At 40.3% G+C, this 170,482-nt stretch carries 179 protein-coding genes, 13 tRNA genes, 1 rRNA gene, 2 pseudogenes and 1 riboswitch (1 of these 196 cut by a window edge); of the genes and pseudogenes, 163 read left to right on the top strand and 32 right to left on the bottom strand.

Translation table 11 applies throughout. The features are described 5' to 3' along the window. Window positions 1-10 precede the first annotated feature (10 nt). The 30 genes from rrf (at window position 11) to rpmH (ending at window position 17,422) form a co-directional block, all read left to right on the top strand. A 5S ribosomal RNA gene (gene rrf, locus ACXYSN_RS05455) occupies window positions 11-126 on the top strand. 4 nt (window positions 127-130) lie between these two features. After that, window positions 131-203: transfer RNA gene (locus tag ACXYSN_RS05450), tRNA-Val, on the top strand. A 5-nt stretch (window positions 204-208) separates the two neighbouring features. Further along, window positions 209-279: transfer RNA gene (locus ACXYSN_RS05445), tRNA-Gly, on the top strand. Window positions 280-312: 33 nt separating this feature from the next. Then, window positions 313-386: transfer RNA gene (locus ACXYSN_RS05440), tRNA-Ile, on the top strand. A gap of 14 nt (window positions 387-400) precedes the next feature. Further along, window positions 401-472, top strand: a tRNA-Glu gene (locus ACXYSN_RS05435). 7 nt (window positions 473-479) lie between these two features. Beyond that, a tRNA-Ser gene (locus ACXYSN_RS05430) sits at window positions 480-569 on the top strand. Between the two features lie 10 nt (window positions 570-579). After that, window positions 580-653 (top strand) — tRNA-Met (locus ACXYSN_RS05425). Between the two features lie 4 nt (window positions 654-657). Then, window positions 658-730 (top strand) — tRNA-Phe (locus ACXYSN_RS05420). A 16-nt stretch (window positions 731-746) separates the two neighbouring features. Next, a tRNA-Tyr gene (locus tag ACXYSN_RS05415) sits at window positions 747-827 on the top strand. 6 nt (window positions 828-833) lie between these two features. Continuing rightward, window positions 834-904 (top strand) — tRNA-Trp (locus tag ACXYSN_RS05410). 12 nt (window positions 905-916) lie between these two features. After that, window positions 917-989: transfer RNA gene (locus ACXYSN_RS05405), tRNA-His, on the top strand. Window positions 990-1,002: 13 nt separating this feature from the next. After that, window positions 1,003-1,074, top strand: a tRNA-Gln gene (locus ACXYSN_RS05400). A 9-nt stretch (window positions 1,075-1,083) separates the two neighbouring features. Further along, window positions 1,084-1,167 (top strand) — tRNA-Leu (locus ACXYSN_RS05395). A gap of 254 nt (window positions 1,168-1,421) precedes the next feature. Then, on the top strand, window positions 1,422-2,573 hold the full coding sequence (gene nagA / locus ACXYSN_RS05390) for an N-acetylglucosamine-6-phosphate deacetylase (protein WP_458636400.1): 1,152 nt from the start codon (window positions 1,422-1,424) through the stop codon (window positions 2,571-2,573). 166 nt (window positions 2,574-2,739) lie between these two features. Beyond that, window positions 2,740-3,117: a DUF1033 family protein gene (locus ACXYSN_RS05385; protein WP_006150119.1), complete on the top strand. Its 378-nt coding sequence runs from the start codon at window positions 2,740-2,742 to the stop codon at window positions 3,115-3,117. A 51-nt stretch (window positions 3,118-3,168) separates the two neighbouring features. After that, complete coding sequence (gene comGA, locus ACXYSN_RS05380) at window positions 3,169-4,107, top strand: competence type IV pilus ATPase ComGA (protein WP_458636399.1); 939 nt, start codon at window positions 3,169-3,171, stop codon at window positions 4,105-4,107. Next, entirely contained in the window at window positions 4,031-5,074 is a 1,044-nt protein-coding gene (gene comGB / locus ACXYSN_RS05375) for a competence type IV pilus assembly protein ComGB (protein ID WP_441348612.1), read from the top strand. Before comGA ends, comGB begins: the two co-directional genes overlap by 77 nt. Further along, complete coding sequence (gene comGC, locus ACXYSN_RS05370; RefSeq protein ID WP_441348611.1) at window positions 5,075-5,398, top strand: competence type IV pilus major pilin ComGC; 324 nt, start codon at window positions 5,075-5,077, stop codon at window positions 5,396-5,398. Further along, window positions 5,361-5,795, top strand: a complete 435-nt coding sequence (gene comGD, locus ACXYSN_RS05365) for a competence type IV pilus minor pilin ComGD (protein ID WP_441348610.1) — start codon at window positions 5,361-5,363, stop codon at window positions 5,793-5,795. The genes comGC and comGD overlap by 38 nt, the downstream gene beginning before the upstream one ends. Further along, complete coding sequence (gene comGE / locus ACXYSN_RS05360; protein ID WP_178895505.1) at window positions 5,758-6,060, top strand: competence type IV pilus minor pilin ComGE; 303 nt, start codon at window positions 5,758-5,760, stop codon at window positions 6,058-6,060. Before comGD ends, comGE begins: the two co-directional genes overlap by 38 nt. Beyond that, on the top strand, window positions 6,023-6,484 hold the full coding sequence (gene comGF / locus ACXYSN_RS05355) for a competence type IV pilus minor pilin ComGF (protein ID WP_441348609.1): 462 nt from the start codon (window positions 6,023-6,025) through the stop codon (window positions 6,482-6,484). The genes comGE and comGF overlap by 38 nt, the downstream gene beginning before the upstream one ends. Then, window positions 6,462-6,899, top strand: a complete 438-nt coding sequence (gene comGG / locus ACXYSN_RS05350; RefSeq protein WP_441348608.1) for a competence type IV pilus minor pilin ComGG — start codon at window positions 6,462-6,464, stop codon at window positions 6,897-6,899. Before comGF ends, comGG begins: the two co-directional genes overlap by 23 nt. Before the next feature lie 99 nt (window positions 6,900-6,998). After that, complete coding sequence (locus tag ACXYSN_RS05345; RefSeq protein WP_441348607.1) at window positions 6,999-7,700, top strand: histidine phosphatase family protein; 702 nt, start codon at window positions 6,999-7,001, stop codon at window positions 7,698-7,700. A gap of 191 nt (window positions 7,701-7,891) precedes the next feature. Next, window positions 7,892-9,598 carry an ABC transporter ATP-binding protein gene (locus tag ACXYSN_RS05340; RefSeq protein ID WP_458636398.1) on the top strand — a complete coding sequence of 569 codons (1,707 nt, stop codon included), beginning with the start codon at window positions 7,892-7,894 and terminating at the stop codon, window positions 9,596-9,598. 1 nt (window position 9,599) lies between these two features. Beyond that, window positions 9,600-11,366, top strand: coding sequence for an ABC transporter ATP-binding protein (locus ACXYSN_RS05335; protein WP_458636397.1), 1,767 nt, complete (start codon window positions 9,600-9,602; stop codon window positions 11,364-11,366). 288 nt (window positions 11,367-11,654) lie between these two features. After that, the gene (locus ACXYSN_RS05330; RefSeq protein WP_049528328.1) at window positions 11,655-12,344 is read left to right on the top strand and encodes a gamma-glutamyl-gamma-aminobutyrate hydrolase family protein; all 690 of its coding nucleotides are present in this window, start codon (window positions 11,655-11,657) and stop codon (window positions 12,342-12,344) included. 170 nt (window positions 12,345-12,514) lie between these two features. Beyond that, window positions 12,515-13,864 carry a glucose-6-phosphate isomerase gene (locus ACXYSN_RS05325; protein WP_061564458.1) on the top strand — a complete coding sequence of 450 codons (1,350 nt, stop codon included), beginning with the start codon at window positions 12,515-12,517 and terminating at the stop codon, window positions 13,862-13,864. 131 nt (window positions 13,865-13,995) lie between these two features. Further along, the gene (gene gltX / locus ACXYSN_RS05320; RefSeq protein ID WP_458636396.1) at window positions 13,996-15,456 is read left to right on the top strand and encodes a glutamate--tRNA ligase; all 1,461 of its coding nucleotides are present in this window, start codon (window positions 13,996-13,998) and stop codon (window positions 15,454-15,456) included. Window positions 15,457-15,928: 472 nt separating this feature from the next. Further along, window positions 15,929-17,143: a pyridoxal phosphate-dependent aminotransferase gene (locus ACXYSN_RS05315; RefSeq protein ID WP_458636395.1), complete on the top strand. Its 1,215-nt coding sequence runs from the start codon at window positions 15,929-15,931 to the stop codon at window positions 17,141-17,143. A 144-nt stretch (window positions 17,144-17,287) separates the two neighbouring features. Continuing rightward, window positions 17,288-17,422 (top strand): 50S ribosomal protein L34, encoded by a 135-nt coding sequence (gene rpmH, locus ACXYSN_RS05310; protein ID WP_000831905.1) that lies wholly within the window; start codon window positions 17,288-17,290, stop codon window positions 17,420-17,422. 182 nt (window positions 17,423-17,604) lie between these two features. On the opposite strand, the gene ACXYSN_RS05305 is transcribed toward rpmH, so the two are convergent. Next, complete coding sequence (locus ACXYSN_RS05305) at window positions 17,605-19,449, bottom strand: APC family permease (RefSeq protein ID WP_458636394.1); 1,845 nt, start codon at window positions 19,447-19,449, stop codon at window positions 17,605-17,607. Between the two features lie 156 nt (window positions 19,450-19,605). On the opposite strand from ACXYSN_RS05305, the gene ACXYSN_RS05300 reads away from it, so the two are divergent. The 13 genes from ACXYSN_RS05300 (at window position 19,606) to pflA (ending at window position 31,725) form a co-directional block, all read left to right on the top strand. Beyond that, entirely contained in the window at window positions 19,606-20,382 is a 777-nt protein-coding gene (locus ACXYSN_RS05300) for a TatD family hydrolase (protein WP_458636393.1), read from the top strand. Continuing rightward, window positions 20,379-20,942 carry a ribonuclease M5 gene (gene rnmV, locus ACXYSN_RS05295; protein WP_458625385.1) on the top strand — a complete coding sequence of 188 codons (564 nt, stop codon included), beginning with the start codon at window positions 20,379-20,381 and terminating at the stop codon, window positions 20,940-20,942. Before ACXYSN_RS05300 ends, rnmV begins: the two co-directional genes overlap by 4 nt. Window positions 20,943-21,075: 133 nt before the next feature. Then, window positions 21,076-22,494: an SseB family protein gene (locus ACXYSN_RS05290; protein WP_458636392.1), complete on the top strand. Its 1,419-nt coding sequence runs from the start codon at window positions 21,076-21,078 to the stop codon at window positions 22,492-22,494. 89 nt (window positions 22,495-22,583) lie between these two features. Further along, complete coding sequence (locus ACXYSN_RS05285; protein ID WP_458636391.1) at window positions 22,584-23,300, top strand: dimethyladenosine transferase; 717 nt, start codon at window positions 22,584-22,586, stop codon at window positions 23,298-23,300. 12 nt (window positions 23,301-23,312) lie between these two features. Next, window positions 23,313-24,185 (top strand): 16S rRNA (adenine(1518)-N(6)/adenine(1519)-N(6))-dimethyltransferase RsmA, encoded by an 873-nt coding sequence (gene rsmA / locus ACXYSN_RS05280; protein WP_235083725.1) that lies wholly within the window; start codon window positions 23,313-23,315, stop codon window positions 24,183-24,185. Between the two features lies 1 nt (window position 24,186). Then, window positions 24,187-25,065 (top strand): ribosome small subunit-dependent GTPase A, encoded by an 879-nt coding sequence (rsgA, locus tag ACXYSN_RS05275; RefSeq protein WP_178895663.1) that lies wholly within the window; start codon window positions 24,187-24,189, stop codon window positions 25,063-25,065. 10 nt (window positions 25,066-25,075) lie between these two features. Then, entirely contained in the window at window positions 25,076-25,732 is a 657-nt protein-coding gene (rpe, locus tag ACXYSN_RS05270) for a ribulose-phosphate 3-epimerase (RefSeq protein WP_458636390.1), read from the top strand. Next, window positions 25,695-26,357, top strand: a complete 663-nt coding sequence (locus ACXYSN_RS05265) for a thiamine diphosphokinase (RefSeq protein WP_458636389.1) — start codon at window positions 25,695-25,697, stop codon at window positions 26,355-26,357. Before rpe ends, ACXYSN_RS05265 begins: the two co-directional genes overlap by 38 nt. 1 nt (window position 26,358) lies before the next feature. Next, window positions 26,359-27,615 carry a DNA recombination protein RmuC gene (locus ACXYSN_RS05260; protein WP_458636388.1) on the top strand — a complete coding sequence of 419 codons (1,257 nt, stop codon included), beginning with the start codon at window positions 26,359-26,361 and terminating at the stop codon, window positions 27,613-27,615. Continuing rightward, window positions 27,605-28,546: a 3'-5' exoribonuclease YhaM family protein gene (locus ACXYSN_RS05255; protein ID WP_045614706.1), complete on the top strand. Its 942-nt coding sequence runs from the start codon at window positions 27,605-27,607 to the stop codon at window positions 28,544-28,546. The genes ACXYSN_RS05260 and ACXYSN_RS05255 overlap by 11 nt, the downstream gene beginning before the upstream one ends. A gap of 101 nt (window positions 28,547-28,647) precedes the next feature. Beyond that, window positions 28,648-29,472: a pur operon repressor gene (purR, locus tag ACXYSN_RS05250; protein ID WP_006152187.1), complete on the top strand. Its 825-nt coding sequence runs from the start codon at window positions 28,648-28,650 to the stop codon at window positions 29,470-29,472. Window positions 29,473-29,544: 72 nt separating this feature from the next. Next, window positions 29,545-30,798, top strand: coding sequence for a diaminopimelate decarboxylase (locus ACXYSN_RS05245; RefSeq protein WP_458636387.1), 1,254 nt, complete (start codon window positions 29,545-29,547; stop codon window positions 30,796-30,798). Between the two features lie 132 nt (window positions 30,799-30,930). Next, a complete protein-coding gene (gene pflA, locus ACXYSN_RS05240; protein WP_006150223.1) occupies window positions 30,931-31,725 on the top strand; it encodes a pyruvate formate-lyase-activating protein in 795 nt (264 codons plus the stop codon). Between the two features lie 73 nt (window positions 31,726-31,798). Here the strand turns inward: pflA and yidC are convergent, their stop codons facing one another. Both yidC and ACXYSN_RS05230 read right to left on the bottom strand, forming a co-directional pair. Further along, window positions 31,799-32,725, bottom strand: coding sequence for a membrane protein insertase YidC (yidC, locus tag ACXYSN_RS05235; protein ID WP_458636386.1), 927 nt, complete (start codon window positions 32,723-32,725; stop codon window positions 31,799-31,801). 77 nt (window positions 32,726-32,802) lie between these two features. Continuing rightward, a complete protein-coding gene (locus ACXYSN_RS05230) occupies window positions 32,803-33,081 on the bottom strand; it encodes an acylphosphatase (protein WP_001174501.1) in 279 nt (92 codons plus the stop codon). Between the two features lie 33 nt (window positions 33,082-33,114). Between ACXYSN_RS05230 and ACXYSN_RS05225 the strand changes: the two genes are divergently transcribed. The 11 genes from ACXYSN_RS05225 to ACXYSN_RS05175 all read left to right on the top strand — a co-directional run bounded on the left by ACXYSN_RS05225 (window position 33,115) and on the right by ACXYSN_RS05175 (window position 41,884). Then, on the top strand, window positions 33,115-33,855 hold the full coding sequence (locus ACXYSN_RS05225) for a TrmH family RNA methyltransferase (RefSeq protein ID WP_458636385.1): 741 nt from the start codon (window positions 33,115-33,117) through the stop codon (window positions 33,853-33,855). Between the two features lie 53 nt (window positions 33,856-33,908). Then, window positions 33,909-34,592, top strand: coding sequence for a Bax inhibitor-1/YccA family protein (locus tag ACXYSN_RS05220; protein ID WP_458636384.1), 684 nt, complete (start codon window positions 33,909-33,911; stop codon window positions 34,590-34,592). A gap of 97 nt (window positions 34,593-34,689) precedes the next feature. Further along, window positions 34,690-35,682: an aspartate--ammonia ligase gene (gene asnA / locus ACXYSN_RS05215; RefSeq protein WP_458636383.1), complete on the top strand. Its 993-nt coding sequence runs from the start codon at window positions 34,690-34,692 to the stop codon at window positions 35,680-35,682. Between the two features lie 60 nt (window positions 35,683-35,742). Continuing rightward, window positions 35,743-36,282 (top strand): 16S rRNA (guanine(966)-N(2))-methyltransferase RsmD, encoded by a 540-nt coding sequence (rsmD, locus tag ACXYSN_RS05210; protein ID WP_458636382.1) that lies wholly within the window; start codon window positions 35,743-35,745, stop codon window positions 36,280-36,282. Then, window positions 36,272-36,760: a pantetheine-phosphate adenylyltransferase gene (coaD, locus tag ACXYSN_RS05205; protein ID WP_458636381.1), complete on the top strand. Its 489-nt coding sequence runs from the start codon at window positions 36,272-36,274 to the stop codon at window positions 36,758-36,760. The genes rsmD and coaD overlap by 11 nt, the downstream gene beginning before the upstream one ends. Beyond that, on the top strand, window positions 36,744-37,781 hold the full coding sequence (locus ACXYSN_RS05200; RefSeq protein WP_458636380.1) for a SepM family pheromone-processing serine protease: 1,038 nt from the start codon (window positions 36,744-36,746) through the stop codon (window positions 37,779-37,781). The genes coaD and ACXYSN_RS05200 overlap by 17 nt, the downstream gene beginning before the upstream one ends. A 57-nt stretch (window positions 37,782-37,838) precedes the next feature. Further along, window positions 37,839-38,069: a DUF1146 family protein gene (locus ACXYSN_RS05195; RefSeq protein WP_033587493.1), complete on the top strand. Its 231-nt coding sequence runs from the start codon at window positions 37,839-37,841 to the stop codon at window positions 38,067-38,069. A 24-nt stretch (window positions 38,070-38,093) separates the two neighbouring features. Continuing rightward, window positions 38,094-39,380 carry a UDP-N-acetylglucosamine 1-carboxyvinyltransferase gene (murA, locus tag ACXYSN_RS05190; RefSeq protein ID WP_458636379.1) on the top strand — a complete coding sequence of 429 codons (1,287 nt, stop codon included), beginning with the start codon at window positions 38,094-38,096 and terminating at the stop codon, window positions 39,378-39,380. Further along, entirely contained in the window at window positions 39,373-39,561 is a 189-nt protein-coding gene (locus tag ACXYSN_RS05185; RefSeq protein ID WP_006150292.1) for a DNA-directed RNA polymerase subunit beta, read from the top strand. Before murA ends, ACXYSN_RS05185 begins: the two co-directional genes overlap by 8 nt. Before the next feature lie 45 nt (window positions 39,562-39,606). Beyond that, on the top strand, window positions 39,607-40,434 hold the full coding sequence (locus ACXYSN_RS05180; protein WP_006150172.1) for a DNA/RNA non-specific endonuclease: 828 nt from the start codon (window positions 39,607-39,609) through the stop codon (window positions 40,432-40,434). 118 nt (window positions 40,435-40,552) lie between these two features. Beyond that, window positions 40,553-41,884 (top strand): hemolysin family protein, encoded by a 1,332-nt coding sequence (locus ACXYSN_RS05175; protein ID WP_414259601.1) that lies wholly within the window; start codon window positions 40,553-40,555, stop codon window positions 41,882-41,884. Window positions 41,885-41,970: 86 nt separating this feature from the next. Here ACXYSN_RS05175 and ACXYSN_RS05170 read toward each other — a convergent pair. After that, window positions 41,971-42,041, bottom strand: a tRNA-Cys gene (locus tag ACXYSN_RS05170). A 179-nt stretch (window positions 42,042-42,220) separates the two neighbouring features. Here ACXYSN_RS05170 and ACXYSN_RS05165 point away from each other — a divergent pair. From ACXYSN_RS05165 to ACXYSN_RS05140, 6 genes are all read left to right on the top strand, one after another. Continuing rightward, a complete protein-coding gene (locus ACXYSN_RS05165; RefSeq protein WP_458636378.1) occupies window positions 42,221-44,200 on the top strand; it encodes a peptide ABC transporter substrate-binding protein in 1,980 nt (659 codons plus the stop codon). Between the two features lie 65 nt (window positions 44,201-44,265). Continuing rightward, window positions 44,266-45,762, top strand: a complete 1,497-nt coding sequence (locus ACXYSN_RS05160) for an ABC transporter permease (protein ID WP_458636377.1) — start codon at window positions 44,266-44,268, stop codon at window positions 45,760-45,762. Beyond that, window positions 45,762-46,688, top strand: coding sequence for an oligopeptide ABC transporter permease OppC (gene oppC / locus ACXYSN_RS05155; protein WP_458636376.1), 927 nt, complete (start codon window positions 45,762-45,764; stop codon window positions 46,686-46,688). The genes ACXYSN_RS05160 and oppC overlap by 1 nt, the downstream gene beginning before the upstream one ends. Before the next feature lie 8 nt (window positions 46,689-46,696). Beyond that, window positions 46,697-47,764: an ABC transporter ATP-binding protein gene (locus ACXYSN_RS05150; protein ID WP_458636375.1), complete on the top strand. Its 1,068-nt coding sequence runs from the start codon at window positions 46,697-46,699 to the stop codon at window positions 47,762-47,764. A gap of 10 nt (window positions 47,765-47,774) precedes the next feature. Continuing rightward, entirely contained in the window at window positions 47,775-48,701 is a 927-nt protein-coding gene (locus tag ACXYSN_RS05145) for an ATP-binding cassette domain-containing protein (protein WP_458636374.1), read from the top strand. Between the two features lie 154 nt (window positions 48,702-48,855). Beyond that, entirely contained in the window at window positions 48,856-49,056 is a 201-nt protein-coding gene (locus tag ACXYSN_RS05140) for a mechanosensitive ion channel protein MscL (protein ID WP_458636373.1), read from the top strand. Between the two features lie 347 nt (window positions 49,057-49,403). Here ACXYSN_RS05140 and ACXYSN_RS05135 read toward each other — a convergent pair. After that, window positions 49,404-51,803: pseudogene (locus ACXYSN_RS05135) on the bottom strand (glycoside hydrolase family 95 protein); the annotation flags it as partial. A 283-nt stretch (window positions 51,804-52,086) separates the two neighbouring features. Here ACXYSN_RS05135 and ACXYSN_RS05130 point away from each other — a divergent pair. From ACXYSN_RS05130 to ACXYSN_RS05075, 12 genes are all read left to right on the top strand, one after another. After that, window positions 52,087-52,332: a YneF family protein gene (locus ACXYSN_RS05130; protein ID WP_458636372.1), complete on the top strand. Its 246-nt coding sequence runs from the start codon at window positions 52,087-52,089 to the stop codon at window positions 52,330-52,332. Window positions 52,333-52,539: 207 nt separating this feature from the next. Beyond that, complete coding sequence (gene racE / locus ACXYSN_RS05125; RefSeq protein ID WP_250306748.1) at window positions 52,540-53,334, top strand: glutamate racemase; 795 nt, start codon at window positions 52,540-52,542, stop codon at window positions 53,332-53,334. Continuing rightward, entirely contained in the window at window positions 53,292-54,302 is a 1,011-nt protein-coding gene (locus tag ACXYSN_RS05120; RefSeq protein ID WP_458636371.1) for a nucleoside-triphosphate diphosphatase, read from the top strand. Before racE ends, ACXYSN_RS05120 begins: the two co-directional genes overlap by 43 nt. Further along, window positions 54,278-54,799, top strand: a complete 522-nt coding sequence (locus ACXYSN_RS05115) for a metallophosphoesterase (protein ID WP_006150069.1) — start codon at window positions 54,278-54,280, stop codon at window positions 54,797-54,799. The genes ACXYSN_RS05120 and ACXYSN_RS05115 overlap by 25 nt, the downstream gene beginning before the upstream one ends. Further along, window positions 54,796-55,257: a cyclic-di-AMP-binding protein CbpB gene (cbpB, locus tag ACXYSN_RS05110; RefSeq protein ID WP_049530037.1), complete on the top strand. Its 462-nt coding sequence runs from the start codon at window positions 54,796-54,798 to the stop codon at window positions 55,255-55,257. Before ACXYSN_RS05115 ends, cbpB begins: the two co-directional genes overlap by 4 nt. Next, window positions 55,254-55,988, top strand: a complete 735-nt coding sequence (xerD, locus tag ACXYSN_RS05105) for a site-specific tyrosine recombinase XerD (RefSeq protein ID WP_458636370.1) — start codon at window positions 55,254-55,256, stop codon at window positions 55,986-55,988. The genes cbpB and xerD overlap by 4 nt, the downstream gene beginning before the upstream one ends. After that, a complete protein-coding gene (locus ACXYSN_RS05100) occupies window positions 55,988-56,722 on the top strand; it encodes a segregation/condensation protein A (protein WP_458636369.1) in 735 nt (244 codons plus the stop codon). Before xerD ends, ACXYSN_RS05100 begins: the two co-directional genes overlap by 1 nt. A gap of 12 nt (window positions 56,723-56,734) precedes the next feature. Further along, a complete protein-coding gene (gene scpB / locus ACXYSN_RS05095; protein WP_006150184.1) occupies window positions 56,735-57,304 on the top strand; it encodes an SMC-Scp complex subunit ScpB in 570 nt (189 codons plus the stop codon). Continuing rightward, complete coding sequence (locus tag ACXYSN_RS05090; protein WP_235083741.1) at window positions 57,291-58,016, top strand: pseudouridine synthase; 726 nt, start codon at window positions 57,291-57,293, stop codon at window positions 58,014-58,016. The genes scpB and ACXYSN_RS05090 overlap by 14 nt, the downstream gene beginning before the upstream one ends. Then, entirely contained in the window at window positions 58,016-58,252 is a 237-nt protein-coding gene (yidD, locus tag ACXYSN_RS05085) for a membrane protein insertion efficiency factor YidD (protein WP_016466835.1), read from the top strand. Before ACXYSN_RS05090 ends, yidD begins: the two co-directional genes overlap by 1 nt. Window positions 58,253-58,372: 120 nt before the next feature. Then, complete coding sequence (pepA, locus tag ACXYSN_RS05080) at window positions 58,373-59,437, top strand: glutamyl aminopeptidase (RefSeq protein ID WP_458636368.1); 1,065 nt, start codon at window positions 58,373-58,375, stop codon at window positions 59,435-59,437. 24 nt (window positions 59,438-59,461) lie between these two features. Beyond that, window positions 59,462-59,758, top strand: coding sequence for a bacteriocin immunity protein (locus tag ACXYSN_RS05075; protein WP_458636410.1), 297 nt, complete (start codon window positions 59,462-59,464; stop codon window positions 59,756-59,758). Window positions 59,759-59,787: 29 nt separating this feature from the next. Here ACXYSN_RS05075 and ACXYSN_RS05070 read toward each other — a convergent pair whose 3' ends face one another. Continuing rightward, window positions 59,788-61,419: a Na/Pi cotransporter family protein gene (locus tag ACXYSN_RS05070; RefSeq protein WP_458636367.1), complete on the bottom strand. Its 1,632-nt coding sequence runs from the start codon at window positions 61,417-61,419 to the stop codon at window positions 59,788-59,790. Window positions 61,420-61,769: 350 nt separating this feature from the next. On the opposite strand from ACXYSN_RS05070, the gene ACXYSN_RS05065 reads away from it, so the two are divergent. The 6 genes from ACXYSN_RS05065 to ACXYSN_RS05040 all read left to right on the top strand — a co-directional run bounded on the left by ACXYSN_RS05065 (window position 61,770) and on the right by ACXYSN_RS05040 (window position 68,049). Further along, a complete protein-coding gene (locus ACXYSN_RS05065; protein WP_045614609.1) occupies window positions 61,770-62,969 on the top strand; it encodes a phosphoglycerate kinase in 1,200 nt (399 codons plus the stop codon). Window positions 62,970-63,110: 141 nt separating this feature from the next. Further along, window positions 63,111-64,055: a dihydropteroate synthase gene (gene folP, locus ACXYSN_RS05060; protein ID WP_458636366.1), complete on the top strand. Its 945-nt coding sequence runs from the start codon at window positions 63,111-63,113 to the stop codon at window positions 64,053-64,055. 1 nt (window position 64,056) lies between these two features. Continuing rightward, entirely contained in the window at window positions 64,057-65,355 is a 1,299-nt protein-coding gene (locus ACXYSN_RS05055; RefSeq protein ID WP_458636365.1) for a bifunctional folylpolyglutamate synthase/dihydrofolate synthase, read from the top strand. Window positions 65,356-65,358: 3 nt separating this feature from the next. Next, window positions 65,359-65,913, top strand: a complete 555-nt coding sequence (gene folE, locus ACXYSN_RS05050) for a GTP cyclohydrolase I FolE (RefSeq protein WP_441348573.1) — start codon at window positions 65,359-65,361, stop codon at window positions 65,911-65,913. A gap of 38 nt (window positions 65,914-65,951) precedes the next feature. After that, window positions 65,952-66,773 carry a 2-amino-4-hydroxy-6-hydroxymethyldihydropteridine diphosphokinase gene (gene folK / locus ACXYSN_RS05045; RefSeq protein WP_458636364.1) on the top strand — a complete coding sequence of 274 codons (822 nt, stop codon included), beginning with the start codon at window positions 65,952-65,954 and terminating at the stop codon, window positions 66,771-66,773. Continuing rightward, window positions 66,766-68,049 carry a DUF308 domain-containing protein gene (locus ACXYSN_RS05040; RefSeq protein WP_458636363.1) on the top strand — a complete coding sequence of 428 codons (1,284 nt, stop codon included), beginning with the start codon at window positions 66,766-66,768 and terminating at the stop codon, window positions 68,047-68,049. Before folK ends, ACXYSN_RS05040 begins: the two co-directional genes overlap by 8 nt. 34 nt (window positions 68,050-68,083) lie before the next feature. Here ACXYSN_RS05040 and ACXYSN_RS05035 read toward each other — a convergent pair whose 3' ends face one another. Further along, window positions 68,084-68,401: a DUF960 domain-containing protein gene (locus tag ACXYSN_RS05035; protein ID WP_458636362.1), complete on the bottom strand. Its 318-nt coding sequence runs from the start codon at window positions 68,399-68,401 to the stop codon at window positions 68,084-68,086. 205 nt (window positions 68,402-68,606) lie between these two features. Between ACXYSN_RS05035 and ccpA the strand changes: the two genes are divergently transcribed. Beyond that, a complete protein-coding gene (gene ccpA, locus ACXYSN_RS05030; RefSeq protein ID WP_006150324.1) occupies window positions 68,607-69,614 on the top strand; it encodes a catabolite control protein A in 1,008 nt (335 codons plus the stop codon). A gap of 40 nt (window positions 69,615-69,654) precedes the next feature. Here the strand turns inward: ccpA and ACXYSN_RS05025 are convergent, their stop codons facing one another. After that, window positions 69,655-70,617: an asparaginase gene (locus ACXYSN_RS05025; protein WP_235083749.1), complete on the bottom strand. Its 963-nt coding sequence runs from the start codon at window positions 70,615-70,617 to the stop codon at window positions 69,655-69,657. A gap of 65 nt (window positions 70,618-70,682) precedes the next feature. Between ACXYSN_RS05025 and ACXYSN_RS05020 the strand changes: the two genes are divergently transcribed. Then, on the top strand, window positions 70,683-72,077 hold the full coding sequence (locus ACXYSN_RS05020) for a Cof-type HAD-IIB family hydrolase (protein ID WP_458636361.1): 1,395 nt from the start codon (window positions 70,683-70,685) through the stop codon (window positions 72,075-72,077). 75 nt (window positions 72,078-72,152) lie between these two features. On the opposite strand, the gene ACXYSN_RS05015 is transcribed toward ACXYSN_RS05020, so the two are convergent. The 4 genes from ACXYSN_RS05015 to ACXYSN_RS05000 form a co-directional block, all read right to left on the bottom strand. Beyond that, on the bottom strand, window positions 72,153-72,746 hold the full coding sequence (locus ACXYSN_RS05015) for an Asp23/Gls24 family envelope stress response protein (RefSeq protein WP_006150062.1): 594 nt from the start codon (window positions 72,744-72,746) through the stop codon (window positions 72,153-72,155). Window positions 72,747-72,759: 13 nt separating this feature from the next. Continuing rightward, entirely contained in the window at window positions 72,760-72,930 is a 171-nt protein-coding gene (locus ACXYSN_RS05010; protein ID WP_006144923.1) for a DUF2273 domain-containing protein, read from the bottom strand. Between the two features lie 12 nt (window positions 72,931-72,942). Continuing rightward, window positions 72,943-73,506: an alkaline shock response membrane anchor protein AmaP gene (gene amaP / locus ACXYSN_RS05005; protein WP_458636360.1), complete on the bottom strand. Its 564-nt coding sequence runs from the start codon at window positions 73,504-73,506 to the stop codon at window positions 72,943-72,945. A gap of 476 nt (window positions 73,507-73,982) precedes the next feature. Further along, on the bottom strand, window positions 73,983-74,435 hold the full coding sequence (locus ACXYSN_RS05000; protein WP_016466819.1) for a universal stress protein: 453 nt from the start codon (window positions 74,433-74,435) through the stop codon (window positions 73,983-73,985). A 144-nt stretch (window positions 74,436-74,579) separates the two neighbouring features. Between ACXYSN_RS05000 and ACXYSN_RS04995 the strand changes: the two genes are divergently transcribed. The 22 genes from ACXYSN_RS04995 to dnaJ all read left to right on the top strand — a co-directional run bounded on the left by ACXYSN_RS04995 (window position 74,580) and on the right by dnaJ (window position 98,787). Beyond that, window positions 74,580-75,419 (top strand): metallophosphoesterase family protein, encoded by an 840-nt coding sequence (locus ACXYSN_RS04995; protein WP_458636359.1) that lies wholly within the window; start codon window positions 74,580-74,582, stop codon window positions 75,417-75,419. 69 nt (window positions 75,420-75,488) lie between these two features. Continuing rightward, window positions 75,489-75,926 carry an Rrf2 family transcriptional regulator gene (locus tag ACXYSN_RS04990; protein WP_458636358.1) on the top strand — a complete coding sequence of 146 codons (438 nt, stop codon included), beginning with the start codon at window positions 75,489-75,491 and terminating at the stop codon, window positions 75,924-75,926. Window positions 75,927-76,122: 196 nt separating this feature from the next. Next, complete coding sequence (recJ, locus tag ACXYSN_RS04985; protein WP_458636357.1) at window positions 76,123-78,342, top strand: single-stranded-DNA-specific exonuclease RecJ; 2,220 nt, start codon at window positions 76,123-76,125, stop codon at window positions 78,340-78,342. Between the two features lie 212 nt (window positions 78,343-78,554). Further along, on the top strand, window positions 78,555-79,184 hold the full coding sequence (locus ACXYSN_RS04980) for a COG3942 and LysM peptidoglycan-binding domain-containing protein (protein WP_458636356.1): 630 nt from the start codon (window positions 78,555-78,557) through the stop codon (window positions 79,182-79,184). 323 nt (window positions 79,185-79,507) lie between these two features. Then, on the top strand, window positions 79,508-81,169 hold the full coding sequence (locus ACXYSN_RS04975; RefSeq protein WP_458636355.1) for a ribonuclease J: 1,662 nt from the start codon (window positions 79,508-79,510) through the stop codon (window positions 81,167-81,169). A gap of 68 nt (window positions 81,170-81,237) precedes the next feature. Continuing rightward, a complete protein-coding gene (locus ACXYSN_RS04970) occupies window positions 81,238-82,017 on the top strand; it encodes an alpha/beta hydrolase (RefSeq protein WP_458636354.1) in 780 nt (259 codons plus the stop codon). A gap of 106 nt (window positions 82,018-82,123) precedes the next feature. Continuing rightward, a complete protein-coding gene (locus tag ACXYSN_RS04965) occupies window positions 82,124-82,825 on the top strand; it encodes a matrixin family metalloprotease (RefSeq protein WP_458636353.1) in 702 nt (233 codons plus the stop codon). 68 nt (window positions 82,826-82,893) lie between these two features. After that, a complete protein-coding gene (gene uvrC / locus ACXYSN_RS04960; RefSeq protein ID WP_458636352.1) occupies window positions 82,894-84,720 on the top strand; it encodes an excinuclease ABC subunit UvrC in 1,827 nt (608 codons plus the stop codon). A 68-nt stretch (window positions 84,721-84,788) separates the two neighbouring features. Further along, window positions 84,789-85,739, top strand: a complete 951-nt coding sequence (rsmH, locus tag ACXYSN_RS04955; protein WP_458636351.1) for a 16S rRNA (cytosine(1402)-N(4))-methyltransferase RsmH — start codon at window positions 84,789-84,791, stop codon at window positions 85,737-85,739. A gap of 9 nt (window positions 85,740-85,748) precedes the next feature. After that, complete coding sequence (gene ftsL, locus ACXYSN_RS04950) at window positions 85,749-86,066, top strand: cell division protein FtsL (RefSeq protein ID WP_458636350.1); 318 nt, start codon at window positions 85,749-85,751, stop codon at window positions 86,064-86,066. A gap of 3 nt (window positions 86,067-86,069) precedes the next feature. Beyond that, on the top strand, window positions 86,070-88,325 hold the full coding sequence (pbp2x, locus tag ACXYSN_RS04945; RefSeq protein WP_458636349.1) for a penicillin-binding protein PBP2X: 2,256 nt from the start codon (window positions 86,070-86,072) through the stop codon (window positions 88,323-88,325). A 1-nt stretch (window position 88,326) separates the two neighbouring features. After that, a complete protein-coding gene (gene mraY, locus ACXYSN_RS04940; protein ID WP_458636348.1) occupies window positions 88,327-89,307 on the top strand; it encodes a phospho-N-acetylmuramoyl-pentapeptide-transferase in 981 nt (326 codons plus the stop codon). Between the two features lie 110 nt (window positions 89,308-89,417). Next, window positions 89,418-89,939, top strand: a complete 522-nt coding sequence (locus tag ACXYSN_RS04935; protein WP_458636347.1) for an FUSC family protein — start codon at window positions 89,418-89,420, stop codon at window positions 89,937-89,939. Between the two features lie 82 nt (window positions 89,940-90,021). Continuing rightward, window positions 90,022-90,378, top strand: a complete 357-nt coding sequence (gene glnR, locus ACXYSN_RS04930) for a transcriptional repressor GlnR (protein WP_414354229.1) — start codon at window positions 90,022-90,024, stop codon at window positions 90,376-90,378. Between the two features lie 35 nt (window positions 90,379-90,413). After that, on the top strand, window positions 90,414-91,760 hold the full coding sequence (gene glnA / locus ACXYSN_RS04925) for a type I glutamate--ammonia ligase (protein ID WP_254726567.1): 1,347 nt from the start codon (window positions 90,414-90,416) through the stop codon (window positions 91,758-91,760). Window positions 91,761-91,878: 118 nt separating this feature from the next. Continuing rightward, window positions 91,879-92,199, top strand: coding sequence for a PadR family transcriptional regulator (locus ACXYSN_RS04920; protein ID WP_049508281.1), 321 nt, complete (start codon window positions 91,879-91,881; stop codon window positions 92,197-92,199). Continuing rightward, window positions 92,199-92,771, top strand: a complete 573-nt coding sequence (locus ACXYSN_RS04915) for a DUF2812 domain-containing protein (protein WP_458636346.1) — start codon at window positions 92,199-92,201, stop codon at window positions 92,769-92,771. The genes ACXYSN_RS04920 and ACXYSN_RS04915 overlap by 1 nt, the downstream gene beginning before the upstream one ends. Window positions 92,772-92,792: 21 nt before the next feature. Further along, window positions 92,793-93,299 carry a DUF2812 domain-containing protein gene (locus ACXYSN_RS04910; protein WP_458636345.1) on the top strand — a complete coding sequence of 169 codons (507 nt, stop codon included), beginning with the start codon at window positions 92,793-92,795 and terminating at the stop codon, window positions 93,297-93,299. Between the two features lie 166 nt (window positions 93,300-93,465). Continuing rightward, the gene (gene hrcA / locus ACXYSN_RS04905) at window positions 93,466-94,500 is read left to right on the top strand and encodes a heat-inducible transcriptional repressor HrcA (RefSeq protein ID WP_458636344.1); all 1,035 of its coding nucleotides are present in this window, start codon (window positions 93,466-93,468) and stop codon (window positions 94,498-94,500) included. Between the two features lie 26 nt (window positions 94,501-94,526). After that, a complete protein-coding gene (grpE, locus tag ACXYSN_RS04900) occupies window positions 94,527-95,042 on the top strand; it encodes a nucleotide exchange factor GrpE (protein ID WP_016466798.1) in 516 nt (171 codons plus the stop codon). A 363-nt stretch (window positions 95,043-95,405) separates the two neighbouring features. Then, a complete protein-coding gene (dnaK, locus tag ACXYSN_RS04895; protein ID WP_414292876.1) occupies window positions 95,406-97,229 on the top strand; it encodes a molecular chaperone DnaK in 1,824 nt (607 codons plus the stop codon). A gap of 421 nt (window positions 97,230-97,650) precedes the next feature. Continuing rightward, complete coding sequence (gene dnaJ / locus ACXYSN_RS04890) at window positions 97,651-98,787, top strand: molecular chaperone DnaJ (RefSeq protein WP_458636343.1); 1,137 nt, start codon at window positions 97,651-97,653, stop codon at window positions 98,785-98,787. Window positions 98,788-98,856: 69 nt separating this feature from the next. Here the strand turns inward: dnaJ and ACXYSN_RS04885 are convergent, their stop codons facing one another. The 3 genes from ACXYSN_RS04885 to ACXYSN_RS04875 form a co-directional block, all read right to left on the bottom strand. Then, window positions 98,857-99,498, bottom strand: coding sequence for a hypothetical protein (locus ACXYSN_RS04885; RefSeq protein ID WP_441348554.1), 642 nt, complete (start codon window positions 99,496-99,498; stop codon window positions 98,857-98,859). A gap of 85 nt (window positions 99,499-99,583) precedes the next feature. After that, window positions 99,584-99,871 (bottom strand): hypothetical protein, encoded by a 288-nt coding sequence (locus ACXYSN_RS04880; RefSeq protein ID WP_254726550.1) that lies wholly within the window; start codon window positions 99,869-99,871, stop codon window positions 99,584-99,586. A 9-nt stretch (window positions 99,872-99,880) separates the two neighbouring features. Continuing rightward, entirely contained in the window at window positions 99,881-100,291 is a 411-nt protein-coding gene (locus ACXYSN_RS04875; protein WP_254726549.1) for an HIT family protein, read from the bottom strand. Window positions 100,292-100,358: 67 nt separating this feature from the next. On the opposite strand from ACXYSN_RS04875, the gene ACXYSN_RS04870 reads away from it, so the two are divergent. The 30 genes from ACXYSN_RS04870 to groL all read left to right on the top strand — a co-directional run bounded on the left by ACXYSN_RS04870 (window position 100,359) and on the right by groL (window position 124,477). Next, entirely contained in the window at window positions 100,359-101,090 is a 732-nt protein-coding gene (locus ACXYSN_RS04870) for an ABC transporter ATP-binding protein (protein ID WP_458636342.1), read from the top strand. Continuing rightward, the gene (locus ACXYSN_RS04865; RefSeq protein WP_458636341.1) at window positions 101,087-102,136 is read left to right on the top strand and encodes an ABC transporter permease; all 1,050 of its coding nucleotides are present in this window, start codon (window positions 101,087-101,089) and stop codon (window positions 102,134-102,136) included. The genes ACXYSN_RS04870 and ACXYSN_RS04865 overlap by 4 nt, the downstream gene beginning before the upstream one ends. A 47-nt stretch (window positions 102,137-102,183) precedes the next feature. Beyond that, window positions 102,184-102,978 (top strand): cell cycle regulator CcrZ, encoded by a 795-nt coding sequence (gene ccrZ / locus ACXYSN_RS04860; RefSeq protein WP_303943521.1) that lies wholly within the window; start codon window positions 102,184-102,186, stop codon window positions 102,976-102,978. Further along, window positions 102,975-103,610: a tRNA (guanosine(46)-N7)-methyltransferase TrmB gene (gene trmB, locus ACXYSN_RS04855; RefSeq protein ID WP_458636340.1), complete on the top strand. Its 636-nt coding sequence runs from the start codon at window positions 102,975-102,977 to the stop codon at window positions 103,608-103,610. The genes ccrZ and trmB overlap by 4 nt, the downstream gene beginning before the upstream one ends. 126 nt (window positions 103,611-103,736) lie before the next feature. Then, window positions 103,737-104,216 (top strand): ribosome maturation factor RimP, encoded by a 480-nt coding sequence (gene rimP / locus ACXYSN_RS04850; RefSeq protein WP_458636339.1) that lies wholly within the window; start codon window positions 103,737-103,739, stop codon window positions 104,214-104,216. Between the two features lie 42 nt (window positions 104,217-104,258). Next, complete coding sequence (gene nusA, locus ACXYSN_RS04845; protein ID WP_441348549.1) at window positions 104,259-105,395, top strand: transcription termination factor NusA; 1,137 nt, start codon at window positions 104,259-104,261, stop codon at window positions 105,393-105,395. 20 nt (window positions 105,396-105,415) lie between these two features. Continuing rightward, complete coding sequence (gene rnpM, locus ACXYSN_RS04840) at window positions 105,416-105,709, top strand: RNase P modulator RnpM (RefSeq protein ID WP_006144965.1); 294 nt, start codon at window positions 105,416-105,418, stop codon at window positions 105,707-105,709. Further along, complete coding sequence (locus tag ACXYSN_RS04835) at window positions 105,702-106,001, top strand: YlxQ-related RNA-binding protein (RefSeq protein WP_303943518.1); 300 nt, start codon at window positions 105,702-105,704, stop codon at window positions 105,999-106,001. The genes rnpM and ACXYSN_RS04835 overlap by 8 nt, the downstream gene beginning before the upstream one ends. 16 nt (window positions 106,002-106,017) lie before the next feature. Beyond that, on the top strand, window positions 106,018-108,759 hold the full coding sequence (gene infB, locus ACXYSN_RS04830) for a translation initiation factor IF-2 (RefSeq protein ID WP_458636338.1): 2,742 nt from the start codon (window positions 106,018-106,020) through the stop codon (window positions 108,757-108,759). A gap of 166 nt (window positions 108,760-108,925) precedes the next feature. Beyond that, window positions 108,926-109,276, top strand: coding sequence for a 30S ribosome-binding factor RbfA (gene rbfA / locus ACXYSN_RS04825; RefSeq protein ID WP_006150303.1), 351 nt, complete (start codon window positions 108,926-108,928; stop codon window positions 109,274-109,276). Window positions 109,277-109,427: 151 nt separating this feature from the next. Then, complete coding sequence (locus tag ACXYSN_RS04820; RefSeq protein ID WP_458625328.1) at window positions 109,428-110,207, top strand: hypothetical protein; 780 nt, start codon at window positions 109,428-109,430, stop codon at window positions 110,205-110,207. 101 nt (window positions 110,208-110,308) lie between these two features. Then, the gene (locus ACXYSN_RS04815) at window positions 110,309-110,542 is read left to right on the top strand and encodes a DUF1858 domain-containing protein (protein WP_000368732.1); all 234 of its coding nucleotides are present in this window, start codon (window positions 110,309-110,311) and stop codon (window positions 110,540-110,542) included. Further along, entirely contained in the window at window positions 110,542-111,876 is a 1,335-nt protein-coding gene (locus tag ACXYSN_RS04810; protein WP_458636337.1) for a DUF438 domain-containing protein, read from the top strand. Before ACXYSN_RS04815 ends, ACXYSN_RS04810 begins: the two co-directional genes overlap by 1 nt. A gap of 9 nt (window positions 111,877-111,885) precedes the next feature. Continuing rightward, window positions 111,886-112,140, top strand: coding sequence for a DUF1912 family protein (locus tag ACXYSN_RS04805; protein WP_458636336.1), 255 nt, complete (start codon window positions 111,886-111,888; stop codon window positions 112,138-112,140). A gap of 75 nt (window positions 112,141-112,215) precedes the next feature. Continuing rightward, window positions 112,216-112,506, top strand: coding sequence for a DUF4651 domain-containing protein (locus ACXYSN_RS04800; RefSeq protein ID WP_458636335.1), 291 nt, complete (start codon window positions 112,216-112,218; stop codon window positions 112,504-112,506). Continuing rightward, the gene (locus ACXYSN_RS04795) at window positions 112,503-112,820 is read left to right on the top strand and encodes a thioredoxin family protein (protein WP_458636334.1); all 318 of its coding nucleotides are present in this window, start codon (window positions 112,503-112,505) and stop codon (window positions 112,818-112,820) included. Before ACXYSN_RS04800 ends, ACXYSN_RS04795 begins: the two co-directional genes overlap by 4 nt. Window positions 112,821-112,829: 9 nt before the next feature. Beyond that, on the top strand, window positions 112,830-113,456 hold the full coding sequence (gene ytpR / locus ACXYSN_RS04790) for a YtpR family tRNA-binding protein (RefSeq protein ID WP_458636333.1): 627 nt from the start codon (window positions 112,830-112,832) through the stop codon (window positions 113,454-113,456). Between the two features lie 41 nt (window positions 113,457-113,497). Then, window positions 113,498-114,259: an SDR family NAD(P)-dependent oxidoreductase gene (locus tag ACXYSN_RS04785; protein WP_458636332.1), complete on the top strand. Its 762-nt coding sequence runs from the start codon at window positions 113,498-113,500 to the stop codon at window positions 114,257-114,259. Window positions 114,260-114,333: 74 nt separating this feature from the next. Next, window positions 114,334-114,729, top strand: a complete 396-nt coding sequence (locus ACXYSN_RS04780) for a single-stranded DNA-binding protein (protein WP_006151850.1) — start codon at window positions 114,334-114,336, stop codon at window positions 114,727-114,729. A 188-nt stretch (window positions 114,730-114,917) separates the two neighbouring features. After that, a complete protein-coding gene (locus ACXYSN_RS04775; RefSeq protein WP_458636331.1) occupies window positions 114,918-115,901 on the top strand; it encodes a substrate-binding domain-containing protein in 984 nt (327 codons plus the stop codon). Further along, window positions 115,901-117,202 carry a sensor histidine kinase gene (locus tag ACXYSN_RS04770; RefSeq protein ID WP_458636330.1) on the top strand — a complete coding sequence of 434 codons (1,302 nt, stop codon included), beginning with the start codon at window positions 115,901-115,903 and terminating at the stop codon, window positions 117,200-117,202. Before ACXYSN_RS04775 ends, ACXYSN_RS04770 begins: the two co-directional genes overlap by 1 nt. A gap of 21 nt (window positions 117,203-117,223) precedes the next feature. Then, entirely contained in the window at window positions 117,224-117,907 is a 684-nt protein-coding gene (locus tag ACXYSN_RS04765; protein ID WP_025173290.1) for a response regulator transcription factor, read from the top strand. Further along, window positions 117,904-119,202, top strand: coding sequence for an ABC transporter substrate-binding protein (locus ACXYSN_RS04760; RefSeq protein WP_458636329.1), 1,299 nt, complete (start codon window positions 117,904-117,906; stop codon window positions 119,200-119,202). Before ACXYSN_RS04765 ends, ACXYSN_RS04760 begins: the two co-directional genes overlap by 4 nt. A gap of 139 nt (window positions 119,203-119,341) precedes the next feature. Further along, entirely contained in the window at window positions 119,342-119,779 is a 438-nt protein-coding gene (locus ACXYSN_RS04755; RefSeq protein ID WP_458636328.1) for a PTS sugar transporter subunit IIA, read from the top strand. 14 nt (window positions 119,780-119,793) lie between these two features. Further along, window positions 119,794-120,288, top strand: coding sequence for a PTS system mannose/fructose/N-acetylgalactosamine-transporter subunit IIB (locus tag ACXYSN_RS04750; protein ID WP_000261775.1), 495 nt, complete (start codon window positions 119,794-119,796; stop codon window positions 120,286-120,288). Window positions 120,289-120,345: 57 nt separating this feature from the next. Further along, window positions 120,346-121,188 carry a PTS mannose/fructose/sorbose/N-acetylgalactosamine transporter subunit IIC gene (locus ACXYSN_RS04745; protein WP_000156207.1) on the top strand — a complete coding sequence of 281 codons (843 nt, stop codon included), beginning with the start codon at window positions 120,346-120,348 and terminating at the stop codon, window positions 121,186-121,188. Next, complete coding sequence (locus ACXYSN_RS04740; protein ID WP_029689583.1) at window positions 121,172-122,026, top strand: PTS system mannose/fructose/sorbose family transporter subunit IID; 855 nt, start codon at window positions 121,172-121,174, stop codon at window positions 122,024-122,026. The genes ACXYSN_RS04745 and ACXYSN_RS04740 overlap by 17 nt, the downstream gene beginning before the upstream one ends. A 101-nt stretch (window positions 122,027-122,127) precedes the next feature. Then, window positions 122,128-122,421 carry a hypothetical protein gene (locus ACXYSN_RS04735; protein WP_000256768.1) on the top strand — a complete coding sequence of 98 codons (294 nt, stop codon included), beginning with the start codon at window positions 122,128-122,130 and terminating at the stop codon, window positions 122,419-122,421. A gap of 136 nt (window positions 122,422-122,557) precedes the next feature. Further along, a complete protein-coding gene (gene groES / locus ACXYSN_RS04730; protein ID WP_000917314.1) occupies window positions 122,558-122,842 on the top strand; it encodes a co-chaperone GroES in 285 nt (94 codons plus the stop codon). Between the two features lie 15 nt (window positions 122,843-122,857). Further along, the gene (gene groL / locus ACXYSN_RS04725) at window positions 122,858-124,477 is read left to right on the top strand and encodes a chaperonin GroEL (RefSeq protein WP_373113726.1); all 1,620 of its coding nucleotides are present in this window, start codon (window positions 122,858-122,860) and stop codon (window positions 124,475-124,477) included. A gap of 99 nt (window positions 124,478-124,576) precedes the next feature. Here the strand turns inward: groL and serS are convergent, their stop codons facing one another. From serS to ACXYSN_RS04710, 3 genes are all read right to left on the bottom strand, one after another. Then, the gene (gene serS / locus ACXYSN_RS04720; protein ID WP_458636327.1) at window positions 124,577-125,851 is read right to left on the bottom strand and encodes a serine--tRNA ligase; all 1,275 of its coding nucleotides are present in this window, start codon (window positions 125,849-125,851) and stop codon (window positions 124,577-124,579) included. A gap of 213 nt (window positions 125,852-126,064) precedes the next feature. After that, window positions 126,065-126,436: a DUF956 family protein gene (locus ACXYSN_RS04715; RefSeq protein ID WP_458636326.1), complete on the bottom strand. Its 372-nt coding sequence runs from the start codon at window positions 126,434-126,436 to the stop codon at window positions 126,065-126,067. A 2-nt stretch (window positions 126,437-126,438) separates the two neighbouring features. Continuing rightward, window positions 126,439-127,803, bottom strand: a complete 1,365-nt coding sequence (locus tag ACXYSN_RS04710; RefSeq protein WP_458636325.1) for an aspartate kinase — start codon at window positions 127,801-127,803, stop codon at window positions 126,439-126,441. 253 nt (window positions 127,804-128,056) lie between these two features. Here ACXYSN_RS04710 and ACXYSN_RS04705 point away from each other — a divergent pair, with 253 nt between their 5' ends. The 14 genes and pseudogenes from ACXYSN_RS04705 (at window position 128,057) to ACXYSN_RS04640 (ending at window position 139,485) form a co-directional block, all read left to right on the top strand. After that, the gene (locus ACXYSN_RS04705; protein WP_458636324.1) at window positions 128,057-128,842 is read left to right on the top strand and encodes an enoyl-CoA hydratase; all 786 of its coding nucleotides are present in this window, start codon (window positions 128,057-128,059) and stop codon (window positions 128,840-128,842) included. Window positions 128,843-128,933: 91 nt separating this feature from the next. After that, a complete protein-coding gene (fabT, locus tag ACXYSN_RS04700) occupies window positions 128,934-129,368 on the top strand; it encodes a fatty acid biosynthesis transcriptional regulator FabT (protein WP_006150311.1) in 435 nt (144 codons plus the stop codon). Beyond that, entirely contained in the window at window positions 129,368-130,342 is a 975-nt protein-coding gene (locus tag ACXYSN_RS04695) for a beta-ketoacyl-ACP synthase III (RefSeq protein WP_458636323.1), read from the top strand. Before fabT ends, ACXYSN_RS04695 begins: the two co-directional genes overlap by 1 nt. A 58-nt stretch (window positions 130,343-130,400) precedes the next feature. Beyond that, the gene (locus ACXYSN_RS04690) at window positions 130,401-130,625 is read left to right on the top strand and encodes an acyl carrier protein (RefSeq protein ID WP_000257840.1); all 225 of its coding nucleotides are present in this window, start codon (window positions 130,401-130,403) and stop codon (window positions 130,623-130,625) included. 116 nt (window positions 130,626-130,741) lie between these two features. Next, complete coding sequence (fabK, locus tag ACXYSN_RS04685) at window positions 130,742-131,716, top strand: enoyl-[acyl-carrier-protein] reductase FabK (RefSeq protein ID WP_006150194.1); 975 nt, start codon at window positions 130,742-130,744, stop codon at window positions 131,714-131,716. Further along, complete coding sequence (gene fabD, locus ACXYSN_RS04680) at window positions 131,709-132,629, top strand: ACP S-malonyltransferase (RefSeq protein ID WP_458636322.1); 921 nt, start codon at window positions 131,709-131,711, stop codon at window positions 132,627-132,629. Before fabK ends, fabD begins: the two co-directional genes overlap by 8 nt. Window positions 132,630-132,661: 32 nt before the next feature. Further along, window positions 132,662-133,396 (top strand): 3-oxoacyl-[acyl-carrier-protein] reductase, encoded by a 735-nt coding sequence (gene fabG / locus ACXYSN_RS04675; protein WP_458636321.1) that lies wholly within the window; start codon window positions 132,662-132,664, stop codon window positions 133,394-133,396. Window positions 133,397-133,418: 22 nt separating this feature from the next. Continuing rightward, window positions 133,419-134,654, top strand: a complete 1,236-nt coding sequence (fabF, locus tag ACXYSN_RS04670) for a beta-ketoacyl-ACP synthase II (RefSeq protein WP_458636409.1) — start codon at window positions 133,419-133,421, stop codon at window positions 134,652-134,654. A 2-nt stretch (window positions 134,655-134,656) separates the two neighbouring features. Further along, complete coding sequence (gene accB, locus ACXYSN_RS04665; protein ID WP_458636320.1) at window positions 134,657-135,139, top strand: acetyl-CoA carboxylase biotin carboxyl carrier protein; 483 nt, start codon at window positions 134,657-134,659, stop codon at window positions 135,137-135,139. Next, entirely contained in the window at window positions 135,136-135,558 is a 423-nt protein-coding gene (gene fabZ / locus ACXYSN_RS04660) for a 3-hydroxyacyl-ACP dehydratase FabZ (protein ID WP_006145014.1), read from the top strand. The genes accB and fabZ overlap by 4 nt, the downstream gene beginning before the upstream one ends. Before the next feature lie 11 nt (window positions 135,559-135,569). Continuing rightward, the gene (accC, locus tag ACXYSN_RS04655) at window positions 135,570-136,937 is read left to right on the top strand and encodes an acetyl-CoA carboxylase biotin carboxylase subunit (protein WP_458636319.1); all 1,368 of its coding nucleotides are present in this window, start codon (window positions 135,570-135,572) and stop codon (window positions 136,935-136,937) included. 34 nt (window positions 136,938-136,971) lie between these two features. Continuing rightward, window positions 136,972-137,835 (top strand): acetyl-CoA carboxylase, carboxyltransferase subunit beta, encoded by an 864-nt coding sequence (accD, locus tag ACXYSN_RS04650; protein WP_458636318.1) that lies wholly within the window; start codon window positions 136,972-136,974, stop codon window positions 137,833-137,835. After that, complete coding sequence (locus ACXYSN_RS04645; protein WP_458636317.1) at window positions 137,835-138,602, top strand: acetyl-CoA carboxylase carboxyl transferase subunit alpha; 768 nt, start codon at window positions 137,835-137,837, stop codon at window positions 138,600-138,602. The genes accD and ACXYSN_RS04645 overlap by 1 nt, the downstream gene beginning before the upstream one ends. Window positions 138,603-138,760: 158 nt before the next feature. Beyond that, a pseudogene (locus ACXYSN_RS04640) lies at window positions 138,761-139,485 on the top strand (lysostaphin resistance A-like protein). A gap of 53 nt (window positions 139,486-139,538) precedes the next feature. Here the strand turns inward: ACXYSN_RS04640 and nusB are convergent. The 8 genes from nusB to gatC form a co-directional block, all read right to left on the bottom strand. Continuing rightward, window positions 139,539-139,961, bottom strand: a complete 423-nt coding sequence (gene nusB, locus ACXYSN_RS04635; protein ID WP_004251901.1) for a transcription antitermination factor NusB — start codon at window positions 139,959-139,961, stop codon at window positions 139,539-139,541. Next, the gene (locus tag ACXYSN_RS04630) at window positions 139,954-140,343 is read right to left on the bottom strand and encodes an Asp23/Gls24 family envelope stress response protein (RefSeq protein ID WP_036756919.1); all 390 of its coding nucleotides are present in this window, start codon (window positions 140,341-140,343) and stop codon (window positions 139,954-139,956) included. Before ACXYSN_RS04630 ends, nusB begins: the two co-directional genes overlap by 8 nt. Before the next feature lie 21 nt (window positions 140,344-140,364). After that, window positions 140,365-140,925, bottom strand: a complete 561-nt coding sequence (efp, locus tag ACXYSN_RS04625) for an elongation factor P (protein WP_004251910.1) — start codon at window positions 140,923-140,925, stop codon at window positions 140,365-140,367. 79 nt (window positions 140,926-141,004) lie between these two features. Then, window positions 141,005-142,333, bottom strand: a complete 1,329-nt coding sequence (locus ACXYSN_RS04620; protein ID WP_458636316.1) for an SPFH domain-containing protein — start codon at window positions 142,331-142,333, stop codon at window positions 141,005-141,007. A gap of 9 nt (window positions 142,334-142,342) precedes the next feature. Then, window positions 142,343-143,338: a zinc-ribbon domain-containing transport protein gene (locus tag ACXYSN_RS04615; protein WP_006150150.1), complete on the bottom strand. Its 996-nt coding sequence runs from the start codon at window positions 143,336-143,338 to the stop codon at window positions 142,343-142,345. Window positions 143,339-143,425: 87 nt separating this feature from the next. Next, complete coding sequence (gene gatB, locus ACXYSN_RS04610) at window positions 143,426-144,868, bottom strand: Asp-tRNA(Asn)/Glu-tRNA(Gln) amidotransferase subunit GatB (RefSeq protein ID WP_458636315.1); 1,443 nt, start codon at window positions 144,866-144,868, stop codon at window positions 143,426-143,428. After that, window positions 144,868-146,334 (bottom strand): Asp-tRNA(Asn)/Glu-tRNA(Gln) amidotransferase subunit GatA, encoded by a 1,467-nt coding sequence (gene gatA / locus ACXYSN_RS04605; RefSeq protein WP_458636314.1) that lies wholly within the window; start codon window positions 146,332-146,334, stop codon window positions 144,868-144,870. The genes gatB and gatA overlap by 1 nt, the downstream gene beginning before the upstream one ends. Beyond that, window positions 146,334-146,636: an Asp-tRNA(Asn)/Glu-tRNA(Gln) amidotransferase subunit GatC gene (gene gatC / locus ACXYSN_RS04600; RefSeq protein WP_458636313.1), complete on the bottom strand. Its 303-nt coding sequence runs from the start codon at window positions 146,634-146,636 to the stop codon at window positions 146,334-146,336. The genes gatA and gatC overlap by 1 nt, the downstream gene beginning before the upstream one ends. Window positions 146,637-146,839: 203 nt before the next feature. Between gatC and ACXYSN_RS04595 the strand changes: the two genes are divergently transcribed. The 3 genes from ACXYSN_RS04595 to ACXYSN_RS04585 all read left to right on the top strand — a co-directional run bounded on the left by ACXYSN_RS04595 (window position 146,840) and on the right by ACXYSN_RS04585 (window position 150,015). Next, window positions 146,840-147,514, top strand: a complete 675-nt coding sequence (locus ACXYSN_RS04595) for a YwaF family protein (RefSeq protein WP_458636312.1) — start codon at window positions 146,840-146,842, stop codon at window positions 147,512-147,514. Window positions 147,515-147,548: 34 nt separating this feature from the next. Beyond that, entirely contained in the window at window positions 147,549-148,241 is a 693-nt protein-coding gene (locus ACXYSN_RS04590; protein ID WP_458636311.1) for a YwaF family protein, read from the top strand. Between the two features lie 229 nt (window positions 148,242-148,470). Continuing rightward, on the top strand, window positions 148,471-150,015 hold the full coding sequence (locus tag ACXYSN_RS04585; RefSeq protein WP_458636310.1) for a peptide chain release factor 3: 1,545 nt from the start codon (window positions 148,471-148,473) through the stop codon (window positions 150,013-150,015). Window positions 150,016-150,283: 268 nt separating this feature from the next. On the opposite strand, the gene ACXYSN_RS04580 is transcribed toward ACXYSN_RS04585, so the two are convergent. The 4 genes from ACXYSN_RS04580 to trkA all read right to left on the bottom strand — a co-directional run bounded on the left by ACXYSN_RS04580 (window position 150,284) and on the right by trkA (window position 154,631). Then, window positions 150,284-150,988, bottom strand: a complete 705-nt coding sequence (locus ACXYSN_RS04580; protein WP_458636309.1) for a lysostaphin resistance A-like protein — start codon at window positions 150,986-150,988, stop codon at window positions 150,284-150,286. Window positions 150,989-151,048: 60 nt separating this feature from the next. Beyond that, a complete protein-coding gene (locus ACXYSN_RS04575; protein ID WP_458636308.1) occupies window positions 151,049-151,675 on the bottom strand; it encodes a hypothetical protein in 627 nt (208 codons plus the stop codon). Between the two features lie 163 nt (window positions 151,676-151,838). Further along, the gene (locus ACXYSN_RS04570; protein ID WP_458636307.1) at window positions 151,839-153,278 is read right to left on the bottom strand and encodes a TrkH family potassium uptake protein; all 1,440 of its coding nucleotides are present in this window, start codon (window positions 153,276-153,278) and stop codon (window positions 151,839-151,841) included. A 3-nt stretch (window positions 153,279-153,281) separates the two neighbouring features. Further along, window positions 153,282-154,631 carry a Trk system potassium transporter TrkA gene (gene trkA / locus ACXYSN_RS04565; RefSeq protein WP_458636306.1) on the bottom strand — a complete coding sequence of 450 codons (1,350 nt, stop codon included), beginning with the start codon at window positions 154,629-154,631 and terminating at the stop codon, window positions 153,282-153,284. A gap of 413 nt (window positions 154,632-155,044) precedes the next feature. Between trkA and ACXYSN_RS04560 the strand changes: the two genes are divergently transcribed. From ACXYSN_RS04560 to ACXYSN_RS04505, 12 genes are all read left to right on the top strand, one after another. Next, window positions 155,045-155,548 carry a tRNA (cytidine(34)-2'-O)-methyltransferase gene (locus ACXYSN_RS04560; protein WP_006150349.1) on the top strand — a complete coding sequence of 168 codons (504 nt, stop codon included), beginning with the start codon at window positions 155,045-155,047 and terminating at the stop codon, window positions 155,546-155,548. A gap of 54 nt (window positions 155,549-155,602) precedes the next feature. After that, a riboswitch (FMN riboswitch) is annotated at window positions 155,603-155,837 on the top strand. A gap of 145 nt (window positions 155,838-155,982) precedes the next feature. Next, window positions 155,983-156,546: an ECF transporter S component gene (locus ACXYSN_RS04555; RefSeq protein ID WP_006150358.1), complete on the top strand. Its 564-nt coding sequence runs from the start codon at window positions 155,983-155,985 to the stop codon at window positions 156,544-156,546. Then, on the top strand, window positions 156,536-157,186 hold the full coding sequence (locus ACXYSN_RS04550; RefSeq protein WP_006150305.1) for a phosphatase PAP2 family protein: 651 nt from the start codon (window positions 156,536-156,538) through the stop codon (window positions 157,184-157,186). Before ACXYSN_RS04555 ends, ACXYSN_RS04550 begins: the two co-directional genes overlap by 11 nt. A 27-nt stretch (window positions 157,187-157,213) precedes the next feature. After that, window positions 157,214-157,633, top strand: a complete 420-nt coding sequence (locus tag ACXYSN_RS04545) for a ParB N-terminal domain-containing protein (RefSeq protein ID WP_235083826.1) — start codon at window positions 157,214-157,216, stop codon at window positions 157,631-157,633. Between the two features lie 340 nt (window positions 157,634-157,973). Beyond that, the gene (rplK, locus tag ACXYSN_RS04540) at window positions 157,974-158,399 is read left to right on the top strand and encodes a 50S ribosomal protein L11 (RefSeq protein WP_001085806.1); all 426 of its coding nucleotides are present in this window, start codon (window positions 157,974-157,976) and stop codon (window positions 158,397-158,399) included. 97 nt (window positions 158,400-158,496) lie between these two features. Then, window positions 158,497-159,186, top strand: coding sequence for a 50S ribosomal protein L1 (gene rplA / locus ACXYSN_RS04535; protein ID WP_001085675.1), 690 nt, complete (start codon window positions 158,497-158,499; stop codon window positions 159,184-159,186). A 206-nt stretch (window positions 159,187-159,392) separates the two neighbouring features. After that, the gene (locus ACXYSN_RS04530; protein WP_458636305.1) at window positions 159,393-161,093 is read left to right on the top strand and encodes an acetolactate synthase large subunit; all 1,701 of its coding nucleotides are present in this window, start codon (window positions 159,393-159,395) and stop codon (window positions 161,091-161,093) included. Beyond that, the gene (ilvN, locus tag ACXYSN_RS04525; protein ID WP_006150351.1) at window positions 161,086-161,562 is read left to right on the top strand and encodes an acetolactate synthase small subunit; all 477 of its coding nucleotides are present in this window, start codon (window positions 161,086-161,088) and stop codon (window positions 161,560-161,562) included. Before ACXYSN_RS04530 ends, ilvN begins: the two co-directional genes overlap by 8 nt. A gap of 65 nt (window positions 161,563-161,627) precedes the next feature. Continuing rightward, window positions 161,628-162,650, top strand: a complete 1,023-nt coding sequence (ilvC, locus tag ACXYSN_RS04520; RefSeq protein WP_458636304.1) for a ketol-acid reductoisomerase — start codon at window positions 161,628-161,630, stop codon at window positions 162,648-162,650. Between the two features lie 79 nt (window positions 162,651-162,729). Next, window positions 162,730-163,980, top strand: a complete 1,251-nt coding sequence (gene ilvA, locus ACXYSN_RS04515) for a threonine ammonia-lyase IlvA (protein ID WP_441348522.1) — start codon at window positions 162,730-162,732, stop codon at window positions 163,978-163,980. 82 nt (window positions 163,981-164,062) lie between these two features. Beyond that, window positions 164,063-164,968, top strand: coding sequence for an SPFH domain-containing protein (locus ACXYSN_RS04510; protein WP_006150392.1), 906 nt, complete (start codon window positions 164,063-164,065; stop codon window positions 164,966-164,968). Between the two features lie 105 nt (window positions 164,969-165,073). After that, entirely contained in the window at window positions 165,074-165,289 is a 216-nt protein-coding gene (locus ACXYSN_RS04505; RefSeq protein WP_002893653.1) for a capsule biosynthesis transcriptional regulator, read from the top strand. 84 nt (window positions 165,290-165,373) lie between these two features. On the opposite strand, the gene ACXYSN_RS04500 is transcribed toward ACXYSN_RS04505, so the two are convergent. Together ACXYSN_RS04500 and ACXYSN_RS04495 are read right to left on the bottom strand one after the other, a co-directional pair. Continuing rightward, entirely contained in the window at window positions 165,374-166,114 is a 741-nt protein-coding gene (locus ACXYSN_RS04500) for an amino acid ABC transporter ATP-binding protein (RefSeq protein WP_235083828.1), read from the bottom strand. Beyond that, on the bottom strand, window positions 166,114-167,679 hold the full coding sequence (locus tag ACXYSN_RS04495; protein ID WP_458636303.1) for an ABC transporter substrate-binding protein/permease: 1,566 nt from the start codon (window positions 167,677-167,679) through the stop codon (window positions 166,114-166,116). The genes ACXYSN_RS04500 and ACXYSN_RS04495 overlap by 1 nt, the downstream gene beginning before the upstream one ends. A 130-nt stretch (window positions 167,680-167,809) precedes the next feature. Between ACXYSN_RS04495 and ACXYSN_RS04490 the strand changes: the two genes are divergently transcribed. After that, complete coding sequence (locus ACXYSN_RS04490; RefSeq protein WP_441348520.1) at window positions 167,810-169,705, top strand: DUF2207 family protein; 1,896 nt, start codon at window positions 167,810-167,812, stop codon at window positions 169,703-169,705. 62 nt (window positions 169,706-169,767) lie between these two features. Further along, a protein-coding gene (locus ACXYSN_RS04485; protein WP_441348519.1) for an undecaprenyl-diphosphate phosphatase crosses the window boundary here: on the top strand, window positions 169,768-170,482 show its 5' portion. It continues 131 nt past the right edge of the window; 715 of the gene's 846 nt are visible here — the first part of the coding sequence; the start codon lies at window positions 169,768-169,770; its stop codon lies beyond the right edge, outside the window.

Genomic DNA, 170,482 nt, shown 5'->3' with positions numbered 1-170,482 from the left:
TTACTCAGAGTTAAGTGACGATAGCCTAGGAGATACACCTGTACCCATGCCGAACACAGAAGTTAAGCCCTAGAACGCCGGAAGTAGTTGGGGGTTGCCCCCTGTGAGATATGGAAGTCGCTTAGCTCTAGGGAGTTTAGCTCAGCTGGGAGAGCATCTGCCTTACAAGCAGAGGGTCAGCGGTTCGATCCCGTTAACTCCCATTTAAGCGGGTGTAGTTTAGTGGTAAAACTACAGCCTTCCAAGCTGTTGTCGCGAGTTCGATTCTCGTCACCCGCTTTGAACTTTGTTCAAGTACCAAGTTTTTGACTTGGGCGCGTAGCTCAGGTGGTTAGAGCGCACGCCTGATAAGCGTGAGGTCGGTGGTTCGAGTCCACTCGTGCCCATTTTTTATAACTATGGTCCGTTGGTCAAGGGGTTAAGACACCGCCTTTTCACGGCGGTAACACGGGTTCGAATCCCGTACGGACTATTTTGTTGGAGGATTACCCAAGTCCGGCTGAAGGGAACGGTCTTGAAAACCGTCAGGCGTGTAAAAGCGTGCGTGGGTTCGAATCCCACATCCTCCTTTATTATTAACGCGGGATGGAGCAGCTCGGTAGCTCGTCGGGCTCATAACCCGAAGGTCGTAGGTTCAAATCCTGCTCCCGCAATATTGGCTCGGTAGCTCAGTTGGTAGAGCAATGGATTGAAGCTCCATGTGTCGGCGGTTCGATTCCGTCTCGCGCCATATTTTTATAACATACGGAAGGGTAGCGAAGAGGCTAAACGCGGCGGACTGTAAATCCGCTCCTTCGGGTTCGGGGGTTCGAATCCCTCCCCTTCCATCCTCTACGGGCATAGTTTAAAGGTAGAACTAAGGTCTCCAAAACCTTCAGTGTGGGTTCAATTCCTACTGCCCGTGTTTAATAATATGGCGGGTGTGGTGAAGTGGTTAACACACCAGATTGTGGCTCTGGCATGCGTGGGTTCGATCCCCATCACTCGCCTATTTTATATTATTGGGGTATAGCCAAGCGGTAAGGCAAGGGACTTTGACTCCCTCATGCGTTGGTTCGAATCCAGCTACCCCAGTTACTATTTGCCGGCGTGGCGGAATTGGCAGACGCGCTGGACTCAAAATCCAGTGTCCGCAAGGACGTGCCGGTTCGACCCCGGCCGCCGGTATAGTAATACAGACAAGGTTTTCGGACTTTGTCTTTTTTATTTTTTCTTCCAATTTTTTTCTCATAGTTACTTAAAATTACTTTTCATAAATTTCACCTTTATTGATATTTTTTACTTTATTTTTACTAAATCTTCAATTATTTCACATTATTTTTAACTAAGATAGGTCTATACCATTTACAAATTAATTATAAAGGTTTATAATGTAATTGACATAATAAATATCAGAAAATTGTTTTATGGAGGTAAAGATTATGCCTAAATATATTAAAGCTGATCAATTTTTCTATCCGCATGGGGTTCGTCGTGGCGGTTTCTTAGAACTTGTTGAAGGAAAATTTGGTAAACATGTAGATCAAGTGCCAGAAGGTTCTGAAATTATTGATTATAGTGGTTATAGTATTGCACCAGGTCTTGTGGATACTCACATTCATGGTTTTGGTGGGGTTGATGTTATGGATAATAACATTGAAGGTACGCTTCATACAATGAGTGAGGGTCTACTTAGTACGGGTGTAACCAGCTTTTTGCCAACAACTTTAACTTCATCATACGAACAATTACTTGCTGTTACTGAAAATATTGGTGCCCGCTACAAAGAAGCAACTGGGGCTAAGATTCGTGGTATTTATTTTGAAGGACCTTACTTTACTGAAAAATATAAGGGAGCTCAAAACCCTGCTTATATGAAAGATCCTAGAATGGATGAATTTCGTGCTTGGCAGAAGGCTGCTAATGGTCTTCTTAATAAGATTGCTCTTGCTCCAGAACGTGAAGGTGTAGAAGACTTTGTTCGTGCTATTACTGGAGAAGGTGTAACGGTTGCTCTTGGTCACTCTAATGCAACTTTTGAGGAAGCTAAACATGCTGTTGATGCTGGTGCAAGTGTATGGGTTCATGCCTATAACGGTATGCGTGGCTTGACTCATCGTGAACTTGGAATGGTTGGTGCTATGTATGAATTGCCACACACTTATGCAGAATTGATCTGTGATGGTCACCATGTGGATCCTAAGGCCTGTGATATTCTTCTTAAACAAAAGGGTACTGAAAATATTGCTCTTATTACAGACTGTATGACAGCTGGTGGTTTACAAGATGGTGACTATATGTTAGGAGAATTCCCAGTAGTAGTAGCGGATGGGACTGCTCGTCTTAAATCTACAGGGAACTTGGCAGGTTCTATTCTCAAACTTAAAGATGGTTTGAAAAATGTTGTTGAATGGGGGATTGCAAATCCTCACGAAGCTGTCATGATGGCAAGTTTGAATCCTGCAAAATCTGTTCATATTGATGATGTCTGTGGACAAATCCGTGAGGGTTACGATGCTGACTTTATCGTTCTTGATAAAGATTTGGAATTGGTAGCAACATATCTTGACGGTGAAAAACGTTATCAAGCATAGAAATATAAAGCAGTGACTAGTCTTAGTTGCTGTTTTTTTTGTTAGCTGTATTTCTTGTGTGATTTCGTAAATTAGGAAGACTTTATGGCTGTTACTGAAAACGAGCAAATTTCTTTCATTGTGCAAAAAAATTCGCTATAATATACGATACAAAGGAAATGAAACTATGTATCGAGTTATAGAAATGTATGGGGATTTTGAGCCTTGGTGGTTCATAGAAGGATGGGAAGAAGACGTCATAAAGAGTAAGAAATTTGAAAATTACTATGACGCTTTGAAGTACTATAAATCTTGTTGGTTTGAGCTGGAAAAGAAAATTCCGCTTTACAAAAGTCGTGGAGACTTAATGACTATATTTTGGGATCCAGAAGATAAACGTTGGTGTGAGGAATGTGATGACTTTCTGCAACAGTACCATTCGCTTGCTCTACTGGAAGATGGTCAAGTCATCCCAGACGAAAAGTTTAGACCTGGTTATGAAAAACAAACTGGTTTAGATATTCACCGAACTTGTCGTATCAAAAAAGATAGAACAACTTTTTAATAAAGTTGTTCTTTTTTATATTTTCTTCGAATAATAAACTGAGGAGGAAATATGGTACAAGCACTTGCACAAGAATTGATTAGTCTCGCAAAAAAGAATGGAGCGCAGGACATTTATTTTGTTCCCAAGAATCAGGTTTATGAGCTACATATGCGAATTGGAGATGAAAGACGTCTAATTGATACCTATGATTTTGAAAAAGTAGGCGCTGTCATAAGTCATTTTAAGTTCATCGCAGGGATGAATGTTGGTGAAAAACGACGTAGTCAGCTTGGCTCCTGCGACTATCATCATGGCGACAAGGTCTCTTCACTCCGTTTATCAACTGTAGGAGATTATCGTGGATACGAGAGTCTAGTAATCCGACTTTTACATGACCAAGAACGTGAGTTACACTTTTGGTTTCACGATCTTAAGGAACTGAAAAAGGGCTTTAGGCAACGCGGGCTTTATCTTTTTGCAGGCCCCGTAGGAAGTGGCAAAACTACTTTGATGCATGAATTAGCCAAGTCATTGTTTAAAGGACAGCAGGTTATGTCGATTGAAGATCCAGTCGAGATTAAGCAAGAAGAGATGCTACAATTACAACTTAATGAAGCAATTGGGCTGAACTATGAAAATTTGATAAAACTCTCCCTACGGCATCGTCCAGACCTTTTAATTATTGGAGAAATTCGGGATAGTGAAACAGCCCGTGCTGTTGTACGAGCCAGTTTAACAGGGGCTACAGTATTCTCGACTATTCATGCAAAGAGTGTTCGTGGGGTCTATGAGCGCCTTGTAGAACTTGGAGTTAGTGAAGATGAACTCGCAGTTGTTTTACAAGGCGTTTGTTACCAGAGACTAATTGGGGGAGGAGGAATTATCGATTTTGCAAACCAAAATTATCAGGAACACCAGGCAAACAAATGGAATGAACAAATTGACCAACTTCTTAAAGAAGGACATATCACTACCATTCAAGCTGAAACGGAGAAAATTAGCCACTAGTAAGCAGAAGAAAATCATCACTCTCTTTAACAATTTATTTTCGAGTGGTTTTCACTTGGTAGAGATCATTTCCTTCTTAGATAGAAGTCATTTGTTGGAAAAGGAATATGTATCGCAGATGCGTCTAGGACTCTCGCAGGGAAAATCCTTCTCGGAAATGATGGGGATTTTAGGTTTTTCAAGTTCAATTGTCACGCAACTTTCCTTAGCTGAAGTACATGGGAATCTTCATTTGAGTTTAGGGAAAATTGAGGAGTATCTTGATAATCTTGCTAAGGTCAAGAAAAAGTTAATCGAAGTTGCGACCTATCCAATCATTTTGTTAGCTTTCTTATTGCTTATTATGTTGGGTTTGAGGAATTATCTCTTGCCTCAGCTGGATAGTAGTAACATAGCTACCTTAGTGATTAGTAATCTACCACAAATTTTTCTTGGGATTGTTCTAGCGTTAGGTCTTGTATCTTTAACAGGACTGATATTTTACAGAAAATCTAAGAAGATACAAGTCTTTTCTTTTCTAGCTAAAATTCCCTTTCTAGGTGTATTTGTTCAGTATTATCTGACGGCCTATTATGCTCGAGAATGGGGTAATATGATTGGTCAAGGTCTGGAGCTATCACAAATTTTTCAGATGATGCAGGAGCAAGGAAATCCTCTTTTTAAGGAAATCGGACATGATTTATCCCTGTCCTTGCAAAATGGGCATGAATTTTCTATGGTTGTGCGGAATTATCCTTTTTTTAGAAGAGAGTTGGGACTAATCATTGAATATGGAGAAGTCAAGTCCAAGTTGGGAAGCGAATTGGAAATCTATGCGGAAAAAACGTGGGAATCCTTCTTTACCCGAGTTAATCGTACGATGAACTTAGTTCAACCCCTGGTCTTTATTTTTGTAGCTCTGCTAATCGTTTTATTGTACGCAGCCATGTTGCTGCCAATGTATCAAAATATGGAGGTAAATTTTTAGATGAAAAAAATGTTGATGAAATTAAAAGAAGCCAAGGTTAAAGCTTTCACACTGGTAGAAATGTTAGTCGTATTGCTCATCATTAGTGTTCTACTCTTACTGTTTGTGCCAAACCTAACTAAGCAAAAGGATGCAGTCAATGACAAAGGTAAAGCAGCAGTCGTCAAGGTGGTAGAAAGCCAAGCTGAACTCTATACTCTAGATAAAAATGAAGATGCCAGTCTAAGCAAATTACAGGCAGATGGACGTATCACTGCTGAGCAGGCAAAAGCCTATAAAGAATACCATGCAAAACAAAATACAAGTCAAACAGTTGCGGATTAAGGCTTTTACCATGTTAGAAAGTCTATTGGTATTAGGGATTGTTAGTCTGTTAGTCGTGGGTTTGTCGAGTTCAGTTCAGTCGACTTTTGAGACTGTAGAGGAGCAGATTTTCTTTATGGAGTTTGAGGAACTTTATCGGGAAACGCAGAAGCGAAGTCTGGCTAGTCAGCAAAAGATCAACTTAATGTTAGAAGAGAGAAGTATTGGAAATGGCTATCATAAATTAACCATCCCTAAAGGAATTCAACTACAGTCCAATCAGTCAATTTCCTTTGACAAGTCTGGTGGGAATTCGTCTCTGGCCAGCGTGAGATTTCAAACAAGGAAAGAAGTGGTTCGATACCAACTATATCTAGGAAATGGAAAGATTAAACGTATTCAAGAAGCAAAAAATTAAGGCGGTTATTTTACTGGAAGCAGTGATTTCACTAGCTATTTTTGCCAGTATAGCAACTCTCTTACTGGGACAAATTCAAGAAAGTAGAAAAAGAGAAGTAGAACTTCTAAAACAGGAAGAAGTTTTGCGAGTGGCTCGTATGGCTTTGCAGACTGGACAAAAGGAGTTGACTGTCAATGGCCTTACGGTTCATGTTGTCTCGAATGAGCGAGGTTTGGAGGTATACCATGGAACGGAGAAATTACTGGCGATTCAAGATAAGTAGAGTCAGAGCCTTTACTCTTTTAGAATCCCTGGTTGCTCTTATTGTGATTAGTGGGAGTTTACTTCTTTTTCAATCTATGAGTCAACTCTTGGTTTCAGAAGTTCGCTACCAGCAGAAAAGTGAGCAGAAGGAATGGCTCTTATTTGTGGATCAGCTGGAAGCAGAGTTGAATCGAGCCCAATTTGAAAAAGTGGAGAATGATAGGCTTCACCTTAAACAGGAAGGCAAACCCATTGCCATGGGTAAATCAAAGTCAAATGATTTTCGGAAAACAGATGCTAGTGGACGTGGTTATCAACCCATGGTCTACGGTCTAAAATCAGCTCGAATTCAAGAAAAAGGGCAGGAGCTGCACTTTCACTTTCAGTTTGAAAAGGGACTAGAGAGGGAATTTATCTATCGTGTTGAAAAAGAAAAAAGTTAGAGCAGGAGTTCTCCTATACGCTATTACTATTGCTGGAATTTTTAGTCTTTTGTTGCAGTTTTATCTAAATCGGCAAGTAGCACATCATCAGGATTATGCCCTTAATAAAGAAAAGCTTCTTGCATTCGCAATGGCTAAGAGAACCTATGAAAAGGCTAATTCTGAAAATGGAGTCCAGTCATTTAATGCAGGAAAGGCAACTTATCGTAATGACCAAAAGGGTTTTACAACGATTGTTAACACAGGAAAAAATCAGTTTGAATTTCACTTTTCTCCTTTGAAAAAGACCGATAAAAAGACTAAGAAGACAGAAAATAAGTCCAAAGAAGGAAATGAGGAGAAAAAAGAAGAACAGGTGAAAAAAGAAACTGCAAAGTCTTCTGAAGTTACTCCTTCAAAGAAAGATACAGAATAGCTTGGATTTTTGCTTCAGTTGTAAGGTTGAAGGCCAGTGAGTTAGGACGAGGTTTTTGTCTAAAATTATGCTATAATAGATACATATGGAGGACGGAATATGTCAGGTGTAAAATTGTATCTAGTACGTCATGGGAAAACAATGTTTAATACAATCGGTCGTGCTCAAGGTTGGAGTGATACTCCTCTAACAGCTGAGGGAGAACGAGGCATTCATGAATTGGGGATTGGTTTGCGGGAGTCAGGTTTAACCTTTGAACGTGCTTATTCAAGCGATTCTGGGCGGACCATTCAGACAATGGGAATTATCCTTGAAGAACTTGGTTTGACAGGGCAAATTCCTTATCGCATGGATAAGCGAATTCGTGAATGGTGCTTTGGTAGTTTTGATGGTGCTTATGATGGAGATCTTTTTATGGGGATTATTCCTCGTATCTTTAATGTCGATCATGTGCATCGTTTGTCCTATGCGGAGCTAGCTGAAGGTCTGGTAGAAGTAGACACAGCAGGTTGGGCTGAAGGCTGGGAAAAACTAAGTGGTCGTATCTGGGAAGGTTTTGAAGCCATTGCCAAGGAAATGGAAGCTAATGGGGGTGGGAATGCTCTCGTAGTCAGCCATGGAATGACTATTGGTACCATTGTTTATTTAATTAACGGCATGCATCCGCATGGTCTTGATAATGGAAGTGTGACGATTCTTGAGTATGAAGATGGTCAGTTCTCAGTTAAGATTGTTGGGGACCGTAGCTACCGTGAAATTGGTCGAGCTAAGTTAGAAGAGCAAGCTAGTTCAGAGCAATAAACATTCTCTACAAAGGCAGAAGATTTTTTTAAATGATTTAATAGAATGCTGATGTCGTCATTGCACAAGCTTGCGAGAGCTGAGTGCTTTGACAATAGCATTCTTTTTTGTTAGAATAGCATCAACATGAAAGCATAAGAAGGGACTGACAGAGCTGTCGTTCCCTTTTGTCTATCTTATAAGGGGGAAATATGCTGTTTCAGAAAATAAAAGCCTATAAATGGCAGGCTCTGGCTTCCTTAATTATGACAGGTCTAATGGTAACGAGTTCACTCCTGCAACCACGTTATTTGCAGGAAGTTTTAGAGGCCTTGCTAGCAGGAGATAATGAAGTTATTTACAATATCGGTTTTTGGTTAATCCTGGTTGCCTTGATTGGTCTAGTCGCAGGTGGAATTAATGTTGTATTAGCAGCCTACATTGCTCAGGGAGTTTCGTCAGACTTACGGGAAGATGCCTTTCGTAAGATTCAAACTTTTTCATACGCTAATATTGAGAAATTTAATGCAGGGAACCTCGTTGTCCGTATGACCAACGATATCAATCAGATTCAAAACGTCGTTATGATGACCTTCCAAATCCTCTTTCGACTACCGATTTTATTTATTGGTTCCTTTATATTGGCTGTTGTCACCTTGCCTTCGTTGTGGTGGGTGCTGGTTCTTATGGTCGTTTTGATCGTTGCTATGACGGGTCTTATGATGGGAATGATGGGGCCTCGCTTTGCAAAATTCCAGACCTTATTAGAGCGTATCAATGCTATTGCAAAAGAAAATTTACGTGGTGTGCGCGTGGTCAAATCTTTTGTTCGAGAGAAAGATCAGTTTAATAAGTTTACGCAAGTGTCAGATGAGTTGCTGGGAGAAAACCTTTATATCGGCTATGCTTTTTCTATTGTTCAACCTGCAATGATGTTGATTTCTTACGGTGCTGTCTTTCTTTCAATCTGGCTTGTAGCAGGTATGGCAGAGTCAGATCCTTCAGTGGTTGGTTCCATTGCTTCCTTCGTGAACTATTTGAGTCAGATTATCTTTACTATCGTTATGGTCGGATTTTTGGGGAACTCAGTCACTCGTGCCATGATTTCCCTCCGTCGTATTCGTGAAATCCTTGATACAGTACCAGCTATGACTTTTAAGGATGTGGAAGATGAAGAATTGGAAGGAAGTCTCAGTTTTGAAAATGTAACCTTCACCTATCCAAATGATGAAGAACCTATCCTAAAAGATGTTTCCTTTGATATCGCAGCTGGTGAGATGGTTGGGGTTGTCGGAGCAACCGGTGCAGGGAAATCAACCTTGGCTCAGTTGATTCCACGACTGTTTGATCCTCAGCAAGGTTCTATCAAGATTGGAGGAAAGGACATTCGTACAGTTAGCGAAGGGACACTTCGCAAGACAGTCTCTATCGTCCTACAAAGAGCCATTCTTTTTAGTGGAACCATCGCAGATAACCTCAGACAAGGGAAAGGAGATGCAACAGTTTCAGAAATGGAACGCGCAGCTCGTATCGCACAAGCTAGTGAATTTATCAGTCGCATGGACTTGGCTTTTGAAAGTCCGGTCGAGGAACGTGGGACCAACTTTTCTGGTGGACAAAAACAACGAATGTCTATTGCGCGTGGGATTGTCAGCAATCCTAAAATATTGATTTTCGATGATTCAACCTCTGCACTTGATGCCAAATCAGAACGCTTGGTTCAAGAAGCCCTTAACAAGGATTTGAAGGGGACAACTACGATTATCATCGCCCAAAAAATAAGCTCTGTTGTTCATGCGGATAAAATTTTAGTGCTTGATCAAGGCCGTTTGATTGGTCAAGGCAAACACGCTGACTTGGTTGCAACAAACCCAGTTTATCGAGAAATTTACGAAACGCAAAAAGGAAAGGAGGAGTAGGATGAAGACATTTCGATTTTTTTGGAACTATTTTAAAGTTTACAAGATATCCTTTGTCGTTGTTATCACTATGATTATCATTGCAACGGTAGCACAAGCCCTCTTTCCAGTTTTTGCAGGTCAAACAGTCACAGAGCTGGCTAATTTGGTTATAGCCTATCAAAATGGAAATTCAGATATGGTTTGGCAAAGTCTATACGGACTCCTTATTAATCTTGCCTATATTTTGATTGTTTTAGTAGTATCTAGTCTCATCTATATGGTCTTGATGAGCCGTATTATTGCCGAATCGACAAATGAAATGCGTAAGGGGCTTTTTGGCAAGCTTTCTCGCTTGACCGTTTCCTTCTTTGACCGTCATCAAGATGGGGATATCCTGTCACGTTTTACCAGTGATTTGGATAATATCCTCCAAGCTTTTAATGAAAGCCTGGTGTCTGTTATGACTAATATTGCCCTTTATATTGGCTTGCTGATTGTCATGTTTGCAAAAAATGTTACCTTGGCTTTGATTACGACTGCTAGCACTCCGATAGCAGTTGTCATGTTGTTCTTTATCTTAAAGCTAGCGCGGAAATACACCAACCTCCAACAAAAAGAAGTTGGGAAACTCAATGCTTATATGGATGAGAGTATCTCTGGACAAAAAGCAGTTATCGTTCAAGGTATCCAAGAAGATGTGATTGCTGGTTTTGTCGAGCAAAATGAACGGGTTCGAAAAGCAACCTTTAAGGGAAGAATGTTCTCAGGAATTCTCTTTCCTGTCATGAACGGAATGAGTTTGGTCAATACAGCAGTCGTTATTTTTGTAGGTTCAGCTGTATTGCTGAATGATAAGAAAATCGAGACAGCAACAGCACTTGGTTTGATTGTCATGTTTACCCAGTTTTCGCAACAGTATTACCAACCCATTATCCAATTAGCGGCGAGCTGGGGGAGTTTGCAACTGGCCTTTACAGGTGCAGACCGTATCCAAGAAATGTTTGATGCAGAGGAAGAAATTCGCCCTCAAGATGCTCCAGCCTTTAGCGAATTAAAAGATGGGGTGGAGATTCGTAACATAGACTTCTCCTACCTGCCAGGAAAACCGATTCTGAAAGATGTTAGCATTTCAGCTCCAAAAGGGGAAATGATTGCAGTGGTTGGTCCGACAGGTTCGGGGAAAACAACCATCATGAACCTCATCAATCGTTTTTATGATGTGGATGCAGGTAGTATCAGTTTTGATGGTAGAGATATCCGCGAATTTGATTTAGATAGTTTGCGAAGCAAGGTTGGAATTGTCTTACAGGATTCTGTTTTGTTTAGCAGAACTATTCGGGACAATATTCGTTTTGGTGTCCCAGATGCCAGTCAAGAAATGGTTGAAGCAGCAGCCAAGGCCACGCATATCCATGAATATATCGAAAGTTTGCCAGACAAGTATGATACATTGATTGATGATGACCAAAGTGTCTTCTCGACCGGTCAGAAGCAGTTGATTTCTATTGCTCGTACCTTGATGACAGATCCACAGGTCTTAATCTTGGATGAGGCAACATCAAACGTTGATACTGTAACAGAAAGTAAGATTCAAAATGCCATGGAAGCTATCGTGGCAGGAAGAACTAGCTTTGTAATTGCCCATCGCTTAAAAACCATTCTCAATGCAGATCAGATTATTGTCCTTAAGGACGGTGAAGTTATTGAGCAAGGAAACCATCACGAATTGCTCAAGCTTGGAGGCTTTTACTCCGAACTTTATCACAATCAATTTGTCTTTGAATAATACTCTTCGAACATCTCTTCAAACCACGTCAGCGTCCCCTTGCCGTATATGTGTTACTGACTTCGTCAGTTCTATCCACAACCTCAAAACTGTGTTTTGAGCAACCTGCGGCTAGCTACCTAGTTTGCTCTTTGATTTTCATTGAGTATAAGCAAAAAAGTTGTCCTAATTTTGGGCAACTTTTTCTTATAAAAAAAATTTATCACGGACTTAAAAAATACATATTAGACAGGAGTGGGGAAGGATGATAAGATAAGATTATCAATAGAAGATGAAAGGAAATCAGTAATGGCAAGAACAGTTGTTGGAGTTGCAGCAAATCTATGTCCCGTGGACGCAGAAGGTAAAAATATTCATTCATCAGTCTCTTGTAAATTTGCTGAGAGTATTCGTCAGGTTGGCGGACTTCCTTTGGTCATTCCGGTTGGTGATGAGTCGGTGGTCCATGACTATGTAGAAATGATTGATAAGCTCATCTTGACTGGGGGACAAAATGTTCACCCTCAGTTTTATGGTGAGGAAAAAACGATTGATAGTGATGATTATAACCTAGCTCGTGATGAGTTTGAGCTCGCTCTTCTACAAGAAGCCTTGCGTCAGAATAAGCCAATCTTAGCCATTTGCCGTGGGGTTCAGCTTGTCAATGTTGCCTTTGGTGGTACACTCAATCAGGAGATTGAAGGTCATTGGCAAGGTCTACCCTTTGGGACTTCACATTCCATTGAGACAGTTGAGGGAAGTGTTGTGTCAAAATTGTTTGGTAAAGAAAGTCAAGTAAACTCAGTGCACCGTCAGAGCATTAAAGACTTGGCACCAAATTTCCGTGTGACGGCTGTAGATCCACGTGACCAAACTGTTGAAGCAATCGAATCTATCGATGAACACCGCATTATCGGCTTGCAGTGGCATCCAGAATTTCTGGTCAATGAAGAAGATGGCAACTTAGAATTATTTGAGTATTTATTGAATGAATTGTAACGACTAGAAATCTAGTCGTTTTTTTGTTTTGCTTCTTCAAATTTTAATATTGTAATATTTTTTACGCAAACGTTTGAATTATGATAAAATTTGGAAAAATTCAGTATAAAAACTTGAAAAAATTCAAGGTAAGCGTTATGATAGAAAAGAAGAAATATTGGAGGAATACTATGTCACATATTAAATTTGATTATTCAAAAGTATTAGACAAATTTGTTGCACCACATGAAGTGGAATACATGCAAGCACAAGTTACAGCAGCAGACGAATTGATCCGTAAAGGAACTGGTGCTGGTAGCGACTTCTTGGGTTGGTTGGACCTTCCTGAAAACTATGACCGCGAAGAATTTGACCGCATCTTGAAAGCTGCTGAACAAATCAAAGCAGACAGCGATGTTTTGGTCGTTATCGGTATTGGTGGATCATACCTTGGAGCGAAAGCTGCCATTGACTTCTTGAACCACCACTTTGCAAACTTGCAAACAAAAGAAGAACGCAAAGCTCCACAAATCCTTTATGCTGGAAACTCAATCTCATCTACTTACCTTGCTGACTTGGTAGAGTATGTTGCAGACAAAGACTTCTCAGTAAACGTGATTTCTAAATCAGGTACAACAACTGAACCAGCGATTGCTTTCCGTGTCTTTAAAGAACTCTTGGTTAAGAAATACGGACAAGAAGAAGCAAATAAACGTATCTATGCAACAACTGACCGCCAAAAAGGTGCTGTTAAGGTTGAAGCAGATGCTAACGGTTGGGAAACTTTTGTAGTTCCAGATGATATCGGTGGACGCTTCTCAGTATTGACTGCAGTTGGCTTGCTTCCAATCGCTGCATCAGGTGCAGACATCAAAGCCCTTATGGAAGGTGCGAATGCTGCCCGTAAAGACTACACTTCAGACAAACTTTCAGAAAACGAAGCTTACCAATATGCAGCTGTTCGTAACATCCTTTACCGTAAAGGTTATGCAACTGAAATCTTGGTAAACTACGAGCCATCTCTTCAATACTTCTCAGAATGGTGGAAACAATTGGCTGGTGAGTCAGAAGGGAAAGACCAAAAAGGTATTTACCCAACTTCAGCTAACTTCTCAACAGACTTGCACTCATTGGGTCAATTTATCCAAGAAGGAACTCGTATCATGTTTGAAACAGTTGTCCGCGTTGACAAACCTCGTAAGAACGTGATCATCCCTACTTTGGAAGAAGACCTTGACGGACTTGGTTACCTTCAAGGAAAAGACGTTGACTTCGTTAACAAAAAAGCAACTGACGGTGTTCTTCTTGCCCACACTGACGGTGACGTACCAAACATGTACGTGACTCTTCCTGAGCAAGACGCCTTCACTCTTGGTTACACTATCTACTTCTTCGAATTGGCTATCGCCCTTTCAGGTTACTTGAATGCTATCAACCCATTTGACCAACCAGGTGTTGAAGCATACAAACGTAACATGTTTGCCCTTCTTGGTAAACCAGGTTTTGAAGAATTGAGCAAAGAACTCAACGCTCGTCTATAATAGATTTAATAAAGAGTGGTTTTACCACTCTTTTTACTATTTCTCGAAAAGAGAAATTGGACTCTGGCACGACTTGTGATATAATATAGAGAGCAAAAAGGCAGACGCCTAGATATTTTATAGGAGAAGATATGTCAAAAGATATTCGTGTGCGTTATGCACCAAGTCCAACAGGACTACTACACATCGGAAATGCCCGTACAGCATTGTTTAACTACTTGTATGCTCGCCACCATGGTGGAACTTTTATCATCCGTATCGAAGATACGGACCGCAAGCGTCACGTCGAAGACGGAGAACGTTCCCAGCTTGAAAACCTTCGTTGGTTGGGTATGGACTGGGATGAAAGTCCTGAAACGCATGAAAATTACCGCCAATCAGAGCGTTTGGAACTCTATCAAACATACATTGACCAATTGCTAGCCGAAGGAAAAGCCTACAAATCTTACGTTACAGAAGAAGAGTTGGCAGCAGAACGTGAACGCCAAGAAGCAGCTGGTGAAACACCTCGCTACATCAACGAATACCTTGGCATGAGCGAAGAAGAAAAAGCAGCTTATATCGCAGAACGTGAAGCAGCAGGTGTGATTCCAACGGTTCGTTTGGCAGTCAATGAGTCAGGTATCTACAAATGGCATGATATGGTCAAAGGTGATATCGAATTTGAAGGTGGCAATATCGGTGGTGACTGGGTCATCCAAAAGAAAGATGGATACCCAACTTACAACTTTGCCGTTGTAATCGATGACCACGATATGCAAATCTCTCACGTCATCCGTGGAGACGACCATATTGCTAATACACCAAAACAGCTCATGGTCTATGAAGCTCTTGGTTGGGAAGCACCAGAATTTGGTCACATGACCTTGATTATCAACTCTGAAACTGGTAAGAAGTTGTCTAAACGTGATACCAACACCCTTCAATTTATCGAAGATTACCGGAAGAAAGGCTACCTTCCAGAAGCAGTCTTTAACTTTATCGCTCTGCTTGGTTGGAATCCTGGTGGGGAAGACGAAATCTTCTCTCGCGAAGAACTGATCAAACTTTTTGATGAAAACCGCCTCAGCAAGTCTCCAGCAGCCTTCGACCAAAAGAAAATGGACTGGATGAGCAATGAGTATATCAAGAATGCGGATCTTGCGACCATCTTTGAAATGGCCAAACCATTCCTCGAAGAAGCAGGACGTTTGACAGACAAGGCTGAAAAATTGGTGGAACTCTACAAACCACAAATGAAGTCAGTGGATGAAATCGTTCCATTGACAGACCTCTTCTTCTCAGACTTCCCAGAATTGACAGAAGCTGAGAAAGAAGTCATGGCTGGTGAAACAGTGCCAACGGTACTTGAATCTTTCAAAGCTAAGCTTGAAGCCATGTCAGATGAAGAGTTTGTGGTAGAAAATATCTTCCCACAAATCAAAGCAGTCCAAAAAGAAACAGGTATCAAAGGGAAGAACCTCTTCATGCCTATCCGTATTGCCGTTTCAGGTGAAATGCATGGTCCTGAATTGCCAGACACCATCTACTTGCTTGGACGTGAAAAATCTATCCAACACATTGAAAAAATGTTGGAAGAAATTGCAAAATAGTGCCTTAAAAAGAACTCATATATTGAGTTCTTTTTGTGTATACTTATTTGAAAATGCAAAGATTTTATTGTATAATATGAGGTGACAGGGCAAGGGAAATAAAGTAATGAGATGGTATATTCTTTACAATGAGACTCGTATTAGCCCGGACATTACATTTAATGTTGGTGAGTCTACTTATTTTTTCTTTGCGTTTTGCTGGACGGGAGGAGAGATTCTTTCGGCCATGCAGATACCATCCATTACAAAGACTTTGTTTTCGATCACAAGAGTTTTTCTATAAGGATTTTGGTCGCTATTGGCCATTATTTAGAGAACCTATCAATTCTTTCTTCTCCAAATACAGAAAGAAATCGACCTTGCTCTGTACCTTGCGTTAAGCAAGGTTTTTTTGAGGAAAAGCGCTAGGAAATTTACGATTTCGTTTTGGAGTGGTATAATATTAACTATCCTGATGAATAGAGGAACTCAAATGAAAGAATTTAATAAATCAATAAAATTAGAACATGTGGCTTATGATATTCGTGGTCCAGTTTTGGAAGAAGCCATGCGTATGCGTGCAAATGGAGAAAAAATTCTCCGTTTGAACACAGGAAATCCAGCTGAGTTTGGTTTTACGGCACCAGATGAGGTCATTCATGACCTAATTATGAATGCGCGAGATAGCGAAGGTTATTCAGATTCTAAAGGAATCTTTTCAGCCCGTAAAGCGATTATGCAATATTGCCAACTAAAAAATTTCCCTAATGTAGGTATCGATGATATCTACCTTGGAAATGGGGTTAGTGAGCTAATTGTTATGTCTATGCAGGGGCTTTTGGATAACGGCGATGAAGTTTTGGTTCCTATGCCTGACTATCCTCTTTGGACAGCAGCGGTTAGCTTGGCTGGAGGAAATGCCGTACACTACCTCTGTGATGAAGAAGCTAAATGGTATCCAGACCTAGATGATATCAAGTCTAAGATTAGTTCAAATACCAAGGCTATTGTGTTGATCAATCCAAATAATCCAACTGGGGCTCTTTATCCCAAAGAACTCTTGCTAGATATCATTGAGATTGCTCGTCAAAATGACTTGATTATCTTTGCAGATGAAATCTACGACCGTATGGTTATGGATGGCAATGTCCACACACCAGTAGCAAGTTTGGCTCCAGACCTTTTCTGCGTCAGCATGAATGGTTTGTCTAAATCTCACCGTATCGCTGGATTCCGTGTAGGATGGATGGTCTTGTCTGGACCTAAACATCACGTAAAAGGCTACATTGAAGGTCTCAATATGCTTTCAAATATGCGCCTCTGTTCGAATGTACTTGCCCAGCAGGTAGTTCAAACCTCCCTTGGTGGTCATCAGTCGGTGGATGAATTGCTCTTACCAGGTGGTCGCATCTACGAGCAAAGAAACTTTATTTATAATGCGATTCAAGATATTCCTGGTTTGTCTGCTGTTAAACCAAAAGCAGGTCTTTATATCTTCCCTAAGATTGATCGTAATATGTACCGTATCGACGATGATGAACAATTTGTCCTTAATTTCTTGAAACAAGAAAAGGTGCTTTTAGTACATGGGCGTGGCTTTAACTGGAAAGATCCAGACCACTTCCGTATTGTTTATCTTCCACGTGTCGATGAGTTAGCCCAAATCCAAGAGAAGATGACTCGTTTCTTGAAGCAGTATCGTAGATAAGGCTTTCATAGTAAAAAAGCTGGAAACATTTGTCAGAGCTATTGACAAATAAGTAAGAATCAGATAGAATAGTAAAGTATGTTTAGTAACTGATCACTTTATAGCCGGCTAAACGAATACAAAATCTATGAGGAGGTATTCATCGTGAAACGTACTTATCAACCAAGTAAACTTCGTCGTGCGCGCAAACACGGATTCCGTAACCGTATGTCAACTAAAAACGGTCGTCGCGTATTGGCAGCTCGTCGTCGCAAAGGACGCAAAGTTTTGGCTGCATAATCCAAACGTATTAAACAAAGAAGTCAGTAGGAACTCGAGCCTACTGACTTTTCTGTTGCCTAAAAAAGTGAATTTTCTAAAATACCTGTTTTAGAATAAAACCTTTAGAAGATGTATTGGAAAGACGACATATAGAAAAAAGCTCAAAACCAGAAGGTGAATTTCTGATTTTGAGCTTTTCTTTATTCTTTCAAATGATAAGAGTAGCTAGCTACGACGACATCTTCGTGCCATCTGAGAGCATATTTTAATTTGAGGCTCATTTGATTGTGTAGGATATTTTGCCAAGGTTTGTTAGGGATAAATTGGGGTACTAGAACTGTAACTGTGTAGTTCTTTTTCTTGGCTTCTTGAGATATTTTTCGGACATAGCGAACGGTTGGTGTGATGATATCGCGATAGCTAGTAGTAATGTTTTTTAGAGTGATATTTGGGAAGTAGTCAGCGAATTCTTGAAGGATTTTTTGGTCTTTTTCCTCCGTTTCCTTGGTGGAAATATGCATAGCCAAAACCTCATCTCCTATGCTTTGAGCGTAATTAATTGCTCCGACGCTGACTCGAGTCACATTTCCCACCAAGACAAGGACGACATTGCCATCGTAGGTTTTCTTTTGAATTCCTTCATAAAGGCGAAGCTGTTTGGCCACTTTTTGGTAATGACTGTGGATGGACAAAAAGAGGAAGGTTAAGACTAGGATAATTGGGAAGAAGGGCCAGATATCTCCAAGTCTGAAGAAGAGTAGAATGAGAACGATAGCATAACAAATGATGGCTCCAAGGATATTTGCAAAGGCAGATTTTAAGAAATGAGAGCCTTTTTCTTTTTTCCAGTGACGAATCATCCCTGTTTGAGAAAGTGCAAAAGGTACGAAAACTCCAATAGTATAAAGAGGAATCAAGCGTTCTGTATTTCCGTTAAAAATGAGCAGAAGAATCATAGCGCCAAAGGCCAAGGTTAGGATCCCGTTTGAGTATCCTAAGCGATCTCCCTTCTCCATAAAGAGATGGGGCATGTACTTGTTCTTGGCCATATTGTAAGCTAACATCGGAAAGGCCGAAAAACCAGTATTTGCAGCGACGGCTAGGATGAGAGCTGTTGAAAATTGGAAGAGATAATAAACAACTTGACCGAGAGCTGAATCCCCTAAAATTCCTTTAGCCATTTGTGAGAGGATTGTTTCTCCGTGTTGAGGAGTAATCCCCATCCAGTAGTTTAGGAAGGTAATTCCTGCAAAGAGAAATCCAAGGATCAGAGACATGATGGTCAGTGTTTGAGCTGCGTTTTTCTCTTTGGGAGTTTTGAAAAATGGAACAGCATTTGAGATTGCTTCAACCCCGGTTAATGAAGCTGAACCGCTGGTAAAGGCTCTTAAAATCAGGACAATTGAGAGACTTGGGACAGTTTGACCAATTGCAGAAGTTGCATGATAGCTGAGAGAACCTGTCAATAGTTGGAAAATACCAAACAATAAGAGGAAGACCGTACTAAAGATAAAGAGATAGACAGGGATCATCAGCGAACTAGCAGATTCCCTCAAGCCTCGCAGATTCAAAAGCATGAGCAAACAGACCAAAAAAATGGAGATGTGGAGGTTGTAGGGATGGAGTGCGGGAAGTGCAGCAGTGATTGCATCCGCACCTGCAGCCACAGATACGGCTACTGTCAGCATGTAGTCAACAAGCAGACTTCCCCCAGCAATCAAACCGAGCTCAGGAGAAAGATTTTCTCGTGTTACCATATAGGCACCCCCACCTTGAGGGTAGGCGTGAATGATTTGTCGGTAAGAAATGGTTAGACTAGCAAGTAGCAAGAGGACAAAAATGCCGATAGGGAGACTCCACCAAATAGCAAGGGGAGAAAGACTAGCCAAGACAAGGACGACCTGCTCAGGTCCATAGGCGATAGATGAAAGGGCATCGCTTGAGAGCATTGCAAGTGCCTGTGTTTTTCCAAGTAGCCCTCCTTCACCTTCAGTTAAGGACTTGAGAGGACGACCGATAAAGGTATATTTTAGTTTTGTAAACATTTTCTTTCCTTTTTTGAAAATTTTAACAAGAGCTATTATACTGCTATGAAAAAATACCGTCAAGGGAAAATGATTGATTTCAAAATATTTTTTTCCTATAAGAATGCGACTAGTTTTTTTGGTATAATAGAAGGTAGAAAAAACGAGGGAATATAAATGATTTTTGATACACATACACATTTAAATATAGAGGAATTTTTGGGACGTGAAGAAGAAGAGCTTGCCTTAGCAGCTGAAATGGGTGTGACTCGGATGAATATTGTTGGTTTTGACAAACCGACTATTGAGCGTGCTTTAGAATTGGTGGACAAGTATGACCAACTCTATGCGACAATTGGATGGCATCCAACAGAGGCAGGGACCTATACAGAGGATGTTGAGAATTATCTGTTGGAGAAACTAAAACATCCCAAAGTTGTTGCCTTGGGTGAGATTGGTTTGGACTATCACTGGATGACAGCGCCTAAAGAAGTTCAAGAGAAGGTTTTCCGTCGTCAGATTCAGCTATCAAAGGAAATGGACTTGCCTTTTGTAGTTCATACCCGTGATGCGCTAGAAGATACCTATGAGATTATTAAGAGTGAGGGCGTTGGTCCTCGAGGTGGGATTATGCATTCCTTCTCAGGTTCTCTAGAGTGGGCTGAAAAGTTTGTGGAGCTAGGTATGACCATTTCTTTTTCTGGAGTCGTGACCTTCAAGAAGGCAACAGATATTCAGGAAGCAGCCAAAGAGTTACCTTTGGATAAGATTTTGGTAGAGACAGATGCGCCTTATTTAGCCCCAGTACCCAAGCGTGGTCGCGAAAACAAGACAGCTTACACGCGCTATGTAGTGGACTTTATCGCGGAACTACGTGGCATGACAACAGAAGAATTAGCTACTGTGACAAGTGCTAATGCTGAAGGCATCTTTGGATTGGAACATAAATCATGAAGGAGAAAATTTCCCAAGTCATCGTAGTTGAAGGACGCGATGATACGGCCAATCTTAAACGTTATTTTGATGTGGAGACCTATGAGACTCGTGGCTCCGCTATCAATGAGCAGGATCTTGAACGAATCCAACGTCTACATGAACGTCATGGGGTGATTGTCTTTACAGATCCTGACTTTAATGGGGAAAGAATCCGTCGGATGATTATGACAGCTATTCCGACAGTTCAGCACGCCTTTCTCAAACGTGATGAGGCAGTGCCTAAGTCCAAGACCAAGGGGCGTTCTCTAGGAATCGAACACGCTAGCTACGAAGACTTGAAAATAGCACTGGAACAAGTGACAGAGCAATTTGAAGTAGAAAGTGATTTTGATATTAGCCGTAGTGACTTGATTCGATTAGGGTTTCTAGCTGGAGCAGACAGCCGAAAACGCAGAGAATATCTAGGAGAGAATCTTCGTATCGGTTATTCCAATGGGAAGCAACTTCTCAAGCGTTTGGAATTATTTGGCATCCGTTTAGCTGAAGTTGAAGATGCCATGAAATCATATGAGAATTGAGAAACTCCCCCAAAATGTAGGGGGAATATGATACAATAGAAGTAAGTTTATACGGTTTAATCAGGCTTGGTAGCAAGCATTAGAAAAGTGACTCCATAGGATTTTTGCTGAGTGGAGATAATGAGGAAAAGTTATGGGAATCTTTGATTTTTTAAAAAAGACAGAAGCAACTGAAACAACTGAATCCAATAAGGAAACAGTAGAAACAAAAGACAATGCTTGTGTGGGAGTTCTAGATTTTCTTCCTATGAAGGAAACGAATCAATTATTGATTGTTGGGAGTCTAGAAGGTAGTATCAAGGTTGGAGATCAGTTGCAGTTTTGCAATCCCGACCAAGGAATGGGAAGTCTTGGTACTGTAGAGGTTAAAAAACTTAGCAGTCAAAACAAAGATGCGGATAGTCTTACTGATGAAGTTCTTGCCCATCTAGTGGTTGATAGGATTCCTTCTTTGGATAAACTGAAAAAAGGAAGTGTTCTCTTTAGTTCAGGTATTGAGGAAGAGCAAAAATTATCTAGCTATTCAGATGCTCTTTATCGTGCTTTTGTAGCCATTCAGGAGGGGCAATTGACTAATGAAGACTATTTGGCAGCTAGCCTTGATGATAGCGTAGAGATTTCACGTCTCTTTTTATGGAAATGCCGTCAAAATCAGGAAACTGAAAGTGAAGAAAGCTATCAAGCCAACACTCGTAAGTTGGAACGTCTAGCGGAAATCGTCAAGGACAAGTTGTTAGCAGCAGATTCAGTTTATGCAGTTTATTCAGAAAAAACAGGCGAACCCTATCTTTTTTCAACGACCTATGATAGGGGAGAAGAGGGCTATTTGTGCACAGATCCCATGATCATGCTTTTGACGCCATCTTGGTATCGCCAATTTAAAGAAACCATTGATAGTCGACCAAACTCAGTCGTAAAACTGATTGAAAATACGGAAGATAAAAAAGGGATTGAGAATTTCCTTGGGACAGCCTTTTACTTAAATGGTGCCTTGGGAGCAATCTTTAATTCCAAGGAAGTTAGCATCAGTGCCTCGGCCTTGGTTCAAAAACCAGATTTTTCTAATTTGCCAGAAATACAAGTTCCTGTGATGAACCCTGACCTAGTAAGATGGATGCTGTTAATGGGACAACTGGATAGTCCGACAACAGAAGATGAAGAAGTAATTTACAAACTCTATTATAAGTTCTTCTCTGAAGCTATGCTGAAAGCAAAGTTCCTAATTCCTTTAGATGCGGCTTCAGAATTTAAGGGCGATAGTCAGGAAGGAAATTCTTTTGTTTTAGAAAAAGATTCTAGTTTCAACATTCCAGTCAAAGAAGGAAAAGATGGCAGAAATTCTGTGCCAGTATTTACCGATTGGAAACGTCTGCGAATGGTCTTTGACGAAAAATGGAATGGAATGATTGAAGAAGCGGGGGGTATGATTGAAGTTTTTGACTATGCCATTAATCCAACAGAGTATTATGAAGCGGGTGCTTATGTTAGCCTAACAGCTTTTAAAGAAATGCAAAAGTTTAGTGAGGAACTAGAAGGCAGAGCTAACGGTTAGAGAGTTTCTTTACATTGAGAAACTATATAGTTTTAACTACATCCCACTTGAACCACCACCCTTTTTCAAAGATTTTGAAAGGAAATGGAATGGCGAATAGAAGTTATATTTACTTAAAAAACGGAAATGAAGCTCGTATTCTAACAGAGGGAATTTACACGATACCCTATTTTTGGCAATTGTTTTGGGATGAAGAAGATTTAAGAACTCCTATTGCTCTCTGGAAAACAGCAGAAAAACTCGAAGAAGATGAAGAGCAAGCAGAAAGATTTTACCAAGAGCAGAATGTAGATATCTTGCTTCCTATTGAAAAATTCCGGCAAAACGCCCTCCAAAACCGGTCTTTTTTAGAAGAAAATGTCCCACAATCCGTGCAACTATATGATGCCTTTGTTCGTTATATTCTTGCAAATGTCAAAGATGGTGATGTACTCGGATTTGATGTCTTAGATGTTGTTTTTATAGACCAAGTGTCTGTTGTTTCTGATAAACTGTTAAAAAATATAGGAGCTATTCGGGAAAATCAACCCAAAGATTTAGATTTTTCTTTGACAGAAAAGAACCTAATTGGTCTTGCTATGGGCTTTCCTGATTATTATGCTTCAGAATTATTGCCAGAAGACAATATTCTAGATTCGGTTGCCTATCAGGATGAACTGAATAAAATGAACCCTCAAGATGATAAGCAAGGGGGCGATATGACTGGAGCTGATACAAAAGCGAACAAGTGGAGGAATGGTTTAGTATATTTGTTTATACTTGCACTAGTAATTAGGTTGATTTTTTATATGATGGTTAAGAGATAGAAAAGAGAATACATGAGAATTGCAGATTATAGCGTGACCAAGGCGGTGCTGGAGCGTCACGGTTTTACCTTTAAAAAGTCCTTCGGACAAAATTTCCTGACGGATACCAATATCCTTCAAAAAATTGTGGATACGGCTGAAATTGATGACCAAGTCAATGTCATTGAGATTGGACCAGGGATTGGTGCCTTGACGGAGTTTTTGGCTGAGCGTGCAGCTCAAGTCATGGCCTTTGAGATTGACCACCGCTTGGTACCAATCCTAGCGGATACTTTGCGGGATTTTGACAATGTGACTGTAGTCAACGAGGACATTCTAAAAGTTGACCTAGCGCAACATATCCAGAATTTTAAAAATCCTGATTTACCAATCAAGGTAGTAGCCAACTTGCCCTACTATATCACGACGCCTATTCTCATGCACTTGATTGAAAGTGGCATTCCTTTTAGTGAGTTTGTGGTTATGATGCAAAAAGAAGTGGCAGATCGTATCTCTGCTAAGCCCAATACCAAGGCTTACGGCAGCTTGTCGATTGCCGTTCAGTATTACATGACAGCTAAGGTTGCTTTTATCGTACCTCGTACGGTCTTTGTGCCAGCACCAAATGTGGATTCAGCTATCCTGAAAATGGTACGTCGCCCAGAACCGGCTGTAGCAGTGGAAGACGAGAAATTCTTCTTTAAAGTTTCCAAGGCTAGTTTTACCCATCGTCGTAAGACCTTGTGGAATAATCTGACAGGTTACTTTGGCAAGACTGATGAAATCAAGGATAAATTGACTAAGGCATTGGATCAGGCAGGACTATCCCCAAGTGTACGCGGTGAGGCTCTTGGCTTAGAAGAATTCGCTAGTCTAGCAGATGCGCTTAAAGGACAAGGACTCTAGGATGCAGGGACAAATCATTAAAGCTTTGGCCGGATTCTACTATGTGGAGAGTGATGGTCAGGTTTATCAAACACGCGCGCGTGGAAATTTTCGTAAAAAGGGTCATACGCCCTATGTTGGAGATTGGGTAGATTTTTCTGCGGAGGAAAATTCCGAAGGTTATATTCTCAAGATTCACGAACGAAAAAATAGTCTGGTTCGTCCACCGATTGTCAATATTGACCAAGCTGTGGTGATCATGTCGGTCAAAGAGCCTGACTTTAATAGCAACTTATTGGATCGGTTCTTGGTTCTTTTGGAGCACAAGGGCATTCATCCTATCGTCTATATTTCCAAAATGGACTTACTAGAGGATAGGAGAGAACTGGATTTCTACGAGAAAACCTATCGTGCTATTGGTTACGATTTTGTGACGAGTAAAGAAGAACTTTTACCCTTGCTGACAGGCAAGATTACGGTCTTCATGGGGCAGACGGGTGTTGGAAAGTCAACTTTGCTCAATAAAATCGCACCTGATCTCAATCTAGAAACGGGAGAAATCTCAGACAGTCTGGGTCGTGGTCGTCACACTACTCGAGCGGTTAGTTTTTACAATCTCAATGGTGGGAAAATCGCAGACACACCAGGTTTTTCATCGCTGGATTACGAAGTAACAACAGCAGAAGATCTGAATCAGGCTTTTCCAGAGATTGCTAGTGTCAGTCGTGATTGTAAATTCCGCACTTGTACCCATACCCATGAGCCATCTTGCGCTGTAAAACCAGCAGTAGAAGAGGGCATCATTGCTACCTTCCGTTTTGACAACTACCTGCAATTCCTCAGTGAGATTGAAAATCGTAGAGAAACCTATAAAAAAGTCAGCAAAAAAATTCCAAAATAAGGAGAAACCTATGTCTCAATACAAGATTGCTCCGTCAATTCTGGCAGCGGATTATGCCAACTTTGAACGTGAAATTAAACGCCTAGAAGCAACTGGGGCAGAATACGCCCATATCGATATCATGGATGGTCACTTTGTACCTCAGATCAGCTTTGGTGCAGGTGTAGTCGAAAGTCTTCGACCTCATAGTAAGATGGTCTTTGACTGCCACTTGATGGTATCAAATCCCGAACATCATTTAGAGGATTTCGCGCGTGCAGGAGCAGATATCATCAGCATCCATGTCGAGGCAACACCTCATATCCATGGCGCTCTTCAAAAGATTCGTTCTCTCGGTGTTAAACCTTCGGTTGTCATTAACCCTGGTACTCCTGTTGAGGCGATTAAACATGTCCTTCACTTAGTTGATCAAGTTTTGGTCATGACGGTTAATCCTGGATTTGGCGGGCAAGCTTTTCTACCTGAAACCATGGATAAGGTTCGTGAGTTGGTTGCCCTTCGTGAAGAAAAAGGCTTGAACTTTGAAATCGAAGTCGATGGTGGTATTGATGACCAAACCATTGCTCAAGCTAAAGAAGCTGGTGCAACAGTTTTTGTAGCGGGATCTTATGTCTTTAAGGGAGATGTCAATGAACGAGTGCAAGTCCTCAGAAATCAACTGGACTAAAGTTGCAGTTTTTGCTGGTGGAGACCGTGGACATTATCGGACAGATTTTGATTGTTTTGTCGGTGTGGATCGAGGCTCACTCTGGGTACTGGAGGAAAAACTTCCTCTTGCTTTAGCAGTTGGGGATTTTGATTCTGTGACTGTAGAAGAACGTCAGTTGATTCAAGAACATGCCCAGCATTTTGTCCAAGCTCAGCCAGAGAAGGATGATACCGATCTGGAACTAGCACTGTTAACGATTTTTGAAAAAAATCCTCAGGCTCATGTGACCATTTTTGGTGCCCTTGGTGGTCGTATTGATCATATGTTGGCTAATGTGTTTCTGCCTAGCAATCCTAAATTGGCGCCCTATATGCGTCAGATAGAGATTGAGGATGGACAAAATTTGATTCGTTACTGTCCAGAAGGGACCAGTCAACTTGAACCACGGTCAGACTATGATTATCTTGCTTTTATGCCTGTGAGAGATAGTCAGCTGACGATTATCGGTGCCAAGTACGAATTGACAGAAGAGAACTTTTTCTTTAAGAAAGTCTATGCTTCTAACGAATATATAGATAGGGAAGTTTCGGTAACATGCCCGGATGGCTATGTGGTCGTACTGCATAGTAAGGACAGGAGATAGGATGGAGATTGTATTACTACTGTTATTAATTGCTAACCTAGTCGGCCTCTTTCTCATTTGGCAAAGGCAGGACAAGCAGGAGCAATATTTGACCAAGAGTTTAGAAGATCAGGCAGATAATCTCTCAGACCAGCTGGATTATCGCTTCGAACAAGCTCGACAGGCCAGTCAGCTGGATCAAAAAAATCTTGAAGTAGCTGTCAGTGATCGCTTGCAGGAAGTGCGAATCGAGTTACACCAAGGCCTGACTCAAGTTCGGCAGGACATGAATGAGAACCTCCTCCAAACCAGGGATAAGACTGACCAACGCCTCCAAGCTTTGCAGGAATCAAATGACCAACGCTTAGAACAAATGCGCCAAACGGTCGAGGAAAAGTTAGAAAAGACTTTGCAAACACGCTTGCAGGCCTCTTTTGAGACAGTTTCCAAGCAACTAGAATCTGTTAATCGTGGCCTAGGTGAAATGCAGACGGTGGCGCGAGATGTCGGTGCGCTTAATAAGGTCTTATCTGGAACCAAGACCCGAGGAATTCTGGGTGAATTACAACTGGGACAGATTATTGAAGATATCATGACACCTGCCCAGTATGAACGAGAATTTGCAACGGTTGAAAATTCGAGTGAGCGAGTCGAGTACGCCATCAAGTTGCCTGGGCAAGGCGACCAAGAATATGTTTATCTACCAATTGACTCTAAGTTTCCATTGGCGGATTATTACCGCCTAGAAGAAGCCTATGAAGCAGGTGATAAGGAAGAAATCGAAAATTGTCGCAAATCACTCCAAACAAGCGTTAAGCGTTTTGCCAAAGATATCAAGAACAAGTACATAGCACCGCCAAGGACGACCAATTTTGGTGTCTTGTTTGTTCCAACAGAAGGACTCTATTCAGAAATCGTTCGTAATCCGATTTTCTTTGATGATTTGAGACGGGAGGAGCAGATTATTGTCGCAGGCCCAAGTACCTTGTCAGCCCTCCTTAATTCACTTTCAGTTGGGTTCAAGACTCTCAATATCCAAAAGAGTGCGGACCATATCAGCAAGACTCTTGCCAGTGTCAAGACCGAGTTTGGCAAGTTTGGGGGGGTTTTGGTCAAGGCACAAAAACATCTCCAACATGCCTCTGGCAATATTGATGATTTATTAAACCGTCGTACTACAGCTATCGAGCGAACGCTCCGTCACATTGAGTTATCAGAAGGTGAGCCTGCGCTTGATCTACTCCAGTTCCAAGAAGATGAGGAAGAATATGAAGATTAGTCACATGAAAAAAGATGAACTGTTCGAGGGCTTTTACCTGATCAAATCAGCCGATCTGAGACAGACGCGTGCTGGGAAAAACTACCTAGCTTTCACCTTCCAAGATGATAGTGGGGAAATCGAAGGAAAGCTCTGGGATGCCCAACCTCATAACGTCGAAGCTTTTACTGCAGGGAAAGTTGTTCACATGCAGGGACGTCGTGAGGTATACAATAACACTCCGCAGGTTAATCAAATCACCCTTCGCCTACCTCAGCCTGGCGAACCAAATGACCCAGCAGATTTCAAGGTCAAATCGCCAGTGGATGTCAAGGAGATACGCGAATATATGGCGCAGATGATTTTCAAAATTGAAAATCCTATCTGGCAACGAATCGTTCGAGCTCTCTATACCAAATATGATAAAGAATTTTATTCCTATCCAGCTGCCAAAACCAACCATCATGCCTTTGAAACAGGACTTGCTTATCATACGGCTACTATGGTTCGTTTGGCAGAGGCAATTGCAGATGTATACCCACAACTCAATAAGAGCTTGCTCTATGCGGGGATTATGCTCCATGACCTAGCCAAGGTTATTGAATTGACTGGCCCAGACCAGACAGAGTATACAGTCAGAGGGAACCTTATCGGACATATTGCCTTGATTGATAGTGAAATCACCAAAACAGTAATGGAACTTGGCATTGATGACACTCGTGAAGAAGTAGTGCTCTTACGCCATGTTATTCTCAGCCACCATGGTTTGCTAGAATATGGTAGTCCTGTTCGTCCTCGTGTGATGGAAGCTGAAATCATTCATATGATTGATAATTTGGATGCTAGCATGATGATGATGTCAACAGCTCTCGCCCTTGTTGATGAGGGTGAAATGACCAATAAAGTCTTTGCTATGGACAATCGTTCTTTCTATAAACCAAAATTAGACTAGAAACTAAAAAAATGAGCTTTATTTAAACAATAAAGTTCGTTTTTTTGCTTTAGTGTGATATAATGAGAAAAAGACTAATTAAAAAGAATGGTGAATAACTAATGAAATTAAGAAGAAGTGATCGGATGGTTGTTATTTCCAATTACTTGATTAACAATCCATACAAATTAACCAGTCTCAATACCTTTGCAGAAAAGTATGAATCTGCTAAGTCTTCTATTTCAGAAGATATTGTCATCATTAAGCGTGCCTTCGAAGAAATTGAAATCGGGCATATTCAAACGGTGACAGGTGCTGGTGGTGGAGTTATTTTCACACCATCTATCTCTACCCTTGAGTCCAAAACAATCATCGAAGAGCTACGCGATAAACTTTCAGAGAGCGACCGTATTCTTCCAGGTGGCTACATTTATTTGTCTGATCTCCTTAGCACTCCAGCTATTTTGAAAAATATCGGTCGTATTATTGCTAAGAGCTTTATGGACCAAAAGATTGATGCTGTTATGACTGTTGCGACTAAAGGGGTTCCACTTGCAAATGCGGTAGCAAATGTTCTCAATGTACCGTTTGTCATTGTTCGTCGTGACTTGAAAATTACTGAGGGTTCAACTGTTAGCGTCAACTACGTTTCAGGTTCTAGTGACCGTATCGAAAAAATGTTCCTTTCAAAACGTAGCCTCAAAGCAGGAAGTCGTGTCTTGATTGTCGATGACTTCTTGAAGGGTGGAGGAACCATTAACGGTATGATTAGCCTTTTAACAGAGTTTGATTCAGAGTTGGCTGGAGTAGCCGTCTTTGCTGATAATGCGCAAGAAGACCGTGAGCAGCAGTTTGACTATAAATCACTCTTGAAGGTTACTAATATTGATGTGAAGAACCAACAAATTGAAGTTGAAGTTGGGAACATCTTCGAAACAGAAAAATAAGAGAGAATATGATACTTAAAGGTTGGAACTTTCGTCCCAGCCTTTCTTTGATAATGAATATAAAGGAGCCCTATGAAAACACCATTTATTAAACGTGAAGCCTTAGAAAAAATCGTCGAAGAGTTTCCAACCCCTTTCCACCTCTACGATGAAAAAGGGATTCGCGAGAAAGCACGCGCAGTTAATCAAGCTTTTTCTTGGAATAAAGGATTTAAAGAATATTTTGCAGTCAAGGCGACCCCGACCCCAGCTATATTGAAAATCTTACAAGAAGAAGGATGTGGAGTGGATTGTTCTAGTTATGTAGAACTCTTGATGAGTCATAAGCTAGGATTTTCTGGTTCTGATATGATGTTCTCATCCAATAATACTCCAGATAGAGAGTATGCTTATGCCCGTGAATTAGGTGCGACGATTAATTTAGATGCTTTCGAAGATATCGAGCATTTGGAACGTGCAGCAGGTATCCCAGAAATCATCTCTTGCCGTTACAATCCTGGTGGCGTATTTGAACTAGGAACGGACATTATGGATAATCCTGGCGAAGCTAAGTTCGGGATGACCAAGAAGCAACTCTTTGAAGCCTTTGCTATCCTGAAAGAAAAGGGAGCTAAAACCTTTGGGATTCATTCCTTCCTAGCTTCCAATACAGTGACTCACCTTTATTATCCAGAATTAGCGCGTCAGCTCTTTGAGTTGGCTGTAGAAATCAAGGAAAAGTTGGATATTTCGCTGGACTTTATCAACCTTTCTGGTGGTATCGGGGTCAACTATCGCCCAGATCAAGAGCCAAATGATATTGCTTTGATTGGTGAGGGAGTTCGTCAGGTTTATGAAGAAGTTCTTACGCCAGCAGGTCTTGGTCAAGTTAAGATTTTTACAGAACTAGGACGCTTTATGTTGGCACCTCATGGTATTTTAGTCACAAAAGTAACTCATAAAAAGAAAACCTATCGTACTTATCTAGGAGTAGATGCGTCAGCTGTCAATCTTATGAGACCAGCTATGTATGGCGCTTATCACCACATTACTAATATGATGCATCCTGATGGTCAGACTGAAGTAGTTGATGTTGTTGGCTCTCTTTGTGAAAACAACGATAAGTTTGCAGTTAATCGTGAATTGCCTCAAACAGAAATTGGTGATTTGTTAGTCATTCATGATACAGGTGCGCATGGCTTCTCTATGGGCTACCAGTACAATGCCAAACTTCGTTCGGCAGAAATTCTCTATACAGAGGACGGTGGAGCGCGCTTGATTCGCAGAGCAGAGCGACCTGAGGACTATTTTGCGACTCTCTATGGGTTTGACTTTGACAAGGATTAGAAGAATTTTTGAAAATCATGAAAGTTGAAAGTGAAAAACAGATTGTTTTCTAAAAAATAGACAAAATCTATTGTTTTTCCTTTCAAGCGTGATATAATAAAATTATAAAACGGTTTCAAGGAAGGTGACGTTATGTCAGAAGAAACAATTGACTACGGACAAGTGACAGGAATGGTACATTCGACAGAGAGTTTTGGGGCGGTAGATGGTCCCGGAATTCGTTTCATTGTCTTTTTGCAGGGCTGTCAGATGCGTTGCCAGTATTGCCATAACCCTGACACATGGGCGATGGAAACCAATAAATCTCGTGTAAGAACAGTAGATGATGTTTTGGAAGAAGCCCTTCGCTATCGTGGCTTCTGGGGAGACAAGGGAGGTATCACGGTCAGCGGAGGAGAAGCCCTTTTACAGATTGATTTCTTGATTGCCCTCTTTACCAAGGCGAAAGAAAAAGGCATCCACTGTACCTTAGATACCTGTGCTCTTCCATTCCGTAACAAGCCACGCTATCTTGAAAAATTTGATAAATTAATGGCTGTGACTGATTTGGTTCTTCTTGATATCAAAGAAATTAATGATGCTCAACATAGGATTGTAACCAGTCAAAGTAACAAAACCATTTTAGCTTGTGCTCAATACTTGTCAGATATTGGGAAACCTGTCTGGATTCGTCACGTTCTTGTGCCTGGATTGACAGACCGTGATGAAGATTTGATTGAACTTGGGAAGTTCGTAAAAACTCTTAAAAACGTTGATAAGTTTGAAATCCTACCCTACCACACTATGGGAGAATTCAAATGGCGCGAGCTTGGCATTCCGTATTCTCTTGAAGGGGTTAAACCTCCAACGGCAGATCGTGTGAAGAATGCTAAGGAATTGATGGATACAGAAAGTTATCAAGATTACATGAAACGTGTACATGGATAAAAAGAAGCCTGATGGGAACATCGGGCTTTTCTGATATAAAAAAGCTTAGCTCGAATGCTAAGCCTTTTATTTTTTATCTAGAATGTTGTTTTCCAGAATTGCGTTTTTTGTTTTTCTTCTTAGCAGAAGTTGTGATAACTGCTGCTGATTCAGGAGTTACATCTTTACGAGCAGCTGAAGTTTTACTTGCTTTTGGTGGGTTCTTGGCATATTCTTCGCGTACTTTTTTTCGAAGTTTTGGACGAATGATGTAGTTGACGATGAATTGTTGAAGGATCATCATGAAACCACCGACAACCCAGTAAAGCGTAACGCTGGCTGGTGAGAAAATTGAGAACATGACAATCATCATTGGACTCATGTAAATCATCTTCTTAAGTTGTTCTCTTTGAGTCTCGTCTTCAACTCCGTGTAGTGAAAGGAGCGATTGGACGTAGTAGAGAACACCTGCACAGGCGATAAGAATCCAACTTGGAGAACCAAGTGCGATTCCTAAGAAGCTAGCATCAGAAACACCTTCTGTATGTTGAGCTGCAAAGTAGATTGCTGAGAAGAAAGGCATTTGGATAAGGAGAGGGAAACATCCTACACCACCAAACATACTGATACCGTGCTCTTTTTGAGCAGCAAAGAGGGCTTGTTGGGCTTCCAGTTTTTCTTCTTGAGTTGTTGCTTCTTTGAGACGAGTCTGATGTGGCTCAAGAACATGCTTGAGGGCGTTCATCTTTTCAGAATGAAGCGTTGCCTTCCATGATTGGTAGATACCAAGTGGTAAAATAATCAAGCGGACGATGATGGTTACGATAATAATAGCGACCCCAAAGCCTAGCCCTTTATCAGTAGCAAAGTACTTGATGGCTTCAGCCATAGGTGCTCCGATGGTATTCCAAATAAATCCTGTTGGTTGTCCAGTTGCTTTATCAACCTGGACACAGCCTGTCAAGACTAATAGCATAGCCACCCCCATGATAGAGAGGGCGATTCGTTTAATTGATTTCACTGTTTTCATTCCTTCTTAAAAAATTATACCTTTCTATTCTACTGTTTTTTTTGAAAATATACAATAGTTCTAGAGACCTAATTTGCTACTTTGAAATCTGAATAGGATGGGAAGTTGCTCAATTGAACATCTAGATAAGTTACTTTTGAGAAGGGAGTAGGTCCTTTTCGGATCTCTTGGATGAACTTAGCCATGATAGCTGAAGACTCTGCTTGGGCAAGAATTTCAACTGTTCCGTCATCGTTGTTCCAGACACGTCCAGTGATTCCACCTAGCTCGAGGGCAAGGGTATAGACGCCCCAGCGGAAACCAACGCCTTGAACGCGACCTTGTGCGATCATTTTGACCTTTTGCATACCAAACCTCCTTGATTGTGTTATAATACTCCTATGACTATTATAACCTCTAAAGCGAATTCTGTGGTAAAAAATGCCAAGAAATTGCATCAAAAAAAATATCGAAAATCTTCTTATTTAATTGAGGGCTGGCATTTATTTGAGGAAGCTGTTCAGGCAGGAGCAACGATTGAGAAAATTTTTGCCTTGGTAGAACATGGGGGGAAATTAGCTGACTTTCCTCAGACAGTCTTTGTGACGGAAGAAATCTTGCTTGATTTGGCTGATTCACAAACACCCCAGGGCATTGTTGCCATTGTTCAAAAGGAAGAGGAGCAGTTGCCGGATTTAACCTCAGGTAAATATCTTTTCTTAGAAGATGTGCAGGATCCTGGAAATGTGGGGACTATGATTCGGACGGCAGATGCGGCAGGTTTTTCGGGAGTCATTGTTTCAAGCAAGTCAGCAGATATTTATAGTTTGAAGACTCTTCGCTCCATGCAGGGTAGTCATTTCCATTTACCAATTTATCGGATGACTGTTGAAACATTTGTTGAAGAGGCAAAAAAGAGTCATTTGCCGATTCTAGCCACTACCTTATCCCAAAACTCTAAAGATTATCGTGAGCTTGCTCGACTAGAGGATTTCGTCTTGGTTATGGGAAATGAAGGTCAGGGGATTAGTTCATTCATGACAGATCAGGCAGACCAACTGGTTCACATCAGCATGAAAGGGCAAGCGGAAAGTCTAAATGTTGCCATTGCGGCAGGCATACTCATGTTTTATTTGAGTTAAATCAATTTATTTTTGTTATAATCAGTAAAAAGATTTCATAAGGAGAAAAAGATATGAATCAAACAATTATTCAAGAACGTTCTGGTTTGAATCAATTTTATGCAAAAGTTTATGCTTTTGTAGGAATTGGGATTGCCTTATCTGCACTTGTTTCAGCCTTGATGTTAACAACCTTCCAAGATGTTCTCGTACAGTTAATGCTTAACGCCCGCATATGGTTAATTGTGACAGGAGTCGTTGAAGTTGCTCTAGTGTTATTTGCAAGTGGTTTAGCGTTAAGGAACAGTCCAGCGGCATTTCCAATATTTCTATTATATTCTGCAGTCAACGGTTTTTCGCTGAGTTTCATCGTATCGCTCTATCTCCCGGGAACAGTTTTGACAGCCTTTATCTCTAGTGCAGCCCTCTTCTTTGTTATGGCTCTAATCGGAGTTGTGATTAAGAAGGATTTGAGTGGTATCGGACGTGCTTTGATTGCAGCCTTATTTGGTCTAATATTAGCCATGGTTGTTAATATCTTCTTAAATAGTGGCCTAATGGACTATATCATCAGTATTGTTATGGTACTTGTTTTTGCAGGTTTAATCGCTTGGGATAACCAAAAAATACGTTATGTTTATGAGGAGTCAGATGGTCAGGTTGCTACTGGCTGGGCAATTTCTTTAGCACTTAGCCTCTACCTTGACTTTATCAACCTTTTCCTTAGCTTCTTGCGTATCTTTGGAAGTGACGATTAATAATTCTAGAGCTCAAATGAGCTCTTTTTTAATTTTTACTTTCATTTTTACTAGCAAAAGGGTATAATCTTTTTATTATTCAAAAGGAGGGGTACCTATGAAAAAAAGTTTTATTCACCAGCAGGAAGAGATTTCATTTGTAAAAAATACCTTTACCCAGTATTTAAAAGATAAGTTAGAAGTAGTAGAAGTACAAGGTCCAATCTTAAGTAAGGTTGGAGACGGGATGCAGGATAACCTTTCAGGGATTGAACATCCGGTATCTGTTAAGGTTTTACAAATCCCAGACGAAACCTACGAGGTGGTACATTCGCTTGCTAAGTGGAAACGCCATACTTTGGCACGTTTTGGTTTCGGTGAAGGAGAAGGTCTCTTCGTTCACATGAAGGCTCTTCGTCCAGACGAAGATTCACTAGATGCGACTCACTCTGTTTATGTGGACCAGTGGGACTGGGAAAAGGTTATTCCTAATGGACAACGTAATCTAGCCTACCTCAAGGAAACCGTTGAAAAGATTTATAAGGCCATTCGTTTGACAGAGTTGGCAGTTGAAGCCCGCTATGATATTGAGTCAATCTTGCCCAAGCAAATTACCTTTATCCATACTGAAGAATTGGTAGAACGCTACCCAGAATTAACTCCAAAAGAACGTGAAAATGCTATCTGCAAGGAATATGGTGCGGTCTTTTTGATTGGTATCGGTGGTGTATTGTCGGATGGAAAACCTCATGACGGACGCGCACCAGATTATGATGACTGGACAACTGAGTCTGAAAATGGTTACCATGGCTTGAATGGAGATATCCTTGTCTGGAATGATAATTTGGGTGCAGCCTTTGAATTATCTTCAATGGGAATTCGTGTTGATGAAGATACCCTCCGTCGACAAGTAGCTATTACAGGAGATGAAGACCGTCTTTCTTTGGAATGGCATAGAGCTCTTCTAAACGGACTCTTCCCGTTGACAATTGGTGGAGGAATTGGTCAATCACGTATGGCTATGTTCTTACTTCGTAAGAAACATATCGGTGAAGTTCAAACAAGTGTTTGGCCACAAGAAGTCAGAGATACTTACGACAATATTCTTTAATCAATCGAGCCGCAAGGTTCGATTTTCTTTTTTTTATCAGAATTTGGTATAATATACCTTATGAAAATCGTATCAGGAATCTACGGAGGACGTCCTTTAAAGACCTTGGAGGGCAAAACAACGAGGCCGACATCAGACAAGGTCCGAGGAGCTATTTTCAATATGATTGGTCCCTACTTTGAAGGAGGACGTGTGCTAGATCTCTATGCTGGCAGTGGGGGGTTATCCATTGAAGCAGTTTCAAGGGGGATGTCAAGTGCTGTTCTGGTCGAGAGGGATAGACGGGCCCAGAATATTGTGGCAGAAAATATTCAGATGACCAAGGAAACCTCTAAATTTCAATTATTGAAAATGGAATCCAGTCGTGCATTAGAACAGGTTGAGGGTATCTTTGATCTTATTTTTTTAGATCCTCCCTATGCCAAGGAGCAAATCGTATCCGACATTGAAAAAATGGCGGAGAGAAATCTTTTTTCAGAAGATATCATGGTGGTTTGTGAAACAGATAAATCAGTAGAGCTTCCGGAAGAAATTGCCTGTTTGGGCATCTGGAAAGAAAAAATATATGGGATTAGTAAGGTGACGGTTTATGTCAGATAAGATTGGTTTATTCACAGGTTCGTTTGATCCGATAACAAAGGGCCATTTGGACCTCATTGAGCGTGCAAGTGAGCTCTTTGATCAATTGTATGTAGGAATTTTTTATAATCCACACAAAAATGGATTTTTACCGATAGAAAGCCGACTAGAGACGGTTGAAAAAGCAGTGGCACATTTAGAAAATGTCCAAGTCATAGCTTCTCACGATGAGTTAGTGGTTGATGTTGCTAGAAAACTAGGTGTAGAGGTCTTGGTGCGTGGCTTGCGTAATGCTACTGATCTTCAGTATGAAGCTAGTTTTGATTTTTACAACCATCAATTAGCAGAAGAAATGGAGACAGTCTATCTCCATAGCCGCCCAGAACATGTTTACATCAGTTCTTCAGCGGTGAGAGAACTATTGAAATTTGGTCAAGATATCAGTAAGTATGTTCCAAATGCTGTCTTAGAGGAGTTAAAACATGAAGAAAAAAACTAGATGGCCCATATATTTAATCATCGGGCTTATTATCACATTTATAGCTTTTACAGTGCCCCTGCCTTATTACATTGAGGTTCCAGGAACTTCAGAAGATATTCGAAAAGTTTTACAAGTTAATAATCAACCTGACCAAGAGGAAGGCTCCTACCAGTTTGTGACGGTTGGGGTTAAGCATGCCAGACTGGTGGACTTGGTTTATGCTTGGCTAACACCTTTTACAGATATTCGAAGTGCTAAAGAGATGACAGGTGGTTCTTCAGATGCAGAATTTATGCGAATCAACCAGTTTTACATGGAAACTTCGCAAAATATGGCTAAATATCAAGGACTCAAGGCAACTGGTAAGGAAATAGAGCTCAAATATCTCGGTGTTTATGTTTTGACTGTGACAGACAATTCAACTTTTAAGGGTATTCTGAATATTGCCGACACAGTAACAGCTGTCAATGATAAGACTTTTGAGAGTTCCAAGGAAATGGTCGACTACGTTAATTCTCAAACGCTAGGTGACAAGGTTAAGGTTACTTATCAAGAAGATGGGAAAGTCAAAACCGCTGAAGGAAAAATCATTACTCTGGAAAATGGGAAAAACGGTATCGGAATCGGTTTGATTGACCGCACGGAAGTGTCAAGTGATGTGCCAATCAAGTTTTCAACTGCAGGCATTGGTGGTCCTAGTGCCGGGCTGATGTTTAGCTTGTCTATTTATACACAAATTGCAGACCCAACACTTCGAAATGGACGCATCATTGCTGGTACAGGAAGTATCGACAGAGATGGAAATGTTGGTGATATTGGTGGAATTGACAAAAAAGTTGTTGCCGCATCTAAAAAGGGAGCTACTGTATTCTTCGCACCTAATAATCCCGTTTCTGAAGAAGCTAAAAAGGCCAATCCTAATGCTAAAAGTAATTATGAAACGGCTGTAGAAGCTGCTCAGATGATTAAAACAGACATGAAGATTGTTCCTGTAAAAACACTTCAGGATGCAATTGATTACTTGAAAAACAACCCATAAAATATAGTGCAAGTCCATAGACTAGCGTAGAAAAAGAGAAGATGGTATAATAGGCAGATGATTCAATTGTTTTTTACCCTCAGTAGTCATATGTTTTTTGTCTACCTAGTTTTTCAACTCTTGAAAGACTTGGTCAAATGGGACCAAATCTTGAAGGTGACCAAGGACAATGCGAGGAAGGTACGACTTTTGGTAGTATTGTGTAGTATCGGTTTAGGATATCTGATTAGTTCCTTTTTCCTAAATCTCTATCAGTTATGGCAAGAAGCAGTACGAACATTATTTTAAACTTGAAAGTAAAGGAAAATATCCATGGAAAAAATTGTAGTTCAAGGTGGAGATAATCGCCTAGTTGGAAGTGTTACGATTGAAGGTGCGAAAAATGCAGTTTTGCCACTACTTGCGGCGACGATTTTAGCAAGCGAAGGAAAAACAGTTTTAAAAAATGTTCCGATCTTATCAGATGTCTTTACCATGAACCAAGTGGTTCGTGGATTAAACGCGAAAGTGGATTTTGACCAAGAAGCACATATTGTTGAAGTTGATGCGACAGATGATATTACAGAAGAGGCACCTTATAAGTATGTTAGCAAGATGCGTGCATCTATTGTAGTCTTGGGTCCAATCCTAGCTAGAGTTGGTCACGCTAAAGTTTCGATGCCAGGTGGATGTACGATTGGTAGTCGTCCTATTGACCTTCACCTTAAAGGTTTGGAAGCAATGGGGGCTAAGATTACCCAAACAGCTGGTTATATCGAAGCTAAGGCAGAACGCTTGCATGGAGCCCATATCTATATGGACTTTCCTAGTGTTGGGGCAACTCAAAACTTGATGATGGCTGCAACCCTAGCTGATGGCGTAACTGTTATCGAAAATGCTGCGCGTGAGCCTGAGATTGTAGACTTGGCTGTTCTCTTGAATAAAATGGGAGCAAAAGTTAAGGGTGCAGGAACAGAAACTGTGACAATCACTGGTGTTGAAAAGCTACACGGTGCTACACACAATGTTGTTCAGGATCGTATTGAAGCAGGTAGCTTTATGGTAGCGGCTGCTATGACAGGTGGAGATGTCTTGATTAAAGATGCCATCTGGGAACACAATCGCCCCCTGATTGCTAAATTGCAAGAAATGGGTGTGGAAGTCATTGATGAAGACGAAGGCATCCGCATTCGTTCTCAACGAGATAAATTGAAAGCCGTTCATGTTAAGACGCTTCCGCATCCAGGATTTCCGACAGACATGCAGGCACAATTCACTGCACTGATGACGGTTGCTCAAGGTGAGTCAACCATGGTGGAAACAGTGTTTGAAAATCGTTTCCAACATTTAGAGGAAATGCGTCGTATGGGCTTGCATTCTGAAATTATCCGTGATACAGCTCGTATCGTCGGTGGGCAACGTCTGCAAGGAGCAGAGGTTTTGTCTACAGACCTACGTGCAAGTGCGGCTTTGATCTTAACAGGTCTAGTAGCTGAAGGGGAGACAGTTGTAGGAAAACTTGTCCATTTGGATAGAGGATATTATCGTTTCCATGAAAAATTGGCTCAGTTAGGAGCTAATATTGAACGGGTAAGTGTGGAAGCTGATGAAGATGAATAAACAAGCAGCGTATGTGCTACGTCGATTTTTATTAGTTATTATTGTTTTGCTTCTAGGAGTCTTGGCGTTGGGTATCGGCTTGATGATTGGCTATGGTATCGTAGGAAAAGGTCAAGATCCATGGGCAATTTTGACACCCGATAAATGGCATGAATTGATTGCAAAATTTACAGGGAAATAGGCTGGGGAACCGGCCTTTTTCTAGGGATAAAAGTAAGGAGGAAATATGAATAAAAAAACCAGACAGGCCCTCATAGGTCTCCTGATTTTTCTACTATTGACGGCAGGAAGTTACTACATTAAAAAAATGCAGGCTTCCAATAATACACCACAAACACAAGTGACACAAAAATCCCAGTCATCCGACACTCCTAGTCAAGAATTGGCAGAGAGTGTACTGACTGACTCGGTCAAAAAACAAATCAAGGGCACAATTGAGTGGAATGGAGCAGGAGCTTTTGTAGTTAATGGAAACAAAACCAATCTAGATGCTAAGGTATCAAGTAAACCTTATGCTGATAATAAAACTAAAACTGTAGGAGGAGAGACAGTTCCTACAGTAGCCAATGCTCTCATGTCAAAAGCAACTCGACAGTATAAGGATCGCGAAGAGACGGGTAATGGTTCGACTTCTTGGACTCCAGCAGGCTGGCATCAGGTCAAGAACCTAAAAGGAAGTTATAATCACGCTGTAGATAGAGGACATTTATTAGGCTATGCCTTGATTGGTGGTCTAGATGGCTTTGATGCATCTACTAGTAATCCTAAAAACATCGCTGTACAAACAGCCTGGGCCAACCAAGCTCGCGCTGAAGATTCAACAGGACAAAACTACTATGAAGGTTTAGTTCGAAAAGCGCTAGATAAGAATAAACGAGTGCGTTACCGCGTTACGCTACTGTATGCGACAGAAGAGGACTTAGTACCTTCTGCCTCTCAGATTGAAGCAAAATCCTCTGACGGAGAATTGGAGTTTAATGTAGTAATTCCTAATGTTCAAAAGGGAATTCGGTTAGATTACCGAACAGGAGAAGTTACGGTTACAAAAGACTAATAAATAGATAATCCCTTATCGTTTTGATAGGGGATTTACTATAGAAATCGAAAATTAATGTGTAGAAATTGAAAAATATGGTATAATAGTCTCAATTATACTTTTTAGGAGAAGGAAAATGGAAGACCCGAGCAGTCAGGATTTGTTACTGCAGTTTGTATTATTAGTTGTTTTGACCTTTTTAAATGCTTTTTTCTCTGCGACAGAGATGGCTATGGTTTCCCTTAGTCGTTCACGTGTTGAACAAAAGGCTGAAGAAGGTGATAAACGTTATATCCGTTTGCTAAAGGTACTTGAAAACCCAAATCACTTTTTATCAACCATTCAAGTTGGTATTACTTTAATTACAATCTTGTCAGGGGCTAAACTTGCAGACTCTCTTGGACAATTGATAGCCTCATGGATGGGGAATAGCGAAACTGCGCATGCAATCGCAAGCTTCCTGTCACTTGCTTTCTTGACCTATATCTCTATCGTTTTTGGTGAGCTCTATCCCAAACGGATTGCGCTAAATCTTAAGGATGCCTTGGCTATCCGAACAGTGCCATTTATTATCGCTCTCGGTAAGATTGTGAGTCCATTTGTTTGGATGTTATCAGCATCAACTAATCTCTTGAGTCGTTTGACGCCAATGACATTTGACGATGCAGATGAAAAAATGACTCGTGATGAGATTGAGTATATGCTTACCAATAGTGAAGAAACCTTGGATGCAGATGAAATCGAAATGTTGCAAGGAATTTTCTCACTAGATGAGCTCATGGCGCGTGAAGTCATGGTTCCTAGAACTGACGCTTTCATGGTAGATATTCAAGATGACACTCAGACGATTATCGAAAGCATCTTAAAACAAAGCTTTTCTCGAATTCCTGTCTATGATGATGACAAGGACAACGTGATTGGTTTGATCCATACAAAGAGTCTGCTAAAAGCAGGATTTACCGATGGTTTTGACAATATCGTATTGAGAAAGATATTACAGGAACCTCTCTTTGTACCTGAAACTATTTTTGTGGACGATCTGTTAAAAGAATTGAGAAATTCACAAAGACAGATGGCAATTCTTCTTGATGAATACGGAGGAATGGCAGGGTTAGTTACTCTTGAGGACTTGCTTGAGGAGATTGTCGGTGAAATTGATGATGAAACCGACCGTGCTGAAGTTTACGTTCATACCATTGCTGAGAACACTCATATTGTCCAAGGTACAATGACCCTAAATGACTTCAATGACTATTTCGATGTCGAACTTGAAAGTGATGACGTAGATACCATCGCGGGTTATTATTTGACCGGTGTGGGAACTATTCCAACATCAGAAAAACTCAGTTATGAGTTAGATAGTGGCAACAAGCATATCACCTTGACAAATGACAAGGTAAAAAATGGTCGTGTCACCAAGCTTAAGGTTCAAATCCAAGAACTTGAATCAGAAGAAGAAACTGAATAAAACAAAAGCTTTATCAGCTAAATACTGATAAAGCTTTTTAAATCGTTAAAAAGAAAAGACTCCTGTAGGAGTCTATGATAATATAAAGGCGGTAGACGGATTTGAACCGACGATCAAGCTTTTGCAGAGCCGTGCCTTACCACTTGGCTATACCGCCTTAACTTTTATTATTATACCTTGAAAATTGTTTCTCGTCAATAGTTTTCTTTTCTGAAAACATAAGATTCAAATGTTTAAAAAAACATGCGACAAAATATTCTGAAAATTCGTTTACTTTTTAAAAAAACTGTGGTATAATCTTCAATATCCACAATTTAAAACGAGGAGTTTATAAACATGAAAAAAAATCGGATTTTTGCGGTAGCGGGTGTTGCGCTACTTGCTACAGGCGTTCTTGCAGCTTGCGGTTCTTCAAAATCATCAAATGCTGAAGCACCAAAGGCTTATGGCTATACTTATACTGCTGACCCAGAAACATTGGACTACCTAATTTCTGGTAAACAAAGTACAAAAGTTGCCACTTCAAACGGTATTGATGGACTCTTTACGAATGATAAGTATGGTAACCTTACTCCTGCAGTCGCTGAAGACTGGTCAGTATCTCAAGATGGATTGACATATACATACAAGATTCGTAAAGGTGTAAAATGGTTCACATCTGATGGTGAAGAATATGCAGAAGTAACTGCAAATGACTTTGTTACAGGTTTGAAACACGCAGCCGACAATAAATCAGCTGCTCTTTACCTAGCACAAAATTCTGTAAAGGGATTGGCTGACTATTTATCAGGGACTAATACAGACTTTTCTGCAGTAGGTATTAAAGCTGTTGATGATTACACTCTTCAATATACATTGAACCAACCTGAACCATACTGGAACTCTAAATTATCTTATGGAATCTTCTGGCCTTTGAATGCAGAGTTTGAAAAATCAAAAGGTAAAGACTTTGGTAAGGCGACAGATCCAACATCATTGCTTTACAATGGTCCATTCTTGCTTAAGGGATTGACAGCTAAGTCTTCTATCGAATTTGCAAAGAATGATCAGTATTGGGATAAAGACAATGTTCACATCGATACTGTAACACTTTCTTACTATGATGGTTCAGACCAAGAGTCACTTGAGCGTAACTTTACAAATGGTGCATATAGTTATGCACGTCTCTTCCCTACTAGCTCAAACTATTCTAAAGTAGCAGAAACATATAAAGATAATATCTACTATACCCCACAGGGAGCTGGTATTGCTGGTTTAGGTGTTAACATTGACCGTCAAAGTTATAAATATACATCAAAAACAACTGACGAGGAAAAGACTTCTACTAAGAAAGCTCTTCTTAACAAAGACTTCCGTCAAGCTTTGAACTTTGCTTTTGACCGTACTGCTTATTCAGCTCAGCTAAATGGTAAGGATGGAGCCGCCCTTGCTGTTCGTAACCTCTTTGTCAAACCTGACTTTGTTTCTGCTGGAGATAAGACATTTGGTGACTTGGTTACTGAGAAAGTTGTTTCTTATGGTGATGAATGGAAAGACGTAAACTTTGCGGATGCTCAAGATGGTCTTTACAATGCTGATAAGGCTAAAGCAGAACTAGCTAAAGCTAAAAAAGTCCTTGAAGCAGATGGTGTAAAATTCCCAATCCACTTGGATATTCCAGTTGACCAAACATCTAAAAACTATATCGCTCGTATCCAATCATTTAAACAATCTGTTGAGACGGCTTTGGGTACAGATAATGTAGTTATCGATATTCAACAAATCACCACTGATGAATTACAAAATGCCACATACTACGCAGCTAGTGCGGCAGCAGAAGATTGGGACCTTTCAGGTGCTGTTGGATGGAATCCAGACTATGATGATCCATCAACATACCTTGATATCTTGAAAACAACTAACAGTGAAACAACTAAGTCCTACATGGGCTATGATAATCCATCAAACCCAGCGGTTGCTCAAGTTGGTTTGAATGATTATGACAAATTAGTTGATGATGCAGCTAGTGAAACAACCGATCTTAATAAACGTTATGAGAAATATGCAGCAGCTCAAGCTTGGTTGACAGATAGCTCACTCTTCCTTCCAGCTATGTCTTCTTCAGGAGCAGCACCAATCATTTCTCGCGTAGTACCATTCTCAGCATCTTATACTCAATCTGGTGATAAAGGTTCAGATGTTTACTTCAAATATCTTAAATTGCAAGCGAACACTGTAACTGCTAAAGAGTACAAAGAAGCTCGTGAAAAATGGCTTAAAGAAAAAGCTGAATCAAACGAAAAAGCTCAAAAAGAATTAGCGAGCCACGTGAAATAAATAATGCTCATCAGAACTTTCTCTCCAAAAGGAGAAGGTTCTTTTGGGATTTTAAAGGAAATAATATGAAAAAATATGTTTTTATGCGTATCTTGCGGTCGTTAGTTTCTATCTTTTTAGTAACGACCTTGATTTACACAATCATCTATACGATGGTTCCACGGAAGTTGATCTTCAAACAAGATACTAACTACAATAAAATTGCAACTACAGCTGATAAACGTGATAACTATGAAAATACCGTTTATGAGCGTATGGGTTATATCGAATATTACGATACAAAAGAGTTGCAGGAAAAAGCTAGTAGCATTGACCCTTCTGTTACAGTAGATGCAAATGATACAAATAAAGCTATCTATGAAAAATATATCCAACAACTTGGGAACGGTTGGACTTTAGGTCAGTTCACTGAGAGTGGTCAATTTTATGCTACTCGTGAAATCCCTATTTTCGAGCGTGTGTTCAAATTCTATGCAAACTTGCTTGATATTGACCATACAAACAAGATTCAAGACCCAGAAAATCCTAACTTAGAGCGTTATTTGCGATTTGAAAACGATCCAGCGATTGGATGGTCTTTGGTAGGTTCAGGGACTAAACATAAATACCTCTTGTACTTCAACAGTCAATTCCCGTTTGTTCATCAAAACTTTGTGAACTTGAACTTAGGAGATTCTTACCCAACTTATGCCAATACTCCTGTGCTTCAAGTTATCACACAAGGGCAAGGACAAACGAAGACTTCTGAAGTTCAATTCCCAACTGGTAAGAAAACATCATCAGTCAATATCTACTCAAGAACATATAAATCTCCAAGTCAAGCTGATGCGCGTGAAGTAGCGAACTACGGTAAAGGTGATCCATATACAGCTACTGAAAGCAACTATCAGTATCCATCTATGATTACCAGTTCTGCTATTGCTGGTTTGATTGGACTTGCAATTTCGTACGCGATTGCGGTTCCACTTGGTTCTGCAATGGCTCGTTACAAGAATACATGGATTGATAGTTTCTCTACAGGAGTATTAACATTCTTACTTGCTCTTCCAACTATCGCTCTTGTATATATCATTCGTTTGATTGGTTCTTCAATTGGACTCCCTGATTCATTCCCTATCTTGGGTGCTGGAGACTGGCGTTCATATGTACTACCTGCAGTTATTCTTGGTTTACTTGGTGCTCCTGGTTTGGCTATCTGGATTCGTCGTTACATGATTGACTTACAATCACAAGACTTTGTTCGTTTTGCACGTGCAAAAGGTCTTTCTGAGAAAGAAATTTCAAACAAACACATCTTTAAAAATGCTATGGTACCGCTCGTTTCAGGTATTCCAGGTTCTATTATCGGTGTTATTGGTGGAGCTACTCTTACTGAAACAGTCTTCGCCTTCCCAGGTATGGGTAAAATGTTGATTGACTCTGTAAAAGCGTCAAATAATAACATGGTTGTTGGTCTAGTTTTCATCTTTACTTGCGTCTCAATCTTCTCTTACTTAATTGGGGATATTTGGATGACAATTATTGACCCACGTATTAAGTTGACAGAGAAAGGAGGCAAATAATGTCTACAATTAGTAATGATAAATTTCAGTTTGTAAAACGCGATGACTTTGCCTCTGAAGTAATTGATGCTCCTGCCTACTCATATTGGGGTTCTGTTTTTAGACAATTTTTGAAAAAGAAATCAACCATCATCATGCTTGGTATTTTGATTTCAATCGTTTTGATGAGTTTCATCTACCCAATGTTTTCTGATTTCGACTTCAATGATGTAAGTAAGGTAAATGATTTTAGCGCTCGCTACATTAAACCAAATGCGGAACATTGGTTCGGTACAGATAGTAATGGTAAGTCTCTTTTTGATGGTGTCTGGTTTGGAGCCCGTAACTCTATCTTGATTTCCGTTATTGCGACCTTTATCAATATTGTAATTGGTGTTATTGTCGGCGGTATCTGGGGTATTTCAAAATCAGTTGACCGCGTCATGATGGAAGTTTATAACGTTATTTCCAACATCCCACACTTATTGATTGTTATCGTCCTAACATACTCAATCGGAGCAGGTTTCTGGAATTTGATTTTTGCCATGAGTGTAACGACTTGGATTGGGATTGCCTACTCAATTCGTATCCAAATCATGCGTTACCGTGACTTAGAGTACAACCTTGCTTCACGCACACTCGGAACTCCAACATACAAAATTGTCATTAAAAATATCATGCCACAATTGGTATCTGTTATTGTTACGACTACATCACAAATGCTTCCAGCATTTATCTCATATGAAGCCTTTCTATCATTCTTTGGACTTGGACTACCAATTACAGTACCAAGTTTAGGTCGATTGATTTCAGATTACTCACAGAACGTAACGACAAATGCATACCTCTTCTGGATTCCATTGACAACTTTGGTTTTGGTATCCTTGTCGCTTTTCGTAGTTGGTCAAAACCTAGCGGATGCTAGTGATCCACGTACACATAGATAGGAGTAGACATGACAAAAGAAAAAAATGTAATTTTGACTGCTCAAGATATTGTCGTGGAATTTGATGTTCGTGACAAAATTTTGACAGCTATTCGTGGAGTATCTCTGGAGTTGATTGAGGGCGAAGTGCTTGCACTCGTTGGAGAGTCTGGTTCAGGGAAATCTGTTTTAACAAAAACTTTTACAGGAATGTTGGAAGAAAATGGTCGTATTGCCAAAGGTAGTATTCTTTACCGTGACCAAGATTTGACTGAATTTTCTTCTCATAAAGATTGGGAGCAAATTCGTGGTGCGAAGATTGCAACGATCTTCCAGGATCCGATGACCAGTCTTGACCCAATCAAAACAATCGGAAGTCAAATCACAGAAGTTATTGTTAAACACCAAGGGAAAACGGCTCAAGAAGCAAAAGACTTGGCGATTGACTATATGAATAAGGTTGGTATCCCTGACGCTGAGAGACGTTTTAATGAATATCCATTCCAGTATTCTGGAGGAATGCGTCAACGTATTGTTATTGCGATTGCCCTTGCGTGTCGTCCAGATGTTTTGATTTGTGATGAACCAACAACAGCCCTTGATGTGACCATCCAAGCTCAGATTATTGACTTGTTGAAAACACTTCAACAAGAATACCACTTTACAACTATCTTTATCACACACGACCTTGGTGTTGTAGCAAGTATTGCTGATAAAGTTGCAGTTATGTATGCTGGTGAAATCGTTGAGTATGGTACAGTTGAAGAAATTTTCTACGATCCACGTCACCCATACACATGGAGCCTCTTATCAAGTTTGCCACAGCTGGCTGACGATAAAGGAGAATTGTATTCAATTCCGGGAACACCTCCATCACTGTATACTGAATTGAAGGGAGATGCTTTTGCTCTTCGTTCAGATTATGCGATGAAGATTGATTTCGAAGAAAAAGCTCCTCAGTTTGCAGTATCTGATACTCACTGGGCTAAAACATGGTTGCTTGATGAACAAGCTCCAAAAGTTGCAAAACCAGCAGTAATTGCAGATTTACACGATAAGATTCGTGAAAAGATGGGCTTTGCTCATCTTGAGGACTAGGAGGAAGGAAATGTCTGAAAAATTAGTAGAGGTTAAAGACTTAGAGATTTCCTTCGGTGAAGGAAGCAAAAAGTTTGTAGCCGTTAAAAATGCAAACTTCTTTATCAACAAAGGTGAAACATTCTCTCTCGTTGGAGAATCTGGTAGTGGTAAGACAACAATTGGTCGTGCCATTATCGGCCTTAATGATACCAGCAAAGGGGATATCATCTTTGATGGACAAAAAATCAATGGTAAAAAATCACGTGAACAAGCATCGGAATTAATCCGTCGTATTCAAATGATTTTCCAAGACCCAGCTGCAAGTTTGAATGAACGTGCGACAGTGGACTATATCATCTCTGAAGGTCTTTACAACCATCATTTATTTAAAGATGAAGAAGAGAGAAGAGAAAAAGTTCAAAATATCATTCGTGAAGTGGGACTTTTGGCTGAACACTTGACTCGTTATCCACATGAGTTTTCAGGTGGACAACGTCAACGTATCGGGATTGCTCGTGCCTTGGTCATGCAACCTGACTTCGTTATTGCAGATGAACCTATTTCAGCCTTGGACGTTTCAGTACGTGCTCAAGTTTTGAACTTGCTCAAGAAATTCCAAAAAGAATTGGGTTTAACCTATCTCTTTATCGCCCACGATTTGTCAGTAGTTCGTTTCATCTCTGATCGTATCGCGGTAATTTATAAGGGTGTCATTGTAGAAGTGGCTGAAACTGAAGAATTGTTTAACAATCCAGTTCATCCATATACACAGGCACTTCTATCAGCTGTACCAATCCCAGATCCAATCTTGGAACGTAAAAAAGTTTTGAAAGTCTATGATCCAGATCAACATGACTACGAAACGGACAAACCTTCTATGGTTGAAATTCGTCCAGGTCATTTTGTTTGGGCTAACCAAGCAGAATTGGAACGCTATAAAAAAGAAATGAAATAATCACTAAAGTTTTATAATCTAGCTAGAAGGCTTCTAGTAAGATTATGAAACTTTTTTATTTTACAGATAAAAGCTTGATTATCTATAAAAAATTGATATACTGAATACAATGAAAACAAAATAGTAATAGTCGGAGTAATCAAGGGAGAATCGCATGGATCAACAACCAAATTTTTTTACCAACATAGCAAGAGTGATTGGAACATGCCTTTGGGTGAAAGGGATGGAAGTATTGATTGAAAAGAAGGAGTCCGAGCCAAAAGCTTTAGAGTTTAGTCGCTTTCTTTTGGCGTTAAAACTAGAATCATCCTTACCTTGGATTCTGGGACTTTCTAAGAAAGAATACAGAAAATGAAATTTATCTTGGATATTTTGTTTTATATCTTAGTGAAGCCACTGATTGCAATTGTAGAATTCATTTGGTATCTCATTTGCTTATTTTTTTATGATTTCCTTATGAATGTATTGTATTCGATTTTTAATTGGTTTTTTAGTTTGTTTTAGAAACTAAAAATTGGGAGTAGTTACTTATAGATACTCCTATATAATTTTATTATCATAAAAAAGGATGGGAAATATTCCCTCCTTTTTTGTTTATATCAATAAGATTAACGTGAAAATTTATAAAGTTGATGCAAATAACAGATTTGTAGAGAGTCTAGGAAATAGACTAGATTTAGTTTAATCCATTTATGATGGTATAGGTAACTTTTCAAAGGTGATCACATCACCTTTTTGAGTCGCAAGTTGAATTCGGTTGTCTTTGATGCGGGTAGCTTGTACTTCCTTACCGTTTACCTTGACAAGGCTAGCTTCGATATTTGGATAGTCTACGACTAAATCCCCACCAACATTAGAAATGAAAGATAGGGTTTCAAGATTTTTCTCTTTCCATTTCATGCTGACTTCAAAGTTACCACGAGCGACTAAACCTGAGACTTGCCCGTCTTTCCATGCATCTGGAAGTGCTGGTAATGGGGCAATGTAGCCGGTGTGAGATTGAAGGAGCATTTCTGCCATACCGCTGGTTGCACCAAAGTTCCCGTCAATTTGGAAAGGTGCGTGCGTATCCCAGAGGTTTTCTAGTGTGGAGGATTTGAGCTGTTCTGCCAACAATCGATGGGCACGATTTCCATCTAGGAGACGGGCCCAGAGGTTGATTTTATTAGCCTTAGACCAACCGGTACCACAATCTCCACGATGGTTTAAGGTTGCACGTGCAGCTTCTAGATATTCATGCTGATCCTTGCCAAATAGAGTACCTGGGAAGAGTCCAACTAGATGGGAAACGTGACGGTGGTGGTTTTCAATGCCTTCGTTGGTGAATTGCGGGCTGTCTTCCTCGAACCATTCCTTGATGCGGCCTTCTTGATTGATATGAAGTGGTTTGAGCTTGTCAAATTTAGCCTTTACTTCGGTTACCAAATCTTGGTCGATCTTCAGATGATTAGCTGCTTCCATATAGTCGTGGAATAACTGCCAAACTAGAGATTGGTCGAAGGTATTTCCGATCGTGATAGTACCATGCTCTGGTGAGTAAGATGGAGAAGAAACCCAACGGTCACTGGCCTTGTCGTAGTGCAAGAAGGAACTCCAAAACTTGGCAGTTTCCTTGAGCATTGGATAAATCTTTTCTTTGAGATAAGTTTCATCCTTGGTGAATGTGTAGTAGTCATAGACGTTCTGCATCATCCAAGCATTGGCAGCAGGAGACCAACCCCAATAGTAGTTCCAACCAGGAGTAGTCCAGCCAAATGGTGTCGCCTGGGTATGAACCAGCCAACCGTTTTCTTGACCTTCTTTGGACTCGATATCTGCATATTCTTTAGCAGCGATACGGCCATAGTAACGCATATCATCGATATAATTGATCATTGGCTTAGCCGTTTCTGCAAGATTGTTCATGTAGGCAGGCCAGTAGTTCATTTGTAGGTTGACATTGAGGTGGTAGTCAGAATTCCAAGGTGGATTATCTACTGCATTCCAGACTCCTTGCAAGTTAGCAGGAAGGGCATCTGTCCGGTCACGAGAAGAGCTGATGAGAAGGTAACGGCCGTATTGGAAGAAGAGCTCTTCTAGTTGTTGTCCTTTTGTAGGATCATAGGTTTGGAGAGCTTCTTTTGTCGTTTGGCTAGACTTGTTACCGACAAGATTCAGTTGGACACGATTGAAGAGACTTTGATAGTCCTTGATGTGGTTATTTTTTAGAGTTTCATAATCTTTTGCCTTGGCAGCTTCTACGATAGACTTAACAGTATTTTCTACGTCAATATCCTTGCGGTAATTGGTTTTTGGATTTTGAGCATAATTAGTCTTGGCACTGAGTAAAAGGGTCGCATAGCTGGCTCCAGTGACAGTCAAATAGCCATCTTGGGCAGTAACTTGTCCATCTGTCTCGATTCCAAGATAAGAGGCAAATTGAAGGCCATTGTCTTTGACAGTACCCTTGAGTAAAATACCATTGGCATCAGTAGTGACTGCACCCTGTTTATACTTCGAGTATTCCCAAGAGTAGTCGCCATTCGCAATCAAATCTTCAGTCAAGCTATTCCAAAGGGTAAAATCGAGGGTCTTATCCCCTTTTTTACTCAAATGGGTCACAGTAACATCATCCGGATAGCTAGAGAAGGTTTCGCGCTTAAAGTTTGTACCGTCTTGGGTATATGAAGTGGTCGAGATGGCCTCAGAAATATCTAAGCCACGATGATAGTCGGTAACATTCTCCAAGCCTTTCTTTTGGTTGTTAAAGACCATAAAGATATCACCAAAAGATAAGTAACGACCATACTGAGCATTGTTTGGGCCCACTAGGTTACGCTCTGCTAATTGTTTGGCTTTTTGACGGTTTCCTTCTTCTAAGGCTTTACGAACTTCTGCTAAGACCTTATAGCGGTCTTGATAGTTCCCCCCATTGTAATCGGTGCTATCAGGCTGTGGCCCACCAGACCAGAGAGTTTTTTCATTGTATTGGATTCTTTCTTCACCGATTAATCCAAAAACCTTAGACCCCATTTCACCGTTTCCGACAGGCAAGGCTTGTTTTTCCCAGCCGTCATAAGAAGGAGCAGTTGGTTGATCATAATGAAGTTGATAGTTATTTTTATTTTCCATAGTTCTTTTATTATTGAAGCAAGTAGTATAGTGAATTCTATGCTTTTACTATAGCAGACACATTAACTTATTGCAAGGTTTTAAAGGCCTCATTTGTTTATTTTAAGGACAGTGTATATTCTAGATTTTATAATGGATAGTAAGCAAGCCTTTTTTATAGGTAAAGTGAATTAAAATGTTGCATAGTTGCTTTCTGAAAGCGCAAATCAAACTAGTCAGCAGTGGGACTTTATGGTATAATATAGTAGACTTTAAAAGAAACAGGAGAAATATTATGGATCTTATTTTAGCGATTGTCTTGATTGCTTTAGCTTTTCTAGGAGGTGCTCTAGGAGGCATGTACTTGGTGCGTAAACAAATTGAAAAAGAGTTTGCGGATAACCCACGTTTGAATGCCGAAGCAGTTCGTACTCTTTTGAGTGCAAATGGTCAAAAACCAAGCGAAGCTAAGGTACAACAAGTTTACCACCAAATCATTCGCCAACAAAAAGCAGCCCTTGCTAACAATAAAAAGAAATAAATAGGAAAAGTCTGGGATGAAAATTCCAGACTTCTCACTATGTTCAACTGATCTTTAGAGCTAAGACTTTTTCCTTGCATTCTATTGATATTTGATTATGATTAAGTTGGAGACAACTGATGATGAATCAGTCGGTCGGAAATTTCAGTAAGAAATGTAATGATAATGAACTATCAATCAGAATAATAAGACTAGAAAGAAGACTATATGGATAATCGACCAATCGGTTTTTTGGACTCTGGTGTTGGAGGCTTAACTGTTGTGCGTGAGCTCATGCGTCAGCTTCCTCATGAAGAAATCGTCTATATTGGAGATTCAGCACGGGCACCCTATGGTCCTCGTCCTGCTGAGCAAATTCGTGAATACACTTGGCAACTGGTCAACTTTCTTTTGACCAAGGATGTCAAAATGATTGTCATTGCCTGCAATACTGCAACAGCAGTTGTTTGGGAAGAAGTCAAGGCTAGGTTGGATATCCCTGTCCTGGGTGTCATCCTACCGGGTGCATCAGCGGCTATCAAATCCAGCCAAGGTGGTAAAATTGGTGTAATCGGAACACCTATGACTGTATCATCTGACATCTATCGTCAGAAAATCCATGATCTGGATCCGGATTTACAGGTGGAAAGCTTGGCCTGTCCCAAATTTGCTCCCTTGGTTGAGTCAGGTGCACTTTCAACCAGTGTGACCAAGAAAGTAGTCTATGAAACCCTACGTCCTTTAGTCGGAAAAGTGGACAGTTTGATTCTGGGTTGTACTCATTATCCGCTCCTAAGACCTATTATCCAAAATGTGATGGGACCAGAAGTAAAACTAATTGATAGTGGAGCAGAGTGCGTGCGGGATATCTCTGTCTTACTCAATTATTTCGAGATTAATCGTAGCCGGGATGCCGGCCCTCTACAACACCGTTTTTATACGACTGCAAATAGCCATAGTTTTGCTCAGATTGGAGAGGAATGGCTAGAAAAAGAGATTCATGTGGAGCATGTAACATTATGACCAACAAAATTTATGAATACAAGGATGACCAGGACTGGTATGTAGGCTCTTATAGCGTTTTTGGCGGTATTCGGACCTTGACGGATGATGAGTTAGACTTTCCTATGATCCAATTCGTCAAAATATTTGGAGATGAAGAGCGACACTTCCCGCTTTCAGTCACTGTTTTACGCTATGGTTCACCTTATCGTTTGCTCTCATTTGTGGTAGATATGCTCAACCAAGAGGCAGATCGCAATTTAGAAATCATTCAACGCCAAGGTGCCTTGCTCTTAGTTGAAAATGGACAACTCTTGCATGTAGAATTGCCTAAAGAAGGAGTAGATGTTGAAGCCTTCTTTGAAACTAGCAAAGTCAGAGAAACCTTATTGATAGCGACTCGTAATGAAGGGAAGACCAAGGAATTTCGTGCTATCTTTGACAAACTTGGATATGATGTGGAGAATCTCAATGATTACCCAGATCTGCCTGAAGTTGCTGAAACCGGTATGACCTTTGAAGAAAATGCTCGCCTTAAGGCTGAAACCATCTCCAAATTGACAGGCAAGATGGTTCTAGCAGATGATTCTGGTCTTAAAGTCGATGTCCTCGGTGGATTACCAGGCGTTTGGTCAGCTCGATTTGCAGGAGCGGGAGCCACTGACCAAGAAAACAACGCCAAACTCTTGCACGAATTAGCCATGGTCTTTGATCTCAAGGACCGCTCAGCGCAATTTCACACAACCTTGGTCGTGGCTAGTCCAGGTAAGGAAAGCTTGGTTGTCGAAGCTGACTGGCCAGGTTACATTAACTTTGAACCTAAGGGTGAAAATGGTTTTGGCTATGATCCGCTCTTCTTAGTAGGAGAAACTGGTAAATCATCAGCCGAATTAACCCTTGAAGAAAAAAATAGTCAATCCCACCGTGCCTTAGCCGTTAAGAAACTTTTGGAGGTATTTCCATCATGGCAAAGCAAACCATCATTGTAATGAGTGACTCCCACGGAGATAGCTTGATTGTAGAAGAAATACGTGACCGCTATCTTGGGAAAGTCGATGCTATTTTTCACGATGGTGACTCGGAACTTCGCCCAGATTCACCACTCTGGGAAGGAATCCAGGTAGTCAGAGGAAACATGGATTTTTATTCAGACTATCCAGAACGCTTAGTGACTCAACTGGGTCCTACCAAGATCATCCAGACTCATGGACATTTGTTTGATATTAACTTCAACTTCCAAAAGCTTGATTTCTGGGCTCAAGAGGAAGATGCAGATATCTGTCTTTATGGGCACTTACATATCCCAGATGCTTGGATGGAAGGAAAGACTCTCTTTCTAAATCCTGGTTCTATCAGTCAGCCACGTGGTGCAATTAGAGAATGCCTCTACGCTCGTGTGGAGATTGATGATAGCTACTTTAAAGTGGACTTTTTGACACGTGACCATGAGGTATATCCAGGCTTGTCTAAGGAGTTTGCTCGATGATTGCCAAAGAATTTGAACAGTTTTTACTGGAGCAAGAGGAAACCTTTTTAACTCCTGCTGAAAATTTGGCTGTGCTCATTGATACTCACAATGCAGATCATGCAATTCTCCTTCTTAGTCAGATGACCTATACCAGAGTGCCAGTCGTGACGGATGAGAAAAAATTCGTCGGGACTATTGGTCTTAGAGATATTCTTGCCTACCAGATGGAGCAGGGATTGAGTCAAGAAGCCATGGCAGATACAGATATCGTACACATGACCAAGAAGGATGTTGCAGTGGTAGCTCCGGATTATACATTGACAGATGTTTTACATAAGCTAGTGGATGAATCTTTCCTACCAGTTGTTGATAAGGATGGAATTTTCCAAGGGATTATTACACGGAAATCAATCCTTAAGGCTGTCAATGCCCTTCTGCATGATTTTAGTAAGGAATATGAGATTCGAAGCAAATGAGAGAATGGATTTCAGTATTTTTAGAAGAAAAACAAAATCTATCTAGTAATTCTAAGCAGTCTTATAAGTATGATTTGGAGCAGTTTTTGGATTTTGTTGGAAAACAAATTTCAGAGACAAGTTTAAAAATCTACCAAGCTCAATTATCAAATTTTAAAATGAGTGCCCAAAAGCGGAAGGTTTCTGCTTGCAATCAATTTCTTTACTTTTTATATCAGAAAGGAATGATTGGCACCTTTTACCGTTTGGAATTACTCAAACAGGCTGAGAAAAAACAAGGGAAGTCGGAACTTTTAGACCTCAGTTCTTTCTGGCAAGAAAGTGCTTATCCAGAAGGACGCTTGCTAGCCTTGTTAATAGTAGAATTGGGCCTCTTGCCGAGTGAAATTCTAGCCTTAAAAATAGGTGATGTGAACCTGGATTTTCAAGTTTTGAGAGTCAATAAAGCTTCTCAACAAAGAATCTTGAGCCTTCCCACAAATTTGCTTGCGGAGTTAGAGCCCTTGATGGGGCAGACCTATCTCTTTGAAAAAGCTGGGAAACCGTACTCCCGTCAATGGGCCTTTCGTCAGTTGGAAGCTTTTTTAAAGGAAAAAGGTTTTTCAGATTTATCTGCCCAAGGATTGAGAGAACAGTTTATATTAAGACAAATCGAAGAAAAGGTTGACTTGTACGAAATCGCTAAAAAATTAGGATTAAAGACAGTCATGACCTTAGAAAAATATAGATAATGGATATTAAATTTAAAGATTTTGAAGGGCCTTTGGACTTGCTCTTACACTTGGTTTCAAAGTATCAGATGGATATCTATGATGTGCCGATCACAGAGGTTATCGAGCAATATCTAGCCTATATCTCTACATTACAAGCCATGCGTTTAGAAGTGGCAGGTGAATATATGGTGATGGCTAGCCAACTGATGCTGATCAAAAGTCGTAAGCTCTTGCCAAAGGTTGCGGAAGTGTCTGATTTAGAGGATGACCTAGAGCAGGATCTCCTTTCTCAGATCGAAGAATACCGCAAGTTTAAACTCTTGGGAGAGCAGTTGGAAGTGAAGCACCAAGAACGAGCTCAGTATTATTCTAAAGCACCTACTGAGTTGATTTATGAGGATGCAGAACTTGTGCATGATAAGACGACGATTGATCTTTTCTTAGCCTTTTCAACCTTACTGACCAAGAAAAAGGAAGAATTCTCTAAAAGTCACACAACAATCTTACGAGATGAGTATAAGATTGAAGATATGATGGTCATCGTTCGAGAAGCCTTGGTTGAAGGTCAACAATTATGTTTGCAGGATTTGTTTAAAGAAACCAAGGATTTACAAGAGGTCATTACACTCTTTTTAGCAACCTTGGAGTTGATTAAAACCCAAGAAATTCTCTTGATTCAAAAAGAGAGTTTTGGAGATATTTATCTCATGAAAAAGAATGAAGAAAATCAAGTAGAGCAGAGTCAAGCTTGATAGAGAGGAAATATGAGTACTTTAGCAGAAATAGAAGCACTCCTGTTTGTAGCGGGGGAGGATGGCATTAGAGTCCGTCAGCTAGCTGAGGTCCTATCGCTTCCACCGACTGGGATTCAGCAAAGCTTAGAAAAGTTAGCCCACAAGTATGAAAAAGACCAGGATTCCAGTTTAGCACTGATTGAGACCGGTGGTGCCTACAGATTGGTGACCAAGCCACAATTTGCATTGATTTTAAAAGAATACTCTAAGGCGCCAATCAACCAAAGTCTATCTCGGGCTGCCCTTGAAACCTTATCCATCATTGCTTACAAGCAACCCATCACACGAATTGAGATTGATGCTATTCGGGGGGTTAATTCAAGTGGAGCGCTAGCTAAGTTACAGGCCTTTGAGTTGATACGAGAAGATGGAAAGAAAGAAGTTCTTGGTCGCCCTAATCTCTATGTAACAACGGATTATTTTCTAGATTACATGGGTATTAACCATTTGGAAGAATTGCCTGTGATTGATGAGCTTGACATTCAAGCACAAGAAAGCCAATTATTTGGTGAAAGGATAGAAGAAGATGAGAATCAATAAATATATTGCCCACGCAGGAGTGGCCAGTAGGAGAAAAGCAGAAGAGTTGATCAAGCAAGGCTTGGTGACGGTTAACGGCCAAGTCGTGCGTGAACTAGCAACGACCATCAAGTCAGGCGACAAGGTCGAAGTTGAAGGTCAACCAATCTATAACGAAGAAAAAGTCTACTATCTGCTTAACAAACCGCGCGGTGTGATTTCTAGCGTGACAGATGACAAGGGTCGCAAGACAGTTGTCGATCTTTTTCCCAATGTGAAGGAGCGCATCTATCCTGTGGGGCGCTTGGACTGGGATACGTCTGGAGTCTTGATTTTGACCAACGATGGTGACTTTACAGACGAGATGATTCACCCTCGTAATGAGATTGATAAGGTCTACGTGGCGCGTGTAAAAGGAATTGCCAATAAAGAAAATCTCCGTCCTTTGACTCGTGGAGTTGAGATTGATGGCAAGAAAACTAAGCCAGCTGTTTACGAAATTCTCAAAGTAGATCCGGTTAAAAATCGCTCTGTGGTACAGTTGACCATCCATGAAGGGCGCAATCACCAGGTTAAAAAGATGTTTGAAGCTGTTGGCCTCCAAGTGGATAAACTCTCTCGAACTCGTTTCGGACATCTAGACTTAACGGGTCTTCGTCCAGGAGAATCACGTCGTCTTAATAAAAAAGAAATCAGCCAATTACACACCATGGCTGTAACCAATAATAAATAATGAAAAAAATTTTAATTGCGCCAGTGCGCTTTTACCAACGATTTATCTCGCCTGCTTTCCCGCCATCTTGCCGCTTTGAACCGACTTGTTCGAACTACATGATTCAAGCTATCGAAAAGCATGGTGCCAAGGGAGTTCTGATGGGCTTAGCACGGATTTTACGGTGCCACCCTTGGTCCGAAGAGGGTAAAGATCCAGTGCCAGATGTTTTCTCATTAAAAAGAAATTCAAAATAAAAGAATCACATTTGTGATTCTTTTTTGTTGCAGGAAATAAGTTAGATGGTAAAATGTTGATTTCTACTACCTTTCTCCTATAAAAAGTGGTAAAATGGTTGAAAGAAAGAAGGGACTAAAATGACAACATTATTTTCTAAAATCAAAGAAGTAACAGAACTCTCTGCTATCTCAGGTCATGAAGCACCTGTACGTGCTTATCTTCGTGAAAAATTAACACCTCATGTGGATGAAGTGGTGACTGATGGCTTGGGTGGTATTTTTGGGGTTAAACACTCAGAAGCAGTCAATGCACCTCGTGTTTTAGTGGCGTCTCACATGGATGAAGTTGGTTTCATGGTTAGTGAAATCAAAGCAGACGGGACCTTCCGAGTAGTCAGCATTGGTGGTTGGAACCCTATGGTTGTTAGTAGCCAGCGTTTCAAACTCTTTACACGCGAAGGACGTGAAATCCCAGTAATTTCAGGTTCAGTTCCTCCACATTTGACTCGTGGCACAGGTGGACCAACTATGCCAGCTATTTCAGATATCGTTTTTGATGGTGGTTTTGCGGATAAGGCAGAAGCTGAAAGTTTCGGTATCCGTCCAGGAGATACAATTGTTCCAGATAGTAGTGCTATCCTAACTGCTAATGAAAAAAATATCATCTCAAAAGCTTGGGATAACCGTTATGGTGTTCTCATGGTTAGTGAGTTGGCTGAAAACTTGTCAGGTCAAAAACTAGGAAATGAACTTTACCTTGGGGCTAACGTCCAAGAAGAAGTTGGACTTCGTGGTGCCCACGCATCTACAACAAAATTTGATCCAGAAGTATTCCTTGCTGTAGACTGCTCACCAGCAGGTGATGTCTATGGTGGCCAAGGCAAGATTGGTGACGGAACCTTGATTCGTTTCTACGACCCAGGTCACTTGCTTCTCCCAGGCATGAAGGACTTCCTTTTGACAACTGCTGAAGAAGCTGGTATCAAATACCAATACTATTGTGGGAAAGGTGGTACAGATGCAGGAGCAGCTCATCTGAAAAATGCTGGTGTACCATCAACAACAATTGGTGTTTGTGCTCGTTATATCCACTCTCACCAAACCCTTTATGCAATGGATGATTTCCTTGAAGCACAAGCTTTCTTACAAGCCTTGGTTAAAAAATTGGATCGTTCTACTGTAGGTTTGATCAAAAATTATTAAACAGAAAAGATGGAGGTGATAGGTATGGAAGAACCAAACCTAGAAACCTTGATACGGGATCTTTACAATAATGCCCGTCAAAACCTGAGTGAAGATCTAGTGGCTGCGCTCCTAGAAACTGCTAAGCAATTGCCCAGTACCAATGAGCGCTTGCTAGCAGTACGGCTATCGGGTCTGGTCACTCTTGAACTTCTCAAGAATCCCAAGACCTCAGCACCAGAGTTAGTCAATCTGGCCCGCTTTATCAAAAAGGAAGAAGCGAGATACAGGGGTGCAGCCGCATCTTCCTTTATGATTGGAGAGCTATTTAAAATGCTTTGATTCGAAAGAATCAAAGCATTTTTTTCGTTTTAAATTTGTTCTGCCAAAACCTTTTCAGCAAGGTTCATAGCGTGGTCTGATACACGAGTGTAGTGAGAAATGATATCGATAAAGTTGACACCTGCTTGGGTAGAACATTCTCCGTTATTAAGACGTTTAATATGAGTCTTACGAAGGATACGTTCCATGTTGTTGATGTCTTCATGTCGTTCGATAAGAGCTTGAGCTTTTTTGAAATCATTATTTTCAACACTCTCAAGAGCATCTTTAACGAATTCGCTAGTTTTATGATAAATCTCTGCTAGTTCCTCTAAGGCAGCCTCAGAGAATTGAACATTTTTACGTTGCAAGTAATCATTGAGATTGATAAGAGCTTCAGCGTGGTCTCCGATACGTTCTAAGTCTCGTGAAGAGTCAAGGATATTTGTTAAGACTTCACTCTCTTTTTGGCTCAAAGCTTCACCAGATAAACTAATGAGGTAACGAGTCAATTTTTCATCAATAGTATTGATAGCTTCTTCAGTCTTATGTCCCTTTTCTGCAACTTTTTCATTAGAGTTGATGATATAGTCGTAAGAGAGGTCAAAGGCTTTCGCAGCATAATTACCCAAGTGTAGAAGTTCTTTTTTAGCATTTCCAAGAGCGATAGATGGAGCTTGTTTGATCAGTTGCTCATCAAGGTAAAGTGGTTCGTATTTGACAACTTCGTCTTCTCCAGGGATAAGTTTGGTTACCAAGAAGGCAAGAGCACCGATGAATGGAAACTGAATGATTGTATTGGTAATGTTGAAGGTTCCGTGGGCGAAGGCAATGGTCATTTCTGGAGCTAGATTTAAGAAGCTCTCAAACCATTGGATTAAGCCTGTAAATGGAACGAGGAAGATAATACAGATAACGGTTCCGATAACGTTAAAGGTCACATGGGCTGCCGCCACACGTTTGGCTGCAATATTAGCACCCAAGGAAGCGATAATAGCAGTGATAGTAGTTCCGATGTTATCTCCAAAGAGAACTGGTAGGGCACCCTGAAGGTCAATCAGATTGCTAGCGTAGAGATTTTGTAGGATCCCGATGGTCGCTGAGGAGGCTTGAATCAGAAGGGTTAAACCTGTTCCGATAAGAACACCCAAGATTGGATTTTTACTAAGTTCTACCATGTAGTCCTTAAAGACTTGTAAATCCTTAAGGGGTTCCATGGCGCCACTCATAAGATTGAGGGCAAAGAAGATACCGCCGACACCAAAGACAATTCGTCCGATGTTATTGATGGTTCTATTTTTTGTGAAGAAGAGACAGACTGCTCCGAGAAAGAGCATAGGTAATGCGTAGTCTCCCAATTTAAAACCAATGATAAAGGATGTGACGGTTGTTCCAATATTGGCTCCCATAACAATCCCAATAGCCTGACGTAAAGTCAATAGTCCAGCACTAACCAGACCAACTGTAATAACCGTAACACCTGAACTCGATTGAATCAGGGCAGTCATTCCAATTCCAACTAAAACTCCAAAGAAAGGATTGCTGGTATATTTGTCAATGTAAAATCGAAGACGATCTCCAGCTGCTTGTTGCAAACCGTCCCCCATGGTCTTGATACTATATAAGAATAGTCCCAGACCACCTAAAAAGTGAAATGCAATTTCCTGCCAATTAATGGACATTTTCTTTTTCCTCCGAAAACTAATCGCGAAATTTCTCCCATTCTATTTTAAAGGATTCTAAGCAATCTCACAAGTAGTAAATAGTAAATTTTAATAAAAATGTAATGAATCTTTTATTAAAAAGTATCATTTAGTTGGGCTATTATTATTCCAACTAGTAAGCATTTTATGATTTTTTGGATGAAAATTTAAAATTAGTTAGAGTTTCGATTATCTAAGAATCACTAGTTTATACTCTTATTTTTAAAGTAACAGACTAATTGAGAAAGAGAAAAGTTTAAGGTTTTTCTATCTCTTTTACTGATTTTGTGATATAATTAACACATAAAAAAAATAAGGAGTCTTTTCAAATGGCAAAATTGACTGTTAAAGACGTTGACTTGAAAGGGAAAAAAGTTCTCGTTCGTGTTGACTTCAACGTTCCTGTAAAAGATGGCGTGATTACTAACGACAACCGTATTACTGCAGCTCTTCCAACTATCAAGTATATCCTTGAACAAGGTGGACGTGCAATCCTCTTCTCTCACCTTGGACGTGTAAAAGAAGAAGCAGATAAAGAAGGTAAATCACTTGCTCCTGTAGCTGCTGACTTGGCTGCTAAATTGGGTCAAGAAGTGAAATTTATCCCAGGTGTTACACGTGGTGCTGAATTGGAAGCAGCTGTTAACGCTCTTGAAGATGGACAAGTTCTCTTGGTTGAAAACACTCGTTACGAAGATGTTGATGGCAAGAAAGAATCTAAAAACGATCCTGAACTTGGTAAATACTGGGCATCACTTGGAGATGGTATCTTCGTAAACGATGCATTCGGTACAGCTCACCGTGCACACGCATCTAACGTTGGCATCTCAGCAAACGTTGAAAAAGCTGTTGCTGGATTCCTTCTTGAAAACGAAATTGCTTACATCAAAGAAGCAGTTGAAGCTCCAGAACGTCCATTCGTAGCCATCCTTGGTGGATCTAAAGTATCTGACAAGATCGGTGTGATCGAAAACTTGCTTGAAAAAGCTGATAAAGTCCTTATCGGTGGTGGGATGACTTACACATTCTACAAAGCACAAGGTATCGAAATCGGTAACTCACTTGTAGAAGAAGACAAATTGGATGTTGCTAAATCTCTTCTTGAAAAATCAAACGGTAAATTGATCTTGCCAGTTGACTCAAAAGAAGCGAACGCATTTGCTGACTACACTGAAGTGAAAGATACTGAAGGTGAAGCAGTAGACCCAGGATTCCTTGGTCTTGATATCGGTCCTAAATCAATCGCTAAATTCGACCAAGAATTGACTGGTGCGAAAACAGTTGTATGGAACGGACCTATGGGTGTATTTGAAAATCCTGACTTCCAAGCTGGTACAATCGGTGTGATGGACGCTATCGTGAAACAACCAGGCGTTAAATCAATCATCGGTGGTGGTGACTCAGCTGCTGCAGCTATCAACCTTGGTCGTGCAGACAAATTCTCATGGATCTCTACTGGTGGTGGAGCTTCAATGGAACTCCTCGAAGGTAAAGAACTTCCAGGTCTTGCAGCTTTGACTGAAAAATAAGAACATAGAAAAAGGAGGACTTAAGTTCTCCTTTTTTTGCGCTCTTTTAAAGTTGGGGAGTACCGATGGATAATTGGACAGAATCCAAAAAAAACAGTAAAATAGAGGAATACCAATCTAAATGAAATTTGAGTGATAATCGTGGAAAAAAGAGAGAATCTTACTAAAACAGCTATTTGCGGTATTATCAATGTCACCCCAGATTCTTTTTCTGATGGGGGCCAATTTTATGCTATTGAAGAAGCCTTAAAGCAGGCTCGAAAATTGATAGCTGAAGGTGCCACTATTTTAGATATCGGTGGGGAATCTACTCGACCAGGAAGTAGCTATGTTGAGATTGAAGAGGAAATCCAACGTGTGGTTCCAGTCATTCAGGCTATCCGTCAAGAAAGTGATGTTCTGATTTCGATCGACACTTGGAAGAGTCAGGTTGCAGAAGCGGCTCTAAAGGCTGGGGCCCATATAGTCAATGACATTACAGGTCTTATGGGGGATGAGAAGATGGCAGAAGTGGTTGCCAAAGCAGGAGCTCAGGTGGTCATCATGTTTAATCCAGTCATGGTACGTCCTCAGCACCCTAGTTCACTTATCTTCCCTCATTTTGGATTTGGAGAGCCTTTTACAAAAGAAGACTTGGCTGAATTTGAACAACTGCCAGTAGAAGAATTGATGACAGCTTTCTTTGACCGTGCACTTGCAAGAGCGAAGGAAGCTGGTATTGCAAAAGAAAACATCATGCTGGATCCAGGTATCGGATTTGGCTTGACCAAAAAGGAAAATCTCATCCTTCTACGTGACCTTGATAAATTGCACGAGATGGGCTATCCTATCTTTCTAGGAGTCTCTCGCAAGCGATTTGTCATCAATATTCTGGAAGAAAATGGCTTTGAAGTCAATCCAGATACAGAAGTAGGTTTCCGAAATCGTGATATTGCTTCGGCTCATGTAACCAGTATTGCTGCCAGACAAGGTGTGGAAGTGGTGCGTGTACATGATGTAGCCAGTCACAAGATGGCAGTCGAAATTGCGTCTGCTGTCCGCCTAGCAGATGATGCGGAAAATTTAGATTTGAAACAATATAAGTAAGATGAATAAAAACGAAACGAATCAGTGGATAGCAAACTATCGGACAGATCAACCGCATTTCGGCTTGGAGAGGATGGTGGAATTGTTAGCCTTACGTGGCAATCCCCATCTTAAGCTCAAGGTTATCCACATCGGTGGAACCAATGGTAAGGGATCTACCATAGCTTTTTTGAAAAATATGTTGGAAAAGATGGGACTAAGAGTTGGTGTCTTTAGCTCTCCCTATCTGATTCATTATACGGATCAGATAGCCATTAATGGGGAGTCAATCCCAGAAGCTAAACTAGAAGTCTTAATGTCGGAATATCGCTCACTACTTGAAGGGGAGTACGCTCCTGCCTTGCAGGGAACGACAGAATTCGAGATTATCACTGCTATAGCCTATGATTACTTTGCCTCAGAGCAGGTCGATGTGGCGATTATGGAAGTTGGTATGGGTGGACTTTTGGATAGTACCAATGTCTGTCAGCCTATTTTAACAGGTATCACAACCATTGGACTGGATCATGTAGCTTTACTTGGTGATACTTTGGAAGCCATCGCAGAGCAGAAAGCAGGCATTATCAAGCCAGGAGTTATTCTTGTAACGGGGAACATTGTCCCAGAAGCTTTGGCGGTTATTGACCAAATTGCGGAAGCAAAACAGGCTCCTAGCCTGTTCTATGGGGATGCCTATCAGGTTAGCCATCATGAAAGTATTGTCACTGGAGAGGTATTTGACTATACAAGTTCTGTTAGACAAGGTCGCTTTCAAACAGGTCTGCTTGGTTTGCACCAGATAGATAATGCCGGAATGGCACTAACTTTGTTGGATGCCTATTGTCAAGAGACTGGGCGAGAATTGCCAGAAAATGATTTAGTGGCTCAAGCTTTAGAGGAAACAAGCTGGCCTGGACGTTTAGAAGTTGTTTCTAGAAAACCCTTGATGATTTTAGATGGGGCCCACAACCCCCATGCCATCAAGGCTTTATTGGAAACTTTGGATGAACGATTTGCTGACTATCACAAGGAAATCCTCTTTACTTGTATTAAAACCAAGGCTTTAGAGGATATGTTAGATTTATTAGAGAACTTACCAGATACTAATCTTACACTAACACATTTTGATGATGGTCGAGCAACGGATGAAGAAGTGCTAAAGAAAGTAGCTTATTCTAGAAATCTTAGCTACCAGAGTTGGCAGGCATTTCTAGACCAAAATATGATAGATGACGAAGAGAAAAAAAAAGTTAGGATAGTCACGGGCTCCTTGTATTTCTTGAGCCAGGTGAGAGCCTATCTAATGGAGAGGAAAAACTAGAGAATGGATACACAAAAGATTGAGACAGCTGTAAAAATGATTATCGAAGCGGTCGGCGAAGATGTCAACCGCGAAGGCTTACAGGAAACTCCTGCTCGGGTAGCTCGCATGTATCAAGAGATTTTTTCAGGACTTGGTCAAACTGCAGAGGAACACTTGTCAAAATCTTTTGAGATTATTGATGATAATATGGTAGTGGAAAAGGATATCTTTTTCCATACCATGTGTGAACATCACTTTTTGCCATTTTATGGAAAAGCTCATATCGCCTATATCCCGGATGGTCGTGTAGCAGGTTTATCTAAGCTGGCACGTACAGTTGAAGTTTATGCAAAAAAGCCACAGATTCAAGAACGCTTGAATATCGAAGTAGCTGACGCCTTGATGGACTATCTTGGTGCCAAAGGTGCTTTCGTTGTGATTGAAGCAGAGCATATGTGTATGAGTATGCGAGGTGTTCGAAAACCAGGGACTACTACCTTAACCACTGTAGCTCGTGGAGTGTTTGAAACAGATAAGGATCTTCGAGACCAAGCGTATCGCCTCATGGGGCTATGAAAATCGCTTCAAACGAATTTTTCTAGAAAGGAATAGTTATGGATCAATTGCACATTAAGGATCTGGAAGTTTTCGCCTTTCATGGACTCTTCCCTAGTGAGAAGGAATTAGGGCAAAAGTTTGTCATTTCAGCTAGCTTATCCTATGATATGACAAAGGCTGCGATGGAGTTAGACTTGGAGTCTTCTATCCATTATGGGGAACTTTGTCAGCAATGGACGACTTGGTTCCAGGAAACCACTGAAGATCTGATTGAAACAGTAGCCTACAAACTAGTAGAGCGCACTTTTGAGACCTACCCTATCGTTCAAGAAATTGAGCTAGAACTTAAAAAACCATGGGCACCTGTCCATTTACCACTAGATACCTGTTCAGTAACCATCCATCGTCGTAAACAACGAGCTTTTATCGCTCTAGGAAGTAATATGGGTGATAAGACAGCTAATCTTGAGCAAGCGATTGATAAAATGCGAGCTCATGGCATCCATATTCTCAAGGAGTCTAGCGTAATTACGACTGAACCTTGGGGCGGGGTAGATCAAGCTAGCTTTGCCAATCAAGTCATTGAAGTGGAAACCTGGTTGCCAGCTCCAATCTTGTTAGAAACCTTGTTGGCGATTGAGTCAGAAATGGGACGAGTTAGAGAGGTACATTGGGGACCACGCTTGATTGACTTGGATTTGCTATTTGTAGAGGATCAAGTGATCTATACTGACGCCCTAATCTTGCCACATCCCTATATTCCCGAGCGTCTCTTTGTCCTAGAATCCCTTCAAGAAATAGCTCCGTATTTTATTCATCCAGTGCTAGGACAACCGATTCGTCACTTGTATCGTCAATTGGAGAAAGAAAATGCCTAAGTTTTCCGAAACTTATAGTAAATGGAGAAGTCTAGGTGAGGGAGCGCTAGCTATTATCCTTGGTCTTCTCCTGATTTGTTTTGGGCAGCTGGTACCGAGGTTGGGTTACCAGCTATTGATGGGTTACTTTTTCTTGTCAGCAGTTTGGCAACTATTGACGCGATGGTTTCAGGAAAAGTCCCGTAGAGAAAATATTTTTATAACATTAGCCAAGCTCTCTGTTGCTGTCATCCTATTTGATTCTGTCATTCTGCAGGGAATAGCCCTCTATTTCTTAGTCATTGCTATTGGAAGTTATCAATTGTGTACTGGTCTGATTAGCCTGATTACCTGGTTGATTTATCGGAAGAATCATATTCGTCCAAGGGTCAATTACTTATTCGATGCTTTGTGGATGATGGGATTTGGTCTCTACAGTGTCTCCCCTTTCCATGATGCGACAAATTTTGAGTTACTCTTACTTGGTTTTTACTTGATCATGTTGGGAGCGAGCAGTGTCAGGGATGGTTTCTTTTTTGAAAAAGTGAGAAGCAATCCCAAGCTGAAGCGCAGAATGAGAATGACACTGCCTATATTTGTGACAGCTTTGATTCCCATTAACACCTTACGAAAGTGGAATGAAACCTTAGCGACCCATCAAACGGAAGAAAGTCAAGTACATTCAGAGAGAAAAAATGAAAAATCAGTTGATCTAGAAATTTTTATCCATGCTTCAGAATCGTCTTTCTTCTTGGCAATGGGACATGTAGATATTTGCTACCAAGGTCAGGTTATTTCTTATGGTTCCTATGACCCTCACTCAGAGCGCTTGTTTGGGACGATTGGCGACGGTGTTTTTTTTAAGGCTAATCGAGAAAAATATATTGAACTCTGTAAGAGAGAAAGTCAGAAAACGCTATTTGCTTATGGCTTGAGCTTGTCTGAACAACAGAAAAAGGCAATCGAAGAGCGATTGAAAGAAATAGAGAATCTTTTAATCCCTTGGGAACCAAGTTCGCAGTTGATGAAAAGAAGAGAAGGGGAAATCAAACATACTTACTCTTATCAATTGAAACATGAAGCAGATGCCAGTCTCTATAAGTTTAAATCGTCTAAATACAAAACCTATTTTGTCCTTAGTACCAACTGTGTTCTGTTAGCAGATTCTATCGTTGGAGAGGCTGGGACAGATATCCTGAGCCCGCAAGGGTTTATCGTTCCTGGAACCTATCAGGATTATCTGGATTTAGAATTTAAAAAACCAGGTGGTATCGTGGTTAGTCGATCTGTTTATTAATAAAAATAAAACTCTAGTCAGGAGACTAGAGTTTTTAAAATAGGTCATTTTCTTCAGGGAGGAGAATGGTTTCCTTTCCATCTATATCCATTACAAGTACTTTGGGTGGATACAAAGGATCAAAACGATGATTGAAATCAAAGTCAATTGTTGTAGGCAGGTGTTGGCTAGAAAAACGGAAGGTGATAGAGCCTTCGTTATTTAATAGTCGAAATTCCAATTCATCTTCTAATTCAAAAACATGCTTTAAAAAATGATCGATAATATACCAGATCGAGTCGATAACATCATCTGGGAGATTAGTTACTACACCAAAACTGGCACAACGTCGATGCGAATCCGTGAAAGCCATCGATGCCTCCTACTTCATTTTTTAATAATCATACTGCAAACACCTCTAAAAATCAAGAAAAGTAAACTAATTTCAGAAAATATGATTTTTGGTACATTTTTTTCAAAGAAAGTTTATATATCTCTTGAAAATGCTTACAATAAATGGTAAACTAGAGGTAGTGTAAACATGAAAACAAAATTTTCAACATTAGAAAGGAAACGGTATGAACACAGATGATACAGTAACAATTTATGACGTTGCCCGAGAAGCAGGAGTTTCAATGGCAACTGTCAGTCGTGTAGTTAATGGCAACAAAAATGTCAAAGAGAACACTCGTAAGAAAGTTCTAGAGGTTATTGATCGCCTTGACTATCGTCCCAATGCAGTTGCTCGTGGTTTGGCAAGCAAACGTACAACAACCGTTGGTGTTGTCATTCCAGATATCACAAACACTTATTTTGCGGCTCTCGCAAAAGGGATTGATGACATTGCAGAGATGTACAAGTACAACATCGTTCTCGCTAATAGCGATGAAGATGATGAAAAAGAAGTAGCCGTAGTAAACACACTTTTTTCAAAACAAGTTGATGGTGTTATCTTTATGGGCTACCATTTGACAGAGAAGATTCGTTCAGAGTTTTCACGCTCACGTACTCCTGTCGTTCTTGCGGGAACAGTGGATGTTGAACACCAACTTCCAAGTGTTAACATTGACTATAAGAATGCTACTGCAGATGCTGTTCGTCATTTGTTGAAACGTAATAAAAAGATTGCTTTTGTGAGCGGTCCCTTGGTAGATGATATCAATGGTAAAGTTCGCTTGGTTGGATACAAGGAAGCTTTGAAAGAAGCTGGAGTCAACTATAGCGAAGGTCTTGTATTTGAATCAAAATATCGCTATGACGATGGTTATGCCTTGGCTGAGCGCTTAGTTTCTTCTAAAGCAACAGCAGCTATTGTGACTGGTGATGAATTGGCGGCAGGTCTCTTGAACGGTTTGGCTGACCATGGAGTTTCAGTACCAGAAGACTTTGAAATCATTACGAGTGATGATTCTCAAATCGCTCGCTTTACTCGACCAAACCTGACCACTATCGCACAACCCTTGTATGACCTTGGTGCGATTAGTATGCGTATGTTGACGAAGATTATGCATAAAGAAGAGTTGGAGGAACGTGAAGTCATTCTACCTCATGGTTTGACAGAGCGTAAATCAACACGTAAAGACTAAAAACAAATCCCAAGAAATCACTGATTTCATGGGATTTTTCTTATCCTTCCATATATGCTCGGAGTTCATCGCCCTTTAGTCCTGCATTAATTGCAATAAGGAGTTTAAGACGTGCTTTTTGAGCATTTAATTCTTTTACAAAATAAACACCATCTTTTTGAAGGCAAATACCCCCGCCTTCATAGGCATAAACAGGTTCTGCAATCCCATTGAAACAACGAGAAACAAGTGCAATAGGAAGACCAGTTTGGCAGAGAGATTTTAGTTTTTGGGCAGTTTCTTTAGGAACATTCCCAGCTCCAAAAGCCTGGATAATCAGTCCATCTAGCTGATCGACAGGAAGTAGATCGAGAAGCTCCTCAGTCATACCTGCATAAACAGGTACGATAGGAACCAATCCCTGAATGTGATCAAGGTCAAAACGAACACGAGGTTCTGCAGTCTTGAAGTAAAGAATTTCATGCTTCATAATGAGTCCAAGTGGACCGTGAGTCGGTGTTTGAAAGGTACTAACATTTGTAGTATGCGTTTTAGTGACGTACTTCGCAGCGTGAATTTCATCATTCATAACGACTAGAACACCCTTATCTGCAGCCTTGTCATCACTAGCCACACGTAAGGCGCTAAGATAATTATAGACGCCATCACTTCCTAATTCATTGGAAGATCTCATAGCCCCTGTCAAAACGATAGGTATATGAGGGATCTCCATGGTGTCTAGAAAATAGGCTGTCTCTTCTAGAGTATCTGTCCCATGTGTGATGACAATCCCATCGTATGCAGCTGCCTCTTGTTTTATCTTTTTGTAAAGAGCTAACATATGCTTGGGTTTGATATGTGGACTTGGTAGATTGAAAAAATCCAATGAATGGACTTCAACGCCTTCGAGTGGATTAGAGATATGATTCATAGGGTTGTCAGCACTAGTTCTTACAGCTCCAGCTTCATCTGCCTGCATGGAAATAGTACCACCAGTATGTAAAACAAGGATTTTCTTAGTCATGATTCACTCACTTTTTCTGAAATGTGGTATAATCATTGTATCATAAAAGAAAGGAATGAGATAGGATGGAAGTCAAAGCAGTTTTTTTTGATATCGATGGAACGCTTGTAAATGACCGTAAGAGTGTTTTGAAGTCCACTAAAGAAGCTATCAAGATTGTGAAAGAGCAAGGAGTGCTTGTTGGAGTAGCAACAGGGCGAGGACCTTTTTTTGTTAAGGATTTGATGGACGACTTAAACCTGGATTTTGCAGTGACCTACAATGGCCAATATATCTTTAACAAAGACCGTGTTCTTTTTGCTAGCCCTATTGATAAGAGAAGTCTCAGACAAATCATCTCTTATGCTAAGGAAAATCGAAAAGAGATTGCCATGGGAACGAGACAAGATGTTGTCGGTTCTCGAATAATGTCCTTTGGTCTCAGTCCTCTTTCGCAGCTAGTTAGTCGTTTTGTACCAAAATTCTTGACTCGTACTGTTAGTCATTCCTTTAATCGTATGATCAGCAAGGCCCTTCCACAGAAGGAAGAGGATTTGCTAGCCCTGATCAACCAACCGGTCTACCAGGTGCTCATGTTGATGACTCCTGAGGAGACAGATCATGCTGCGGAACAATTAAACCATCTCAAGTTTACCAGAAGTAATCCTTTTGCGGCGGATATTATCAATCAAGGAAATTCCAAGTTGGAAGGAATTCGCCGTGTCGGAAAAGAGTATGGCTTTGATCTCAATCAAGTCATGGCTTTTGGTGACTCAGATAATGACTTAGAAATGTTGGCGGGCGTTGGGATGTCTGTTGCCATGGGAAATGGTAGTAGCAGTGTGAAAGAAGTTGCCAAGCATATCACTGCCAGCAACCAAAATGATGGGATTCACAAGGCTTTAGAATATTTTGGAGTCTTGGCTTCTGAAAAAGTCTTTGTCAGTCGCGACTATCATTTCAATAAAGTCAAAACCTTCCATCACATGATGGATGATCGAACTCAAGAAGAACCTATAGCTTGGGATTTAGAAGGGGCGACACACCGTGCTGGCTTTAAGATTGAAGAGTTAGTTGAATTTGTCCGCGCTGCAAGCAATTCTGAAGAGGAATTCCAACAAGCCGTACAAGATTTACATCAAGCACTCGATAAAGCAGCCGAAAAAGTAAGCAAGTCAACACCAGCTGAGAAAAGCCTCGTTGGTCAAGTAGATGCTTTGATTGATACGCTCTACTTTACTTATGGCAGTTTTGTTTTAATGGGGGTAGACCCAGAGAGAATCTTTGAGATTGTCCATCAAGCGAATATGGGTAAAATCTTCCCAGATGGTAAAGCTCATTTTGATCCAGTAACCCACAAAATCTTGAAACCAGATAACTGGAAAGAAAAATATGCTCCAGAACCTGCGATCAAAAAGGAGATAGAGCGCCAAATTAAGGCTTATGAACGCCATAAGGAAAGAGAAAATAGAATGAGTTAGAAGCTTCAAGATGAAAAATTAAAATACCTATTGGATTTATTCAATAGGTATTTTTGTTCATATTAGATTTTGCAGCTAGTTTACACGACTTTTTTCTTTAGATGTTACATCTTTTACAGCTTCGACACCTTCACTTGCTTTTTCTTTAGCAGTTGATACACCATTACTGAAACCAGATTTAACTTTTCCAAATTGTTCGGATGCAAATTCACCTGTTGACTCTGCTACGTCAGTTACTCTATCTTGAAGACTCACTGAATCTGCTTCAAATTGTTCTTTTGTTTTGATATCAACAACGTTCACATTTACTTCAACAACTTCAAGATTTGTCATTTGTGAAACCTCAGAAGTGACAACTTTTTTAATTTTGTTGTATAGTTCAGGAACGTTAATTTTGTATTCTACAACAACATTCAAATCGACAGCAACTTGTGTCTTACCAACTTCAACATTAACTCCGCGAGTAACATTATCTGTGTTAATAATTTTTTCAGTTAAATTAGAGAAAAATCCTCCATCAACGTCCAAAAGACCAGGTACTTTTTCTAGTGCTAGACCAATAATTTTTTGGATAACCTTATTTTCATAAGTAAGGCTTCCTTTTACTTCATGAGTAGTAGCAGTAGATTCATTTTTTTCTGTAGAAACGTTTTTTTCCAAGTTTGACATATGCGACTCCTTATTATTTATTTATATAGTTTTTTTGGATATATAATCCAATTACAATTCCTAAAGCTCCGAAAATCAAAACAAATAGTGTTTTGAAGAAACCAAAGGAAATAATTAAACAAGCTAGAATAATACCTATTAAGCCTGATAAAATTGGATACTGATACTTTTTAAGTAATTCCATCTTTTCACTTCCTTAATCTACACGACTTGTAGTTTTCTTGTGTTGAGTTGGAGGTTGATAGTTTTTAACCAAAACTTCAAGTTTTACCTCACGTTCAAGACCAAAAAACTGCCTTAATCCTTGAGTTATTTCATTTTGAATTGACTGGCACTTAGTAGAGATGTTGTCTGAAGTAATTATTCTACCTTCCACGTAAACAAAACATTTATTTCTTCTGATATTTACACGGATAGTTGGATTTTTAATCAACTCATATTCATCAACAACACATCTAACGAACCCTTCAATAGCTGAATTTTTTAGTTTAAGCTTATCATCTTTAGTACCTAATTGAATATCCAGATATTGCTTAGGATAAAATAGTATAACTAGGATTGATGATAAAACTAATACTGATAGGATTAATGTCCCCCCAAAAATGTATTTTGAAATGAATGCAGCAAAACTCCATTCTCTCCAACTAAACAATTGAATGCCTAAGTCACTTGCTTGTTGGTAATCAATCAAGATGGGGAGGAAGACTGTCAAGATAAGAATACAGAAAATAAGTAAAAGTATTTTCTTTGTTTTTGACATATACAATCCTTTCGAATTAAGCTCATAGATTATTGTAATAGTTTAGGCAGGTGTACAACAATCTATCATCTTCAAGATAGAAGAATACGGAATTAGTGACTTTGAAAAGTGCTACTATGATAGATGAGGTTAGCTAATTTAGTTAACGAAGGGCTCATCTCCCCGAGGGATTGTTAATAGAGAACTAGGAAAATGGAGTAAGTAGTTTCAAAACAAAATGTATGATACCCTTAGACGTAAAAATGCCAAGTTGTCTATAACAAGTGGCAAAAAAATGGGTCTCCTTTTCTAAACTGCGAATACATTCTCAGTTGTTTTTAGTATAGCATTTTTTGAAAGCGCTGTCAATTTTGAACATTCTCTCCTTTACTTTACAGATTAGTTTAGGATTTTTTGACGAATATAGTCCTCGCTGTATAAAAGGCTATCACTAATAAAAAGCGAGGCCGGGATTTTCCCGACCTCTTTTGTTCTCATTATAAAGTTTTATCCTTGTCTCGAACAACGAGAAGGTCAACACTTGTATGGCGTAGGATATATTCTGATGAAGATCCGACAAGCAAACGTTCGAAGGCGTTAAGCCCAGTTGCTCCAACCAAAATCAAATCAACATGTTCTTGTTCAGGGATTGTTTTGGCTAAAAGAGTTTTAGGATTTCCCATTTCGATGACAACTTTTATGTCTGTAAGACCAGCGTCTCTAGCACGCTTTTCATATTCTGCCATCAAGTCTTGGGCTTCCACTTGTAACTCTTCATAAACTTCAGCATCAAATGTTGAAATGCTTTGAAGAGCACGAGTGTCAATGACATGGGCAATGGTTAATTTAGCTTGGTTACGCACAGCTGACTGAACTCCCTTAACAAAAGCCAAATCAGCTTCTTTAGAGCCGTCGACTGCTACCATGATGTTTTCGTAACGTTGTGTCATAGCAAAAACCTCCTCATTTCTTATCACCCTCATTGTAATCCTTTTCACTAAAAAAGTAAAGTAAAAAATGATAGGAAGGAAAACGCTTTTGACTTTGCTTTTAAGAGTGCTATAATTAAATGTGAGAAAACAAGAGGGATTGATATGACAAAAATTGCGGTACTTTCAGATATTCATGGCAACACAGGAGCATTGGAAGCAGTTCTCACAGATGCGGAAAAGGCAGGAGTTGAGGAATATTGGCTTTTGGGAGATATTCTCATGCCAGGAACGGGACGAAAAAGTATCCTCAGACGATTGGAGGAATTGCCGATTACGGTTCGGGTTCTGGGGAATTGGGAAGAAAGTTTATGGCGGGCTGCTCACCGAAAATTGGATACAAGTAGGCCCAGTCATCGCTACCTCTTACGGCAATGTCAGTATATCATGGAAGAAATTAGTCTAGATGAGATTGAAGAACTTCAGGATTTTCCTATGCACACCCATCGCCAGTTTGGAAATCTAAAGGTGGGGATTAGTCATCATTTACCGGATAAAAATTGGGGAAGAGAACTGATTCATCTTGGAAAGCAGGAAGATTTTGATCGTTTGGTGACTAATCCTGACTCCGATATTGCCATCTATGGGCATATCCACCAGCAATTTCTACGTTATGGAAGTGGTGGGCAACTTATTTTGAATCCAGGTTCGATTGGACAACCATTCTTTTTATCAGCAAATCTACGTAAGGACTTGCGTGCTCAGTATATGATTTTAGAATTTGATGACAAAGGATTGAAGGATGTAGATTTTCGTCGCGTTGATTATGATGTTGAAGCAGAGTTGCAGTTGGCTCGAGAGTTGCAATTGCCCTACTATCAGGTCTATTACGAAAGTTTAGTCAATGGGATTCACCATACCCATAATCAGGACTTACTGCATGAAATTGCTCAAAGTCAGGGACACGACGCCGAATTGGATGACTGGCTCAGTCGTAACTCTTGACATTACAACTAGAGGAGCTATAATAATATAAGAGAAGAATGAGCTTAGTTAACGAGAAAGGAGAACTGTATGCAAATTTCAAGTCGATTTACCATTGCGACCCATATGCTAGTTATCATTGCCCTTGAAGGCAAGGAAAATAAAGTTACTAGTGATTTTCTAGCTAGCAGTGTGGGGGTTAATCCTGTTATTATTCGTAAAACCTTGTCTCAACTGAAAAAAGCAGAATTGATTTCTGTTGCGCGTGGAACTGGAGGGGCAGAAATTATCAAAAATCTTGAAGATATTAGTCTCTTGGATATCTATCAAGCAGTTGAATGTCTCGGGAAGACGGGTCAACTCTTTAGCTTTCATGATAATCCGAATCCAAATTGTCCAGTTGGAGCCAATATTCATGTGGTTTTAGATGAGAAATTGCTAAAAATCCAGCAAGCTATGGAAAAAGAATTGAGCTTAACGAGTCTCGCTCAACTAGTGGCTGATACAGAAGCGAGAATTAAAGAATAAATTTTAAAATAAGAAACATCTGAATTGCTGTACTGAAAAGCCTAGTTGTTTAGGTGTTTTTTCGTTGTTAAATAGGCGAGGTGTTAGCTGAAGTGGCTTAAAAATTTAGCAAAGAATATGGTCTGAATATCAGGAGAAAAACCAAAAATCGTGTTATAATAAATGAATAGAATCGTAAGAAAGAGTGGATATTTATTTGATAATTCCTACTTATAATTGGCAATTTTCTCCGCAAGTTGAGGATGCGGATTTTACAAAGATTGCCAAGAGTGTGGGCTTGAGTTCTGAAGTCGCTTGTTTGTTGTTTCAACGTGGAATCAAGGACGAAAGCAGCCTGAAGAAATTTTTAGAACCTTCTTTGGAAGATTTACATGATCCCTATCTATTACATGATATGGATAAGGCAGTTGAGCGGATTCGCCAGGCTATCGAGCAAGGAGAATTGATTCTCGTCTATGGTGACTACGATGCAGATGGGATGACTTCGGCATCGATTGTCAAGGAGAGTTTGGAACAATTAGGTGCAGAGTGTCTGGTCTATCTCCCTAATCGCTTTACAGATGGTTACGGACCAAATGCTAGTGTCTACAAATATTTTATCGAGCAGCAGGGAGTGTCTCTGATTGTGACGGTGGATAATGGAGTTGCCGGGCATGAGGCTATTGACCTGGCTCAGTCTATGGGTGTGGATGTCATAGTGACCGACCACCACTCCATGCCAGAGGTTTTACCAGATGCTTATGCAATCGTCCATCCTGAACACCCAAAAGCAGATTATCCATTTAAACATTTAGCAGGTTGTGGAGTTGCTTTTAAACTAGCTTGTGCCCTCTTGGAGGAGGTTCAGGTTGAGTTGCTTGACTTGATTGCCATTGGAACCATTGCGGATATGGTCAGCCTGACGGATGAAAATCGTATCATGGTTCAATATGGTCTAGAAGTTTTGCGAAATACCCAAAGGCTGGGCCTCCAAGAACTCTTTGACGTTGCTGGAATTTCTAGCAGTGATCTTACAGAAGAGACGGTTGGTTTCCAATTAGCTCCTCGCTTGAATGCCCTAGGGCGCTTGGACGATCCCAATCCAGCGATTGATTTACTGACTGGCTTTGATGATGAAGAGGTGCATGAAATTGCCCTCATGATTCAAGAAAAAAATGAAGAACGCAAGGAAATCGTTCAAGCCATCTATGATGAAGCTAAAAACATGGTAGATCCTAGTAAAAGTGTTCAGGTTTTGTCAAAGGAAGGCTGGAACCCAGGGGTTCTTGGAATTGTAGCTGGACGCTTACTGGAAGAACTAGGTCAAACAGTTATTGTTCTGAATATTGAAGATGGTCGTGCCAAGGGAAGCGCACGGAGTATTGAAGCAGTCGATATCTTTGAAGCTTTGGATCCGCATCGCGCTCTCTTTATCGCCTTTGGTGGCCATGCAGGTGCCGCAGGTATGACGCTCGAGGCTGAACAGTTAGATGCCTTGTCAGAAATTTTAGAAACCTATGTAAAAGACAAAGGGATAGATGCTAAGGAAAAGAGTAAATTATATCTAGATGAAGAACTAGATTTGGAAAGCCTGAGTTTAGATACGGTTAAAAGCTTTGAGAAGTTAGCTCCTTTTGGAATGGACAATCAAAAACCTGTCTTCTACATTCGAGATTTTCAAGTTGAAAATGCTCGTTCTATGGGAGCAGGAGATAGTCACCTGAAGTTAAAAATTTCAAAAGGAACTGCGAACTTTGAAGTAGTAGCTTTTGGCCAAGGGGCAAAGGCAACAGAATTTGCGCAGACAAAACAACTGGAGTTAGCAGTCACTCTTTCCGTTAACCAATGGAATGGGCAAACAACTCTACAGTTGATGATGGTAGATGCTCGTGTGGACGGTGTTCAGCTCTTTAATATTCGTGGGAAGAATGCTGTTCTACCAGACGGAGTGCCAGTGCTTGATTTTACTGGAGAATTGCCAGATATTTCATCGAGTCCAGCAGTCGTTGTCAAGAATATCCCAGAAGACATCAGGATTCTCAAGGACATTTTCCAGCAACATGATTTCTCAGCTGTTTACTTTAAAAATGATATCGAGAAGCCCTACTATTTGACAGGGTATGGCACAAGAGAGCAATTTGCAAAGCTCTATAAGACGATATACCAGTTTCCAGAATTCGATATCCGTTATAAATTAAAAGACCTATCAGCTTATCTTAAAATTGAACAGATTTTACTCGTCAAGATGATTCAAATTTTTGAAGAGCTTGGTTTTGTCACCATTGAAAATGGTGTGATGAGGGTTAATAAAGATGCAGCTAAACGGGATATTGCTGAAAGTCAGATTTATCAAAATCTCAAGCAAACTGTTAAAGACCAAGAAATGTTGGCACTAGGTACAGTGCAGGAAATCTATGATTTCTTGATGGGAAAATAAAAGGAAAGAGGCTGAGGTAATCTATCTCAGCTTTTTTGTAGTCTCTTATAATTTTAAATGTTGTGTTCTTTAGAACGTCATGTAGTAAAAGTAAACAGATTTGTAACATGACTACAATATAACTCTAAAATGATTGACATGTAAATCAGGTATGATTCTCTTGTCAATAAAAAAATTAAAAATGATCAATAAAATTTTAGGAGAAAATTATTATGAAAAAAACAGTTGCTAAACTGACTCTTGGTTTGACATCTACAGCTATTTTGGCTACAGTTGGTGCTCAAACTGTAAGCGCAGACTCTTATGTTGTTCAAGATGGTGATTCATTTTTTGGTATTGCTGCTACAAGTGGTATGGATCCGTATGTATTAGCGGCTAATAATGGGAAAAGTATTTTTGATACCATCCACCCAGGAGATGTGTTGGAAGTGAGTGGTCCAGTTCAAACTAGCTATTCATACAATGCTCCAGCTTCAGATAATGTTGTCGTAAATACCCCTACAAACTATGGGAACTCTTATCCTGTTGGTCAGTGTACATGGGGTGTGAAAGAAATGGCTCCATGGGCTAGCAACTGGTGGGGAAATGCTAATACTTGGGCAATCTATGCTAGTGCACAAGGTTTTAGGACTGGAACTGTGCCTGTAGTAGGAGCAATTGCTGTTTGGGATGGTGGTGAATACGGACACGTAGCGGTTGTTACAGCTGTTGAATCAACAACGCGTATTCAAGTTTCTGAATGTAACTATGATGGTAGTGGAACTCAACCAATCGGAAATTATCGTGGATGGTTTAACCCGACAGCATCAAAAGGTACTGTAAGATATATTTATCCAAACTAAAAATACTTAAAAAGATTTAGAATTTCTAAATCTTTTTTTATTGTCTGAGAATTACCCTATTGCTATCTTTTGGCTTAGTAGATATTTGCTATACAATATTACAGGTTCTAAGGTGGGCAGAGATTTTGAAAATAAAGAAAGATGCAAAACAATCCGATTATTAGTATGAATGTTCTATATTTGAAATTCTATCTTCATTTTGAAAATTAGTAAAAAAATGATATAATGAGAGGAAAAGATTCGGATAAAAGTAAATTGGACTTTTAGAAAAAAAGAGTTATGTAGACTCTATAAACACGTTATAGTAATACTTCGGAGGGAAAATGACCAATATTAAATTAACTACTTTGGGCGGTGTTCGTGAAAACGGGAAAAACATGTACATCGCAGAAATTAACGACTCAATCTTTGTATTAGACGCAGGTTTAAAATATCCTGAAAATGAGCAGTTGGGTGTCGATGTCGTTATACCAAATATGGAATATCTGTTTGAAAATAGCGATCGTATTGCAGGAGTCTTTTTAACGCACGGACATGCGGATGCAATCGGAGCTCTTCCTTATCTTTTGTCAGAAGTGAAAGTTCCTGTCTTTGGTTCAGAGTTGACTATCGAACTTGCTAAGCTTTTTGTAAAGGGAAATGATAGCGTTAAGAAATTTGATGATTTCCATGTTATTGATGAAAATACAGAAATCGACTTTGGCGGTACGGAGGTTTCCTTCTTCCGCACAACTCACTCTATCCCAGAAAGTTTGGGTGTTGTTTTGAAAACATCTGAAGGCAACATCGTCTATACAGGTGACTTTAAATTTGACCAAACAGCAAGTGAATCATACGCAACCGATTTCGGACGTCTATCTGAAATTGGTCGTGAAGGAGTTTTGGCTCTTCTAAGTGATTCAGCAAATGCTGACAGCAATATCCAAGTAGCCAGCGAAAGTGAAGTTGGAGACGAAATTACACAAACTATTTCCGACTGGGATGGACGTATCATCGTTGCTGCAGTTGCAAGTAACCTTTCTCGTATTCAGCAAGTGTTTGATGCGGCTGCGGATACAGGTCGCCGTGTTGTTTTGACTGGTTTTGACGTTGAAAATATCGTTCGTACAGCTATCCGTTTGAAAAAATTGTCTTTAGCAAATGAGAATCTCTTGATTAAACCAAAAGATATGTCTCGTTTTGAGGACCATGAATTAATCATCCTTGAAACTGGACGTATGGGTGAACCAATTAACGGACTCCGCAAAATGTCCATTGGTCGTCACCGCTATGTTGAAATCAAAGATGGTGACTTGGTCTATATCGTTACGACGCCATCAATTGCTAAGGAAGCTGTGATGGCACGTGTAGAAAACATGGTCTACCAAGCAGGTGGTGTCGTTAAACCGATTACTCAAAGCTTGCGTGTATCAGGACATGGGAATGCGCGTGATCTTCAATTAATGATTAATCTCTTACATCCTCAGTATCTCTTCCCAATCCAGGGAGAATACCGTGAGTTGGATGCTCATGCCAAGGCTGCTATGGCTGTTGGGTTGCTACCAGAACGTATCTTTATTCCTAAAAAAGGAACTACCATGTCTTATGAGCATGGGGACTTTGTTCCATCTGGTGCCGTTGCTGCAGGTGATGTCTTGATTGATGGTAATGCCATTGGGGATGTTGGGAACGTTGTTCTTCGTGACCGCAAGGTCTTGTCAGAAGATGGTATCTTTATCGTAGCTATCACTGTTAACCGTCGTGAGAAGAAAATCATTGCTAAAGCGCGAGTACATACGCGTGGATTCGTCTATCTTAAAAAGAGTCGTGATATCTTACGTGAAAGTACAGAGTTGGTGAACCAAACAGTTGAAGATTACCTCCAAGGTGAGGACTTTGACTGGGCTGATCTTAAAGGGAAGGTCCGTGATAATTTGGCAAAATTCCTTTTTGACCAAACCAAGCGTCGTCCAGCCATCCTACCAGTAGTCATGGAAGCAAAATAAGGATTAAATAACAGTAGAGAAAGTCGAGTTTCGGCTTTTTCTTATCTCAAACGAATAAGGAGCAAGTTATGGCAGTAATGAAGATTGAGTATTACTCAGAAGTTTTAGATATGGAGTGGGGAGTAAATGTTCTCTATCCTGATGCATCTCGGGTGACAGAGCCAAACAGTAAAGATATCCCTGTTCTCTACCTACTTCACGGGATGTCTGGAAACCACAATAGTTGGCTCAAGCGGACCAATGTAGAACGCTTGCTACGAGGGACCAATCTGATTGTTGTCATGCCAAACACAAGTAATGGCTGGTACACAGATACTCAGTATGGCTATAACTACTATACAGCTCTAGCAGAAGAATTGCCTAAGGTGCTCAAACGCTTTTTCCCTAATATGACAAGTAAGCGAGAAAAAACCTTCATTGCTGGTTTATCAATGGGAGGCTACGGTTCCTTCAAATTGGCACTGTCAACTGACCGTTTCTCGCATGCCGCTAGCTTTTCTGGGGCACTTAGTTTCGAGGAGTTTTCTCCTGAGAGTCAAGATTTAGGGACGCGTGCCTACTGGAGAGGTGTTTTTGGTAAAGTTAATGATTGGGTGAATAGCCCTTACTCACTTGAAACACTCGCTAAAAAGTCTGATAAGAAAACCAAGCTTTGGGTATGGTGTGGCGAACAGGATTATCTCTACTCTGCCAATAATCTAGCAGTTAAAAATCTTAAGAAACTTGGTTTCGATGTGACCTATAGCCATAGTGCAGGAACCCATGAGTGGTATTATTGGGAAAAACAATTGGAACGTTTTTTGACCACCTTACCAATCGATTTTGTTTTGGAAGAACGCTTGTCTTGATTTTAGCTTTCTTTTAGTTTGTTTCAGTAAAATAAAGAATCTATCTTTAGAATGGGAATCCATAACTTAAAGATGGGTTCTTATTTTTTTAGAAAGGTGGGAAATCATGAGCTGGATTATTCGTGTTATATATCGATTTTTACTCGGAATTTTGCGTATGTTTTGGCGCCTTATATGGACACTTATACTCTTAATTCTCATCACTTTTGGGATTCTCTGGTATGCGACAGGGGATTTATCAGGTGCCTTAAACCAAGTCAGTAAACTTGCTCAAGTCGGTCAAGGAGGTTGGCAACAATTGCAAGAAACTGGTAAATTGCAAGGCTTATCTCAGACAGATCATCACCAAGATTCAGGAGCAAAATGGTCAAAGGCAGAAGCAACGATTTATATCGATCCTCAAATGGATGTTAGCTTCCAAAAAGCTTATGCTGATGCTATTTCCAACTGGAATCAGACCGGCGCTTTTAACTTTGTGCTTGTAACAGAGCCGGATCAAGCCAATATTTTCGCTACCGAAATGAACGATGGTTCGACAGCTGTTGCTGGCGAGGCAGAGAGTCAAACAAATCTCCTAACCAAACAATTCACTTCAGTAACCGTTCGTTTAAATCATTACTATCTATCTAATCCAAATTATGGCTATACCTACGACCGCATCTTGCATACAGCAGAGCATGAGCTAGGGCATGCCATTGGTTTGGAACATACCAATGAAGTTTCGGTCATGCAGCCAGCGGGGTCATACTATGGTATTCAGGCTCAAGATGTTCAAGCAGTTCAGGAACTTTACGGATCTGGAGAATAAGTCTTTTCAAGCTCAAATAGGACTTCTTGATGTCAGCAATGATAAGGGGTTTTTGCTATAATGGAACTATGAATAACTTGATCAAATCAAAACTGGAGCTCTTGCCGACTAGTCCAGGTTGTTACATCCACAAAGACAAGAATGGCACCATCATCTATGTGGGGAAGGCTAAAAATCTGCGTAATCGTGTACGGTCCTATTTCCGTGGAAGTCATGATACCAAGACAGAAGCCTTAGTATCTGAAATTGTAGATTTTGAGTTTATTGTTACGGAGTCCAATATTGAGGCTCTTCTACTTGAAATCAACCTGATTAAGGAAAACAAGCCTAAATACAATATTATGCTCAAGGACGATAAGTCCTATCCTTTCATCAAAATCACAAATGAGCGTTATCCTCGATTGATTATTACCCGTCAGGTCAAGAAAGACGGAGGACTCTATTTTGGTCCCTATCCGGATGTGGGCGCGGCCAATGAAATCAAACGGCTATTGGATCGGATTTTTCCTTTTCGTAAATGTACCAATCCACCATCAAAGGTCTGCTTTTATTACCATATAGGTCAGTGTATGGCACATACTGTCTGCCATAAAGATGAGGCCTATTTCAAAGCTATGGCCCAAGAAGTTTCTGATTTTCTAAAGGGACAGGATGATAAAATCATCGATGACCTCAAGGAAAAGATGAATGCGGCGGCTCAGAGCATGGAATTTGAGCGTGCGGCTGAATACCGTGATTTGATTCAGGCCATTGGAACCCTTCGAACCAAGCAACGTGTTATGGCCAAGGATCTCCAAAACCGGGATGTCTTCGGTTACTATGTGGATAAGGGTTGGATGTGCGTTCAGGTATTCTTTGTCCGCCAAGGTAAGCTCATTGAGCGTGATGTCAACCTTTTTCCATACTACAATGATCCAGATGAAGATTTCTTAACCTATGTTGGGCAGTTTTATCAAGAAAAATCACACTTGGTTCCTAATGAGATTCTGATTCCTCAGGATATTGATGAAGAAGCAGTTAAGGCTTTGGTGGATACCAAAGTTCTTAAACCCCAGCGCGGGGAGAAAAAGCAACTGGTCAATCTCGCCATCAAAAATGCTCGTGTCAGTCTAGAGCAGAAATTTAATCTGTTGGAGAAATCGGTTGAAAAGACCCAAGGGGCTATTGAAAACTTAGGACGATTGCTCAAGATTCCAACCCCAGTCCGTATCGAGTCCTTTGACAATTCCAATATCATGGGGACTAGTCCAGTCTCTGCTATGGTTGTTTTTGTCAATGGAAAACCTAGCAAGAAGGATTATCGTAAGTATAAAATCAAGACTGTGGTCGGACCAGATGACTATGCTAGTATGCGTGAGGTCATCCGCAGACGCTATGGGCGCGTCCAGCGTGATGGTTTGACACCGCCAGATTTGATTGTCATTGATGGTGGTCAAGGTCAGGTTAATATTGCCAAGCAGGTTATTCAAGAAGAGTTAGGGTTAGATATTCCAATCGCAGGTCTGCAAAAGAATGACAAGCACCAAACCCATGAATTGCTCTTTGGCGATCCTCTCCAAGTCATCGAACTCTCACGGACCTCACAGGAATTTTTCCTCCTGCAACGCATTCAGGATGAAGTCCACCGCTTTGCGATTACCTTCCACCGTCAACTACGTTCTAAAAATTCCTTCTCTTCTCAATTAGATGGAATTGAAGGTTTGGGTCCAAAACGCAAGCAGAATTTGATGAAATATTTCAAATCTCTGACAAAAATCAAGGAAGCCAGCGTGAATGAGATTGTCGCCGTTGGTATACCAAGAGCTGTGGCAGAAGCAGTTCATCATCACCTGAATCCAGAAGTAGACTCCGCGTTAACTCAAGTAGCTGAGAAGCCAGTTGAATATAAGGAATAAACTAGCAGAGGAATGTTTTAGCTTTAGTGGATGCAAGCTAGTCGGATTTGTGGTAAAATAGATAAGATATGACAAAAGAATTTCATCATGTAACGGTCATGCTCCATGAGACCATTGATATGCTAGATGTAAAACCTGATGGTATTTACGTTGATGCGACCTTGGGAGGAGCAGGACACAGCGAGTATTTATTAAGTAAGTTAAGTGAGAAGGGGCATTTATATGCCTTTGACCAGGACCAAAACGCTATTGATAATGCACAAAAACGTTTGGCGCCTTACATTGAAAAGGGCATGGTCACCTTCATCAAGGATAATTTCCGTCATTTGAAGGACCGCTTACATGACTTAGGTGTGACTGAAATTGATGGAATTTGTTATGATTTAGGTGTGTCAAGCCCGCAGTTAGATCAGCGTGAACGTGGTTTTTCCTATAAGAAGGATGCACCACTGGATATGCGCATGAATCAGGAAGCTAGTTTGACCGCTTATGAAGTCGTTAATCACTACGACTACCATGATTTGGTAAGAATCTTTTTCAAATATGGAGAGGACAAGTTTTCCAAACAGATTGCTCGAAAAATTGAACAGGTGCGTGAACAGAAACCGATTGAGACCACGACGGAATTGGCAGAGATTATTAAATCTGCCAAACCGGCAAAGGAGCTCAAGAAAAAAGGCCACCCAGCCAAACAAATTTTCCAAGCTATCCGTATAGAGGTCAATGATGAACTGGGTGCTGCAGATGAATCAATCCAGCAGGCTATGGATATGCTGGCTCTAGACGGCAGAATATCAGTGATTACCTTCCATTCGCTGGAGGACCGCTTGACCAAACAGTTATTTAAGGAAGCTTCCACAGTTGAAGTTCCTAAAGGTTTGCCTTTCATCCCAGACGATCTCAAGCCCAAAATGGAATTGGTATCTCGGAAACCGATTTTACCAAGCAAGGAAGAATTGGAAGCCAATAATCGTTCCCACTCAGCCAAGCTTCGAGTGGCAAGAAAAATTCACAAGTAAGAGGAAATAATGGCAGAAAACAGAGGAACAACGAGCCAATTGCTACAAGCTCGTATAAAAAATTTTTCACGTGTTGAAAAGGCCTTTTACCTTTCAATTGCCATCACAGCCCTTGTCTTAGCAATTAGTGTAGTCTATATGCAGACAAAACTTTTTCAGGTCCAGAGTGATTTGACAAGAGTCAATGCACAAATTGAAGAAAAAAAGACAGAGCTAGATGATGCCAAACAAGAAGTTAACGAATTAATCCGATCAGAACGTTTGACCGGAATTGCAAATTCACAAGACTTGCAATTGAATAATGAAAATATTCGATCGGCGGAGTAGTATATGAAATCCTGGAAAGAAAGAATCATACGCTTTGCCATTAAGAATCGTAAATCTCCAATGGAAAACCGCAGATTAGTAGGGAAGAATTTGAGCTTATTGGCTGTCTTTCTATTTGCTGTTTTTTTGGTTAATTTTGCGGTGATTATTGGTACAGGCACAAAATTTGGGGTCAATCTGGTTAAAGAAGCAAATAAAGTTCATCAAACGACTCTGACTGTTCCTGCAAAAAGAGGAACCATTTATGATCGTAATGGAACTCCCATAGCAGAAGATGCGACCTCTTATAATGTTTATGCTGTAATAGATAAAGAATATAAGTCCGCTAATGGTGATGTTCTTTATGTAGAAGAATCTCAGTACAACAAAGTGGCAGAAATTTTTCATAAATACTTAGATATGGAGGAGACTTACGTCAAAGACCAACTCTCTCAACCAAATCTCAAACAGGTTTCTTTTGGTGCTAAAGGGAATGGGATTACCTATGCTAATATGATGTCCATTAAACAGGACTTAGAATCTGCTAAGGTTGAGGGTGTTAATTTTACCACTAGTCCTAATCGAAGTTATCCAAATGGAAAATTTGCTTCATCATTTATTGGTTTAGCCCAGTTACATGAAAATGAAGATGGGACAAAAAGTCTCATTGGAACGTCTGGTCTCGAGAGTTCCTTAAATAGTTTGTTGGCAGGGACAGATGGTATTATTACTTACGAAAAAGACCGTCTAGGCAATATTGTTCCTGGTACAGAACAAGTCACCCAACAGACCGTAAACGGGAAAGACGTCTATACGACCCTATCTAGTCCTTTGCAGTCCTTTATGGAAAGTCAAATGGATGCCTTCCAAGGAAAACTAAAAGGCAAGTATATGAATGCGACCTTGGTTAGTGCCAAGACAGGGGAAATTCTTGCCACAACCCAAAGACCGACATTTGATGCGAATACAAAAGAAGGCTTAACGGATGACTTTGTCTGGCGTGATATCCTCTATCAAAGTAACTATGAGCCAGGTTCGACCATGAAGGTCATGACCCTAGCTGCTGCTATTGACAATAAAACCTTCCCTGGAGGCGAATACTTCAATAGTAGTGAATTAAAGGTAGCAGATGCAACTATCAGGGACTGGGATGTTAATGCTGGTTTATCAGCTGGGAGTATAATGACATACTTGCAAGGTTTTGCTCACTCAAGTAATGTGGGGATGACCTTGCTCCAACAAAAAATGGGGGATACCACTTGGTTGGATTACCTCAGTCGTTTCAAATTTGGTGTTCCTACTCGTTTTGGTATGAGTGATGAGTATGCTGGTCAATTACCTGAAGATAATATTGTTAATATTGCCATGAGTTCTTTTGGTCAAGGGATTTCTGTTACTCATACACAAATGCTTCGTGCTTTCACAGCAATTGCGAATGATGGGGTTATGCTAGAACCGAAGTTTATTAGTGCCCTCTATGATCCAAATGATCAGACTGTTCGTAAATCACAAAGAGAGGTTGTAGGTAATCCTGTATCCAAAGAAGCGGCTAGTCTGACTCGAGAAAATATGATTTTGGTTGGTACAGATCCTGTTTATGGTACAATGTACAATCAACTTACCGGTAAACCAATCGTTACTGTACCTGGTCAGACTGTTTCTGTAAAATCCGGTACGGCTCAAATCGCTGATGAGAAAAATGGAGGATACTTGGTTGGTTCTACCAATTATATTTTCTCAGTTGTGACTATGAATCCTGCTGAAAATCCTGATTTTATTCTTTACGTGACAGTTCAACAACCAGAACACTTTTCTAACCCTTGGTTTGGAGAGTTTGCTAATCCTATTCTTGAACGAGCTTCTGCTATGAAAGAATCTCTTAATCTACAGTCAACAGCTAAAAATCTGGATCAAGTTACAACTACAACTAGTTATGCAATGCCAGCGACCAAAGACTATAGTCCTGGAGACATGGCAGAGGAACTGAGACGCAATCTTGTTCAACCGATTGTTATTGGTTCAGGGACAAAAATCAAAGACAGTTCAGTAGCAGAAGGAACAAATCTAGATGCCAACGAACAAATCTTACTCCTTTCAGATAAGGTAGAAGTGATGCCTGACTTATATGGCTGGTCTAAGAAAAATGTTGAAACCTTTGCCAAATGGTTGAATCTTGAAGTTGAATTTGAAGGTACAGGAGAAATTGTTAAAAAACAAAGTGTTCGTTCTAATACAGCTTTAAAAGATTTACAGAAAATAAAAATAACATTAGGAGATTAGAATGCTAGTTTCTATCTTTCCTGGGATCCTTACTTTTGTTCTTACAGTCGTAGGAATTCCAGCCTTTATCCGTTTTTACCACAAAGCACAAATTACCGGTCAGCAGATGCACGAGGATGTGAAACAACACCAGGCTAAAGCTGGGACGCCGACAATGGGAGGGATTGTCTTTCTCGTAACAAGTGTTTTCGTTAGTTTAGTTCTTGCTCTTTTGACCAATCAACTAACGAATAATGTAGGAATGATCCTCTTTATCCTAGTCTTATATGGTTTGGTTGGTTTCTTAGATGATTTCCTCAAAGTTTTCCGTAAAATCAACGAAGGGCTCAATCCTAAACAAAAACTCTTGCTTCAGTTAGTGGGAGGAGTTATCTTCTATTTCTTTTATGAAAGAGGAGGAGATATTTTAAATGTGTTTGGGTATCCATTGCACTTAGGATTTCTTTATATATTCTTTGCTCTCTTCTGGTTGGTTGGTTTTTCAAATGCTGTTAACTTGACTGACGGGATTGATGGTTTGGCAAGTATCTCGGTAGTGATTAGCCTGTCAGCCTATGGAGTGATTGCTTATGTGCAAAACCAGTTAGATATCTTGCTAGTGATTATAGCTATGATTGGTGGCCTTCTTGGCTTCTTTGTCTTTAACCACAAGCCTGCTAAGGTGTTCATGGGTGATGTGGGAAGTCTTGCTCTTGGAGGGATGTTGGCTGCTATTTCCATGGCGCTACACCAAGAATGGACCCTGCTCTTGATTGGTATAGTCTATGTTTTTGAAACGACATCTGTCATGATGCAAGTTAGCTACTTTAAGTTGTCTGGCGGAAAGCGTATCTTCCGTATGACTCCAGTTCACCACCATTTTGAATTGGGTGGCTTTTCAGGTAAAGGTCAGCCTTGGAGTGAGTGGAAAGTCGATTTCTTCTTCTGGTTAGTCGGTTTGCTAGCTAGTCTCTTAACTTTAGCTTTCATGTATTTATTTTAAATCGTAAATCGTTATCAAAGAGAAGGATTGAACCCTTCTCTTTTTCTGCTTATGAATCCTTTTCTCAAAAAGTAAAAATATGGTAAAATGGAAAAAAGAAAGTTGAGATTATGAGTTATTTTAAAAAGTATATATTTGACAAATCTAAGTTTAAGTTAGGGATGCGAACGTTTAAAACAGGAATCGCTGTTTTTTTGGTCCTTATGATTTTTGGTTTTTTTGGATGGAAGGGACTTCAAATCGGAGCGCTAACGGCTGTCTTTAGTTTGAGAGAAGACTTTGATAAGAGTGTTCATTTTGGTACTTCTCGTATTTTAGGGAATAGCATCGGTGGTTTTTATGCACTGATTTTCTTCCTCCTAAATAATTTTTTTCAGGGAGCCTTTTTGGTAACTCTCCTGGTTGTTCCGATTTGTACCATGTTAACCATTATGACAAATGTCGCCATGAATAATAAGTCGGGAGTCATCGGTGGAGTTGCAGCCATGTTGATTATTACCCTATCAATTCCAAATGGTGAAACTGTTTTGTACGTGTTTGCCCGAGTTTTTGAAACATTTATGGGTGTGTTTGTAGCAATTCTTGTAAATTACGACATTGACCGTTTGCGGAGTATTTTGCTGAAAAAATAAAATAATGTCACAAGATATAACATTAACAATTGACGATTGATTTTTTTTAGACTATAATAGACAGAAAGAAGAGGAAGTGCACATGAAGGAAAAAGAATTTCGTCGCAATATGGCAGTTTTCCCCATTGGTAGTGTTATGAAGTTGACCGATCTTTCGGCGCGTCAAATTCGTTATTATGAAGATCAAGAGTTGATAAAACCTGATCGCAACGAAGGTAATCGCCGGATGTATTCTCTAAATGATATGGATCGGTTGCTTGAGATTAAGGATTATATTTCTGAAGGTCTGAACATTGCTGCCATCAAGAAAAAATATGCTGAACGTGAAGCGAAATCTAGAAAACCAGTTAGTCAAACTGAAGTGCGTCGGGCGCTTCGGAATGAGGTTCTCCAACAAAGCCGCTTTGCTTCTCAACAATCACCTTTTGGTCGCGGTTAGGCAACCGCTAGTCGTCATATATAAGGAGAAAAACCATGCCAATCACAGCTGCAGATATTCGTCGTGAAGTTAAGGAAAAAAATGTAACCTTTATCCGCCTCATGTTTTCAGATATTTTGGGAACAATGAAAAACGTCGAAATTCCTGCTACAGATGAACAACTAGACAAGGTCTTGTCAAACAAGGCTATGTTTGATGGATCTTCTATTGAAGGGTTTGTTCGTATTAACGAATCGGATATGTATCTTTACCCTGACTTGGATACCTGGACAGTGTTTCCTTGGGGAGATGAGAATGGTAGTGTCGCAGGATTGATTTGTGATGTCTATACGACAGAAGGAAAACCATTTGCAGGAGACCCTCGTGGAAACCTCAAACGTGCTCTTCGTCACATGGAAGAAGTTGGATTCAAATCTTTCAACCTTGGACCAGAACCAGAATTCTTCCTATTTAAGCTTGATGAAAACGGGGACCCAACTCTTGAGGTAAATGACAAGGGTGGTTACTTTGATTTGGCACCTACAGACCTTGCTGATAACACTCGTCGTGAGATTGTTAACGTCTTGACCAAAATGGGATTTGAAGTGGAAGCAAGTCATCACGAAGTGGCCGTAGGTCAACATGAGATTGACTTTAAGTACGATGAAGTCCTCCGTGCTTGTGATAAGATTCAAATCTTTAAACTTGTTGTAAAAACAATTGCGCGTAAACACGGTCTCTATGCAACCTTTATGGCTAAACCTAAATTTGGTATCGCTGGTTCAGGGATGCACTGCAATATGTCCTTGTTTGATGCTGAGGGAAATAATGCCTTCTTTGATCCAAATGATCCAAAAGGAATGCAGTTATCAGAAACTGCTTACTACTTCCTTGGTGGTTTGATCAAACATGCCTACAACTATACAGCTATCATGAACCCAACCGTTAACTCATACAAACGTTTGGTTCCAGGCTACGAAGCCCCTGTTTACATCGCTTGGGCTGGCCGTAACCGTTCACCGCTTGTCCGTGTACCAGCTTCACGCGGAATGGGAACACGTTTGGAGTTGCGCTCAGTGGACCCAATGGCAAACCCTTATATTGCTATGGCTGTTCTTTTGGAAGTCGGTTTGAACGGTATCGAAAACAAAATTGAAGCACCAGCACCAATCGAAGAAAATATCTACATCATGACTGCTGAAGAGCGTAAAGAGGCTGGCATTACTGACCTTCCATCAACTCTTCACAACGCTTTGAAGGCTTTGACAGAAGACGAAGTCGTTAAGGCTGCTCTGGGTGAACATATCTATACGAGCTTCCTTGAAGCTAAACGCATCGAGTGGGCGAGCTATGCAACCTTTGTCTCACAATGGGAAATTGATAACTACCTAGATCTTTACTAATAACAAATAAGAAGATTGTCCGTGAGGACGATCTTTTTTTCTTGCAATTTATATCGAGGTGTGATATATTTTACATAACGAAGTGCGATATATTGAACTGAATTGGAGGTCTGGTTAAATGGAATTAACAGATAAGATTAGGAGGGTCTACCTTCCTATGACTGAAACGGGTTTTTATATTCTGTTCTGTCTGCAAAAGGAGAACCATGGTTATGGTATTACGCAAAAGGTCAAAGAGATGACAGATTCACAGGTTTCAATTAGTCCCGGAACTATGTATGGAACCTTGTCAAAGATGGAAAAGGATGGTTTGATTTCCTTTGTCCGAGAAGAGGAAAAACGAAAAATCTATCAGATAACAGACTTGGGCCGAAAAGTTTTAGAGATTGAGTTGAAACGTATTGAACGACTCTACAGAAACAGTCGGGAGGAGCTTTGATGGAAAAGAAAGTTTATAGGATTTGTACCATTGCGGATTATGATAGAGAAGCTCTCTATCTCAGGGAAATGCATGCTCAGGGCTGGAAACTTAAGGAAGTAAGTTACTCTAACTTAGCAGTTGCGGTTAAGTATACTTTTGAAAAGTGCCAACCGGAGCAGGTGGTTTATCAGTTGGACTTTTATCCTATGAAAAAGTCAGAGAGAGCCTCCTATTTACAACTGTTTAAAGATTGTGGCTGGGAGCATATTACAGACTTTAATGGTTTTTCTTATTTTAGAAAACCTTATTCTCAAATTGAATCGGATAAAGAGTTTGAAATTTATAATGATGCGGCCGGGAAGTTAGCCATGGTCAAGCGCATTTTAATAATGCGGATGCTTCCTGTTTTGATTCTCTTTTCAGTGCTACTACCGGTTTTCTCAAAGTTACTCAGTGGAAGAAGTTATTTCAGTTGGGGAATGTTTTTGATTGTTATCATAGACGGTACTTTATTGATAGTTTTTGCGATTCAGATTTCTTATATTTTTTGGAGATTGTTTCAAAAGTGGAAAGAATTATCTGATAAATAAAACCATTTTGGAGGTTAGACAATGAATAGCAAAGTACAATTTCGAATGTTTACCATTTTTGATTTGGATAAGGTAGAAGATTATTTGCATGAGATGCATTTGAAAGGTTGGAAATTTAAATCGAATCGTTTTGGCTTTTTCTATTTTGAACAATGCCAACCTGATGATGTAGTTTACCGTGTGTGGAATACTAGCTATCTTAGAAAAAATGAGCTAGATTTACAAGGTATTAAGGATAGAGGATGGGAATTTGTGGGAAATTGTTCTTATTCTGTTTTTCGAAAAGCGACTTGTGATGTAGATTTAAATGATCGATTTTTCATGGACAATCGTCTTAGATGGGATGGTGTGAAATCTGGACTTCGTACAGCTACAGTTTCTATCTCTGGTGGTCTAGTTGTTTGTATGAGTCTGTTTCGCGAAAGTCTCTCTCGGTCCTTCTTCATTATTTTTGCCCTATATGCTCTCATGATTATTTATCTAATCTATAGTTTTTATAGACTTAAACGGAAATATCTTGTTGATTGACAATAGTTTCTAGGTCCTCAGACTGATTTTTAGCACTCTTGGCGAAAGAGTGCTAATTTTTTGAGTTTTTGTCTTGACATTCTTTTCTAAGGGTGTATAATAGAATCATAAGTTAGCACTTGGATGTCACGAGTGCTAAAAAGATCTATCAGAGAGGAGTGACGAGATGGTTACGGAACGTCAGCAGAATATTTTAAATCTGATTATTGACATCTTTACCAAAACGCACGAACCTGTTGGATCCAAAGCCTTGCAAGAGTCTATCAACTCTAGTAGTGCTACCATTCGAAATGATATGGCAGCCTTAGAAAAGCAAGGTTTGCTTGAAAAGGCTCATACTTCCAGTGGTCGGATGCCGAGTGTGGCTGGATTTCAATACTATGTCAAACACTCTTTATCCTTTGACCGTTTAGCTGAGAATCAAGTTTATGAGATTGTAAAAGCTTTTGATCAGGAGTTCTTCAAACTTGAGGATATCCTTCAAGAGGCAACGAAAATCTTGTCAGACTTGAGTGGTTGTACGGTTGTAGCACTGGATGTTGAACCAAGTAGGCAGAAGCTAACAGCTTTTGATATTGTTGTCCTCGGACAACATACAGCTCTGGCGGTTTTTACGCTTGATGAGTCTAGAACAGTTACCAGTCAGTTTTTGATTCCGAGAAATTTCTTGCAGGAGGATTTAAATCGCCTCAAGACCATGATTCAAGAACGTTTCCTGAATCAAACTGTTTTGGATATTCACTACAAGATTCGGACAGAGATTCCGCAGATTATCCAACGTTACTTTACAACAACGGATAACGTCATGGACCTTGTCGAACATATCTTCAAAGAAATGTTCAATGAAAATATCGTGGTTTCTGGAAAAGTCAATCTTCTGAATTTCGCAAATCTAGCAGCTTATCAGTTTTTTGATCAGCCACAAAAAGTAGCTTTAGAAATTCGAGAGAATCTGATTGGAGACCAGATGCAAAGTGTCCGAGTTGCGGATAGCCAAGAATCTTGTCTTGCTGACTTAGCAGTGATTAGCAGTAAGTTTCTGATTCCCTATCGTGGATTTGGAATTCTTGCGATTATAGGTCCGGTAAATCTGGATTATCAACAATTGGTTAATCAACTTAATGTTGTCAATCGAGTTTTGACTATGAAGTTGACGGATTTTTACCGCTATCTCAGCAGCAATCACTATGAAGTGAATTAAGATTGAAATCATTAAAGGAGGCGAAAATGGCCCAAGATATTAAAAATGAAGAAGTAAAAGAAGAGGAAGTTGTGGAAACAGCTGAAGAAACAACTCCTGAGAAGTCTGAACTGGACTTGGCAAATGAACGTGCCGAAGAATTTGAAAACAAATATCTTCGAGCTCATGCAGAGATGCAAAACATTCAGCGCCGTGCCAATGAAGAGCGTCAACTCTTGCAACGCTATCGCAGCCAAGATTTGGCAAAAGCAATCTTACCATCACTAGATAACTTAGAGCGTGCCCTTGCCGTTGAAGGTTTGACAGATGATGTGAAGAAGGGCTTGGAAATGGTGCAAGAAAGTTTGGTACATGCTCTAAAAGAAGAAGGAATTGAAGAAATTCCAGCGGATGGAGAATTTGACCATAACTACCACATGGCTATCCAAACTTTGCCTGCAGATGACGAACATCCAGCAGATACCATCGCACAAGTCTTCCAAAAAGGCTATAAACTCCATGACCGTATCCTAAGACCGGCTATGGTAGTGGTTTATAACTAGGATACAAAGCCCGTAAAAAGCTCACAGTAAAAATAGGAGATTGACGAAGTGTTTGATGAACACAAGGAAATCTATCTTTTTTACCCAGAGATTAGGGCGTGTTCAGCTAGGCTAGAGAACTTAAAAACCTTGTCCGAAATGACACTAAACTATGAAAGAAAGATAAACAAAGGTTCAGCTTTGCAATAGTGAGCGAAGCGAACCAAAGGCGATACTCTTCGCCGTGGCGGTATCTTCGCAAACTTTGAGACCTGTGGCTCAAAGTTTAGTCAAAGAGATTGACGAAGTCAAGCTCTGACGGCGTCGCCACTTAAGAAGAGTATCAAAAAGAAAAAAGAGAAAAAATAACAAGGAGAAAAACATATGTCTAAAATTATCGGTATTGACTTAGGTACAACAAACTCAGCAGTAGCAGTTCTTGAAGGAACTGAAAGCAAAATTATCGCAAACCCAGAAGGGAACCGCACAACTCCATCTGTAGTTTCATTCAAAAACGGTGAAATCATCGTTGGTGACGCTGCAAAACGTCAAGCGGTAACAAACCCAGATACAGTCATCTCTATCAAATCTAAGATGGGTACTTCTGAAAAAGTTTCTGCTAACGGAAAAGAATACACTCCGCAAGAAATCTCAGCTATGATTCTTCAATACTTGAAAGGTTACGCTGAAGAATACCTTGGTGAAAAAGTAACCAAAGCAGTTATCACCGTTCCAGCTTACTTTAACGATGCTCAACGTCAAGCAACTAAAGACGCTGGTAAAATTGCTGGTCTTGAAGTAGAACGTATCGTCAACGAACCAACTGCAGCAGCCCTTGCATACGGTTTGGATAAGACTGATAAAGAAGAAAAAATCTTGGTATTCGACCTTGGTGGTGGTACATTCGACGTATCTATCCTTGAATTGGGTGACGGTGTCTTCGATGTATTGGCAACTGCAGGGGATAACAAACTCGGTGGTGATGACTTTGACCAAAAAATCATCGACTACTTGGTGGCAGAATTCAAGAAAGAAAATGGTATCGACTTGTCAACAGACAAGATGGCTCTTCAACGTTTGAAAGACGCAGCTGAAAAAGCGAAGAAAGACCTTTCTGGTGTGACTTCAACACAAATCAGCTTGCCATTTATCACTGCTGGTGAGGCTGGACCTCTTCACTTGGAAATGACCTTGACTCGTGCGAAATTCGATGATTTGACTCGTGACCTTGTAGAACGTACTAAAGTTCCAGTTCGTCAAGCTCTTTCAGATGCAGGTTTGAGCTTGTCAGATATCGACGAAGTGATTCTTGTCGGTGGTTCAACTCGTATCCCTGCCGTTGTAGAAGCTGTTAAAGCTGAAACTGGTAAAGAACCAAACAAATCAGTGAACCCTGATGAAGTTGTGGCTATGGGTGCTGCAATCCAAGGTGGTGTCATCACTGGTGATGTCAAAGACGTTGTCCTTCTTGACGTAACCCCATTGTCACTTGGTATCGAAACAATGGGTGGAGTATTTACAAAACTTATCGACCGCAACACAACTATTCCAACATCTAAATCACAAGTCTTCTCAACTGCAGCAGACAACCAACCTGCCGTTGATATCCACGTTCTTCAAGGTGAACGCCCAATGGCAGCAGATAACAAGACTCTTGGACGCTTCCAATTGACTGATATCCCAGCTGCACCTCGTGGTATCCCACAAATCGAAGTAACATTTGACATCGACAAGAACGGTATCGTATCTGTTAAGGCCAAAGATCTTGGAACTCAGAAAGAACAAACAATTGTTATCCAATCTAACTCAGGTTTGACAGACGAAGAAATCGATCGCATGATGAAAGATGCAGAAGCTAACGCTGAAGCAGATAAGAAACGTAAAGAAGAAGTTGACCTTCGTAACGAAGTAGACCAAGCAATCTTTGCGACTGAAAAGACAATCAAAGAAACTGAAGGCAAAGGCTTCGATGCAGAACGTGATGCTGCACAAGCTGCCCTTGATGACCTTAAGAAAGCCCAAGAAGACAACAACTTGGACGAAATGAAAGCAAAACTTGAAGCATTGAACGAAAAAGCACAAGGACTTGCCGTTAAACTCTACGAACAAGCCGCAGCAGCGCAACAAGCCCAAGCAGGAGCAGAAGGCGCACAAGCAACAGGAAACGCAGGCGATGACGTCGTAGACGGAGAGTTTACGGAAAAATAAAATAGTCCAGTGGACTATTTTATCCCGAGCTTGAAAATCGGGGAGCGAGGCGTTAATAATGAATACTCACTCTTGTGATTGTCATTCTACGATAATCGCTATGCGCCTTTCCTAAATGCCTAACTAGTAAATGATAAGAAGAAATCCAGAGGTTGCAACCCAGCCTCTGTTTTTCGGTAAAATGGGACGATACTAATATTTTAGTTCGTTTCGCAATACTAGAAAGAAAGGAACAAAGAGTGTTCGCAACTGAACACGGGTTCCAAAGTTTCTAATTCAATATAAAAGAAAGGAACAAAGAGCGTTCGGGGAATTGAACTCGAGCGGAAAGCTTGGAAATTAGATAAACCACCTAAGAAATCAGGATTTCTTGTCGGTTTCCTAAATTTCAGTCGCTTTCTGTTCGCTCTTAGTATCTTGTATGAACAATACTGAATTTTATGACCGTTTGGGCGTTTCAAAGAATGCATCTCAGGATGAAATCAAGAAAGCCTATCGGAAATTATCTAAAAAATATCACCCAGATATCAACAAGGAGCCTGGTGCTGAGGAAAAGTACAAGGAAGTTCAAGAAGCTTATGAGACTTTGAGTGACGAACAAAAACGTGCTGCTTACGACCAATATGGTGCTGCTGGTGCCAATGGTGGCTTTGGTGGTGCAGGCGGTTTCGGTGGTTTCGACGGTGCAGGTGGTTTTGGCGGCTTCGAAGATATTTTCTCAAGTTTTTTCGGCGGAGGCGGTTCTTCTCGCAATCCAAACGCACCTCGTCAAGGTGATGATCTCCAGTATCGCGTCAATTTGACTTTTGAAGAAGCTATCTTTGGTACTGAAAAAGACGTCAAATACAATCGTGAATCAAGCTGTCGTACATGTAATGGATCTGGTGCTAAGCCTGGAACAAGTCCAGTTACTTGTGGACGCTGTCACGGTTCTGGTGTTATCAACGTCGATACTCAAACACCGCTTGGTATGATGCGTCGCCAAGTAACCTGTGATGTCTGTCATGGTCGCGGAAAAGAAATCAAAGATCCATGTACAACTTGTCATGGAACAGGTCATGAAAAACAAGCCCACAGTGTCCATGTAAAAATTCCAGCAGGTGTCGAAACTGGTCAACAAATTCGTCTAGCTGGTCAAGGGGAGGCTGGATTTAACGGCGGACCATACGGTGACTTGTATGTTGTTGTTAATGTTGAGCCGAGCGACAAATTTGAACGTGAAGGAACAACTATTTTCTACAAGTTGAACCTCAATATCGTCCAAGCAACTCTTGGTGATACTGTAGATATCCCAACTGTTCACGGTGATGTTGAATTAGTGATTCCAGAGGGAACTCAAACCGGTAAACGATTCCGCCTGCGTGGTAAGGGAGCTCCGAGCCTACGTGGTGGTGCTGTTGGTGACCAATATGTCACTGTTAATGTCGTGACTCCAACAGGCTTGAACGAACGTCAAAAAGCAGCCTTGAAAGAATTCGCAGCTGCAGGTGATTTGAAAGTCAATCCAAAGAAAAAAGGATTCTTTGACCATATAAAAGATGCCTTCGAGGGTGAATAAAACAAAAAGAGCCATGAGGCTCTTTTTGTTTGTAGTTAGTAACGGAGAAAAGATTCTCTGACTGATCTGCTATTCAGAACTTTGGCTGAACAAGCCAGCTTCATCCATTTCCTGGATGAGATGCTTGAGTTCTGCTTCCTTGCCAGGTTTCACAGTTACGGTATCAATGTGCTTAATCGCCGAATTATCCTGGATATCCACCAAGGTCAACGCTTTTTCATAGAATGCGATTCCCTTTTTCATGCTTTCCGAATCCTTCAGAGTTAGACTTGTATAAGAAGAATGTGATTTTTTTCCGTTTTCTCGGAAATACTTCTCGCCTTCCTCCTCTAAAAATTGGGATAAACCATGATTGAATAAGTTGTCCTCTACTGAATGGTAGGAAATATCTCCTGTGTTTAGGACATAGACTTTGAGTCGGTTTTTAGTCAGGTTTGGACTTTCTTTTAGAACTGGGTGGCTATTGACAACATCATCAGAGAAAGTCACATAAAAATCTAAGCCTCCTCCCTCGTATTGATAGCTGCCATTTGATTCTACTTTCTCAGGAGGTAGGTCAAGGGAGATAAAGATTTGTTTTAAGGCTTCATTTCCTTTTCTGATGTCACTCGGTGAGGCCTTGAACAGATTGGCCAGTATTAAAAATGCCAGGGTTGCAAGAAGGCAGAGGCCACCAGAAATAATCAAGATGACTTTTAAAAACAGTTTCATTTTTAGTCCCTCCCTTTTCTGTTAGGAACTGGTAATCCAATGTGAATTTAAGGGGATATAAGAAAAGTTGGAAACTTTCTTTTTCTTAGTCTTCTTCAGTTTCTCGTAATTCTTTTATGACATCAAGTCTTGCTTGAAGGTCTTTTTCAAAGACTTTAAATTTGTAAGTGAGGTCTTCTTGGTATTCTTTGATGACTTCTTTTTGTTGATTGATAATTTGGAGACTATTTTGGATGACATCCAAATCATCTTTGATTGCTTCAACGCGATCAGTGGTATCTAAAACTTCTTCAGTGATAACTTCACGATTCTTAACGAGGAGGTAAGATCCAACTGCAGAGCCTGCAAAAAGTAGTAAATTTGATAGTTTCATAGGAACTCCTTAAGCGTTTTTGATGGTTTCAGCGACTTGGGCAAGTTTGTCAAAGTCGGGTTCATGGGCTACAAAGTCAATTTTGAGGTCATCCTCGGCACCATAGCGAGGGACGAGGTGAACATGGGTATGAAAGACTGTTTGTCCAGCGACTTCTTCGCAGTTGGCGATGATATTCATACCATCAGCTTGGGTAGCCTTCATGACTTTTTGAGCAATGACTGGAATCTTAGCGAAGAGTTGGCTAGCGCTAGTGGCGTCCATTTCCAAAAGATTGCGATGGTGTTCTTTGGGAACAACCAAGGTGTGCCCAGGTGTTACTTGTGAGATATCAAGGAAGGCAAGAACTTGATCATCTTCGTAAACTTTTGATGCGGGAATTTCCCCAGCGATAATTTTACAAAAAATGCAATCTGACATAAAATCTACCTCTAGTGTATTGAATTTTGATATAATATAGCTACATTATACCAGATTCGGAGAAAATATGTTAGAAATTAAAAACCTGACAGGAGGCTATGTTCACGTACCTGTCTTGAAGGATGTATCTTTTTCAGTTGAGAGTGGACAGTTGGTCGGTTTGATTGGTTTAAATGGTGCTGGTAAATCAACGACTATCAATGAAATTATTGGCCTCTTGACCCCCTATAGTGGAGAGATAAAGATTGACGGCTTAACCCTGCGTGAGGATGCAACTAGCTATCGTAAGAAGATTGGTTATATCCCTGAAACTCCTAGCTTGTATGAAGAACTAACTCTCAGAGAACATATCGAGACAGTTGCTATGGCCTATGGTATTGAGCAAACTATCGCTTTCGAACGTGTAGAACCGCTTTTAAAAATGTTTCGTTTGGACCAGAAATTGGATTGGTTCCCGGTTCATTTTTCCAAAGGGATGAAGCAAAAGGTTATGATTATCTGTGCTTTTGTTGTGGATCCAAGTCTCTTTATCGTAGACGAGCCTTTCCTTGGCCTCGACCCCTTGGCGATTTCAGACTTGATTCAACTTCTAGAAGCGGAAAAGAAAAAAGGAAAGTCTATCCTTATGAGTACCCACGTCCTTGATTCAGCTGAAAAGATGTGTGACTCTTTTGTCATTCTCCACAAAGGTCAAGTGAGAGCTCAAGGAAATCTCCAACAACTCCGAGAAGCCTTTGCCATGCCAGATGCAAGCCTTAATGATATCTATTTGGCTCTGACCAAAGAGGAGGAGCTATGAAAGACTTGTTTTTAAAACGAAAGCAGGAATTTCGCAAGGAATGTTTGGGCTACCTTCGTTATGTGCTCAATGATCATTTTGTTTTGTTTTTATTGGTGTTGCTAGGTTTTTTGGCCTACCAGTACAATCAGTTATTGCAACATTTTCCTGCAAATCATTTCCCAATCCTAATTTTGCTTGGGATTATATCTGTTTTACTGTTGCTTTGGGGTGGTATTGCGACTTATCTAGAAGCACCGGACAAACTCTTTCTCTTGGTAGCTGAAGAAGAAGTGAGAGAACACATCCAGAAGCAAAGTCTGGTCTCTTTCATCTTTTGGGTCAGTGTACAGACTCTCTTTTTGCTCTTGTTTGCCCCTTTATTTCTAGCCATGGGTCTTGGTTTGCCGATTTTTGGAGTCTATCTCCTTGTTCTAGGAATTATAAAATACGTGATTTTTCGTCAAAAATCCAGAAAATTTTTCCTTGAAAATGGACTTGATTGGAATTTTGCCATTGCTCAAGAGAGCAAACGCAAGCAGTTCTTACTTCGATTTTTTGCCCTCTTTACCCAGGTCAAGGGAATTTCAAACAGCGTTAAGAGACGGGCTTATCTAGACTTTATCCTCAATGGAGTTCAGAAAGTGCCGGGGAAAATCTGGCAGAATCTTTATCTTCGCTCCTATTTGAGAAATGGGGATTTATTCGCCCTTAGTCTGCGACTGCTAATCCTATCCTTATCAGCTCTCGCGTTTATTGAACAATCCTGGATTGCACTAGCGATTGTAATTTTATTCAATTATCTTTTATTGTTTCAGCTTCTAGCTCTCTATCATGCCTTTGATTATCAATATCTAACGCAGCTATTTCCAGTAGGAAAGGGGCAAAAAGAGAGAGGTTTGAAGGAAATCTTGAGAGCAATTGGCATGTTTGTCCTAGCCTTGGAAAGTCTCTTAGGATTGCTTGTTTTCAAGGACAAAATTCTAGTTTTAGTCCTTGTGGGAGCAGGCCTTGTATTGCAATATCTTTATTTGCCATATCAACTGAGAAGATTGGTTGACGAATAGCATAAAAATTAGTAGAATAATAAGGAAACTTTATTCGGAGGAAAGAAATGGACTTGGGTGATATTGAGCTAACGCTAACCCCGATATCAGGGAAGAGCGGGAAAGCTTATATGGGAAGTTATCCTGATGGAAAACGTGTTTTTATAAAAATGAATACTTCTCCAATCCTGCCTGGTTTAGCTAGAGAGCAAATTGCACCACAATTGCTCTGGAGCCGTCGTTTACCAGACGGCCGTGATATGTCCGCTCAGGAGTGGTTGGCAGGAAAAATTTTGACGCCAAGCGATATGAACCGTAAACAAATTATCGATATTTTGACACGTTTACACCGTTCACGTCCCTTAATGACCCAGTTGACACGCTTGGGATATGCGATGGAAACACCTTCGGATTTACTTCAGTCATGGATAAATAAGGCTCCTGATGCGTTGAAAAATAACCAGTATCTACGACTGGTCTTGAGTGATATGCGTGAAAATCTTCCTGGCTTCAGAGAAGATTATGCAACCATAGTCCATGGGGATGTTCGTCACAGCAATTGGTTTGAGACAGAGAGTGGCTTGATTTACTTGGTAGACTGGGATTCTGTTCGCTTGACGGATCGTATGTTTGATGTGGCCTATCTGCTCTGTCACTATATTCCAGAGTTTCAATGGCAAGAGTGGCTGACTAATTATGGATACAAGTACAATCAAACGGTTTTGAATAAGTTATATTGGTATGCTCAGCTATCATTTTTGAGTCTGATTACCAAATACTATGAAAATCAAGATTTGGATAATGTAAATCGGGAGATTTATGCTTTGCGTACCTTCCGAGATAAGTATGGAAAGAAAAAATGAGAGTTAGAAATCGTAAAGGTGCAACTGAACTGTTAGAGGCTAATCCACAGTATGTTGTCTTAAATCCCGCAGAAGCTAAAGGCAAGTGGCGAGATTTATTTGGCAATGACAATCCAATCCATGTAGAGGTTGGTAGTGGGAAAGGGGCTTTTATATCAGGAATGGCCAAACAAAATCCTGATATTAACTATATCGGAATTGATATTCAGAAATCTGTCTTAAGTTATGCTTTAGACAAGGTCTTAGAGGTTGGAGTTCCTAATATCAAACTCCTATGGGTTGATGGTTCAGAGTTGACCAATTATTTTGAAGATGGTGAGATTGATCGTTTGTACCTGAATTTTTCAGATCCTTGGCCTAAAAAACGACATGAAAAGCGTCGTTTGACCTACAAGAGCTTCTTGGATACCTTTAAGCGTATCTTGCCTGAACATGGTGAAATTCACTTCAAGACGGATAACCGTGGCTTGTTTGAGTATAGTTTAGTGAGTTTTTCTCAATATGGCATGAAGCTCAATGGCGTATGGCTTGATTTGCATGCTAGTGATTTTGAAGGAAATGTCATGACGGAATACGAGCAAAAGTTCTCAAGCAAGGGTCAAGTCATTTACCGAGTTGAAGCGGAATTTTAAGAAAAAGCTTGAATCCAAGCTATTTGGGTGCTTATACTTTACATTAGTACTTAAAAGTGCTATACTAATAGCAAGAATATAAGAAAGAGAGGCGGGGAGATATCTTCGCCTCTTGCTTATGAGGAGGTGGACGCAATCGCAACGATCGTTGAATTAGTCAGAGAAGTCGTAGAACCTGTCATTGAAGCTCCTTTCGAACTCGTAGATATCGAGTATGGAAAGATTGGCAGTGACATGATTCTTAGTATTTTTGTAGACAAGCCTGGAGGAATCACCTTGAATGATACAGCAGACTTGACTGAAATTATCAGTCCTGTCCTAGATACTATCAAGCCGGATCCCTTCCCAGAACAATATTTCCTAGAAATTACCAGTCCAGGATTGGAGCGTCCTTTGAAAACCAAGGAAGCAGTCGCTGGATCGGTCGGGAAATACATCCATGTCGGGCTCTACCAAGCCATCGATAAGCAAAAGGTTTTTGAAGGAACCTTATTGTCCTTTGAAGAGGATGAATTGACAATGGAATATATGGATAAAACGCGCAAGAAAACAGTCCAAATTCCATATAACTTGGTATCAAAAGCACGTTTAGCAGTAAAATTATAGAAAAGAAAGGATAGCTTTTGAGAATTCAAAAGTAAAAAGAACATGAGTAAAGAAATGCTAGAGGCCTTCCGCATTTTGGAAGAAGACAAGGGAATCAAGAAAGAAGATATCATCGACGCAGTAGTAGAATCACTTCGTTCTGCTTATCGTAGACGCTATGGTCAATCAGATAGCGTAGCTATCGACTTCAACGAAAAAACAGGTGACTTTACAGTCTACACAGTTCGCGAAGTTGTTGATGAAGTATTTGATAGCCGTTTGGAAATCAGCTTGAAAGATGCTCTTGCCATTAATTCAGCCTATGAGCTTGGTGACAAAATCAAATTTGAAGAAGCACCAGGAGAGTTTGGTCGTGTAGCGGCTCAGTCTGCGAAACAAACCATCATGGAAAAAATGCGCAAGCAAACACGTGCCATTACCTATAATACATACAAAGAACATGAACAAGAAATCATGTCAGGTACAGTCGAACGTTTTGATAACCGCTTCATTTATGTCAACCTTGGTAGCATCGAAGCCCAATTGTCAAAACAAGACCAAATTCCTGGAGAAGTTTTTGCTTCTCATGATCGTATCGAAGTCTATGTTTACAAAGTGGAAGATAACCCTCGTGGAGTTAACGTCTTTGTTAGCCGTAGCCATCCAGAAATGATTAAACGTTTGATGGAACAAGAAATTCCAGAAGTCTACGATGGTACTGTTGAGATTATGAGTGTAGCTCGTGAAGCGGGTGACCGTACCAAGGTTGCAGTTCGTAGTCACAATCCAAACGTGGATGCTATCGGAACAATCGTAGGACGCGGTGGTGCTAACATCAAGAAAATCACAAGCAAATTCCATCCAGCTCGTTACGATGCTAAGAGCGACCGCATGGTACCTGTAGAAGAAAACATCGATGTAATCGAGTGGGTAGCAGATCCAGCTGAATTTATTTACAATGCTATTGCTCCTGCAGAAGTTGACCAAGTTATCTTTGATGAAAATGATAGCAAGCGTGCCTTGGTCGTCGTGCCAGATAACAAACTATCTCTTGCAATCGGTCGTCGTGGGCAAAACGTTCGCTTGGCAGCTCACTTGACTGGATACCGCATTGATATCAAGTCAGCTAGTGAGTTTGAAGCGATGGAAGAAGCTGATCAAGTTGATTACGCAACAACAGAAGAGTATATTGAAGAATAAGATTGCTAGAGGAGGGAAAGATGAAAACAAGAAAAATCCCTTTGCGCAAGTCTGTTGTTTCCAACGAAGTAATTGATAAGCGAGATTTACTCCGTATTGTCAAGAACAAAGAAGGCGAAGTCTTTATCGATCCGACAGGCAAGGCTAATGGCCGTGGCGCTTATATCAAGCTAGACAATGCAGAAGCCCTAGAGGCTAAAAAGAAAAAAGTCTTTAACCGTAGCTTTAATATGGAAGTTGAAGAAAGCTTTTATGACGAGTTGATCGCCTATGTTGATCACAAAGTAAAAAGAAGAGAGTTAGGACTTGAATAAGCAAAGAGTAGGTAATCTCTTGGGATTGGCTCAACGAGCAGGGAAAATTATCTCGGGTGAAGAAATGGTTGTCAAAGCCATTCAGGAACAGAAAGCTAAGCTGGTATTTCTAGCACATGATGCTGCTCCCAACCTGACCAAGAAGATTCAAGATAAAAGTCACTATTATCAAGTAGAAGTTGTAACCGTGTTTTCAACACTGGAATTAAGCATAGCAGTTGGAAAATCAAGAAAGGTTTTAGCTGTGACAGATGCTGGATTTACAAAGAAAATGAGGTCTCTTATGGAATAGAAGAGGAGGACATGATTTGTCTAAGAAAAGATTGTACGAAATCGCAAAAGAACTTGGAAAAGAAAGTAAGGAAGTTGTAGCGCGTGCCAAAGAGTTGGGCTTGGAGGTGAAGAGCCACTCGTCAAGCGTTGAAGCTGATGCTGCTGAAAAAATCGTTGCTAGCTTTAAGCCTGCTGCTCCTAAAGCAGAAGCAAAACCTGTAGCACCAAAAGCAAGTGAAGCGAAGGTAGAAAAGAAATCTGAAACACCAGTAGCTCCTAAGGAAGAGAAAGTAGTAGCTGCTAGACCACAAAGCCGAAACTTCAAGGCAGAGCGTGAAGCTCGTGCAAAAGAGCAAGCAGAGCGACGCAAGCAAAACAAGGGCAACAACCGTGACCAACAACAAAATGGCAACCGCCAAAAGAATGAGAACCGTAATGGTGGAAAACCAGGTCAAGGAAACCGCGACAACCGTCGTTTTAATGATCAAGCCAAGAAACAGCAAGGTCAAGGAAATCGTGGGAACGATCGCCGCCAACAAGCGGACAATCGTCCGAACCAAGCTGGCCCACGTATTGATTTCAAGGCTCGTGCAGCAGCCCTGAAGGCGGAGCAAAATGCCGAATACGCACGTTCAAGCGAGGAACGCTTCAAACAGTCACAAGCAGCTAAAGAAGCTTTAGCTCAAGTTAATAAACGCAAAGAACCAGAGGAAATCTTTGAAGAAGCTGCTAAGCTAGCTGAACAAACTCAGCAAGCGGTTGAAGTAGCTCCTGTAGTCAAAGAGCCTGTAGTGGATACACGTCGTAAAAAACAAGCCCGACCAGACAAAGATCGTGATGATTACGATCGTGAAGAAGATGGTCCTAGAAAACAACAAAAGAATCGAAGTAGTCAGAATCAAGTGAGAAATCAAAGAAATAGTAACTGGAATAACAATAAGAAAAATAAAAAAGGTAACAAACAAAACAACCGTAACCAGGCTCCAAAACCTGTTACAGAGCGTAAATTCCATGAATTGCCAACAGAATTTGAATATACAGATGGTATGACTGTTGCGGAAATCGCAAAACGTATCAAACGTGAACCAGCTGAGATTGTTAAGAAACTATTTATGATGGGCGTAATGGCCACTCAAAACCAATCTCTGGATGGAGAAACAATTGAACTCCTTATGGTTGATTACGGAATTGAAGCTAAACAAAAGGTTGAAGTGGATAATGCTGATATCGAACGCTTCTTCGTGGAAGATGGATACCTCAATGAAGATGAGTTGGTTGAGCGTCCACCAGTTGTAACCATCATGGGACACGTTGACCATGGTAAAACAACACTTTTGGATACTCTACGTAATTCACGTGTTGCTACAGGAGAAGCAGGTGGTATCACTCAGCATATCGGTGCCTACCAGATCGAAGAAAATGGTAAGAAGATTACCTTCCTCGATACACCAGGACACGCGGCCTTTACTTCTATGCGTGCACGTGGTGCCTCTGTTACTGATATTACCATCTTGGTCGTAGCGGCAGATGACGGGGTTATGCCTCAAACTATCGAAGCTATCAACCACTCAAAAGCGGCTAATGTTCCAATCATCGTTGCCATTAACAAGATTGATAAACCAGGTGCCAATCCAGAACGTGTAATCGGTGAATTGGCTGAACACGGTGTTATGTCAACTGCTTGGGGTGGAGATTCTGAGTTTGTAGAAATCTCAGCCAAATTCAACCAAAATATCGATGAACTCTTGGAAACTGTCCTTCTTGTGGCTGAAATCCAAGAACTTAAAGCAGATCCGACAGTTCGTGCCATCGGTACTGTTATCGAAGCGCGCTTGGATAAAGGAAAAGGTGCGGTTGCAACCCTCCTTGTACAACAAGGTACTTTGAACGTTCAAGACCCAATCGTTGTCGGAAATACCTTCGGTCGTGTACGTGCCATGACCAATGACCTTGGACGTCGTGTGAAGGTGGCTGGACCATCTACTCCGGTTTCTATCACAGGTTTGAACGAAACGCCAATGGCAGGTGACCACTTTGCCGTATACGAAGATGAAAAATCTGCTCGTGCAGCTGGTGAAGAACGTGCTAAACGTGCTCTTATGAAGCAACGTCAAGCTACTCAACGTGTCAGCCTAGAAAATCTATTTGACACTCTTAAAGCTGGTGAACTTAAATCTGTTAACGTCATCATCAAAGCTGACGTACAAGGTTCTGTTGAAGCTCTTGATGCTTCCCTTCAAAAGATTGATGTGGAAGGTGTAAAAGTTACCATCGTTCACTCAGCAGTTGGTGCGATCAATGAATCTGACGTCACCCTTGCCGAAGCTTCAAATGCCTTTATCATTGGTTTCAACGTACGCCCTACACCACAAGCTCGTCAACAAGCAGAAGCAGACGATGTAGAAATCCGTCTCCACAGCATTATCTACAAGGTTATCGAAGAGATGGAAGAAGCTATGAAAGGGATGCTTGATCCAGAATTCGAAGAAAAAGTTATCGGTGAAGCAATCATCCGTGAAACCTTCAAAGTATCTAAAGTCGGAACAATCGGTGGATTTATGGTTACTAGCGGTAAAGTTACTCGTGACTCTAAAGTCCGTGTTATTCGTGACGGAGTCGTTATCTACGACGGTGAACTTGCAAGCTTGAAACACTATAAAGATGATGTCAAAGAAGTTACAAACGGCCGTGAAGGTGGTCTCATGATTGATGGCTACAATGATATCAAGACAGATGATGTGATTGAGGCATACATCATGGAAGAAATTAAGAGATAATAGAGAAACGATAGCCAATTTGACTCGTCGTCAACAGCGCCTTGATGAACCCTTAGTTCTATCTAAGGCTTGTTTCCTAGATTCAAATGGCTCTAGTTCCTCTATCTAATAAAAATAGCTAGGTCTGCTGGCCTAGCTTTTGGTTCAATAGAGAGGAAGGAATAGCATGGGAAATCATTTCCGTACGGACCGTGTGGGCATGGAAATCAAGCGTGAAGTCAATGAGATTTTACAAAAGAAAGTCCGTGATCCACGTGTCCAAGGAGTGACCATCACAGATGTTCAGATGCTAGGTGACTTATCTGTAGCTAAGGTCTACTATACTATTTTGAGTAACCTTGCCTCAGATAATCAAAAAGCTCAAATCGGACTTGAAAAAGCAACCGGAACCATCAAACGTGAACTTGGTCGTAATTTGAAATTGTATAAAATTCCAGACTTAACTTTCGTTAAAGACGAATCCATCGAGTATGGAAACAAGATTGACGAGATGCTACGCAATCTGGATAAGAACTAAGAAAGAGGGGGAACCCTCTTTTTTGTTTTATAAACGAGGACTCTGCTTTACTAAAAGCTTATCAAGAAAAAATGAGTTCAGAAAATTTCTTTTCTAGAATAAATGTGATATGATATAGTTCAAAATTGATAGAAGAAGAGAAAAAAACAAGATGTCTAAACAAGATGTAGCTTTGCAAGTATTGCAACAAGTCGTGAAACTCCCTGTTGTCAAAGTTGATCGGTCAAAATTTTTAGTAGATAAATTTTCCAAACTATTGGATCCAAAGGATATTCCTAGATTATTAGAAGAGGGCCCAACAGCCTTATTGTCTCAAGATGCTTTAGATAAAGTTGCCGATACTTGTATCAAGGATAATGTCTTATTGGCAAGTGGTACTTCTGTAATTGCAGGTATACCAGGTGGTCTAGCTTTGGCAATCACCATCCCAACAGATGTTGCTCAGTTTTATGCTTTTTCCTTAAAACTAGCGCAAGAATTGGGATATATTTATGGCTATGATGATCTTTGGGCTTCTCGAAATGAATTGAGTGAAGAAGCCAAAAATACACTCTTGCTCTATCTCGGAGTTATGCTTGGAGTCAATAGCGCTGGAGCTCTCCTTCGATCTGGTGGAGTTTCAGTTGCTAAACACATCATGAAGACAGTTCCCCAGAAGGCTTTAGCTAAGACTTTGTGGTATCCCATTTTAGAAAAAGTTTTGAAAATTTTTGGGGTAAATCTGACAAAGGGAGGTTTTGCTAAAGGGCTAGGCAAATGTATCCCGATTCTAGGAGGTATCGTTTCAGGTGGTTTAACCTATACAACTATGAAACCGATGGGTAAAAGTTTGCAAAGAGAATTATCCAAACTAGTCAATTACAATGAAATTCAATATCAAAAGGACGTAGAGATAATTCGAAAAGAAGCAGAAATTATCGAAGCAGAGTAATGTGAAGAAACTAGCAGGCTTGTACTGCTAGTTTTTTTATCTAAATCCTTGTGGTATAATAAGAAAAGAAAAACTAGCGAGAGAATATGATGGAGGTTGTGATGGATAATATTATTGATGTATCTATTCCTGTTGCGGAAGTGGTGGACAAGCATCCAGAGGTTTTAGATATTTTAGTTGAGCTTGGTTTTAAACCTCTTGCAAATCCTTTGATGCGCAATACTGTAGGTCGAAAGGTTTCGCTCAAACAAGGTTCTAAGCTCGAAGGAACTCCTATGGACAAGATTGTACGAACCCTTGAAGCAAATGGTTACGAAGTGATTGGATTAGACTAATGACAGATGAACGAATTCATGTCCTTCGGGATATTTTATTAGAATTGCATCATGGAGCATCTCCTGAATCCGTTCAGGAATGCTTTGATGCAACCTTCACAGGTGTATCAGCCATTGAGATTTCTCTCATGGAACATGAGCTGATGAACTCAGACTCAGGTGTAACATTTGAGGATGTCATGGAGCTCTGTGATGTCCATGCCAATCTTTTTAAAAATGCTGTTAAGGGTGTTGAGGTTGAGGATACTGAACATCCAGGTCATCCTGTGCGTGTCTTCAAGGATGAAAATCTAGCCCTACGTGCAGCCTTGATTCGTGTTCGTAGATTGTTAGACACATATGAGTCTATGGAAGACGAGGAAATGCTTACGGAGATGCGTAAAGGTTTGGTTCGCCAAATGGGACTTGTAGGCCAGTTCGACCGTCACTACCAGCGCAAGGAAGAACTCTTCTTTCCAATCATGGAGCGTTATGGACATGACTCGCCTCCAAAGGTCATGTGGGGAGTGGATGACCAAATCAGGGAACTCTATCAAAAAGCTTTATCTTCAGTTAAATCTTTGCCAGAAACAACCATTGCAAATGTAAAAGAAACCTTTGAAGCTTTTGCGACAGAGTTTGAGAGTATGATTTTTAAGGAAGAGTCTATCCTTCTCATGATTCTACTCGAATCCTTTACCCAAGATGACTGGATTCAGATTGCCGAGGAAAGTGATGCCTATGGCTATGCTATCATCCGTCCGTCTGAAAAATGGGTACCAGAACGTCAGAGTTTTGTTGATGAAAAAAGAGAAGAGGAGCCTGTGCAGTTAGATAAGTCAGATGGCCAAGTTCAGCAAGTGATTGATACGCCAGAAGGGCAGTTTACTATTACCTTTACACCTAAGGAAAAGGAAGCAGTGCTAGACCGTAATATCCAACAGGCTTTTGGCAACGGTTATCTCTCGGTTGAACAAGCCAATCTTATCCTTAATCACCTGCCTATGGAGATTACCTTTGTTAATAAGGATGATATCTTCCAGTATTATAACGATAATACACCAGCAGATGAGATGATTTTCAAGCGGACACCATCCCAAGTCGGGCGAAATGTTGAGCTTTGTCACCCACCCAAGTACCTAGACAAGGTAAAGGCCATTATGAAAGGTCTTCGTGAGGGGGAAAAAGACAAGTATGAGATGTGGTTCAAGTCGGAGTCACGGGGCAAGTTTGTCCATATCACCTATGCTGCGGTACACGATGAAGACGGAGAGTTTCAAGGAGTCTTGGAGTATGTTCAGGATATCCAGCCTTACCGTGAGATTGATACAGACTACTATCGAGGAATAGAATAAGGAGAGACAATGAGTTACGAACAAGAATTTATGAAAGAATTTGAAGCTTGGGTCAATACCCAAATCATGATTAACGATATGGCCTTCAAAGAAAGTCAAAAGGTCTATGAAGAAGATCAAGATGAGCGCGCTAAAGATGCCATGATTCGCTACGAAAGTCGCTTGGACGCCTACCAGTTCTTGCTAGGTAAGTTTGAAAACTTCAAGGCAGGCAAGGGATTCCATGATTTACCAGAAGGTTTGTTTGGTGAGAGAAATTATTAAATTGTAGAAAATGGAAAGGGGAGTGGAACTCCCTTTTTCATTGTTCCTTGAGCCTTTTTGTGTTACAATGTTAGCATGAAAACGAAAAATATTATTAAAACAGGTTTAGTCGTGGCAGGGCTTGGAGCACTTGCCTTTGGTGCTAAGAAAGTAGCTGATGATCACAAACTCATGAAGACACAGGAAGAGTTAACTGCTGTTGTGCGTGACTATTTCTCAGAAATGGGTGAGATTGGGACTCTCTATATCCAAGTCTACGAAAGTAGCCTAGAACGTCTTGTTGGTGGTGTCATTTTTGAAGATGGTCGTCACTATACCTTTGTCTATGAAGATGAAGATCTCATCTACGAGGAGGAAGTCTTATGATTTCTCCTAAAAATATAGAAGAATTAGCAAATCTAGTAGAGCAGGATGGCAAGAAGGTCTTCCTTTTTGTTGCGGATTGGTGTGGCGATTGCCGTTATATCTATCCTGCCTTGCCAGAGATTGAAGCGGCAAATCCAGAGTTCACTTTTATACGGGTAGACCGTGATGAGTACATGGAACTTGCTAAACTTTGGGATGTATACGGGATTCCAAGTCTTGTTGTTTTAGACAAGGACAAGGAGATTGGACGTTTTGTCAATCGTGATCGTAAAACCAAGGGGCAAATCAATGACTTTTTAGCAGGTTTGAAATAGGAGAAAAGAATGATTTTTACATATAATAAAGAACATGTCGGCGATGTCCTTATGGTCATCGTGAAAAACAGTGGAGATGCCAAACTAGATGTTGAGCGTAAAGGCAATGTGGCGCGTGTTTTCCTAAAGGGAACTGGTGAAACTGTTGCATGGAATATTTTTGAAGTTTCTAGCTTGTTTGAACTTGAAGACCGTGGCCAAGTATTTCTAACAGACGACCAAGTGGCTCGTTTGAATCAAGAATTGCAAGTTCAAGGATTTACTGAAGAAATCATCAATGACAAGGAACCAAAATTTGTCGTTGGAGAAATTGTAGAGATGGTTGCGCATCCAGATAGTGATCACTTGAATATCTGCCAAGTTGCTGTTGGAAATGATAAAACAGTACAAATCGTTGCGGGTGCTCCTAATGCGCGTGTCGGCTTGAAAACCATTGTAGCTCTTCCAGGAGCGATGATGCCAAAAGGCAATCTCATTTTTCCAGGGGAACTTCGTGGAGAAAAGAGTTTTGGTATGATGTGTAGTCCTCGTGAACTTGCCTTACCAAATGCTCCGCAAAAGCGTGGTGTTATTGAATTGTCAGAAGACCAAGTTGTTGGAACTCCATTCGATCCGGCTAAACACTGGACAGTTTAATTGGTAACGAGTATCTATTAAACTAGATAGGAGAAAGTAAGATGGCAAAAAATGTAGTGATTACAGGTGCAACATCAGGTATTGGTGAAGCAATCGCGCGTGCCTATCTAGAAAAAGGTGAAAATATTGTTCTCACAGGACGTCGAACAGAAAGACTCCAAGCTCTCAAAGCAGAGTTTGCAGAAGCCTTTCCGAATCAAAATGTTTGGACCTTTCCGCTAGATGTGACCGATATGAATATGGTCAAGACTGTTTGTTCAGATATTCTAGAAACTATAGGTCAGATAGATATCCTAGTTAATAACGCTGGACTTGCTTTAGGCTTAGCTCCCTATCAGGACTATGAAGAGTTGGATATGCTGACCATGCTGGATACCAATGTCAAGGGCTTGATGGCTGTTACTCGTTGCCTCTTGCCTTCCATGGTAGCTGCCAATCAAGGTCATATCATTAATATGGGTTCGACCGCAGGTATTTACGCCTATGCGGGTGCAGCAGTCTATTCAGCAACCAAGGTTGCAGTCAAAACTTTTTCGGATGGCTTACGTATCGATACTATTGCTACAGATATCAAGGTGACCACTATTCAACCTGGAATTGTAGAGACGGATTTTTCTAAGGTACGTTTTCATGGAGATGAAGCACGGGCTGCGACGGTCTATCAGGGAATCGAAGCCTTGCAAGCACAAGACATCGCTGATGCAGTAGTTTATGTGACCAGTCAACCACGTCGTGTACAAATCACAGATATGACCATCATGGCCAATCAACAAGCTACTGGATTTACGATTCACAGAGATTAATATTATTTAAAAAAAGTTACAGATTTTGTAACTTTTTTTATTTTTCTTCGAATAGATAAGTAGGAGGATGAAAAATGTATAATAAAGTTATTCTTATTGGAAGAATTGTGGCAACGCCAGAATTGCACAAAACCAACAATGATAAGTCTGTAGCTCGTGCGACGATTGCCATTAACCGTCGTTTTAAGGATCAAAACGGGGAACGTGAAGCGGACTTCATCAATATTGTGGTCTGGGGGAAATTGGCTGAAACCTTGGCCAGCTACGCGACTAAAGGCAGTCTCATTTCTGTAGATGGGGAGCTCCGTACCCGTAAGTTTGAGAAGAATGGTCAGACCAACTACGTGACCGAAGTTCTCGCTACAGGCTTCCAACTTTTGGAAAGTCGTGCTCAACGCGCGATGCGTGAAAATAATGCAGGTCAAGACTTAGCAGATTTAGTTTTGGAAGAGGAGGAACTTCCCTTCTAGTAATAATAAAGAAAGCTGGTTCGTCAATAGACCAGCTTTTTTGGTTTATTATAGTCAAATGATTCGGGAATTACTTCTTAGAAATAAAATAGTTAAATGCATTTGTACAATAAAATCAAGCACTTTTTTTGAAAAAATAGTAAAATAAAGTAAAGTATATTCAAAATTTTCAGAAAAAGGAACGAAGCTTGAAGGGAAATAAAGAGAGAAAAGAACAGTTGAAATGGTTGATAAAACGGATATTACTGCTGATTCCAGTGGCCTGTCTTCTCTTGTGGGTCTATACAGTTTGTCAAACGACTAGTATGAATGAAAAGACTAAGATTGGTGTCACCTATATGACCATGAATAATGAGTTCTATAAAAGTATTCATTCGGAAATTAGTCGAATTGCTGACGAGAGGGGAGCTCTGGTTTATGTCCGAGATCCAGAATTGGACGAAGAAAGACAGTGCCAACAAATCAATGATTTTTGCGCTCAAAAAGTCAATGTGATTGTGATTAATCCGGTCAAGGGGGATAGTCAACTAATTTTAAAGGCTCTTGAAAAAGCTAGAAAACAAGGGATTAAGATTATTGCAGTAGATACTCAGTTGAAGAATTTTAAGCCTGATGCTAGTATTGTATCCGATAACTACCAAGCAGGAGTATTGATTGCGAAAGAGCTGATGAAACGCTCTTCTAGTGCTCGGATACTCCTCTTGGAGCATAAAGGAACAATTTCAGCAGATACACGTATTCAGGGATTTAAGGATACTATCGAAGGACACGAATCTTATCAGATTGTCTCGGAACTAGAAACTAAGGGACAGACAGAAATTGCGATGCCAACTGTACGCAACTTCTTGCAACTAGAATTTAAAATCGATACCTTGGTTGCCTTAAATGACCGTTCAGCTATAGGAGCTTTAGCTGCTATTAAGGAGAAAGGAATTAGCTACCCCATTGCGATTTATGGAATTGATGGTTCACCAGATATGAAATCTTTATTGCATTCAACAGATGATGTTGTGGGAACAGTTGCTCAGTCTCCTTTGCAGATGGGAGATCGCGTGATGGAAGTCATTCAGGATATTGTTGATGGGAAGAGCTACTCTGAAGAGGTAACTATTCCAGTTCAAATGATGACAAAGGAAAACATCGATCGATTCGATGTGAATGGGTGGCAGTGATGAGAAAATTTAGAGGTGTGCGATACAGTTTGACCCTCCTGATGATCGTGAATTTTATTGCAGTCATGCTCAATAGTATTATCTATCTTCAAGCAACCAACTATATCATCGTCCAACGACAAGCTTCTTTGTTAGTAGAACGCTTAGATCGCGTTCCTTTTGCGCCTTCTCTGACCTTTTGGTTGTCTGCGCTCTTATTTGCTGGGATTGCCTTGATATCGATGGCTCGTTATCGTCCTCAAACGAGCCGATGGTCTATCTTTGATAAACGAAATATTCTAGAGATTCTCCTGATGTTGCTCTTGATGTGGGTTCAAAATATAGCTTATAATGGGATTATTCTCTTGGTTTTTGCGGATATTTTCTATGGTTCTAAAGAGTTGAATACTAAACGAGATCGCAAGTATTGGTTTGCGTTTATACTAGTGAGTTTCCTGATGCTTCTTGTGACCAACTCAGACGTCTTTTCACTTTTCTTTCCGATTCCGTCCTTGGATACGTATATTCAGTTTTATCCGTCCTCCCTCCGAATTTTGGCCTTTTTTCTGAAGAATTCTCTATATGCCTCAAATTTGGTGTTCTTCATTATTTCGCTTTTGTTTTATATTATGAATGTCCTTGCGGAGAACCACGAAGTGGAAGAGGAATTGGCCATGGTATCCAAAGTTAATACGGAGTTGAACAACTATATGGCCTTATCTGAGAAAATTGCAGAGGATCGGGAGCGTAAGCGGATTGCTCGTGAGATTCACGATACCTTGGGGCATGCGTTAACAGGAATCTCAGCTGGTTTAGATGCAGTTGGAGTCTTGATTGATATCGATCCTAATCGGGCAAAAGAACAGGTGAAAAATGTGTCAGAAGTCGTCCGCGAAGGGATTCAAGATGTGAGAGGCTCTCTCAATCGCCTTCGGCCAGGAGCTCTTGAGGGACGAACTCTCAAAGATGCTTTAGAAAAAATGATTCATGAGTATCAGAATCTTTCAAATTTACAGGTTGATTTAATCTATGAATGGGTTGATGTCGATATGGACGTCATGATTGAAGATACGATTTTTCGTGTGATTCAAGAGTCTATGACCAATGCGGTTCGTCACGGCCATGCTAGTCTAATGGAACTTCATTTTTTTGAGGATGAAGCAGATTACATGATAGAGTTGCAGGACAATGGAGTTGGCTTTGAAACCTTGACCTATGGATATGGGCTCAAGCAGATGATGGAGCGTATTTCTATCCTAGGAGGACAACTTCAATTTGAAAGTCGCGATGGATTTTTCACACGAGTCAGTTTACCGAAATAAAAAGAAGGGAGATAAGAGATGGTGATAAAAGTAATGGTGGCAGATGACCAGTCTTTGATTCGAGAATCTCTGAAAATTATTTTGTCAGCTCACTCCGATATCGAAGTGGTAGCAACAGTAGAAGATGGGAATCATGTCTTGTCGAGCATTCCACAAACTCATCCTGATCTGATTTTGATGGATATTCGTATGCCAGGTATGGATGGAGTTTTGGCTACAAAAGAAGTTAAAGAGCATTATCCAGATATCAAAATTATCATTTTAACGACCTTTGATGATGATGAATTTATCTATAGTGCGCTCAAATATGGTGCTTCAGGATATCTCTTAAAAGGGACCTCGACAGACGAGCTCTATGAAGCGATTAAAGTGGTGTATCAGGGTGGAGCTATGATTAACCCAAATATCGCTAGCAAAGTCTTTCAAATTTTCTCACAGATGGCTAAATCCAACTTTTCTATTACTGTGGATGAAGATAATGTCAAAGATTTAAGCACTACGGAATGGCGAATTATTCAAGAAATTGGTTATGGCGAGTCTAACAAAGAAATTGCGGCCAAACTTTTCTTGTCAGAAGGAACCGTGCGCAATTACTTATCAACGATTTTGGCAAAATTAAACCTACGGGATCGAACGCAATTAGCGATTTGGTCAGTCCAAACAGGAGTGACCAGACGCGATTTTTCAAAAGGGAATACGGAATGAAATTAAAGCGAAAGTATCTTTATTTTGGGATTGGGCTCCTTATCATGCTCTGTGTAAGTGCAGGGATTTATTGGTGGAAACAGCAACCAACCGTGCTTCATATAGGAGTTTATGCAGGTTCTAGTTGGGATGTACCAACCAGTCAACGTTCGCATGCTTTGGATCGAGCAATTGAAAAATTTGAAAAATCCCATCCCAATGTCCGTGTGGAGTATGAAAATGGGATTCCACAGTCTGAATATTCAAACTGGCTCTCAGAAAAAATTGTTTCAGGAAAGACACCGGATGTCTTTATGGTCTCTGAACAAGATATTTCTTTATTAGCAGCGCGTGGCGTTTTAGAAAATTTGAATGGTTATATGAGTCAAAAAGATCAGACTACTTTTTATACCGCTGCATTTGAATCCTGTGTCTATCAGGAACAACCTTATGCCTTACCTTACGAAAGCAATCCTATCTTAATGTGTGTCAATAAAGATTTGCTGGATAAGGAAGGCATTGAGGTTCCCAAAGAAGGTTGGAGCTTGGAAGAGTTCTATACAATTTGTAAAAAACTAACCAAAGATACCAATGGAGATGGGCAATTGGACCAATTTGGGAGTACAGAATACACCTGGAAAGAAGCTTTGGCAGCAAATGGAGGCAGTCTCTTTCAAGGAGGGATGCTCAAGCTCACAGCTCCAGAAGTCAAAGAATCTTTGACTTTTCTGCAAAAATTGGAAGAGTTAAATAAAAATTATAAGGTGAGTTCCAAAGATTTTGACCAGGGGAAAGTAGCGTTTTACCCCATGACTCTGGCTCAATATAGGACTTATAAACCTTATCCCTATCATGTTTCCAAATATTCAAACTTCACCTGGACCTGTATTCCTATGCCAGCTAAGTCAAAAACCACCAAGGCGACCTTGGTTACGACGACTTCTTTTGCCATGTCTGCTCGGACTCCTCATTCAAAGTTGGCTTGGGAGTTGATGCAAGTGTTGACAGAGGATCCAGAAATCCAACAAACTCTTTTTGCTGAATCTCAAGGGATTTCTGTCATACCTGATGTAGTCAAGAGTCGTTCTAGTAAAGATCTTCTGCAAGTGGATGATTTTGGGGCGGATTCCTTAACCAATCAGACCTTGAACCGAATCATGGAACAAGCTGTTGAAAGTAGTCCCAAGAATGTCTCGAAAGAAGTGTTAGAAAAGCTAGACTACTTGATTGGCAATGCCTTGCGCAATCAAGATGTTGAGAACCGCCTGCCGCAAATTCAAAGGGAGATTGAAAGTAGTCTTCAGGTAGGATTTTAAAGAAAAAAAGATGACATCGTGTCAAGTGACAGATGTCATTTTTTTATTGCTAAATGTCATGTTTATAATGTGACATTTGACAATATAAAAACGCTTTCAAATAATCTACAATAGACTCAAATAAAGGAGGCGTAGCAAAATGAAATACCTCATTTTAGTCAGTCATGGAGGATTGGCAGAAGGCCTAAAAACATCACTAGCTATGTTTGCTGGTGATAAGATGAATCAGGTCATCGCAGTTGGACTCAAAGAAGGAAAATCGATTGATGATTTTGCAGTTGAATTTAGAGAAAGCATTTCAGAATTGACAGCAGATGATTCTGTGCTGGTCTTGGCAGATATTGTAGGTGGTAGTCCATTAACCACGGCAGCCACTGTCCTAGAAGAAGCTGGAAAGCTAGATGGAGCTTTGATCCTTGGTGGGATGAACCTCACCATGGCCTTGACAGCAGTTGTGATGAAGGATGTGTTGGATGGAGAGGATTTGTCAGCCACCATCTTATCAGAAGCACAATCTGCACTACAGCCTTTTGAAGTTTCAGCCACTAGTGCTGAAGAAGATGATGACGATATTTAATAGGGAGGTACCTTATGGTAGTAACATTTGTACGGATTGATGACCGCATGATTCACGGTCAAACAGTCACACGTTGGGCAAAGGAAAAACCATGTGATGGTTTAATTGCCGTAAACGATGCAGCAGCATCAAACAAGGTTTTAATTCAAGCATACAAGGGTGCGTCAGACAAGAAAACCTTTGTATGGACAAAAGAAGCCTTTAAAGAAAAATCAGCAAAAGTCACGGAATCTGACAGTCGGTATTTCTTGATTACCAAAAACCCAATCGATATGAAGGAAATTTTGGTGGATCAAGGTTTTGTTCCAGGGGATGTTAAAGAAATCATCGTAGGCCCTGCAAATGATCGTCCTGGTGCAGTGAAATTGGGTAATAACCAATCCATCACACAGGAAGAAGCAGAAGCCTTCCAAGCCATTCAAGCAGCAGGCTATAAGGTGAAATTCCAGTTGTTGCCTGATGTTTCGATTGGTTACTGGGATGATTTCAAATCTAAATTTGGTTTTTAAACCTAACAATTTTATTAATTAGGTAAATAAATTTACAAACAAAAAGGAGCGTTTGTTATGACAATTTCATGGATTCAAGCAATCTTGCTTGCAGTTTTCGCCAGCTTGTCTTCAATGCCTGGTATGGGAGGTTCCAGTATCGGGAACTATACACTCGGTCGTCCCTTGATTGGTGGGTTGATCTCAGGTTTAATTCTTGGAGATGTGACAACCGGTATTATGGTAGGGGTTGCCCTTCAAGTCGTTTATATCGCCTTGGTAACACCTGGTGGAACCGTATCTGCGGATGTTCGTGCCATTTCTTATATCGGTGTTCCTCTTGCTATCTTGTTTGTGCATGCAAATCACATCACAGACGAAGCTGGAATTGCAGCAGCTGCAGCCCCAATCGGTGCGGCCGTTGGGACAATCGGTACTGTTCTTTTCTACGGAACAGCTACCATGAACTTGCTTTGGCAACACATTGGTTGGAAAGCCGTTGAAGAAGGAAACTTCAAAAAACTCTACGCAGTTGACTGGGTTTACCCATGGATCTCTCACTTCCTCTTCTCTTTCCTTCCAACTATGATTATCACTAAATATGGTGAAAACATGGTTGATTTGATGAAACTTTACCTTCCTATGGATGGTTTCTGGATGAAAGCTCTCTTTACAGTCGGAGCTCTTCTCCCATGTGTCGGTATTGCTATCTTGTTGAAACAAATTGTTACAAAAGCAACTGACTTCATTCCATTCTTTGTTGGATTTACCTTGGCTAAATCTCTCGGCTTGAACTTGGTAGCGAGTGCGGTTGTTTCATTGATCTTTGCAGTAATCTACTATGAACTTGAAGTAATCAAATCTATGAAAGCTGTTCCAGCTGGGGCTGTTTACGTAGACGATGATGAGGAGGATATTTAAAATGGCTGATAGAAAGAAAATTTCAAAGAAAACATTAGCAAAAGCATTTCATCATTGGTATTATGGTCATTTGACTTGTTTCTCTCAAGAACACATGCAAACCTTTGGGTACTTGACTTCTATGCTTCCAATCGTAGAAGAAATGTATGATACAAAAGAAGAACAAAAAGATGCTATGCAAACCTATACTGCTTTCTTCAATACTGAACCGCAACTTGGATCTCTTGTTGTAGGGATTACAGCTGGTTTGGAAGAAGCACGTGCAAATGGAGATGCAGTAGATGGTGAAACCATCAATGGGATGCGTGCCGGTTTGATGGGACCAATCGCTGGTATTGGTGACTCTTTGATCGTTGGTACCTTGATTCCAGTTCTTTTGGGGATTGCACTTGGTCTTTCTAAAGGTGGTAACGTCGCTGGTGCTATCTTCTACATCGTCGTATGGAACTTCCTAGTCTACTTTGGTATGCGCTTTGCCTTCTTCAAAGGATATCAATTAGGGGATAAAGCCGTTGAATTCCTAGTAGGACCAAAAGGACAAGCTCTTCGTAAAGCAATCAGCGTTGTCGGTGGTATGGTTATTGGTGCCGTAGCAGCGACTTGGGTCTCTGTTACAACAGCACTCGAATTTAAAAATGCTAACGGAGAAGCCTTCCTTAAAATTCAAGAAAAGATTGATGGTGTTTATCCAGGTCTCTTGACAGCAACCTTCATCACTATTTGCTGGTGGTTGATGTCTAAGAAAAAAGTTTCACCAAACAAAGTCATGTTAATTCTAGTTGTTGTTGCCTTAATTGGTGTTGCTCTAGGTATCTTTGACCCACATCTTAATTACTAAGGTCAAGAGAACCCAATATTTACTAGTAAAAATTTTGAGAATGAAGTAGATTAACCTCCTTCTCTTACACTTCATTCTCAATTTTTATCAGGAGGATTTTCATGGTTACAAAACAAGAACTTGTTAATGGATATGAAACAGAAATTAAGTATCAACGCCACATGCTTGAAAATTTGGGTCGTTGGTTCAGTTTGCTCTTTATCACTGCTAGTATTGGTGTGGTATTGATTTATCTTTTTCATAAAACCTTCCTCCCACTCTTAATTTTCGGAATTTTACTTGCCTTGATTGGAATATTAGGAATGGTGGTTTTTGGATATGGTATCTACCGCGGGCGGATCAATCTCCAAAAGGTTATCGATGATTTCAATCAAAAGTTGACGATTCTCAATTAATATTAAAGGAACATCTCTTTCATTTTTGAGGTGTTTTTTTCTTGACTATTTCTGACTAAGTGATACAATAGAACTATGGTTTAGCACTCGTATGCAAAGAGTGCTAATAATATGATTATCTTATGGAGGAAAGCAGATGTTGAAACCATTAGGAGACCGCGTGGTCTTGAAAATTGAAGAAAAAGAACAAACAGTTGGTGGCTTTGTCCTTGCAGGATCAGCCCAAGAAAAAACAAAAACAGCTAAAGTAGTAGCTATTGGACAAGGTGTTCGTACCTTGAGCGGTGAACTAGTTGCTCCAAGTGTAAAAGTTGGAGATCAAGTTTTAGTCGAAGCTCATGCGGGTATTGAAGTCAAAGATGGTGATGAAAAATATGTCATCGTTGGTGAGGCTAACATCTTAGCAATTGTGGAAGAATAATAGGAGGAAATAAGTATGTCAAAAGAGATTAAATTTTCATCTGATGCACGCTCAGCAATGGTCCGTGGCGTTGATATCCTAGCTGATACTGTTAAAGTGACCTTGGGACCTAAAGGACGTAACGTCGTTCTTGAAAAATCATTCGGTTCACCATTGATTACCAATGACGGTGTAACCATCGCTAAAGAAATCGAACTAGAAGACCATTTTGAAAATATGGGTGCCAAATTGGTGTCAGAAGTTGCTTCTAAAACCAATGATATCGCTGGTGACGGGACAACTACTGCAACAGTTTTGACCCAAGCTATTGTTCGTGAAGGGATCAAAAACGTTACAGCAGGAGCAAACCCAATCGGTATCCGTCGTGGGATTGAAGCAGCGGTTGCAACTGCTGTGGAAGCCTTGAAGAACAATGCCATTCCAGTATCAAGCAAGGAAGCTATTGCACAAGTCGCTGCCGTATCCTCTCGCTCTGAAAAAGTTGGTGAGTACATCTCTGAAGCTATGGAAAAAGTTGGCAAAGATGGAGTCATCACCATTGAAGAATCACGTGGTATGGAAACAGAGCTTGAAGTTGTAGAAGGAATGCAGTTTGACCGTGGTTATCTATCACAGTACATGGTCACTGACAATGAAAAAATGGTGGCAGACCTTGAAAATCCATATATTTTAATCACCGATAAGAAAATCTCAAATATCCAAGAAATCTTGCCACTTCTAGAAAGCATTCTTCAAAGTAGCCGTCCACTCTTGATCATTGCTGATGATGTTGACGGTGAAGCTCTTCCAACTCTTGTCTTGAACAAGATTCGAGGAACTTTCAACGTCGTTGCTGTTAAGGCTCCTGGCTTTGGGGACCGTCGTAAGGCTATGTTGGAAGATATCGCTATCTTGACAGGCGGAACTGTTATCACAGAAGATCTTGGTCTTGAATTGAAAGATGCTACTATTGAAGCGCTTGGTCAAGCAGCGAGAGTGACTGTAGATAAAGATAGTACTGTTATTGTAGAAGGTGCGGGAAATCCTGAAGCAATTGCTAACCGTGTCGCTGTTATCAAATCACAAATTGAAACAACAACTTCAGAATTCGACCGTGAAAAACTTCAAGAACGCTTGGCTAAATTGTCAGGTGGAGTAGCTGTTATCAAGGTTGGTGCTGCAACTGAAACTGAGTTGAAAGAAATGAAACTCCGTATCGAAGATGCTCTTAACGCGACTCGTGCAGCTGTTGAAGAAGGTATCGTTGCAGGTGGTGGTACTGCCCTTGTTAATGTTATCTCAGCTGTCGCTGCCTTGGAATTAGAAGGCGATGAAGCAACAGGTCGCAATATTGTTCTTCGTGCCTTAGAAGAGCCTGTACGTCAAATTGCCCACAACGCAGGTTATGAAGGTTCAATTGTTATTGATCGTTTGAAAAATGCAGAACTTGGAACTGGCTTCAACGCTGCGACAGGTGAATGGGTCAATATGATTGAAGCAGGAATCATTGATCCTGTTAAGGTAAGCCGTTCAGCCCTTCAGAACGCAGCTTCAGTAGCAAGTCTCATCTTGACTACCGAAGCAGTTGTAGCTAACAAACCAGAACCAGTAGCCCCAGCTCCAGCAATGGATCCATCTATGATGGGTGGTTACTAAGAAATATAAAAAAACAGGTAGAAATCTTTATTTCTACCTGTTTCTTTTGAATCACTTAAAAAGAGGGAGATCAGCTTCCTCTTTTTTTATCTGAAAATGTTATGGTTTGATGACTTCAGCTCCACCCATGTATGGACGAAGAACTTCAGGAATAGTCACAGAACCATCTTCATTTTGATAGTTTTCAAGAATAGCAGCAACGGTACGTCCAACAGCAAGTCCAGAACCGTTCAAAGTGTGAAGGAGTTTCACTTTTCCATCTGCTTCATCACGGTAACGGATTTGGGCACGACGAGCTTGGAAATCTTCTGTATTTGAACAGCTTGAGATTTCACGATAAGTATTTTGTGCAGGAATCCACACTTCCAAGTCGTAAGTTTTTGCTGCTGAGAAGCCCATATCTCCTGTAGAGAGAGCTACCACACGGTATGGAAGGTTGAGTTTTTGAAGGATGTTTTCAGCGTTAGCTGTCATCTTTTCCAATTCTTCGTATGATTCTTCAGGTTTAGCAAATTTCACCATTTCAACCTTGTGGAATTGGTGCAAACGGATCAATCCACGAGTATCGCGACCAGCTGAACCAGCTTCAGAACGGAATGATGGACTCATCGCGGTAAAGTAGATTGGCAAGTCTTTTCCGTCAAGAATTTCATCACGGTAGTAGTTGGTCAGAGGAACCTCAGCTGTAGGAATGAGGACATAGTTCGTATCTTTCAATTCAAACGTATCTTCTTTGAATTTTGGATATTGACCAGTACCAAACATAGAATCATAGTTGACCATGTAAGGTGTGATGACTTCTGTATAGCCTTCTTTACCATGCTCATCCAACATAAAGTTGTAGATAGCACGTTCCAAACGAGCTCCAAGTCCTTTATAGAAGAGGAAGCGAGCGCCAGTGACTTTTCCACCACGTTCCCAGTCAAGAATACCGAGGTCTTCACCTAGATCCCAGTGAGCTTTTGGTTCAAAGCCAAACTCGCGAGGAGTTCCCCAACGGCGAACTTCTACGTTATCGTCTTCGTCAGCACCGATAGGAACACTATCAGCAGGGATGTTGGGAAGAGTTGTGGTAAATTCTGTCAATTTCGCATCGATCTCTGCCAATTCTGCATCCAGAGCTTTGACCTCGGCAGAGAGAGCTTGCATGGCAGCAATTTTATCGTCTGCATTTTCTTTGTTGCGTTTAGCTTGAGCAATCTCAGCAGAAACTGTATTACGTTCCGCTTTAAGCGTTTCAACCTTGACCAAGATATCACGACGTTTTGCATCGATTTCTTTCATCTCGTTCAAGATAGCAGCATCTACACCACGTGTAGCTAGTTTTTCTGCGACAGCATCAAAGTCTGTACGAATACGTTTGATATCTAACATATAAACTCCTTTATGAAAAAAGCACACCTGACAAAGCGTTGGAGTGGCAGGGCCACGGTTCCATCCAACTTCACAGGTGTGCACTTGATTCTGTATTTGATTTAAAACAACGGTAGAATTTCACCTATCTCTCCTATCTGCTCGCAGCATCCGCAGACTTTCTGGAAGAAGAGGATAACCTACTTATCCGTTTCTATGATTATACTAAACTTTCTATTTTTTTGCAAATAGATTTTTGATTTTACGACCGATGATTTGGACCAGGGTAGGAAGCTTAATGACCTTATCATTACCTAGTTTTTCACGAGCAATTTTAAGAATTTTTCCAGAATCTTTTGAGGCAAAGAGGAATTTTCCTTGGTCTGTAAAAACTTCAAAGTGACGACTAACCTTACGGCCCGAAACATTGGCTCCGATTTGATGAATGCTGGACCATGGGATTTGAATGTAATCTTCGACATTACGGTCTGCGTAAAATTCTAGTGCTTGATCTCCAACAAGGAATTTTCCGACCTTTCCTGAAATGGAAAGGTAGGAAGTTCCAGTGGTTTGTATGTCAACGACTTTGTTGAGGGATTGTGCCATGTTTAGTCTTCCTTACTTTCACCGAAAAATGCTTGGTAGAGAGCCTTGATGGCAGCTTTTTCTTGGTCTTTTTGAACAACGAACATGATAGAAACTTCGCTCGAACCTTGTGACATCATTTGGATGTTGATATTATTTTCAGACAAGGCACGAGTAGCTGTAGCAGTTACCCCGATATGGCGCTTCATTTTTTCTCCAACAATCATTATGATAGACAGGTCATGTTCGATTTCAGCGTGGTCAACTTCAGCTTTTTGAACAAGTTGACGAAGGATTTCTTCTTCTTTGATAGGAGTTAATTCTCGTGAACGTAAAATGATAGATAGGTCATCGATACCAGTTGGCATATGTTCCCAACCGATATTTAAGTCTTCAAGAATTTGAAGAACTTTACGACCAAACCCGATTTCACGGTTCATAAGGTACTTAGACATATTGATGCTGACAAAGCCAGAGTCACCTGCGATTCCTACTACTGGGAATTTATCACTACTATGTTGTAGTACGATACGAGTACCTGGATGGTCAGGGTTATTGGTGTTCTTGATAACCAAAGGAATTTTCCCGCGGTAGGCTGGCAAGAGAGCTTCGTCATGGAGCACAGAAAATCCAGCATAAGCCAATTCACGCATTTCACGGTAAGTCAATTCAGGAATTGAGTGTGGTTTGTGAATAATACCAGGGTGAGCCGCAAAAATCCCATTAACATCAGTAAAGTTCTCGTAAAGGTCTGCTTTGACACCGGCAGCAATGATAGAACCTGTGATATCAGATCCTCCACGGGAGAAGGTACAGATTTGGTTTTCTTTTGTGACACCGAAGAATCCAGGAATAACAAGGACTTCTGTGCCGTTATTGAGTTCCTCGATTTTATCATAGCTTGAAGGAATGATACGAGCGTTACCAGGTTCGCTTGTTACAACAATACCGGCTTCTCGTGGATGAACATAGCGTGCATCTAATCCATTTTGGTTGAAGTAAGCTGCGATTAGTTTAGCGTTATTATTTTCCCCTGCAGCGAGAAAAGTATCGTAAAGAAATTCGTTGTTTTCAATTGGAAGAGTAGCGAGTGCTCGGATACTTTTAGAGATTCGTTCTAAAACAGCTGGTTTAAGTCCTAGTTTGCTAACCATTGCAGCGTAACGGTCGATAATCCAGTTTTGACTAGCACTGATATCGTTTCCTGCCACATAGTCACGATAATATTTAATCAAAGCATCTGTAACCTTGGTATCTTCAGCATCACGCTTTCCTGGTGCAGATACAACTACAAAACGACGTTCAGGATCACTTTTTACAATGTCTAAAACCTTTTTCAACTGGCTTGCAGAGGCAAGTGAACTTCCTCCAAATTTTACAACTTTCATAAGAACTCCTAAGATAGTATTTTATACGATTATAGCAGAAAGGAGGTCTTTTTTCAATCTGCGATAGGAAAGCCAGCTTCTTGTAAGAGGTCTGGACATGATTATCTCAACCAAACTATTTTAAAGATAGAAAATATATTTACAAAATCGGCTGATACACTTTTTATCGATTTTTGCTTGTGTAAATAGAAATAAAAAGATATACTTTGAAGATAAAATAATTTAATCAGCTTTTTAAATTAAAGGAGTAGCTATGAATCATATTATCTTTCAAATTCAAGACGATTTAGCAACAATTACTTTAAATCGTCCCGAAGTGGCAAATGGTTTCCATATTCCTATGTGTGAAGAAATTTTAGAAGCACTGGAATTGGCTGAAAAGGATGATTCCGTTTCATTTATTCTTATCAATGCAGCAGGAAAGGTATTTTCTGTCGGTGGAGACTTGGTTGAGATGAAACGTGCTGTCGATGAGGATGATATTGCTTCACTTGCACGAATTGCTGAATTGGTTAATTCAATTTCTTATAAGATTAAACAGATTCCTAAGCCAGTCATCATGGAAGTTGACGGAGCAGTTGCTGGAGCCGCAGCAAATATGGCCTTAGCAGTTGATTTCTGTATTGCATCTGACAAAGCTAAATTCATCCAGGCTTTTGTAGGTGTGGGCTTAGCTCCTGATGCAGGTGGCTTATTCTTGCTTACACGATCTCTAGGTGCAACTCGAGCAACTCAATTAGCGATGACAGGCGAAGCTTTTACCGCTGAAAAAGCCTTTGAAGCAGGAGCATTGTATCGCCTATGCATTAGTGAACAATTAGAAAAAACTAGAGAACAATTGTTGAAGAAGTTGAGACGCGGTTCTTCAAATTCCTATGCTGCGATTAAGAAACTTGTTTGGGAAAGTGAGTTTAAACAGTGGCATGAATACGCTAAACTTGAATTAGAATTGCAAGAATCACTTTCTTACACAGAAGATTTTAAAGAAGGTGTACGTGCACATTCTGAGAGAAGACGTCCAAAATTTGTCGGGAAATAAAAAAATGCTTGCACAATTCTTTGAAGTTTGATATACTTTTCTAGTCAAATGTTTTGATTATAAAACTTTTTTTGGTAAGGAGGGAAGAGAAATGGACTACCAACAAGTCAATGACTATTTAACATCAATTTTTAACAACGTCCTAGTGATCGAGGAAGTAAGTTTGCGAGGTAGTCGTTTCAAAGATATCTCTATCAAAGAAATGCATACGATTGATGTTATCGGTAAGTATCCAGAAGTGACTCCTAGTCAAGTTTCCAAAGAGTTGATGGTAACACTAGGGACTGTGACAACGAGCTTAAACAATCTGGAGCGAAAAGGATACATCGAACGGATTCGTTCAGATCAGGATCGTCGTGTAGTACATCTTCATTTGACAAAGAAAGGTCGCCTTGTACATCGTCTCCATAAACGTTTCCATAAGGCCATGGTCGAAAGAATTATCGAAGGAATGAGCCCTGAGGAAATGGATGTTATGGGTAGAGGGTTGACTAATCTTTATCACTTTTTGGAGGATTTGAAATAATGGCTTTTGCAAAAATAAGCCAGGTCGCTCATTATGCTCCAGAGCAGATTGTCACAAACGAGGACTTGGCTCAGGTCATGGATACGAGTGATGAATGGATTTCAAGTCGGACAGGGATTAAAGAACGTCATATTTCTAAGACAGAATCAACAGGAGATTTAGCGACAGAGGTTGCAAGGCAACTTCTAGAGAAGGCAAGGATTTCTGCTGAAGAGCTAGATTTCATTATTCTGGCTACTATGACACCTGACTCGATGATGCCTTCAACAGCTGCCCGTGTTCAGGCCAAAATCGGCGCTCATAAGGCTTTTGCTTATGATTTAACAGCCGCTTGTAGTGGATTTGTCTTCGCCTTATCAACTGCAGAAAAGTTCATTTCTTCAGGAACATATCGAAAAGGTCTTGTTATCGGTAGTGAGACCATGTCAAAATCTTTGGACTGGTCTGACCGCTCAACAGCTGTCTTGTTTGGAGATGGAGCTGGCGGAGTGCTACTTGAGGCAAGTGATCAAGAACATTTCTTAGCAGAAAGTCTCAATAGCGATGGTTCTCGTGGTGAGTGTCTCACCTATGGAAAGACAGGATTGATTTCACCATTTTCGATTCAAGAAGAACCAGATGTTTTCTTAAAAATGGATGGGAGAGCAGTTTTTGACTTTGCAATTCGAGACGTGGCTAAATCTATTAAACAGACCATCGAAAAAAGTCCAATATCAGCAGATGAACTCGATTATCTCTTGCTTCATCAAGCTAATATTCGCATTTTGGAAAAGATGGCTAGAAAAATCGGTGTCGATCGTGACAAACTTCCTGCTAATATGATGAAGTATGGAAATACCAGTGCGGCAAGTATCCCGATTTTACTTTCTGAGTGTGTAGAAGAAGGGCTCATCAATTTAGATGGTAGCCAAAAAATTCTTTTGTCAGGTTTCGGTGGAGGTTTGACATGGGGCACACTTATTGTTACAATTTAGGTAATCATGTGGTGATCACATTGTTATAAAAAAACTATTTATTTTAAAGGAGTCTATCATGGCAGTATTTGAAAAAGTACAAGAAATTATCGTTGAAGAACTTGGAAAAGATGCATCAGAAGTAACACTTGAATCTACTTTTGATGATTTGGATGCAGATTCATTGGACTTGTTCCAAGTTATCTCAGAAATCGAAGATGCTTTTGATATCCAAATCGAAGCTGAAGATAACTTGAAAACAGTTGGTGACTTGGTTGCTTACGTTGAAGAGCAAACAAAATAATTAGAATAAATAAAGAAGGAGTAGGGGAGACCCGCTCCCTCTTGTTTAGGTAATAGTTTGATCGTCAAATTATAATAAAGTCGAACTATTACGTAAGCAAGATTTATGGAGGCAATATGAAAACACGTATCACTGAACTATTAAATATTAAATATCCTATCTTCCAAGGTGGAATGGCCTGGGTGGCAGATGGCGATTTGGCTGGAGCTGTTTCAAAAGCTGGTGGTCTCGGAATCATTGGTGGAGGAAACGCACCTAAAGAAGTTGTTAAAGCTAATATCGATAAGATTAAATCTTTAACAGATAAACCTTTTGGTGTTAACATTATGCTTCTGTCTCCATTTGTAGATGATATTGTTGACCTCGTTATTGAAGAAGGGGTTAAGGTAGTCACAACTGGTGCAGGAAATCCAAGCAAATACATGGAGCGATTCCATGATGCTGGAATTACCGTTATTCCTGTAGTTCCTAGTGTTGCATTGGCGAAACGCATGGAAAAAATCGGTGCAGATGCCGTCATTGCTGAAGGTATGGAAGCCGGCGGACATATTGGTAAATTAACAACTATGACCTTGGTACGTCAAGTTGCGGCGGCTGTTTCAATTCCTGTAATCGCTGCAGGTGGTATTGCAGACGGTGAGGGAGCTGCAGCTGGATTTATGCTTGGTGCAGAAGCTGTTCAAGTAGGAACTCGTTTTGTAGTTGCTAAGGAATCTAATGCTCATCCAAACTATAAAGCTAAGATTTTAAAAGCCCGTGATATTGATACAACGATTTCAGCACAACATTTTGGACACGCAGTTCGTGCCATCAAAAACCAATTGACTCGTGATTTCGAGCAAGCTGAAAAAGATGCCTTTAAACAAGAAAATCCAGACTTAGAAATCTTTGAACAAATGGGCGCTGGAGCCTTAGCTAAGGCTGTTGTCCATGGTGACGTGGATGGTGGTTCAGTAATGGCCGGTCAGATTGCAGGTTTGGTATCGAAAGAAGAAACTGTTGAAGAAATCTTAAAAGATATCTACTATGGTGCAGCTGAAAAGATTCAATCAGAAGCCGCTCGTTGGGCAGGAGTTACAAGAAATGACTAAAACAGCCTTTCTATTTGCAGGTCAAGGAGCCCAGTACCTTGGAATGGGACGTGAACTATACGACCAATATGCTATCGTAAAGGAAACAATCGACCAAGCTAGCCAGGTCTTAGGTTATGATCTTCGTGACTTGATTGATAACGATGAAACGAAGCTAAATCAGACTCGTTACACACAACCAGCTATTTTGGCTACATCCGTTTCCATTTACCGACTACTAAAGGAGAAGGGTTACCAACCAGATATGGTGGCAGGTCTGTCTCTTGGTGAATATTCTGCCCTCGTAGCTAGTGGTGCTTTGGATTTTGAGGATGCGGTGGCTCTAGTTGCTAAGCGTGGATCTTATATGGAAGATGCGGCACCTGCTGGGTCTGGTAAAATGGTAGCCGTACTCAATACTTCAGTTGAAGTTATTGAACAAGCTTGTCAAGAAGCTTCTCAACTTGGTGTTGTGACTCCAGCTAACTACAATACCCCAAGTCAAATTGTTATTGGTGGTGAGGTGGTTGCTGTAGATCGTGCAGTTGAACTTTTGCAGGAAGCGGGAGCAAAACGCTTGATTCCTCTAAATGTTTCTGGACCTTTCCATACAGCTTTATTGGAGCCTGCAAGTCAAAAATTAGCACAAGCCCTGACAGCAGTTGAATTTTCTGATTTTGCTTGTCCTCTTGTTGGAAATACAGAAGCAAAGGTCATGGAAAAAGAACGAATTGCAGAACTCTTGACTCGTCAAGTTAAGGAACCTGTTCGTTTTTATGAGAGCATTGCAGTCATGAAAGAAGCGGGAGTCACTCGTTTTATAGAGATTGGTCCTGGAAAAGTCTTGTCAGGATTCGTCAAAAAGATTGATAAAACTGCTCAACTTGCAAATGTTGAAGATCAAGCAAGTTTACAAGCACTCTTAGAAAATTAGATCAAAATAGTAGAAGTTCTGAAAGGAGAAAAATGAAACTAGAACAGAAAAATGTCTTTATTACAGGCTCAAGTCGAGGAATTGGTCTCGCCATTGCTCATAAATTTGCCAGCTTGGGAGCCAACGTTGTCTTGAATAGTCGTGGTGAAATCTCCGAGGAGCTTCTAAACGAGTTTAAACCATATGGGGTCAAGGTACTTGCTATTTCTGGTGATGTCTCAGACTTCACAGATGCAAAACGCATGGTGGATCAAGCGATTGAAGAACTAGGTTCAGTTGATGTCCTAGTGAATAATGCTGGGATTACTCAAGACACCCTCATGCTGAAGATGACAGAAGAAGATTTTGAGAAGGTCTTGAAAATCAATTTGACAGGTGCCTTCAATATGACACAAGCTGTTTTGAAACAGATGATAAAAGCACGTGAAGGTGCCATTATCAACATGTCGAGTGTTGTCGGTTTGATGGGAAATGTCGGTCAAGCAAACTACGCTGCTTCTAAAGCTGGTCTGATTGGATTTACTAAATCAGTAGCACGTGAAGTTGCCAATCGAAATGTTCGCGTCAATGCCATTGCTCCAGGAATGATCGAATCAGACATGACTGCGGTTCTATCTGATAAGGTGAAAGATGCTATGTTAGCACAAATTCCGATGAAACAATTTGGCCAAGCTGAGCAAGTCGCAGAGGTCACAGCCTTTCTTGCAAGTCAAGATTATCTAACGGGACAAGTCATTGCAATTGATGGTGGACTAACCATGCAATAAGAGTTAAAATAGAGGTATGAAAATGAAACTAAATCGAGTAGTAGTAACAGGTTATGGATTAACATCTCCAATCGGTAACACACCAGAAGAATTTTGGAACAGTCTTAAAAATGGAAACATTGGAATTGGTGAGATCACCAAATTCGATCACAGTGCTTTTGATGTTCATAATGCAGCAGAAATTAACGATTTTCCGTTTGACAAATACTTTGTAAAAAAGGATACCAATCGTTTCGATGATTATTCTTTATATGCCTTGTATGCAGCTCAAGAAGCGGTGAACAATGCAAATCTTGACGTAGAAGCGCTTGATAAAGATCGCTTTGGTGTCATTGTTGCATCAGGTATCGGTGGAATCAGAGAAATCGAAGATCAAGTCCTTCGACTTCACGAAAAAGGACCAAAACGTGTAAAACCATTGACACTTCCAAAAGCCTTGCCAAATATGGCAGCAGGAAATGTTGCTATGCGCTTTGGTGCAAATGGTATCTGTAAATCTATCAATACAGCTTGTGCTTCATCAAATGATGCTATCGGAGATGCCTTCCGTTCTATCAAGTTTGGTTTCCAAGATATCATGTTGGTTGGTGGTTCAGAATCATCTATTACTCCATTTGCGATTGCAGGTTTCCAAGCCTTAACAGCTCTTTCAACAACAGAAGATCCAACTCGTGCTTCTATTCCATTTGACAAAGACCGTAATGGATTTGTCATGGGTGAAGGATCAGGTATGTTGGTTCTTGAAAGCTTAGAGCACGCAGAAAAACGTGGAGCAACTATCCTTGCCGAAGTTGTTGGTTATGGTAACACTTGTGATGCTTACCACATGACTTCACCACATCCAGAAGGTCAAGGGGCTATTAAAGCTATCAAACTTGCCTTGGATGAAGCTGAGATTACACCAGACCAAGTAGCCTATGTCAATGCCCACGGTACATCAACTCCAGCTAATGAAAAAGGAGAAAGTGGAGCGATTGTAGCGGTTCTTGGTAAGGAAGTACCTGTATCTTCAACCAAGTCATTTACAGGACACTTACTCGGTGCGGCAGGTGCAGTTGAAGCCATTGCAACAATTGAAGCAATTCGTAACAACTATGTTCCAATGACAGCTGGAACAACAGAATTATCAGACTACATTGAAGCAAACGTCATTTATGGACAAGGAGTGGAACGTGAAATTCCTTATGCTATCTCAAATACCTTTGGATTTGGTGGACATAATGCAGTTCTTGCTTTCAAACGTTGGGAGAATAAGTAAAGATGAATTTAAAAGAAATCAAAGACTTGATGGCACAATTTGACCAGTCAAGCTTGAAAGAATTTTCTTATAAAAATGGAACGGATGAGTTGGTCTTCAGTAAGAATGAAACAAAACTTGTTGCAGAAACAAGTCCAACACCTCAACCTGTGGTTCCAGCAACTACACCTACAGTTGCACCACAAGTTCCAACTACAACGCCAGCTGCAGAAGCAGCTTCAGAATCAAGTGTTACTGAGTCTGTAGCTGAAGGAGACCTTGTAGAAAGTCCACTTGTCGGAGTTGCTTACTTGGCTGCCGGACCTGATAAACCTAATTTTGTTTCAGTTGGTGATACTGTTAAAAAAGGCCAAACCTTGGTTATCATTGAAGCCATGAAGGTCATGAACGAAATTCCAGCACCTAAAGATGGTGTCGTAACAGAAATTCTTGTTGCCAATGAAGAAATGGTTGAGTTCGGGAAAGGCTTGGTACGTATCAAATGATTGATATTCAAGGAATTAAAGAAGCTTTGCCCCACCGTTATCCCATGCTCTTAGTGGATCGTGTCTTGGAAGTCAGTGAAGATACAATTGTTGCTATTAAAAATGTAACGATTAACGAACCTTTCTTCAACGGACACTTTCCAGCCTACCCTGTAATGCCAGGTGTCTTGATCATGGAAGCTTTGGCACAAACAGCAGGTGTTTTGGAATTATCAAAACCTGAAAACAAAGGGAAGCTTGTTTTCTATGCTGGTATGGACAAAGTGAAATTTAAGAAACAAGTTGTTCCTGGTGATCAGCTTGTCATGACAGCAACTTTTGTCAAGCGTCGTGGCACAATCGCCGTAGTAGAAGCGAAGGCAGAAGTAGATGGTAAGCTTGCAGCAAGCGGTACTCTAACCTTTGCTATTGGAAACTAGGGAGGTTTTCCATGTTTCGTAAGATTTTAATTGCCAATCGTGGTGAAATCGCTGTTCGTATTATTCGTGCGGCACGAGAATTAGGAATTGCAACAGTCGCTGTTTATTCAACTGCTGACAAGGAAGCTCTCCACACGCTTTTGGCTGATGAGGCTATCTGTATCGGCCCTGGGAAGGCTACAGAATCTTATCTGAACATCAATGCCATCCTATCAGCTGCGGTATTGACTGAAGCTGAAGCTATTCACCCTGGATTTGGTTTCTTAAGTGAAAATTCCAAATTTGCAACTATGTGTGAAGAAGTTGGGATCAAATTTATCGGACCATCAGCTCGCGTCATGGATGTCATGGGAGATAAAATTAACGCCCGTGCTCAAATGATTAAGGCAAACGTGCCTGTCATTCCAGGATCAGATGGAGAGGTCCATACAGCAGAAGAGGCTCTTGCTATTGCTGAAAAAATTGGTTATCCAGTTATGCTGAAAGCTTCAGCTGGAGGTGGTGGAAAAGGGATTCGTAAGGTTGAAAAAGCAGAAGATCTCGTGTCAGCCTTTGAAACAGCCTCTAGTGAAGCCAAAGCCAACTTTGGTAATGGAGCTATGTACCTTGAGCGTGTGATTTATCCTGCTCGCCATATTGAAGTACAGATTCTTGCTGACCAAATGGGACATGTTATTCACCTTGGTGAGCGTGACTGTTCGCTTCAACGGAATAACCAAAAGGTTTTAGAAGAAAGTCCTTCGATTGCTATTGGAAAAACCCTTCGTAATGAAATTGGTGCTGCGGCAGTTCGTGCAGCGGAGTCTGTAGGCTACGAAAATGCTGGTACGATTGAATTCCTACTAGATGAAGCAAGTGGCAAATTCTACTTTATGGAGATGAATACGCGTGTCCAAGTGGAACACCCGGTAACCGAATTTGTTTCAGGTGTAGATATTGTCAAGGAACAAATCCGTATCGCAGCGGGTCAACCATTGACTTTGAAACAAGAAGACATTGTTCTAAAAGGACATTCCATTGAGTGCCGTATCAATGCAGAAAACCCAGCCTTTAATTTTGCACCAAGCCCAGGGAAGATTACCAATCTTTATCTACCAAGTGGTGGTGTGGGCTTGCGTGTTGACTCTGCAGTTTATCCTGGTTATAGCATTCCGCCATACTATGATAGTATGATTGCTAAAATTATTGTTCATGGTGAAAATCGATTTGATGCACTCATGAAAATGCAACGAGCTCTTTATGAACTCGAAATTGAAGGGGTTGTCACCAATGCTGATTTTCAGCTCGATTTGATTTCTGATCGTCGAGTGATAGCAGGAGACTACGATACTTCATTCTTGATGGAAACTTTCTTACCACACTATCAAGAAAAAGAATAATATAAAAAGAGTATGAGACTGAAAAGGGGGATGTATGGCTCTATTTAGTAAAAAAGATAAATATATACGAATTAATCCCAATCGTTCACTTAGAGAAAAGCCCCAAGCTAAACCTGAGGTTCCAGACGAACTCTTCTCAAAATGTCCAGGTTGTAAACACACCATTTACCAAAAAGATTTAGGGAGTGAGCGTATTTGTCCTCACTGTGGCTATACCTTCCGTATCTCAGCTCAAGAGCGTCTTTCTTTGACCATCGATATGGGAAGCTTCTTAGAGATGTTTACAGGAATTGAGACGCAGGATCCATTGGAATTTCCAGGCTACCAGAAAAAATTAGCCTCTATGCGTGAAAAAACAGGGCTTGATGAGGCTGTTGTTACAGGAACTGCTTTGATCAAGGGGGAAAAGGTAGCCCTCGGAATCATGGATTCCAACTTTATCATGGCGTCTATGGGAACGATCGTTGGTGAGAAAATCACCCGATTGTTTGAATATGCGACAGCTGAAAAATTACCAGTCGTCTTATTTACAGCATCTGGTGGAGCACGTATGCAAGAAGGAATCATGAGTTTGATGCAGATGGCTAAAATCTCTGCAGCAGTTAAACGTCATTCCAATGCAGGTCTCTTTTATCTGACTATCCTAACAGATCCAACAACCGGAGGTGTTACAGCTTCCTTTGCCATGGAAGGTGATATTATCTTGGCAGAGCCTCAAAGTTTGGTAGGATTTGCTGGACGTCGTGTCATTGAAAATACCGTAAGGGAAGATTTGCCAGAGGATTTCCAGAAGGCAGAGTTTTTGTTAGAACATGGATTTGTGGATGCGATTGTTAAACGGAGAGAATTGCCAGATATGATTGCTCGATTAGTAAGGTTACATAAGGGGGATTGTTGATGAATATTGCAAAAATCGTCAGAGAAGCACGTGAACAAACCCGCTTAACTGCCTTGGACTTCGCAACAGGAATATTTGATGACTTTGTAGAGCTACATGGTGATCGCTCTTTCCGAGATGATGGTGCTGTTATTGGTGGTATCGGTTGGTTGGGAGACCAGGCAGTAACTGTTGTTGGAATTCAAAAAGGTAAAAGCTTACAGGATAATCTTAACCGTAACTTTGGACAACCTCATCCTGAAGGTTATCGAAAAGCCCTTCGCTTGATGAAGCAGGCTGAAAAATTTGGCCGTCCTATTGTCACTTTTATCAACACTGCGGGTGCCTATCCTGGTGTCGGAGCAGAAGAGCGTGGGCAAGGTGAAGCTATTGCCCGTAACCTCATGGAGATGAGCGATCTTAAGGTGCCAATTATTGCCATTATTATCGGTGAAGGTGGCTCAGGAGGGGCTTTAGCTCTTGCAGTAGCTGACCGTGTTTGGATGTTAGAAAACTCGATCTATGCAGTTCTCAGTCCTGAAGGCTTTGCGTCTATTCTTTGGAAAGATGGCAGTCGTGCCATGGAAGCTGCAGAGTTGATGAAAATTACTTCTTTCGAATTGCTAGATATGAAAATTGTTGATAAGGTTATCTCTGAGGTAGGTCTATCAAGTAAAGATCTGATCAAGCAAGTCAAAGAACAACTCCGAGCAGAACTTGATGAACTTGGGAAACTGCCACTAGAGCAGCTCATTGAGGAACGTTACCAACGCTTTAGAAAATATTAAGAAATATAAAAAAGCTAGACTTATACTTAGTTCTAGCTTTTTAGATTCTATAAAATACATTTCAGAATGAAAAATTGACTCTTGTAAAAATATCTGTTAATATAACAAGAGATACGTGTGCTATAAAAATAAGTCAACAAAGCTTTTTGGGAGTGAGTATGAAAAAAATAGGTCATTTGGGAATCTATACATTACTGGTATTCCTATCAATTTATCTACTAGATTTCAGTAGTCTTTATCTGGCTAAGCTATTTGTCTGGGGTATAGATGGCTATTCTATTATTGTAGCAGTAGAGCAATTAGCTCTTTTAGGACTAGTTATCTATTGGCTTAAAAAGAAAAAAAGCTCTATATTTTTGAGAAAAGGGGCTCGAAAAAATCGAGATTCTTTTACCTTATAGTTAGTTTAGTGGCTGCTTATTTTGTCCGTCAGTTCTTAAGTGCTTTTTACGTACAGTTTAGTCGCTTCATTAATAATCACTATATCTTTGAAGATCTTCTTGCGGTCCTATCCTTCAGTGAGCAATCTACTATTTTAACGACTTGCTTCTCTTTTATCTCAGTTGTCATTTTGGGGCCTATATTGGAGGAGATTGTTCATAGAGGCTATTTTATGAATACCTTTTTCCCTAAGTCCAAATACTACTTGGATGTCATCTTATCAGCTCTTATATTTGGGCTCAGTCATTTGGTATTGTCCCATCGCGACCCCATCAGTTTGATGATTTATTGTTTTTACGGTCTTTTCTTTGCTTTAGTCTACCGTTGGACAAAGAATTTAAAAATCACCATCCTGTGCCATAGTTTTATTAACTTTCTCATTCATGCAGATTTCATCTGGTTGTTGCTTTCTAATTTAATCTATAATCGTTTTTTTAGATAGCATTTGAGGAGACAAATAAAAAGTGTTTGATATCTATCAAACACTTTTTATATTTAATTTTCTTCAGTTACAAATTGACTGAGCAGTCCGTTAATAAAACGGGCTGATTTTTGATCTGAAAAGCTTTTTGCAAGTTCAATAGCTTCATTCACAGCTACAAGTTGAGGAGTATCGAAGGAAGTGATTTCGAAAACTCCTAAACGCAATAAATTCTTTTCAACTAAGGTTAAACGTTCAATTGTCCAACCAGACTTTAAATGCTGAGTGATTTGTTTGTCTAGTTCCTCTTTTTGAGCTTGAACACCAGATACAAGATCGATTAGGAAGCTAGGGAGTTTTACCTCGTCGTCTTCTCGATCATGAGTATAAGCGAAGCGACAAGCAGTTTCAATATCAGAACCATATTCAAGACTCATCAGTGCTTGGAAGGCACATTTTCGTAGTTCGCGTCTAGATTCTAATAATGGACTAGTCATTGAGGAAGTCCTCATCAAACAAATCTGTTAATGCTGGTTTTGGTGTTTTATCTGGTGCAATACCAGCAACGTGAATATTCACAGCATTGAGTTCTACATCAGCCATATTACGAACGGCATCTTTTACAGCTTTTTGAATAGCCATTGCAACCTTAGGAACCTTGACACCATACTCAAGATAGAGATAGATATCAGCTATTAGTTCTTCTTCAGATTCTTTTAGATAGACGCCACGACCGAGTGAAAGTTTTGAAAGGGTGTCAGATACTGATTTATTTGAAAAAGAGTGGACACCATCAACTTTAGCTGTAGCGATTGCAATGATTTTTTCAAGTACACGTGGGGCGATAACGATTTCGCCTAATTGTTCTTCAATTCCCATAGAATGACCTCTTTCTAGAGATTAGGCACGAGAAACGTAAGTTCCTTCTGCAGTGTTGATAACGAGTTTTTGTCCTGCTTCGATGAAGTCTGGAACGTTAACGACAAGTCCAGTTTCCATTGTAGCTGGTTTACCAGAACCTGTAACAGTAGCACCTTTAATAGATGGTTGTGTTTCAGCAACTGTCAATTCAACAGTTGTAGGTACTGTTACACCGATGACTTCAGTTCCGTAAAATTGAATTTTAACTTCAGAATTTTCAAGGATGTAAAGCAATTCGTTTTCAACATTTACAACAGGAATTTCGTATTGGTCGTAAGTTTCAGTGTTCATGAAATAAGCTGTATCATCCATTTTGTACAAGTATTGTGCTGGCACAGTTTCGATAATCGCTTGTTCAAATTTTTCCTCTGGGCGGTAGCTAGTTTCAAATGTTGAACCAGTACGGACATCACGCAATTTCATACGCATGATAGTGTTTCCTTTACCTGGTTTGTGGTGGCTAGCTTCCAAAACGCGGATCAATTTTCCGTCAGCTGTTTCAAAGGTCATACCAGCCTTTAATTTACTTGCTTCAATCATGTTTATACCTCTTTTATAAATAGTTTACTCTTTATTGTATCATAATAGCCTAGAATTCTCAAATATCAGAGAAGATGACCTAGTTGACGGGTACAATATCCCCATTTTCATTTCTGGTTACCAAGACATATTTACCATCTACTTCGATGTAGAAGTTTTTATTAGTTGGTTTTTCTTGACTAGTAGTTTCTTCTGCAGGAGTTGTTACTTCTGGATTATTAGTTTCTACTGAGTTAGCGGGTTGTTCAGGGATAACAGTTTCTACTGGGCTAGCAACTTGCTCAGGACTTGCAGTTTGGGCCGGAGTAAATGCTTGGTTTGGATCAGCAGGTTGTACTGGGGGAACAGTTTGATTTGGACTAACAGGTTGAGCTTGTTGGTTTAATTGACCACCAAGTGTTTGTCCTAGGTTCATACCCATAATCATGTTCATACCATTGCCATTACCTTCGTTATTGGCTGCCGCAATGAGAGCTTCGTTACGAGCACGACGTTCTTCAATTTCGATGGTATTGTATTTCATAGCAACGAGTTCACTGTCAAGTTTTCGAACAAGTTCCAAGCTTTCTTGGTCGTAGCTCAAATCCTCAAGAAGGATATTGGTTGCTTCAATACCGTAAAGTCCTGTCCATACCTTGTTGACTTCTTGTTTAGCGATTTCATTGAAGGTATCCTGATTAGCATTTAGGCTATAGATATCAACTCGGTACTCATTAGTGAATTTGGAAATTGCGATAGCAATTTTAGGAGAGATATTTTGTCGAAGAGTTCCTTGAGCAATATCTTGGAGTGTAAATGGTTTATGTTCTTCAATTTGTTGACTGATCGAGCTAACGTAGAAAAGGACTGGATCAGAAATCTTGATATCAAACAAACCATAGAAACGGATGTTGAGCAATTGTTGGTAACGTTCACTGAAGTATTCTACAGCGTTTTGGGTACCAAATTTATTACCCGCAATCGGTTGGATACGGACAAAGATGATTTCTTGTTGAGTTACGACTTGACCAGCGAATGAGAAGCGGTGCTTGAAGTTTTCCCAAGTGCCCTTAATTCCGCCTTTTTCTAGAAGCCAAGCGTTGTCGCCAGAGCGCCATTCATGGCTACCAGCTTCTAAAACATCACCAAGGAAAGTACCGTTATTTACAAGGATAGCAACATACCCTTGTGGCACAATTACGACAGAGCCATCTGTTAAAAGTCCTGTATGTTGATTACTTTGTCTAGAAACTCCGTCAGGGTCTTTTGTAAGAAGAGTTCCCTTAACAGCTAATGCATCTGATGATACGTGGTCTGGAAGCACAACGGCTTCCTTAAATTTACTGTCATTAAGACTATTAATTCCAGCAGATTTGGCAACATCAACAACTCCCTTAATTTGCTCTTTGGCCATACGAATAAATCCCATAATTTCCTCCTAATTATATAATTCGTCTTCATCCACAACGTCATAGGTGTCAAGAACCCATTGGTTTGGACTACGGGTGATATCAGATCCGCAATAGTCACATTTGCTGATTGCTGATATTTTCAGTGGAGCGCCACAGTTTGGACAGCGGTCGCTAACGGCTTCATCTTGAACAGAACTTTCAGTTTGACTGCCATGTTTACGGATGAAGTTCATTTGATAAACTGTAAATAGATCTTTTTGAGGGTCTCCCTCAATAACCTTACGAGTCTTGTCTTCGATGACATAATCTCTCAAGGTAGATGATAAGATAACAACTAAAGTATCGTTTCCATCTGGATTACTATTGAAATCTTTGATTCTAACATTTTCAACACAAACTCGTTCTAAGACATTGGTTGTTTGGGATTGGATATGTTCTTCTAGTTGAGAACTGTGTTGAGAATAGAGACTGGCGCTTTCAAGAGAACGCACCAAGTTCCAATCTTTCTTAGTCCAGGCTGCCTGTAACTGGATGTAGACTTCTTTAACCCATGAAGTGAAAGCAGAGGCATCAAAGTTTGGATCGTAATATCTGAGTCGGTCGATAGCTTGGTTATTATTTTCAACTCTACGATGGCTAATTGGCTCTGGTTCGTAGCTAGTAGTATGTCTTCTATACGGTGTTTCAGATGGAGTGTTCTGATCGTTAAGGTACTTGATGAGCATGAAGAGTAGGAAAGCCCCGACACCAAACATGATAAGAATAGTCATCCCGGTACCTAAAGATCCACCTGAACTTGAGTAACTACCGCCAGAACGATAGCTGCTTCTAGAAGAAGAGCTACCACTTGAACGACTAGAACTACTACTTCGTGAACTACTGCGGCTAGAACTACTACTTCGTGAACTGCTGCGGCTAGAACTACCACTTCGAGAATGTCCAACACCCGCATCGATTGATTGAAGAGGTGTCACAAATAGAAGAAGCAAGAAGGTAGCGATAAGAGTATATAACTTTTTCATATGTCTCCTAACTATGTGAGTACAGAGTGCAAGGCAGCAAGCTAGAATTTTATATCAGCTTGTGACAGTTATATTTAAATTATTCGATTAATCATTTTTCAACTTCGCCAATTCTTGGGCAAGTAGTTTGAGGGCTACTTGTGGGTTGGCTTGTCCTTTAGTTGCTTTCATGAGGAAACCAGTAAAGGCCTTGTCTGCATTCCGTTTGCCTGACTTGAAGTCTGCGACAGCAGCTTCGTTATCGGCAAAGACTTGATGGATGATTGGAATCAAGATATCTGGATCTGAAATTTGAACTAAACCGGCTTTTTCAACGTATTCACGAGCACTGCCACCATTTTTAGCAAGGTGGACAAAGACTTTCTTGGCAATCTTAGATGAAATAGTGCCGTCTTCGATGATAGCGATCATTTCTACCAAGTTTTCTGGAGTTAACTCGATTTCTTCCAGTGTCTTACCTTCAGCGTTCAAGAACTGAGCGACTTCACCTTGGAGCCAGTTAGAGACTTGCTTAGCGTCACCGCCAAGGGCAACAGCTTTCTCAAAGAAGTCAGAAGTGACTTTGTTGGCAGTCAACTGACTAGCATCGTAGTCTGATAGGCCAAGGTCAGATACGTAGCGAGCACGGCGTTCTTTTGGAAACTCTGGCAACTCAGTGCGCATTTCCTCAATCCACTCATCTGAGATTTCAAAGAGTGGTAGGTCTGGTTCTGGGAAGTAGCGGTAGTCTGCAGCACCTTCTTTAACACGCATGAGGATGGTTGCTTTGTTCGCTTCATCGTAACGACGTGTTTCTTGGCGAATTTGACCACCAGAGCGAAGAATTTCAGCCTGACGTTGCACTTCGTATTCAAGACCCTTGCGGACATTTGAGAAGGAGTTGAGGTTTTTCAACTCAGTCTTGGTACCGAATTTCTCTTGACCATAAGGACGAAGGGAGATGTTGGCATCCACACGCATAGAACCTTCTTCCATCTTAACGTCGGAAATACCAGCATATTGGATCACTTCCTTGAGGGCTGTTAGATAAGCGTAAGCTTCTTCAGGAGAACGCATGTCGGCTTCAGATACAATCTCAATCAATGGCACTCCTTGACGGTTGAGGTCGACATAAGAGAAACCATCTGTTCCGTGAGTGTTCTTACCGGCATCTTCTTCCAAGTGGGCACGTTCGATACCGATTTTCTTAGTTGTACCGTCCTCAAGTTCTACTTCAATCCAACCGTTGTAACCGATTGGCTCATCAAATTGAGAAATTTGGTAGGCTTTTGGATTATCAGGGTAGAAATAGTTCTTGCGGTCAAAGTGCATCTTTTTGTGGATATCCATGTTGAGGGCAAGAGCGGCCTTGATACCGGCATCAACAACACCTTTATTGAGAACAGGTAGTACCCCAGGGAAAGACCAGTCAATCACGTTGGTGTTGGCATTTTGGTCATTTCCAAAGTGGGCAGAAGTAGGTGAGAAGATTTTTGAATTGGTGTTGAGCTCTACGTGGACTTCAAGTCCAATGACTGTTTCAAAGTTCATTAGTTATCACCTCCAAAAATCACGGGTTGTTGTTTGTGGTAGTCTGTTGTTGCTTCAAAAGCAGCAGCAGCTTGGTAAATGGTCTCTTCAGAGTATTTTGGACCAATCAATTGCAAACCTACTGGTAGACCTTGAGCAAATCCTGCAGGAATTGAAATCCCTGGGAGACCTGCCAAGTTGACTGGAATGGTCAAGAGGTCCGCCAAGTACATGGCAACTGGATCGTGGTTGAGCGAATCCAAGTCAAAGGCCACACTTGGAGCTGTTGGACCAAGGATGAGGTCATAATCTGCAAATACTTTTTCGAAATCTTGGATAATAAGGGTACGAACTTGACCAGCTTTCTTGTAGTAGGCATCGTAGTAACCTGATGAAAGACTGAAAGTACCAAGCATGATCCGACGTTTTACTTCGTCACCGAATCCTTGGCTACGAGTGTTAACGTAAATCTCATCCAAGTTCTTAGCATCTTCAGCACGGAAACCATAGCGGATACCATCAAAACGTTGCAAGTTTGATGAAGCTTCAGATGAAGCGATGATGTAGTATACAGCAACCCCATATTTTGAGTGTGGAAGGCTAACTTCTTCCACGATAGCACCTAGTTTTTCAAAGTGTTTGGCTGCGTTAAGGATGGTTTCTTTAACTTCTGGATCAATACCTTCACCAAGGTATTCCTTAGGAAGGGCAATCTTCATACCCTTGATGTCTTGACCAATCTTAGAAGTAAAGTCTGCTATACGAACGGGTGCAGAAGTAGAGTCTTTGGCATCTTCGCTAGCAATGGCATTGAGCAATAGGGCGTTTTCCTTAACGGTTGGAGCAAAAGGACCAATCTGGTCTAGTGAGCTACCAAAGGCAATCAGACCAAAACGTGAAACTGTTCCGTAGGTTGGTTTGAGACCAACGATCCCGTTAAAAGCAGCCGGTTGGCGGATAGAACCACCAGTATCAGACCCAAGTGACAAGCGGACTTGTCCTGAAGCTACAGAAGCAGCAGAACCGCTAGATGAACCACCGGGAACCTTGCTGTGGTCCCAAGCATTTTTAGTTGCACCGTAGTATGATGTTTCACCAGAACCACCCATGGCAAACTCGTCCATATTAGTTTTTCCGACAACAATCATGCCCTTAGATTTTGCATTGGCAACTGCTGTTGCATCAAAGATTGGCTCGTAGTTATAAAGCATTTTTGACGCTGCAGTTGTCAGAATGCCGTCTGTAGAGATATTATCCTTAACAGCTAGTGGAATTCCTGAAAGGACATTGTCAGCATCGATTCCAGCCTCGTCAATAACTTTAGCTTGAGCAAGGGCTTGGTCTTCAGCAATCGTAACGAAGGCATTGATTGCCTTTTCACGCGCCTTGATATCTTCAAGAGTCGCTTGGGTTAGTTCCGTTGCAGAAATTTCCTTAGAGACAAGGAGGTTGTGCAACTCTTCAATCGTTTTATTGTTAAAAGTCATTAGGCATCTCCTCCGTCATCTAGGATAGCTGGTACCTTGATATAGTAGTTTTCTTTTTCAGGTACGTTCTTAAACAGGCGGTCACGGTCAGTTCCTTTTTCAGCAACATCCGGTCGCAATACTGTCTTACGATCAGCCATGGTAGTCGTTGGTTCAACACCAGTTGTATCAATTTCACTGAGCAACTCAACCATATCAACAATTTTAGACAAGGTTGTCGCAAACTCAGCTGTTTCATTTTCAGTGAATTTTAATTTAGAAAGATTGGCAACGTGAGTCACCTCTTCTTGCGTAATTTTCATCTTTTATCCTTTCGTGAAATGATGATTCTTTATCTGTTCTATTTTACCATATTTTCCTATAAATAAGACAAGACAAACTGAAAAGAAATAGAAATTGAAAAATACTTTTTAATTCGATATAATGGTTGAAACTAGAAGAAAGAACAACAGTCGTATTTAGTTGGTATATCATTAACCCAACTAGAAGACGTTAAGGATGGCACATGAAGCTTTGGGAGTTACTTTTTACCAGTAAAAAGACAGTCCCTCCTCATTTGGGAGCATTTTACTTTTTATTACCTACTTCTTTGGTAATCATAGCTTTTTTATCGATTCGCTATGCAAGCTCTAAACGTTACCGAGAATTTTGGTATTGGGGACAATTGATTCAGTTACTGATTATCAACGCTTGGTATATTGCTACACGTCTGCCCCTATCTGAGGCTCTCCCTTTTTACCATAGTCGCATGGCTATGTGGATGATTCTTTTTGCCCCTAATAAGACCTTCTTCAAGCAATATTTTGCCTTGTTGGGAGTCTTTGGTTCGATCATGGCCTTGGTTTATCCAGTCTTTTATCCTTTTCCTTTTCCTCATGTTTCGTCTGTGAACAATGTTTTCGGACATTGGGCCCTCTTGGCTAACTGCTTGATTTATCTTGTTAGATATTATAAAGTTGAAAAAGGGGATACTTGGAAAATATGCCAGATGACTTTTGGGATCAATGCCATTATCTTTCTAGCCAACCTCTTGACAGGAGGAAATTATGGCTTTATGAGTAAACCCCCTGTGATTGGGGATCATGGCGCTTTGGTTAACTATCTCATAGTGACCAGTATGATGACAGGAGTTGTCATCCTCATCAATCAACTTGTTAAATACAAACATAAGAAAAGTTAATGTACAACTGAATTCGTTGCCTTAAGGAGATTTTATGCATCATTTTATCACAAGAACCCAAACCACACCGCCTCCCATTTCCATTTTTTGGTATGGAGTCATGATAGGCCTTCTTGCTTTGTCTATTTATGCTTCTCTTACTTACTACAAAAATCCAAAATTTGTTCGATTGTTTAAGTGGATTCAAATAGCGCAACTGCTAGCTCTTTATACTTGGTATATTGGTTTTAGCATTCCATTTTCAAATAGTCTGCCTCTTTACCATTGTCGTTTAGCTATGTTCGCGGTTGTCTTCCTGCCAGACAGATGGAAAACCAAGCAGTATTTTGCCCTTATGGGAGCTAGTGGAGCAGTTTTTGCCTTGGGCTATCCTGTTTTTGACCCATATGACTTCCCGCATATTACCAGTTTCTCTTTTCTCATTGGTCATTATGCTCTCTTGGTTAATTCCCTGGTCTATCTCATGAATCACTACGATAAGACCTTGCTGAAAAAGTATCGAATCATCGCTTACACTTTTGTTCTTAATCTTTTTCTAGTTGGAGTCAATCAAGCGACAGGTGGAAACTATGGGCTTTTGAATACTACACCTTTTATTCCAGATGCTCCTATTTGGATCAAGTATCTTCTGGTTTCAATCATTCTTTCTTCGGCCTTGGTGCTCTTTGATATCTTGTTTAAGAAACGCTGGCAAAAGAAAATGGCACTAGAATCAACTCTTTCGTAAAACCAATGTAAGTTTAAAAAATACAGATTCGATTGTAAAGCATAAATTGAGACATCCATTATTTAAAAGCAAGTCTAGTATATAGGCCTGCTTTTTCTGATATCAGCAATTGAAAAACTCCCTAAAATCCGATATAATGGAGTGTTGAAAGGAATTTAAGAGTCCAATGTAACAAAGAGTGATTATATATTGAAATCTTTGAAAATAAAAAGAAAAAGAAAGAGAAGTTATGAGTATTCAAGAAGAAATTAAAAAACGCCGTACCTTTGCCATTATCTCCCACCCAGACGCGGGGAAAACGACGATTACAGAGCAGTTGCTCTACTTTGGGGGAGAAATTCGAGAAGCTGGTACCGTAAAAGGGAAGAAAACAGGAAATTTTGCTAAGTCCGACTGGATGGATATCGAGAAACAACGTGGGATTTCGGTAACCTCATCTGTCATGCAGTTTGACTACGATAGCAAGCGAGTAAATATCCTAGATACCCCAGGGCACGAGGACTTTTCAGAAGATACTTATCGGACCTTGATGGCGGTAGATGCTGCCGTTATGGTTGTTGACTCTGCCAAGGGTATTGAAGCCCAGACCAAGAAATTGTTTGAGGTTGTCAAACACCGTGGTATTCCAGTCTTCACTTTTATGAACAAGCTGGACCGTGACGGTCGCGAGCCACTGGATCTCTTGCAAGAATTGGAAGAAGTATTGGGCATTGCCAGTTACCCAATGAACTGGCCGATTGGGATGGGGAAAGCCTTTGAGGGCCTTTACGACCTCTATAATCAACGCTTGGAACTCTACAAAGGGGATGAACGCTTTGCCAGTCTAGAAGATGGAGACAAACTCTTTGCCAACAACCCATTCTACGAACAAGTGAAAGACGACATCGAACTCTTGCAAGAAGCTGGAAATGAATTTTCAGAAGAAGCTATTTTAGCTGGTGGATTAACTCCAGTATTCTTCGGTTCAGCTCTTACTAACTTTGGGGTACAGACTTTCCTTGAGACTTTCCTCGAATTTGCTCCGGAGCCACATGGCCACAAGAAGACAGACGGTGAACTTGTCGATCCTTATGATAAGGATTTCTCAGGCTTTGTCTTTAAAATCCAAGCCAACATGGATCCTCGTCACCGTGACCGCATCGCCTTTGTCCGTATCGTCTCTGGTGAATTCGAGCGTGGTATGAGTGTTAACCTCCCTCGTACTGGTAAAAGTGCTAAGTTGTCTAATGTCACTCAGTTTATGGCTGAAAGTCGAGAGAATGTAACTAATGCCGTAGCAGGAGATATCATCGGGGTTTACGATACTGGTACTTATCAGGTGGGAGATACTTTGACAGTTGGCAAAAACAAATTCGAATTTGAACCACTGCCAACCTTTACCCCTGAAATCTTCATGAAGGTATCTGCTAAGAACGTCATGAAGCAAAAATCCTTCCACAAGGGAATCGAGCAATTAGTACAAGAAGGAGCTATTCAGCTCTATACCAACTACCAAACAGGTGAATACATGCTAGGTGCCGTTGGTCAATTGCAGTTTGAAGTCTTCAAACACCGGATGGAAAATGAGTACAATGCAGAAGTGGTTATGAGTCCAATGGGTAAAAAGACCGTTCGCTGGATCAAACCAGAAGACTTAGATGAGCGCATGTCTTCAAGTCGAAATATCTTGGCGAAGGATCGCTTTGACCAGCCTGTCTTCCTCTTTGAAAACGACTTTGCCCTCCGCTGGTTTGCGGACAAGTATCCAGATGTGGATTTGGAAGAAAAAATGTGATTCAGTATCAACAATTGGAACTAAAGTTCCTAATTGTTGGACGCTAGCCGCTATTTTGCGGTTTAGCTAACTGCCTTACTAACTCGTCGGCGAAAAATAATCGTTTTCGCCTCTTCGTGTCGTAACATTTAGGAGTGGTCTAGCTGACTACCTCATCAAATCCGTGTCGAAACCTCTCACACTTAATTCGTATTTCGGTTTTAAATAGACAAAAAAAACTAGAAATTAAATAGATTTCTAGTCTTTTTATTAGCAGTGGAACTTCCATTTATTGAAAAGCATCTATACCAACAACCTTGATAAGAATTGTCAGAAGGATAAGCATGAGAATGCTCATTCCATTAATTACTAAATGTAGGAAAATAGACATTTCTAGACGTTTGGTGCGATATGCAGTCCAAGTTAGGACGGCGGACATCCAACCATAGATTAAGAAAGAAGGTGGGTTTGTTGGGATATGGGCCATTGTAAAGAGGAGCCAACCAAAAACGTAACCAATTTTTTCATATCCTTCAAAGAGTTTAGTAGGTATAATACCACGGCAGATAATTTCCTCGCAAACAGGAGCTACCAAGACAACTACGAAAAAGCTTGAAATGATGGAAGTTTCTGACATGAGGCTATTAATAGTTTCTTGATTTGAAGTAGTTGTTTGATTCAGAAGTCTTAGCAAAATTCCACCAACCATATTTACAGCGATAATGGCTGCATAGCTGAGTGCGATTCGAGGGGCATCATTAATGCTAAAGAGTTTCGATTTTAGATTTAAGAGTTTGCTTTTGTGAGCACCATATAAAAAGAGTGTAACAACAGTAGTAGAGACAATTCCTACTATTAAAGATGCCCAAATAGATTCTAGTTGAGTTCTTTGTAGCAATACCCAAGTCAAAATAGGAACTTGAGATAGGAACATTGCTACAAAAAAGATTCCTAACCAAAGCAGTCTTTTACGATAATCTTTAAAAAAATTCATTCATATATCTCCTAAAAAATTTATTTCATTATAGCATACTTTGGATAGGAATTCTATAAACTACCAAAACATGAGTGTAGAGACAATTAGTAAGATATTTCGTATTAAATGACTGTAGAAGGATAAATCGTGTCTTAATTTTTGGGGGAATAAAAAGCTGAGGAAGCTAACTCCTAATAGGATATAAAAGCTGACAGAAAGGATAGTTATAGGATTATGCAGAAAAAATAAACTAAAGATCATTAGGCTAATTAGTTTTCTTGTCTTATTATGAGTTGGTAAGTTCTTCCATTTCTTGAGCGGTAAAAAAGTTGCAATATCTACTCCAAGTAAGAAAAAGAAAGAGATAAGCATCAAATCCACAACTTCTTTTTGAAGCAGAGTGCCACTGCTAGGATTATCAAATAGGATAAGGCTGACTCCCGCTACATTAATGACAATCATAGTGCTATATAATAAAAAGAAAGCACGGCTGCGATTTCGTAGCTGACTATTGACAGGATCATGGCCCGAAAGATAGTGGATAAAAGTACACATAGCAGCTAATGCCAGTAAGAATAGCAACAAGTAAAAGTATGATTGTTTTAGAGTTAGAGAAATTCCAGACCAAAATACACAGCTGCAGAGTCCAAGATATGCTACGGATCCCAATAAGAGAAGCTGGATTGATTTTCTAATTTTTTCCATAAATAAACCCCTACGTTTTTTAAACATTATAACGAAATGGATTCACAAAATATCAACTTTTTCCCAAGTGTTAGTTTTTGACTCTCAACTGTTTTTTTTAATCAGACCCAGCAAAAAACACATCCCTTGATTTTTGAAGGATGTGCTATTTGATCATAAAATTCTAACGTTTAGACCAGGTTCGCTTCATAAAGAGTAATATGATAGGATAAATTTCAAGACGTCCTGCAATCATTGCAAAGGATAGGAGGAGTTTTGAAAATGGACTAAATATTGAGAAACTTGAAGTCGTTCCTAAAATTGGACCGATATTGTTAAAACAACTGAAAACAGCACTCGTAACAACCATTAAATTGTTAGTATCTAAACTGACGATGAAGATCAGACTGAGTAGAATCATGATGTAAACTACAAAATACTTCAAAATCTTGTGTTGGGTATCCTTGTCGATGACCGTTTTATTAACATGAAGAGTTAAGACACGGTGAGGGGATATAGTAGACAAGAATTGGTTTTTTGCAATTTTAGCGAGGATGACTCCACGGATAACCTTGAGACCCCCAGCAGTAGATCCAGCAGAACCACCAATTGCCATTAACATTAGTAAGATGTATTGAGAAAACAAAGGCCAGTTCGTGATGTCTCCATAACCAAAACCAGTAGTGGTAATGATATTAGAAACTTGGAAGAAGGCCATCTCAAAACTTTGTGAAACGCCACTATAAAGGTGCAGTGTGTTGAGTGTGATTAAGCCGGTAGATATAGCAACAATCAAGAGATAAGCTCGAAGTTCCTCATCGAAAAAGAATTCCTTAAATCGACGAAGCATGAGATAGTAGTAGAGGTTGAAATTGACACCGAATATCAAAACCCCAATACTTGTCAAATAAGTGATGAGAGAACTATGATAGTGGGCAATACCATCGTTATAAACAGTGAATCCCCCAGTTCCAGCTGTTCCCATAGCGATAACAAAACTATCGTAGAGAGGCATCCCTGCAATGTAATAAATAACTACAAAAAGGGCGAACATAGCTAAGTAGAGGATGTAGAGGATTTGGGCTGTATTTTTTAGTTTAGACACAACCTTACCAAATACTGGTCCTGGGACCTCAGCCTTCATAACCTCTAAGTGACTGTTTTTAGCATTGTCCATGATAGCGAGGGCGAAAACCAGCACCCCCATTCCTCCAATGAGGTGGGTAAAACTCCGCCAAAATAGAAGTGAACGGCTTAAGACCGATACGTCATTTAGGATGGTTGCACCCGTTGTTGTGAAACCAGAACTAACTTCGAAGAAGGCATCTATCATATTGGGGATTTGTCCTGAAAAGACAAAGGGAAGGGCGCCAAAGAAAGACCAGAGAATCCAACATAGAGCAACGATCAAGACCCCTTCTTTTGCATAAATTCGTTGTTTTTTTGGCTTTTTAATGATGCCTAGAAGACCCAGGACGACAAGAATACCAATGGTAGAGAAAAGTGCTGTAAACACTTGGCTAGATTCTCGATAGTAAAGAGCGATACTGACTGGTACCAAGAGAAGGGCAGCCTCGATTAAGAGTAGCTTTGCAAGAAGAAAGCGTACCATACTTCTATTCATAGCTTACCTCTCTATCAAATCATAAATCTTGGTGATGTTTGATAGCAAAGTGATGACCACTAGCTTATCACCGACTTGGAGCGTATCTTCTCCAGTTGGGAAGATTGTTTTTCCGTTCCGGATAATGGCGGCAATCAAGACATCTTTTTTGAGCTTCAGTTTAGACAAGGGTTTGCCTGTCATCTTGTTTGCTTCCTTAATTAAGAACTGAAGGGTTTCTATCTGGCCATTTGCAAGGTGGTGCATAGCTTGAAGGTCAGAATATTGTGCATTTACACGACCATGGATAAAGTGCATGATAGTGTCAACAGCGATTGTCTTAGGCGTGATGATGCTTGAGAAATCCGTCGCGTGGATAATTTCCAAGAGACTAGTACGGTTAACTTTGGTAATGTTTTTTTGAACGCCAATACTATCCAAGAACATAGATGTAATGATGTTTTCCTCGTCGACTCCAGTCAGAGTGGCAACAGCATCGTAGTTCTGAGCACTTTCTTCTAAGAGCGTGTCTTTAGTTGTTCCATCCCCTTGAACGATATAAAGTTTAGGGAATTTTTCACTAAAGAAGGCAGCTCTTTCTTGGTTGACCTCGATTACTTTTGTGTCGATTCGACTGTCTTTTAAAATACCTAGTAGGTAGTATGCAATCTTACCAGCCCCAATGATAAGCAAGCTCTTAACAACTCTGGACTTGAGATAATTGTGGAAGAGCATCATATCGACACGATGTCCTGTTACAAAGATGCGGTCTTTATCTTCTAAAACAACATCTCCGCTAGGAATCATCAGTTTATGATCACGTTCGATGGCACAGACGATAACATTATCGAACTTTTTACGAAAATCAGCAATGGACATCTGACAAATATTGCTATCTTCTCGAACGACGAATTCCATCAGGCTAACCAAGCCACCCACGAAACGTTCAACGGATAGAGCGTTCGGGAAGTCAATGATATTTGCAATGGCACGAGCAGCTAGGAGTTCTGGATTGACAATGAGTGAAAATCCGAGAATATTTTTTTCTTTAAAGTAAGGATTAGAATATTCAGGATTACGAACACGAACGATGGTTTCTTTGGCTCCCATTTTTTTAGCGAGAACGGCTGAAACCATGTTAACTTCATCATACTGTGTCATGGCGATGAAAATATCGCAGTCTTGAACATTGGCTGCCTCTAACATAGCAAAGTCAGCACCGTTTCCTGCGATACCGATAATATCAAAGCGACTTGTCATGTAATTTAAAACAGTTTCGTTCTGTTCAATCAAGACAACGTCATGGTTGTCAGCAACAAGCGAACGACAAAGGGCAGAACCGACTTTTCCCCCTCCGACAAGAATAATTTTCATAGTTAAATAACCTACTTTTTCATTATGTCTCTATCATACCTTTTTTTTGTAAAAATTGCACTAAACAACCGATTGATTTCCTCTTATGAGGAATCGGATTAACATCCAAAGTTAAATAAATATTCTATTAAGGAAGAGTACATATTGACCAAATTTTTAACACAAGCTAAATCCATGATAAAAGTGGCTCAGTGGAGCTTGTAGAACTTTTGTAAATATGTTTGCAAAAAAATGAAAAAATCAAGACATTTCTATTGACAATCAGGCTGAAAGTGATATACTATAAAAGTAGTTTCGCTGATTTACTTCAAACCTGTTGTGAGGTAAGTTAACGATACCTTAACCACGCTGTTTGCTGAGCTTGACTCCGGGCAGTGTGGCTATTTTTTTGCACTAGTGAGAGGAAGCATGGCATGGTTAATCATATTGTATTGTTTGAACCACAAATTCCACAAAATACGGGAAATATTGCACGTACCTGTGCAGCGACGAATGCGCCCCTTCATATTATCAAACCGATGGGCTTTCCTATTGACGATCGTAAAATGAAGCGAGCTGGGCTGGACTATTGGGACAAACTTGATATTTATTTCTATGATAGTCTAGATGAATTTATGGGAAAAATGAATGGACAACTCTACTTGATTTCCAAGTTTGCAGAAAAGGTCTATTCAGATGCTGATTTTACTATTGAAGGAAATCATTATTTTCTCTTTGGTCGTGAAGATAAGGGCTTGCCTGAGGCATTTATGCGTGAACATCCTGAAAAAGCTCTCAGAATTCCTATGAATGATGAACATGTTCGTAGTCTCAATGTTTCGAATACTGTTTGTATGATCGTATACGAAGCTCTACGTCAACAGAATTTTGCTGGTTTGGACTTGGTTCATATCTATGAGACTGACAAGTTGAAATAATCATGAAAGCGAATACTTAATGCTTGCACTTGCAAGCATTTTTTGTTATGATAAAAGGGTCTTCAGGGCTGGGTGTAATTCCCGACCGGCGGTGACTTTTACTAGGAAATGTTCTTTTCCTTTTATACTTTGTTGCCAAGCTTTGCCTAACCAAAAGTTATGCCTACAGCTTGTCGCCTAGTCTAAAAGAAAAATTTCCATTTCCCTACTCTAAAAGAAGTCCGCGAGCGCGAGCTGATGTGGTGAGATTCCACAACCGACAGTATAGTCTGGATGGGAGAAGACGAAAGAATGATTTTATCTATTCAACTTAAATATATAGGAAGTTCTTTTGGTGTTTTGACCAATAGATTGTTTTTGATATAGTTGAGTGGATAGATAGAGTGGGACTTTCCAACTTCTTCTGATTTTATAGAAAATTGGAGGAACCTGTTATGACAAACACACGTCGACTTTCGACCATTGCAATTTTATCAGCACTTTCATTTGTGTTGATGTACTTTGACTTTCCACTCTTGCCTGCGGCGTCCTTTTTAAGAGTTGAGTTCAGTATCTTACCAGTTTTAGTAGGTTTGATTGTGCTTGATTTACCCGCAGCTTTTGTGATAATTTTACTTCGTTCCTTGCTTAAGTTGATTTTAAACAATCAAGGAGTCAGCACCTATATCGGTTTGCCGATGAATATTGTGGCTTTAGGAGTTTTTGTTCTTGCATTTGGTTTGATTTGGAAAAAAGATCGAACACCAATTCGTTTCGCTTTAGCTTCCCTAGCTGGTACAATTGGTTTGACCTTGGCTATGCTAGTTCTTAACTATGTGTATGCAGTTCCATTATATTCTAAATTTGCTAATTTTGATATTGAGAAAATTCTAGGACTAAGCAACTATCTGTTGACAATGGTTTTACCTTTTAACTTAATTGAAGGTGTTATCTTTGCACTAGCATTTTGGTTGATTTATGTCTTCTTAAAGGTAACTTTAAAACGTTATGAAAGATAAACAAACATATTTAACAAAGGGCTCTTTTGCCCTTTTACTATTTGTAATTCTGGGTTATGTCGTTAAGTTTTATCCAGAGCAACTGGTAACATTGGACTCCTCGGTTCAAACAGCTATTCGAGGTGATTTACCCGAGACCTTAACTTTGATTTTTCGTGGAATTACACGTCTGATTGATTTACCTATTGTCATTAGTTGGGCTATTATTTTGATTGCTATCTTTTACCTGAAAAAGTGGAAAACTGAGAGCCTATTGGTAGCTGGGAATCTTGGTCTGGCTGGTATTTTAATTGTGTCTTTAAAACACCTGTATCAACGTCCACGACCAGATATTTTACATTTAGTGGAGGAAAAGGGTTTTTCTTTCCCAAGTGGGCATTCACTGGCGGTGACTTTACTCATCGGTTCCTTGATCATTATCCTAGGTCAGAGAGTGAAAAACACTACTACAAAGCTAGCTTTACAAGGACTACTAGGACTTTACCTAGTTAGTGTTCTTGTCTCTAGAGTTTATCTTGGTGTCCACTACCCATCAGATGTTCTGGCAAGCCTGAGTCTAGGTCTAGGAATCTTGTTTATTGAGTTTCCTTTTTACGACAAGCTGCGCTTTCAGTGGAGATTTACAGGTAAGCAGAAGTAGGTATCAAATTCTCTTGAGGAGAAAGAAATGGAAGTCAACATAAAGGATCTTCATCCGAGTCAACTTTACTTATCAGAGAAGAAGTTGCAAGATATTCAGATGCTTTATCAGTCGGTAGAAAAGCCAAGTATTAATCCAATCAGTGTTCTTGCATTTGGAAATCGCTTGCTAATTACAGACGGGCATCACAGAGCTTATCAGGCATTGTTGCTAGGTCAGGATACGATTTCTGCTGAGTTTGATAAAGATGGTGGTGATGAACTATATCATCTTTATGCGCAAGCTTGTGAGGAAAGAAAGATTTACTCTATTTTAGATCTAAAAAATCGTATCTTACCTCAAGATGAATATGAGGCAAAATGGTATAACTGGTGTGATGGTTTTAATCAAGCAGCGGAGCTAGTATTAGGAGTAGAAAATGATGACAAAAATCATTCAGATAGATAGTTCTTTGATTTCAATCACGCCTTCAGAAAATGTTTGAGTCCCTTGATTTTGTGGAGAGTAGAAGATCTGAAAATGGGATTAGCTTTCTCTTGAAACTGGACTCCTACTAAATTTAGTATCCCTTATAATCGCTCAAAACAGAGCGATTTTTTATTTGTAGTCTGCAACTCTTTTACAATCGAAATGATAGACGAATTCCGTTATAAAATTTCTCTAAAAATAGAATTTTTCTCTTGCATTTGAGAAAGATTAGTGTATAATAGTAGGGTATGTGTAAAACATACTTGTGGGAGGTAAAAATCTTTAAATTACCGCCAAAACCACAAAGGAGGATTTAAAAATGGCTAAAAAAGTCGAAAAACTTGTAAAATTGCAAATCCCTGCTGGTAAAGCTACACCAGCTCCACCAGTTGGACCTGCTCTTGGTCAAGCTGGTATCAACATCATGGGATTCACAAAAGAGTTCAACGCTCGTACAGCTGATCAAGCTGGTATGATTATTCCAGTTGTTATCTCAGTATACGAAGATAAATCATTTACTTTCATCACTAAGACACCACCAGCTGCTGTTCTTTTGAAAAAAGCTGCAGGTGTTGAAAAAGGATCAGGTACACCTAACAAAACTAAAGTTGCTACAGTTACTCGTGCACAAGTACAAGAAATTGCAGAAACTAAGATGCCAGATTTGAACGCAGCAAACATTGAGTCTGCAATGCGTATGATTGAAGGTACTGCTCGTTCTATGGGATTCACTGTTGTTGACTAATCAATAACATCCCCAATATAACCCGCAAGACTTCATCATTTCGAGAAGTGACGTGGGAGATGAAAATCGATTGAACCACTTACAAGGAGAATAGAAAATGGCTAAAAAAAGCAAACAACTTCGTGCTGCACTTGAGAAAATCGACAGCACAAAAGCATACAGCGTAGAAGAAGCTGTAGCACTTGCAAAAGAAACTAACTTTGCAAAATTTGACGCAACTGTAGAAGTTGCATACAACTTGAACATCGACGTTAAAAAAGCTGACCAACAAATCCGTGGAGCAATGGTATTGCCAAACGGTACTGGTAAAACTTCACGCGTTCTTGTTTTCGCACGTGGTGCTAAAGCAGAAGAAGCGAAAGCTGCTGGAGCAGACTTCGTAGGTGAAGATGACCTTGTTGCTAAAATCAACGACGGTTGGTTGGACTTCGACGTAGTTATCGCTACACCTGATATGATGGCTCTTGTTGGACGTCTTGGACGTGTCCTTGGACCACGTAACTTGATGCCAAACCCTAAAACTGGTACTGTAACAATGGATGTTGCGAAAGCAGTTGAAGAGTCTAAAGGTGGTAAAATTACTTACCGTGCTGACCGTGCAGGTAACGTTCAAGCAATCATCGGTAAAGTATCATTTGAAGCTGAAAAATTGGTTGAAAACTTCAAAGCTTTCAACGAAACAATTCAAAAAGCTAAACCAGCTACAGCTAAAGGTACTTACGTAACAAACTTGACTATCACAACTACTCAAGGTGTTGGTATCAAGGTCGATGTAAATTCACTTTAATTAGTAATTTGTAAAAAGGTTGAAGACGGCAAGTCTCAACCTTTTTTTCTATGAAAATGTTAAAAACACGGATAAACTTTGGAATCGATTTGATATTGTAAAGTATCTAGATAGAAAATTCAGAAAATTTCTTCTTTTGTCTTGAAAATTTTTGAAAAAATGGTATTATAGAAACAAGTCATTTTAAGAGAACAGAAAGGGGAACAATGGAGAAAATCATTTTAGATTCACCAAAGTCGGGATCAGAACTTGTTTTGGAAACACTCCGTGATTTAGGAATTGATACGATTTTTGGTTATCCAGGTGGAGCCGTATTGCCTTTGTATGATGCTATTTATAATTTTAAAGGCATTCGTCATATTTTAGGTCGCCATGAACAAGGATGTCTTCATGAAGCTGAAGGTTATGCTAAATCAACAGGAAAACTTGGTGTTGCAGTCGTCACAAGTGGACCGGGAGCTACAAATGCCATTACGGGTATTGCAGATGCTATGAGCGACAGTGTTCCTCTTTTGGTTTTCACAGGACAAGTGGCAAGAGCGGGTATCGGTAAAGACGCTTTCCAAGAGGCGGATATTGTCGGTATTACCATGCCAATTACCAAGTACAATTATCAGGTTCGTGAAACAGCAGATATTCCACGTGTGATTACAGAGGCGGTGCATATTGCGACAACAGGTCGTCCAGGTCCAGTCGTCATTGATTTACCAAAAGATGTTTCTGCGCTTGAGACTGATTTTATCTACTCACCAGAAGTAGTGTTACCAAGTTATCAACCAACCGTTGAGCCCAATGATATGCAAATCAAGAAAATCTTGAAGCAGTTATCTAAATCTAAAAAACCAGTATTACTTGCTGGTGGTGGTATTAGTTACGCAGAGGCTGCCGCAGAGTTGATTGAATTTGCAGAACGCTATCAAATTCCGGTTGTAACCAGTCTTTTGGGACAAGGGACAATTGCAACTAGCCACCCACTGTTTTTGGGGATGGGTGGAATGCATGGTTCCTTTGCAGCTAACATTGCCATGACAGAAGCAGATTTTATGATTTCTATTGGTTGTCGTTTTGATGACCGCTTGACTGGAAATCCTAAGACTTTTGCTAAGAAGGCTAAAGTAGCGCATATTGATATTGATCCTGCAGAGATTGGAAAGATTATCACAGTCGATATCCCAGTTGTTGGTGATGCTAAAAAAGCCTTACAACAATTACTTGCAGAACCAGTTGTTCATAACAATACTGAAAAATGGATTGAAAAGGTCACAAAAGATAAAAATCGTGTTCGATCTTATGATAAGAAAGAACGGGTCGTCCAACCGCAAGCAGTCATTGAACGCATCGGTGAGTTGACCAAGGGGGACGCCATTGTTGTAACAGACGTCGGTCAACACCAAATGTGGACAGCTCAATACTATCCTTACCAAAATGAGCGTCAATTGGTAACCTCAGGTGGTCTAGGAACCATGGGATTCGGAGTTCCTGCAGCCATCGGGGCAAAGATTGCTAATCCAGATAAAGAAGTTGTTCTTTTCGTCGGTGATGGTGGTTTCCAAATGACCAATCAGGAATTGGCAATCTTGAATATCTATAAGATTCCAATTAAGGTTATCATGCTTAACAATCACTCGCTGGGTATGGTTCGTCAATGGCAAGAAGCTTTCTATGATGGTCGAACGTCGGAGTCAGTCTTTGATAGCCTTCCTGATTTCCAATTAATGGCTCAGGCGTACGGGATTAAAAATTATAAATTTGACAATCCTGAAACCTTAGAGAAGGATTTGGAAGTCATCAAAGAGGATGTACCAATGTTTATCGAAGTAGATATTTCTCGTAAAGAGCATGTCTTACCGATGGTACCAGCTGGTAAAAGCAATCATGAGATGTTGGGGGTGAAGTTTAATGCGTAGAATGTTAACAGCCAAACTTCAAAACCGTTCAGGTGTTCTCAATCGCTTTACAGGAGTGTTGTCGAGACGTCAAGTTAATATCGAAAGTATTTCTGTGGGTGCAACGGAGAATCCTAATGTATCACGAATTACTATTATCATTGATGTCGCATCGAATGATGAAGTAGAGCAAATTATCAAACAACTTAACCGTCAGGTCGATGTTATCCGTGTTCGCGATATCACTGATAAACCTCACCTAGAGCGAGAAGTTATCTTGGTTAAGATTGCTGCACCAGCTGAGAAGCGAGCAGAAATTTTGGCAATCATTCAACCTTTCCGTGCAACTGTGGTCGATGTAGCTCCAAGCTCCATTACCGTTCAGATGACGGGAAATGCAGAAAAGAGTGAAGCTTTGATTCGTGTCATTCGACCATACGGTATCAAGAATATTGCTCGTACGGGTGCAACTGGATTTACCCGTGATTAAAAATCCAATCTAAATTTGTTAATTTAGCCTATCAGGCAATAAAAATAGAAAAGAGAGAAAAAACTATGGCAGTTCAAATGGAATACGAAAAAGATGTAAAAGTAGCAGCACTTGACGGTAAAAAAATCGCCGTTATCGGTTATGGTTCACAAGGACATGCGCATGCTCAAAATTTGCGTGATTCAGGTCACGATGTGATTATCGGCGTTCGTCCAGGTAAATCATTTGATAAAGCTAAAGAAGATGGTTTTGATACTTACACAGTAGCAGAAGCAACTAAATTGGCTGATGTTATCATGATTTTGGCTCCAGACGAAATTCAACAAGAATTGTACGAGGCAGAAATCGCTCCAAACTTGGAAGCTGGAAATGCAGTTGGTTTTGCACATGGTTTCAACATCCACTTCGAATTCATCAAAGTTCCTGCAGATGTTGATGTCTTCATGTGTGCTCCTAAAGGACCAGGACACTTGGTACGTCGTACTTACGAAGAAGGATTTGGTGTTCCAGCGCTTTACGCCGTATACCAAGATGCTACAGGAAATGCTAAAGACATCGCTATGGACTGGTGTAAAGGTGTTGGTGCAGCGCGTGTAGGTCTTCTTGAAACAACATACAAAGAAGAAACTGAAGAAGATTTGTTTGGTGAACAAGCAGTTCTTTGCGGTGGTTTGACTGCCCTTATCGAAGCTGGTTTTGAAGTCTTGACTGAAGCTGGATACGCTCCAGAATTGGCTTACTTCGAAGTGCTTCACGAAATGAAATTGATCGTTGACTTGATCTACGAAGGTGGATTCAAGAAAATGCGTCAATCAATCTCTAACACAGCTGAATACGGTGACTACGTTTCAGGTCCACGTGTGATTACTGAACAAGTGAAAGAAAACATGAAAGCAGTTCTTGCTGATATCCAAAATGGTAAATTTGCCAACGACTTTGTGAACGACTACAAAGCTGGTCGTCCAAAATTGACTGCTTACCGTGAACAAGCTGCTAACCTTGAAATTGAAAAGGTTGGTGCAGAATTGCGTAAAGCAATGCCATTTGTTGTTAAAAACGACGATGACGCATTCAAAATCTACAACTAATTTTTGAGAATAAAGATAGAAGGCGAGTTGGGGGTACCTAACCCGCTTTTTATCTTGAAAACGAATTAAGGAGAAGATTATGCTTAGTGCAAAAGATGTGGTAAAAGCCCATAAAGTATTGAGTGGTGTAGTAGTCAATACACCGTTAGAATATGATCATTACTTATCAGAGAAATACGGAGCTAAAATTTATCTCAAGAAAGAAAATGCTCAACGTGTTCGGTCATTTAAGATTCGTGGTGCTTATTATGCGATTTCACAATTAAACAAAGAAGAACGCGAACGTGGTGTAGTGTGTGCTTCAGCGGGAAATCACGCCCAAGGAGTTGCTTACACATGTAATGAGATGGAGATTCCTGCAACAATCTTTATGCCAATTACAACACCTCAACAGAAAATTGGTCAGGTTCGTTTCTTTGGTGGTGATTTTGTAACCATTAAATTGGTAGGAGATACCTTTGATGCGTCAGCCAAGGCAGCTCAAGAGTTTACAGTCGCTGAAAATCGTACCTTTATCGATCCTTTCGATGATCCTTATGTTCAAGCGGGGCAAGGAACTGTTGCCTACGAGATTTTAGAAGAAGCACGCAAAGAATCCATTGATTTTGATACTGTTTTGGTACCTGTAGGAGGTGGAGGTCTTATTTCTGGTGTTTCTACCTATATTAAAGAAACAAATTCAGAAATTGAAGTAATTGGTGTTGAGGCTGAAGGGGCTCGTTCTATGAAGGCGGCGTTTGAAGCTGGAGGACCAGTCAAACTTAAGGAAATTGATAAGTTTGCTGATGGGATTGCTGTCCAAAAAGTAGGGCAGTTGACTTATGAGGCAACTCGTAAAAATGTACAGACTCTTATCGGAGTGGATGAAGGTTTGATTTCTGAGACCCTAATTGATCTCTACTCTAAACAAGGTATCGTAGCAGAACCTGCGGGTGCTGCTAGTGTGGCGGCTCTGGAAGTACTGTCAGACTATATAAAAGGAAAGACTATTTGTTGTATCATTTCTGGAGGAAATAACGATATCAACCGTATGCCAGAGATGGAAGAGCGTGCCTTGATTTACGATGGTATCAAGCATTACTTTGTAGTCAACTTCCCACAACGTCCAGGGGCTCTTCGAGAATTTGTAAATGATATCTTGGGGCCAAATGATGATATCACTCGTTTTGAGTATATTAAACGTGCCAGCAAGGGAACAGGACCAGTCTTAATCGGGATTGCTCTTGCTAACAAGCATGATTATGCGGGTTTGATTCATCGAATGGAAAAATTCGATCCGTCTTATATTAACTTAAATGGGAACGAAACTCTATATAATATGCTTGTTTAATATCCTATAAAATTTTTATCATATCATTTGCCTAACCTATATACGAGTGCTATAATGTAAATGAAGAAAGGGGGAGATTCCCATGGTTTTACCAGTTTTACCAGTTATACTTGTTGTATTAATTCTAATGCTTATTGTGGGAGTTACTTTAGTAAGTTCTGTTTATGTCGTTCGTCAACAATCTGTTGCCATTATCGAACGATTTGGTAAATATCAAAAGTTAAGTAATAGTGGTATTCATCTGCGAGCACCATTTGGCATTGACAAAATTGCAGCTCGTGTACAGCTACGCCTTTTACAAAGTGAAATCGTAGTTGAAACCAAAACCCAAGATAACGTTTTTGTGACCATGAATGTCGCAACTCAATACCGTGTAAATGAGCAAAACGTTACAGATGCTTACTATAAATTGATGAGACCGGAAGCTCAAATTAAATCTTATATTGAAGATGCATTACGCTCATCTGTTCCTAGATTAACTTTGGATGAATTGTTTGAGAAAAAAGATGAAATTGCATTAGAAGTTCAAAAACAAGTAGCGGAAGAAATGTCAACGTATGGGTATATTATCGTTAAGACGCTCATTACCAAAGTTGAGCCGGATGCAGAAGTCAAACAATCAATGAACGAAATCAATGCAGCTCAACGTAAGAGAGTGGCCGCTCAAGAATTGGCTGAAGCAGACAAAATAAAGATCGTTACAGCGGCAGAAGCTGAGGCAGAAAAAGATCGTCTTCATGGTGTGGGGATCGCAGAGCAGCGGAAAGCAATTGTTGATGGACTTGCTGATTCTATTAAAGAGTTAAAAGGAGCTAATGTCGAATTAACTGAAGAACAAATTATGTCAATCCTATTAACCAATCAGTATTTAGATACATTGAATAATTTTGCAGACAAACAAGGAAATAATACTATATTCTTGCCAGCAAATCCTAATGGAGTTGAAGATATACGGACCCATATATTATCGGCTTTAAAAGCCAAATAATTGTGTTCTGAGCGCTTTAATTCAGTGTATGTATGCGTTTTTATTGACAATACTTATAAAAACATATAGAATGAAATAGCGTAAAGAAAAAAATAGGAGAATAACATGGCTAAGTCTAACTTTGAAAAAGTAGAATCAGTTGTTAGCTGGGTTCGTGATAAAAAAATCACAGGGTATCGTATTTCTAAGGAAACAAATGCACGTGAAATGTCTATCATTGCTTTAGCTCAAGGACGTGCAAAAGTTAAAAACATTTCCTTTGAAACAGCCCTCGGCTTAATTGATTTCTACGACAAAAATCATGAAAAATTTGAAGATTAGTCTTTGGATATAGGCAGGTTCGAAAAGAACCTGCCTTTTCATTTTAGGAAATATAAAAAGACTGCAGGTTGCAGTCTTTTTTGATTATCCAAGATAGCGTTGTAAAAATTCTTTGGTGCGTTCTTCTTTAGGATTGGTAAATAGCTCTTCAGGTTTACCTTCTTCTGCAATAACCCCCTTATCCATAAAGATAACACGGTTTGATACATCGCGAGCAAATTCCATTTCGTGGGTTACAACGATCATAGTCAAGCCTTCTTGAGCTAGTTCTTGCATGATTTTGAGAACTTCACCGACCATTTCAGGGTCGAGGGCTGATGTAGGCTCGTCAAAGAGAATGGCATCAGGATTCATAGAAAGAGCACGAGCAATAGCCACACGTTGCTTTTGACCACCAGAAAGTTGCTTTGGTTTGGCTTGCCAGAAACGTTCTCCCATACCAACTTTTTCAAGGTTTTCTTTTGCAATTTTCTCTGCCTCTGAGTGGTCACGTTTGAGAACAGTTGTCTGTGCCACAATCGTATTTTCGAGAACATTGAGATTTTCAAAAAGATTAAAGGACTGAAAAACCATACCTAGTTTTTCACGGTAGTGAGTAAGGTTATACCCTTTTTCAAGGACGTTTTCACCGTGATAAAGGATTTCACCTTCAGTTGGAGTTTCGAGAAGGTTGATAGAACGTAGGAAGGTTGATTTACCACTACCGGAACTTCCGATGATAGAAATCACTTCTCCTTTATGAATAGTGAGTGAGATGTCTTTTAGGACCTCGTTTTGTCCATAGGATTTTTTGAGGTGTTTGATTTCAAGAATGGGTTGATTCATTATTTCAAATCCTCCGTTTGCATTTGGTTAGCACCTGTTGTGTAGGTATCCATATCCATACGTTTTTCAATGTAACGGAGAATACGCGTTACTGTAAAGGTAAGGACAAAGTAGATGACTGCGATGATGGTAAAGGTTTGGAAGTATTGGTAGGTTTGTGTTGCTACTGTATTTCCTGAGAAGTAAAGTTCTACAACAGAGATAACGTTCAATACAGAAGTATCCTTGATGTTGATGACGAACTCATTACCAGTTGCTGGTAGAATATTTCGAACAACTTGAGGCAAAACAATCTTACGCATGGTTTGATTATGAGTCATACCAAGTGCAGTTGCCGCTTCGAATTGTCCCTTATCAACAGCTAGAATACCGCCACGGACGATTTCTGTCATGTAGGCACCCGTATTGATAGAAACGATAAAGATAGCAGCCAGTGTTCGGTCTAGGTTGATTCCAAAGGCTTGTGCAGTACCATAGTAGATAACCATGGCTTGTACAATCATAGGAGTACCACGGAAAATTTCAATATAGACGTTGAGAATCCAGCCAAGTAGATTTTGGATTACGTAGATAAATTGATTTTCAGATTGAGGTGCAGTACGGAAGACACCGATAGCAAGACCAATGATGAGACCGACGATAGTACCGATAATGGAAATGAGAAGAGTAATACCTGCACCACGCAAGAGTTGTTGCCAGTTCTCAGATAGAATTTTAGCAACTTGGCCAAAGAAATTACTGTTGCTTTCTTCAGTTGTTGTAGATTCGGCAGGTTGCTCTTTGATCATACGATCCATTAGCGCAACTTGTTCTTCTTTAGAAATGGTTTTAATGCTAGCGTTGATTTGACTGATACGTTCGTCGTCTTTACGTAAACCGATAGCGATAGATGTATCTTCCTCCCCAGTTTTAAAGCCAGGTTCAGGTTGAATCATTTTAAACTTAGCGTTTGCTGATTCGGCAGTTAAGGCTTCTGGACGTTCAGAAACATAGGCATCGATGACCCCAGCTTCAAGAGCTTGTCGCATTTGCGCAAAATCACCCATAGCAGTTTCTTTCTGAGCACCTGAGATTTGTGAAATCAAGTCATAAAGGTAAACACCTTGTTGAGAAGTGATTTTTGCTCCGCTAAAATCCTCTAGTGATTTAGCATTAGCATAGGCAGAATCCTTCTTGACCAAAAGTACTGGTTCGCTAGTGTAGTAGCTGCTTGAGAAGGCAATTTCTTGTTTTCGTTCAGCAGTTGGGCTCATACCTGCAATAATCATATCGATTTTACCAGAGGTAAGGGCTGGAACGAGTCCTTCCCATTTAGTTTTTACAACCAAAGGTTCTTTGCCGAGGTCCTTAGCAATCTTTTTAGCTATTTGGACATCATACCCGTTGGCATATTGATTGGTTCCATCGATTTTGACAGCACCGTTACTGTCATCATCCTGAGTCCAGTTAAAAGGTGCGTAAGCTGCCTCCATTCCTATGCGTAAATATTCATCGGCTTGGACCTGGCTAACTAGTCCTAGAGTAAGGGCTAGGCTAGCAAGGATAGATAAGCATAATTTTTTCATGTTTTCTCCTATTTCTAGTCTAAAAATAGCTCCCTCTATTGTATCTAAAAATGGTGAGATTTTCAATACAAGTAAACCTTTACTTGTAAAAAATGATATAATAGTGAAAAAACTTGGAAGGCAGTGTAAGATGAAAAAGAAATGGCTATTGGCTTTGATATTTACCTGTTTCCTTTTTGTACCGCGCTTGGTTTTTGCTGTAGACTTTGATATTTTATCCTATAAGGGAGATTTGAATATTCATGCAGATAATACAGCAGTTTTCAAAGAAACAATTACCTACCATTTTAAAGATGATTTTAATGGTCAATTGATTGGTCTCGGTAAAGCAGGGAAAATGCCAAAAGGATTTGATATAGATGATGACCCAACTGTCCTTGTATCTAAAAATGGGCAAATCATTCAGGATGTTCTCTCATATACTAAGGAAGAAGAGGATGGCTACAAGGTCTTCGTTCTTAATCCAGGAAATGCAGGAGATACTGTTCGGGTAACCGTTACCTGGCAACTGTCAAATATTCTCTTTTTGTATAACGATATCGCGGAGCTAAATTGGCAACCACTGACAGATAGTTCAGGAGATATCAAAGATTTAGAATTTCGAGTAACTTCAGATAGTCCTGCAGAGAAACTCTTTTTTCATACTGGCAAACTCCTCAACGAGGGAAGTGTCGAGAAAGTAAATGATATCTACTGGGTTAAGATGAAAAATCTTCCTAAAAAACGTCAGATTGAACTTCATGCCTATTGGCCGAGAGAAGCTTTCTCAAGTGCTCCGAGTCAGGGCCTAAATGAAGATAATTTAAGTAACTTCAAAAGAGTTGAGATAGAAATAAAAGCCAATAAAGTGCAGGCGAATATCATGATAAAATGGATTTTCCCAACTTTCTTTATGGCTTTATTGCTACTTACTATCATGTATTATCGAGCATTTCGTAAACAGATAAGTCTCCAAAAAGTATATCCGAAGAATCATCGACTTTACGAACCTCCAATGGACTTACCTCCAATGGTTTTGGCAGAAGCAATCTATTCAACCTCCTTAGAGGAAGTTAGTCCCCTAAATAAGCATAAGTTTGGTAAGTTCACCTTTGAACAACTAATCCAGGCAACCTTGTTGGACTTAGTCGATCGCGGGCATTTATCCATTTTTCAGGGTGAAGAGGAACCGTGGATAAAAATTAATAGTGAAAAAGGCTTGTCTAATTTTGAAAAAGAATGCTTGCGCATGACTCTTTCAACTAAGAAAGAAATTGCTTTATCTGACCTTTTCCTTGAATATCAAGTTTCTTCAACTTTGTTTCATGGTGCTAAGGAAGCTGATGAGAAGCATATTCGAGAATTCGGCATGCACCTCAAGCGTTCCTTCGAGAGACGACTTGAACGCATGCAAAGTTGTGTTCGAGACAAGGTGAAAATTTTACGAATTCCAAGTTATTATCGACCTTTAACGGAAAAAGAAAATAATCTTGTGAAAAAAATGAAAGTCTGTTCGATTGTAACAGGTGTTGTCGGACTGATCATTTTTTACTATAGCACTCGAACTCATGGCTATTTCTCGCTTCCGTTACTTTCCTTAGGTTTAATTGGTTTACTAGCGAGTGCTTTGATTCATTTTGTAACTCGAGGGCCTTCTCGTGATGGAGTCTTAAATGAAGAAGGGGCAGAAGTTGTTTATCTCTGGACAAGTTTTGAAAATATGCTTCGGGATATTGCACATTTAGATAAGGCTGAACTAGAGAGCATTGTTGTTTGGAATCGCCTTTTGGTCTATGCAACTCTCTATGGATACGCTAAGAAGGTGAATAAAATCATGAAACTTCACAATATTCAACTTGAAAACGCTGCTATGAATCTTTATGTATCTTGTGGGTGGGATAAACAATTTCACACATCTGCTACTCAAATCAATTTGTACACCTCAGTCGCAAATACAGCAAGTACCTTTTCTGTATCATCCGGAAGCGGTAGCTCTGGTGGTGGTTTCTCAGGCGGTGGCGGTGGTGGAAGTGTTGGTGCTTTCTAAAGAAAACTAAACACATCATTTAAAAGTATGATATAATGGAGGATAGAAAAAAGGAGTAATCTATGTATTTTTTTGAAATTTTAAAAGCTATCTTTTTTGGAATTGTTGAAGGAATCACGGAGTGGCTGCCGATTTCAAGTACTGGCCACTTGATTTTAGCACAAGAGTTTATCCAGTTTAAAGATCAAAATGAAACTTTTATGTCTATGTTTAATGTCGTCATTCAACTGGGTGCAATCTTAGCCGTTATGGTTATCTACTTTAACAAGCTTAATCCCTTCAAACCAGGTAAGGATAAAGTTCAAGTTCGTAGAACCTGGCAATTATGGTCCAAAGTATTTGTGGCTACACTTCCTTTATTAGCCGTTTTTAAATTTGATGATTGGTTTGAAACCCATTTCTATAATAAAGTTTCAGTAGCCATCATGTTGATTGTTTATGGGGTTGCCTTCATCTATCTTGAAAAACGTAATAAAGCGCAAGCGATTGAGCCAACAGTCACTGATTTAGATAAATTACCTTATAAAACAGCATTGTATATCGGTCTTTTCCAAGTCTTGGCCCTTCTACCAGGGACTAGCCGTTCCGGAGCAACTATCGTAGGTGGTTTGTTAAATGGAACTAGTCGTTCAGTGGTAACAGAATTTACCTTCTATCTAGGAATTCCAGTTATGTTTGGAGCTAGCGCTTTGAAGATTTTTAAATTCATCAAGGCTGGAGAAGTCTTGAGTTTTGGTCAATTCTTCTTGCTCTTAGTAGCCATGGTAGTAGCTTTTG

The sequence above is a fragment of the Streptococcus sp. V869 genome, assembly GCF_054353515.1.
Note: the sequence above shows the minus strand (reverse complement) of the source record. Positions and strands in the feature narration are given on the sequence as shown.

What these genes read in the sequence shown, in the direction of transcription:
- ACXYSN_RS05130 (WP_458636372.1), top strand. Translation starts at nt 52,087, where the DNA reads ATGGATCTTATTTTAGCGATTGTCTTGATTGCTTTAGCTTTTCTAGGA.
- ACXYSN_RS04995 (WP_458636359.1), top strand. Translation starts at nt 74,580, where the DNA reads ATGACAAAAATTGCGGTACTTTCAGATATTCATGGCAACACAGGAGCA.
- ACXYSN_RS04615 (WP_006150150.1), bottom strand. Translation starts at nt 143,338, where the DNA reads ATGAAAAAGTTATATACTCTTATCGCTACCTTCTTGCTTCTTCTATTT.
- rbfA (WP_006150303.1), top strand. Translation starts at nt 108,926, where the DNA reads ATGGGAAATCATTTCCGTACGGACCGTGTGGGCATGGAAATCAAGCGT.
- ccpA (WP_006150324.1), top strand. Translation starts at nt 68,607, where the DNA reads ATGAACACAGATGATACAGTAACAATTTATGACGTTGCCCGAGAAGCA.
- ACXYSN_RS04555 (WP_006150358.1), top strand. Translation starts at nt 155,983, where the DNA reads ATGACAAACACACGTCGACTTTCGACCATTGCAATTTTATCAGCACTT.
- ACXYSN_RS04695 (WP_458636323.1), top strand. Translation starts at nt 129,368, where the DNA reads ATGGCTTTTGCAAAAATAAGCCAGGTCGCTCATTATGCTCCAGAGCAG.
- ACXYSN_RS04915 (WP_458636346.1), top strand. Translation starts at nt 92,199, where the DNA reads ATGGAAAAGAAAGTTTATAGGATTTGTACCATTGCGGATTATGATAGA.
- ACXYSN_RS04705 (WP_458636324.1), top strand. Translation starts at nt 128,057, where the DNA reads ATGAATCATATTATCTTTCAAATTCAAGACGATTTAGCAACAATTACT.
- ACXYSN_RS05165 (WP_458636378.1), top strand. Translation starts at nt 42,221, where the DNA reads ATGAAAAAAAATCGGATTTTTGCGGTAGCGGGTGTTGCGCTACTTGCT.
- amaP (WP_458636360.1), bottom strand. Translation starts at nt 73,506, where the DNA reads ATGTCAAAAACAAAGAAAATACTTTTACTTATTTTCTGTATTCTTATC.
- ACXYSN_RS05160 (WP_458636377.1), top strand. Translation starts at nt 44,266, where the DNA reads ATGAAAAAATATGTTTTTATGCGTATCTTGCGGTCGTTAGTTTCTATC.
- rsmA (WP_235083725.1), top strand. Translation starts at nt 23,313, where the DNA reads ATGAGAATTGCAGATTATAGCGTGACCAAGGCGGTGCTGGAGCGTCAC.
- ccrZ (WP_303943521.1), top strand. Translation starts at nt 102,184, where the DNA reads ATGGACTTGGGTGATATTGAGCTAACGCTAACCCCGATATCAGGGAAG.
- ACXYSN_RS05290 (WP_458636392.1), top strand. Translation starts at nt 21,076, where the DNA reads ATGGGAATCTTTGATTTTTTAAAAAAGACAGAAGCAACTGAAACAACT.
- ACXYSN_RS04920 (WP_049508281.1), top strand. Translation starts at nt 91,879, where the DNA reads ATGGAATTAACAGATAAGATTAGGAGGGTCTACCTTCCTATGACTGAA.
- hrcA (WP_458636344.1), top strand. Translation starts at nt 93,466, where the DNA reads ATGGTTACGGAACGTCAGCAGAATATTTTAAATCTGATTATTGACATC.
- ACXYSN_RS04530 (WP_458636305.1), top strand. Translation starts at nt 159,393, where the DNA reads ATGGAGAAAATCATTTTAGATTCACCAAAGTCGGGATCAGAACTTGTT.
- serS (WP_458636327.1), bottom strand. Translation starts at nt 125,851, where the DNA reads ATGTTAGATATCAAACGTATTCGTACAGACTTTGATGCTGTCGCAGAA.
- ACXYSN_RS04870 (WP_458636342.1), top strand. Translation starts at nt 100,359, where the DNA reads ATGTTAGAAATTAAAAACCTGACAGGAGGCTATGTTCACGTACCTGTC.
- comGF (WP_441348609.1), top strand. Translation starts at nt 6,023, where the DNA reads ATGGAACGGAGAAATTACTGGCGATTCAAGATAAGTAGAGTCAGAGCC.
- ACXYSN_RS05070 (WP_458636367.1), bottom strand. Translation starts at nt 61,419, where the DNA reads ATGTCCATTAATTGGCAGGAAATTGCATTTCACTTTTTAGGTGGTCTG.
- ACXYSN_RS04980 (WP_458636356.1), top strand. Translation starts at nt 78,555, where the DNA reads ATGAAAAAAACAGTTGCTAAACTGACTCTTGGTTTGACATCTACAGCT.
- folE (WP_441348573.1), top strand. Translation starts at nt 65,359, where the DNA reads ATGGATACACAAAAGATTGAGACAGCTGTAAAAATGATTATCGAAGCG.
- ACXYSN_RS05300 (WP_458636393.1), top strand. Translation starts at nt 19,606, where the DNA reads ATGATTTTTGATACACATACACATTTAAATATAGAGGAATTTTTGGGA.
- comGB (WP_441348612.1), top strand. Translation starts at nt 4,031, where the DNA reads ATGAACAAATTGACCAACTTCTTAAAGAAGGACATATCACTACCATTC.
- ilvN (WP_006150351.1), top strand. Translation starts at nt 161,086, where the DNA reads ATGCGTAGAATGTTAACAGCCAAACTTCAAAACCGTTCAGGTGTTCTC.
- ACXYSN_RS05120 (WP_458636371.1), top strand. Translation starts at nt 53,292, where the DNA reads ATGGCTAGAAAAAGAGATTCATGTGGAGCATGTAACATTATGACCAAC.
- ACXYSN_RS05335 (WP_458636397.1), top strand. Translation starts at nt 9,600, where the DNA reads ATGAAGACATTTCGATTTTTTTGGAACTATTTTAAAGTTTACAAGATA.
- gatB (WP_458636315.1), bottom strand. Translation starts at nt 144,868, where the DNA reads ATGAACTTTGAAACAGTCATTGGACTTGAAGTCCACGTAGAGCTCAAC.
- fabK (WP_006150194.1), top strand. Translation starts at nt 130,742, where the DNA reads ATGAAAACACGTATCACTGAACTATTAAATATTAAATATCCTATCTTC.
- fabG (WP_458636321.1), top strand. Translation starts at nt 132,662, where the DNA reads ATGAAACTAGAACAGAAAAATGTCTTTATTACAGGCTCAAGTCGAGGA.
- ACXYSN_RS05025 (WP_235083749.1), bottom strand. Translation starts at nt 70,617, where the DNA reads ATGACTAAGAAAATCCTTGTTTTACATACTGGTGGTACTATTTCCATG.
- ACXYSN_RS04510 (WP_006150392.1), top strand. Translation starts at nt 164,063, where the DNA reads ATGGTTTTACCAGTTTTACCAGTTATACTTGTTGTATTAATTCTAATG.
- ACXYSN_RS04745 (WP_000156207.1), top strand. Translation starts at nt 120,346, where the DNA reads ATGACAATTTCATGGATTCAAGCAATCTTGCTTGCAGTTTTCGCCAGC.
- gatA (WP_458636314.1), bottom strand. Translation starts at nt 146,334, where the DNA reads ATGACTTTTAACAATAAAACGATTGAAGAGTTGCACAACCTCCTTGTC.
- racE (WP_250306748.1), top strand. Translation starts at nt 52,540, where the DNA reads ATGGATAATCGACCAATCGGTTTTTTGGACTCTGGTGTTGGAGGCTTA.
- comGA (WP_458636399.1), top strand. Translation starts at nt 3,169, where the DNA reads ATGGTACAAGCACTTGCACAAGAATTGATTAGTCTCGCAAAAAAGAAT.
- ACXYSN_RS05345 (WP_441348607.1), top strand. Translation starts at nt 6,999, where the DNA reads ATGTCAGGTGTAAAATTGTATCTAGTACGTCATGGGAAAACAATGTTT.
- ytpR (WP_458636333.1), top strand. Translation starts at nt 112,830, where the DNA reads ATGATTTTTACATATAATAAAGAACATGTCGGCGATGTCCTTATGGTC.
- ACXYSN_RS04935 (WP_458636347.1), top strand. Translation starts at nt 89,418, where the DNA reads ATGAGTTATTTTAAAAAGTATATATTTGACAAATCTAAGTTTAAGTTA.
- ACXYSN_RS04875 (WP_254726549.1), bottom strand. Translation starts at nt 100,291, where the DNA reads ATGTCAGATTGCATTTTTTGTAAAATTATCGCTGGGGAAATTCCCGCA.
- trmB (WP_458636340.1), top strand. Translation starts at nt 102,975, where the DNA reads ATGAGAGTTAGAAATCGTAAAGGTGCAACTGAACTGTTAGAGGCTAAT.
- uvrC (WP_458636352.1), top strand. Translation starts at nt 82,894, where the DNA reads ATGAATAACTTGATCAAATCAAAACTGGAGCTCTTGCCGACTAGTCCA.
- ACXYSN_RS04820 (WP_458625328.1), top strand. Translation starts at nt 109,428, where the DNA reads ATGTCTAAACAAGATGTAGCTTTGCAAGTATTGCAACAAGTCGTGAAA.
- rpe (WP_458636390.1), top strand. Translation starts at nt 25,076, where the DNA reads ATGTCTCAATACAAGATTGCTCCGTCAATTCTGGCAGCGGATTATGCC.
- ACXYSN_RS04620 (WP_458636316.1), bottom strand. Translation starts at nt 142,333, where the DNA reads ATGGGATTTATTCGTATGGCCAAAGAGCAAATTAAGGGAGTTGTTGAT.
- ACXYSN_RS05230 (WP_001174501.1), bottom strand. Translation starts at nt 33,081, where the DNA reads ATGCAAAAGGTCAAAATGATCGCACAAGGTCGCGTTCAAGGCGTTGGT.
- ACXYSN_RS05315 (WP_458636395.1), top strand. Translation starts at nt 15,929, where the DNA reads ATGAAAGAATTTAATAAATCAATAAAATTAGAACATGTGGCTTATGAT.
- nusB (WP_004251901.1), bottom strand. Translation starts at nt 139,961, where the DNA reads ATGACTAGTCCATTATTAGAATCTAGACGCGAACTACGAAAATGTGCC.
- ACXYSN_RS04575 (WP_458636308.1), bottom strand. Translation starts at nt 151,675, where the DNA reads ATGGAAAAAATTAGAAAATCAATCCAGCTTCTCTTATTGGGATCCGTA.
- ACXYSN_RS04885 (WP_441348554.1), bottom strand. Translation starts at nt 99,498, where the DNA reads ATGAAACTGTTTTTAAAAGTCATCTTGATTATTTCTGGTGGCCTCTGC.
- asnA (WP_458636383.1), top strand. Translation starts at nt 34,690, where the DNA reads ATGAAAAAAAGTTTTATTCACCAGCAGGAAGAGATTTCATTTGTAAAA.
- ACXYSN_RS04500 (WP_235083828.1), bottom strand. Translation starts at nt 166,114, where the DNA reads ATGAATCAACCCATTCTTGAAATCAAACACCTCAAAAAATCCTATGGA.
- comGE (WP_178895505.1), top strand. Translation starts at nt 5,758, where the DNA reads ATGGAAAGATTAAACGTATTCAAGAAGCAAAAAATTAAGGCGGTTATT.
- dnaK (WP_414292876.1), top strand. Translation starts at nt 95,406, where the DNA reads ATGTCTAAAATTATCGGTATTGACTTAGGTACAACAAACTCAGCAGTA.
- ACXYSN_RS05075 (WP_458636410.1), top strand. Translation starts at nt 59,462, where the DNA reads ATGGAAGAACCAAACCTAGAAACCTTGATACGGGATCTTTACAATAAT.
- rsgA (WP_178895663.1), top strand. Translation starts at nt 24,187, where the DNA reads ATGCAGGGACAAATCATTAAAGCTTTGGCCGGATTCTACTATGTGGAG.
- ilvC (WP_458636304.1), top strand. Translation starts at nt 161,628, where the DNA reads ATGGCAGTTCAAATGGAATACGAAAAAGATGTAAAAGTAGCAGCACTT.
- accB (WP_458636320.1), top strand. Translation starts at nt 134,657, where the DNA reads ATGAATTTAAAAGAAATCAAAGACTTGATGGCACAATTTGACCAGTCA.
- rsmH (WP_458636351.1), top strand. Translation starts at nt 84,789, where the DNA reads ATGACAAAAGAATTTCATCATGTAACGGTCATGCTCCATGAGACCATT.
- rplK (WP_001085806.1), top strand. Translation starts at nt 157,974, where the DNA reads ATGGCTAAAAAAGTCGAAAAACTTGTAAAATTGCAAATCCCTGCTGGT.
- ACXYSN_RS04780 (WP_006151850.1), top strand. Translation starts at nt 114,334, where the DNA reads ATGTATAATAAAGTTATTCTTATTGGAAGAATTGTGGCAACGCCAGAA.
- ACXYSN_RS04570 (WP_458636307.1), bottom strand. Translation starts at nt 153,278, where the DNA reads ATGAATAGAAGTATGGTACGCTTTCTTCTTGCAAAGCTACTCTTAATC.
- scpB (WP_006150184.1), top strand. Translation starts at nt 56,735, where the DNA reads ATGAGTACTTTAGCAGAAATAGAAGCACTCCTGTTTGTAGCGGGGGAG.
- ACXYSN_RS04785 (WP_458636332.1), top strand. Translation starts at nt 113,498, where the DNA reads ATGGCAAAAAATGTAGTGATTACAGGTGCAACATCAGGTATTGGTGAA.
- ACXYSN_RS05065 (WP_045614609.1), top strand. Translation starts at nt 61,770, where the DNA reads ATGGCAAAATTGACTGTTAAAGACGTTGACTTGAAAGGGAAAAAAGTT.
- nusA (WP_441348549.1), top strand. Translation starts at nt 104,259, where the DNA reads ATGAGTAAAGAAATGCTAGAGGCCTTCCGCATTTTGGAAGAAGACAAG.
- pepA (WP_458636368.1), top strand. Translation starts at nt 58,373, where the DNA reads ATGACAACATTATTTTCTAAAATCAAAGAAGTAACAGAACTCTCTGCT.
- ACXYSN_RS04970 (WP_458636354.1), top strand. Translation starts at nt 81,238, where the DNA reads ATGGCAGTAATGAAGATTGAGTATTACTCAGAAGTTTTAGATATGGAG.
- ACXYSN_RS05225 (WP_458636385.1), top strand. Translation starts at nt 33,115, where the DNA reads ATGACTATTATAACCTCTAAAGCGAATTCTGTGGTAAAAAATGCCAAG.
- ACXYSN_RS05010 (WP_006144923.1), bottom strand. Translation starts at nt 72,930, where the DNA reads ATGGAATTACTTAAAAAGTATCAGTATCCAATTTTATCAGGCTTAATA.
- ACXYSN_RS04740 (WP_029689583.1), top strand. Translation starts at nt 121,172, where the DNA reads ATGAGGAGGATATTTAAAATGGCTGATAGAAAGAAAATTTCAAAGAAA.
- ACXYSN_RS05330 (WP_049528328.1), top strand. Translation starts at nt 11,655, where the DNA reads ATGGCAAGAACAGTTGTTGGAGTTGCAGCAAATCTATGTCCCGTGGAC.
- dnaJ (WP_458636343.1), top strand. Translation starts at nt 97,651, where the DNA reads ATGAACAATACTGAATTTTATGACCGTTTGGGCGTTTCAAAGAATGCA.
- ACXYSN_RS05200 (WP_458636380.1), top strand. Translation starts at nt 36,744, where the DNA reads ATGAAGAAAAAAACTAGATGGCCCATATATTTAATCATCGGGCTTATT.
- ACXYSN_RS05145 (WP_458636374.1), top strand. Translation starts at nt 47,775, where the DNA reads ATGTCTGAAAAATTAGTAGAGGTTAAAGACTTAGAGATTTCCTTCGGT.
- ACXYSN_RS05020 (WP_458636361.1), top strand. Translation starts at nt 70,683, where the DNA reads ATGGAAGTCAAAGCAGTTTTTTTTGATATCGATGGAACGCTTGTAAAT.
- cbpB (WP_049530037.1), top strand. Translation starts at nt 54,796, where the DNA reads ATGATTGCCAAAGAATTTGAACAGTTTTTACTGGAGCAAGAGGAAACC.
- ACXYSN_RS05265 (WP_458636389.1), top strand. Translation starts at nt 25,695, where the DNA reads ATGAACGAGTGCAAGTCCTCAGAAATCAACTGGACTAAAGTTGCAGTT.
- ACXYSN_RS04910 (WP_458636345.1), top strand. Translation starts at nt 92,793, where the DNA reads ATGAATAGCAAAGTACAATTTCGAATGTTTACCATTTTTGATTTGGAT.
- ACXYSN_RS04505 (WP_002893653.1), top strand. Translation starts at nt 165,074, where the DNA reads ATGGCTAAGTCTAACTTTGAAAAAGTAGAATCAGTTGTTAGCTGGGTT.
- ACXYSN_RS04795 (WP_458636334.1), top strand. Translation starts at nt 112,503, where the DNA reads ATGATTTCTCCTAAAAATATAGAAGAATTAGCAAATCTAGTAGAGCAG.
- pflA (WP_006150223.1), top strand. Translation starts at nt 30,931, where the DNA reads ATGTCAGAAGAAACAATTGACTACGGACAAGTGACAGGAATGGTACAT.
- ACXYSN_RS04490 (WP_441348520.1), top strand. Translation starts at nt 167,810, where the DNA reads ATGAAAAAGAAATGGCTATTGGCTTTGATATTTACCTGTTTCCTTTTT.
- ACXYSN_RS05100 (WP_458636369.1), top strand. Translation starts at nt 55,988, where the DNA reads ATGGATATTAAATTTAAAGATTTTGAAGGGCCTTTGGACTTGCTCTTA.
- ACXYSN_RS04760 (WP_458636329.1), top strand. Translation starts at nt 117,904, where the DNA reads ATGAAATTAAAGCGAAAGTATCTTTATTTTGGGATTGGGCTCCTTATC.
- coaD (WP_458636381.1), top strand. Translation starts at nt 36,272, where the DNA reads ATGTCAGATAAGATTGGTTTATTCACAGGTTCGTTTGATCCGATAACA.
- ACXYSN_RS05035 (WP_458636362.1), bottom strand. Translation starts at nt 68,401, where the DNA reads ATGGCTTTCACGGATTCGCATCGACGTTGTGCCAGTTTTGGTGTAGTA.
- nagA (WP_458636400.1), top strand. Translation starts at nt 1,422, where the DNA reads ATGCCTAAATATATTAAAGCTGATCAATTTTTCTATCCGCATGGGGTT.
- ACXYSN_RS04865 (WP_458636341.1), top strand. Translation starts at nt 101,087, where the DNA reads ATGAAAGACTTGTTTTTAAAACGAAAGCAGGAATTTCGCAAGGAATGT.
- ftsL (WP_458636350.1), top strand. Translation starts at nt 85,749, where the DNA reads ATGGCAGAAAACAGAGGAACAACGAGCCAATTGCTACAAGCTCGTATA.
- ACXYSN_RS04550 (WP_006150305.1), top strand. Translation starts at nt 156,536, where the DNA reads ATGAAAGATAAACAAACATATTTAACAAAGGGCTCTTTTGCCCTTTTA.
- ACXYSN_RS05385 (WP_006150119.1), top strand. Translation starts at nt 2,740, where the DNA reads ATGTATCGAGTTATAGAAATGTATGGGGATTTTGAGCCTTGGTGGTTC.
- fabD (WP_458636322.1), top strand. Translation starts at nt 131,709, where the DNA reads ATGACTAAAACAGCCTTTCTATTTGCAGGTCAAGGAGCCCAGTACCTT.
- xerD (WP_458636370.1), top strand. Translation starts at nt 55,254, where the DNA reads ATGAGAGAATGGATTTCAGTATTTTTAGAAGAAAAACAAAATCTATCT.
- ACXYSN_RS05180 (WP_006150172.1), top strand. Translation starts at nt 39,607, where the DNA reads ATGAATAAAAAAACCAGACAGGCCCTCATAGGTCTCCTGATTTTTCTA.
- ACXYSN_RS05325 (WP_061564458.1), top strand. Translation starts at nt 12,515, where the DNA reads ATGTCACATATTAAATTTGATTATTCAAAAGTATTAGACAAATTTGTT.
- rnpM (WP_006144965.1), top strand. Translation starts at nt 105,416, where the DNA reads ATGAAAACAAGAAAAATCCCTTTGCGCAAGTCTGTTGTTTCCAACGAA.
- ACXYSN_RS04755 (WP_458636328.1), top strand. Translation starts at nt 119,342, where the DNA reads ATGAAATACCTCATTTTAGTCAGTCATGGAGGATTGGCAGAAGGCCTA.
- ACXYSN_RS04965 (WP_458636353.1), top strand. Translation starts at nt 82,124, where the DNA reads ATGAGCTGGATTATTCGTGTTATATATCGATTTTTACTCGGAATTTTG.
- gltX (WP_458636396.1), top strand. Translation starts at nt 13,996, where the DNA reads ATGTCAAAAGATATTCGTGTGCGTTATGCACCAAGTCCAACAGGACTA.
- ACXYSN_RS04735 (WP_000256768.1), top strand. Translation starts at nt 122,128, where the DNA reads ATGGTTACAAAACAAGAACTTGTTAATGGATATGAAACAGAAATTAAG.
- glnR (WP_414354229.1), top strand. Translation starts at nt 90,022, where the DNA reads ATGAAGGAAAAAGAATTTCGTCGCAATATGGCAGTTTTCCCCATTGGT.
- ACXYSN_RS05040 (WP_458636363.1), top strand. Translation starts at nt 66,766, where the DNA reads ATGCCTAAGTTTTCCGAAACTTATAGTAAATGGAGAAGTCTAGGTGAG.
- ACXYSN_RS05000 (WP_016466819.1), bottom strand. Translation starts at nt 74,435, where the DNA reads ATGACACAACGTTACGAAAACATCATGGTAGCAGTCGACGGCTCTAAA.
- gatC (WP_458636313.1), bottom strand. Translation starts at nt 146,636, where the DNA reads ATGAAAATTACGCAAGAAGAGGTGACTCACGTTGCCAATCTTTCTAAA.
- ACXYSN_RS04715 (WP_458636326.1), bottom strand. Translation starts at nt 126,436, where the DNA reads ATGGCACAATCCCTCAACAAAGTCGTTGACATACAAACCACTGGAACT.
- ACXYSN_RS05185 (WP_006150292.1), top strand. Translation starts at nt 39,373, where the DNA reads ATGAATAAACAAGCAGCGTATGTGCTACGTCGATTTTTATTAGTTATT.
- ACXYSN_RS04645 (WP_458636317.1), top strand. Translation starts at nt 137,835, where the DNA reads ATGAATATTGCAAAAATCGTCAGAGAAGCACGTGAACAAACCCGCTTA.
- ACXYSN_RS05015 (WP_006150062.1), bottom strand. Translation starts at nt 72,746, where the DNA reads ATGTCAAACTTGGAAAAAAACGTTTCTACAGAAAAAAATGAATCTACT.
- folK (WP_458636364.1), top strand. Translation starts at nt 65,952, where the DNA reads ATGGATCAATTGCACATTAAGGATCTGGAAGTTTTCGCCTTTCATGGA.
- ACXYSN_RS04815 (WP_000368732.1), top strand. Translation starts at nt 110,309, where the DNA reads ATGGATAATATTATTGATGTATCTATTCCTGTTGCGGAAGTGGTGGAC.
- ACXYSN_RS05115 (WP_006150069.1), top strand. Translation starts at nt 54,278, where the DNA reads ATGGCAAAGCAAACCATCATTGTAATGAGTGACTCCCACGGAGATAGC.
- accD (WP_458636318.1), top strand. Translation starts at nt 136,972, where the DNA reads ATGGCTCTATTTAGTAAAAAAGATAAATATATACGAATTAATCCCAAT.
- ACXYSN_RS05255 (WP_045614706.1), top strand. Translation starts at nt 27,605, where the DNA reads ATGAAGATTAGTCACATGAAAAAAGATGAACTGTTCGAGGGCTTTTAC.
- accC (WP_458636319.1), top strand. Translation starts at nt 135,570, where the DNA reads ATGTTTCGTAAGATTTTAATTGCCAATCGTGGTGAAATCGCTGTTCGT.
- ACXYSN_RS04595 (WP_458636312.1), top strand. Translation starts at nt 146,840, where the DNA reads ATGAAGCTTTGGGAGTTACTTTTTACCAGTAAAAAGACAGTCCCTCCT.
- ACXYSN_RS04690 (WP_000257840.1), top strand. Translation starts at nt 130,401, where the DNA reads ATGGCAGTATTTGAAAAAGTACAAGAAATTATCGTTGAAGAACTTGGA.
- rsmD (WP_458636382.1), top strand. Translation starts at nt 35,743, where the DNA reads ATGAAAATCGTATCAGGAATCTACGGAGGACGTCCTTTAAAGACCTTG.
- ACXYSN_RS04495 (WP_458636303.1), bottom strand. Translation starts at nt 167,679, where the DNA reads ATGAAAAAATTATGCTTATCTATCCTTGCTAGCCTAGCCCTTACTCTA.
- ilvA (WP_441348522.1), top strand. Translation starts at nt 162,730, where the DNA reads ATGCTTAGTGCAAAAGATGTGGTAAAAGCCCATAAAGTATTGAGTGGT.
- rnmV (WP_458625385.1), top strand. Translation starts at nt 20,379, where the DNA reads ATGAAGGAGAAAATTTCCCAAGTCATCGTAGTTGAAGGACGCGATGAT.
- ACXYSN_RS04580 (WP_458636309.1), bottom strand. Translation starts at nt 150,988, where the DNA reads ATGAATTTTTTTAAAGATTATCGTAAAAGACTGCTTTGGTTAGGAATC.
- fabF (WP_458636409.1), top strand. Translation starts at nt 133,419, where the DNA reads ATGAAACTAAATCGAGTAGTAGTAACAGGTTATGGATTAACATCTCCA.
- grpE (WP_016466798.1), top strand. Translation starts at nt 94,527, where the DNA reads ATGGCCCAAGATATTAAAAATGAAGAAGTAAAAGAAGAGGAAGTTGTG.
- rplA (WP_001085675.1), top strand. Translation starts at nt 158,497, where the DNA reads ATGGCTAAAAAAAGCAAACAACTTCGTGCTGCACTTGAGAAAATCGAC.
- glnA (WP_254726567.1), top strand. Translation starts at nt 90,414, where the DNA reads ATGCCAATCACAGCTGCAGATATTCGTCGTGAAGTTAAGGAAAAAAAT.
- ACXYSN_RS04710 (WP_458636325.1), bottom strand. Translation starts at nt 127,803, where the DNA reads ATGAAAGTTGTAAAATTTGGAGGAAGTTCACTTGCCTCTGCAAGCCAG.
- groES (WP_000917314.1), top strand. Translation starts at nt 122,558, where the DNA reads ATGTTGAAACCATTAGGAGACCGCGTGGTCTTGAAAATTGAAGAAAAA.
- ACXYSN_RS04630 (WP_036756919.1), bottom strand. Translation starts at nt 140,343, where the DNA reads ATGGGAATTGAAGAACAATTAGGCGAAATCGTTATCGCCCCACGTGTA.
- ACXYSN_RS04975 (WP_458636355.1), top strand. Translation starts at nt 79,508, where the DNA reads ATGACCAATATTAAATTAACTACTTTGGGCGGTGTTCGTGAAAACGGG.
- mraY (WP_458636348.1), top strand. Translation starts at nt 88,327, where the DNA reads ATGCTAGTTTCTATCTTTCCTGGGATCCTTACTTTTGTTCTTACAGTC.
- ACXYSN_RS04805 (WP_458636336.1), top strand. Translation starts at nt 111,886, where the DNA reads ATGAGTTACGAACAAGAATTTATGAAAGAATTTGAAGCTTGGGTCAAT.
- pbp2x (WP_458636349.1), top strand. Translation starts at nt 86,070, where the DNA reads ATGAAATCCTGGAAAGAAAGAATCATACGCTTTGCCATTAAGAATCGT.
- ACXYSN_RS05285 (WP_458636391.1), top strand. Translation starts at nt 22,584, where the DNA reads ATGGCGAATAGAAGTTATATTTACTTAAAAAACGGAAATGAAGCTCGT.
- ACXYSN_RS04810 (WP_458636337.1), top strand. Translation starts at nt 110,542, where the DNA reads ATGACAGATGAACGAATTCATGTCCTTCGGGATATTTTATTAGAATTG.
- comGC (WP_441348611.1), top strand. Translation starts at nt 5,075, where the DNA reads ATGAAAAAAATGTTGATGAAATTAAAAGAAGCCAAGGTTAAAGCTTTC.
- ACXYSN_RS04990 (WP_458636358.1), top strand. Translation starts at nt 75,489, where the DNA reads ATGCAAATTTCAAGTCGATTTACCATTGCGACCCATATGCTAGTTATC.
- ACXYSN_RS04585 (WP_458636310.1), top strand. Translation starts at nt 148,471, where the DNA reads ATGAGTATTCAAGAAGAAATTAAAAAACGCCGTACCTTTGCCATTATC.
- ACXYSN_RS04590 (WP_458636311.1), top strand. Translation starts at nt 147,549, where the DNA reads ATGCATCATTTTATCACAAGAACCCAAACCACACCGCCTCCCATTTCC.
- ACXYSN_RS05090 (WP_235083741.1), top strand. Translation starts at nt 57,291, where the DNA reads ATGAGAATCAATAAATATATTGCCCACGCAGGAGTGGCCAGTAGGAGA.
- ACXYSN_RS05260 (WP_458636388.1), top strand. Translation starts at nt 26,359, where the DNA reads ATGGAGATTGTATTACTACTGTTATTAATTGCTAACCTAGTCGGCCTC.
- ACXYSN_RS05305 (WP_458636394.1), bottom strand. Translation starts at nt 19,449, where the DNA reads ATGTTTACAAAACTAAAATATACCTTTATCGGTCGTCCTCTCAAGTCC.
- purR (WP_006152187.1), top strand. Translation starts at nt 28,648, where the DNA reads ATGAAATTAAGAAGAAGTGATCGGATGGTTGTTATTTCCAATTACTTG.
- murA (WP_458636379.1), top strand. Translation starts at nt 38,094, where the DNA reads ATGGAAAAAATTGTAGTTCAAGGTGGAGATAATCGCCTAGTTGGAAGT.
- ACXYSN_RS05150 (WP_458636375.1), top strand. Translation starts at nt 46,697, where the DNA reads ATGACAAAAGAAAAAAATGTAATTTTGACTGCTCAAGATATTGTCGTG.
- oppC (WP_458636376.1), top strand. Translation starts at nt 45,762, where the DNA reads ATGTCTACAATTAGTAATGATAAATTTCAGTTTGTAAAACGCGATGAC.
- ACXYSN_RS04880 (WP_254726550.1), bottom strand. Translation starts at nt 99,871, where the DNA reads ATGAAACTATCAAATTTACTACTTTTTGCAGGCTCTGCAGTTGGATCT.
- ACXYSN_RS04560 (WP_006150349.1), top strand. Translation starts at nt 155,045, where the DNA reads ATGGTTAATCATATTGTATTGTTTGAACCACAAATTCCACAAAATACG.
- groL (WP_373113726.1), top strand. Translation starts at nt 122,858, where the DNA reads ATGTCAAAAGAGATTAAATTTTCATCTGATGCACGCTCAGCAATGGTC.
- ACXYSN_RS05245 (WP_458636387.1), top strand. Translation starts at nt 29,545, where the DNA reads ATGAAAACACCATTTATTAAACGTGAAGCCTTAGAAAAAATCGTCGAA.
- ACXYSN_RS04545 (WP_235083826.1), top strand. Translation starts at nt 157,214, where the DNA reads ATGGAAGTCAACATAAAGGATCTTCATCCGAGTCAACTTTACTTATCA.
- yidD (WP_016466835.1), top strand. Translation starts at nt 58,016, where the DNA reads ATGAAAAAAATTTTAATTGCGCCAGTGCGCTTTTACCAACGATTTATC.
- efp (WP_004251910.1), bottom strand. Translation starts at nt 140,925, where the DNA reads ATGATTGAAGCAAGTAAATTAAAGGCTGGTATGACCTTTGAAACAGCT.
- ACXYSN_RS04770 (WP_458636330.1), top strand. Translation starts at nt 115,901, where the DNA reads ATGAGAAAATTTAGAGGTGTGCGATACAGTTTGACCCTCCTGATGATC.
- ACXYSN_RS04800 (WP_458636335.1), top strand. Translation starts at nt 112,216, where the DNA reads ATGAAAACGAAAAATATTATTAAAACAGGTTTAGTCGTGGCAGGGCTT.
- comGD (WP_441348610.1), top strand. Translation starts at nt 5,361, where the DNA reads ATGCAAAACAAAATACAAGTCAAACAGTTGCGGATTAAGGCTTTTACC.
- fabZ (WP_006145014.1), top strand. Translation starts at nt 135,136, where the DNA reads ATGATTGATATTCAAGGAATTAAAGAAGCTTTGCCCCACCGTTATCCC.
- ACXYSN_RS05175 (WP_414259601.1), top strand. Translation starts at nt 40,553, where the DNA reads ATGGAAGACCCGAGCAGTCAGGATTTGTTACTGCAGTTTGTATTATTA.
- ACXYSN_RS05340 (WP_458636398.1), top strand. Translation starts at nt 7,892, where the DNA reads ATGCTGTTTCAGAAAATAAAAGCCTATAAATGGCAGGCTCTGGCTTCC.
- ACXYSN_RS04750 (WP_000261775.1), top strand. Translation starts at nt 119,794, where the DNA reads ATGGTAGTAACATTTGTACGGATTGATGACCGCATGATTCACGGTCAA.
- ACXYSN_RS05195 (WP_033587493.1), top strand. Translation starts at nt 37,839, where the DNA reads ATGATTCAATTGTTTTTTACCCTCAGTAGTCATATGTTTTTTGTCTAC.
- ACXYSN_RS05055 (WP_458636365.1), top strand. Translation starts at nt 64,057, where the DNA reads ATGAATAAAAACGAAACGAATCAGTGGATAGCAAACTATCGGACAGAT.
- fabT (WP_006150311.1), top strand. Translation starts at nt 128,934, where the DNA reads ATGGACTACCAACAAGTCAATGACTATTTAACATCAATTTTTAACAAC.
- ACXYSN_RS05140 (WP_458636373.1), top strand. Translation starts at nt 48,856, where the DNA reads ATGGATCAACAACCAAATTTTTTTACCAACATAGCAAGAGTGATTGGA.
- ACXYSN_RS05220 (WP_458636384.1), top strand. Translation starts at nt 33,909, where the DNA reads ATGAATCAAACAATTATTCAAGAACGTTCTGGTTTGAATCAATTTTAT.
- trkA (WP_458636306.1), bottom strand. Translation starts at nt 154,631, where the DNA reads ATGAAAATTATTCTTGTCGGAGGGGGAAAAGTCGGTTCTGCCCTTTGT.